This is a genomic window from Sphingomonas sp. F9_3S_D5_B_2 (genome assembly GCF_054263715.1).
This window is the reverse complement of the sequence record NZ_JBSZFB010000001.1, coordinates 287,065-510,569: the sequence shown is the minus strand read 5'-3', so window position 1 is coordinate 510,569 and position 223,505 is coordinate 287,065. Positions and strand designations below refer to the sequence as shown.

Genomic DNA, 223,505 nt, shown 5'->3' with positions numbered 1-223,505 from the left:
CCAGACCAACGGTCTCCAGACCGATGTGAATAAGCAACTCTGCTCCCGTCTCCGTTTTCAACGTCACCGAATGTTGGCTCGGGGCGACCAGCAGAACCTCGGCGTCGCAGGGCGCGACGAGAGTCCCCTCCGTCGGGTCGATCGCAAGACCGACCCCCATCATCTCTTCGGAAAAGACCGGATCCGGGACTTCACGAACGCTTGTCAGCCAGCCCGCGATCGGGGCCTTCAAGGTTACTCGGCTCATCGACTGGAGCCCACGGGAACGCGCACCTTAAACTTTGTCATTGTGCGTGCATCCGGCACATCGTTACCGTGCGTCAATAGCCATGACAGACCTGTCCGAAGCGGCCGCCCCGCCCGCCACCAAGATGTTCCGCGAGGCAGCCGAAGCCGCCGCCGCGGTCGCACGCCAGCAGCGCGACGCCGAAGCGCTGCACCGGATCGGCGCAGCCCTCCGCGAGCGCTCACCGCCGGTGGTGATCACCTGTGCGCGTGGAAGCTCCGACCATGCGGCGACGTTCGCGAAATATGCGATCGAGACGCGCATCGGAGTGCCCGTCGCGTCGGCCGCGCCATCGGTAGCTTCCGTCTACGCCTCGCGGCTGCGGGCGGAGGGTGCCGTCTGCATCGCCATCTCCCAGTCCGGGCGAAGCCCCGACCTGCTCGAAACGGTCTCGAGCCTCAAATCAGCCGGCGCCTGGGTGCTTGCACTCGTCAATCACTCCGCTTCGCCGCTGGGCGACCTCGCCGACGAGATCATCGACCTCGCGGCCGGTCCGGAACGCAGCGTCGCGGCGACGAAGTCGTTCATCACATCGCTGTCGGCGATCGCACGGGTGGTCGCCGAGTGGGCCGACGACGACGCTCTCCGCAATGATCTGCATGGACTGCCAGCACTGCTGACGCGAGCATGGGATCTCGAGTGGCCGGCACTCGTCGATGAGCTGGCCAACGCGCGTGATCTCTATGTGCTCGGACGCGGGGTCGGCTTCGCCATCGCACAGGAAGCCGCGCTGAAGTTCAAGGAGACATCTCAGCTTCACGCCGAGCCGTTCAGCACCGCTGAGCTTCGCCACGGCCCGATGGCGCTCGTCCGCGCAGGCTTTCCGGCGCTGATCTTCAGCCAGTCGGACGACACGCTCGCCACTGTCGAGGAGACTGCACGCGCGCTGGCGCAGCGCGGCGCGCGCGTGTTCCTGGCGGGTGCGCAAGCGGAAGGCGCGACAACGCTGCCCACCATAGCGTGCACGCCGCTGCTTGAGCCGATTCTGCAGATTGCTTCCTTCTACCGCGCTGCCAATGCGCTGGCCCTCGCGCGCGGACTCGATCCGGACAGTCCCCCGCACCTCGCGAAGGTCACGGAGACGCGCTGATGGCCGAGGCCCTGATCAACGGCCGGGTTCTGCTCGACGGCGAATTCGCCTCGGGCCGAGCCGTCCTTATGGACAATGGCCGGGTGTCGGCAATCGGCGCGCAAGAAGATCTCCCGAGGGGAATTCCGACCTTCGACGTTGAAGGACGGATGCTCGTTCCCGGCTTCATCGACGTGCAGGTGAACGGCGGCGGCAACCGCCTCTTCAACGACGACCCGAGCGTCGAAACCATCGCCGCGATCGGTGCTGCCCATCGTCGCTTCGGCACCACCGGCTTCCTCCCAACGCTGATCAGCGACGACGAAGCCAAGATCGCCGCCGCCCTCGATGCCGCTCGTGAGGCAATCGCCTCCGGCATCCCTGGCGTCCTCGGAGTTCATATCGAAGGCCCCTTCCTCAATCCCGAGAAGAAGGGCGTCCACGACGAGACCAAGCTGCGCCGGATCAGCCAGCGGGAAGTCGATCTGCTGCGCCAGCCGATCGGCGGAGCGACGGTCGTGACGGTGGCTCCCGAGACCGTCCCCGATGACTCCTTCCGCAGCCTCGTCCAGGCAGGCGTGATCCTGTGCGCCGGCCACACACAGGCGACGGCGCAGCAGATCGACGACGCCCTGGCGGCCGGCCTGCGCGGCTTCACCCATCTGTTCAACGCTATGTCCCAGCTGACGGCTCGCGAACCGGGCGTGGTCGGCGCTGCACTGCTCCACGAAAACAGCTGGTGCGGAATCATCGTCGACGGCCTCCACGTGGATCCGCGCGTACTGAGAGTGGCGCTCCGCGCCGCCCCGCTAAGTCGCTTCATGCTGGTCACCGACGCCATGCCGAGCGTCGGCGGCGACAAGACTTTCGTTCTGAACGGCGAGACCATCTCCGTCGTCGACGGCCGCTGCGTCACGGCGAGGGCGACACTGGCAGGCTCAGACCTCGACATGGCGAGCGCAGTCCGAAACGCTGTCGGCATGCTCGGCGTCGATCTCGCCGACGCGATCGCGATGGCAAGCACCAACCCCGCTGCCTTCATCCGCCTCGATCATGAGCTTGGGCGAATCGCGCTGGGCCATCGCGCGAGCTTCGTTATCCTCGACGATGAGCTCCAGGTCGCGGAAACCTGGATCGACGGGGTCCGATCGCCCGTGTCCTAGGCGCAAATCTCCGCGAGCGTGGCCGAGTAATCGGGCGGCGCCGGGAGCTTGACGTGCCTCTGCTTCGCCGCCTCTCCGCGCGATGGCGGCGGGGCCAACTTCAGGTCAGTGTATGCGCGATACACCGGGTCCTTCTCGGCCTCGGCGAGCGAGACGAAGCGATAACCGGCCTGCCGGTAGATCCTGAGCACTTGCGACATCATGTGCGCGCTCATCGCGCTGACGTGCATCAGCAGCACGTAAGGAACGTCGCGGCCATAGAGCTTCCGCGCGCTCTCGCGGTCGTCGACTATGCTTTTGCGGACTGCGGTGAGGTAACGCCGCTCCAGTTGGGCGACCCCCGCCCCGTCGTGCTTCGCGCTGCAGCGTGCATAAGCCGGCGTCCAGGCCCAATCCGAGAACCCAGTTGTGACATCGGCAACGCGGTACCCATGCTTGGCAAGCACTGCCCTGGCAGCGACCCGCTGATCCGGGTCTTTTCCTTCATCGAGGAACGGGTAGCGGAACCAGCGCCAGTCGCTGCGCCCGCCCAGTTTCGACAGGGTCGGCTCGTCCTTGGTCAGCTCCTCCTCGAACTGCGGGATGGTCATCTCGCTGAGGTGCGGGTGCGACCAGGTGTGATTGCCGAGGACGAAACCTGCCGACCGCCATTCCCGCAGCGCCTGCCTCGTGCCGGCATCCTTCACGTTGACGGCGTTGACGAAGCCGGTGACCGGCACGTGCGCGGCCTTCAGGGCCGCAATCATCTGCCGGTTGACCTGGAGCGCCGTCAGGCCGGGCGGATAAGGCGCATGGACCGGCAGGTCATCGATCGTGATGGCAATCTGCGGATGCGCAGCGGACTGTGCAGGCGCTGCACTCTCCAGCAGCAGGAACGCCGCGGCGGCTGTTGCGAGGCGACTCATGACGCTGCTCCGATTGACGACGACGACTTCCAGATGTCGATCCCGGCGTCCGTGGCGAGCTCGTCGATACGCGCAAGCTCGTCGCTGCTGAAATCGAGCTTGCGCAAGGCCCCGAGCGAATCTTCGAGCTGCGCGACGTTGCGGGCGCCGATCAGCGCCGAGGTGACGCGCGCATCGCGAAGCACCCAGGAAAGCGCCATCTGCGCCAGACTCTGCCCGCGCTCCTGGGCCAACTCGTTCAGCGACCGGATGTGCTTTAGGTTCTCAGGGGTCAGGAAGTCCTTCGAGAAGGACCCATTCTTCGCCGCCCGCGCATCATCCGGCACACCGCCCAGATACTTGTTCGTCAGCATTCCCTGCGCGAGCGGCGAGAAGGCGATGCACCCGACACCAAGCTCGTCGAGCGTGTCCAGCAGGCCCTGCTCGATCCACCGGTTCACCATCGAATAGGACGGCTGGTGGATGAGGAGCGGCACCCCCTCGCCTTTGAGGATGTCGAACGCCTGCCGGGTCAGCTCCGGCGAGTAGGACGAAATACCAACGTACAGCGCCTTTCCCTGGCGATGGGCCTGAACCAGAGCGCCCATCGTCTCGTCGATCGGCGTCGTGGGATCGACCCGGTGCGAATAGAAGATGTCGACATAGTCGAGCCCCATCCGCTTCAGGCTCTGGTCGAGGCTGGCTAGAAGATACTTGCGCGACCCGCCATTGCCGTACGGACCGGGCCACATGTCGTATCCCGCCTTGGTCGAGATGATCAGCTCGTCCCGGTAGGTCCGGAAGTCCGCAGCCATCCAGCGCCCGAAATTCTCCTCCGCCGACCCGTATGGCGGCCCATAGTTGTTGGCGAGGTCGAAGTGATTGACGCCGAGGTCAAAGGCACGCCGAAGCACTGAACGGCCCGTTTCGAAAACGTCGGCGCCGCCGAAATTCTGCCACAGTCCGAGCGAGATCGCCGGCAGGTCAAGCCCGCTTCGTCCACAGCGGCGATAGGGCATCCGCCCATCATAGCGCCGGGCGTCGGCCTGGAATTGCTCGGGAACCACGCCTTATTTCCTCTTCGATGTCTGCTTGAGCTCTACCAGCACCACGTCATTGGTCCGCATCGGAACCGTGACGGTGAAGGCGCCGCCGGAGCCAACGCGCACCGCCTGCTTCCTTTTCGCAAGATCGCGCGTCAGCCTTTGCAGGCGCGCAAGCTGTGCCGCGGACAGCTTGGCCGGTGAGCCCATCTCCAGGTAAGCGGATTGCGCATCATTCTGGCGAAAGCCGGTCCGGTGGATGGTGAGCGTATACGGGCCAGGTTTCAGATGTTCGAAAGCGAGCTTGGCAGGCGCCGCCGTCTGCGCCGGGTGCACCTTCGTGTAATACGGCCGGTCGCTCAGGTCCTGCTTCGGCTGGGCCCAGTCCCAGATCACTGCCGCAGTGCGCCCCGGCTCGCTGGCTGCAAGCACTTGATCGTCGCCGGCCGGGATCTCCTTCCCGCGAAGCGCGTGAAGATATTTGTACGCGAACCAGGCGGGCTTGCGGACTCCGTCGATGTTCATCAGCCCGAAGCCGCCGTGAAACGGCGACGGCGGCGGACCGGACTCGTAGAAGATGTCCGTGTAGGTCCAGTAGCTCATTGCCTGCAGTGAGCCTTTGGAGCCCTTGAGCTTGGTCAATATCCACGGCGCACTGACGTAGCTGTCGTGAACGGGATCGCGCGGCGTGTAGCTCGTGCTCCACTCGGTGAAATAGAGCGGCAGCTTGGGGAATTTCGACGCGGCAATCTCACCTCGGACCTTGCGCACGTCGCCGATGATCGAGTCGGGGCTCGGTGACAGCTTGGTATCCGATTCCCCCTTCTCGTCCAGGAAGCCGCCGTCGACGCCGTAGGTATGAGTCGTGACGAAATCGATTGGTGCCCCACTCCTGGCGACATGGTCGAGGAAGTCAGGAACCCATGCCGCGCCTGCCGTCGAAGGACCGCCGACGCGAAGTTCAGGATCAACAGCCTTCACTGTTCGTGCAGTCAGATCATAGAGGGCGAAATAGGCCGGCTTGTCCGCCTTCTCCCAGAAGCCGTCCAGGTTCGGCTCGTTCCAGACCTCGAAGTACCAGCTGCGGACCTCGCCTTGGCCGTACCTCGCCTCCAGATGACGCACGAATGCATCGACAAGGTCTCGCCACTTCTCCGGTTCCGGATGTGAGGTATTACCCTTCCACCAGAAAATGCTGTTGTCGGAGGTCTTCAGCGCTCCGGGCGTGAAGCCGATCTCGACAAACGGCCGGATGTGACGCGCCAGCAGCGCGTCATAGAGCTTGTCGATCCCGCTCCAGTCATAGACTGGCTTGCCGTCCACGACCTTCACCGTTCCGAGGACGTCGTGGAAGATGGCGTGGAAGCGGACGTAGCGGAAACCCAGTTCGTCGACGCTGGCCTTCAGCTGCGCCTGCGCATCGGGCCGAACCAGTGACCCGGGGTAATCCGAGCCAACCGACAGGTCGAAAAAGCGGTCGACCGGCTCCTTCGCCTGGGCCACGTCTAGCGTAATCTGACGTGGCGCTGCCGAGGCAAAGGTCGGACTGGCGAGCGCGGCCGCAGCCAGCAGCCCCGTCCGCACCTTAAGCATGGGCCGTTGTCGCCGCGGCAAACGCCGACGCTATGGCGCCCCGCATCGGCTTGGGCCGGAAACTCGCATCGTAGGGCAGTCCACGCTTCGGCAGCTTGTCGGCCCGGGGGTCGAAATCTTCGAGCCAGCTGTACCGGTCGGTCATGCCCCAGCACAGCACGTCGCCAAGCTGCGGATAGCTCAGCATGACATCCAGATAAGCTCTCGCATAATCGGCAACCATCCGGTCCCGAAAGGCAATGTCGGCAGGAGCGCTGTGATCGTTGACGTCGAACTCGGTGATCAGCAGCTTGTAGCCCATCGCCGTGACCTCATCGAGGAAGCGCCGCCACGGCCCTTCGGATTCGCGCACGATCTCGGCGACGCTCAGCGGCTTCAGCAGACGAATGTGCGACTGCACCCCGAGGGCATCGACCGGCGTCCCCCGCTTGCGGAAGCCATCCAGCAGCTTGAGGACGCCCCGCATGTGCGTCTCGTCCTCGCTGTTGCGCTCCCAGCTCATATAGTCGTTGTAGACCAGCTGCGCGTGCGGAGCCTCGGCACGGGCCGTATGGTACATGAGGTCCAGGAACCCCTCGCCCCCGAGCGCTTGCGTGACGTTCGTGCTGCGGATTTCGCCGGTCTCCGGCTGCACGGCTTCGTTGACGACGTCGTACGAATAGATGCGTTGACCATAACGGCGCGCCACCGTTTGAACGTGAGTGGTCAACAGGCGAGCCGCCTGCTCCCGCGAACGGAATTGCGTCTGTGCCAGCCACTTCGGGTACCATTTCGCTGGCGTCCAGAAGAGCGTGTGCCCGCGCAGCTTGAAGCTGTGGCTGGTGGCGTAATCCGCGATGGCGTCGAATGCGCGGAAGTCGAACTGTTCCGGTCCCGGCCGGGACCATTGCCACTTCAGCTCGTTCTCGGGCACCAGCAGCTCGCAATCGCGCTCCAGGAGCGCAGCGTAGGCTGGATTGGCGAAGCTGCCCTTGTCGGCCCCGGGCAGACTCCAGGCGACGGCCGAACCGAACCGCCGTCCAGTCCGCTTCGCGAACGCATCCAGCGAGTCGGCGCGGGGAGCACCCGGTCCAGGAATCGCAGGCCCTGCGCATCCCGTGAGCGCGAGCGCTCCACCGGCCAGCGCTTCACGACGGGTAAGCTCCATCACCTCTCCTATGGTAGCGCTACCAATGCTAAGCAGGTCGCCGCCTTGTCAACGACTCCCGCCCTTCGCCTGACTATTTCGCTGCTTGCGTGGCTGCTCGCGTCGCTGCTCTTCGCCGGGCCGGCTGAAGCCGACAGCAGTTACGACCTGTGGCTGCGCTATCGCCCGCTCCCGCCGGCCTTGCAGGAGCGTTACGCCGCGGACGCCACGGCTATCGTGATCGAGCACCGAAGCCGCACCCTCGAAGTTGCGGCAAGCGAACTGGAGCGCGGGCTCAGCGGGCTCCTCGCCCGCCCGGTGAAGCAGTCCGCAATCGCCGACGGTGCTATTGTCCTCAGGTCCGCGAAATGCACGCCGACGGGCACTTATCGGCTCCACGGCACCCGCATCTCTGGTCGTAGAGTAACGATCATCTCCGGCTGCGGCGACGTCGGCGCACTCTACGGCGCCTTCGCATTCCTGCGGCTCATCCAGACGCAGCAGCCGGTCCACCACATTGACGTGCGCGACGCCCCGAAGCTGTCGCTGCGCATGCTCGATCATTGGGACAATCTCGATGGCACTGTCGAGCGCGGTTACGCTGGCCGTTCGCTGTGGAATTGGCACGAACTGCCGCGAATTAGCCCCCGAATGATCGACTATGCGCGCGCGAATGCATCGGTCGGCATCAACGCCGTCGTTCTCAACAACGTCAACGCCGACGCACGAATCCTCACGCCGGAATATCTGCGGAAGGTGGCAGCCCTCTCCGACGCATGGCGTCCCTTTGGGATTCGCGTGTTTCTCTCCGCCCGCTTCTCGGCTCCGATCGAACTCGGACACCTCAAGACCGCAGACCCACTGAGCCCGCCAGTCCGGGCCTGGTGGCGAGCCAAGGCCGACGAAATCCATCGCCTGATCCCGGACTTCGGGGGCTTCCTCGTCAAGGCGAACTCCGAAGGCCAGCCCGGGCCGCAAAGCTACGGGCGAACGCACGCGCAAGGCGCGAACATGCTTGCCGCGGCACTTGCGCCGCACGGCGGCACCTTGCTGTGGCGAGCGTTCGTCTATTCCGGCACCCACACCGACGACCGCGCCAGGCAGGCCTATGACGAGTTCGTGCCGCTCGACGGCAAGTTCGCGCCGAACGTCATCCTCCAGGTGAAAAACGGACCCATCGACTTCCAGCCGCGCGAGCCCTTCCACCCGCTGTTCGGCGCCATGCCGAAGACGCGCCTGGCCATGGAAGTGCAGGTCACCCGCGAATATCTCGGCGAGACTGCCGGCATCGCCTGGCTCGGCAGCATGTGGTCGGAAGCGCTTCGCAGCCGCACCGCGCGCCCCCGCCGCTCCTCGCAAGTCCAGGACACCATCAGCGCGATGGCCGGCGTCGCCAATACCGGCAGCGATTCTAGCTGGAACGGTTCCGACTTCGACCAGGGCAACTGGTACACCTTCGGCCGGCTCGCCTGGAACCCTTCCGCCGACCCTTCCAGCATCGCGGCGGAATGGACTCGGATGACCTGGGGCAACGACCCTGGCGTGGTCAAACGCGTCGTCGCGATGATGCTCGGCTCTCGCGAGGCGGTGGTCGACTACATGGCCCCGCTCGGACTTGCCCACCAGATGGCGACGGACCACCACTACGGTCCCGGGCCGTGGATCAAGGACCTGGCCGTGCCGATGTGGAATCCTGGCTACTACAACCGCGCTGACGCGAGTGGCATCGGCTCCGACCGGACCGCTAGCGGCAGCAACGCAGTGGCTCAGTACGCCCCCGAGGTCGCCCGCTGCTTCGCAGACCTCGGCTGCGTACCTGACGGCGATCTGCTCTGGTTCCATCACCTGCCCTGGACCTATCGCATGCGATCCGGAGCGACGCTCTGGGACGAGTTGGTCGCTCACTACGACCGCGGCGTCGACGAGGTGGAAGCCATGAACCGCACCTGGTCAGCGGTTCGCCAATACGTCGACGCGCAGCGCTACGCCGCAGTCGCCGCCTCGCTCGACCGGCAACGGCGCGAAGCCCGGTGGTGGCGCGATGCATCCATCGCTTATTTCGAGAGCCTGTCGAAGCTGCCCCTGCCCCCGGGCCACCCCCCACCTGCGCACCCGCTTTCATGGTATAAGGCCATTCACTTCGACACGGTCCCCGGGTTCCTCGCGCCGAGGATCGGGAACTGCGGTCGAAGCGTTGCTGCTTCAGGAGGTCCGCCATGCGTTCATTGATCTTGCTTGCTGCCGTTGCTGCAGTTGCCGGCTGTTCGCGGCCAGTCATGCACCCGGGCGCCGAGGCGGCCCAGGCACTCGCCGGCCGAGTTCCCGGCGCTCCCGAGCTATGCGTATCGACGAACGCGGCCGAGAACCTTCACGTACTGGACCCCCAGACGGTCGCCTACGGCAACGGCCGCACGATCTACGTCAATCATCTGGCGAGCGTCTGTCCCGGCATCAGCCACTTCAACACGCTGATCGTTGAGGGCAGCGCGGGCGGTCAATACTGCCGCGGCGACCGCATTCGTGGTCTGGAGCCCGGGACGAGCATCCCCGGACCTTCGTGCAACCTCAACGAGTGGGTGCCGTACCGGCTGCCCTAAAGCGGGCCTTTCAAAGCCGCACCGAAACGCCCTAGTGACGCCGCATGGCTGAGCCCGGAGCAATCAAGCGCATCGTCATCGTCGGAGGCGGCACCGCGGGCTGGATGGCCGCCGCCGCACTCTCACGCTTCCTCAGCGGCACCGGCCGGCGCATCGTTGTCGTCGAGTCCGAAGCGATCGGCACAGTCGGCGTCGGCGAGGGCACGATCCCCCCGATTCTCGAGTTCAACCTGCAGCTCGGAATCGACGAAGCCGATTTCCTGCGGGAGACCCACGCCACCTACAAGCTCGGCATCGACTTCGTTGGCTGGACCGAGGCGGGTGAGCGCTACTTCCACCAGTTCGGCCAGATCGGGAGGCCGCTGAACGGCGTGCCCTTTTACCAGCTCTGGCTCGGCAATCGCGACAATCCCGCTGTCGGACCGCTCGCCGCCTACTCGATGTCGGCCGTCGCTGCGGCAGAGCACAGGTTCTCCCCACCGGCTCCGAATCCGGCCGACCCGCTTTCCCAGATCGCGTATGCGTTTCACTTCGATGCCGCCGGCTATGGGCGCTTCCTGCGCAAATATGCAGAAGCGCACGGCGCCGAGCGGATCGAGGGCAAGATCATTGGCGTCGAGCAGGACGGCGAGAGCGGCTTCGTCACGTCGGTGGCCCTCGAGGATGACCGCCGTGTGCGCGGCGATCTGTTCGTCGACTGCTCCGGCTTCCGCAGCCTGCTACTCGGACAGCAGCTCGGCGTGAAGTTCGAGGACTGGTCGCACTGGCTCCCCTGCGACCGTGCGATTGCCATCCCTTCCGAACGGACCGAGCCTCTCCTGCCCTTCACGCGCTCGACGGCCCATCCCGCCGGCTGGCAGTGGCGTATCCCGCTGCAGCACCGGACGGGGAACGGCCACGTCTATTGCAGCGCCGTGATGGCCGAGGAGGAGGCCGAGCGCATCCTCATGGACACGCTGGACGCGCCGCCGATCGCCGAGCCCAATCGCCTCCGTTTCACTGCAGGCCGCCGCGCCAAGGCGTGGGAAGCAAACGTCATCGCGATTGGCCTCTCGTCAGGGTTCCTGGAGCCGCTCGAATCCACCAGCATCCACCTGATCCAGCATGGCATCCAGAAGCTGCTGAGCCTGTTTCCGAGCCGCGGCATCAGCCCTGTCGAGCGGGACGAATACAACCGCTACATGGTCAACAGCTACGACCCCGTGCGCGACTTCATCATCCTGCACTACGCCGCAAACCGCCGCCCCGAGCCGTTCTGGCAGCACATGCGCGGAATGGAGCTGCCCGACACGCTCGGCCACAAGATCGAGCTGTTCCGCGAGCACGGCCGCGTCTTCCGCTACAATGAGGAGCTGTTCGACATTCCGAGCTGGGTCGCGGTCATGCTTGGCCAGGGAATCCTGCCGTCCGGCCACGACCCGCTCGTTGACGGAATGCCGGCGAGCGAGGTGCTACGCGCGATGGCCGAGCTTCGGCGGTCCTACGAGGAAGCGGCGGCGCGCCTCCCCCTCGCCAGCGACTTCATCGCCGCGCGGATCGCCGCCTAGTGGATCGTCGCGGCGGCAGGCTCGTCGCGGAGGTGCACCTTGGCCCGGTATGAAGCGAGGGCGAAAGCGCACAGCACCGCGTAGCAAGCCGCCGGAACGATCAGCGCGAAGTGATAGCTCGTAAGCTCCGACACCTTGCCGACCAACAACGGGATTAGTGCTCCGCCGACGATTGCCGTGCACAGCAGGCCCGAGGTCGCTTCGACACTCGCCGTCGAGCGCTCCAGTGTGATCGTGAAGATCACGGGAAACATGATCGAGTTGAAGAGGCCGATGCTCAAGGCGACGAAGCCGGCGCTGACACCTCCCACAGTGACGACATACAGGCACATCAGCATTGCGATTGCCGTAAAGGTTGCGAGCAACTTCGGCGCGGAGACCCGGGCAAGAAGCGCCGAGCCGATAGCGCGGCCAACCATTGCTCCGCCCCAATAGAAGCCGACCGCCTTGCCGGCCTCTTCCACAGAAACGCCGTGGACGGCGTCGCTCCCCATCGTCGGTCCGAGCAGTGGGACGCCGAACGGCGCGTCCGAGAGGCCCCAGATGTTATTGTCATTCAGGAACGCAGTCATCTGAGTCCCGATCGACACTTCGGCGCCGACGTAGAGGAAGATTGCTGCGCCGCCGAAGATAGCCCACTTGGAAGACAATGCATCGGCAATGACTCCGCCAATGCTCTGGCGGGCGACGTTGCCGCCTTCCGGCAGCGCTGCAGTCACGGTCCGCCGAAGCAGCCACATGAACAAGGTCAGCGCGGCGATCATGCCGCAGAGCCACAGGTAAGCCGTGTCGATGCCGCCGAGGGCGTGCTGGCGCACCGCATCGGTCACGATGACGCCTTCCTTCACCTCGACGCCCTTGAGGAAAAGGTGCGCTCCGAGAATGGGAGCGATGAACGTTCCGAGTGAGTTGAACGTCTGACTGAGAGTGAGCCGGAAGTGGCTACGATTTGGATCGCCAAGCGCGGCTACCAGTGGATTGGCCGCCACCTGCAGGATTGTGATTCCGCTTGCCAGGACGAACAGGCCGACCAGCACCAGCGGGAACACCGCTGCATTTGCTGCTGCGAGGATGATCAGGCAGCCGAGGACCATCGTGATTAGCGCCGCAACGATCGACGGCATCGGCCGGACGCGCTGCAGCAGCACCGCCGCTGGGAACGAGATGACGCCGTAGGCGATGAAGAAAGCGAAGGCGATGAACTGCGCCTCGAAGCGCGTTAGCGTGAAGATGCCCTTCACGGCGGCAACCAACGGATCGTTGAGCGCCGTGATAAATCCCCAGGCAAAGAACAGGCAGGTGACGATGATGAATGCGCTGGTCACGCCTGCGCTGGTCCGTTGCTGCACGCTTGTTTCCCTCTCGAAATGCGGAGGCAAACTGGCAGCGAACGACGGCTCGCACAAGCAGCCGCAAAACGGCTCGATATGCCCTTCCAAAATCGAAGTCGCGCTGCCACGCTCGGGATCATGACTTTCGTCCACCGAACCCGGTCCGCCGCTACCCGGGCAGCACTGTTCCTCGTCGCATGCGGCTCTGGCCTACTTGTGACTGCCGCCAATGCGCAGGTCGTCCCGGTCGATGGCGGCCGGGTCGAGGGCAAGGAATGGAACGGCAGCACAGTGTTCCGCGGCATTCCCTTTGCCGCACCACCGGTCGGGCCGCTGCGCTGGAAGCCGCCGCAGCGCGTGCGTCCGTGGCTAGCGGTCCGTGCGTCCGTTCCGCAGCCCGCCTCGTGCCTCCAGAACGACTACAAGTGGAATCACTCGGACGCCGTGATTGGAAACGAGGACTGCCTGACCCTCGACGTCCGCACCCCGTCGCTTCGCGGCAGGCTTCCCGTGCTGGTCTGGATCCACGGTGGCAGCAACCGTGCAGGCGGACCCAACGATATCGTCCTGTCCGACGTCGGCAAGCAGGTCGTCATCGTCGGCGTTCGGTACCGGCTCGGGATCTTCGGCTTCTTGTCCCACCGCAAGCTTTCTGCCGAGCAGGGCGCGTCCGGCAATTACGGCCTGATGGACCAGCTCGCAGCGCTGCAGTGGGTGCATCGGAACATCGCCAAGTTCGGCGGCGATCCCGGCAACGTCACCATCGCGGGCGAGTCAGCAGGATCCGAAGATGTCGGCCTGATGCTGGTGGCCCCCGCGGCCCGGCCGCTGTTCCGCAAGGCGATCATGGAAAGCGGCACGCCCAATTTCGGCCTGCCGCCCCGCCCTCTCCCCGAAGCCGAGGAGATCGGCGACCAGGCCGACAAGCTACTCGGCACGAGTGGCAGCATCACGAAGCTGCGCCAAGCGTCTCCGAAAGCGCTACTCGCCGCCGATCTCAAGCTGCATGACGAGGCACTCGAAGCCGACGACTACATGTGGCTGAGGACGACCGTCGACGGCTCGATCCTGCCGCGCTCGCCACGTGAACTGTTGGCCGAGGCTCCCGCCAAGCCGCTGATCATCGGCAGCAACCGCTTCGAGCTCGACCTGCCCGGCGGCCCGGAGCAGCGCGATCTGTTCATCGCGAAGGGGTTCGGCCAGAACGCCGCCGCAGCCCGTGCATACTACCGGCTCGACGAGCGCGAGCCGGCGCCCGACCCGAGGCTCGGCACGCGGGACCAGCAGATTGCGACCGACGTCACGTTCCGCTGCCCAGCCGCCCGCGTGGCAGCGATCATGGCTGCGAAGGGAGCGCCGGTCTGGCATTACGAATTCGACGCGGCACCAGGTGGCGGCAAGACCACTCACTCGGCCGAAATCGCCTACGCGTTCGGCGACCGCACGTTCGGCAAAGGCCTTCAGCTCAAGCCTTACTGGCTGAATTTCATCCGCCGCGGCGACCCTAATCGCACCGGCCTCGCCCATTGGCCGCCCTTTACTGCCGCCCGCCCCGCACACGTGCTGTTCAGCGATCAGGGCGTGACTCCGCTCGGCGCTCTGCGGCCCGAGATCTGCTCGCTTCTGGAGCGCATTTGATGGCCGTGAACCGTCGCAACTTCATCCAGTCCGCACTGGCACTGCCGCTGCTCGCCGCCCACCGCGCGCCGCCGGGTGTCGACTGGAACAAGTGGTTCCAGGGACAGCTGCTGCGGGATTTCGGGATGATTGTATATTACATCGACGACAATGCGCAGCTGATCGCATCGCGGCAGCCGGTAGACGTTGTCTTCTTCGGCGACTCCATCACCGAAGGATGGATGGACAAGCGCCCGGGTTTCTTCACCAGTGGACGGATCGATCGCGGCATCGGGGGCCAGACCAGCTCCCAGATGGTTGTGCGAATGATGGAAGACGTCGTCGCGCTGAAGCCAAAGGCTGTGCACATCATGGCTGGCACCAACGACATCGCCGGCAATACGGGGCCCATGACGCAGCGCATGAGCGAGGATAATTTCGTCGCGATGTCGGACATAGCGCACCGGCACGGCATCAAGGTCTTGCTGGCCTCCATCCCGCCCGCCGCAAGTTTCCCGTGGAACCCGCAGATCGAAACTCGTCCGCGCATTGCCGCGCTGAACCGATGGCTGCAGGCCTACGCTTCACGGACCGGGGCAACCTGGGTCGACTATTGGCCGGTGCTCGACGACGGCACTGGGGCGATGAAACCCGGCCTTGCATCCGACGGCGTTCACCCGACTGAGGCCGGCTACGACGCGATGGCGACGGTCATCGAACCCGTGCTCCGACGGGTCCTCCGTCATTCGGCGCACGCATGAAGTTGGACCGCGAATACGTCGAAAAGCCGTGGGGACGTGACCGGCTGCCGGCCATCTTCGATCCGCCTGCAGGCAAGCGCATAGGAGAAGTTTGGTTCACCGGCGCCGGCGACCAGCCGCTGCTTCTCAAATACCTCTTCACGAGCGAACGGCTCTCGGTCCAGGTCCATCCCACCGATGCGCAAGCACATGATCGAGGGCTGCCGCGCGGCAAGAACGAGTGCTGGTATATTCTCAGCGCCGAACCCGATGCGACGCTCGGTCTGGGGTTGAAGCGCTCGGTGAGCCCAGATGAGCTTCGAGCTGCTGCAGTGGACGGCTCGATCGGGGAGCTGATGGACTGGCGGCCGGTACGTGCCGGCGACTTCTTCATGGTGCCTGCCGGCACCATTCACGCCGTCGGCGCCGGTATCTCACTCATGGAATTCCAGCAGAACTCCGACGTCACCTACCGCCTCTACGACTACGGTCGGGCGCGCGAGCTGAACCTCGAGGATGGGATCGCCATCGCCCGTGCCCAGATCTACCCGGACTCTCTCGCGCAGCATCTCTCGGGTGACGAAACACGCACCCTTGTCGATGGCCCGCAGTTCACCCTCGTCCACACAGACAGGGACGCGCTGCAGGACCGGCAGCGCTGGGTCATCCCGATCGGCGGTACCGTAACCAGCGGTGATGAGAGCGCGGGGCCCGGCGACTGCTTGCTGGTCGAGGCTGGCAGGGAGATCGAGGCCGACGGACGAATGCTGATCGGCGCTACGGCGTAGCGTTCATCGCCAGTGCGATCGATCCAAGCGGTCCCGCATCCTTACCGAGCGCCGGAGCTCGCACGTACGCTCCGTCGGGCAACGTCATGTAGCCGTTAAGGCTCTCGACCAGCATCTCCTCCACTCGCTTGAGCAGATGCGGCTGGTGATCAATCACACCACCGCCGATCGCAATTCCACGGGGCGCGGCAGTGCAGACGATGGCGTGGCACAGCTGCGCGATTGCCCAGGCGACCGAAGTCCAAACGGCATCGTCGGCTGCGAGGCTGCTCACGCGTTCGGCGCCGGCCCGCGCGATGAGTGAGGGCCCTGCGGCAAGCCCCTCGACGCAGTCGCCGTGGTACGGGCATGAGCCCTTGAAATCGTCACCGGCGAGCCGCGCCACGCGGATATGGCCGAGCTCGCAATGCGCAAAGCCGCGCATCGGCAATCCGTTGGCAATCAGCCCTACGCCGACGCCCGTGCCGACCGTCACATAAGCGAAGTCGTCGAAGCCTTGCCCAGCGCCCCACCGCATCTCGGCCAGAGCAGCGCCATTTACATCGGTATCGAACGCCGCAGGAACGCCCGCCGCCCGTTGCAGCGATCCAAGGACGTCGGCGCCTGCCCATCCCGGTTTGGGCGTGCTGGTGATGTGGCCGTAGTCCGGCGAGCGCTCGTCCAAATCGACGGGTCCAAAGCTCGCGACACCAAGCGCCGCGAAACCCTCGCCCGATTGCCATTGGCGGAGCACGTCGGCGATCCGGCCAAGAGTCTCATCAGGACTGGTGGTTGCAATAGTTTCGCGCGCGATCACTCCGTCGGGACCCCGCGCCAGGGTCGCTACGCACTTTGTGCCGCCGAGCTCGACTCCCGCGTAGATCAAGCGGCGGCGGTCTGCGGCGGCGCAGCGCAGCAGCTGCGGATGAACTCGCCGTGAGACGGAAGCGCGTCCACGCGCTGCATGATAGCCGAACGGATGCGCGACAAGGTCAGCTCCAGGTCGTCTTGCGACATCTCGTCGGCGAGCGGGTGGTGGCCCTCCGGGATCAGGCCTTGGCCATAGAGGATTGCAAACCAGCTAACCTCGCTGAAGATGTCGGACCACCGTGGCTTCACTTCACCACGCGTCCGAAACAGCTGAAGCTTCTGGTTAAGCGTGTCGGGAATGCTCATGTGCTTGCAATACCGCCAGAACTCCGTGTCCTCGCGCTCGGTCACCTTGTAGTGCGCGATGATGAAATCGCGGATGCTCTCGTACTGGAAGCGCATCTCCTCATTGAACCGGTCGATGAGGATTGGATCGGGCTCGCGCATCGGGAAATAGTCGAGGAACTTGGTGATGGCCGCCTGGACCAGGTGGATGCTGGTGGATTCCAGCGGCTCCAGGAATCCGCTTGCAAGGCCGAGCGCGAGGCAGTTTTTGACCCATGACGAGCGGCGCCGTCCCGCCTGGAAGCGGAGCACCTTCGGATCGCCAAGCGCGGTGCCGCCGAGCGAATCCAGCAGTTTGACCGATGCTTCGTCCTCTGAAACGTAGTTGCTGCAGAAGACGTGGCCGTTGCCGGTGCGGTGCTGCAGGGGGATGCGCCACTGCCACCCAGCTTCGCGCGCGCGAGCGACGGTGAAGGGGGCCGGCTGTGCCATGGCCTCTGCAGGAACAGCGGCAGCCCGGTCGGTCGGGAGCCAGTGGCTCCAGTCCTCGAAGCCGGATTTGAGCACCTGCTCGATCAGCAACCCGCGGAAACCCGAGCAATCGATGAAGAAATCGCCGGCAATCCGGGAGCCGTCCTCCATCTGGACCGCCTCGATGAAGCCTGTTTCCGCGTTCTGGCGAACGTCGACTACCTTGCCTTCGCGCCGGACGACTCCCCGCCGTTCGGAATAGCGGCGCAGGAACACGGCGTAAGTCGCGGCATCGAACTGGAAGGCGTAGTTAACGCTCGGCTGACTGCCTGTGGCGGATCGCGGCGTTCGACCGAACTTGCCCAGTCGCGCGGCCTCCGCCTCGGTACTGAAGCGCAGCTGATCGGGATCGCCGCCTGACTGTGCCCAGCGCAGCCAATAGTGGATGAACGAAATGCCGGTGCGCAGATCGGCGCCGAGCAGCCCGAAGTTGTGGAAGTAGCTGTGACCCACCCGCTTCCAGTCGATGAACTCGATGCCGAGCTTGAAGGTGGCGTTTGTCTCGCGGACGAACTCGTCTTCATCAATGCCGAGGATGCGATTGAACAGCTGGATCGGGGGGATCGTGGACTCGCCCACCCCGACGGTTCCGATCGCTTCGGACTCGATCAGCGTGATGCGGGCCTGTTGCGTTCCCACCGTCTTGGCGAGCGCGGCCGCCGCCATCCACCCCGCGGTCCCACCGCCGACCACGACAAACTCGCGTCCCGGCTCGATGGTCATTGCGCAGCCTGCGCGGCTGGGGCTTGCCCGAGCCCGAGGAACTGCTCGACGGACGGCATCTGCCTGGCAATCGTTGCGACGTCGCGCAGGCGCTGCTGAACCTTCTGCACGTGAGCCTCCTCAGGGACCGCATCGACGCGCGGCTCGTACCCTTCAGGAATCACGCCACAGCCTAGCAGCACCGCGGCCCAGCTCTGCTCGTGGAAGGACTCGTCGTCGTTGAGCGGTACGATGCCGCGCGCGCTGAACAGGTCAATCTTGCGCGCTAGGCTTGGCGGCGGAACGGCTTGGCGTACCCCGTCCCACAGCGCCTCTTCGTAGCGGCGATTGAGGACGTAGTGGGCGGCCTGGAAGTCCCGCAGGTTGGAGGCAAATGATCCGACGGCGGAATTGTACGCCTCGGCCTCCGGGAACTCGCCGGCCGTCGCTGGAAAGACGCCGATCAGGTGCGAGATGCATCCGTGTGTGACATGCAGTCCGACCGCGTCGATGGGGTCGACAGCAATCGCAGCTTCGCCGACGGCGACGCAATTGCCGATCCACGGCGCGCTCTGCACGCCCGCTTCGACTTTGCTGAGGACAGCCTCCCCACTCAGCGGCAGCCGCGCCACCACCGGAGCGAGCTCCGCCACCTCGGCGTCCGTGACGGCAGTGCTGCTGTACACCGCAGTGACGGCGGTCCGGTCCTGCAACGGGAATAGGCCGATCCATCCGCCGTGGAACGCTGAAATCTGACTGTAGGCGGGGAGCATCGACAGGCGTGGCGCGCTTGCGACGAGCATCCGGTCACAAGGGAGCCACTCGCTCCATGGCTCGAACTTGGCCGAGGGAAGCTGACCGATCAGTCGGCGCTCCCGTCCGGAAGCATCCACGTACAGGTCGGCAGTCACCTGGGTACCGTCTGCAAGATCGATGCCTCGGATGATGTCCCCGTCACGATCGACGTTGAGCGCCCCCTGCCCCGCAACTTCGACGCCGAGACTGAGTGCCAGCTGTTTCACGAGCTCCGCGTAGGTGGGTGCGTCGAGATGATAGCCGTAGCTCGCGGACAACGGTTGCAGATCGTCGCCGGGAACCGGCACGACGTTGAGACGCGCGCATGCGCTGCCGAGCGAGAAATCCTCTAACCCGACCCGAAGCCCCTCCGCAGCGGCCTTTGCCCAATATTGCGTGAACGGAAGCTCGCCACCCGGCGGCGGTTCGTCGTCGTACGCGAGCAGGTACGGCGGCGCGGCTTTAGCCCAGTCGGAGAAGCGCTGACCCACCATGGGCACAGCCCGGCAGGCGTTGAGGACGAGCCGCTCGTCAAGCCCGAGCAGGCGGTGCAACGATCCGAGCGTTGGGACCGCGGCATAGACATCGACTGGGGCCAGTAGCGACTGTAGCTCGACGGCCCGGACGCGGACACCGCTGCGGCCAAGCGCCCGCTGGATCGCTGCCGCCGCAAGCCATAGGGATGCGTCGCTTCCCACGACAGCAACCGTTTCGATGCGTCCACTCACAGCCGGACTTCGGCCTCGTGCAGCACCTGATCGTCGGCACTCGTCGCATCGGCGTAGCGAGCGATCAGCGACGAGTGCTTCGGCATCTCATCGACCCGGTCACGAATATCGCTGCGCAGCTCATCCAACTCCTTGAGCGCACGATTGAGCGGCGTTGCATCTGCGAGCGGATTGTAATGCTCCGGCGTGAGCCCTTGTCCGACGAACACGCTGAGCCAGCTCGGCGGGGTGAACAGGCCGTCCTTGTACAGTTCAACGACTCCGGAGTGGCGGAAGAGCTCCATTTTCCGGTTCAGGCTCTCCGGCACGTCCATTGCCCGGCAGTAGCGCCAGAGCTCCGTGTCTTCGCGGCTGGTCAGGTGATAATGGAGGATCAGGAAATCGCGGATGCGCTCGTATTCGATTTCCATGCGGAGGTTGAATTCGTCGACCAGACGCTGATCGTGGCGCTTGCCAGGCAACAGCGCCATCAGGTGCATGATCGCGATCTGGATGAGGTAGATGCTGGTCGACTCGAGCGGCTCCAGGAACCCGCTCGACAGACCAAGCGCGATGCAGTTGCGCTCCCATGACTTTGTCCGCCGCCCCGCTTGGAACTTCAGGAGACCCGGCTCGGCAAGTACCGGCTCGTCGAGACTTTCGAGGAGTTCCTGGCGCGCCTTGTCCTCGTCGACGAATCGGCTCGAGAAAACGTAGCCGTTTCCCGTTCGATGCTGCAGCGGGATGCGCCAGCGCCATCCTGCATCCATGGCGATCACCCGCGTGTACGGCGTAAGCTCCCCGCGCCGTTCCGTCGGCACTGGCAGGGCGCGGTCACACGGCAGCCACTTCGCCCAGTCGTCCCAGCCGACCCCGAGTTTGTTCGCGAGCAGCAGCGAGCGAAACCCGGAGCAATCGATGAAGAAGTCGCCGGTTATACGCTCGCCGGATTCCATCACCAGCGCGCGGATGTCGCCCGTATCAGGACGTTGTTCGACGTCCCGGACCTTGCCTTCGATCCGCTCTACGCCGCGCGGCTCTGACACACGCCGCAAGTACTGCGAATAGAGGCTCGCGTCGAAATGATAGGCGTAGGAGAACGTTGAATCGACGGTGGGCCGTCCGATGGCGGGGAAGTCGAAACGGTTCGCCGCTGCGGCCATGCAGGCGAACGAGAATTCCTGGATGTCCCAGTCTCGGCCGGCATCGAGCGATCGCCTCCATTGCTGATGGAAGCCCAAGCCTGACTCAACCGAGCCGTGAACACCGAATGGGTGAATGTAGGACGATCCCTTGCTTCCCCAATCGACGAAATGGATGCCCAGCTTGAAGGTGGCTTTCGTCGCACGCATCATCTCCGCTTCGTCGATCCTTATGGAATCGTTGAAGTTCTTGATGTGCGGCAGGGTCGCCTCGCCAACTCCAACGATGCCGATCTCATCGGACTCCACGAGCCGGACGCGGCACCGGCTGGGCGGGATCAGCGAAACGAGGGCCGCGGCCGCCATCCAGCCGGCAGTACCTCCGCCTAGGATTACGATCTCGAGGGGTTCGTCCAAGTCCTGCTTCCACTGCCGAGCGCCTGAACGCGCTACTTTAGGTGCGGCGCGCCGTCACCCCTTTTCCCGATGTAAAAAGGGGTGCCGCTTCGTTGAAGCGACACCCCCTTTTTTACGTGTGGCGGTTAGTTGCCCAAGCCGCCGAGCCCGCTCAGATCAAAGGCCACGCTCGCCCGCTGCCGGAGGCGGCGGAGGCGGTGCCGCCGGAGCCGGGCACGTGTCCGTCGTCAGGATCACCGATCCGTCGGCGCAGGTCTGCGTCGGCGCTGCTTCCGGCGGCGGCGGCGGAGCGGCAAGCACTGGCGCCGGGGCCACCGGAGCGGCCGAAGCCATCTTCCAGCGGACGCCGACGATGAAGCGGCGGTCGTTCTGGAAGTATCCGTTCGGAGTCAGGATCCGCTTGCCGTCACCGCTGCCATCGCCGTCGAGATCGGTAAGCTCGTCGGTAACCTGCTGCAGCAGCTTGGTCCGGGTGTTGAGAAGGTTGCTGCCCTCAACGCTGAATTCGAGCGAGTCGCTAAGGCGATATCGGATCGAGGCATCAAGGAAGCCCGAAGCCTTCTGCCAAACCGGCAGATAGACACAGCAGTCGACCGCTGTGACCAGGTACTTCGAGCGCCAGTTGTAGGCGACGCGTGCCGAGACCTTGCCCTTCTCGTACATGCCCACGAGGTTGTAGGTGTACTTCGACAGGCCCTCGAGCGCACCCGGGTTCAACGCCGTTCCGGCATTGCCCGCGTTCGTCACGGTACCGCCGCTCTGACCCACCGGCGTCAGATTGGCGTTGGGAACACCGCTGTTCTTCACGTAAGTGAAGTTTGCCTGCGCTCCGAGACCGCTGAGGACGCCCGGCAGGAAGTCGAAGAACCGCTGGTAATCAACTTCGAAGCCCTTGATCTTAGCACCCTTGCCGTTGGCCGGACCGGTGACCTGGACCGTGCGCGTGACGCCGTTGTTCGTCACATCCACATCGAAAATGCCGTACTGAATGTAGTTGTCGAACTTCTTGTAGAAGGCGGCGATGCTGAACTGACCGACGCTGCCGAAGTAGTTCTCCAACGTGACATCATACTGCCACGCGCTCGTCGGCTTCAGGTACGGATTGTAGGCGTTGGCCGAGTAGCTCGGATTCACTCCGACGGGGTAACCGTTGGAGCCCAGGATCCAACGAGAGTCGCTAAGATCCGAACCTGTCGGCAAGCTTGAGCTGATCCCGACGTAGTTCTTCAGGAAACCGATGTCTGGCCGCGAGATCGCCTTCGATGCAGCGAAGCGAACCAGCCACTTGGGTGTCAGGTCGACTCGCAGATTGAAGCTCGGCAGCCAGTTATGGAAGTTGTTGTGAGCCGTGTTCGCGATGCCGCCGCCGCTTGAGAAGGCTAGATCCTCCGCCGACACGTAGCAGAACGCCGGGAAGGGAACCGGAGCGGGCGTGCCAGGAGGTGCTCCGGGCGGAAGCGTCGCCGGAGTCCCGGTACCCGTCAGACCACCTGGAACCAGAGGCGTTGGCGGGCATAGCCCGGCATCGCCCTGGACGGACGGCAAGCGCGTCGCGCCGGTGCTGGTGTCGCGGGTCTGGATGTAACGCAGACCGATATTGCCGCTGATCGCAAGTCCGCCGAGCCGCGCGTCCGGCCCGCCGAACTTGAGCATTGCATAGCCGGCCTTGGTCTTCTCGCGAACGTTAGAGATTTCGTCCTGGCTGAAACAGCTGTTCGGAAGCTCCGTGGCAACCGTGCTGAACTGTCCTTCACGCTGACAGATCGGAATGAAAGTGCCGACGCCCGTGAGCTCCTGGCTGAACAGGTCCTGCTTGTGGGCCTGAAGGAAGCTGAACGGAACGAACGGGAAAGATCCGAGATTGCCGCCATGGAAGCTTTCGCCGAACGGATGCACTTCGTAGAAGCCCGCGGGGTAACCGTTGAAGGTTTCGCCGGTCGCGCCGCAAGTGCCGCCCGCCTGGCTGTCGATATTCCAGTACGGGTGCGCGTTGCCGCAATCCGTCCAAGTGTTGGCAACGTTCTGCCAGTTGTACGCACTCCACTGGACCAGCTGCTTGCGGTCCGAGAGGCGAGCACCCCACTTGAGGCTGTTTACCCAGTTTGAGTGGAAGTCGTATTCGCCGTCGCCACGGAGAGCATATTCGTGGCCCTTGCTGGCCTCGAGGTGGTCCATGACCGACCGCAAATACCAGTTGTTCGGGTTGGAGAGTCCGCCCGCCGACTGGTTGATGTTCGTCGGATCGCCAAGCGTGATCCGCGGCAGGTTGCCCGTCGCATCAAGGCCGACGTTGGCATACGAGTGCATCTCGATGGAGATGTCGTAGTTGTCGACGCGCGATTTGACGTATTGACCGTCGAAGTTGAAGTGCAGGTCGCTCGTCGGATCCCACTTGAGGTTGAGACCGATATCCTGCGTCATGTTGCGATTCTGGTTGATGCGGCTGCCGGTTCCGACTTCCGGCGCATACGCGTTGATGCGATTGCCGTTATCATCGGTAGCGCAATTAACTGAACCGCCCCAAGTGTAGCACGCGTTATACATCGGCGCGCCCTGGTCGTTGACGCCGAAGCCCGGATTCGCATCCGGGTTGCCCCACCAGAACTGTGCGTTGTTGTTGTCGCGGTTGACCGTGCCGGACTGGAAGTTGCCGTCAGAGTCGAACGTGAAGTCGCCCGTGCCATTCGCAGGGATGGGAACAGTGCCGCTGAGCGTGCCGCCCCCGTTGAGCGGACCACGAACGATCGTACGAACGTCGTGGCTGTAAAGGTCCGGCCCTAGCCCCCAATCACCGAACGACCGCTCCTTCCAATTGTTCTTGTAAAGCGAACGTAGATACTGCGCGGTGAAGAGAACCTTGCCGCTGTTGCTGCGCCACTGGGCAGCACCTGAGACGCCGTAGCGCTTGCGGTCGTACTCGTTGTCGAGGAAGTTGATGGAAGCCGGGAAATAGGCGACTTCCGGCCAATCCGGAGCGCCGTTCGTGACGATCGCCGTACGGCCGTATTGGATGCCCTGCGAGCGCGTCTTCACCTGTGAGAAAGCGACGTTGGCCATGATGCCGAACTCGCCGCCCGCCGTGTGCCAGCGGTTGCTGTAGAAAGCGTTGAGATCGGGCGTCCACTTCTTGTCGAGGTCGCCGTAGTTCGCGCGGGCACCAAGCTGCAGGAGCTGACCAGGCGCATCGAACGGAACGCGGGTGCGCAGGTTGATCGAGCCGGCGATGCCGCCTTCGATCATCTCGGCGGTCTGGTTCTTGTAGACGTCGACGCCGGCGAGAAGCTCCGGAGTGATGTCGCTCCAGCTCAGGCCGCGGCTGCTGTTGGCGCTGAACACGTCGCGGCCGTTGAATTCGGACCGGACCTGCGGAAGGCCGCGGACGATGACGCCCGACGGCTCGGCGGAGAAGTGCGCGGTGTCGCTGGTGGCTGCGAAGCGGTTAACCGTGATGCCCGGAACTCGCTGCAGTGCTTCGGCCACCGACTTGTCAGGGAACGCGCCGATGTCGGTGGCGGTGATCGAGTCGACGACTGTGTCGGCGTTGCGCTTGATCTGCTGGGAAGTGCGCAGTGCGCGGCGCTGGCCGGTGATGATGATCTTGCTTTTGCCCGGTTCGCTCGGCGGGCTCGTTTCCGCGTTCGCGTCCGTCGTCTGGCTGAGCGGCTTGCCAGTGTCAGTGGACTGAACGTCCGTTGACTGGACCTGCGCAAAGGCCGTCGTCGGCTGCAACAGCGCGACGCCGAGAACCATCGTGGATGCACCGCAGCGAAGCGCGCGGTTCGTTGCAGTGCGAGCCGACAATCCGAACATCAATTTCTCTCCCCAAAGTCCCGGACACACGGGACACGCAAAGTTGCGGCAAGCCGCACCAACACGAGTCGCAGGGGAATGATAGCGCTACCAAAACTACCTAGACGCGAACGGAAAGCTCGGTTTTGCAACCTTTTTGAGCTTCCCGACGCGCTGGTCTTTCGACCCTCTCCCCACTCACTCGCGTGAGTAGATGAATTCGTATGCAAAGATTTCACGCAGTCAATTCCGCTGCGCACGCCGTCATCACGCAGTCGCAATTCTGTTGCTCGCCAGACACAGAAGCGATTTGCAACTGATTGCGCCGATTACGAGTCCGTGTCGCGCAGCAGACATTTACCCGCGACGTGCGCGATGGCTTGTCGACTGCGCGACCGAACGATACGCCTGCCCGCCCCGCGGGAGTTTCGGCATGTCGCTTTCGACAATCGATGTTGCAGTCGTCGTCCTATATGCGATCGGCATATTCGGCCTCGCACAGTGGGTTTCGCGCGATCGCGCGGGACATCAGCGACTACTTCCTCGCGTCGAAGAACCTGCCGTGGTGGGCGATCGGTGCGTCGCTCATCGCCGCCAACATTTCCGCCGAGCAGATCGTCGGCATGTCCGGCTCCGGTTACGCGATCGGACTGGCGATCGCGTCCTACGAATGGATGGCCGCGGCGACGCTCTTGATCGTCGGCAAATTCTTCCTGCCCATTTTCCTCAAGAACCACATCTACACGATGCCGCAATTTCTGGAGCGGCGGTACGGCGCCTTGATCCGCACGCTCATGGCCATCTTCTGGCTGGCGCTGTACGTGTTCGTGAACCTCACTTCGATCATTTGGCTCGGGTCTATCGCCGTCAACAAGGTCGCGGGCGTCGACCAGAACGTGGCGCTGGTGATCCTCGGCGCGTTCGCGCTGCTCTACCAGATCCGCGGCGGCCTCAAGGCAGTCGCGCTCACCGACATCGTCCAGGTCACGCTCCTGGTGCTTGGCGGGCTCGTGGTCGCATTCCTGACCCTCTCGGAGATTGGCGCCGGCGATGTGTTTGCGGGCTTCCACAAGCTCGTCGACACCGCGCCCGATCACTTCCACATGATCCTGAGCAAGGGCGATCCACACTATATAGACCTGCCTGGCCTCTCTGTCCTGGTTGGTGGCATGTGGATTGCGAACCTCAGTTACTGGGGGTTCAACCAGTACATCATCCAGCGGGCTCTGGCGGCGAAGAGCCTTGACGAAGCCCAACGCGGCGTCCTCTTCGCTGCGTTCCTGAAGCTGCTGATGCCGCTCATCATCGTCGTGCCCGGCATCGCCGCGGTGATGCTGGCACCTGGTCTTCCGAAGCCGGACGAAGCTTACCCGACCATGATGCGGCTGCTTCCGTCGGGCCTCCTTGGCCTGGTGTTTGCGGCGCTCGTGGCAGCCATCATCGCGTCGACGGCATCCAAGATCAATTCGATCGCGACCATCTTCACGCTCGATCTCTATGCCAAGTTCCGGGGCGAGCCGACGCGCGCGGAAGATGCCGAGGGCCGCAGCGAAGCCGAAGAGCGCCACCTCGTTCTTGTCGGCCGGGTCACCGCGGTCACCGCCATCATCATCGCCATCCTGACTGCTCGCCCGCTCGTCGGCGCCTCCGAGCAGGCCTTCCAGTTCATCCAGGATTTCACGGGCTTCTTCACGCCCGGCATCACGGTCATCTTCCTGCTCGGGCTGTTCTGGAAACGAGCGAACGAAGCGGGTGCAATCGTCGCCGCGGTCACTTCCGTCATAATGTCGACGATCATGAAATACGCGCTTCCGTCCCCTGCCCTGCCGCAAGGCGTCAACGATTATCTGACCCCGTTCATGAACCGCATGGGCGTGGTCTTCCTGGTGTCGGCGATCCTGTGTGTCGTCGTGTCGCTCGCAACGCCGCAGCGGCCGGGGACGGACACCATCGACACTGCCGACGTGCGTTACGGTACCCGCGCCGGGTTCAACATCGGCGCACTCGCCGTCGTCCTGATCCTAATCGCGCTCTACGCCACCTGGTGGTGAGCTTGTCTGTCGAGGAGTAATCGATGCCTACACGCCGCGAACTGCTTGTCGGGACTTCCGCGCTCCTCGCTGCCTCCTGCGCCACAGTGCCGGGAACTCGCCGCGAGCCTTTCGTTCGCACTGGAGGCGCCCGCTTCACCGACGGCGGCCTGCCCTATCGGGTGGTCGGCACCAACATGTGGGCCGCCGCCTACCTCGGCGCCGATGCACCCATCGGCAATCGCGACCGCCTGAAGCGCGAGCTCGATCGGCTGGCGAACATCGGCGTCAACAACATTCGCATCCTCGGCAGCTCGGAACTCTCGCCGCTCAAGAACTCGGTCCGGCCGACCTTCCGTGATCAGACGTCGAATTACAACGAAACGCTCCTGCGCGGACTGGACGTCGCGCTTGCCGAGATGGGCCGTCGCAACCTGCGGGCCGTGATCTACCTGACCAACTTCTGGGAGTGGTCGGGCGGTATGATGACCTACCTCTACTGGAACAACGGTGGTCACTACATCGACATGAACGACCCCGCGCATCCGTGGCCGGAGTTCGCCGACCGGTCGTCCGAGTTTTACGCGAGCGCGCCGTCGGTCGCCATGTACCATGACTATGTCCGGGCCGTGGTCGGCCGTCGGAACACCGTCACGGGCCAGCTCTACAGAGACGATCCGGCGATTATGGCGTGGCAACTCGCCAATGAGCCGCGACCCGGCGGCAGCCCCGAGAACGGACGTCAGCACATGGCGGCGTACCTTGGCTGGATCGACGCAACGGCTCGCCTGATCAAATCACTCGACCCCAACCACCTCGTCTCGACCGGAAGCGAGGGCACGCAGGGTTGCATCGAGGACGACCAGTGCGTCGTCAACGCACACGGATCACCAGCGGTCGACTACATGACCGCGCACATCTGGCCGCAGAACTGGAGTTGGGCTGATCCGAAGGATCTGGCGGGCACCTGGCCGACCGTCGAGGCGAATACGCGCGCCTACTTCGCGCGGCAGGCGGCGGACGCTACGCGTCTCGGCAAGCCGCTCGTGATCGAGGAGTTCGGCTTCCCGCGCGATGGCGGCAGCTACGACCCAAGCGCATCGACAACCTATAAGGACCGTTTCTACGGCCTCATCTACGAGCTGGTCACCGAAAGCATGCGCGCCGGTGGTCCTGCGGCTGGCGCGAACTTCTGGGGTTGGGGCGGCGAAGGCCGTGCGCAGCACGCCGACCACCACTTCGTTCGTGGCGACACGAGCTACCTCGGCGATCCGCCCCACGAGCCGCAGGGCTGGTACAGCGTGTACGACACGGATGCCTCGACCCAGGCGGTCATCCGTAAGTACGCGTCCACGCTGAAGGCGCTCGCCTAGGCTCCCACTCGAAACATCACGACGCCGTGCGGTTCGACCGTCGCAGTAATCGTACCCCGGTCGCTGCGCACCGGTCGATGGGCCCACAGGTCGCGGACGGTCGTGCGGCTGGAAATCGCTCTGCCAAGCTGCTTCGCCGTCGCGCTGATCTGCGCCGGTTGATCCGCCCGGTTGAACAGCAGCACGGCCACGTCGCCACCCGCCAGCGGCTTCGTCCAGACTTCCGAAGGGCCATCCTTGGCGACGCGGTGTCCCTGAACCCCCAGGCGATCCTGATCGACGGCGATCACGTCCTTGTTCAGCAGGATCGCGCGCGTAGTCGCGTCCATGTGCGCGATGTCGTTGCCGGCGATCAGCGGCGCCGCCATCATCGCCCACAGCGAGAAGTGCGAGCGATACTCTGCCGGCGTCATCCCGCCGTTGCCGACCTCGAGCATATCGGGATCGTTCCAGTGACCTGGGCCTGCGTACGGATAGAGCGGCTCATTGAGATCAAGAATCTCGAGCATCGGATGCTCCCAGTCCTTGTCCTTGGGCTTGAAGGCGAAGCTGTCGTGGATGTCGCCGGTCGTGCGCCAGAGATTGCCTGTGTTCTTCGCCCACAGCCACGGCTTGGCGGTGCCCCACTCGCACATCGAGAAGACGATCTGACGTCCGCTTTGCCGAAGCGCGTCCGCCATCACCGCATAGGCCTCCTTGGCGTTGCGGTCGCCGGTGCTGCACCAGTCGTACTTCAGATAATCGACGCCCCAGCGGCCATAGGTGTTCGCATCCTGATACTCGTGGCCCTGGCTTCCCGGGCGTCCGCCGCACGTCAGCCGACCAGCGTCGGAATAGATGCCGAACTTCAGTCCGCGCGAATGCACATAGTCGGCGAGCGCCTTGATCCCGGAGGGAAACTTCTTCGCGTCTGGGGTGATGAAGCCGCTGGCGTCGCGGGGCCCGTGCCAGCAATCGTCGATGACGACATACTGATAGCCCGCCTCACGCATGCCGCTCTGGACCATGGCGTCGGCGGTGGCCCGGACGGTTTGCTCGTTCACGTCGCAAGCAAACTTGTTCCAGCTGTTCCAGCCCATCGGCGGAGTCAGCGCCAACCCGTTGGGCGCCTTGTTGATGACCTCCTGCGTAGTCTCGGCGGTCGCTTGCGCGGCTCCGAGCCACAACGCGGTCAGCAGCCCGATTAACCTGAAAACGCCCCGCATTCGCCTCTCCGTTGTTTCTCCGCCTGCTAGCGCTAACATGCCTCTACTGACGGAGGAAACTGGTTTTGAAACGCATAGCGCGCCTGCTCGCGTCTCTCGCCGCTTTGAGCGCTGGAGCAACCTCCGCGGCACCCGTGGCAACTGTCCCCTATGTGTGGCGCAACGTCGTCATCGGCGGCGGTGGCTTCTCGCCAAACGTGATCTTCAGTCCGGCCGAAAAAGGCCTCGCCTACCTGCGGACCGACGTCGGCGGAGCCTACCGCTGGGACAATATCAAGCAGCGCTGGATACCACTCGAGGACTCGATTTGGGAGGACAGCTATTACGGCATCGAGAGCATCGCTCCGGACCCTAAGGACCCGAACGTCGTCTATGTGGCGGGGGGCATGTACGCGTGGCAGCCTGCAGCAATCCTGCGCAGCAGCGATCGGGGTGCGACCTGGCAGATCAACAAGGTGCCGTTCAAGATGGGCGGCAACGAGGACGGTCGCGGCATGGGCGAGCGGCTCGCAGTCGACCCGAACCACACTTCGACCCTGTTCTTCGGCTCCCGTCATGACGGACTGTGGCGGAGCGACGATAGCGGCGCTACCTGGAGCAAGGTGACGAGTTTCCCGTGGGCCGGCCTTGGCACGCCGCAAGCACGCAAGACCCATGGCGGCGTCTCCTTCGTCGTCTTCGATCGGTCGAGCCGCGGGACCGCCGGGTCGAGGATCATCTACGCCGGCGTTGCAGATCCTGCCTCGCATCACCTGTTCCGCTCGGTCGACGGGGGCAAGACCTGGGCGGCTCTGGCAGGAGAGCCCGCCGCATCGCTGCTCCCCGTCAAAGCGGCAGTTGCTTCCGACGGCCGCCTGTTTGTCGATTATTGCACGAGCATCGGTCCAAACGACATCGACGACGGTGCGGTGTGGTCATTCGAGCCGCGCACGGGTGCCTGGCGCGACATTACGCCCGCGCGCCGTGACAACGCGGAGGGTGGCTATATGGGCCTGTCCGTCGATGCCCGGCGGCCCGGACGCCTCGCGGTGTCGACGGTCGATCGTTGGAACCACAGCGACACTATCTGGCTGTCGGATGACGCCGGCGCGCATTGGACGAGCCTGCTCGAACGCAGCAGTCGCGACACGTCGACCGCGCCGTTCCTCAAGTTCGGCAGAGCCGAGGCGCCGTTCGGCCACTGGGTCAGCGGTCTCGGCATTGACCCCTTCGACGGTGGCACCCTTGCCTATACAACCGGCGACAGCGTTTATCGGACGTCGGACGGCTTGAAGCCGCGCCTGCTCTGGACGCCGTGGGTCAAGGGCGTCGAGGAAACCGTCCCGCTGAGTCTCGCGAGCCCAACCGGAGGCGCGCATCTGGTCTCCGGCATCGGTGATGTTCACGGTTTCGTTCACGACCGCCTTGATCGGCCTCCGCAGCACGCCTTCCTTGTTCCGGACCTCCCGAACACCAACAACGTCGACTTCGCGGGCCGCACGCCGAGCATCCTCGTCCGCAGCGCCTCGCCCTATGTCGCCACCAGCGAGGGCGTCTCGCTCGCCTGGTCGGCGGACGGCGGGCACAATTGGCGGGAACTGGTTGCTCCCGCTGTCCCGACGGGCGGCGACCGGCGGACGCGGATCGACGGCAACGGCGACGCACCGATCACGGTCTCGGCAGACGGAAAAACTTTCGTCGTGTCCGGTCCGGCAATGCTCGCCACCGCTGACCGCGGCATCAGTTGGTGGCGACCGACGGGTCTGCCGGACGACGCCCGTGCAGTCGCCGATAAGGCTGCATCCCAAATCTGGTATGCAATCGACTATCGCGGCGGCAAGCTGTTCCTCAGCCGCGACCGCGCGAAGTCCTTCCAACGGGTGCCCGCGACAGGCCTCCCCGCGAGCTTATGGGACCCGCGCGTGAAGTCGCGAGAAACTCCACCGCTCCTCGTCGCGCGAAGCGACAAAGCAGGCGAGCTCTGGCTTCTTAGCAACGGCCATTTCTATCGCAGCACGAACTTCGGACGCAGCTTCACGCCCCTGATCTCGACCGATCCCGCCCTCCACGACATGTTCTTCATCAACTTCGGCCTTGGCAAGGCTGCACCCGGCGCGCGGGTTCCCGCAGTCTATGCCTTCGGGGTGAACTTCAAGCAGACCTTCGGCGGGCTCTATCGCTCCACAGATGCGGGCGTGCATTGGACGCGGATCAACGACGACGCCCACCAATGGGGCTTGCGATACCGCGTCGTTACCGGCGATCCGCGCCTCTTCGGCCGCGTCTATGTGGGCACCGACGGCCGAGGCATCCTGTACGGCGATCCAGCACGGTCGAAGCCCTTGCGTTAGCGCTACCAACGCGCGATCACCGCCTCGGGAGATGGGTCGAACGATGCTTCATCAACGGTTGGTTTTCGCCGCACTGTCGCTGGGCGCGAGCCCGGTGCTCGCACAGGCCACCCCCCTGCCCCACCTTGAGCACGCCAACGGCCGTCACGCGATGATCGTCGACGGCGCCCCCTTCCTGATGCTTGGCGCTCAGGCCCACAACAGCAGCAATTACCCGGCGATGCTGCCGAAGGTTTGGCAGGTCGTCCGCGAACTGCACGCCAACACGGTCGAGATCCCGATTGCCTGGGAGCAGATCGAGCCCCAGGAAGGCCGCTTCGACTTTTCCTACGTCGACACCCTCATCACACAGGCACGGCAGAAAAACGTTCGCCTTGTGCCGCTCTGGTTCGGCACCTGGAAGAACACGAGCGCCAGCTACACGCCGGAATGGGTGAAGTCCGACACGCGCCGCTTCCCGCGCATGATCACCAAGGACGGCAAGACGCACTACGTCCTGTCGGCCCACGGCGCATCGACTCTGCAAGCCGACAGCCGCGCCTTTGCTGCTTTGATGCGGCACATTCGCGAGGTCGATCCGCAGCACACCGTCATCATGATGCAGGTTGAGAACGAGACTGGCAGCTATGGCTCGCCACGGGACTTCGCGCCGGTGGCCCAGCGGCTGTTCGCGCAGCCGATCCCGGCCGAACTCGCGCGGCGTGTCGGCAAAAGCGGCACCTGGACACAGGCGTTCGGGTGGAAGGCCGACCAGGCCTTCAATTCGTGGTACGTCGGCCGTTACGTCGATCAGGTCGCCGCCGCTGGCCAGGCCGAGCTCAACCTGCCGATGTACGCCAACGCATCGCTCAGCGATCCCTTCAAGGAAGAGGGCGCGCAGTACGGAGCCAGTGGCGGGCCCAACTGGAACGTCATCGACATCTGGAAAGTCGCCGCGCCCCACCTCGCTCTCGAAGCGCCGGACATCTACGACCGGGACGACAAGGTCTATGCCAAGCAGCTCGACCACTATGCGCGCACTGACAACGCGGTGTTTGTGCCCGAAAACGGCAACGCACCGGAATATTCGCGGTTTTTGTGGCTGGCGCTTGGGAAGGGGGCGATCGGTTGGGCGCCGTTCGGAATGGACGCGACCGGCTACTCGAACTTCCCGCTAGGCACGCGCAAGCTCGACGCGGAGACGCTTGAGGCATTTGCCGAGAAATACCGCCTGCTTGCGCCGATCGAACGTGACTGGGCACAGCTGTCGTTCCAGCACTCCACCATCGGCTTCGCCAAGCCGGCTGATGCTTCCGATCAGTCGCAGGTGCTCGGCCGGTGGAAGGTCACCGCTCAATACGGCCAGTGGGAGTTCGGCGAACGCGACTGGACGTGGACGAAAATGCCGGTGAACCCGACGAAAGAACAGTCCGTTGGCGGCGCCGCGGTCATCCAGCTGGCGCCGGACGAGTTCCTTCTCGCCGGCTCCGACATTCGCATGCGCTTTAGCCTGGACCACGCGGCTCCGGGCGAGAATTCGCAGTTCCTCGACGTTGAAGAAGGCACGTTCCAGAACGGACGCTGGGTCATGACGCGCCGCTGGAACGGCGACCAGACCGACTATGGCTTGAACCTCACCCGGCCCGCGCTTCTGAAGGTGCGGCTGGGCACCTATCGCTAGGAGTTTCCCGGTGAACATTGCGCGTATTTCCATCGCTGCACTTCTTGCCGCGACGAGCGGCGCCGCCCTCGCGCAGGGCAACTGGCGGAAGACCGAAACTGGCATCATCGTCACCCCGACTGCGGCGCCCGCCAAGGCCGTTCGCCTGCAGCTGTACGGCGACCGCATCGTTCGCGTGACCGAAAGCGCGACCGGCAGTTTCGACCTGCCGGCGAGTTTCTCCGTCGTCGCCCGCCCGGCGGCAATTCCGTTCACCGCGGCCGAAGCGGCTGGACATGTGACGCTGGCAACGCCGGCAGTCCGTGCCACTGTCGATGTGGCAGACGGCAAGGTCACGTTCCTGGATGCGTCCGGGCAGGTCGATCTCGCCGAGAGCGCATCGGGGAACTTCGCTCCGGTGACGATCGAGGGCGTGCCGTTCTACACCGTCAGCCAGCAGTTCAATCGCGGTACCGATGAGGGCCTGTTTGGCCTCGGTCAGCACCAGAACGGTCAGATGAACTACAACGGCGAAGACGTCGAACTCATCCAGCACAACATGGACGTCGCGATCCCGTTCGTCGTGTCCACGCGCAATTACGGGCTGCTGTGGGACAACACCTCGATCACCCGTTTCGGCAATCTGCACCCCTACAGTCTGGTTGGGGGCAGCAGCGACAGCCTCAAGGTCATCGGTGCGAACGGAGCGCCGGGCTGGACGGCGACCTACACCGTGAACGGCAAGCCGCTGGCCCAGCGGCAGGAACCGACCATCAATTACCAGTATCTGGAGTCGCGCGGCAACTGGCCAACCGGCGCCCGGACTCCCGAGCTGTCGGGCACTGTCCCGGGACTGAAGGTCGTCTGGACCGGTCGTGTGGTTCCCGGCACGGGCGGGTTGCACAAGTTCCGCCTGTTCTCGTCAGGCTACGCGCGCGTGTTCGTCAATGGTCACAAGGTGCTCGATCGCTGGCGGCAGAACTGGAACGCCTTCTACCACAACTTCGATGCCGAGCTTGCCGCCGGCAAGCCCGCAGACATCCGCATCGAGTGGGAGCCGGACAGCGGCTACATCGCGCTCGATCACAACGATCCGCTACCCGAAGCGGACCGCCACTCGATCTCCTTCGCGTCCGACGCGGCGCGCGCGATCGACTATTATTATGTCGGCGGCGACAGCATCGACAATGTGATCTCCGGCTATCGCCAGCTCACCGGCAAGGCGGTTCTGGCGCCGAAGTGGGCGTACGGCTTCTGGCAGAGCCGCCAGCGGTATGAGACGCAGGACCAGTTGCTCGGAGTTCTTCACGAGTACCGCAAACGCGGCCTTCCGCTCGACAACATCGTGCAGGATTGGCTCTACTGGCCGCAGGATGCCTGGGGCTGCCAGTGCTTCGACCCCGCCCGCTTTCCCGATCCCAAGGGGATGGTTGACGACATCCACCGCAACAATGCCCACGTGATGATCTCGGTGTGGGCGAAATACTACAAGGGGCTCGCCAACTACAACGAGCTCGCGGCGGTTCACGGCATCTACGAGACGGCGTCCAACCCGCTTCCAAGCGAGCCGAGGGACGCCGCTTACGTCAAGGACATGTATCTCGACTGGGTCGGGCCGGGCTACTTCAACGCCTTCTATGATCCCTACAATCGCAAGGCGCGGGACATCTACTGGCGTCAGGTCCGCGATGGCATCGCGGCAAAGGGCTTCGACGCTTACTGGCTCGATTCCGACGAGCCGGATTTTCACTCCAATCTGACGATCGAGGAACGCGCCCGCCGCATGGGCCCGACTGCCGCCGGCCCGGCGCTCGCCGTGTTCAACTCATATCCGCTCGAGCACGTCGAGGGCGTGTATCAGGGCCTGACTGCATACAAGCCTGACGTGCGCCCGTTCATCCTCACGCGCTCGGCCTTCACCGGCATTCAGCGCGACGGCGCAGCCTTGTGGTCCGGCGACGTCGCCTCTCGCTGGGACAACTTCCGCGAGCAGGTCTCGGCGGGTGTGAACTTCTCCATGTCCGGCATTCCGAACTGGTCGCACGATATCGGCGGCTACACGATGGAGCCCCGCTTCCAGAAGCCGAATGCCGCCGACTTGGCGGAATGGCGGGAGCTCAACCTGCGATGGTTCCAGTTCGGCGCCTTCTCCCCGCTGTTCCGGAGCCACGGCGAGAACATCCACCGCGAGATCTTCGAGATCGCGCCTGCCGGCTCGCCGATGTTCCGGTCGATGGAGTGGTACGACCGGCTCCGATACCGGCTCATGCCCTACATCTACACCGTCGCTGCAGACAGCTATTGGCGAGACGGCACCATCATGCGCGGCCTCGTCATGGATTTCCCCGCCGATCGGAAGACGTGGGGCATCAAGGACGAATATCTGTTCGGCCCGGCATTCCTCGTTGCGCCGGTGACAACCTACAAGGCACGCTCGCGACCGGTGTATCTGCCCGCTGGCAGCAACTGGTACGACTTCTACACGGGACGGAGCGTCCGGGGCGGGCAGACCATCTCTGCCGCCGCCCCATTCGAACGGATGCCGCTGTTCGTGCGCGCCGGATCGATCGTGCCGACGGGACCGGCGGTGCAATACGCGCTCCAGGAGGCGAACCCGCCGATCACGCTCACGGTCTACACCGGCGCGAACGGCACCTACTCGCTGTACGAGGATGACGGTGTCAGCCGGCAATATCTCAACGGCCGCTATGCACGCATTCCGCTGAGCTACGATGAAGGGACGAAGACGCTGACGGTCGGGGCTCGGGAAGGCTCCTGGCCCGGCATGGCAGGCCAGCGCACAATCCGGGTCCGCTGGATAAGGCCTGGTCGACCGCTCGATCTCGACTCGGCAGACGAGACGATCACTTACACCGGAGCTCCGATCTCCTTCCGCGCGCCGCGCTAGACGAGCCCCCGCCCGCGGACACTAATCCGCGGCACTAGCGACCGCGTTTGCGGCATGGTGACGACGAGCGCGTCATGGTCCCGCCGGAAACTGAGTGGACGCTCGTCCTGAAACGTGACCTGCTCGATCTCGGCGTCGGGCAGGGCGCGCGTGCCGAGCGCCGCAATGCGAGCCTCTCCGCCAGGCGGCTCCAAGAAGAATGCATGGAGGATGCCTGCTGCCCGCGTGAAACGCACGTCCTGTGCAGTGAACGGCTTCGTTTGATCCTCCGACATCGCGCCGGTCGGCGGCTTCGTCGGTCCCTCGCCGAACTGCCGCCAGGGCCGGGTGCCGTGGATCGCCTCCCCGTTGACTGCCATCCAGGCAGTGATCGCGTCTAGAACCGACTCTTCCTTGTCGTCGATCGTCCCGTTGCCGCGCACCGGAATGTTCAGCAGCAGGTTGCCGTTCTTCGACACGACGTCGACCAGCCGTTGGATGACCTGCTTGGGCGTCTTGTAACCGCCCTGCTCATAGAGACGCCGGTCATAGTGCCAGTTGCCGATGCAGGTGTCGGTCTGCCACGGTTGCGGCCTGATCTCGTCGAGGAAGCCGCGCTCGACGTCCTCGACGATCGCGTGCCGTTGCAAGCCCTCGAGCTTCTTGCCGAAGACCACAACGTCGATGTCGCCGCGCCAGCCGAGCGCCTGATTGTAATAGTGCGCAGCCGCGTCGAGCCCCGCCTGCCCCAGCGGCAAGCCGGTGTCGTCGAAATAGACGAGGTCAGGGCGGTAATCCTCGACCATCTGCTTCTGTCTCAGCAGCCACTGCTCGACGAAGCGTCGGTTCGCCGGCGGAGCGCTTTCGATCCACTGCCCGTCCCGCGCATCGTGCCAGGCATTCATCGCGGCCGCAGTGGTGATCCCCTCGGGCGCAACGTAATATGGTCCGGTATAGAGCTCCTGCGGGTCGAGCCCCTGCCAATATCTGCCGCGGCCATGCTTCTTGCGCAGCCAGTAGGCATCGTAGCGCCGCCCGCGCATCGGGCCTTCGGCGTCATAGCCATAGGCAACCTGGTACCAGTGCCAGGCGTGGCTCGAGTGATTTGAAATGCCGAACTTCAGCCCTGCTGCCCGCACCAACGGCTCCCAGGTGCCGACGATGTCCCGTTTCGGCCCCACGCGCGTCGAGTTCCAGGCGTGGTGCCGGCTTGCGAACAGGTCGAGATTGTCGTGGTGGCAGCCCATCGCCATGAAATAGCGCGCGCCCGCCTGCCGGTAGCGCTTGAGCAGATGCTCGGGCTGCCACTCGTCGGCGTTCCAATCGCCGATGATATCGATGAAGCCAGTGCGGCTCGGATGCCCGTAGTTCTTCAAGTGGTGCTCGTAGGGCGTCTCGCCCGACTGCCAGGGCTGGCGCCCCTGCAAGTACATCAGGCGCGCATACCAATCGCCGAACTCCGGCTGGCACTGCGGCCCCCAGTGTGCCCAGATCCCGAACTTGGCATCCCGGAACCACTCGGGGACGCTGTAGTGGGACGCGAGTGAGGTCCAGTCAGGGGCGACGGGGCCACCGCGGTTGTCAGCGGCAGCGCCACTCCCTCCCATCGCCGTGGCTGCCGCTCCGGAAGCGAGAAACGTCCGACGGTCGAGCCGCAAGCGCTAGAGGCTCTGCAGCGCGCGGATAAGGAACTGCCGCAGCGTCTTGCGAAGCTCCGGCGTCGATCTTCCGACGATGCCGCGCGCAGCCACTGGAATGTGCGCTGCGGGATCGCCGTTCGTCTTGAAGACGTAATGGTCGAAGAGATTGCGCCAGGCCTGCCGCTTCTCCTCCGGCAGGTGGCTGATCGTCAGGAGACCATGGCCGAGCGCGTGCATTGGCGAGCCTGCGTCCGGCGGAGCATCGCTCCACCAATAGTTTACGAGGATGTTCAGAGGGCCGTTCGCCTGCACGGCGTGCCACCAGAGGGCCGGTATGTAGATCGCATCGCCCGGCTCCAGGTCGGCGACGAGCGCATGCTTCAGAGCCTCGCGAAACCTGGGGAAACGTTCGAAATCGACCCGGTCCAGGTCCACCATGCTGATTGGCTGACCGGCAATGGTGCGGTCGATCGGCCCCACGTAGAGGTTCACCAGCTGCTCCGGTGGGAACAGGATGAACCGGCGCCGTCCGGAGACGACGCATGCGATGTTGTCGGACTCGTCGTAATGCGGCGCCACGCGGCTGGAGTTACCGACCCAGATCCGCGGCTCTCCGCCCCTGTCTGCAGCGATGCGCATCGGATTCTCGGATGCGAACTGCGGCAGGATGCCCCGGGTCGGAGTTGACCCCATATAGATCGACCGGTTCGCCTGCGCGGGATCGAGCAACGCTGCGAGAAGGCTGCTGAATTTGGTCTCGGCAACGTCGAAATTGAATCCGTCCATGTCCGGACGATAGAAATAACGTCCGGAGATGTCCGGCTGCCCGACGAAGGCGCGGATCGGCGTGCCGTTGTCCTGACCCGACAGATAACGCACCAGCGCTTCGGTAGACTCGCGCGCGGCCCTGACGGCAGGCCAATCGCCCGTCAGCTGGCGGAGCACTGCCGGTTCATACCGGCTCTCGACCTCTCCGTGGAAACTGGCAGCGTCCGCCCCTTCGATGGAGCGGACCTGCCCGGCCTGCGTCAGGTCGACTGCGCCCGGTTCAGCGTCGGCCACCTCGCGCCTGCCGATGATCAGTGAGCAGTCTGGACCTTGGCGACCAGCTCATTGAAGCGGGCTGCGGTAAGGCCGAGCAGGAGACCTTGCTTGTCCTTCCCAAAGGCGCTCGCGGGAACCTTGATCTTGGTCGCGCCGGTGTCGACCACGACGCCATCGGCCTCGACCTGCGAGACCGTTCCGATGTGCACGCCTTTGATGTCACGCAGCGCGCTCCCGACCTTGAGGTCGGCAGCCGTAGCGGGGACCGCTGACGACGTCGTAGCCCGCCGGTCGTCGTCCTTTGCGGACGGCTTCGCATCGCCGGCACCGATAAGGTGATTATAGTCGGCGTTTGCGCGCTGGTTGCCCGACGAGATCTTCGTCGAATCTCCGGTACCGGGCAGCGGGCCCGGCATTGCTTGTGCGAAAGCACCGTTGGCGCCCGCGACCGTCAGCGCGATGCCGACCGAGATGGTTGCAATCGAACGTACCATTTTCCCGCTCCAATATCCGGTTAGCGCTACCAACTGGCGAAGTTCCCAATGAATCGCAATGGTTGCACCCTGCTACCTTATGCGATTTTCAACCTGAACCAACGCTGTGCACGGTGTCAGCGGGGCAGCGCCGCCGCTGTCCTGGCGCGCTCGGCCACTGGTCCCATGTCCGTTTCGCCCGGACGAATGAACCATGTGCCGCCGACGCACAGGACCGAAGGCACGGCCAGCCAGCCGGCAGCAGTGTCGGGCCGAATGCCGCCGGTGGGACAGAAGCGAGCGTCAGCGAACGGCGCGGAGAGAGCCTGGAGCGCCGGAATTCCGCCGGAGCCCTCGGCCGGGAAGAACTTGAAGCGATTAAGCCCAAGGTCGAGGCCACGCATGATGTCCGCGGCGGTCGACACTCCCGGCAGATAGGCAATGCCAGTGTCTCGCGCGGCGAGGGCGAGCGGATTTGTCAATCCTGGCGAGACGATGAACTGGCTTCCCGCGTCGACCGCCTGGGCAAGCTGCGCCTCGTTCAGCACCGTACCTGCCCCGACAATTGCGCCGTCGACCCCGCTCATGGCGCGAATGGCGTCAAGAGCGTTGGGTGTCCTCAACGTCACTTCGAGAACGCGAAGGCCCGCGCCGACCAGAGTCTCGGCAAGCTCCACCGGATCGGTGCTGTCGTCGAGGATCAGCACCGGAATCACCGGTGCGGTGCGCATGATCTCGTCGATCGTCATGGGTGCTCCCGAGCGAAGGCCGCAGCCGCGCCGAACAGGCCGGGCTGCGGGTGAGTGATGAGCTTGACCGGCATCTCGTCCATCCGCCGCTCGAAGCGGCCCTTGGAAATGAAGCGGTCGCGAAATCCGGAGTTCGGCAGGTGATCGGCGAGACGCTGGCCGAGCCCGCCCGCGATCACCACTGCTTCCGCCCCTTGCGCCAGCGCCATGTCTCCAGAGACGGCCCCGAGACTCAGGCAGAAGCGGTCGAGCGCTGCATTGGCGAGGCTGTCGCGATACTCGAGCGCCGCGCTCCACAGCTCCTTCTCCTCGTGGAAGGTCAGGTTCAGTCCCTCGATCGCCCCCAACGCCTCGTAGATGTTCCACAGGCCGCGCCCGGCAACCAGCCGTTCCACCGACACGCGCCGGAAGTTCTTTCGAAGCTGCTGCAGGATCCGGTCTTCGAGGCTGTCGAGCGGGGCGAAGTCGATGTGCCCGCCCTCGGTTTCGATGACGTCGTAAGTATCGCTATGCTTGTGCAGGATTGCGACGCCGAGGCCGGTGCCCGGCCCCAGCACGCTGATGATCCCGTTGTCCGGCAGCGAACGTTCCGGGCCGCAGAGGTGCTGGAAATCCTGCGGTCCCAGTGACGCCACCGCATGGGCAACTGCCCCGAAATCATTGACGATGGTGTAGCGATCGACGCCCAGCCTGTCCTTGATCAACGCAGGGCGGATTACCCAGGGATTGTTGGTGAGCTTCAGCACCTCGCCGCCGATCGGCCCTGCGAAGGCAATGGAGAGTTCGTTCGGAAGCTCTATCGCCGCGCGGCGCCCGAACTCCTGCCAAGCCAGTTGGAAGCTTCCGTGCTCCGCCGTCTTCAGGGTGACCGGCTCACCGAGTTCGACGACCCGTCCGCCGTCTATCGTAGCAAGTGCGAAGCGGGCGTGCGTTCCCCCGACATCCGCCGCCGCAATTCGCCTCATGCTTGTTCCAACTCCATCGCTGCGAGCATTGCCGAGGCGCCGCGCTCCGCTTCATCCGCCTGACGCATGAGCGCGAAGAGTTCCCGCCCGGTACCGACTGGCGGCGGTGGCGAATTGGCCGGAGCACGAGTCGCAAGGTCTACCCCGACAGCGTCGAGGCTCCCGTTGGGCGCGTCGAGCCGGATGATGTCGCCATCGCGCACGCGGGCGAGTGGCCCGTCGGGCAGCGCTTCAGGTGACATGTGGATTGCGGCAGGCACCTTGCCGCTTGCCCCCGACATGCGGCCGTCGGTCACCAGCGCCACCTTCTGCCCCCGGTCCTGCAGCACGCCAAGCGTCGGCACCAGCTTGTGCAGCTCGGGCATGCCGTTGGCACGCGGCCCCTGGAAGCGGACCACCACCACCACGTCCCCGGTGAGCTCACCCGCCTTGAACGCCTCAAGCACTTCATTCTGGTCCGAGAAGCAGCGCGCCGGCGCCTCGATGAACAGACGTTCGGGATCGACCGCGCTTGTCTTGATGACGCCACGGCCGAGATTACCGCGTAGCAGCCGCAACCCGCCATCCGGCTGGAACGGCTCACTCGCGGGCTTCAGCATGTCGATGTCGGCGCTCTCTTCCGCCGGCTTCCACACCAGCTCGTCGCCGTGAAGCTCGGGATTGCCGATCCACGCCTCCATGCTGTCGGCGCCAGCGGTGACGGTGTCGCCATGCAGCAGGCCTTCGCGCATCAGCGTGTACGTGACGAACCCCATGCCGCCGGCGAGCTGGAAGTCGTTCACGTCCTTCGATCCGTTCGGATAAACCCTCGCGATCAGCGGCACCGCAGACGACAGCTCCTCGAAATCCTCCCAGTCGATCCGGATTCCCGCGGCGCGTGCCATGGCCGGGAGGTGAATGGTGTGATTGGTCGACCCGCCGGTCGCGAGGAGGCCGATCATCGCATTGACGATTGCCTTCTCGTCCACGACCTCCCCCAGCGGCCGTTCCCCGCTTCGCGCGAGGTTGACCAGGCGGTGCACCGCAGCCCGCGTCAGTGCCTGGCGCAGGGGCGTGCCGGGATTGATGAAGGCCGCATTGGGGATGTGCAGCCCCATCAACTCCATCATCATCTGGTTCGAATTCGCGGTCCCGTAGAAGGTGCAGGTGCCGGACGTATGATAGGAAGCCGCCTCTGCCTGCAGCAGTTCGCTCTTGCCGATCTTGCCCTCCGCATAGAGCTGCCGGATCCGCTGCTTCTCCTTGTTAGACAGCCCCGACGGCATGGGTCCGCCCGGCACAAGCAGCACCGGCAAATGACCGAAGCGAAGCGCGCCGATCAGCAGACCGGGAACGATCTTGTCGCAAATTCCGAGCAGCGCCGCTGCCTCGAACATGCCGTGGCTCAGCGCGACGGCAGTGCTCATCGCGATCACGTCGCGGCTGAACAGCGACAGGTCCATGCCGGCCTGCCCCTGCGTGACGCCGTCGCACATCGCAGGCACGCCGCCGGCCACCTGCGCAGTGGCGCCGACCTCCCGCGCGAAGACTTTCATCTGGTCGGGATAGCGGCCGTAGGGCGCGTGCGCCGACAGCATGTCGTTGTAAGCGGTTACAATGCCGATGTTCGGCCCGCGCAGGTCGCGGATAGCCTCCTGGTCTTCGCCCGATCCAGCGAAGCCGTGCGCGAAATTGCCGCACGACATGGTGGGGCGATTGATGCCGCTCTCCTTCTGTTTGCGCATCAGGTCGAGGTAGCGTTTGCGCGTGGGCTTCGACCGTTCGATGATCCGGTCGGTGACGTGTGCGATTGTCGGGTGAAGGCTCATCGCGTCCTCATTTGGGCACTAAGCCTCACTCGTGCCAGCTTTTGCCGTCGCGCTCCGTCAGAGCGATGGCCGCGGAAGGGCCCCAGGTGCCTGCAGCGTAAGTCCGGGGCGTAATCCCCTGCTCCGCCCAGGCGGCGCGAATCTGGTCGATCCAGAGCCATTGCGCCTCGACCTCGTCGCGTCGGACGAACAGCGTCGGATCCCCTTCGATGAGGTCGAGAAGCAGGCGCTCGTAGGCAATCCGCCGCCGAAACTCGCTAAACGCATTGGCAAGACCGATGTCGAGCGGGATCTCCCGGAGACGCACGCCCTGCCGATCGAGACCCGGCGTCTTGGCCATGACCAGGAGACCGATGGTCTCCTCTGGCTGCAGGCCGATTATGAGCTTGTTCGGCCGCGTCGTGGCCCCGCGCGAGCCGAAGATGTTGTACGGGACGTCGCGGAACTGGATGAAGATCTCGGTGCGCCGCGCAGGCATGCGCTTGCCGGTGCGGAGGTAAAACGGCACGCCCTTCCACCGCCAGTTGTCGACGTAGGCTTTCAGCGCGACGAAAGTCTCAGTCGTGCTCTCGTGGCCGAGTTCTTCGACGTAGCCTGGCACTGGCTCCCCATCGACTGCGCCGCGGCCGTACTGGCCGGTAACCGTGTGCGCCTGCGCATCCGCCGCGCCGATGGGGCGCAACGAGCGGATGACCTTGACCTTCTCGTCGCGCACCGCCGTGGCGTTGAAGCTGGTCGGCGGCTCCATCGCAACCAACGCGAGCAGCTGCAGCATGTGGTTCTGGACCATGTCGCGGAGGGCGCCGGAGCCGTCGTAATAGTCGCCACGGCCCTCAACCCCGACCGTCTCGGCAACCGTGATCTGCACGTGATCTATATGCGCGCTGTTCCACAGCGGCTCGAAAAGAGAATTCGCGAACCTGAGTGCGAGCAGGTTCTGCACCGTCTCCTTGCCCAGATAGTGATCGATGCGGAACGTCCGCTCCTCCGGAAAGGCCGATGCCACCGCGTCGTTGATTTCCCGGCTCGACTGGAGATCGGTGCCGAGTGGCTTCTCGAGCGCCATGCGCACCGTGGCGCACGCCAGCCCTGCTCCGGCAAGACCGTCGATGGTCGGCTTGAACAGCGATGGAGCTGTCGAAAGGAAGATTGCGACGCCGCCGCTCGGGTCACCGACCTGGCTTGCCAGCTCACCGAACGCCGCCGGGTCCTTGATGTCGAGCGGGACGTAATGGAGCCGCATCAGGAACCGCTCGGCGACGTCTTCCTTGAGGAAGCCTTCAGCGACATGCTCCTCCAGAGCCGCTTTCGCCCTCTCCCTGAAAGCTGCGTCGTCGAGCACCGTACGTGCAGTGCCGATGATCCTCAGCCGTTCAGGCAGGAGCCCATCAGCATCAAGGCCATACAGCGACGGAAGCAGCATCCGTCGCGCGAGATCGCCTGTCGCACCGAATAACAGGAGAGTGGAAACCGTGTCGGCCATTGCGCGCCTATATGCGTCCACGCGCGCAAGCAAAGAGCGAAAATCCGTCAGCTTCCGCGAACCGGCTGTTTGGTTTTGAAGCAAGAACCTCGATTTCCGACAACTTCGTTCGGAATCGCAACTCTTCGTCGAAGCAAACGGCAGGTCTGTCGAACCATTCGCCCCATCAGCGCTTGCAACCGGCGCCGAACCGTCCAAATGCGGCGCCTCCCCCGAGTCTAGCTGCGACCAGAAAGTGCTTCCGATCGATTCTCCCGACTGCCGACGCTCCCGAAACTCCCGTTCTTTCATCGCCCTAGCCGCAGCGGCATTGCTGCTGTCCGCGTGCGGAAAGAGCGACTCGCAGGCCGCCGGCGGCGGCCGTGGCGGACCGCGGGGCAACGCTCAGGTCGGGTTCGTGGTCGTCCAACCAACGTCAGTGCCGCTGCAGACATCGCTTGGTGGCCGCACCGTGGCATTCCAGACATCGGAGGTCAGGCCGCAGGTCAACGGCCTGATCCGTGCCCGCAATTTCACTGAGGGCTCGATCGTCCGTCAGGGCCAGCCGCTATTCCGGATCGACCCGAGCATCTACCAGGCCGCAGTGAACCAGGCGGCCGCCAACGTCGCCAACGCCCGCGCCGCCGCCGAAGCCGCGCAGGTCCGCGCCTCACGCTACCGCCCGCTGGCCCGGATGGAGGCGATCTCGAAGCAGGAGTACACGGACGCGGTCGCGCAAGCGCGCCAGGCGAACGCCTCCGTGTCGCAGAACAATGCCGCCCTTCAGACCGCCAAGATCAACCTTCGCTTCACCAACATTCCGGCCCCAATTACCGGGCGCATCGGCCGCTCCCTGGCGACGGTCGGTGCGCTCGTCACCGCGAACCAGGCTGATCCGCTTGCGGTGATCACCCGGACCGACCCGATCAACGTCGATATGCAGCAATCGAGCGCTGACCTCCTGGCTCTCAAGCGCGCACTCAGCGTCGGCGGAGTGCAGCCAGGCAGCACGCAGGTCCGGCTCAAGCTCGAGGACGGCAGCGATTACGGCTACACCGGCACCGTCCAGTTCTCCGAAATCGTGGTCAACGAAAGCACTGGGACCGTCACGCTGCGGGCGCGCTTCCCCAACCCGCAGGGCGTCCTGATGCCGGGCATGTTCGTGCAATCCGTCTTCACGCAGGCTGTCGAGCCAAACGCTTTCCTCGTCCCGCAGGAAGCCGTGCAGCGGGACATTGGCGGCGAGGCGTATGTCTTCATCGTCGGCCCAGGTAACAAGGCGGAGCGCCGCGCCGTGAAGGCCACTCGCACCTTCGGCCCGAAGTGGGTGGTCACCGGCGGGCTTCGCGCTGGCGACAAGGTCATCACGCAAGGAACCGGCAACCTCAAGAGCGGAGCGAAGATCCGCCCGGTGCCGGCCACTGCTCCCGAGAAGCTGGTCCCGGGGAAGGCACCGGCTGGAGGGCAGCGCCGCTCCGGATCAGGCGGCGCCTAGACCTTGTCACGCATCTTCATCGACCGCCCAATTTTCGCCTGGGTACTGGCGATCATCGTGATGCTCGGCGGCATCGGCGCGATCATGTCGCTGCCGGTCGAGCAGTATCCCGACATCGCCCCGCCGCAAGTCAACATCCGCGCAAGCTATCCCGGCGCCTCCGCCGAGACGATCGAGAACAGCGTCACGCAGATCATCGAGCAGCAGCTCACCGGCATCGACGGGCTACTCTATTTTTCGTCCTCGTCCAGTTCGCGCGGGTCGGTGAGCATCTCGGCCGTCTTTGCCAAGGGCACCGATCCGGACACCGCGCAGGTCCAGGTTCAGAACCAGGTCCAGCAGGCAACGTCGCGCCTCCCGGCGCAGGTCCAGCAGCAGGGCGTGCGGGTCACCAAGTCGAACCCTGACTTCCTGCTCATCGTCGCCGTGTACGACGCGACGAACCAGCGCACGAACATGGATGTTTCGGACTATCTCGCGTCCAACATCCAAGACCCCCTCTCGCGCGTGCCCGGGGTCGGCGACATCAACGTGTTCGGCGCGCCGCACGCGATGCGGATCTGGCTCAACCCGCAACGGCTCGCGGCATTCTCCCTGATGCCGAGCAACGTCGTCGCCGCTCTCCAGGCCCAGAACACCGAGGTCGCGGCGGGCGAGATCGGCGGCGTCCCGCAGCCCTCCAACCAGATGCTCAACGCGACCGTCACCGCGCAGTCGAAACTGTCTACGCCGGAGCAGTTCCAGGCGATCGTGCTCAAGACCGATCCCAGCGGCGCGACTGTCAGGCTGGGAGACGTCGCGCGCGTCGAGCTAGGCGCGGAGAACTACAGTACGGTGACGCACGTCAACCGCCACCCTGGCGCCGGCATCGCCGTCTCGCTCGCCCCGGGCGCGGACGCCCTCAAGACGGCGAACCTCGTCAAGCAACGCGTCCAGGAGCTCTCTCAGAACTTCCCCGAGGGCATCCAGTATGCCTACGCCAACGACACAACCGACTTCATCAAGCTGTCCGTCGAGGAGGTCGCCAAGACGCTGTTCGAGGCGATCGTCCTGGTCGTGCTCGTCATCTTCGTGTTCCTGCAGAACTGGCGCGCCCTCCTCGTGCCCGCGATCGCCATCCCCGTCGTGCTGCTGGGCACCTTCGGGGTGTTCGCCATCGCCGGTTTCACCATCAACACGATGACGCTGTTCGGCCTGACACTGGCCGTCGGTCTGCTCGTCGACGACGCCATCGTGGTGGTGGAGAACGTCGACCGCGTGCTTCACGAGCATCCCGGGATGAGCCCGCGCGAAGCGACCATCAAGTCGATGAGCGAGATCCAGGTCGCCCTGGTGGCCATCGCCATGGTCCTGTCCGCGGTGTTCCTGCCGATGGCGTTCTTCGGCGGGTCGACCGGCGTCATCTACAAGCAATTCTCGATTACGATCGTCTCTGCGATGGTCCTGTCGGTGCTCGTCGCGCTGATCCTTAGCCCGGCGCTGACCTCGACCCTGATGCGCCCCCCGAAGCGCGACGATTCGGAGCCAAGCTGGATCGATCGCCGTGCTCCCGCGATCGGCAATACCGTTCGCCGCGGGCAGACGTGGTTCAACAACGGCTTCGAGCGGATGGTTGCCAAGTACCGCCACAGCGTCATCTGGGTCATCGACCACAAGGCGATCGCCCTGATCGCCTATGCTCTCATCGTCGTGTTGCTCGTCTTCATGTTCCTGCGCCTTCCGACCGGCTTCCTGCCAACCGAGGACCAGGGCGCAGCAAGCGTCCAGTTCCGCCTGCCGCCGGGCGCTACCCAGGTACGCACGCTCGAAGTTCAGAACGCGATCGAGCGCTATTTCCAGCAGCACGAAGCCAAGAACATCCGGACCCTGTTCACGGTCGCGGGTGGTGGTGGCGGCGGCGGCGCAAGCGGCCAGAACACCGGCCAGGGCTTCATGAACCTCGCGCCGTGGGAGGATCGCAGCGGCAAGGAGAACACTGCCGACGCCATCGTCCAGCGAGCCTCCAGCGCCTTCCGCAACCTTCGCGACGCCCAGGTCTTTGCTCTTGTCCCCGGCGCCATTCGCGGTCTTGGCCAGTCGAACGGCTTCACGCTCGAGTTCCAGAACCGCAGCGGCATGAGCCGGGAGGAGTTCCAGGCCGCCCGCGACCGACTGCTCGAGCTCGCGAATGCCGATCCCAAGCTGACCGGAGTAAGGATCGGCGATCTGCCGGACGTTGCGACGCTGAAGATCGACGTGAACGAGCAGGAATTGACCGCCCTCGGCGTCGACCAGAACGACGTCAACAACACGCTGTCGACCGCGTGGGGCGGCCGCTACGTGAACGACTTCATCGACCAGGGCCGCGTCAAGCGGGTCTACGTTCAGGGCGACCAGGCTTTCCGCTCCGACCCGCAGAGCCTCAACCAGTGGTACGTCCGCTCGTCGACGGGCAACATGACGCCATTCTCCTCGTTCGCGCAGACCGGCTGGGCGACCACTCCAAGCAGCCTCTCGCGCTTCCTTGGCGTGCCCTCGTTCGAGTTCCAGGGCCAGCCGGCACCCGGCGTCAGTTCGGGCGAGGCGATGGACGAGATGGAAAAGCTCGCCGCACAGATCCCCGGCACGAGCACCGCCTGGGCCGGCCAGTCCTACCAGGAGCGGCTTTCGTCCGGTCAGGCACCGCTGCTCTACGCCGTGTCGCTACTGGTCGTCTTTCTGTGCCTCGCCGCACTCTATGAAAGCTGGTCCATTCCCCTCGCGGTTCTGCTGATCATCCCGCTCGGCTTGGTCGGTGCCATCTTCGCAGTCACGCTGCGGGGACTCCAGAATGACGTCTACCTGCAAATCGGCCTGCTCACGACGATGGGCCTCGCCGCGAAGAACGCGATCCTGATGATCGAGTTCGCCGAACAGGCAGAACGCAAGGGAGCGAGGATCATCGACGCCGCGCTAGAGGCAGCGCGCATCCGGATCCGTCCAATCCTGATGACCAGCTTCTCTTTCATCTTCGGCGTGATGCCGCTTGCCATTTCGACCGGCGCCGGCGCCAACAGCCGCATCGCCATTGGCACCTCCGTAATTGGCGGGATGGTCACCGCGACGATGCTGGCGGTGTTCTACATTCCGCTCTTCTTCGTGTTGGTGCGGCGCAGCGTGCGCGACGGCATCGCCAAGGTCCGTGAGCGCTTCGGCCGTCGCCGGGTGGTCGAGGCGTGAAGCGCACAATCGCCCTCATTGCGCTGCTGGCGACATCCTGCACGACCATGGAACCGGCATACGTGCGGCCGGGCCCGGCCGTACCCCCGTCCTGGCCGGTGGGTGACGCCTACCTCAGGGCAGCCGAAGCTCCCCTCCCCGCCGTCCGTTACACGGACATCTTCCGCGATCAGCGTCTCCAGACGCTCATCGGCCAGGCGCTCGCGAACAACCGCGACCTGATGGTCGCTGCCGCCAACATCGCCGCCGCTCGCGAGCAGTATCGAATCCAGCGCGCCAGCCAGTTCCCCACCGTGGGAGCAAGCGCCGGCGCAAGCGTCACCGGGACGCGCAGCAACGGCAGCAGTAGTGGAACCGGCAGCGGCAACGGATCGGGTTCTGGCTCCGGATCGGGTTCAGGCTCCGGTTCCGGGTCGGGGTCCGGCAGCAGCGGAAGCTCCGGTCGGGACGTAGTCGCCAACTACAATGCGGGAATCAGCGTGCCGAGCTTCGAGCTCGACCTGTTCGGCCGCCTTCGCTCACTGACCCACGCTGAGCTAGAGAACTACTTCGCCACTGAAGAGGCCGCGCGGGCCACTCGATTGACGCTGGTTGCCGAGGTCGCTTCGGCCTGGCTGACCCACGCCTCGGACGCGAGCCTGCTGCGAATTGCCGAGGAGACTGCCAGGAGCGCGCAGCGAAGCGTCCAGCTCACGCGGCTCCGGCTGGAAGGCGGGATCGCTCCGCGCACGGACCTCCGCCAGGCTGAGCAGATCCTGGACCAGGCGCAAGCGGACCTCGCGCGCCAACGCACCCTGGTGGCGCAGGACGTCAACGCCCTTCAACTGCTGGTCGGGACGCCGATCGCACCCGGCCTGCTTGCGACTTCGATCGACGAAGCATTCGGCACCGTCGTTCCGCTTCCTGCCGGCGTGAATTCCTACGTGCTGCTTCGCCGACCGGACGTGCTCCGGGCCGAATATCAGCTGCGCTCAGCGAACGCGCAAATCGGCGCCGCTCGCGCAGCACTGTTCCCCCGCATCAGCCTGACGGGACTGCTCGGCTTTGCAAGCACCGCGCTGACCAGCCTGTTCACCGGCGGCGCCTTCGGCTGGAGCGCGGGTGCCGACGCCAGCTACACAATCTTCGAGGCCGGCGCTGGGCACGCCAGGGTGCGCCTGACCGAAGCCCAGCGCGCTGCGGCGATCGCCTCCTATCAACGGACGATCCAGACGGCCTTCCGCGAAGTCGCCGACGCCCTCGCTCGCCGCGGCACGATCAACGACGAGCTCGCTGCCCGCCAGCGCCAGCAGGCGGCGGCAGGCGACACCTACCTGTTGACGGAAGCGCGATACCGGGCCGGCATCGATCCGTTCCTCAACGTGCTCGACGCACAGCGGTCGTACTACGCTGCCCAGCAGACGCTGGTCACGACCAAGCTCACGGCGGCGCAGAACCTTGTCGACCTCTACCAGTCGCTCGGCGGGGACTCGCTGCTCGAGCCACCACCACCGAAGCCCTAGGATTTCTGCTTCAGGTACGGCGCCATCGAGAACGGGTCGGACTTTTGCGGCTTCTGCTGCAGCATCCCCAACTGGCCCGCAAATACCAGGCAGGCGCCCGCGGCGATCGCCAGGCCGTACGGGATGCGGCCGCTGCCGAGCTTTCGCTTGGGCGCGTCGCCGCGGGATCGCAGCAGCCTTACCGCGATGAAACCGCAGGCCAGCAAACCCCCGGCGATCATTGTCGACGCAAGGAGCCACACCGCAGCGCTGAAGTTCATCCACAGCCCCAGGCAGGCGAGCAGCTTGATGTCGCCGCCGCCCATCTTGCCGGCGGCAAACAACGGAGTGCCAAGCGCCAGGATAGCAATGAAGACCACGGCGTTCTGCCAGAGTGCTATCGGCAAGCCCTGCACGCCCATGGCGGTCAGCGCACTCAGCAGCACTGCGAGGCAAGTTACGTTGGAGATGCGCAGCCGCATCGCATCTTCCACGGCCGCGGCAAGGAGCGCCGCAAGCAGGATGATGGTTAGCCACAGGGGCGAAACGGCGATCAGGTTCACTGGCCGGCGCCTGCCACCTTGAGGTTGTTCGCGGCGCGCTCGTACCACGTCCCGCTCGCCTGCAATGCCTGGGTGAAGGCCGCCACCGCCTTCTTCTGGTCTCCGCGGATGGCCGAAGCGACACCGACGTCGTTCAGCCGCGCTGCCCAATCCTGATCGCTCTCTCCCTGCACCCGCTGGGGCAAGTCGGTCGCGAGCGCCGCGCGCGCGAGTTCCAGATTGTTGGCGACCCGCTCCGATTTGGCGTGACCGGCCGCTGCCTCTGCGAGCAACTGCTCCGCCTGCTCCCAATTGCCGCGCATCAATTGCGACCAGCCGCGATTATTCAGTACCTCGGCACTGTCCGGCGCGAGTGCGGCCGCGCGTTCGAACGCGGCATCGGCGGCCGACCAGTCGCTCTTCATGTCCGCAACAACACCCTGCGCGTTCCACGCGCGCCAGGATGCGTTTGTGGCAGCCGTCGCGCAGTCGATCAGCCGGGAGGCATTCCTGACGTCTTTGAGCTTCAGCGCCGCGATTCCTGCACGTTCGCACAGGTAACTATCGTTGGGACGGCCGACGAGTAGCTGCTGATAGAGGGCGAGGGCCTCGGCGTATCTCCCGGTTGCGAAGTTCACGTCAGCGACGAGCCGGTCGACTTGGGGGCCTTTGGCACCCTGGGCGACCATGGCCGAGATCATGATCTGCGCTTGCTCCAGTCGCCCGACGTCGATCGCATGCGCAGTGTCCGCCAGCGTGGGTGACAACGGCACGCTCGGCGCCGAAGCAGGCGCGTGCGTTGCGGCCGCGGCGGCCGGAGCGGGCGCTGCAACAGCGCTCACGGCAATTAGCAGTGCAGCGATCATCCGCGGACTTGCGTGTTCCTGCCGGCAGCCGCGTCGCGCCCAAGCAGCACGACGATTGCGTCTCCCTGCTGCTTGATGCCGGGGCGGAAGCCGAACTGGCCAGCAAGGTTGTGGCCCGTCGCCTGGCGCCCCGCCGGGTACATGACGACGCTGCTCGCAAGAACCGCATCGGCATCACCGATCTCGATGTTCCGCCAGCCGCGATTCGCCAGATAGTTGCGGGTTCGCGCAGCAAGGCCCTGGTTGCGAGCGGCGTTCAGCAAGCGGATGTTCGGCCGGCCCGCCCTTTGTCCAAGTGGCGTCCAGCGCACCGTCACATTCTGTGCAGTGCGTGCAACGATCCTCGGCTGCCAGATCGGCTGGCCGGCAGTGACGAGAGCGACTTCGCGGGGCGACAAGCGCTCCAGCCGCACCACCTCAGACCGGGGCTCGATCGCTGGTGGCGTTGGCGCAATTGCGACAGCCACTCGGGCAGGCGGAAGTGCGACAGTCACGCTTGCACCCGGTGTGCCAGCAAGAGCCGATTGCGGCATGGCCGGCGCCACTTGGCCGACTGATTCACCGGCCTCCGAGCGCAAGGCGAGAGCCTGGTCCCACTTGCCTTGGGCCTCGAGCGATCCTGCGAACGCGCTGAGCACCACCTCGCTGTGCGGCGCGACCGCCAGCGCCATCTCGTAATATTGCCGGGATAGGTCGACGCGGCCCATGTGGTCGTAACAATTGGCCAGCCCTCGCATCGCTTCGGTGTTCTGCGGTTGCTCCCGAAGCGCTGCCCGGTACCCCTCGATTGCCAGTCCGATGTTCCCGAGCGCAAGTTGCCCGCGCGCGATCGCCAGCTTCTCGTTGCCGACGCCGAGCTTGGCCGTGCGATCGCCAATGGAGCGGACCTCCACCTGCGCGGCGTCCTTGGTCGCACATCCGCTTGCAGCGGCTGCCGCGGCCCCGAGAAGAAATGCCATCCCCCTGCGCATGTTCAACCTCCGTGCTGGTGAAGTACCGGAAGGATCGCGCGGACCACCCGGATTGCCGCCGGCAACATCAGCACACCGATCATGCTCGGGAGCATGCAGGCGACCAGCGGAATTGAAATCAACACTGGCAGGCGGTGCGCCTTTTCTTCGGCACGCATGCGCCGCCGCTCCCGCATTTCCGACGCATAGACGCGAAGTGTCTGGGCGATCGATGAGCCCAGCTTCGTCGACTGGATGAGCAAGGTCGCGAATGCGCGGATCTCGTCCGCGCCGGAACGGTCGGCGAGGCGGCGAAGCGTATCCTCGTAGCTGCGCCCCGCGCGAAGCTCGAGCACCACCGACCCGAACTGCTCCGAGAGCAGCGGATGCGACGACGTCATCTCCATCCCGACGCGCGCGAAAGCGGCTTCGAGGCCAAGACCCGCCTCGACGCACACCAGCATCAGGTCGAGGGCGTCCGGAAAGCCATTGATCAGCTCACGCTGCCGCCGGTCCGCCTTCGCCCGAATAAAGATGTTCGGAAGGTAGAGACCGAGGGCCGCGGCAACAACGAGCGCAAAGTAGAGCTTGATGATGCCCGGCGTTGAACCGCTCAGCCAGAACAGGGTCAGCACCAGAACCGGCAGTGCGACCACCATGACCAGCCGCACGAGCGTATAGACGCGCGGCGCGTAGGGCGCCGTGTAGCCCGCCGCGATCATCTTCTGCCGAAGCGCATCGCTCTTGGTATCGCCGAGGCTCAGGCCCGACTTTTCGATCGAGTTGACGAGGTTCAGCCAGGCGTTCTCCGCGCGCTCGGAGCGTAGCGAACCGACCGTTTGAGTGCCGCCGCCGCTCAGCCTTGGTCCACCCTCGGCAAGGCGTCGGCGAGTCTGCTGACGAACGGCAAGGCCTTGGGTCGCGAAGAAGGCCGCCGCGGCAACCCCGGCAAACAGGAGCGCCAGCATCAGCAAGCGTAGCAATGAATTTTCGGCAACGAGTTCGAGCATGTCGTCAGACCTTCAGATCGACCATCTTCCGGATGGAGAAGAAACCAATGAGGTAGAGGATGAAGAGGCACGCGAACCCCGGCACGAACCACGGGTCGTTCGCGACATCGAGGAAGAACCTCGGGTTGAACACGAACAGCATGGTGAACGTGAATACCGGCAGCACCGTCAGCATCAGCCCGGTCATCCGGCCCTCGCTGGACAGCGCCCGCACCTTCATCATCATCGACTGACGCTCGCGGATGACGGTCGAGAGATTCTCGAGAATTTCCGCGAGATTGCCTCCCGTTTCGCTCTGCACCGACAACGAGACGACGAACATCCGCATGTCTTCCAGGTCCCAGCGCTCGGCCATCGCCTGCAGCGAGTCCCGAAGCTCCGCGCCGTAGGTAACTTCGTCGACGGCAAGCCCGAATTGCGATCCGATCGGATCGGGCATCTCGACGGTGAGCAGGTCGAGCGCCGCTGCAATCGGATGGCCGGCTCGAAGGCCGCGCACGAACACGTCAAGCGCGATCGGGAACTGCTCTTGGATCTTCTTGCGATTCTTGTTCGCCTTCCAGTTCAGGACGGTGAGCGGCAAAGCTCCGCCAAGCGCCGCAGCAAAAGCCGCGCAGATGACGATGCGCCCGAAGCTGATCGCCATGTGCGATCCGGCCATGAACAGCAGCAGGAAGAAGAACACCGCCAATGGCGCAATGACGACGATCAGCATCAGCCGCGGCGTCGCCAACGTGACTTGCGCCTGCATCAGCGTCCGCTCGAGCTTTCGCGCCCAGCGATCGATGATTGGCGGAAGGCCGGCTGGGATCGCGGACTCCGAGCGGCGAAGCAGGTTCATCGCCTCGCCGTGCGTACGGCCGCGGCCGATCATCTGCAGCCGCAGGTTGATGGCTCGCCCGCCGGCGCGATTGCTCGCGATCCAGCGCACCAGCACCTCGACGGCAAGTACGACTGCACTGAAGATGCAGACGAGTATGATCGCTCTAATCCAGGTCGGGCTCATCAGTCGAACTTCGCATCTGGCCGGAACAGGTCCGGCGAAAGGGATATGCCGTGCGAAATTGCCTGGTCGAGGAATCGCGGCCGGATGCCCGTCGCCTCGAAGCGGCCCTGCACCTGCCCGTCACCGGCCATGCCGGTCTGACGGAAGCGGAAGATCTCCTGCATGGTGATCACCTCGCCTTCCATGCCCGTGATCTCGGACACGCTCATCAGGCGCCGCCGGCCGTCGGCGAGGCGCTGAACCTGGACGACGACGTTGATTGCCGACGCGACCTGAGCACGCGACGAGCGGATCGGGATGTCGATGCCGCTCATGCCGATCATCTGCTCGACGCGTGAAAGAGCGTCGCGCGGCGTGTTGGCGTGAATCGTCGTCATCGAACCGTCGTGGCCCGTGTTCATGGCCTGCAGCATGTCGAAGGCTTCACCGGCGCGAACTTCGCCGACGATGATGCGATCGGGCCGCATGCGCAGCGCATTCTTGACGAGCTCGCGCTGGGTGATCTCGCCCTTGCCTTCGATATTCGGCGGACGTGTCTCCAGCCGCGCGACGTGCGCCTGCTGAAGCTGAAGCTCGGCCGAGTCCTCGATGGTCACGATGCGCTCGCGTCCGTCGATGGCCGCCGACATCGCGTTCAGAAGCGTCGTCTTGCCCGACCCCGTACCGCCGGAAATCAGCACATTGCGGCGGGATGCGACGATCGCCCTGAGCACTTCGGCAACGGCCGCGGGGATGCTCCCGATCTCGACCAGGCGGTCCATGCCGATCGGCACCTTGGCGAACTTGCGGATCGACAGCAGCGAACCGTCCAGCGCCAGCGGCGGAACCACCGCGTTTACGCGGCTACCGTCTGCGAGCCTCGCGTCCACCATCGGCGATGATTCATCGATGCGGCGGCCGACAGCGGAGACGATCTTCTGGATGATGCGCACCAGGTGGCGCTCGTCCTTGAACCGCACCGGGCTGCTCTCAAGAGTGCCGTAGCGCTCGACGAACACGCAATCGTGGCCGTTGACCAGGATGTCCGTGATCGTCGGATCCTTCAGCAGCGGCTCGAGCGGCCCGAGGCCGAGAAGCTCGTCGAGCACGTCGGCAACAAGCTGCTTGCGCTCGGCGTGGTTGAGCGGCTGGTTCTGCTTGGCCAATTCCTCGCCGACGATCTCCCCGACTTCGGCCTGGATCTGCTCGCGCGGAATCTGGTCGAGTGCCTGGAGATTGATGACGTCCAGCAGCCGCTGGTGAAGCGTCACCTTGAGTTCGGTGTGCTTGTCGCGATTGGCAAACGCACCCGCATCCCCGACCCTGACGAGGCGCCGGTCGGCTAGCGGCTCAACGCGCTCGACCTCGTCGGCCGAGTCCGGCTGCTGCCGTGTTTTGTGAATTTGCCACATCTTACCGTTCCAATCCGACTGCTGCCGCTACTCCGGCATTGAGCGTATCGATGTCTTTGCCCAGCGCGCTCTTGCGCTTGAGCTCCCCGAGCGGGACACCACGATCGATCGCGGCACGCATCAGCACCGGATCGTTCGAGATCGTAAAGGCGACGTCGCGGCCGAGGGCCTGGCGAACATCGGTCGAGCGGATGTTCCTGCTCTGGCTCTTGTCGAAACGGTTGGCGACGATGCGAACGTCCAGTCCGCCGAGATCCTGGGAGTCGAGCAGTTGCAGCTGCTTCTTGGCGCGATGGAGGCCGGCAACGCTCAGCTCGGTGACGAGAAGAACGAGGTTGGATCGCGCAACCAGCGACAGCGACCAGTTCGTCCAGTTGGACGGAAGATCGACGAACACAGTCCCGAACTCACGGGTGGCAAGGTCGACAACCTCGAGCAGATGATCGCTCGAAATGCCCTCCAGCGGCATCATCTCCGGCGGCGCCGCGATGACCTTCAGCCCGCTCGGATGTTCGGTCGTGGTTGCCCGCAGCAGGTCCGCGTCGAGGCGCGTGCCGGCTTCGAGCAGGTCGAGCAACGACAGCTTGGGGCGCAGTCCAAGCTGGAACGCAACATCGCCAAACTGCACGTCGAGGTCGATCAGGCAGGCTTCCCGGCCGCACGCCACCTCACTCTGTGCAAAGCGGATCGCAAGCTGGCTCGTCAAAGCCGTCGCCCCGATCCCGCCGAGGCCCTTCACAACGCTGATCAGCTTGGCCTTGCGGGCATCGGTCGCCTGCGCCGTATCACGGATGTTCTCGCGCAACGGCCCGACGGACGTCTCGAGGTCTTCGATACTGAGCGGCAACGGCACGACATCGTGCGCACCGGACCGGACGAGCGCCCGGACCAGCGCAAGCGGCGGATCATAGGCAGCTGCGATCAGCGGCGTCTCGGTGGACTGCGCGAGGCGCTGAAAGCGTTTGACCGATGCCGGCGTGTCCGGGTCTACCTGCACCACCGCGGCGGCGGCTGAAGACAGGTCCTCGGGATCGATCCAGTCGGTGACAGGAGCGATGTAGAGGTGCAACGGCAAGCCGGCGACGCGTGCTTCGACGAGCCCGGCGGCGTCACCTTCAACGCCGCTGAGATACAGGTGGACGGCAAGCTCGCGCTTGTTAGTCTGCCACGTCCGAGCGGTCTCGTTAGGGGTGATGACGCTCATCTCCTGTGCACTAATTCGAGTCTGACCCGACGCCGTCTTCAGCAGTCAGCGTCGTTGCGAAATCCGGCATCGCCATCGATGTCAGCATGAAGCCCGTCACCGGGAAGAACCGCATTCCCTTCAAGGAGACCGTGACGAGTGGTGACATGGCCATGCCGGTAGGATCGCCGGCAAAGCCAAGACCAGATCCACGATAATCGACCTGCACGTTCGTTGCCTGGATATTTGGATCCATCTTCTGCAAACGGCCCACCAGACTAGTGAACGCCGTTGCATCGCGCGTCAGTGCCGGACAGGGAGCAGTTTCGCACGTGCAGGACACAGACGTGCAGCGAAGGTTGCCAAGTGCGGTCGCAGGTATCGTGTCACCGGCTTTTACCGTCCCCGCGACATAGGTTTCCGTCTTCAAGGCGCTGGCAATCGGATCGGTTACGATTGCGAAGCGCGCGCCCATCTGCGTTGCCTTCTCGGCCCGGTTGTACTCCCAGGCGAACCGGCCCCCATCAATGATTCCAAACAGCAGGATGATGAGCAGCGGAAGCACCATCGCGAACTCCAAGGCCGAAGCACCACTGGTATCCTGGAGGAGCTGCCGCCCGATCATATCCCGGTGACCGCCACTTGTTCGGAAGAGTAGAGGGAGTAGCCGGCGGCGTGGAACCCGAAGTTGCCGACGACAGGGTTGTAAGGCAGCTGGGCGGTCACTGTGACGACCGGGACCTTGCCGGTCGGAGATCCACTGTAGAGACCGGTCATCGGGACCGAATTGGCAGCAGTGACGCAGCTCACGGTCATTGAGAAGCTCGCGTTCTGGCTTGTCCAGTTGGGAAGCTGGTCCGATCCGCCACTAAGTTGCCCCGTGCGGACAAGTGTCTTCGTATCGTCCTTAACCGACTGGGAGATCGACGGAGTTCCGCTTACGCAATCATAGGCGCTCATGTTCCGCCGCGCCGCATAGGCCGCGCCGTCCCGCACAGCTTTTACAAGCGTGTGCTCACGCAAGAAGTAACTGCCAAGCTCGATCGAGCCCGTCATGATGACGAGCAGCAGCGGAAGCACCAGCGCCATCTCCGCAGCCGCCGAACCGGACCGATCGCGATAGATCGGCGTGCGCATCATTTAAGCAGCCGCGGCCGCTGCCGCAGGTAATATTGGAATGCGTTTTCTCCGTTCGGCTTGGCGGCAGCGCCTATGACCTCGCCGTAGATTTGCGTGTTTCCGGTCGCATAAGGAGTCGTGCGGCCAAGCGACGGCTCGACAAGGAAGACGTCAACAAAGCGTTTCACCCGCGCGGCCGACTTACCGTTCATGCCGGTGCAATCGACAGCGGCGATGGTCAGGACCCGGCGGTCCTTCTGCGTCGCGCTTGCAGCAACGCCCGTGCCGTTCACCGGATAGGGGTAAGCGCACTTGTTCGTGAAGGTGTAAGTCCCGCTAGCGCTGTTCTTGTTTTTCGGCTTGAACGACGGAGCATCGGTCGGATTCGTCAGGATCGCCTTCAACCGATTAGCCTTATCGGCCAGTTCCCACTTGTAGACGTCCCACCTCGACAGGGTAGCAGACGTCTTCCCAAGCGATGCCGCAACTGTCGAGACGTTGTCGGAGGAATGGATAGATGCGAAATACGCCGCCCTGTCCCACGTTGCATCGCCGAAGTTCCCGCACGTACCATTGATGTGGCAATTGTCGCGCGGGAACCCCTTCGTATCCGCTCCCTGTGTGAAGTCCGAAACATTGGCGCCCGCTGCTCCGCAAGCTGGACGCGGCGGCACCGTGCCCGACGTTCCATCGACATCGACAGTCTCTGTCCGGACCAGATCCTTGCGGGTGTTTTGGGATGGGCAGTAATCGCCCGTGCCAGTGGAACAATCGCCCTTCTTGAGCGGGTTCGCGTAGAGGTCGAAACGGGTGTTAAGATAGTCGTTGACCGAAGCCTTATTGCCAGGTTCCGTGTCGATGCCATCGGTGTTGTTATAGCAGCCGGCAGACTCTTGATTGATGGCAAGATTGATCTTCAGGCCGCTCGCGCCGTTCCCGAAGTCAAGATAGCCATAATTGCCCGGAACCCACGCGCCTGTGCTCGGTCCCGGCTGCAGTAGAAGTCCTTTGCCGACGTCCGCCGAAGTCGGAAAATCAGTGTTGGTGCTTGGGATGCAGATCATCATCGGCGGCACTTTGCACACTGCAGAGGACAAGCTCGCGACCGCCTCGGCGTCCAGCGTTCCGGAACTGAGCGCTCCGACGATGGGGGTCAGTGCGAAATAGGCAGTCCGGCCATTAACCTGGACGATGACGACCTTGGCGTCGGCATCGGTCTTGGCCTCATCGCCCGGTGTGTCCGTCGTTTGATTGTAGGACTGATAAAAGCGGATCTGTCCCGTTGCATCGCAAGCTGCCTCGTTCGGGACTGTGATGCCACGCGCTCCCCCGTCGTTCGCGAACAAGGTTGAGTTCGCCAGCAGGTTGGATGCTGCCGCGCCCGCACGCTTGCAGGCGTCCGTTGAGCCGTCGAGCTGACTCGCCGCCGCAAGCGCAGCTTGATCGGCAGCATTCTGCAACTCGGTGTCCAGTGCAGCCATGTGCGCGTAGTCGAATGCGATTCCGCCGGCCGCGAGCAGTCCGACGAGAGAAAGCGCAACCGTAGGCGCAACCGCCCCGTCAGCGGATTTCCACAAGCGTTTCAACGTGCGCCGCATGTTCAAGCATCCTTAGCGCGAGGAACCTGAGCTGCTGCCCGTGGTCTGCATCGTCTCGATCGCCTTCACCGCGTCCGTGCGGTAGCGCTTGAGAGCTGCCTGGGCCTTGGCGCCGTTGTCGCCGGGCTGAGCCCCGCCTTGCGGATAGACCGGGTCCGGATTGATGATCTGCGCCGCAGCATCGTACTTGGTGACTTCGCCGAAGCCCGGATCTTCCTCGCCGATGTGCGCGGTGTAGGCCGTCCGGCAGCCGCACATCAGCAGCATCGAAGCGGCGAGCAGCGTAAGCTTAGAGGACATGTCCGTAGTCCTTCTCGAAACCGGAGGGCTGTTTTTGCGCCATGCCGCCCGGAGCGAGCGGGGGCGGCGGCGGCGCGGCAGCGGCCGGGGGAGCGTAAACTTCCACTCCCGACGGGGGCATCGCCGCGTCCTGGCGCCCGTTGAGGAGCAGGTCCGCCTCGTTCGGCGGCTTCACGCGGTCGGTCGGCACCTGCAGCGTTCCGGCGCGAACCGGCCGCACCAGGCGCGGCGTCACGATAATGACCAGCTCGGTTTCCTCATGTTGGAAGCCGGTCGATCGGAACAGCGTGCCGATGATCGGCAGCGAGCCGAGCAGCGGCACCTGGCGGATGGTGTCCTGAAAGTCCTTCCGCAGCAGGCCGGCCAGCGCGAAACTCTCGCCATCGCGCAATTCGACGACGGATTTGGCGCGGCGGGTCTGCAGGCCCGGTATTGTCAGGTTGTTGATGACGATCGACGCTGACGGGTCGATCGAGCTGACCTCCGGTGCCACGACCAGGTTGATGACGCCGTCGGCAAGCACCGTCGGAGTGAACGCAAGGCTGACGCCGAACGGCTTCCATTCGACAGTGAAGGCGCCGTTGCTGTTATTGTTGCCGCCGCCGCCGCTGTTCTGAACGACAGGAACCGGGAATTCGCCGCCGGCGAGGAAGCTCGCGGACTCGCCCGACAGCGCGGTCAGCGTCGGCTCCGCGAGCGTGTTGACGTCGCCCTTGCGCTCGAGCGCGTCGAATGCGGCCCAGAAGTTGAGGCCTCCGATGCCGAACTTGCGCGTCAGCACTGCGGCGGTGTCGATGACCGACCCGACTGAGAGCTTGCCATTGCCGAAGGGCAGGCCCGTGTCTGCGCCGGTACCCGGGGTCAACGACGAACCGGCTCCGATCACGCCGGCGAAGTTGGTGCCGTTGTCCCCGCCATAGCGGAAGCCGAGCTGCTTCAGCGCCGATCGCTTCACTTCCGAGAAGCGGACTTCGAGCATCACCTGCTGCGATGATCCCATCGCCATCAGGTTGACGACCTTGCCCGGTGCGTAGGTCTCGGCGAGCTGGACGGCGCGATCGGCGTCGACCGAGCTCGGGACCACGCCCTCGAGGACGATGGAGTCGTTGGAGATGCGTGCGCCGATGTTGTCGCCCGGCATGAGTTCCGAAAGCTGGCGCTTCAGGGTCATGACGTCCGGGCCGACGACCACGTCGACGACGGCGATCAGGCGGTTGCCGCGGTCGTAGAGCGTGAGGCTGGTCGTGCCCGCCTTCTTGCCGAGCACATACACCGACGTGTCGCTCAGCGGCAGGACGTCGGCGATTTCCGGATTGCCGATCAGCGCCTTGGAATAGGGCCGGTCGGCGCGAAGCACCTGGCTCTTGTTGACGGGCACCTCGAGCTGCCCGGCGTGAACGCCTTCGGCGACACTGACCTGGGCAGTCGCGGGCTGGGCTGCGAGTGCAGCCGCAAGGACCACCCCGACAACGCTCGCGCGCTTGAAAGTCTTGGCGGTCATCATCCCCCCACCTGGTAATTGTTGCTGGTCGTCCCCCGGTAAACTTCGACGTTGCGTCCGCTCTCGACCGCTGGAGCCGGCTTGGCAGCAGCGACGCGCGTTGGCGTGGTCCGCCGCACCGTGACGCGCGGCCGCGAGGTGGCGCGGATCTGGGCGGCGCTGCGGTCGATCGACCCGGCCACCGAGCTTCCGAAGCCGCCGACCACCGCAGGCGCCGGATAGCGCGCACCGCCGTAGAGATTGTAGCGCAGGTCGCTCAGGCTCACCGTCTCGACAACGGGATTGTTCTGTTCGCCCGGCTTGCGAAGCACCAGGCTCAGCGAGCCCGCTTCCTGGGCCAGCGCAAGCTTCTGCGCGTCGAGCGGATTGACCTCGAGCGTCGCGGTCCGCGCCACCTTGGGCGAGCCGTCGTCGTTCTTGGCCTGCTGGTCGAGCGCGATCACGCGGACGTTCTGCAGAAGCACGTCGGTCAGCTGCTGGTTGCCGTTGGCGTTGGCGACTTGCCGCGTGATCAGCACGTCGACGCTGTCGTTCGGCTGCACAAAGCCGGCGACTCCGGACACGTCGTTGATCCGCACCGACGCGGCGCGCATGCCCTCTGGCAGCAGCGCGGCGATCGAAGCGCCCTGGCCGACGCCGGAAATCTTGGTTGCGAGGATCGGCTCGTTGACGCCGATCGGCATCAGGGCGACCCGCTGCTTGCCCGCCGGCAGAAGCTGCGCGGCGTTGACGAACACGCCGGGCGGGATGCTGCTGTTGGGATAGTCGACAAAGCGGACCTTGTCGGCCGTGATGTCGGTGCCATAGGCGAGTGGGACTGATGCAACGGCGACTTTGGTCGTCCCGTTCATCGCCGACTGCTGCTCTTTACCGCTGAGATAGACGTTCGCGATGTAGACCGCGAGCACCCCCAAAACGAGCGCTACCCCGAGCGCAATCCACGATTGCCGTGTCAACATAAGCGCCACCCCCGCGGCGATGTGTAACTTGGAATTTTGCGCGGGCGTCAGCGCCCGCTCAACGATCGCCCCCGCTCCTGCGCCGCTTAGGCACAGACGCGCGAAGTCGGAGGCCGCGACCTGAGCCGCGGCCCCCGTCAACGATTAGCCGCAGTTGGTGGTGTATGCGGCCGCACCACGCGAGCTAACGCAAGTGGCCGCGCTGTTCATTGCGCCGGCGACGGCATTGCCCAAACCGATGGCGGCAATGGCGATGGCCGAGCCGACAATTGCGAGGATCAGGGCGTATTCAGCGGCCGAGGCACCGGCCTCGTCGCGCAGCATGTTGATGAAAGTCTTCATGGTCATTCCTTCCTTAGAAACATCCCACGCCATCAGGCGCGAGCTCCCGCTTCGCTGGTCGGAGAAGGAAGATTACGCCCCCCGGCGGCTGCCCTTGGAACCGAACAACCAGGCAGCTGCCGCGCCCCCGCACGCTCAGCTGTCACTAGGGCTGCCGTTTCGTTAACGCAGAGTCAACCATATGCGTTTAACAGTTTCTTAATGCAACTCTAGATAGAAATCCGGCTAAGCTATTGATAAACGACCGATCTTCGCCTCCGGCAGCGACTTCCGAAGCGGCGATTTATGGGAACCGTCTCGTTTCGGGACGGTCGGCGGTCGGGATACGCCGCGTTTAAATGGCGGTTTTTGTTACGCTTTTGCTACGAAAAAGCGAATCAGTATCGCGATGCAACGCGAGATTGAGGCCCGTCAGGCGGGCACCCGCTGCCGGTACGTTACGTTCACGCGACGCGACAGCAGCAGGTAGGGCAGCCACAGTCCGATGCTGATCAGCACCTTCTTCACGTTACCGGTCAGCATGCCTTCGAGCGCCGTCGCAACCGCGGGCGGCAGGGGGCCCGCGGCAACCACCAGCTTGGCCGTCACCATCTGCATCGCCAAATCGCCGATCCAGATTGCGGCGAGCAGTCGCGGGAACAGCGGCACGCGACGAAGCGCCGCGACGAAGGCGATCATGTAGAGGCTGCCGAACGCGACGACGTCGAACGTCATCGCGAAGTGCAGCGCCGACAGCCAGCTCGGCGCCACGGCCGGGATGGGTGGCATGGCGGCGAAATATTCCGCAGTGCGCAGCGGCACGTTCAGCATCATCCCCACCATGAGGGAGACCATCAGGCCCGTCGTGCCGAAATAGCGGTGGCGACCAGCCTCCCGTGGTGTGACTGAACGCCAGCGCCCCACACGTGCCAGCCGCGTCGCCGGCTGCGGCTGCAAATGCCCATCCTTGAACCAGTGGAGCGCAAACATCGTCGATGCGAACGGCGCGACAACGACCAGCATGTAGGAAGCGAAGGTCGTGACCGGCGCACCGCCAGCTGGGTGCGGACTGAATGCAATCCTGGCCGCTGCGATAAAGCCCGCGAGAATGAGCCAGAGCTTGAGGATGCGATCCAGACGCGCATCGAGCGAGATCGCGAGGGCGGCAGAGCGGTTCTGCAATCTTTGGCCGTACCGCTCTAGCACTGAGTGACTTCCTCCTGACTTCCGTCAGCTTAACAACGCCACCCCTTGCAATATGGTAAATGCCCTCTGCGTTTGCGAGTTCCCGTCAATAGACAGTCAGGATGGCCACAGGTCGGAGTATTAGCGCGCGACGGTAGACGGCCGCTCCTGGAACGATGCCAGACAATCGCGGTCATCTTGGGCCGCAGTCACACTCTTGGTGTGAGTCCCACCAAGCTTCGATGTCTGCACATAGAGGGCCGCAAGCAAGACTGGCGGAACTGCCCAGGGAGCGAAATAGGTCAGCTCAGGCGAGACGAATGCCAACGACAGGACAGCCCGTTCGAATAAGCTCAGCTCGACCCATCGAGTCCAGAGCAGAAGTGCGATCCCCAAACACGTTACCGTCATGTCATAGTTGAAAACGTATGGCACGATCAGGAACGTTGCAGTTGCGAACGTGAATGCATCCACTTTACGTGATCGAGCGATCAGGAACATGGCGTTGGCGCCGAACACAACTTGTGCAGCGAGACCAGCGATGCCGTGCCCGTATGCGACGTAAGCGGAGGGCATCATGCGGAAATAGAAATCGCCAGTCGTCCTTGTGAGCACATCGGTTTGAGCCGCGGTCGTCGCGGTAAAGAAATCGAACCAGGTCGCGGGACCAAACACGGCCGCGCTGCCCAGAACCAGCGTCGCCGTGGTTACTACAGCTCCTAACAAGGCCCTCCACCGCGTCACGGTCGCAAGCGCTATGAGCAGGCCCATGTGCGGCTTGATCGTGAGAAGGCCCGCCATCACTCCCGAGGTGACAGGGCGCCTCCGGAGGTTACGGAAGAAAAGCAGCCAAAGGGCGCCGAGAACGAAGCCGTAATGCCCGTTCCAGATGTTCAGCAGGGCAGCAGGAGTTACGAGGACCCAAACAGGCCTAAACCCGGCCGAAAGCGCCGGCTTCGCCGCGCAGTAGAAAACCGCGCAACCAAATACCGTCCAAAGTGCCAAAGCGAGGTAGTAAGGAGCTAGCGCGAATGGGGTGTCTAAGAAGAGCGTATGCGGCGGGTAGCTGAAATTCTGCAGGTTCAGCACGTCTAGTTGCCGATACATCGCTAATCGGAAGCAGTTCTCGTCGAAAGCACACCAGGGGCTTCCCTGAAGCGCCAAGCGTCCCGCGATCCACTCGTTGCTGAAGTCGCGACCAAGCACCCTACCGATGTGGCGCGTGAAGATGTCAGCCCCCAAACTGACCACCGCCATTACCGACCCGAGACTCCAAAGAAGGGCCCAGTAGAGGAACGGCGGCTTAGCCTCGCCACACGTCGAGTTGCTCACGAGGAACGCTTCTGACGGGCCCTCAACCCCCACCGGACAAAACCCGTCGCAGCTGATCCTGGAACGCGTGCAGCTTCTCGCCCTGCAACACACCGGGGCCGCCGGCGAGCTTCACGCCGACGGGGTTCACCGGGCGCCCGCCCTTGAGCACTTCGAAGTGGACGTGCGGGCCGGTCGACAGGCCGCTCGACCCGACATAGCCAATCACCTCGCCCTGGCGCACCAGCGCTCCGGGTGCCGCGGCAATCCGGCTCATGTGGCCGTAAAGCGTCTCAAGCCCACTTGCGTGCGCGATCTCGACGGCACGTCCATAGCCGCCCCGCCATCCGGCCGAGACGACCCGGCCGTCAGCGGCGGCGACGATCGGCGCGCCCCATGTCGCGGCAACATCGACGCCCTTGTGAAAGCGGGCGTAGCCGAGGATCGGGTGGAAGCGCTCGCCGAAGCCCGAGCTGATCCTGCCATTCACCGGCAGGCGCATGGCGCTCTCGCCGGAGCCGCCGACGCCATCCCCGTTGACCCAGATCATGGTCTTGCCGTCGGTCCACTTCATCAGCTCGACATCGGCGCGGGCAACCCGGTCGAGACCGACGTAGAGCAGCCGGCCGAACCCGCCGCGCGGCAGCTTTTCGACGACGAGGTCGAAGCGATCGGCGACGCTCAGCCCATCGGCCAGACGGATGGCGCGCGCGAGCACCGCCACATATTCCCTGCCCTGCGCCGCCGGCACTCCCGCACTCTCGAGGGAGCGGGTCAGGTCGGCGCCGACCACGCCGGTGAAGCGCTGTGAGTCGGCGTCGGTCGCTGGCTGCTGGGATACCGGCGCAGCAGCGGCAGCGCCGAGATAGCGCGGCTGCTGCGGAATGACTGGGGAAGAGACCGGCTCCGGACTGCTGCTCGAAGGCAGAGCTGCAGCCGTGCTGATTACCAGGATCGCCAACGCGGCACCGCCGAGCGCCAGGGCCACGACGTGCCGGCGCGGAGACGCAATGCGCGCGTCGGTGCGCTTCGCTGCTGCGAAGTCCTGCATTGGTACTGCGTTCACGGCCGTGTGCCCCCCTATAGGCGCGGCTCGGTTCCAGTGCCGTTTTCCTACGTTCTTTGGGTTCGCGTCAAGAAAAGTTTAACAAAACGCCGTGGGACACCGGTTTCGCCCTTGGCGGCAGCGCTGGCGCCCCCCTATGTCATGGCCATGGCTGTACTCGTCACAGGGGTTGCGGGATTCATCGGCGCTGCGACCGCTCGCGCCCTGCTGGAGCGCGGCGATGCCGTCGTCGGCATCGACAATCTCAACGATTATTACGACCCTGGACTGAAGCGAGCGCGCCTCGAAACGCTGCACAAGGAATTCGGCAGCGAACGCTTCCGCTTCGCCGATATCGACTTCGCCGACGCGCAGGCTCTCAACGCACTCGCCGCGTCCGTCGAATTCGATCGCATCGCCCATCTCGGTGCCCAGGCCGGCGTCCGCTACAGCCTTGAGAACCCGTCCGCCTACGTCCAGTCGAACCTGGTCGGCCACTGCAACATGCTCGAGCTGGCCCGCGCCAGGCGATCGAGCCACTTCGTCTATGCCTCCTCGTCGTCGGTGTACGGCGGCAACAAGAGCATCCCGTTCCGCGTCGAAGACCGCGTCGACCATCCGCTGTCGCTCTACGCCGCGACCAAGAAAGCCGACGAACTGCTGAGCGAATCCTACGCCAGCCTTTACCGCCTGCCGATGACCGGCCTGCGCTTCTTCACCGTCTACGGACCGTGGGGCCGCCCTGACATGGCGATGTGGATCTTCACCAAGGCGCTGCTCGAGGACCAGCCGATCCCGCTCTACAACGGCGGCGAGATGCGGCGCGACTTCACCTACGTCGACGACATCGTTCGCGGTGTGGTTGCCTGCCTCGACGGCCCGCCACTCGACGACGGCTCGGTCAAGGCCGGCGGAAGCACGACTCCGCACGCGCTCTACAATATCGGCAACAGCCGCAGCGAGGACCTGATGCGCCTCGTCACGATCCTCGAACAGGCGACTGGCCGGACCGCGCTCCTCGACCCGAAGCCGATGCAGCCGGGCGACGTGAAGGACACCTTCGCCGACATCAGCGCCATCGAGCGCGATCACGGCTTCGCCCCACGCACGACAATCGACGAAGGCGTGCCGCAGTTCGTCCGCTGGTATCGCGATTACCACGGCCTCTGAGTGAGCCTGCCGGCCGTCCTGTCCGGCCTGCGCCTGCCGGTCATTGCGGCGCCCATGTTCATCGTCTCGACGCCCAAGCTCGTCATCGCGCAATGTACTTCGGGGATCGTCGGCAGCTTTCCCGCCCTGAATGCTCGCCCGGCAAGTCAGCTCGACGAATGGCTGCATGAGATTGGGGAGGCGCTCGCCGCCTGGGATCGTGACCACGCGGAACAGCCCGCCGCGCCGTTCGCAGTCAACCAGATCGTGCACCGCTCGAACGACCGCTTCGAGCAGGACATGGCCGTATGCGCAAAGCGGAAGGTGCCGATCGTGATCACGTCGCTCGGCGCCCGTCCCGAGCTCAATGAAGCGGTCCATCAGTGGGGCGGCATCACGCTCCACGACGTCATCGACGACCGCTTCGCCCGCAAGGCGATCGACAAGGGCGCCGATGGATTGATCGCCGTCGCTGCCGGTGCTGGCGGTCATGCCGGCCGCTGGTCGCCGTTCGCCTTGCTCCAGGAGATCCGCACCTGGTTCGACGGGCCGCTGGTCCTGTCAGGCGCCATCGCGACCGGCGCTGCCGTGCTCGCCGCGCGGGCTGCGGGCGCCGACCTCGCCTACGTCGGCTCCGCTTTCATCGCCACGAACGAAGCGAATGCGCCCGACGCCTACAAGCAAGCCGTGGTCGACGGCGGTGCTGCCGACATCGTCTACACGGACCTCTTCACTGGGGTTCACGGCAGTTACCTGCGCTCTTCGATTGTCGGCGCGGGCCTCGATCCGGACAATCTCGCTGGCGTCGACCCCACGGCGATGAAGTTCGGATCGGAGGGCTCTTCGCGTCCCAAGGCGTGGCGCGACATCTGGGGCTCGGGCCAGGGCATTGGCGCTGTCGATCGCGTCCGCCCTGCGGCTGATCTGATTGACTTGCTCGCCGAGCAATACGCGGCCGCGAAGGCTCGCGTCGCGGCCCTCTAAAGCCCCTGCCCGCCGCTCAGTCCCCGTTCCAGTCGTCCCATCAGGGCGCGCGCCGGACTGAGCGTTGCTTCCGGTTCAAAGCTGCCTTCGTCGATGCGCTCGACCCGCGCGTAGAGATCGGCGCTGGCGCGGATCAGGCGGCGCGCGTTCGGCGGGAGCTGATCGACGACCAGCGGATCGCTCGTCTGGGCATGGCCGAGACGCCGCTCCGGACGGCGGCCGCCCTGGAACTCGACTTCGCCGGATTCGATTGCGCGCTGGGTCAGCAACCAGGCGACAATGTGCATGATGCGCGTCGTGACTTTCAGCGACTCGCAGGCGAAGCCGACCCTGGCGAACGGGTCGAGCATTGCACGCTCTTCGCGGCCGGCATCGTCGAAATAGGACCGCGTCTCGTCCGCCAGGACCATCGCCTCCGTGTATAGGGAGTCGATCAGTCGTGACGTGATGCGCACTTGCGGCGGAGGCAGGTCCGAGTCGTCCATGAGCCAATGACAGTGCCACCGTTGCATGCCCGTGAAAACGCCTCAGCGGCTGTCGCGGGAGCGGTCGTGGCCACCTGTCCCGCGGCGGGACAGGCTTCCGGGCGTCACGCGATGATGTCCGGGACGCTCGCGTCGACCAGCCGCTGGATATGGTCTTTGATTTGCAACTTGCGCTTTTTTAGCCGCGCCACGTCCAACTTGTCGGGACCGGGTTCGGAGCAGAGCGCCTGAATTTCGGCGTCCAGCCGGCGGTGCTCGGCCTTCAGCGCGTCGAGGCTCAGCTCCGGCTCGTCGTCGTTCATTGCGCGTCCCTAGTCCAGCGAGCGCGCCAGGCGAAGCAGCGATGACAGCGGTGGGCGGCGCCGGGCGCCGGGCGAGCCGTGACAAGGATCAAGACAAAATCCCGGAATCGTGATTTAGTGCGCAGTCGTCAGTCGCATCCGCGAAAGGAATGGCATCTATGGAAAAGGCAGTCGAGGAAATCGAGTCGAAGCACGCGGCGCTCCACTCGCTCATCGAGGAAGAAGAGCACCGGGCCCATCCCGACGAAGACCTTCTCCACCGACTGAAGAAAGAAAAACTGAGACTTAAGGACGAGCTGGCTCGCCACGTAACCCATTAGGCTGCCGCCGCGCGACGGCAGCCCTCAAGGTCAGTCGTCGCGCGACACTCTTTCGATCCGCTCGTGGCGCTCCTGCGCCTCGAGGGTCATCGTCGCAATCGGGCGTGCTTCCAGGCGGCCGAGCGAGATCGGCTCGCCGGTCACTTCGCAATAGCCGTATTCGCCTTCGTAGAGGCGACGGATTGCGCTATCGATCTTTGAGATGAGCTTGCGCTGGCGGTCACGCGTGCGAAGCTCGATGCCCCAGTCGGTCTCGCTGGACGCGCGGTCGGCAATGTCCGGCTCGCGAAGGGAGTCGACCTGTAGCTGGGCCATGGTCTGGCGCGACTCCTCGACGATCGATTCTTTCCACGCCTTGAGCTTGCGGAGGAAATAGGCGCGGTGCTTGCCGCACATGAACTCCTCGGTCTCGGACGGGCGATAGCCCTCCGCGAGGATGATCCTGTCAAATGGTTCGAAGTCTTCGCTGCCGTATAGATCGACTAACGCGGTAGCCATACAATCCTCCCCGCACTGAGCATTCGCGAAATCGCGAAGCTCCCCCAAAACGCCCGCCGCCTGCTGCGGCCGGGCCACCGGTGCAGCCGGAGGCGATTATCCGTAATCTTTCCCGGGACTTAGAACCAGGAAAGTCGGTCATCCCCACTCGCGCCTATAGTTGCCACAGCGACCCTGAACAAGAACTGTCGAAGAACTGGTGAAGAAATCGCCAAGCTGTTGCGAATATGGCGCAATCCCACGGCGGTTGCCGCCGCCGGGCCAGACCGCCATAGACCGGCAGTGCGGATCCTACTGACCAACGACGATGGCGTGAATGCGCGGGGCCTGCAGCTGCTCGAAGCAGTTGCGCGTACGCTTAGCGACGACGTCTGGATCGTCGCGCCGTCGGACGAGCAGTCCGGGGCCGGCCACTCCCTGACATTGACCACGCCCGTGCGCCTTCGTCGCCACGATGAGCGGCGCTACTCCGTCACCGGAACGCCCACGGACGCAGTCATGCTCGCCCTCGCCCACGTGATGAAGGATTCGCCACCCGACGTGATCCTGTCGGGGATCAACCGGGGCGCGAACCTGGCGGAGGACGTCACCTATTCGGGCACGGTCTCGGCTGCGATGGAAGGCGCGCTTGCCGGCGTGCGCTCGATCGCGCTCAGCCAGGCCTACTCGCGCGAAGGAATGGGCGACACCGTGCCCTTCGCAGCGGCGGAAGCCTGGGCGTCGCGCGTGCTTGCTCCGCTGCTCGACTTCGCAACCGAGCCGCGGACGTTGATCAACGTCAACTTCCCTGCCCTTGCTCCGGAGGAGGTGCGCGGCATCCGCGTCTGTCGCCAAGGGATCCGCGACTATGGCCGGCTCAGGATCGTCGAGCGCAAGGATCCGCGCGGCTATGATTATTACTGGTTCGGGCTTGGTCCGATGGTGGAGACGCCAGGACATTCCACGGACTTGGAGGCGGTCGCGGACGGCTACGTGTCAGTGACGCCGCTCCACCTCGACCTCACGCACGAAAGCTCGCTTGCCGGGCTCCACAAACGATTTGCGGCCGCGCCCTAGCGGCACGACCGCATCGAATTCATCCAATGTGACGAGGCTTACTTGCCGCGTTCGCCACCAGCTTGGGGCGCCGGCGCCGGAGCTGCCGTGTTGGTCGCCGCAGCAAGCCACGTCGACGTCGCGTTGCAGCTGCTGGTCAGCGTCAGCGGCTGGCCGGCCTGGAACGGCGTGGTGTAGGGCCAGCACTCCTGCGCGGTGCCATTGTTCAGGCAAAGCTGCCCGTTTGCCGCACCCCAGGTGCCGTTGATAGTGTTCCCGCTCGGAGTCATGATTCGGGCTACGCCGCCCTGATCGAGGTAGACCGTGTTCGTCGTTCCGTTCGTGGTAACCTGAACGGCCTGGCCGGTGATTTCCGCACCCGGAGTCCAGGCCTGAGCCGTGGCCATTCCGGAGAGAGCAGTAGCCAGCGTCAAGCCAACAGCAGCACGCGCAACAAGCCAAGTATTCATGACGCCAAACCCTTTCCGATCAGTTCCGTAGACGGCGAGCTCCTCAGGCGGGGCTTACGTCGTGATGATGCTTCCTGACGACGAAGTAGATCAGGGCGCCGGCTGCGAGCGCGCCGAGCGCGAGAAACAGTGGCGAAATGGCGAAGCTGCTCGGTGCAGCAACGGCCGGAACCGGAACCGGCGGCGGCGGACCAGCGTCTGCGACAGGCGGCGGAGCATCGACGGCCGGCAGCACACAACCGGTTGCAGGGGCCTGGGCGGCGGTAGCGGCCGCTGCTGCGCCGCAAAGCGCTGCAGCCGGAGCACCGGCGGTCAAAGCGGAAAGTGCCACCCACGGGCTGACTTGCTGCGGAGCAGCGGACTGCGCCGTCGCGGCGACCGCGCCGGTCGAGCTGAAGAACATGGAACCGGCGATAACTGCCGCAACAACTCTGTTCACGCGCGCACTCGTCATCCCGAAATCTCCTGGCGCAGCGTGGACAAATCCCACGCTTTCCCTGTTTGCGGCCCAACGCTTAGTCCAAAATGAAGTTGCCTTCTACAGCAATGGAGAAAATTAGTGGAGAACGGCCAATTTCTCCGAAAACCGTGTCCTCACGGCACTCGCGAACCCATCACGTTCCCACCCGGAGAATAGCGGCACACGAGGTAATCGTAGGCGCGCGACGAGCGTACGGCGCACCCCACTCGGACGCTGCCGCGCCAGATCATCTGGGTATAGTGACCGACATCGTTCCACTTGCCGGTGTTGCTGACTTGCGGGAATGCTCCGGCGCGAAACATCCGGCCCTCCGAAGCCCAGGCGCCGACCATCTGATCGACGTTGAAGGCGCCGTGGCTGCCCATCCACAGGTTCTCGCCCTGGCCTGGCCGTTCGGCTGGCGAAGAGTGCCCCCAGGTCCCCGTGCTCGCGAGCCGGGCTGCATAAGCGTCCGCCGCGGCAGCCAGGGAGCGATCCCAGACCACCGGCCCGACGCCCGCCGCGCCCCGCACCTGATTATGAAGCGCAATCACGCGCATTCCGAACAGCGTCGTCGTCGGGATGGTCAGGGTCGACGCGGCGCCCGCATCTCCTGCAATGCTGAGCAGCGAACATGCGGCAGCACCTGCCAGGAACGCGCGTAAGGCCATCGGAAACCCCTCCCCCAGAGGAACCCTATCGTCGTCGGCCTTAAAGAATCATTTGCTTGAGGAGCGGTCAAGCCGCCGCTGCAGTGGCCGCGCTTTGCTCCCGCATCCAGGCCTGCAGCATCAGCACCGCCCATAGCGCCGGCGTGGAGTCACGGCGTCCGGCAAGATGGTCCGCCCAGCGCCGGCGGACGACCTGCGCGTCGAGCAGTCCGTCCGCCTTCAGCGCGGCCGGGCTCAACAGGTCTTCCGCCCACGGGCGAAGTGGCCCCTTGATCCACTCGCCGACGGGAATGCCGAAGCCGGCCTTCGGACGCTCGACGAGATTGCGCGGAACTAGACCGTAGAGAAGCTGGCGGACCAGGTGCTTGCCCTTCCCGTCACGCACCTTGAGGCTGAGCGGTATCCTCGCGGCAAGCTCGGCGACGCGGTGATCCAGGAACGGCACTCGCGTCTCCAGACTGACCGCCATGGACGCGCGGTCCACCTTGGCGAGGATGTCGTCCGGCAGGTAGGTGACGGCGTCGCAATACATCATCCGGACCGCGTCCGGCACTGGTCGCCCCAAGTCGAGGTCGAAGCGATTATCGCCGCGGCTCGCTCCAATGACCGGCGACGGCTCGAAGCTCCATTCGTCCAGGAAGCTGCAATAGACGTCGTCGAAGCTGTGCGCGGAGGCGGCGACGCGAAAGGCCTTCTGCATCTTGCCGCCGAAGTGCGGTTGCCGCCGGCCGGGCAGCAAGCCCGACAATCCGCTCCAGACCTGGGACGGCACCCGGCTGAGCGGCGAACCGGTTGCCGATCGTAGCGGCCGCGGCACCCGCTGCAGCTGTTCCCACATCTTCGGAGCAGCGAAGTGGCGGTTGTATCCGGCGAACAGTTCGTCGCCGCCGTCGCCGGTGAGCGCCACCGTGACCTGCTCCCGGGCGAAGCGGCTGACCAGATAGGTGGGAATTTGCGATGAGTCCGCGAACGGCTCGTCATACATGGTCGGCAGCAGCGGGATGACGTCGCGCGTCTCGGCAACCGTGACGTAGCGCTCCTGGTGCACAGTTCCGAGGTGAGCCGCGACCCGCTTCGCATCCTCCGCCTCGTTGAAACCGGCCTGCTCGAAGCCGATTGAAAAGGTGCGAACCGGAATCGAGGAATATTTCTGATAGAGGCCGACCACCGTCGAACTGTCGATGCCGCCCGAAAGGAAGGCGCCGACCGGCACGTCCGCCATCGACTGGCCCTTGATGGCAGCCGCCAGGGTACGTTCGAGCTCGTCCACCGCAGCGGTCTCATCCTCGATGGGATCGTCGAGGCCACCGAGCATCACGTCCCCGTAAGACCAGTATCGCTCAAGACTGAGGCCATCAGCGGTCACGCCGTCCTGCGGCGGAGCCGACAGCGGCCGCGCCGCCGCGTTGCGGCTGAGCGTCAGGATCCACCCGGGCTGCAGCTTGAAGGTCCGTTCGTAGATCGAGAACGGCGCCGGGATGTAGGTCCGCGCAGCGAACAGTCCGACGGCGCGCCGGTCGATCCGCGCGTCGAATTTCGGATGACTGGTCAGCGCCTTCAGCTCCGACCCGAACAGCAAGTCCTTGCCGGCCCAGCCGTAATAGAGCGGCTTCTCTCCGAACCGGTCCCTGGCCAGGCTGAGCGTCCGCTCACGACGGTCCCAAAGCGCGAGCGCGAACATGCCGACGCTGCGCTCCAGCGCCGCTCGCAGTCCCCAGGTGACGACCGCCTGGAGCAGCACCTCCGTGTCCGAATGGCCGCGCCAACCGCCCTCGGGCACCGCCCCCGCTGCCTCGAGCTCGGTCCGAATGTCCTGATGATTGTAGATCTCGCCGTTGTAGGTGAGCACGTAGCGCCCATCGGTCGAGTGCATCGGCTGGTGACCGGCAGCGGTCAGGTCGACGATGGCCAGCCGCCGGTGACCGAGCCCGATGCCGGCCTCGATGTCGATCCAGCAGCCGCCATCATCGGGGCCGCGGTGTAGGAGCGGGCGCGTCATCCGGTTCACCGACTGCTCGGTGACTGTCCCGCTCGCCAGGATGCCCGCAATTCCGCACATGCTACTGCTCAGTCCCTCAGCCGGTAATGCGACGGGCAGCGCGACGCTCCCGAAGCCGCCGCAGCCCCGCAAGGGGCGACGAGCGATGTGTATAGTAGTCGAACACGGCGCGACCGCCAGCGACGTTCAGCGTGTGCGGTCCGGCAACGCCACTTAACTTTACGCTCCCCACCCGCTCTTCCACGTACTGTTCACGGTCGATGCGCGTCACGTGGAAAAAGGCCAGGCCATCGCCGTAGGCACCGCGGAAGTCCTGCCCGATCCGGATGAGCCGCCCATCCAGTACCGCCAGGCTGCCGCCCATCCGCCCACCCTCGGGCGAGATCCGGATGGGGCTGCACGGGTGCTCCACGAACTCGCCGTCTATCGCATCCGCGAACCAGAGCCGAAGCACCGACCCACCGTCCGACGCCGAATTGGCAAACAGATAGATGGTCCCGTCCTTGCTGAAGGCCGTCGGGTCGAGCAACCTCGGCCGCCCGCGGATGCGAAGCGCGAATGGCTCACCCAACGTTTGGACGCGCAACGGAAAAGCGAGTGCCTCCGACCAGTCCGACACTTCCGGTATGACGTAGCAGCTGCCGCTCACCTCGACGACCGACGGGTAGCTGAAATGCCCGCCTCGACCGGAGATCACATTCTCTTGATCGCCGGTGACGTGCACCAGCTGTCCGGTCCCGGAACGCTCGTTCAGTGCCTCCACCAGAATGCCGCCCGCCGGGTGAAAGAACGGGTCAGCCAGGAAGCGGAAGCCGCGCCGGACGGCCAAGTCGGACCATGACGAGCGATCCTTCAGCGCGGCACTCAATGCCGGGATGCTGGGCTCGCTGGCGACTGTCGTCACTCGCCACAACTTCTCCCTGAAGAGCCCGTAGCCGATCCGCGCGGAGGCCTGAGCGACGAGGTGCACGACGAAGCGGACGACGATGCTGTTGCCGGGCAAGCGATAGTTCGTTCCCCGCTCCGCCGGCTCGGCGCCCGCCCCGGCCAACGCGCGGCGGATCGCCGGGAGCAGCAGAAGCAGAGAAACGCGATACGCCTCCATCAACGTCGCCCGATAGGAATGCGGGACAACCTTGGTCTCGGCAGCGGCAACGACCTGGCCGGCGTCGAGCGCATTCGACAGCACCTGGACGACCTGCCCCATGACCGGCTCACCCGAGAGCAGTTCATAGAAGCCGGCCGGGCGCCCGCGAAAACGCAGCGGATCACCATGGTGATACGATAGGATCGGCACTCGCAGCTCCGCTCTTTCGGGCACTCGAAGAAGCCCCATCCCGAACTTGACCAGCACCTCGGGCGCGTCCTCGCGGATTGCCTGGAGCAGACCGTGCGGCAGGCTCTGCCACGCCGCGTCCCACTCCGACTGGAATGGCCGGTTCGCCACCACCCGAAGCTCCGCCGGAAAGGGCACCTTCCGTGTCAGCGGGTTCCGAATCGTGAAGAGGTTCAGAAGGTAATAAAGCGCGAACCGGCCGCGTCGCTTCTCCGGCCGGCTGTTCTGGCAGTCGTAGACGATGAACTCCGTGTCGAGCTCAAGCTGACGCAGGGCGTCGGCCTGCCAGCGGGCAAGGCCGCCCTCGTCGACAATGACGCCGATCCTCACGGACGAGGGGACAGTCGCCGGCTACTCATGCCGTGGCGGCGCGGCCGCAGGCGACCCAATAGGGGGGGCCTTCGCGAAAGTGGATGTCGACCAGTCCGCAGCGCTTCATCATCCCCTCGATCTGCGCGCGCGAGAACCTCTGCTCCAGCCGGGTGCCGAAGCGGTCGAGCGCGTCCGTCCGCATGCTGTAGAAGCTGCGATAGCGATATTCGGCCAGCGGCCAATTCCCGACCGCCGCCCCGCCACGCTCCCCGATCGACGCCGCACGGGCCAGCGGCCAGTAAACCGCTCCCGCGATCGCGGTCGTCGCTGCTTTCCGAAGTCCAAACGGCAGCCGCGAGATCGTACTGCGTCCCAGCTCCGACGCCCTCCACAGTCCCCGAAACCAGCTCGGCCGATTATCGAACGCATAATAGAGATAAACGAGGAAGGGCGCCCCCGGCTTCAACTTGCGGACGCAGGCCCGCATCGCCGCCTCCGTGTCCGGAATATGGTGCAGCACGCCGAGTGAATAGCCGAAGTCCTGGCTCCCGTTGCCGAGCGGGATGTCGTCCACAGCGCACTCGTGAAACCTGACATTCGACCGATCGCGCAGCCGGCGGCGGGCGACGTCGAGCGCCTTCCCCGCAGGGTCGATGCAATGCAGCAGCCCCACCCGTGGCTCGGCAAGCGCGGCCCAGCGTCCTGTCCCGCAGCCGAGGTCAAATCCTTCTGCGTCCGCTGGCAGCGAGTCGAATGGGAAAGGCGAGAAATACTGATCGAACAGCCGGCGATGCTCGGCGGGATCGAGCTCCTCCTGCGTAAAGGCGGCCCACTCCTCCCCGAAGCCCGCGACGGTCTTGACGTCGATGTTCTTGGCTCTTGCGGTACTAAGGTGCACTGGCGCTCCCCCCCCCCGCCCGAACCTTCATACCGAGAGCCCCGGCTTCCCCACGCGGCCTCAATCCGATTGCTGAAGCATCTATTCCGAGCTTGTGGCGCACATAAATCAACATGGCCAAGTTCCAGATACCAATGCCACTTGCGGACGCTATCGCCGCGCCAACGATCCCGAAACGAGGAATGAGAGTGAGATTGACACCGAGACTAACAAACATCGACGCACCGAAAAACACGAGTGCGACGCGTTCGCTCCCCGTCAAGGTTAGAAGATATGCGACAACGCCCGTGAACGCGTTGACCAGGCCGCTGATCAACAGAATTGCAAGTGCAGGATATGCGGCCTCAAAATCGGGTCCGAACAGACGGAGAATGCTGATTCCGACACTTGCAAGCAAGACGGATGTGAACACAGCGAAGGCGAGGCCAAGCCGCGCTGTGAGCGACACAACTCTGTACAGCCGCGCCCAATCCTGTCGTTCATAATCGGCTGCTATCAACGGCGCGCTAACCGCGGCCAAGGCAACCAAGGCAAACGGAGTTAGATTAGCCAGCCTCGAGGCAGCTGCGAACAGTCCAGCTTCTCGCGCGCTTGCGAGATACCCGAGGAGAATGACTTCGAACTGGTTCATCAACTCTTGGGCCATCACGATCACGAGTAGCGGAAGACTGACGGTCAGCCAGGTTGTCCACCCGCGATAATCACGTTGCGCTTCTCTAGTAGTGGCGAAGACCCGCCAGACGTGGATCCCCAGTGCGGTTAGAGCGAGCGCGCCAGAAACCCCTGTCAGCATCAACGCTAGAGGAACGGTCAACCGCCAGCCCAGTATGGTGATCGCGCACGTCATCGCAACAAGCATGGCTGGACGGAAGGCTTGATCGTAAAACTGAGATGCGAAGATGTTTCCGACCACGCGGGCCAGCGAAGAGACAACCCCGAGAACTGCCAAAGCCAATATAATCAGTGCAATTGCATAGCTCGTTTCATAACCACCTGTAAGCTCCAGTCGATTGCTTAGGAAGACTACTGCTGCGCCTAGGATCAAGGACGCGAGGATCACGGAATAGAGCGCTACGCGCGTGAATGCTCGAAACCTTCCAAGGTCCCCACGCTCTAAGTAGACCGGCCCGAACCGCATCGCGCTTTGATCGAACCCTAGTCGAGCTGGCATCGTGAAGACTAGTGCCCAGCCGAGTGCAATGACATACCGGCCATATTCTTGCAGCCCCAGCTTACGAGATAGTAACACGTGCACCGCATAGCTTAAGGCAACGCCAAGAATTCTCAAAAGTAGTGAAACGAAACTACCTCGAAGCAGGAGCCGGGACGTTGCGTCGGTCTGGATAAGGGCGCCAGCGCGTGTGAAAATCGTTTTCACGTGAGACTCTCGGCTGGGCCCACTCGTCCGATGAGCCTCGCGGGGATGCCGCCGACGACGGTGCCAGACTCAACTCGCCCCTTTACGAGAGCGTGAGCGGCAACCACGCAGTTGTCGCCAATGGTAGAGCCCCGAAGAACGGTCGCCTTTGCTCCGATCCAAACATTCGCGCCAATTCTGACCGCGGAGCACACCATGCCCTGCTGATTGAAAACGCCTAAACCATCAATTCTATGGTCCTGATCGCGGATGGTGACGCCCTCAGCTATCAGTGCATCGCTACCGATAGTAATTGAATCAGCTGCTACGATGTTGCAGCCAGACCCAATGAAGGCACGTGGCCCTATATTCAGTCGGCCTTCGGCCACGATCTCACAATTGGATTGAATCGCCGTGGAGGCTCCAATCTTCAATGATCCGCCTTTGACTACCTTAACAGTCGCGCCGCGTCCCAACGTCACTCCAGTTTCGATGCTAAGATCGCGATAAAGTAATTGGTACCAATACAGTCTAATCCGCGAGTTCATCCGAGCAGCACCGAAATGGATTCGTCTAAGTAATCTGCGTATGAGCTTCACTTGATACACAACCTCAATCTGCGTCGAGCCGGAGCGCCGCGCACATCTATAATGATGGGTTGCGTCCGTAAACGTAGTACCTCACCCAGGGACGTGGATCATCAGGCCGCGTCCTAATCTCGAAGCCCAATTCGATAAGCTTTCTTCTCACCTCTGAGAAAGTGCGGAAGTCAGGCCCGCCGCCTTCATCGGCGATGAAGTCATGGCAGGACACGACTACACTTTTGAGACGTCTAGCCAAGCGCTGCATCCCGCCCACGGCCAACTGCTCAGCTCCTTCAATATTCATTTTAAGTAGTCCCACTGATTCGATGCTGTAGTCATCGCATATCGAGTCGAGCGACCGGCCAGCTACAGTCACTGAACGGCGTCCGGTGAGAATGGAATTTGCCAGATGGTTGTCGGACATGCCTATATCCACGTCGCGATCACGATCGATCACTGCAGCGCAGATTGGAACGGCGTTGGTTAGGCGAGATTTAGCCAATGTCTCGGTCAGACAGCCGAAGGTGGCGGGTTGCGCCTCAATGGAAAGCACCTGTCCAGCATTCCCAACCATGCGAGAAAAGACAATCGTTTCCTCACCTATCCCCGCACCCACATCTATGACTGTTTCGCCCGGCGCTGGCAGATAAAACGCACACCAATTGTCGAGTGTCGTAGCTCGGAGTGCTTTGATTGAACTCGTGTGGATTGTGGGGCTCACGACGGTGGCCTCGGTCTGCTCGTTTACCCAACGGCCGGCCGAATCAACCCGGAAGCGCTGTTCACCACGGGTCTTGAGTCGGTATATCACAGAGGAAACCGAGGCGACCAAACTCCGGTATCCACGTCGATCGAGAAACGTCCCGAGGGTGCCCAAGATGCTCATGCAGCGCTCATTATTCCGAAGTATTGATCTGTCGCGCTACTGGACAACTCGTAAGCGCGGCGCCTGAGCCTCTCCGGTGCAGATGGTTGCATCAACGTCTCGAAGATCGCCTGACCTAGAAGCTCATCCTCCCCGCAGGGTACGAGCTTGCCGAACTGTCCATTGGCTAAAATTTCGGACGGACCGCTGGCACAATCAGTGCTCACCACCTGCAGCCCCGCCTGCATCGCTTCGAGCAGTACCGTAGGGTAACCCTCGTATTCAGACGAGAGGACAAAGACGTCGGCTGAGCGATAGAATGGCGAAGGATCGATCTTGAACCCCGGCATTAGAACCCGATCAGCAACGCCCAACTTCTCTGCTTCCCGCAAGAGCTCGGATCGAAGCGGGCCCTCACCGAGGATTATCAAACGCGCTTCCACGCTTTGCGCCAACGAAGCAAACGATTTGATAAGCAGCAATTGATTCTTCTCTGCGGTTAATCGTGCGACATTAAGGATACGATATCCACCGCCACCCCAGAGATCATCAACGTCAGAACCAACTACTGGGATGGATGGAGGGGCTATCGGGTTGTAAATTACCTTGAAGGCATCCGCGGGCAGTCCGGACAATCTCGACAGGTCACGCGCGACCTCCCTAGCCACGACTACTCTCACGTCGGCCAGAGGATACGCGAGCCGCACTGACCACTTGAGTAGCTGTCGGTGGAGTCGGCCCCTGTTGGCGTACTGCCTAGACAAGGTGGAGTGATCGCTCACAACTAGCGTTGAGCGCGTCCGGCTCAATGCACGAGAAACTATGCCAGCGACGGTTAGTGGCCACATTGAGATCTGAAGTGCGTTGGGCCTCTCATGCTCAATGTACTTGGCTAGGGGCCATACAAGATGTCGTATGCGCTCCACTCCGAACTCTACGATCCTCACTTGGCGAGGGACCAACGGCAGCAGATCGCCGCGGGCTCGCATCAATAGGAGGTCGACGGTGTGGCCCCGCTGCAGGAAATCTTCGATGATGGTGAGCGTGACCCGTTCGGCACCGCCGCCGCTCAAGTCCGGTAAAAGAAACGCGAATCTGAGCGTGTCAGCGGTCATGTTGCCCCTCGATTTGGAGTCGAACCCACTATTACGCCGTTCGCCTCTTTCTAGCTCAAGTGAGATGCGTCCCCTCCGGCGGCTCATGTGATTAGTGCGTTTGGCAGGGGAGGAAACCTAGCGGGCCGGGTGGTTGAATCGGTCACGGCTGTTACCAGTTAAGTTGACAGACAAACATCTCCACCGGTAGCTCAGATTGACCACCCGGACCCCGGGTTACATTGGCAGGGCACGCAGGGACGAACTTGCACTCCGCTCAAAGGGCTGCCGCTCCTTGCTCATTACCGACACCGTCGCAGACCACAGGCCCGTCCTCTACATCAGTTATGACGGCCTGACCGACGCGCTCGGGCGCTCGCAGATCCTGCCTTACCTGGTCGGCCTCGCGTCGCGCGGGCACCGCATTCACATCCTGAGTTGCGAAAAAGCGGACAGGTTCGTCCGCGACGGCGAGCGGATCGCCCCCATCTGCCGGGACGCCGACATCGAGTGGCACCCACTTCCCTATCACAAGGCGCCGCCGGTGTTGTCGTCGGCCTACGATCAGCAAGCCCTCAGGTGGGCGGCGGCGCGATTGCATCGCCGGTTCGGGTTCGGGCTTGTGCATTGCCGGAGCTATATCGCCGCCGCCGCTGGCCTGCACCTGAAGAAGCGGTTCGGCGTGCCGCTGCTGTTCGACATGCGCGGCTTCTGGCCGGAGGAGAAGACGGAGGGCAAGAGCTGGGACCTCGCCAAGCCACTCTTCCGCATGGTCTACCACCACTTCAAGCGGCTCGAGAGTGCTCTGCTCGCGAACGCCGACGCCATCGTCAGTCTCACCGACGCAGGCAAGGTTGAGCTTCTCAGCCGCCCTGAGGTCAGTGATCGCCCCGAAGCAATCACGGTCATCCCCTGTTGCGTCGAGTTCGGCCACTTCGCCCTTGCTCGAATCGGCGTCCGGGATGCGGCGCGGACCGAGCTCGGCATCCCGCCTGCAGCGCCAGTGCTCGCGTACCTTGGCTCGCTCGGGGGCAATTACATGCTTGCCGAGATGCTCGAGTTCTTCGGTGTCTACCGCGAGCGCTACGGGCGCGCTGTGTTCCTGTTCGTCACCCAGGACAACCCGGACGCCATCCGCGAACAGGCCGCCGCCCATCGCATTGACAGCGACGAACTGGTGATCCGCGCCGCCAGCCGCGAAGACGTCCCTCGCTTCCTCGCCGCCGCCGATGTCGGCGTAGCGTTCAAGCAGCCGTCGTTCTCGGCCAGGGGCTGTTCGCCCACGAAAATGGGAGAGATGCTCGCCGTCGGCCTGCCGTTCGTTGCCAACGCCGGCGTTGGCGACGTTGCTGACATCATCGCGGAGACCGCATGCGGCGCGGCGGTCCAGACCTTCGATGCCGATAGCTACAGGCGCGCGCTCGACCAGGTCGAACAATGCAGCACGTCCTCCGAACAGCGCCGCCATCGGGCCCAAGCCGTCTATGATGTCGAGCTTGGCATCGCGCGCTACGACAGGCTGTATCGCAGCCTCCCGGTGGAGAAGCCTGCCGCCTCGAAGGCTGCATCGAGCCGCGCCGTGAACTCGTCTCGGGAATAGGCGCGTTCAGCATACTCGCGACCTTTGCGGCCGATCGCCTCCATCTCGCTCGGGGCACCGCTAAGCAGGCGTTCCAGCGCAGCTCCCCACTCAGCCTCAGTCGCGCAACTCATATCGAGTCCCGCGGCACCCATCGCGCGCTCGTAAACCGGAGTAGCGCTCGTCAGCACGGGCATGCCGAGCTTCCACAGCAGCACGAGCTTGTTCTCGGGCTTGCCCCACCACAGGCGGTTCGAGCGGTCGATCGGGATCACCGCCGCATCGCACGCCTTGATGAGGGTTGCGAAGCTGTCTTTTCGCCACTGATGGAACACCTTCTGGCATTCGATCACGCGCAGCGCGTCGATAGACGGATAGCTCCCGAAGCGGCCGAACCAGCGGCTAATGACCGGATCGGTGATGACGTTAAGTTCAATCCGCTCGCGGAGGTCGTTCAGCGGCCCGCGGATCGCCTGCAGGTTTGGAAGGGTCGTCGACTGCCCTTCCCACACGAGCTTCAGCCTCGCGCTTTTGCGATAATTTGACTTGGGAGCGCCAAGCTCGTCGCCGAAATCGTCGAAGCTGATGAATACGTTCGGATTGTACCGCCCGATGGTCTCGCGCTGCTCTTCGGTCGAGCAGATCACGGCATCGGCGGCCTCGCATGCGTTCACCAGTGTCTTCAAAAAGTCGGCCGTCAGTCGACTATCGGTGCCGAGTGCGTATCGCGCCGAGCCCTTCAGGAGCCGGCGCAGCCTGCCCGTTTGTTCGAAGTAGGAGTCGATCAGTTCGAACACGAACTTGAACCGGTCCCCTTCCCTGCGCTTGCGCGTGATCCAGCCCGTCAGGTCGCTGCTGTAGGTCCCGATAACGAGGTCGTACTGCTTCGATAGTTCGGCGTACTCGAGATCGAGCCCCCTCATCCGCGCGTAGGCGGCGAAGCGGCGGCGATCGCCGGGGACGGAGAAGTCGCGACTGTACCCGGCATACCCGATGCGCGCATCCGCAAGCCTCATGCGCGAGCCTCGACCAGGCTCGCCAAACCATCCGCCACGGACCTCGCACGCAATTTGCCGACCTGCTCGCGGAATCGCGTCATGTCCGCCGCGATCAGCACCGGCTGGTCGCCCGTTTCGTCGTTAGCCAGCGCAAGTTCCGGCCTTCCCAAGGCGCGGGCGCCCGCTGCGAACAGGTCCGAAAGGGTCGGCGCCTGGCCGGTCCCTGTGTTCACCGCGCCAGTCACGTCGGACAGCGCAATCTGGAGAATCTGATCGGCGAGATCTTCCACATGGATGTAGTCTCGCCGCAGGCCGCCGAACTTCGGCCCCGCCGCCTCGCCTCCAGCAAACCGGTCCAGCATGTACGGCACCAGCCGCCCGCCGCGGTCGCCCGGACCGTAGACGAAGAAAACTCGCGCCCAGGCGCTGTCTCCCGCAAGCGCCTCGAACAATTCGCGCTTGCACTGGGCGTACAGGGTCTCGGGGCGAAGGGGCGTTTCATCTTCAACGCAGTGGGAATCGAGCGAAACGTCATACTCGAGGCAGGTGCCGAGGGCCGTCAGCCGAACGCCGTGGCATGCATCTGCAAGCCGGAGGCTCGCCGCGAGCCAGTCGCGGTTGATCTGGTGGACGAGATAGTCGGCGTGGTTCGTGTACCAGGCCGCGTGGATGCAATGGGTCGGCGCCACATCGTCGATCAGCCGCTGCAGCTCGTCCCCGCTCGCATGCAGCAGGTCCAGCTGCCGCCACTGCACGCGGGAATCCCCCACGGCATCAGCGGGTCTTGAGCTGACGGCAATCACCTCATGTCCGCCTGCCGCACAGGCGCGGTTCAGTGCGCTCCCGATGAAGCCGGTGGCGCCGGTAACCAGCAGCCGCGTCACTGAATAGTAAGCTCTGGGATCGCGGTGACGAAACGCGCACCCCAAGCGCGCGCATGTTCAAGCTGCCCCATGACCTCTTCTGCGAGGTTCCACGGGAAGATGATGATGAAGTCCGGCCGTTCCTGGTCGATCCGCTCCGGCGCGACGACCGGGATTCGGCTTCCGGGTAGGAAACGCCCCTGCTTGTGCGGCGAGAGGTCCGCGACAAAGTGGATCAGTTCGTTGCCCTTCACGCCACAATAGTTGAGCAGAGTGTTGCCCTTGGCCGCGGCCCCGTAGGCCGCCACCTTGTGCCCCGCTGCCCGGGCCTCGAGCAGAAAGGCCAGGAAGTCCGCGCGGACCCGGTCGATGCGCGGCTGGAAGTCCGCATAGACCTTTGCCGAGGAAAGGCCGCTGGCCTGCTCGTCGGCGAGAACCTTTTCGACGGAAGCGGAGCGGTTCTTGCTCGTATCCTCCGAGTGTGCGGCGAACAGGCGCAGCGAGCCGCCATGAGTGGGGACTTCCTCGACGTCGAACACCTTCAGCCCCTGGGCGCCGAGAACCTTTTCCGCAGTGGCAAGCGACAGATACGAGAAGTGCTCGTGGTAGATCGTATCGAACTGCACCTGTTCGATCAGACGGAGCAGGTGCGGGAATTCGAGCGACACGACGCCGCCCGGCGCCAGGGCTCGCTTCAAGCCCGCAGCGAAATCATTGATGTCCGGCACGTGCGCGAAGACATTGTTGCCGCAGATGAGGTTGGCGCGGCCCTCGATTTGCCCGGCGAGCTCATGCCCGAAAAAGTCGACGATGGTCGGGATGCCCTTGGCGATCGCCACCTCGGCCGTGTTGCCGGTCGGCTCGACGCCAAGCACCGGCACTCCGGCCTTCTTGAAGTATTGCAGCAGGTAGCCGTCGTTCGACGCGACCTCGACCACCTGCGATGATGGTCCGAGCCCGAACCGAGCCATCGCCATCTCTGCAAAGCGGCGGCTGTGCTCCAGCCACGACTGCGACACCGATGAGAAATAGGTGTAGTCGGAGTTGAAGATCTCCGTCGCTTTTTTGTGCTCCCCGACCTGGGCCAGGAAGCAATTGTCGCAGACTTCCACCACTAGCGGGTAATACACTTCCGGAGCGTAGAGGGTGTAGGCCGTAAGCATCGCGTTTGAGGGCGGACAGTTCTGCAGATCGGCGAACGGGATGAAGCCCGTGTTGCTGCAGTGACGACACTTCATAGTTGGACGCTTTCGAAACCGCCGTCGATCGGCGCAAATGACAGGTCACGTGCCGACAACCGGGCAGGTTGTAGCGGCCACTCCACACCCACTGCCGGATCGTCGAAGCGGAGGCCAGCCTCGTGCTCCGGCGCGTAGAGCTGGGAGTGAAGATAGACGAGGTGTGTTTCGATCGAGAGGCTCTGGAAGCCGTGCGCACAGCCCTCCGGAATGAAGAAGGACGTCGCATCGTCAAGCTCGACTCCCACCCACTTGAGGAATGTCGCCGAGCCCTTCCGAACGTCGACAGCGACATCGAACGCGCTTCCAGCCGTACAGCTCACAAGCTTGGCTTCGGCTGCCGGAGGCCTCTGGAAGTGCATCCCTCGAACGGTCCCTCCGCCCAGCGTCACCGAATGGTTCACCTGCACCCAGTGCCGGGCAAGGCCGGCGCTGGCGAGCTCGCCTTCTTCGTACAAGCGACTGAACCGCCCACGCTGGTCTGAGCGGACGTTCCGCCGGATGATGTAGGCGCCGTCGATTTCAGTCGGCGAGATGCTGAGTGCCCCGCTCATCCCAGCAACGGCCAAAGTCGATACGGCACCCAATATTCTGAATGCTGGGCAAAGTTAAGCCACGTGAATTGCACGAGAGCCGCATAAGAGACCAGCAACACAATCCCGAAAGGAATAGTGGTGCCCGTGACACGAGGCCTTGAGAGAATAGCAAGTTGCAATGGGATCACGTACAGCGCAACCCGGTCGATCCCGGCTGATGAACCGGGCGCTGCAAACAGAACTCCCAAGAACGCAAGTGCTGCTACTGAGAAATTCCTCCAAATTACATGTTCTCTAACGCTCAGTTCCAGGTGGCGTTTCCGCACCAGAAACAGAAGCGCTGCGAAACAGCTCATTACGATCCTGATTAGCGCGCCCTGTGACTGATAGGATGCATAGTTCGTGAGCATCCGATCAACGGACGGCGCGAGTACCAAGTCATACAGCGAGTAGCTAATGGCTGCCGCTATAAGTGCCGTAACCAACTTGCGATTGCCGCCGCCTATCACGACGAGCGGAAAAGCCAAGATCGCGGTTTTGTGGAAGAGCGCAGCGACCAAAACATACACCAAGTACCTGACTGCTCCACCGGTTCGCAGGTACGAGGCTAGACCAGCCATAATAATCCCTAGTGCGACGCCCTGGCGCGTATAGCCCATTGCAACTACGATCACGAGGTATGGGACCGCTATTGTCATGGCGAGCCACGGACGCGGAAGGACCCTTGCGAGGCGCACCAATCCCGAAGCGAAGATCGCTCCACACACGAGGTTCACGACCCACAGCTCCCAGCCGATCTGCTGAACCAACCAGTTGAGGGATTGATACGCGGGATCGCCTAGCCTCAACGTGCCTCGGAAATCCGTCCGACCCGCAGATCGAAACATCTCAACGTAGGGGACCCAATCCGCGCCTACGCGGTATCTCAGGCCGATCATCAAGGTGATGAGGACGCCGCCAAACGAAAGCATCGGCCCCCGATTGGGAGTTGAGACACCCGCTACCGCCGGCTCCGGTCGTTCCACCAAGGCTCCGATCGCGAAATAACCGAACAGCAGCCAGTAAATCAGCACGCAGCTGCTCCCGCCCGCATTATCGGTCCGAGGAGACCAACTGGTTCTCGTAGTCCGCTAGCTGCCCGACTGACACGACGCGACCATCCGCGAAGGCACCGTACCACTCGAGCGTGCGCTCCAGCATCGCGTCCTCCCAAAGAGGGCGCCAACGAAGACGTGATCGCGCCTTTCCGGAATCCAGCTGAAGCAGCCCCGACTCGTGGCGACCGCCGGCTTCCGGCTGGTAGTCAATCGCCAGCCCGGGCAAGCGGCTCTGCACGGCAGCGATGATGTCTGCAACGCTGATACCCGCAGTGGACGACGGGCCGAAGTTCCATGCTCCAACGGCATCACGATCTCGACGCAGGAGCCGCGCGCCAATCTCAAGGTAGCCTGCGAGAACGTCGAGCACATGTTGCCAGGGACGCGTCGATTGCGGGTTGCGGATCATCGCCGGCTCGCCGCTAAATGCCGCCCGGACGAGGTCCGGCACCAGCCGGTCTTCGGCCCAGTCACCGCCGCCGATCACGTTTCCGGCGCGGACAGTCGCGAGCAACATGGCTCCGTCGCGAAGGAAGCTTTCCTGGTACGACCGCGTCATCAGCTCGACACACGACTTCGAAGCGCTGTAGGGATCGGAGCCGCCAAGCTCGTCCGTTTCGGAATATGGCCGCCCACTCTCGTCATTGCGGTAGACCTTGTCGGTCGTTGCGGACACGAAGGCTCCGACGCCCGCACGCCGCGCAGCTTCCATGACCACGAGGCTGCCCAGCACGTTCGTCCGGTATGTCCCGACGGGATCCGCATAGGCGCGCCGGACCAGGGGCTGCGCCGCTAGATGGAAGACGATTTCCGGCCGTGAGGCCTCGAACGCAGCTGCGACCGCAGCTTCATCGGCGACGTCTCCGCGCCGGTCGTCCATTACAATCTGTAAAGCGTCGAAATGGCTGGGGTTCGAAGGGACCGCATCGGAGAAGCCGGTCACCTCGGCGCCGAGCCGCGTGAGCCAGAGGCAGAGCCAGCTTCCCTTGAACCCCGTATGGCCAGTCACAAGGACCCGCCGGCCCGCGAACGTGCGAAGCGCGTCGGCCGCGCTTACCAGCTCTTCCACTTGGCCTCGCCGCTTCCCCACAGGCCGTTCAGCAGCCGATACTCGCGCATCGTGTCCATCGGCTCCCAGAAGCCTTCGTGCCGATAGGCGGCCAGTTCGCCCTGTTCGACCAGGTCGTCCATCGGCTCGCGTTCGAGCATCACGTTACCATAGCGATCGAGCACGTCGAAGAACTGGCGCTTGAAAACGAAGAAGCCGCCGTTGATCGAGCCGCCACCGGCATCCTGCTTCTCGTTGAAGGCGGTGACCTTTCCGCCCAGGACCTCGATGTTGCCGAAGCGGCTGGCGGGAATGACGCTGGTAACGGTCCCCATCTTCCCGCGCTCCGTTGCGAACTCGCCAAGCGCGGTCACGTCGATGTCCGCGACCCCGTCGCCGTAGGTGGCCATGAAGTGGTCGGTCTCGACATAGCGGCGGCAGCGCGCAATCCGCTCGCCGGTCTGCGTCTTCTCGCCGGTGTCCGCGAATATGATGCTACGCTTCGTCTTGGCCGGCCCGCTCAGCACTTCGACGCTGCGCTCGCTACCGTCGATGTCCATGCGGAAATCGCAGTCCATCAGCCGCTCGTTGAGGAAATAGTCCTTGATCTCCCACCCGAGGTGACCAAGCGCCAGGATGAAGTTCGAGAAACCGTGGGCTTCGTAGATCTTCATGATGTGCCACAGGATCGGCTTGTCGCCGATGCGGATGAGCGGCTTGGGAATCGCGTCCCCCGACACGTCCGCGATGCGGCTGCCCTCGCCGCCGCACAGAATGATGACCGGAGTATTCTTGGACAACATGCCGGCACGCGCTCCCTCGGTGCGCCGGGACTTGGCCTTAGCCCCGCGTCAGGTCAACAGCCGCAACAATGAAGATTGGTGCCCCTGGTCCGACTCGAACGGACACTCCGGTTAGGAACTCGATTTTGAGTCGAGCGCGTCTACCATTCCGCCACAGGGGCCTCCCGGCCAGCTAACCGAGCCCCGCGGCGGGAGCAACCTCCGCGAGGACCAGAGTTAACGGAGCATCGGTGCGTGCCCCGCGTTTGCCCGCCATCGTCTCCTGACAACGGGTGCAGCATGAACACGGCAGACTTCTTCGTTAAGCGCCTGAAGGCCTGGGGCGTGCGGCGCATTTTCGGCTACTCCGGCGACGGCATCAACGGCGTGATCGGTGCCATTCAGCGCGACGGCACCATCGACTTCGTCCAGCCGCGCCACGAGGAGATGGGCGCGTTCATGGCGGTCGCTCACGCCAAGTTCACGGGCGAACTCGGCGTCTGCCTGGCGACCGGCGGGCCCGGCGCGACCCACCTCCTGACAGGGCTCTACGACGCCGGCCTCGACCACATGCCGGTGCTCGCCATCTGCGGCCAAGCCGAGGCGACAGTCCGCGGCGGTAGCTACCAGCAGGAGCTGAACCTCGACCGCGTGTTCGCCGACGTCGCTGCTTACGTGCAGGAGGTCAGCAAGCCGGCTCAGCTCCGTCATGTCACCGATCGCGCCATCCGGCTTGCGACCGCTCGCCGCGCACCTTCCGTGATCATCATTCCGAAGGACGTCCAGGAAGAAGCCTACGCGGAGCCCAAGCGTGCCCACGGCTTCACCCGCTCCGGCAGCGGCTACTCCCGTCCCGTGGTCGTGCCGGCCGAGTCCGACCTGCGGAAGGCTGCGGAGGTCCTCAACGCCGGCGAGAAGGTAGCCATCCTGATCGGCGCCGGCGCAGCAGGCGCCGTCGACGAAGTCCTCGCGACGGCGGAGGCCCTCGGCGCAGGCGTTGCCAAGGCGCTGCTCGGCAAGGCGGTCCTTCCAGACAACCTCCCCTTCGTGACCGGCGCAATTGGCCTGCTCGGCACCCGTCCGAGCTCGGACATGATGAACGAATGCGACACCCTGCTGATGATCGGCACCGGCTTTCCCTGGTCGGAGTTCCTGCCCAAGGACGGAGCAGCTCGCGCCGTCCAGATCGACATCGATCCGGCGATGCTCTCGCTGCGCTATCCTTGCGAGGTGAACCTCCACGGCAGCGCCGCCGAGACGCTCGGCGCCCTTCTGCCCCTGCTCCGCCGCAAGCAGGGCCGCGCCTGGCGCGATCGCATCGAAGGCTGGATGAGCGACTGGTGGGAGACGCTCGAAGCGCGCGCCAAGACGTCCGCTCACCCCGTCAATCCGCAGCGCGTCGTCTGGGAGATGTCACCGCGCCTGCCTGACAACGCGATCGTCACCAGCGACAGCGGCTCCTGCGCCAACTGGTTCGCCCGCGAGTACCGCGTGAAGCGCGGCCAAATGGCCTCGCTGTCCGGAGGTCTCGCCTCGATGGGAGCCGCGGTGCCCTATGCGATCGGCGCCAAGTTCGCGAACCCGAACCGGCCTGTGGTCGCTCTCGTTGGCGATGGCGCGATGCAGATGAACAACATGGCCGAGCTCATCACAATCGCGAAATATTGTGACCGCTGGCCTGACAAGCGCCTCGTCACCTGCGTTTTCAACAACCAGGACCTGAACGAGGTCACCTGGGAACAGCGCGTGATGAACGGCAACCCGCGCTATGACGCGAGCCAGGACATCCCCGACCTGCGCTACTCCAAGTTCGCGGAGCTCGTCGGCCTCAAGGGCATCTACGTCGACAACCCCGAAGATCTCGGCGCAGCCTGGGACGAAGCACTGTCAGCCGACCGGCCCGTACTCCTCGAAGTGATGACCGATCCCGAGATCGCACCGCTGCCCCCGCACATCACGTTCAAGGAAGCGCGCAAGTTCATGAGCTCGATGGCCAAGGACGAGGACGCCGGCCACGTCATCGGGGACACGGCGCGCCAAGTGCTGAATGCCGTCTTCGATCGGACCTGAGGCAAACATCTGCTCTCAATTGCTGCGGCTAACATTCTGCTATCCAGCCGCGAGCGCTGCGATCGTCCCCTCCAAGAGGTACGAATACTCAAGCATGACGCGAGTGAACGCAGCGAGCTCTTCCACCTCCTTTTGGGAAAGCGGTTGCGGCTCCCCGCGTAGGCCCTGCTGACTGGACGCCCACTTCTTGAGAGACGGCGGCAGATTGCCGTGAGTTACAAGTTCCAAAATCCATTGCTTGAGGGCTCCCTTGAACAGGGGAGCGCGATCTCTCATCAAATCCTCAAGGACGCGCCGATAGCCCAATGCCGCAATTTGGTGATCAAGTCGTGCAAACGCGTGTTCTGCTTGTGCGAACAAAATCCCGATGGCCGGGGGAGTACCAGCGGGAGCAGCGAACTCCGATCGCTTTGAAGTAGCCTTCGGCCAAACCCGTGTGACCGCCCAACCCTCGTATCTGATGCCCTGATCTGATTGATGCAGAGAACGGACATCGCCCGCACAATCCGGCCAATACTTGTCTCGACTTACTTCTGCCGAAACTGGTTTGGTGCACGCGGGGCACAGAAAGAAAAGATACTTGTGACTAGCCCGCCCGGCTACACCACACGAGGACATTTTCATGCTGCTTGCGCCGCAATGAGGACAATCAGTTGTTAAAAAAGCCATGTGCTCCTCCCTCCTGAAAAACTCTTCAGCGAGAGGTGCGCTTGGCTCGCACCACCGAATTGTAGGCCGTACCTTCAGAACAAATCGTGACCGAAGCCGACCCTGCCGTCAAGCGTCAGGCGCAATTTCCTGTGGAGAACTTCAGGGGCCTTGCACGACTACATCCGCCCGAGCTTCACCCAATGCTTTGACCGCCTGGCGAATTCGCACGCAAGGGCCTTGAGATCGACCCCGTGCTGCGCCTCGAAGGCCGCCTCCCCGATCCTATGCTGCTGCCGATGGTGGAACGCGCAAAGGCTGATGACCCATTTGTCTGACGGCTTGATGCCCAGACCACCGTCAGTTCCGGATCGCACATGCGCACACTCGATTGGCTGCCTGCGACAATTCGGGACAGAGCAGTGGTGCGACCGCACCCAAGCGCGATGGGCGGGACAGCTGCGGGCTAGCTGCGCCGGCTTCTCCTTGCGTATCCGGGCCGGGAAAAAGAGGTCATGCACGAGCCAGCTCCTCTTCCCCCTTCATTCCCTTGCGACCGGCGGGAGCCGTGCGCTTGTCCTTGGTTCGGTTCCGGGGGTCTGGTCGCTTGAGCTCTGCGCGCCTCGTACGAAACACCTCCCCGAGCGCTGCGTAAAGATCGGCGCGCTCTCGGCTCACCGCTTGAAGTAGCGCTCGATGCCGCTGCTGGACCCTGCTGATGGCTTCCTCGCTCTCGCAAATGCGGACAATTTCGCCGATGTCAGTGACCCAGGAATCCCAGCCCTGAACGGGCTCCGGGCCATGGGTGCGGCGAGAGATCCGGGGACTCTGCGCGTCTGGCTCTTCAACATCGGTCACGGGGATGCAGAAGGTCTGCAGCATCGCAATCTTGTAGGCCGAAGACATCGCCTTGGCTGTGGCCTTATCTCCCGAGTCCAGTGCCTCACCGAAAGACTCAACTTCATGGCTGCTACCATCATCCGCACTGACAATGGCATAAACGACCCTGAGCGCGACATTGACCAAGAGCGCTTCGCCGGGCCCGTCCCTGTCGGTGACCACTCGGTCGATTACGCGCGGAAGAACGCACAGTCGGTGTTTGGCGAGCAGCGGCGACAAGCGGTTCAGCACGTCGTCGATCGAACGATAAAGATACTGGTCGATCTCGTTCCGGTGCGACTTCGCAATGCCCAGCTGGGCAAAGTCCCCCGTGATCGCTGTGATCGCACCATACACGCTCGGCGCAGCCATCAGGCGAGTTCCCGGATCGTGAGTGCACCCGACTTGCTGCGCTTAGCTTCAACGCCGTGCCCGAAGGCACGACGAACATCCTCTTCGACCAAGCCCTTGATCTGGTTGGTAGCCTCAGCATGGGCCTTGGCCGCTTGTCGATACTGCAGCCAGTCGACAGCCGCCGCCGCCCACGCGTTGTTGCGGTCGAGACAGACCTCACGTGTGGCGATCGGTCGCGGTGCAGGCGCAACCGCCGCGGGTACCGGCCGCGAACCCGAGATCACGCAATCCCAAAATGCAGTCTCAGCTTCCAGGAGTTCCTGCTGGTACACCCAGTCCGCCGCTACCTCGAAGGTCTCGTAGCGATGATTGCCAAAAATTACTGACAGAATAGCCCGCTCCACCCCGAGTACAGCCATATTATGCTGGAGCTGCGGCATGTACCGCTCCAGCACCTCTTCAGGTTTGCAGAACGGGTTGGTGTGCTTAGCTTCCCAGACGCAGCGACGCGCGTCGATGAATCCGTCGAGCGTGCATCGCCGCCAAGAGTGCTCAGTGCATACCTGGACATCGCCGATGCGGGCCACACTTTCACCGGTCAGCTTTTCGAACCACTGCCGGTTGAACGCCTCGGTCCACGAGCCGAGCAGCACTGCCAGCGAGCTGCTGAGGTCCTCAGGCTCCACTTCGCCGCGCTTCTCCAGCCACAGGCGGCTTATCTTGTCGCGGTTGCCTGAGAAGACGATGTTTGCGTCACTTCCGCCGAGGTAAGACTGGCTCTCGACGCGTCGAGCCGGCGGCATTTGCAGGTCAGGGAGGGTGGGCCAGTTCATCGAGCTACCTCCGGATGAGCGCTAAGGCCCATTCACCAACAAGACTGTAAAGACGTTCTTTTCTTATGGCTTCTCCACGAATCCTGCAGAGCTCCTTCCATGTTCGACGACTTTTAACAGTGTTGTTTTGCAGGTAGTGGTCAATGTCCTCGTATACTCCACGGTATACGGAAGCTCGAAGCATAACATCAGAGTAAAACAACTTTGCATCTCCAGAGTTTGTCTTGTACATGCTGCTCACCTACTTCCCAATCATGTGCCGCAAAATTGCGTCCATTTTGCGTCATTCACTCAAAAAAAATCATGACAGAAGGGCAGAGAACGAATGGAAGTGATCGATCTCACGATGGACTGGTCTACGTTCAGTCTTCTGCAGATGAAGGTTTATGAGCGCTGGGCGGAGTTGGAATCACCGAAGACACCTCTCACTTGTTTCCCGTTGCACATCCCTGATGGTCGCAAGCAGTTCCTCGCCGAGTTCACCCGCTGGGGTGAACCGGCATTGTTCGAGGCGGTGGGTCACCTTTGGAACTCGTTGAAGCCGCCAAAGGCGTTTCATGCAGCGGCTATCGCGCAAGCAGCAGGTATAAGCGGATCAGGAAAATCAGTGCTTTCTAAGTTCCTTATGACCATGCTGGTCGAAGCGCTTTCGCTCAGCCTGCCGGTGCCGCAGCCAGAGGCCTTTGAGAGCATGGAGGAGTGGAACGTCGCGACAATTCAGACCTTTGCAGCCGAGCACGCGCACCATGATGATGTTATCGAGAGATATGCCGCCCACATGGAACTGCCGAATGAAGCAGCGATCGCAGATTCTGGACTGGTGATCGTCGGGCCTTGGTCCTCGCCGAATGCTGGCATCACCAAGCGAAGGAGGTCTGTACCACCCGGCCAGCCGACACAGCATAGCCTCTGATCCACAGATCGCTGACATCGCCAGCCCGCACCCACTCATCAGTAGCTATGATCGAATGAACTTCGTTCGCCTGGTGAAAACGCCGTCCCAACCGTAGGTTGGCGTGACGCAATTCGATTCTCAGTTGCTGGAAAACCGTGTTGCGCATGTGCATGGGACGCCCGCGTCCCACCATCGCCTTAAGCGCGTCGCGACGTTCCATCAGTTGAGTGTCTTTCGTAATCAGCTGACTTCTGTAGGCCAGCTTGTGACAAATTGCGCATTTCCATTTGTTATTATAGTATAGATTGAAAGTTGATCGGCTACATTGGGGGCAAATGACTGATCTTCTCCCAGCGTCTACTCCGCTCGGCGCCATCTTCATCGATAGCGTCTCAAGGGCGGTCGTCCCGTTTAGGTGCGGGCTCGTAACGAACGATGCAATTTGTAAAACGTTTGTTTCGATATCAACATCAGAGACGATCAGATGACCAATCGTCCTGCCACTTTGCGAGAAGACACACACCGTGTCGCCATCGAAACGCTCCAGCGCCGCTTTGGCCTGGACCACGTTGAACCTTGGGTAGGCCTCTCGATGGCGAGGAACGCCCTCAGACCGCTCTATCACTGAGCCTCCCTTTTTTATAGTTTCCAGGGTCTCATAGCATTACCTCCTAAATGATAGGGGAAGTACGGGCCAGACGGCCGTTGTCTGCAGCCGCAAGCCGCTTGCGCGAACAACCGTCCCCCACCACATCGCCGGCCATGCTTACCAGGGATCAGTGGCGCCGCTTCATCGACCATCCCGTGGTCGAATGGACGCTGTTCGTAATCGGAGTCCTGCTCCTTGCGATCTCGCCGCTGGTCGGCGCGATACCCGGCCCGGGCGGAGTCCTCGTAGCTGGCCTCGGCCTGGCGCTGGTACTGAAGACCAGCATGTGGGCGAAACGTCGCTACGTCCGCTTCAAGCGCTGGCAGCCGAAGGCGGGACGCTGGACGGACTGGGCACTGCGCCGCCGCTCGGCCAAGCGCCGCGAAGCGCTTCGCGACGGACATGAAGGCGCTGCAGGGAATTGACTTCACGGCAGGGCTTCAGTATCGGCCCACCCGACAGCGGCTGCCCCTTACGGCGGCCCTTTTTCTTTGATTTTAAGGCATGAGCGATGAAGCGCACTTTCCAGCCGAGCAACCTCGTCCGCAAGCGTCGGCACGGCTTCCGCTCCCGCATGGCGACCGTCGGCGGCCGCAAGGTCCTGAACGCCCGCCGCGGGCGCGGGCGCAAGAAGCTCAGCGCCTAATCACGCTCCGTAAACGGGCTGACTTCCTGGCCGCCAACCGCGGCCGGCGTGCGTCGACGCCCGGCTTCATCCTGCTCGTACGGGATCGCGAGGACGCCGATCCGGCGATCCGCGTCGGCTTCACCGTGACCAAGAAGATCGGCGGCGCAGTCGTCCGCAACCGCATGAAGCGCCGCTTCCGCGCCCTCGCTCGCGAGATCCTGCCAGCCAATGGTCTTCCAGGCGCCGATCATGTGATGATCGGGCGCGCCAAGGGCATCGAAAGAGACTTCGCCGCTATGCGGGCGGACCTTGCAAGCGCCTTGGACGGACTGCGCAAATGATCGCTCGCCTGATGATCCTCATCGCCAGGGGCTGGCAAAAGGGGCCTTCGCAGGTCCTTCCGCCAAGCTGCCGGTACCGGCCCAGCTGCTCCGCCTATGCGATTACGGCAATCCAGCGCTATGGCGCCGCTCGGGGCGGCTGGCTCGCCCTCAAGCGCATCCTTCGTTGCAATCCGTGGGGCGGCCAGGGCCCCGATCCGGTACCGTGAGGAACTGACCAGAAGTGAACGACAGCAAGAACCTGATCCTGGCGGTGGTGCTGAGCGCACTCGTTCTGCTCGGCTGGACGTGGGCGACGAACCGGTTTTTCCCGGTCGCCAACCCGCCCAGCACCAAGATCGTCAACGGCAGGCAGCAGCCGGTCCCGCAGCCCCAGGCGAGCCCGACCCTGACGACACCACAGGCAAAGCAGAGCCGGGCCGCAGTGCTCGCCGCCGGGCCGCGGGTGCGGATCAACACGCCGTCGCTTCAGGGCTCGATCAACCTCAAGGGCGCTCAGATCGACGATCTTGTGATGGTCCGTCAGCGGCAGACCATCGCGAAGAACTCCCCGCCCGTGCGCCTCCTGTCGCCGCTAGGCGCGCCGGGCGCCTACATCGCGTCCTTCGGCTGGGCAGCCCAGGGCACTGCAGCGCCGGACCTCAACACCGCATGGACAGCGGACAGTCAGACGCTGACGCCCGGCCATCCGGTGACCTTGACGACGCAGAGTCCCGACGGCGTCCGGTACCAGATGCGAATCGCCGTAGATGACGGCTACCTGTTCACCGTCCAGCAGAGCGCGATGAATGGCTCCGGCAAGCCGGTTACGGTCCGGCAGATCGGCCTCGTCAGCCGCTCGGAACAGTCGGCGGACCCGTCGAGCTGGACCAATCACGTCGGCCCGATCAGCCTGTTCAACGGGAAAGCGTCCTACGACATCGACTGGAAGGACCTCGACAAGGCCGGAAGCGGCGGCCGCAGTTTCTCAGGCGTGAGCGGCTGGCTCGGCTTCACCGACAAATACTGGCTGACCGCCCTTGCTCCGGCAGGGAACGCGGCGATGGCTGCCGACTTCCGTCATTCTCCCTCGGGCGGATACCAGGCGGATTACGCTCTCCCGCCGACCGTCGTTGCTCCGGGCCAGGCGCTGACCACGCAGACACGCCTGTTCGCCGGCGCGAAGGAGAAAGCCTGGCTCGATCGGTACGAGGGCGCGGGCATCCCCAAGCTCTCCAAGTCGATCGACTGGGGCTGGTTCGAATGGTTCATGCGCCCGATCTTCAGCCTGCTGATCTTCCTGTTCCACACCGTCGGCAATTTCGGAGTGGCGATCATCTGCCTGACGCTGATCGTCCGGGCGATCATGTTCCCGGTCGCGCAGAAGCAGTTCCAGTCGATGGCGGCGATGCGGAAGGTGCAGCCGAAGCTCAAGGCGATCCAGGAGAAGTACAAGGACGACAAGCAGCGGCAGCAGCAGGAAACACTGAAGCTGTATCAGACGGAAAAGATCAATCCGGCTGCCGGGTGCCTGCCGATCGTCATCCAGATTCCGATCTTCTACGCCCTCTACAAGGTGCTTCTGGTCTCGGTCGAGATGCGCCACCAGCCGTTCGCGCTGTGGATCAAGGATCTCTCGGCTCCGGACCCCCTGACACCCGTGAACCTGTTTGGGCTACTACACTTCACCCCGCCGCATCTCCTCGCGATTGGTGTCCTGCCGATCCTTGTCGGCTTCACCCAATGGCTCGCAATGAAGCTCAGCCCGCAGGCCGTGGATCCGGCGCAGCAGCAGATTTTCGCGCTGATGCCGTGGTTCATGATCTTCATCTTCGCGCCGTTCGCAGCCGGGCTGCAGCTCTACTACGTCACCAACAACCTGCTGACTCTACTGCAACAATGGTGGCTGTACCGGCGCTTCGACCTGCACCTCAGCGACACGCACCCGGTCAAGACATGAGCGAAGCGAGCGACGACGAGCTGACGGAGCGCGCGCGCAAGCTTTTCGCCGGCCCGATCACGTTCCTGAAGTCGGCCCCCGAGCTCAGGTTTCTGCCCGACCCCGACGTGCCGGAGATCGCGTTCGCCGGCCGGTCCAACGTCGGCAAGAGTTCGCTTCTGAACGCGCTCACCAACCGCAAGGCGCTTGCGAGGACGTCGAACACGCCCGGCCGCACGCAGGAACTGAACATCTTCGACGTCGGCGAGCCGATCCAGATCCGTCTGGTCGACATGCCCGGCTACGGTTTCGCAGAGGCGCCGAAGGACATGGTCCAGCGCTGGCGCTTCCTTGTAAACGATTACCTCCGCGGCCGCCCGGTGCTGAAGCGAGCCTTGGTTCTGGTCGACTCGCGCCACGGCCTCAAAGACGTCGACCGCGAGATCATGGAGATGCTCGACAAGGCGGCGGTCAGCTATCACCTGGTGCTCACCAAGGGGGACAAGGTGAAGGCGGCTGCCCTGACCGATACTCTCGAGGGTACCGCGGCCGAAGCACGCAAGCATCCGGCCGCGCATCCCGACATCTTCACCACGTCGAGCGAAACGGGTAGCGGCATCGCAGAGTTGAGAACGGCAATCCTCGAAGCCGCAACCTCCTAGGGAGCCTGACGTGTTCAAGCTGATCATCGGCAACCGCGCCTATTCCAGCTGGTCGATGCGCGGCTGGCTTGCGGCCAAGCAATCGGGTGAGGAGTTCGAGGAGCTCGTGGTCCCGATGTTCGACGACAAGTGGGAGAAGCGCCGGGAGGGTGACGAGTTCGCCCCATCGCTCGGCAAGGTACCCATCTTGTGGGACGGCGAATGCGTCGTCTGGGACAGTCTGGCGATCATCGAATTCCTGGCCGACCGCGTCGGAAGGGAGCGGTACTGGCCGGAGGAGACCTCGGCTCGCGCAGTGGCGCGGTCGATGTCGGCGGAGATGCACTCGAGCTTCGCAAATCTGCGCCGCGAGCTGCCGATGAACGTGCGCAAAAGCTACGCCGCGAAAGCGCTTACCGACGGTGTTCGCGAGGAAATCGATCGAATCCTGCAGCTTTGGGCGCAAGCGCGCGCGCGTTTTGGCGGAACCGGCGACTTCTTGTTCGGCAGTTGGTGCGCGGCGGACATGATGTACGCGCCGGTCGTCACCCGCTTCGTGACCTACGGAGTCCAGGTGCCGAACTTCGCCGGCGTCTACATGAAGGCAGTTCTATCGCACCCGCACGTGGCGGAATGGATCGACAAGGCCCAGGACGAGCCGTGGGTGATCGACCAGTATGAGGCCGACAAGGCCGCCTAGGGGGCCGCGCAGGGCCCGACGCGGCGGGCATGCACGACGTAACTGAACGGCAGGCCGCCCGAGATGCCCTGCGTCTCGATGTTCAGCGAGCGGGGCGTGACCAGCGTCAGCTTGCTCTGGCCGAAACCGCCGCCCCCACAGGTGTAGCCAAGCACCGTCGTGGTGCCGTCGCTGCTGACGACCTTGCGCGAACAGGACTGATGCCGGTGCTCCACCTGAGCCAGCGTGGTGATGTCCGCGATACACTGGCGCAGCGGCTTGCCGTCGGGCAGCCGCCGCAGCTCCCAGACGCCCGCGCTCGCCTGTGACAGAGCCGCCGGGCGCGGCAGCTCGGTCGGCCCGAACAGCGCGGTTGCGCCTGCAATGAAGGCTAGCCCCAGCCGGATCATGGCATCCTACTTACCACCAAGCGACCCTTCCGAGAAGATTTCAGGCGACCTCGTCCGGAGCGATCGGGAAGCTCGAGGAGCAAAAGGCGCAGTCGACGCGGATCAGGCCGTCGTCGCCGACCATCTCCTGCCGCTCCTCGGCCGGGAAGCGGGCAATCACCGAGCGGACATATTCGGGATCGCAGCGGCAGCCCTTGGCGAGATCGCGCGAGCCCAGCGTCCGGACTTCCTCTTCCTCGTGGAACAGGCGCCAGATGAGGTCGTCGAGCGGCAGTGACGGATCTGTCAGCTCGTCGGGTTTCACCGACCCGCCAAGGATCGCGACGTGCGGCCAGTCGGGGTGATCGAGCCGCGTGTGGAGCCGCTCGCGGCCCTCTTCACCTTCGGGCAGATGCTGAAGCAGCAGGCCGCCGGTCCACCAATGCCCGTCACGCTTCTCGGCGGCGAGCCGCACGAGGCTGGGGATCTGCTCGGACTGGCTGAAATAGCTCTGTGCCGCGTCGGCAAGGCCCTTCCCTTCGAGCGGGACAATCCCCTGGTAGCGCTCCTTGGCCAGCGGCTGGTCGAAGGTGATCGCCAGATAGCCCTTGCCGAAGATCTCCTGCAGCGTCGGCGAGCTCGACAGGCCGGCAACCCGCTCCGGATCGTGCCGCACGTAGCCGCGCAGCGCGCCGCCGAGGTAGTCACAGACGAGGAGATCGACGACACCGCCTTCGGTCTGGGCCTGTACGGTAAGCTGCCCCTCCGGCTCCTTGAGCAGCGACCCAAGCAGCGCGGTCATGGTCACCGCTTCGGCAAGCAGCTTCTCGATCACCGGGGGATAACGGTGGCTGGCGAGAATGGCGTCGATCACGGGCCCCAGCCGCGCGATACGGCCGCGCGCATTCCGCGACGGAATCGCGACGCCGAGCACGACGTCCGTGTTGAGCTGATCTGTAGGCATCCGGGAAAGATAGGTGCTGAGACCGCTATTGAAAGCCCTTGGCGGCGTCGATGGGCCAGTCCGCTCAGCTCGGCGCCGTGCGCCTCCTCGGCCAGGCATGGACGGCATATCCGCGCCCGACCCGTTGCAGACATTCCGTAGGGGCTGACAGAGGCACTCGCCACTACTAGAGGCAGGCAATGGCCCACGTGACGACCTGGTCGTGTCCGAAGCGTCTGGTTTGGGCGGCATTGTTTGCAATGCTCCTGGCGATCCGCTCGCTTGCGCCGGCAGGCTTCATGCCGGCGTTCGATAAGGGCGCGATCACGATCGTCGCATGCCCGGATGCCGGATCCGGCGCGACGGCGCCGATGCAAAGTCACGGCGGCCACAAGAGCCTGCATCAGTCATGCCCATACGCTTCGGTTTCCACGTATGGCGCGCTCGGCCCGCTCGCCGCATTCTCGCTGCCCGCTGCCGAGTTTGCGCTTGTCCTGTTCGTCGCCGGTGCGCTGCTTCTGATTGACCGTGGGGAACGCGCGAGCCGACCGCCTGTAAGGGGGCCCCCAATCCGCGCCTGAACCGACATCATCGCTTCAGCTCAGGCCCGCTCGCCGCGGACAAACGGGATTGGAAATTCAATGAACAGGAATGCTCTCCGCGCCGCGGCTGTTGCCGCCGCTATGTCGCCGATCTTTCTCGCTTCACCGGCGCTCGCATGCGCAAGCTGCGGCTGTACATTGACCGCCGACTGGCTCAGCCAGGGCCTTGCTGCGCAACCCGGCACTACGCTGTCGCTGCGCTATGACTACATTCCGCAGACGCAGCTTCGTTCGGGCACACACAATGTTCGTTTCGATGCGGGAGCGCTCCCCTCTGACCACGAAATCGAGCGCTACACCTACAATCACGTTCTGACCGCGACCGTCGACCACCAGTTCGCGAACGACTGGGGAGTGGACGTGCAGCTGCCGATCCTGGTGCGGCCGCACTCCACCTATGCAGAGGACACGACCGAGCCGAGCTATTCGCGAACCAGGGGCATCGGCGACCTGCGCGTAGTGACACGATGGCAGGGACTGTCGACGCCGGGAACAGTGACGGGCATCGAGGCAGGGTTAGTGCTGCCGACAGGCAAGTTCCGCCAGACTTTCCGGTCCGGTCCCGAGAGAGGCGAGGAGGTCGACCGCGGCCTGCAGCCGGGCACCGGGACCGTGCAGTCCGTGCTTGGCGTCTATCACCTGGGCCCGCTCGCACCGGAACTGGGATACTTCGCCCAGGTGACCGGACAGACGGCGCTGAATCATCGCGCCGGCTACAAGCCCGGCAGCTTCCTGCAGGCATCGGCCGCGTTGAACGTCACCCACTGGCGCAACGTCACACCCCAGCTGCAGCTGAGCTACCGCAAGACGTGGCGCGACAGCGGCCCAGCCTCCGACCGGCCAAACAGCGGTGGCGAGCAGGTCAACATAGCGCCGGGGCTGTCAGCCAAGGTTAGCAGCAAGATTGTGGCTTTCGGCTTTGCCGAGCTGCCCCTCTACAATCGCGTGAACGGGTACCAGCTCATGCCGAAGGTCAAATTATCGGCGGGGCTGCTCTTCCACCTCTAGCGGCCGGCAAGCAGCGGCGTGACGACGCGGTCCAGGGTGGCCGCGTCGATGGTCGAGCGGCCGTCCGCTTTGCTCTGAAACACCAGGCGGCCGCTGCGGTCGTAGACGCGAGTCACTGGAACCGCCTTCGGGATGTCACGACGGGGCATGCGGACGGCGCCGATCCGCGCAACTGGAAAGCTGTAGCGGCCGGTGACGTTGCGCAGCTTAGCCGGCGAGGCGGTCTCGTCGATGGAGATCGCGACCATCTGCAATCCCTGGCCGTGGTGCTGGCGGTAATAGGCGTCGAGCGTCGGCATTTCGACGCGGCATGGCGCGCACCAGGTCGCCCAGTAGTTGATGATGGTCACGTGGCCGGCAGTGTCGACGATATTGCCGTCGAGCGTGCGGACGGATTCAAATGGAGCGGCTGTGGTGATCGCGGCACTCGCCACCATCAGTGGGACAGCAGCAATCCATTCGACGATTCGCATCGCGGGCCTCTGAACTGGTTCGGATGAACTGTCACCTGTCGCTTTCCGTTCGCCGGCTTGCCAGCCCTTGCGGACACCAGTCATCCTTCGAACCGCGCCGGACGATCTAACCGTGAATGGTCTCGCCCCGCTCGAGCATCGCGACGAACTCGGCGATTTTCCTGCCGCGAGTCTCGGGTCGCTTAACTGCGCCGATACGGTAGAGCACCGCGTAGCGGTTTGCGCCCTTCAGCGTCGCGAAGAACTGGGCAGCAGCCGGATTGCTGTCCAGCGCCTGCTGGAGGTCGGACGGGACCTCGGCTGAACTTGCAGGTGCATAGGCGGATTCCCATCGCCCGTCGGCCTTGGCGGCCTCGATCTGAGCCAGTCCCGGTCCTCGCATACGCCCTTCGGCGATCAGCTCGGTCGCTCGCGTCTTGTTGACAAGCGACCATCTGCTCCGAGCCTTCCGCGGTGTGAAGCGGATCAGCCAATGCGCCTCGTCGTACTTGTTGAGCTGACCGTCGATCCAGCCGTAACAAAGTGCTGCGTCGATCGCCTCAGCCTTGCTGACAGTGGCCGTGCCAGCCGCCTTCTTTGCGAACTTGATCCAGGCTCCTGCCGAGTCAGCTTCCTGCTGATCCAGCCACTGTTCCAAACTCCTCGCATCGCGAAAAGTCAGGATCGGCAGACCGTTGAGCTGCTCAACCATTCTCAAGCTGGACAAACGACAGCAATTCGCTGGGGCGATCCACTCAGGCCGCGGCGGCCGGAACCTCATATTCCGCGGCTGCAGCCGAGAGCGTCTCGATGAACTCGCGGATATGGTCTTCCGTGATGTTCAACGGCGGCAGGACGCGCACTACATTGTCGCCGGCTGCGACGGTCAGCAGGCCCTTGGTCCGCAAGTAAGTCACGAAGGCCCGGCTATCCGTCTTCATCTTGATGCCGAGCATCAGCCCGACGCCGCGAACGCTCTCGAACAAATGGTCGTGGTTGGGGATCATCTGCTCCAGCGCCGAGCGCAGGCGCTCGCCCTTGGTGCGGACCTCGGCGAGGAATTCGTCAGTGGCAACAACGTCGAACACCGCCTGCCCCGCCGCCATCGCCAGCGGGTTGCCGCCGTAGGTGGAGCCGTGGGTGCCGATCACCATGCCCGCAGCGGCCTTCTCGGTCGCCAGGCACGCGCCCATCGGAAAGCCGCCCCCAATGCCCTTGGCCGAGGCCATGATGTCCGGCTCGACCCCGTAATGCTCGTAGGCATAGAGATGACCGGTGCGCGCGACGCCGCACTGGACCTCGTCGAAGATCAGCATCAGGTCGCGCTCGTCGCAGGCGGCGCGGAGCCCTGCCAGGAATTGGTGGCTGGCGGGCCGAATGCCGCCCTCGCCCTGGATCGGCTCGACCAGGAAACCGGCAGTATTCTCGTCGATCGCTGCAAGCGCCCCGTCGAGGTCGTCGAAATCGACGACGGTGAAGCCCGTCAGCAGCGGCGCGAATCCGTCGCGAAGCTTGGCCTGATCGGTGGCGCTGATCGTCGCCATCGTCCGTCCGTGGAATGCGTTCGAGAAGGTGATGAGGTTGTGCTTGTGCGGGTTGCCCTTGGCATAATGGTAGCGTCGCGCGGTCTTGATCGCGCACTCCACGGCCTCGGCGCCCGAATTGGTGAAAAACACCGTGTCGGCGAACGTCAGGTCGACCAGACGCTGGGCGAACGCCTCGCCTTGCGGACTGCCGTACAGGTTCGACACGTGGATCAGCGTCGCCGCCTGCTTCTGGATGGCTTGCGTCAGGTGCGGATGGCCGTGGCCAAGCAGGTTGACCGCAATGCCGGCCGCGAAATCCAGGTACCGCTCGCCCTCTTCGCCATAGAGATAGACCCCCTCGCCGCGAACCGGACGGACCGGCGAGCGCGGGTAAACGGGCATGAGCGGCGTGATGGCCATGGGTGCTTGGCTCCTGCAAATGGCGATGGTGCGAGGCGGCACGAGGCCGCCCGAGCGCCTATAGCCAGACGGGCAACAAAGGGCAAAACGGCCGCGCTTCGGCCAAAGGAAAGGCGCCCCGGATTGCTCCGGAGCGCCTCCCTTGCAGCACTGCTAGTGCTTATTAGCGGCGCCAGCGACGGTTGCCGCGATCGTAGTCGGAGTAGCGGCGGATCTCGTAGCGAACGCGCTGGATGCGCTGCTCGATCTGCTGGGCCTCCCACGGGGCGACGCCGCCGCGGCCGCTGCGACGAGCCGCGATCTGGACGTTGCGCAGGTCACGGCGAAGGTCGATCGCTTCCGCACGGGTCAGTCGGCCCGAACGCGCCAGCTGGTCCATCTGTCGATACATCTGGTCGATCTGGCGATCCCAGCGCTCGACGTTGCGATAGCCGCCGTTGTAGCCGCGGTGCCACTGCACCGGGTAGGCCTGGGCGCCGCCGTAGAACTGCGCTGCGGCAGGAGTCGCGAACGCGAGTGCAGTACCGGCAGCAGCAAGAGAAATAAGCAGTTTACGCATCACGACTTCTCCTTTGGTGAGCAAGTTGATGTGCTCCTTATGGTCGAGAACGCTTGAGGTGATGCTGAACGCGACCGTTATCGCCCGTTCAATTAGGTTAATTCATTAAGCCACTGGAATGTTTAGTTCTTGATCTTCCACCCAGCTTTCAGCAGCGCATAGCATAGCGCCCAGAGTGCGATGTTGATGACCAGCAGCGATATGCCGCCGATTAGCAGCGGCGAATCGCTGGCGCCGAGGAAGCCGGCGCGGAAGCCCGAGATCACGTAGAAGAACGGATTGGCGTGGCTGATCGCGCGGAACGTCGGGGCGAGCTGCCGCACCGAATAGAAGGTGCCGCTGAGCAGAGCCAAGGGCGTGACGACGAAGTTGGTGACGGCCGCAGCGTGGTCGAACTTGTCCGCCCAGATCGACGTCAGCAGGCCCAAAAAGGCAAGCAGCAGCGAGCCCATCAAACCGAACCACAGCACCAGCGCCGGGTGGCGGACGTCGACCGAGACGCCCGGCCAAAGCAGCATGACGAGCCAGACTGCGAACCCGACCAGGAAGGCCCGCGTGACTGCGGCGCCGACAAGCGCGGAGATCAGCTCGCCCGTGGACAAGGGCGGCATCAGGTAATCGACGATGTTGCCCTGGATCTTGCCGACCAGAAGCGAGAAGCTCGCGTTGGCGAAGGCGTTCTGGATCATCGCCATGACGATAAGGCCCGGCGCGATGAAGTCGGCGAACGGTACGCCGAGCACCGTGCGCCCGGCCCGGCCCAGCGCGACAGTGAAGATGGCAAGATACAGCAAGGTGGTGATTGCCGGTGCCCACACGGTTTGCATCTGCACCTTGAAGAACCGCCTGACCTCCTTGATATAAAGGGTCCTGAGGCCTCCCCAGTTTACGCCCGTGAGCAACGGCTCGCCGGGTGGACGCTGGATCCAAGGTGCAGCTTGAGCCGATGATCGGCTCGTCGCCTCGGTCCTGTGGGGCTGGTCGTTCACCGTCGGGCCGACTATCGGCTGCGGCACCGTCCCGCAAGCGGCCCGCCGCGCAAACTGGAGCGAATTCTACGATGTCATGGACTGATGAGCGGATCGACCAGCTCAAGAAGATGTGGGCCAACGGCGCGACCGCAAGCCAGATCGCGGACGAACTTGGTGGAGTCAGCCGCAATGCGGTGATCGGCAAGGCGCACCGCCTCGGACTGGAGCAGCGTCCCTCGCCGGTGAAGCCGGGCGACGAGAAGGACAAGCCGGTTGCCGAAGCTGCTCCAGCCGCAGCGCCGCCGGCGCCGGCTCCAAAAGCGCCGCGCGCCGACCCTGCCCCGCGCGCCGCAAGTCCGGCGCCGGCCGGTGCACCCGCTGCAACCACGCCGCAGCGCACGACCGGAGAAATCCAGTATCGGTCAATTGGTCCCGGCGGCTTCATCCGCCAGGGTCCTGGCGAGCAGCAGGCGCCCATCCCGCCGGCACCGCCGCGGCGCCTGGTACCGGCCAAGCCGAGCCCCGAAGTCGCCGACAAAACGAGCCTGCTCGACCTCAACGACCGCATCTGCAAGTGGCCGATGGGTCATCCGGGCGAGCCGGACTTCCACTTTTGCGGTCAGCAGGCGAACCCGGGCTTCCCTTATTGCGTGCAGCATTGCGGAGTTGCCTATCAGGCGCAGCTTCCGCGCCGCGACCGCAGGCCGCCGCCGCCGCTGCCGTTTGGCGGACCGCGCGTCCGCTAGACGTTCCGGGCCGGCCGATTTCGCCCGCTCCTAGCTCAACTGGATAGAGCGTCGGGCTTCGAACCCGAAGGTTGGGGGTTCGAGCCCCTCGGAGCGGGCCAGAAGTTGCCGACGGTCCATCAGACAATCATCGGCGAATCCTCAGGCAATCATCATTCCCGTCGAACGCGACGCCGCGCACCACGTGCGGCGTTGGCCCCGCTCTCTGCGGCGTCACCTGACCAAAGGAGAGTTCGATGCGTAAACTGCTCATCTCGATCGCTACCGGGGCGCTGCTTTGCGGAACGCCCGCGCTTGCCAATCACGTATTGCACCTGGACGATCCGTTCCCGTCGCGTGGTGCGTGCGAAGCCGAGCGCGCGTCGCTCAGCAACGACGACGACTTCCTGATCGACCAGTTCCCGCAGCTCTTTTCGAGCGAGGGCGAAGTCCGGAGCTTCCTCAACCGTGCCTTCACCTGCGAGCAGCGGGGCGACGGCCAGTGGTACATCACCGACCACCGGCTGGAAGTGCTCGACAGCGACTGGTTCAAGCGCCGGCTGTAGCGGCACGCGCGTGCCATCATCTCGTACGCCAAAGAAAAGCCCCGGAGCAGCGCTCCGGGGCTCCTCATTCAAGCGTCAGCCGGTGAGCTTAGGCGTGCTCGGCTTCCGCATCGACCGTCTGCTTCGAGGCAGACTGGTCGCCGCCGCCGATCGCGGAGCGCTCGTTCTGCTGCGATCCGCCGACGCTGATCTTGCGCGGCTTCATCGCCTCGGGGATCTCGCGAACGAGGTCGATCGCCAGCATGCCGTCCTTGAGGTCGGCGCCGCGCACCTGGATGTGGTCGGCAAGCGCGAAGCGCCGCTCGAACGAACGGTTGGCGATCCCGCGATAGATGAAGTCGCCGTCCTTGCTCTCGCTCTCGTCAGCCTTTCGCCCGGAGACGATCAGGACATTCTGCTGGGCGGTGATGTCGATTTCTTCAGGCTTGAACCCAGCCACCGCAAGCTGGATGCAATAGTCGTTCTCGCCCTTCTTGATGAGGTCGAAGGGCGGATAATTTTCCTGGGTCTGCCCGAACGAGCTGTTCTCGAGCATGTCGAACAGGCGGTCGAAGCCGACCGTGGAACGCCGGAATGGCGAAAAGTCGAAAGCACTACGCATGTTGATGTCCTCCATTTTGAGCGACTGGCGGAGCGGAGGCGCGCGTGCGGGCGGCTTCGCCCCGTCGCCGGACCCGTCATGGCGCCCGGCAGGCGCTGATTTGGATTCGCCTTCGCGCTTTTCAAGACCTGTGGAAAACCTGTCGCCGCGCGCTTGGCACTGCTGAAAGCCGGGTCCTATACCCGCCAGCGAATGTCCGACCTCTTCACCTCCGCCGCAACTTCAACGCCCGACAGCTACGACGCCTCTTCAATTGAGGTCCTCGAAGGGCTCGAGCCGGTCCGTCGCCGCCCGGGCATGTATATCGGCGGCACCGACGACCGAGCGCTTCACCACCTCGCCGCCGAAGTCATCGACAACTCGATGGACGAGGCCGTTGCCGGGCACGCCAACCGGATCGAGGTCGTGCTCGACAAAGGGAACAGGCTGACAGTCGTCGACAACGGCCGGGGCATCCCGGTCGACCCGCACCCGAAGTACCCTGGCAAGTCGGCGCTCGAGGTGATCATGACGACGCTGCACTCGGGCGGTAAGTTCGAGGGCAAGGCGTACAGCACGTCGGGCGGCCTCCACGGCGTCGGCGTCAGCGTCGTCAACGCGCTCTCGACCGAGACCGTCATCGAAGTCGCGCGCGACAAGAAGCTCTACCGCCAGGCCTTCGCAAGGGGCCACGCGACCTCGAAGCTCGAGGAAGTGGGCGCCGCGCCCAACCGCCGCGGGACCAGCGTCTGCTTCACCCCGGACCCGGAGATTTTCGGCGCCGACGCCGCCTTCAAGCCCGAGCGCCTCTACAAGCTCGCCCGCTCGAAGGCCTATCTCTTCGCCGGCGTCGAGATTCGCTGGCGCTGCGATCCGTCGCTTGCCACGGCGGACGTTCCCGAGACCGCGGTGTTCCAGTTCCCGGGCGGCCTCGCCGACCACCTCGCGGAGCAGATCGGCGACCGGCCGACCGTCACGAACCAGCCCTTTACGGGCCGCCAGGACTTCCCGCCCGATCCCTCTGGCCAGCCGCAGGGCAGCGCCGAGTGGGCGGTCGGCTGGCCGCTCTACAGCGACGGCTCCGAAAGCTACTACTGCAATACCATCCCGACGCCGGACGGCGGCACCCACGAGGCGGGCCTTCGCGCGGCGCTCACCAAAGGCATTCGCGCTTTCGGCGATCTGGTCGGCAACAAGCGCGCCAAGGACATCACCGCCGACGACGTGATGAACGGCGTCGAGCTGATGCTCAGCGTCTTTATCCGCAACCCGCACTTCCAGAGCCAGACCAAGGACCGCCTCACGAGCCTCGAAGCGGCCCGCTTCGTCGAGGCAGCCGTCCGCGATCACTTCGACCATTACCTGGCCGACAATATGGACCGGGGCCGCGCGTTGCTCGGCAACATTGTCGAGCGGATGGAGGAGCGCCTCAAGCGCCGCGCCGAGCGAGAGGTTCAGCGCAAGACCGCCACCTCCGCCCGCAAGCTGCGCCTGCCCGGCAAGCTCACCGACTGCGCGAACGACGACGCCAACGGTACCGAGATCTTCATCGTCGAGGGCGACAGCGCCGGCGGCTCCGCCAAGCAAGCGCGCAACCGCAAGACGCAGGCCATCCTTCCGATCCGCGGCAAGATCCTCAACGTTGCTTCGGCGACCGCCGAGAAAATCCGCGCCAACAGCGAAATCGCCGATCTCCAGCTCGCGCTCGGCTGCGGCATCCGCGACAAGTGGAGCGAGGACGCGCTCCGCTATGAGCGCGTGATCATCATGACGGATGCCGATGTCGACGGCGCCCACATTGCCACGCTGCTGATGACCTTCTTCTTCCAGGAAATGCCCGAGCTGGTCCGGCGCGGGCACCTGTTCCTCGCCCAGCCGCCGCTCTACCGGCTCACGGCAGGCGCCAAGACCCTCTACGCCCGCGACGACGCTCACCGCGCCGAGCTCGAAGCCGCGGAGTTCAAGGGCAAGAAGGTCGAGGTAAGCCGCTTCAAGGGCCTCGGCGAGATGAACCCGAACCAGCTCAAGGAGACCACCATGGACCCGGCGACCCGGTCCATGCTCCGCGTCACCCTGCCCGCCGCCTACGAGGACCGCCAGCCGGTGAAAGATCTGGTCGAGCGCCTGATGGGCCGCAATCCCGAGCACCGGTTCGAGTTCATCCAGTCGCGCGCCTCGGCGATCGATGAAGAAGAGATCGACGCCTGACCGCGAATTAACTTCAGGCTAATCCAGGTGAGAGACGCGGCGGCCTGATAGTCCCAGTGATTTGAATCACTTAAGGGGCGAACTGGTGATCGACGATCGCGGCTATTACCGGAGACGGATCGAGCAGGAGCAGCGCGCGGCCAAGGCGGCGAGCAGCGCTCTCGCGCAGGAAATCCACCTCGAGCTGGTCGAGCTTTACGCAACGCAGCTCCGCTTGCTGGAAGGGCCCGGCACGGCGCCACTCGATGAAGCAGCAAACCCCTGGACGTCCGAGCCCCCGGCGGCTTCCTGAGTGCTGCCGCTTAGCTCTCGATGCTGACGACATCGCGGAAGTAGATGGTGTCGAGCACCGCGCCGCTTAGGTCCTCGATATCGACCCGGTGGCTGAGGACGATTCGCCCGTCGGTCTTCATGAGTTCGCCGATCAGCCCGCGCGCCTGCTCGCGAGCGGTCTCGCGCGCCGCCTCGAGGTCCGGCAGTTCGAACCCTTCCTCGTCTGGAACATCGATGTCGCAGATGAGGTGGAAATAGAACCGCACGGCGCCACTCAAGCGCCATTCGCGAGCCGATGGTTCCGCCCTCCTAACCTCGATCAGTGAATCCACACACAGACCTTTTGCCGTGTCGCTTCTGGGAACCGCAAACCTTGATTTATGTTGCTGGCTACAGACGCATGATGTGGAAAAGATAGGTTCATCAGGCGGGACTAATGAGCACTCGAGAAATTCCTCCAATCAACTGGCTGACCACCAAGCTGGCGCGTATCAGCCACCTCGACGCGGAGGACCGGGCCCGCCTGTCGGGGCTGACCCTCCGGGTGGAGTCGGTGCCACGCTGGCGCCATCTCGTGAACGAGGGTGAAGAGCCGGAGCAATGCTGCCTGCTCGTGACCGGCTTCGCCTGCCGCTACAAGGAAGCGGTCACCGGCTCGCGGCAGATCGTCTCATTCCATCTTCGCGGCGACCTGCTCGACGTCCAGCACCTGCTGCTCGCCCGCGCCGACCACAGCGTCCAGGCGATCACGGAAGCAAGCGTTGCCTGGATCCCGAAGCCGGAGCTGGTGCGCCTCGCCTGGGAACGGCCCAACGTCGGCCGCGCCCTGTGGCGCGACTCGCTGATCGACGCGTCGATTTTCCGCGAATGGGTGCTCAACGTCGGCCGCCGCGACGCGCGGTCGCGGATCGCTCACATGCTGTGCGAATTCGTCGCCCGCTGCGAGGCCGCGGGGCTCGGCACGGCCGACGGTTTCCGCCTGCCAATGACTCAGGAGCAGATCGCCGACGCGACCGGCCTCACCACCGTCCACGTCAACCGCACGTTGCGGGCGCTCGACGAAGCCGGCGCAATCGACCGCACAGGTAAGCAGTTCCGGATCATCGATTGGCCGCTGCTCTGCACGATCGGCGACTTCGACCCGGCCTACCTGCACGCCGCCGCCTGAGCGTTCGCGCCGAGGCTACTCGCGGACGAGGCTACTCGCGGACGACCACCACGTCCCTGAAGTGGACGGTGCCAATGTCGTCATTGATCTCGTCGGTCACCTCGATGCGGTGCGCGAGTACCAGGCGGCCCTCCCGTACGCTTTCGGCCGCCATCTCGCGCGCCATGTACGCCGCCTTCTGCAGGGCGACCGCGGCGTTCGGAAGATGGACGCCCTCCTTGTCGAGGATCGTCTCGTCGTTGAACAGATGAAAGTAGTAGAGGGGCACGGCTGTTAAACGGCAGGTGAGGGAGACAAGTTGCACACCTTGCACCTCCGCAACGGTGTCTGCGCCACGGCGGGACGCTATTGCGGCTCGGGGATGATGTTCACCGCGTGCTTCAGCGGCAGCGAATAAACGATTTCGCCATCCTCCCTTTGCGCATCGATGCGATAGCGGAAGTCGATGACGCCGTTGCGGACGTCCCCGGCGATCAGGTCCCGGGCAGTGATCATCACGTGCGTGCGCAATGTTTCCATGTCGGGAAACTCCTGCCCGTCCGGATCCAGGAGTTCGTCGGTACTGTCGCGCAAATGCATGAAATATCGGGTCATCGAGACGCTCGCTCCGGGTAGGGCGGGAGCGCACGCGGTCTCTCAGCCGTCGAAGCCGAAAAGCGTTATCGACGATGGCTAACCTGTATCATGGCGAAATCGCTAAATCTATGTAAGTCGAAGATTTATTTCCCAAGCTGACGACAGCGCAACATACCTCTGTTAAGGTGAGGCCATCGCCGGACGGATATACCGGGCCACGGCGACTGAGAGTGACTTTTGCTCCCGCCCCGATTTCGCGCTGGGAGCTTAACTTGGACAACCATCCGCCGCCGCCTGCGCGCCCGAACGCTCTGGAGCCGCTCGTCGTCAAACTCGAATACTGGCACCACCTCGACGCCGAGGACCGCGCCGGGATCCTCGCGCTGCCCCACTCGATCAAGACGATGGAGGCGAACCACTACATCGTTCGCGAATTCGACCGGCCGTCCCATTCGTGCCTGATGCTTTCCGGCTTCGCGGTCCGCCACAAGATCGTCGCCGGCGGTGCCAGGCAGATCGTCTCCATCCACATGCGCGGGGAACTCGTCGACCTGCAGAACTCGCTCCTTGGAACCGCCGATCACAGCGTCCAGATGCTGACCACCGGCAAGGTGGCAATGATCCCCAAGGAAGCCATCAATCGGCTGATCGAGCAACGTCCCGCGGTCGGCCGCGCCATGTGGCACGACACGCTCGTCGACGGTTCGATCTTCCGCGAGTGGATCGCCAACGTCGGCCGTCGGGACGCACGGACGCGCATCGCTCACGTGCTGTGCGAATTCTCGCTGCGGCTCAAGGTCGCCGGCCTCGGCGAACACACCAACTACGACATGCCGATGACGCAGGAGCAGCTCGCCGATGCGACCGGCCTGACGGCGGTTCACGTCAACCGCACCATCAAGGGTCTTGAAGCGGACGGCCTCATCGAACGCATCCACCCGCGCTCGATCACGATCGGCGACTGGCGCAAGCTGGCCGAGACCGGCGACTTCAACAGTTCCTACCTGCACCTCCAGGACCACGAGCCCGCGCTGCGTTGATTTAGGCCAAGGCCGCAAAGCGAACGCATTTAGGTCTGGCGGCACCCACCTCCTTTAATGCAGGCGGCGGGTTGCGGCCCTAATCTGCAGCGTGGCGGACAAAGCACCGGAAACCCCGAAGCAGCGAAAGCAGCGCATCTCTCGCATCGAACGCCAGATCGAAGAGTATCTGGCGGAGCACGGATTCAGCAAGGTGCTGGACCGACGGCCGATGCCGCCGGTAGACTAATTGCGTCCGGAGCGGCTCGCTTCGCAGGCCCGGGAACTGAACCGCTCGTCCCCTATTCCTTCGCAATGACCAACTCCGTGGCATTTCTCTTCGACCTCGACGGCACGCTCGTCGACAGCGTCTATCAGCACGTCCGCGCCTGGCATCTCGCGCTGCGGGACGCCGGAATCGAGCTCTCGATCTGGCGCATCCACCGCAAGATCGGGATGAGCGGCGGCCTCTTCACCCACCAGCTGCTGCGCGAGATCGGCCGCGAAGTGGACGAGACCACAATCGAGCGCCTTCGCGACCGCCATGCCGAAATTTATCTCTCCCTCAAACAAGAGGTGACGCCGCTCCCGGGCTCCGTCCAGCTCCTCCACGCGCTCACGCAAGCGGACCTGCCCTGGGCCATTGCGACCAGCGGGCGGATGAAGACCGCCGAGCCGAACCTTCGCGCCCTCGGCCTCGATCCGGAGACGGCAACCGTCGTCACCCGCGACCAGGTCCGCTACGCCAAGCCCGACCCCGACCTGTTCGTCGAGGCGGCGCGCCGCCTTGGTACGGAGATCAGGGGCTCATACGTGATCGGCGACAGCATCTGGGACATGCTCGCCGCGGCACGCTGCGGAGCGCTGGGAATCGGGCTTTTGTCCGGCGGCTACGGCACCCACGAGCTTGAGCGCGCCGGAGCACTGCGGGTCTACGACGATCCAGCCGACATGCTCGCGCATCTGGACGAGCTTGCCCCCCGTCCCCGCGACTGAGCTGATGCGGGCGCGTAACTTCCTTGAACGCAAGGCGTTCGGGACTAGGTAACTGCTGATGCGGCCGTTCGTTCGGCTCACTGGAGATGAGGTAAGCCAATGATGAAGACGCGTCTTTCGCGCTCGACCATGCTGCGCGCCGGCGGGTTCGCCGCACTCGGCTTGGCGCTCGCTTCGCCAATCGCCTTGACCATTCCCACCCCGGCCTCCGCGCAGCGCCTGGGCGATGCCGGGGCAGACGTTGCCGACTTCTACCGCGGACGCGGCGGCCAGCCGTTGTGGTTCTCGCCCCGGTCCGGCGCCGCGGCCCAGCAACTGGTCCAGCTGCTTTCGACCGCTCGTGCCGACAACCGCGACCCCAAGCGCTACCGGGCCGGCGCCGTGGTCGGCGCCCTTCGGGCCGCCGCCAGCGGCAACCCGGAAGCGGTGCGCCGCGCCGACATGATGCTCAGCCAGGCTTTCGTTGCCTACGTCCGCGACCTCAAGCGCGATCCGAATGTCGGGATCATCTACGTCGACCCGGAACTGCGCCCGGCGCCGCCATCCGCGCAGGCGATCCTGCAGCAGGCCGCGTCGGCGCCGTCGCTCGCCGAACACGTCGGGCAAATGCAATTCATGAACCCGATCTACGCCTCCCTCCGGCAGGCGCTTGCGAGCCGCATTTACAGCAACAGCCGCGAGTATCGGAAGCTCGTCCTCAATCTCGAACGCGCGCGGGCGCTGCCGTCCGGTCGGGGCCGCTACGTCATCGTGAACCCGCCCGCGGCGCGCCTCTACATGTATGAGAATGGCCGCGTTGTGGACTCGATGCGCGTCGTGGCAGGCCGGCCGGGCCAGATTTCCGAAACACCGATGATGAACGCCTTCGTACGGTATGTGGCGCTGAACCCTTACTGGAACTCGCCGCCTGACATCACCGCGCGCAAGCTCGCCCCCAAGGTCCTGCTGCGCGGCCGTGCCTATCTCAACCAGCAGGGTTACGAGGTCGTCGACCAGTTCGGTCCGGGTGCCCGCGTGCTCAATCCGATGTCGGTCGACTGGAAGGGCGTCGTCGCCGGCCGCGTGCAGGTCAACCTGCGCCAGAAGCCGGGCCCTGCGAACTCGATGGGCCGCATGAAGTTCATGTTCCCCAACGTCCAGGGCATCTGGCTGCACGACACGCCCGAAAAGGAAAAGATCGAGGAAGCGGCCCGGCTGCAGAGCAACGGCTGCGTCCGCCTCGAAGACGCGCGGCGGCTGGAGCGCTGGCTGTTCAACGGCCGTGCCCCCAACCCGAAGGGTGCAAGGCCCGAGCAGAAGGTCACTCTTCCGGCGCCTGTGCCGCTCTACATCACCTATCTGACCGCCGTGCCGAGCGGGACCTCCATCGTCTATTTCGACGACTTCTATGGCAAGGACGACGCCCAGATGCGCTCGATGCGGATGGCCAGCCTTTAGGCCGGACCACGCCGACTAGCGCGATCCGAACCCGGTCAGGACCGTCTTGATGGTCCGGAACAGGATCAGCACGTCGAGCCAGGGCGAGAAATATTTGATATAGTAGAAGTCGTACTGAAGCTTGCGGTGCACTTCCGCGACTTCGGCGACATGGCCCTGGTTGACCTGCGCCCAGCCCGAAATGCCGGGCTTCACCACGTGGCGATAGCGATAGAACGGCAGCTCGCTGGTATACCAGATGGAGAGCACCTCGGCTTCCGGCCGCGGACCGATCCAGCTCATCTGCCACTTCAGGATGTTGATGATCTGCGGCAGCTCGTCAATCCGCAGTGTCCGCAGCACCTTGCCGACAGGCGTGATCCGGTCGTCGTCGTCGGCCGTCATCGCCGCCGCCCGTTCGTCCTCCACGTCGACGGTGCGCATGGTGCGGAACTTGTAGACCGTAATGCGCTTGCCGGCGTGGCCGACCCTGGTCTGGCGGAACAGGACCGGGCCGGCACTGTCGAGGCGGATCGCGGCGGCTACAACGATCGCCACCGGCAGGACGATTGGCAGCACCGCAACCGCGAACAGGAAGTCGATCAATCCCTTGAGATGGAAGTAGCCACGGGCGGGAAGCAGCGAACCGAAGCTATTCTCCGACAGGTGCTCGAGCTCGACCCGGCCGGTGAGCGATTCGCCAAGCTGCTTGACCTGATAGACGATCCGGCTCGCCAGCGCGGCGTCGGCCAGGAACGCCTCCCACTCGTCCGGGAGGTCGGCGGAAAAATCGGCGACGATCGCGTGGCATCCGCGCGCATCGTGCAGCCTGGGCCGTGTGAGCGTGAACCAGTCGACCCCGGGGATCGACTTGAGCGGCCCGACCGCCCCGAACGGCACGATCGCGAAGCGCCGGCGGACGTTGCGCTCGGCATAGACATAGACCGCATAAAGCCAGGCGATGTGGAGCAGGATCCCGATCGCCAGCGCGACGCGGTCGTACGGCAAGCGAGTCAGCACGAACCAGACCAGCATCGCCCCGTGTCCGCTGCAGGCCGACGGCAGGATCACATAGGCGCGGCGGATGCCCGGATAGGTCTCGATTGATAGCCGCATCCACAAGGCGATGCCGACAGCGATCATGTTGGCGATCAGCGTGTTGATGCTCGCCGGCTCGAACATCTCGCCCGGAAGGAACGGTCCGCGCAGGCTCCACGGCAGCAACGCGCCAAGCACCAGCGCGCCAGCGAACTGAAAGCGTTTGCGGTGAATGAATGAGCGCGGGCGCGGGGCGGACAGTCCCCGGGGTGAGGATCTGGACGCCTTGTTTGCCGGCCCGAGCTTGCGCGGCAGATCGTTCATGTCGCCACACTATACGCTGTTTCTGCCGTTCCGGAGGCAAAATGGTGCCGAAACGGATGAATTCCCGATGGAGCGTTACGGCTGTCCGCCGAACGGCTGTTAGGCCGCCGTCGTGACCCGCCCGCGGCCGATGCCCGAATAGGCGAGACCGGCGCGGCGAGCCTCTTCGGGATCGTAGACGTTCCTGAGGTCCACAAGCGCCTTGCCGCGCATCTTGGCGGCGAGCGTGTCGAGGTCGAGGGCTCGGAACTCGTCCCACTCGGTGACGATGACCAGCGCGTCCGCGCCTTCCGCCACAGACTGGGCGTCGCGCGCATATTCGATGCCGCTCAGCATCTGCTCGGCCTGGTGCTGCGAGACAGGGTCGTAAGCCACGACTTCGGCGCCACGCTCCAGAAGCCCGGCGATCAGCGCCAGCGACGGTGCTTCGCGCATGTCGTCCGTGTTGGGCTTGAACGCGAGGCCGAGCACGCCGACGCGCTTGCCGGACAGGTCGCCACCCAGCGCGTCGCTGACCCGCTCCGCCATCGCCGCCTTGCGCTCGTCGTTGACGGCGACGACCATGCTGACGATCTTCTGCTCGACGCCCGCATCGCTCGCCGTCTGCAGCAGCGCCAGCGTGTCCTTCGGGAAGCAGCTGCCGCCATAGCCGGGGCCGGCGTGGAGGAACTTGGGCCCAATGCGGTTGTCGAGGCCGATGCCGCGCGCGACGTCCTGGACATCCGCGTCGACGGCTTCGCAGAGGTTGGCGATCTCGTTGATGAAGCTGATCTTGACGGCCAGGAACGCATTGGCCGCATATTTCGTCAGCTCGGCCGTGCGCCTGCCGGTGAACAGGATCGGCGCCTGATTGAGGAACAGCGGCCGGTAGATCTCGCGGAGGACATCGCGGGCCTGCTCGTCGTCCGCGCCGACGACAATGCGGTCCGGGATTTTGAAATCGCGAATCGCGGCACCTTCGCGCAGGAACTCGGGGTTCGACGCGACCGAGACGCCGGTGGCGCCCTCCTCGGCCAGGATCTCGACGATCTTGTCGCCGGTGCCGACCGGCACTGTCGACTTGGTAACGACGACCGTGCCCGGCTTGATGACCTTGGCCAGCTCACGGATCGCATTGAAAACGTAGGTCAGGTCGGCGTGGCCGTCGCCGCGCCGCGCCGGAGTGCCGACCGCAATGAACACGGCCTCGGCACCTTGGACGCCCTCGGCAAGATCGGTCGTGAACGTCAGCCGGCCGCGATCCGCATTGGCCTTGACCAGCGCCTCGAGCCCAGGCTCCCAGATCGGCATGCGGCCCTCGTTGAGGCCGTCGATCTTCGCCGCATCCTTGTCGATGCAGCAGACCTGGTGGCCGAAGTCGGCAAAGCAGGCGCCGGAAACAAGCCCGACATAACCAGTGCCAATCATCGCGATACGCATGCGGATACTCACTCCCGAGAAGTTGCGCGGGGTCTTAGCTGGCGCTCGGGGCGATGCAAGCTGGCGCGCTCACGCGTTCACTTTCGGCACAGCCTAGTTTTTGCCGCATATTCCCTATATTGGCCCGGCCCTTCCGATGAACGTCACGACTCTCCCTAAGCCCCCACGAGTGGGCCTGGTTTCGCTCGGCTGTCCCAAGAATCTGGTCGACAGCGAGCGGATCATGACCAAGCTGCGCTCCGACGGCTACGACATGTCGCCCGATTACGCTGGCGCCGACGTGGTGCTGGTCAACACCTGCGGCTTCCTCGACAGCGCCAAGGAAGAGAGCCTCGAAGCGATCGGCGAGGCGATTGCGGAGAACGGACGCGTCGTCGTCACCGGATGCTTCGGTAAGGAAGCGGAGGTCATCCGCGAGCGCTTCCCCGACGTCCTCGCGATCACCGGCGCGCACCAGTACGAAGATGTGGTCGCTGCCGTCCACGAGGCAGCGCCGCCGATACCCTCGCCGTTCGTCGATCTGATTCCCGAAGCAGGCCTGAAGCTGACGCCGCGCCACTACAGCTATCTGAAGATTTCCGAAGGCTGCAATCACCGCTGCGCCTTCTGCATCATCCCGCAACTGCGCGGCGACCTCGCCAGCCGCCGCCCTGACGCGGTGCTTCGCGAAGCCGAGAAGCTGATTGCCGCAGGCACCCGCGAGCTGCTGGTCATCAGCCAGGACACGTCTGCCTATGGCGTCGACGTCCGCCACAAGGCCTGGCCGTGGAAGGGTGGCGAGGTCCGCGCTCACATGACCGACCTTGCTCGCGAGCTCGGCAAGCTAGGTGCCTGGGTGCGCCTGCACTACGTCTACCCCTACCCCCACGTCGACAACATCATGCCGCTGATGGCGGAGGGGCTGGTCCTCCCCTACCTCGACATCCCATTCCAGCACGCGAGCCCGAGTGTCCTCCGCGCGATGCGCCGCCCGGCGAACGATGCGAAGGTGTTGCAGCGAATCCGCGCCTGGCGCGAGCAGGTGCCGGACCTGGCGATCCGCTCGTCGTTTGTGCTCGGCTTTCCCGGCGAAACGGACGACGACGTCGCCTACCTGCTCGCCTGGCTGGAGGAAGCGCAGCTCGACCGCGTCGGCGCTTTCAAGTTCGAGCCAGTGGCAGGCGCTCCGGCGACCACCATGGACAATCAGGTCCCGGACGACCTCAAGCAGGAGCGGTACGAGCGCGTCATGGCGCTGTCCGCCCGCATCTCCGCCGAGAAGCTCGCGCGAAAGGTCGGCACCACGATCGAGGTCCTCATCGACGCTGTCGACGACGAGGGCGGCGCCACCGGCCGCTCCAAGGCTGACGCGCCGGAGATCGATGGCGAGGTCCACCTGCGCGACTCCGGCGGGCTGGAGCAGGGGGACGTCGTGTCAGTCCACGTCGAGGACAGCGACGAGCACGACCTCTACGGAGTCCCGCTCGAAAAGCTCACCGTTTGACCAGACCGGAACGGGCGCCAGGCGGCCCCGCAAGCCGAGGCCCCGATATTAGCCCCGTCACCCAAGCCCACCGTTGCCTCGTACGTCGCCCGCGCTAGGGTGCCGCCATGCTGAAACTCACCGCCGCGCTCGCCGCCTTCGTCGCACTGCCCGCCATCGCCCAGCCGCTCACCGCGGCCGAGAAGACCCAGGTCGACCAGATCGTGACGCGGGACATCGCCGCCGATGGCGTGCCGTCCGCTTCCATCGCCATCGTCCGCGACGGCAAGATCGTTTACACGAAGGCCTACGGGAAGGCGTCCGAGACTCTTACGGCACGGCCCGAGCTGCCATATCAGATCGCGTCGAACTCGAAGCAGTTCACGGCCATGGCGCTGCTTCTGCTCGAGGACGACGGCAAGCTCAGCCTCGATGACCACGTCTCGAAATTCCTGCCGGGCATCACCGACGGGGACAAGATCACCCTCCGCCAGTTGCTGTCGCACACGTCCGGCCTGCAGGACTTCTGGCCGCAGGACTACAGCTTCGCCGCCATGGCCCATCCGACCACGCCGCAGGCGATCCTCGACCGTTGGGCGAAGAAGCCGCTCGACTTCGCTCCCGGGGATCAGTGGCAATATTCGAACACCGGCTACGTCGTTGCCGGGATGATCGTCGAAAAGGTTAGCGGCGAGCCGCTCATGGCCTTCCTCAAGCGCCGCATCTTCACGCCGCTAGGGATGACGACGGCGATGGACCAGGACGAGGCGGACGGACCGGCCTTCCCCCACGGCTACGGCCGCAACGCGCTCGGGCCGATCCGGCCCGTAACCGTGCCCGGCCGCGGTTGGCTCTATGCCGCCGGCGAGCTCTCGATGTCCGCCGAGGACCTGGCGAAGTGGGACATCGCCCGCATCAATCGCGCGGTCATCCCCGCCGACGATTGGGCGGCGCAGGAGACCACGGTCAAGCTGAACAACGGCAAGGACACGGGCTACGGGCTCGGCGTCTTCGTGCGTGACAACAATGGCCGAAGGGCGATCACCCACACGGGGGAGGCGGTCGGCTTCCTGTCCGCCAACGCGGTGTATCCGAAGGAACGCGCAGCCGTCGTGGTCCTGACAAACAGCTGGTCCGGAAACGCCTTCAGCCGCATCGGACGCGAGATCGCCAAGGTCATCCTGCCGCAGCCCGCGCAGGATGCCGCAGTCGCTGCCCAGGCTGCGCGGGCCCGCGCCGTCTACGACCAGCTCCGCGCCGGCCGTGTCGACCGATCGCAGCTCACCGCGAACGCCAGCTACTATTTCACGCCACAGGTGATCGCCGACTTCCGCTCCAGCCTGGCGCCGCTCGGCGAGCCTACGGGCTTCGAAGCCGACGGCAATCCGGTGCTTCGCGGCGGCTATGTGATCCAGGGCTACAAGATCACCTACCCCAACCGGACGCTGAGCCTGTCGACCTTCTATGAGCCCGGCGCGAACGGGCGCATCGAGCAGTTCCTGGTGACGCCCGGCGAATGACCGATTTCGCCGCATTGATCGCTGCTGACCGGGGCCAGGCTGCAAGTCCCATCCATGTCGTCGACAAGGACAGCTTCGCCGACTGGCTGAAGGGTCGACCGGCGGAGGACCGGGCGTTGATCCAGGCGCATCGGTTCGAAGGTAAGAGCGGCTCGGTCCTGCTTCCGCGTGGCGCCGAGTTCGAGGTCGTGGCCGCGGTGAAGGACAGCGCCGCCTTGTCGCCCTGGTGCCTGGCAGCGCTTGCCCAGGAGCTTCCCGAAGGCACCTATCGGCTGTTGTCCGGGGAGCCCGGCAAAGCCGGCCTCGGCTGGCTCCTTGCCGAGCACCGTCTCGACACCTTCCGGTCTGCCAGCGACGAACCCGAACGCGGCGCGCGTGTGCTCCTGAGCGGCGACGCTGCCCGTATTGAGGAGACCGTCCGCCTCGCCGAGGCCACGGCTTTGGTGCGTGACCTCGTGAACACGCCGGCTGGCGATCTCGGCCCCGCCGAGCTGGAACAGGCGGTTCGCGAGCAGGCCACTGCGCTCGGCGCACAGGTGCGAGTAACGTCAGGCGACGAATTGACGAGCGGCTATCCGCTGATCGCTGCGGTCGGCCGCGCAGCAACTGCGGACCGCGCGCCCCGCCTCATCGAACTCGAATGGGGCAAGCCCGAACATCCGCGGCTCGCCATCGTCGGCAAAGGCGTTTGCTTCGACAGTGGCGGCCTCAATCTGAAGCCCGGCTCCGGCATGCGACTGATGAAGAAGGACATGGGCGGCGCCGCGCATGCCCTGGCCCTCGCCCGCCTGATCATCTCGGAGCGGCTGCCGGTGCGCCTGCACCTGCTCATCCCGGCTGTCGAGAACGCCGTCTCCGGCGCAGCCTACCGCCCCGGGGACGTGCTCAGGTCGCGCAAGGGCCTGTTTGTCGAGATCGACAACACCGATGCCGAAGGCCGCCTGATCCTCGCCGATGCGCTCACCCGCGCTGCCGAGGACCAGCCCGATCTGATCGTCGATTTTGCGACGCTGACCGGCGCTGCCCGCACAGCGCTTGGTCCGGACATGCCCGCGATGTTCGCCAACGACGACGATCTCGCCGGCGCGCTCACCGCGGCTGCGAAGGATGCCGAGGATCCGGTGTGGCGGATGCCGCTGTGGGCGCCCTACGACGAAATGCTGAAGAGCGACCTTGCCGATTTTGCCAATTCGGCGAACTCGCCGATGGCCGGCTGCATCGTCGCCGCCCTCTTCCTGCAGCGGTTCATTCCCGCTGACCTCGGCTGGGCACATTTCGACACCTATGCGTGGCGCGATGCAGCGAAACCGGGCCGTCCGAAAGGCGGCGAAGCGCTCGGATTGCGGGCAGTCTTTGCCGCACTGCGCAAGAAGTTCCCCTCCAGCTGAACGATTTAATTCAGCACGGGCAAGGCTTTTCGCGTCACTCCTCTGCAACATTTCGCGTCCTTACCGGTTTATTGGGCGCTTACGCGGCACGAGGAGACGGAGCAGCTATGGGCGAGGTTTCCCTTACTAACTGGATGAAGGCGCTGATCGCCTATGTCCGGTCCGGGGAGCCGGATCTCACCAATCGGCAGATGGCTCTGCTGATGCTCGTCTATCTTACGCCCGGCCCGCACACGGTCCGCGGCCTCGCCCGGGTCCTCGGTGTTTCCAAGCCGGTCGTGACGCGCGCCTTGAATACGCTCGGCGCGCTCGGCTATCTGCGCCGCGAACGGGACCAGGACGACCGCCGCAACGTGTTCGTGGTCCGCACCAGCAGCGGGGCAGCCTTTCTTGAAGAGTTCAAGCGCAACCTCCGTGAGGCCGACGGCAACGCCGCAGCCCACCGACCAATCATCGGACAGGCCCCCGCCTACGCCCACCAGAGCTGACGAGTTCGCGCTCTCCGGCCCGTCTAGGCGGCCGGATCCTACCTACAACGCCTATCGCAAGGACCTCGCCGACATCGCGCTCGCCGGTGAAGTCCTGGCATCGCACTATGCTGAGCCGGTGGCCCGCACCGCATCATCCGCGGCTGCGCTGAGGGCCGCACCCGCAGACGAGGCCGAGCAGTTCCGTGAGCTTCAGGCCGGCGAGAAGTTCGAATTGCTCGAGGACAGCCTCGGCTGGGCGTGGGGCTATGCCGCGAGCGACCACCGGGTCGGCTACGTCCGCTCGGACGCGCTTTCACCCGTCAGTTATGGACCGAGGTCTGCAGCCAGTACAGCTGGTACAGGCTCGTCGCTGCAAGCACCGCGAGCACCCCGATCAGCAGCCAATCGCGGACCGGCTTCTTCGGCCGCCGCGCGGGGAAAAGCAGCCAGCCGGACAGCGCGGTAAGCACCAGCGTTCCGATCGCGGTGTTGCGGAGGTACACGACGATGACGGTGCGCACGTGCTCGACGCCGCTGTGGCTCGTCGTCTCGCCATGCGGGCTCATCAACACGCCGGTTGCCCAGGTGATGATCGCCGCCGTCAACAGGAACGTGCCGACGAACAGGCGTGCGCGTCCTACACCCCGATCGCTCACATCTGCCCCCTTGCCTTGCGAAGTGCATACCATTTGGCGACGTTTGCCTGCTGCTGCTGCAGCGTCTCGGCGAAGGCGTGACCGCCAGTGCCATCGGCAACGAAGTAAAGCGCCTTGGTTGCGGCGGGATGGAGCACTGCCGCAATGCTCTCTTCGCCCGGGTTGGCGATCGGCCCCGGCGGGAGTCCCGCCACCTTGTAGGTATTGTAGGGGTTCGGCGCCTCGAGCTCGGACTTGAGGATGCGCCGTCCAAGCGGCTTGCCCTTGGTAATCGGGTAGATGACCGTCGGATCGGCATCCAGCTTCATGCCGATGCGCAGCCGGTTGCAATAGACGCCGGCGATGGTCGGACGCTCGGCAGGCTTGGCGGTCTCCTTCTCGACGATCGAAGCCAGGATGACCGCCTGCTCCGGCGTTGCCACCGGGCAGTCCGTGCTGCGCTTCGGCCACAACTGGCTGACCGTCTTCGTCATCGCCGCCTGCATGCGCTTGACGAGCGCCGCCCGTGCCTGCCCGCGTTCATAGCCGTAACTGTCGGGCAGCACCGACCCTTCGGCGACGTCCGGCACCGGACCAGTGAGGTATGGACTGGCCGCGAGCCGCTCCTGCACGATGACGGATGGCATGCCCTCGGTCACCGTGATCAGCCGCTGCACCGGCTTGCCGTGCTGCAGCAGGTCGAGAACCGACGCGCCGCTCATGCCCTTGGGGATCTCAAACTCGCCGGCCTGGATCGGGTCCTGTGATCCGAACACCCGTGCCATCACGCGGAAGGTGCGGGCGCTTCCGGGGATTGCTCCCGCTTTCTCGAGCTGTCGGGCAACGCTGGCGATGGTCGATCCCTGCTGGACGACGACCGTATGCGGACCCGGCTTCGGCCCGGCCGTCCACCACAGCATGTAAATCGCGATCAGCCCTGCGACGACGACCGCCGCCGCGCCGGCAAGCAGCCGCGCCCTCACACGGCCTTCATGACGAGGCTGGCGTTGGTCCCGCCAAAGCCGAAGCTGTTGTTCAGCACCGCGCGGACCGGCCGCTCCTTGGCCTTGTGCGGCACCAGGTCGACGCCTGCCGTCCCCTCGCTCGGATTGTCGAGGTTGAGCGTCGGCGGGACGATCTGGTCGCGCATGGCAAGGATGCAGAAGATGCTCTCGACTGCGCCTGCGCCACCCAGGAGGTGCCCGATGGCCGATTTGGTCGAGCTCATCGACACTGTCGCGATCGCGTCGCCGAACAGCCGGCGCACCGCTCCCAGCTCAAGCTCGTCACCCATCGGCGTCGAAGTGCCGTGCGCGTTAATGTAGTCGATGTCCGACGGCTGCAGCCCCGACTTGCGCAGCGCCATCTCCATCGCCCGGAACCCGCCCGACCCTTCGGGGTGCGGAGCGGTCACGTGATAGGCGTCGCCTGACAGGCCATAGCCGACCACTTCGGCGTAGATTTTCGCGCCGCGCGCCTTGGCGTGCTCATATTCCTCGAGAACCACGACGCCCGAGCCCTCGCCCATGACGAAGCCGTCACGAGCCTGGTCGTAGGGGCGGCTCGCTTTTTCCGGCTGGTCGTTGAACTGGGTGCTGAGCGCCCGGGCCTGGGCGAAGCCGGCGATGCCGATCGGGCAGATGGTCGCCTCGGCGCCGCCCGCGAGCATGATGTCGGCATCGTCGTCGCGGATCATCCGCGCCGCGTCGCCGATCGAGTGGGCGCCGGTCGAACAGGCGGTCACCACCGCGTGGTTCGGTCCCATCAGGCCGTACTTGATCGAGACCTGGCCCGAGATGAGGTTGATCAGACGCCCGTGGACGAAGTGCGGGCTGACCCGCCCCGGTCCCTTCTCATGCAGGACGAGGCTCTCGCTCTCGATGCCCGGCAGGCCACCGATACCCGAGCCGATCGACACGCCGGCGCGAAGCCGCGTCTCATCGCTCATGTCCGTGAGGCCAGCATCCTCGATTGCCTGGCCGGCCGCATCGATGCCGAACACGATGAACGGGTCGACCTGGCGCTGGATCTTGTAATCGACGCGCTTGTTCGGATCGAAACCGTACTCGTGATCGGCCGGCTTCACTTCGCAGGCGATGCGGCACTTCTGGTCGCTCGCGTCGAAGTGGGTGATCGGCCCGGCGCCGCTCTTGCTCGCCAGGATGTTCTTCCAGCTCGTCTCGACGTCGCCGCCAAGTGGCGTGACCAGACCGAGACCTGTGACGACTACACGGCGCATAGTTTCCTCTCCGTCGGTGCTCCAAAACAAACGGCCTCCCGAATGGGTTCGGGAAGCCGTTCGCGCTTTTTCGGCACTGCCTTCGGCAGGTGTCGGGCCCCGATTACCCCTTGTTCTGGTCGATATACTCGATGGCGTCGCGCACTGTCGTGATCTTCTCCGCGGCGTCGTCCGGGATCTCGACCCCGAACTCTTCCTCGAAGGCCATCACGAGCTCGACGATGTCGAGGCTGTCGGCGCCCAGATCGTCGATGAAGCTGGCGTCTTCCGTCACCTTCTCCGGCTCGACTCCGAGGTGCTCGACAACAATCTTCTTAACCCTGTCGGCAGTCTCGCTCATCTGACGCTTCCTCCGTTTAGCTTTTGCGTTGCCCTAGCGATGCACTCCGAACGCTGCAAGTGGCGCTCGGAGCCGTGCCGCGATAGTGCCCGGCCATGGATGTGCGGCCGCTCACCCCCGGAGAAATCGCCCTTGCCAAGCCAATCTTCGGCGACGCGATCGATTATTCGAAGGTGCGCCTGTTCCGCGGCAAGTGGTGGCCCCTGCAGCCACCGCGCTCCGCCATGGCGCCCACCGGCAACATCCATTTCCACCCGAACGGCGGCGGCTGGTCGCCCGATTTCGCCAGTGAGCCGCTCGGCCAGCAGGCCTATTTCATGCACGAGCTCACCCACGTCTGGCAGGCGCAGACCAAAGGCCGGTTCTACCTGCCGCTGATGCGCCACCCGTTCTGCCTATATCGCTATGAACTGAAACCCGGCCACCCCTTCAACCGGTACGGGCTCGAGCAACAGGCGGAGATCGTAAAGGACGCGTTTCTCGCATCCCACGGGGTGATCGTGCGCTGCTCGCCCCCGCGCTCCCTGCTTCCGTTCGGCTGTGATTAGCTGCCGGACTTGGCGACCGCGACAAGCGCAGGGCGCAGCAGCCGGTCCTTGAGCACGTAGCCGGGCTGCATTTCCTCGACGATGGTGCCGGGCTCCGCCTTGTCGCTCGGCACTTCCATCATTGCCTGGTGCTTATTCGGGTCCAGCTTCTCGCCAATCGACTTGACGCGGGTCACGCCGTTGCGGGTGAATACCGACTCCAGCTCGCGGGCCGTGGATTCGATTCCGGCGAGGAACTGGCTTGCGACCTTGTCCCGGCGCAGCTCCTCGTTGACGGCGCCGAGCGCACGGTCGAGGTGGTCCTTGATCGCCAGCATGTCGCGAGCGAAGTTCGCCGCGGCATAGGCCGACGCCTGCTGCTTCTCCGCCTCCAGCCGCCGGCGCACGTTCTGCACTTCGGCCGCTGCATAGAGCGCCTTGTTGTTCGCTTCGGCCAGCTGGTTCTGGAGCTCGGCGAGCTGGTCATGCTCCTCCAGCTCAGGCGATTGCTCGGCCGTTTCCTTGCGCAGGTTCTCGGCTTCTTCGTGCAGCTTTTCGTCTTCGGTCATGCCATCAATCTCGTCAGTGCTTTCGCTGTGAAATCCACCATGGGGACCACGCGGGCGTAGTTCAACCGTGTGGGGCCGATCACTCCGACAACGCCGACCACCTGTCCCTGGCTCCCGCGATAGGGCGCCGCGATTACCGATGAGCCGGAAAGCGCGAACATCCGGTTCTCGGATCCGATGAAAATCCGGCACCCGGGAGCATCCCGCGCGCCCTCCAGCACGCGAGCAATCTCCTGCGTGTCCTCGAGCTCCCCAAGCAGCTTGCGGACCCGCTCGAGATCCTCGGCGGCGTTGTCGTCGATGAGGTTGGCCTGGCCCCGGACGATCAGCACCGGCCGGCGAGCCGGATCCTGGGTCCACGCCGCGAGGCCCGTCGCGACCAGCTCGCCTGCTGCCGCATCGATCGCCTCCTTCCGCTCGCGGATCTCGGCGCGCAGCCGCGCTTCTGCCTCGGCGAGCGTCAGTCCCGATAGCCGGGCATTCACGAAATTGCTGACTTCGCTCAGCGCTGCTGCCGAGGTCATGCTGTCCAGAGCGACGATCCGGTTCTCGACGGTCCCGTCCGCACCAACCAGCACCGCCAAGGCCCGGTCCGGACTCAATGGGACGAACGACAACTGACGAAGCCGCAGCTCCTGCTTTGGCGCAAGGACCACACCGGCGGCCTGCGACAACCCCGACAGGGCGGTCGAGGCGGCGGCGAGTGCGTCCTCGATCGGCTGCTCGCGGACGATCTGCCGTTCGATCTCCGCCCGCTCACGAGGATCCGGTGCAGACGCCTGCATGATCCCGTCGACGAACAGGCGCAGCCCCGATTCCGTAGGAATGCGTCCAGCCGAAGTATGCGGGTGAGTCAGCAGCCCCCGCTCCTCAAGCTCCTGCATCACGCCCCGGATCGAGGCCGGCGACAGGCTGATGCTGCCCGCAAGCGCCTTCGAGCCCACCGGGATCCCGCGTTCGAGATAGGCTTCGACCACCAGGCCGAAGATGTCCCGCATCCGGTCCGTCAGTTCGCCAATGGGCTGGGTCATGCCTTGCATCTAGGATTGCGACGTCAGCCGGTCTAGGGAGCGGCCCCGCACCATCATCAGGAGACCCCATGCGCCCTTCCGGCCGCGCCCCAGACCAGATGCGCGAACTTCGCTTCGAGCCCGGCTTCACCAAGCACGCCGAAGGGTCATGCCTCGTCAGCTTCGGCGACACGCGCGTGCTGTGCACCGCCTCGGTCGAGGAGAAGGTGCCGCCATTCCTTCGCGGCAAGGGCCAGGGCTGGGTCACCGCCGAATATGGCATGCTGCCCCGGGCGACCCACACCCGCGGCAATCGCGAAGCCGCCAAGGGTAAGCAGTCCGGCCGCACCCAGGAGATCCAGCGCCTCATCGGGCGCTCCTTGCGCGCTGTCGTCGACCTGCCAAAGCTCGGCGAGCGCCAGATCATCGTCGATTGCGACGTCATCCAGGCCGACGGCGGCACCCGCACTGCGTCCATCTCCGGCGGCTGGGTCGCGCTTCGGATCGCTCTCGACAAGCTGCTGGCCGGCAAGGGCCTGACCACGGACCCGATCCGTACCCAGGTCGCTGCGGTCAGCTGTGGCATCTACAGCGGCACGCCGGTCCTCGACCTCGATTATCTCGAGGACAGCAAGGCGGGCTGCGACGCCAACTTCGTGCTCACGGCCGACGGCTCGATCGTCGAGGCGCAGGCGACAGCGGAAGGCGAATGCTACGACGAGGAGGGGCTGCTCCGGCTGCTCCGACTCGCGCGGATCGGCTGCACCGAGATCTTCCAGGCCCAGCTGAAGGCGACCGGCCGGTGAGGCCGATCGGCGACCGGCTGGTCATCGCCACGCACAACGCCGGCAAGCTGCGCGAGATTGCAGCGCTCGTGGAGCCGCTCGGCATCAGCTGCGTCAGTGCCGAGGAGCTTGGCCTTCCCGAGCCGGAGGAGATCGGCGTCACCTTCGCCGACAACGCGGACCTCAAGGCACGCGCCGCCGCCGACCTCTCCGCACTGCCCGCACTCGCGGACGACAGCGGGCTCTGCGTCGACGCGCTTCACGGCCGGCCCGGCATTTTCTCCGCCCGGTGGGCCGAGGACGAGGAAGGCAACCGCGACTGGATGCGTGCGATGGGAAGAGTCTGGCGCGAAACGGAAGCGACCGAGCCGGACGCGCCGGCTGCCGCACACTTCGTCTGCTCGCTGGCAATCGCCTGGCCGAACGACGGCCAAGCCGAGACGTTCGACGGTCGCGTCGACGGCACGCTCGTATGGCCACCGCGCGGCGACAAGGGTTTCGGCTACGACCCGCTGTTCCAGCCGGTCGGGCACGAACAAACGTTCGGCGAGATGGACCCTGACGCCAAGCACGCCATCAGCCATCGTGCCGACGCATTCCGCAAGTTCCTCGCGGCGCTGGCGTAGGCTGTCCTACAGGACGGGTCCTGCGTTACAGGGCGCAAGCAATGGCAACGGGTAATCCTTCGCACGCCGCGCCGACTCAGCAGCCAGCAGCGCTCGTCAGTGCGAACATTGGGAACATTCGCGCCGTTCGCGACACGCAAGATGCCCTGGCGCTCTACGTCCACTGGCCGTTTTGCGTCAGCAAATGCCCTTATTGCGACTTCAACAGCCACGTCCGCGTCCAGATCGACCAGCATGCGTGGCGACAGGCCCTGCTAGCGGACCTGGCGCACGAAGCGCGGCTCCTCCCGGGGCGTCGGCTGACCTCCATCTTCTTCGGCGGCGGCACCCCATCGCTAATGGACCCGGCCACGGTCGAGGCCGTCCTCACCGCCGCATCGCGGCACTGGTCGGCTTCCGACGAGATCGAGATTACCCTGGAGGCCAACCCCAATTCCGTCGAGGCCGCCCGCTTCGCCGATCTTGCCGCCGCCGGGGTGAATCGCCTCTCGCTCGGCCTGCAGAGCTTCGAGGACGGCGCTTTGGCCTTTCTCGGTCGCGCCCACTCGGCCGATGAGGGAATGCGAGCTCTCGAGACTGCGCAGCAACACTTCGCCCGGGTCAGCTTCGACCTGATCTATGCCCTTCCCGGCGACACCGAGGAGCGCTGGTCGGCAACGCTCGATCGCGCTCTGTCGCTCGGCACGACACACCTCTCGCTCTATCAGCTCACGATCGAGCCCGGCACGCGCTTCTCCGCGCTCCAGCAGGCGGGGAAGCTCGAGCCGCTCGACGCGGACGTTGCAGCCTCGCTGTTCGAACTCACCGAAGAGCGAACCGCGGCTGCAGGCATGCCCGCCTACGAGATCAGCAATCACGCCCGACCAGGCGACGAGAGCCGCCACAACCTCACCTACTGGCGCTACGGCGACTACGCAGGCGTTGGCCCCGGCGCGCATGGCCGGCGGCTCGGCATGCGCACAGCCCGCCACAGGAAGCCGGAGAACTTCCTGTCCGCGCTGGCCCGCAACGGAAACGGCATCGCCGAAGAGGCGCCGCTGACCCCGATCGAGGCTGCCGATGAAGCGCTCGTCATGGGGCTGCGTCTTCGCGAAGGGATCGATCCGGCGGCTATCGCCAACCGGTTCGGACTTGCGACGCTCGTCGATTGGGCCCGGGTCGACCGGCTGGTCGGGTCAGGTCACCTCACGCGCCAGGGAACGCGCATTGCGCTTACGGCGGCGGGACGGCTGTTGCTTGATACTATTCTCGGCGAGATCGCCGCAGTGGAGCCTATTTCTTCACCTGCGCGTCCGCCGGAGCAGCCGCTTGAGTCATTTCCGGCTTGTTCTTCTGCAGCGGCTCGCTCTTGAGCACATACTTGTAGTGATCGGTGGAGCCCGTCACAAAGTCGGCGATCATCATGTCGGCGTCGGACGCCGCGTCCTTCTTCGACATCTTGTTCTTCATGTCGAAGCCGACGACCGCGCTCTTGAAGCTGTTCAGCTGGGCACCGCATTCGTTCCGAACGAACGCTTCGTACGCATCCCCATCGACCTTCTGGGCCGCGGCCTTGGCGACGGACTCCTTCAGGCAGGTCTTGAACGCATCCCGAGGCGCATTGATCACCGCTTGAAGCGCGGTCAGATAGATCGCCGAAGCACCCAACAAAATAATCATCGCACCTCTCCCCAGGTACTGACGACAAGGCCTGTAACATGACTCCTTTTTGTCGCATTTGGAAGCGCTTATCTGGTCGATCCCGTGGCTGAGCCCCTCGCGCCCGGGCTGCACATCGTCGCCACGCCGATCGGCAACCTCGGCGACCTGTCCACGCGTGCTGCCGAGACTCTCCGCAACGCCGACCTGGTCCTGGTCGAGGACACGCGGGTTACCGCGAAACTGCTCGCCCATGTGGGCGCCAAGGTGCCGATGCGCCGCTACGACGATCATGCGACAGAACGCGACCGCGACGCTGTCGTCGCTGCGCTCGGTGAGAAGGCGGTGGCGCTGGTCAGCGACGCGGGCACGCCGCTGATATCCGACCCAGGCTACAAACTCGTTCGCGCGGCCCGCGCCGCAGGGTACGCCGTCCACACTGTTCCCGGCCCCTGTGCAGCCGTCGCGGCACTAACGCTCGCCGGATTGCCGACTGACCGTTTCCTCTTCCTTGGCTTTCTGCCTGCCAAGGCAAAGGCCCGTGCGGACGCAATCCGCGAAGTGGCGCAGGTGCGCGCAAGCCTGCTGCTGTACGAAAGCGGCCCGCGGCTCGGCGCAGCGCTCGCCTCCCTTGCCGAAGTCCTCGGCGAGAGGGACGCCGCAGTGACTCGGGAAATCACGAAGCTGCACGAGGAATGCGTAACGGGCACACTTGCCGAACTCGCCCACCGCTATTCGGAAGCAGCGCCGCGCGGCGAGATCGTGATCGTCGTCGGTCCGCCGGGCCAGGCCGCTGCCGCAAGTGACGCCGATCTCGACAACGCGCTGATCGACGCTCTCGCGCGCCTCTCGCCTTCCCGCGCCGCGGCAGAAGTTGCCGAGCAGCTCAAGCTTCCTCGCAAACGCGTCTACGCGCGAGCGCTGGAACTGTCGCAATGAACCGCCAGGTCGCGGAGCAGCGCGGCCGCGCCGCAGAGGCGATCGCCTGCTGGTACCTGCGTCTCAACGGCTGGCACATCCTTGCCCGGCGCGCCCGAGTGCGGGGCGGCGAAGTCGACGTGGTCGCGCGCCGCGGCAGGATCGTCGCGTTCGTCGAGGTAAAGGCTCGCGCAACGGCGGACGCAGCGGCGATGGCCATCGATCCCTGGCACCTCCGGCGCGTGGTCGTCGCGGCCGAGCGCCTCGCCCCGCGCTACATGCGTCCGGGCGACGACGTCCGCATCGACGCCATACTCATCGTGCCGTTCCGCTGGCCTCAGCACCTCACCAACATCTGGCAAGGGTGACAAAGGCGTGAGCCTCTCCTACCCGAGCGCGATGCCCCAAGCGCCCTTACGCGTCGCCGTGCAGATGGACCCGCTCCGGGGCATCGGCATCGCCGGAGATTCGACCTTCGCCCTGATGCTCAAGGCTCAGGAGCTTGGGCACACGCTCTTCCACTACCTTCCCGACGCGCTCACTTATGTGGACGGCCGCGTCTACGCGGGAGCCCACCCGGTCACCGTCCAGCGCATCGAAGGCGACCATTTCAGTCTTGGCGATTTCACCGTGCTCGACCTCGCAAGCGACGTCGACGTGGTGCTGATGCGGCAGGATCCACCCTTCGACCTCGGCTACATCACCGCGACGCACCTCCTCGATCGGATCAAGGGCGAAACCGTGGTCGTCAACGACCCCGGATCGGTCCGCAACGCTCCCGAGAAAGTCTGGGTGCTTGACTTCGCCGAGTTCATGCCGCCGACGGCGGTGACCCGCTCCCTCGGCGTTGCCCGCAAGTTCCTGGCCGAGCACGGGGAAATCGTCATCAAGCCGCTGCACGGCTTTGCCGGCGGCTCGGTGTTCCGGATCGGCAGCGACGGCCGCAACCTCGCCTCACTAGTCGAGCTGTTCAACACGACGTATCGCGAACCGCACGTCATCCAGAAGTTCATTCCGGAGATCTCCCGGGGCGACAAGCGCATCGTCCTGGTCGACGGGGAGGTCGCTGGCGCGATCAACCGCGTTCCCGGCCAGGGCGAGATCCGCTCCAACCTTGCCGTCGGCGGCACCGCCGCGAAGACCGAACTGACCGCGCGCGAGCAGGAAATTTGCGCGACTCTCGGACCGGAGCTGAAGCGTCGTGGTTTGCTGTTCGTCGGCATCGACGTGATTGGCGGCCGCTGGCTGACCGAGATCAACGTCACGTCGCCGACCGGCATCGTCGCTATCGACAAGTTCAACGGCACCGACACGGCGGCTCTCATCTGGGAAGCGATTGCGCGCCGTGTGGGAGATCGATCCACAACGGCTTGAAACTCGCTCGAAGAGGTCGCTCCAGAACGGTTGTTTAGCTTTTGCTTCAGGAACGGAGGCCTACCAATCTGATGTCGCGGCGAGCCTGCTAACCCCACCAAGTGGGCTCGCTGCGGCGGACCTCTCAGGCTCGCGGATGCGCGTGCCGATACACGTCCAGCAGCCGCGCAGCATCGACCGCCGTATAGATCTGCGTCGACGACAGGCTCGCGTGACCGAGCAGTTCCTGAAGCGCTCGCAAGTCCGCGCCTCGCGCCAGCAGATGGGTCGCGAAACTGTGCCGAAGTGCATGTGGCGTCAGCGTGTCGGGAAGGCCAAGCCGCCGCCGCGCAGCAGCGACGGCGCGACGCACCAGGTCCGGGTTCAGTGGCCCGCCACGCGCGCCGACGAACAGCGGCAGGTCGCCGGTCAGCGGATACGGGCACTGCCGAACGTACTCGTCGATAGCGTCGCGAACGGCAGGAACGATGGGCACGATCCGCGTCTTCGCCCGCTTGCCCGTCACCCGCAGCGTCGCACCGATCGGAAGCGTGCGGCCGGTCAGCGACAGCGCCTCGGCGACGCGCAGTCCGGCGCCGTAGAGCAGCAGCAGGACGGCAAGATCACGGGCGCCGATCCAGGGCTCGCTCGCGGCCTCCGCCGCATCTTCGGCAAGGGACATGGCCTCCGCCGGAGCGGCGGGCCGCGGCAGCGTGCGCGGTCGCCGCGGCGCACGTACGCGCGGCAGCGACGGAGCTTCGCCCGACTGCTCCGCCGCATATTTCAGGAATGCGCGTACGCCCGACAACTCACGCGCCGCCGACGCCGCGCCGAGACCTTCGAGCCGCCGCTGAGCCACGAACGCGCGCAGGTCAGGCGCGGCAAGCTCCGTCAGGTCACGGGGGCCGACCGGACCGCCGCGGTGACGTTCCAGGAACTCGGTGAAGCGATGTGCCGTTGCGACGTAGGCGCGCACCGTATGCGCGGATCGCCTGCGATCATGCTGGAGGTAACCGGCCCATCGCGCAGCAAGTGCGCGGCAGGCGCCGTCGCTTAGTTGGGGCTCGGTTCCGTCACGCACCGGCGGATCATAGTGCCAAGAGTGCGTCCTAGGAACATCAGCAATTCGGAACCGTGACGGGCGTCGAGGCTAAGCTCCGCGCGCTGGCCGAGCGCCAGCAGGCCGGTCGGAAACGGCGGCTCCGCGTCGATCCGGACCAGCGCCTCTGCGCGGATCAGGTCGCATGCCGGACCGAACATCGGATGGCCTCGCCCGACGCTGCGCATGTCGACCCCGGGGACGCTGGCGATGGATCGTTGGAGCAGCGCCGGTTCGACCAGCCGAACGCCGTTGCCGTCGGCGCGGAAACCGCGGTCGCCGACGACAAGCGCCACTGCAACCGCGTCGATCCCGAGGATCAGCGGCCATTCCTGGGTGACGACATGAAGCAGTGCGTCGACGCCTTCCGCCTCCATCGCCGCAATGGCTGCCGAGTGAATGGAGGAAACCGCGCCCGAATGACCGCGGGCAAACGCGATGAGGTCCTGGTTCGCCTCTTCTGCCGCTCCAAGCCGCTCGCGGAGATGCGCGACCGCTCGTTCTTCGAAGGGGATCACCGTCGCCATGTGGCGCAGGATACGCCCAAAGCAGTTAATTTCCTATGGCGACGGGAGTGCCTGTGCGGAGACGGTCAGGCGATCGTCTGACCCGTCGCCTGCCAGTCCTTGAGGAATCCGGCGATGCCGTTGTCGGTCAGCGGGTGCTTGAACAACTGCCAGATGATCTTCGGCGGCGCGGTCATCACGTCCGCCCCAATCTTGGCGGCCTCGACAACGTGAACAGGATGGCGAACGCTGGCCACCAGGATTTCGGTGCCCATATCGTAATTGTCGTAGATGAGGCGGATGTCGGCAATCAGCTGCATGCCGTCGAAACCGACGTCGTCATGGCGGCCGACGAAAGGCGAGATAAACGTCGCGCCGGCTTTCGCCGCAAGCAGCGCCTGCGCCGCGGAGAAGCACAAGGTCACGTTGACCATCGTGCCGTCCTGCGTCAGCGCCTTGCAGGTCTTCAGCCCGTCGGGCGTCAGCGGCACCTTGATCGCAATATTGTCGCCGATGCGCCGCAGGATTTCGGCCTCGCGCATCATCCCGTCATAATCCAGCGCGACAACCTCGGCCGAAACCGGCCCGCTGACGACGCCCGCAATCTCCCGCACCACCTCGACGAAGTCGCGGCCGGATTTGTGGATCAGGCTCGGGTTCGTGGTCACGCCATCGAGCAGGCCGCTGGCGGCAAGTTCGCGAATTTCGAAAATTTCGGCAGTATCGGCGAAGAACTTCATCGTTTGCTTGTGCCCGGACTTTGGTGAATTTGAAGGGCATAGCCGCTGGTGCAGGGCCAGTCATCCAGTTTGGAGAAGCCGATGAGCGAGCATGTCCGCGTCGAACGGAGCGGCGAAGTTCTAGCCATCACGCTCGCGCGGCCCGAACGCCGGAACGCCATCACAACGGGCATGTATGCAGCGCTTGCCGAGCTTCTCGAGCAGGCGCGAGATGACACGAGTATCTGCGTGGTCACGTTCCGAGGCGAAGGACGCGATTTTGCTGCAGGCAACGACCTCGCAGACTTCCTCGATGCGGGGCTGCGAGAGACGGTGGACATCCCCGTCTGGCGGTTCCTGCGCGCGCTCGTCGCCTGCGAGACGCCGATGATTGCGGCGGTGCACGGCAATTGCGTGGGAATCGGCACAACGATGCTCCTCCACTGCGATCTGGTGATCGCTGCCGACAATGCGCGCTTCTCGCTGCCGTTCGTGGACTTGGGCCTGGTGCCCGAAGCCGCCAGCTCGCTGCTCTTGCCCCGGCTTGCCGGCCGCCGTCTCGCAGCTCGCTACCTTCTGCTGTGCGAGCCGTTCGGAGTGGAAGAGGCGCAGGCGGTCGGCCTGATCAGCCATCGTACGCCCGCTGAAGAGCTGTACTCCAGCTTGGACAAAATTGTGAAAGCGCTGCTCGCGAAGCCTTCCGAAGCGGTCCGGCAGACGCAGCGTCTGCTTCGTCATGGGACCAAAGACGAAGTGCTTCAGCGCATGAAGTTCGAAAGCGAACTGTTCGCGGAGCGGCTGGGTTCTGCTGACGTGAAGGCCGCCCTCACTGCCTTCTTCGAGCGGAAGACCGGCGGCTAATTCCCCCAGATCAGGGGGCTGATGCTGCCTGGGTTGGGAAACAGGATCGCGCCCGCAACCTGAAGGTTCTCGACGCGACGATCCAGTCGACTCTGTAGTTCAGACTGCCGGTCACGTTGTTGCCGCATGCCTGGGTCGTGGACGTGAAGGTCGCCGCAGTGCGCGTGATGCCGCGGAACTTCCTGGCGGCGTAGGTCTGCGTCGTGGTTGCGTCGGTGCAGGTGACGGCCAAAGCGCGGCAGCGAGCAGCGGACTCAACCGCCCCGTGAAGGCTCGACGAAGTGTAGCCGACGAATGACGCGGAGATGCCGCCGAAGAGCAGCGCGAAGAACGCGGTGGCCAGAATCGAGAACTCGATCGCCGTGGCTCCGCTCTCGTTGGCTGCGAGACGTCTGATAGGTGAAATCATGGTCATTGCAGCCGGATGTAACCCGTCTTCGTCAAGGTGGCCGGCAGGAACCCGCCTGCCGTCAGATTGCTCCCGAAGAGTGGCGAGTAAGTGTAACTTGCCGAGATGACGACGTAATCGCCGGGCACGTGCGCCGTATCACTCACGCCAGAACAGTCTGCGGGCTTCGCCGCTGAGACCGGGCCGACGCTCGTGAGAACGCCGGATGAGTTCACGCAATAATAGGCTTCGGTCGGATAGCCGGTCGTCGCGGTGACACCCGATCCCAGGGATGTCGCGGCAAGCGCGTTTGTCACTGCCGCAGACAGGCCGGTGCATTTCGTAGTCGCCGGCAGGTGCTTGGTGTCGCATGCGTTCCACGCTGCCTGGGCAGCCGAGTGAACCGCGTTTGCCAATTCCATCTTCTGATAGGACCAGCGGGCGACTTCGAGCCCGTTGAGCAGCCCAACCATCAGCGTCGTTGATGCGATTGCGAACTCGAGCGTTGCGAGCCCTGAGCTGTCGCGGAGCAGGTTCCTAGCGCGCTTGATCATGGGATCAGGCCACCAACCGGCCGCGAACGGCAATCGGGTTGCTCGGCATGGTCAGGCCCTGTTGAGCACACTCGCTCTGATTGATGATGCTGCCGGTGCCGTTGATCGTGATGTTGTCGACCACGATCACGAAGCAGGTCTTGCCGCTCGTCGACTTGCCGACGGCGCCGCTGAACGTGACCGACGAGTGCGGGAAATAAGCGAGGCCGGAGATATTCCAGCTTGGCGTGTTGCCCGCGGCGCTAAGCGTCACGCCGGTGGTCAGCGTCGGGTCGGTGTAGAGGGCGACCCCCGACCAGGTGCCGGACGTGGGCGATGAGATATTGATCGAGCCGCCGCCGGCCGGCCCAATGGTGGAGCCGTCGTTCGTGCCGGAGAAAATGATGGTGGCAGCAGCATTGGTAGCCGTCGTGATGCTGAAGCCGTTTGTATCGAGCTTGCCGTTACGGATCACAATCACGTTGGTGCCCGTGAGGGTGACGTTCCCCGTCAGCTGGACGTCGCCGCAGTAAGTTTTCGTGCCCAGTGCAAGTGTGCCCGTGATCTGATTGGCCGCAGGCAATGCCGGGTCGTTCTTCTTGCTGGGCTCGTGCGAGTAGCTCGTGCACGAGTTGCCAGGGATATTCGAGGCGAGAGATGCGTAGGGGTCCGTCACGGGCGGGGAATTCGGTGTCTGGCTCTTGCCGCAACCGATGCTGGTGCCGACGGCATCGCCGAACCCTGCGTTGAGGTCGCTGCCGTTGCACTTCATGCTGGCATTCGACATGACGTTGCAGCCGTGCAGGTCGGCTTTCGGCGCCCCGTTGGTAGTGAACTCCACCGCGCTCGAGTTCGGCGCCGAACTGGCAAGCGCGAGCATGCAATAACTGCGCGGGCTCGTCTGGAAGCTGGCGACTGCTCTCGCCGAGATTAGCTCGGCGGCACGGCCCGAGATGTTCGTGTTGCCGGCGAAGCCTGCAATCGGCGTGAACAGGAGTGGCACCTTGCGCGTGATCGTCACGCTGTAGCAGGTCGCTGCTCCGGTCGGGCAGGTTACATTTTTCGCTGCAGTGACCGTCACGTTGCCTACGCCGTTGGTGAACCCGTATTTCGCTGCGACCGCCCGTGCTTCGTTCTGGTAATTGTCAGCGTTGTTCGTCGCGGCAGCAACGACAGCTTCGTCGGCGGCGTTCTGGAGGGCGCGCTTGGTCTGGTACCAATTGGCTCCTTCGACAGCCAGGCCGAGGCCTGCGAACATGAGCGGCATCGCGACCCCGAAAATCACCAGCACATTGCCGGCGGTGTCGCTGCGCAGGCGCGGAGCGCCAGCCATCGCCTGGCGAACCATTTGCAGGAGATTACCTAGCCTGCCCTGGTTGATCAGCCGAGTGAGACTAAACATGCGATCCTCACGGTGAGACGTATTGCTTTGGGCGAACCTTTAGCCTCGCCACGGTAAGTGAAGCGTTCAGGGGCATGGTTAATGCGCGTTCACCATCTTCCGGGGACAGGATTCCTTGTCTCAGCGTGTCCTACTACTATAATACAGTGCAAACTCTCGCGGCGTTGACCGGCCCACGGCCGGGCCGCACAAGGGGATGAAAGGATCTGACCATGGCGACCGAACCGGCAGCTGAAACGACGACGGCGACTGCGACGAAGCTGAAGCTCGACCCGCCGGACGCCCTGCAGCCCCTTCCAGCTGCCGAGGCAGCTGGACTGGTGCCGCTCAAGACCGAGGAGACCACCGAGCTCGACAAGCGCGTGGCGCAGTTCGTGGACGAGCTGGCGAGGCTCGATTCCAACAGCCCGGAGTTCGGCAAGAAAGTCGACCAGCTGACGTCGATGGGCCGCAAGGAGATCGCCGAGGCCGCCGGCGCCTCGAACCGCTTCCTCGACCGTCCGGTGAAGGCCATCGACAAGGACAGCGGCATTGGCGCCGATCTCACCGAACTCCGCCGCACGGTCGAGGCCCTCGATCCCAAGGAAGCGACCAAGACGAAGAAGCTCCTCGGCATCATTCCGTTCGGGAACCGGGTCGACCGCTATTTCGACAAGTACCGCAGCTCGCAGACCCACATCTCGAAGGTCCTCAGCAGCCTCGCCAACGGCAAGGACGAGCTGCTGATGGACAATGCGGCGATCGACACCGAGCGGGCGAACTTGTGGAAGACGATGCACAAGCTCGAGCAGATGATCCACATCTCCAAGAAGCTGGACCAGACGCTCGAGGACAAAGCGAACGAGCTCGACGCGACAGAGCCGGCCAAGGCCAAGGCGATCCGCGAGACGGCGCTGTTCTACACCCGCCAGCGGACCACCGACCTGCTCACTCAGATGGCGGTGACGGTCCAGGGCTATCTGGCGCTCGATCTCGTCAAGAAGAACAATGTCGAGCTCGTGAAGGGCGTGGATCGCGCCTCGACAACCACCGTCGCCGCGCTGCGCACGGCCGTCACGGTCGCCCAGGCCATGACCAACCAGAAGCTGGTCCTGGAGCAGGTGACGGCACTCAATACGACCACGTCGAACATGATCGATGCGACCGGCGAGATGCTTCGCACGCAGACGGCGGCGATCCACGAGCAGGCTGCCTCGTCGACGATCCCGCTCGAGACGCTGCAGCGCGCCTTCCAGAACATTTACGACACGATGGACCAGATCGACCGCTTCAAGCTCGAGGCGCTCGGCAACATGAAGCAGACCGTCAACACCCTTTCGAGCGAGGTCGAGAAGTCGAAGGGCTATATCGCCCGCGCTGAAGGGGTGGAGAAGGGCCGCATTGCGGGCGGAGTGTCGCCGCTCACGCCCATCGAAGCAAAATGACGACCGAAAGAGCCGACAAGGTCATTGCCCACGCGAACGACGTGTTCCAGCGGCTCGACGTCCGCAAGGGACCCGTGCGCGATGCGGCCAGCCGCGAGCGGCAGCGGCTGAACTCCGACCTCAAGCGCCGCGTTGCCCGTGTCGGCGTGGCGATCGGCGTCGTCAGCCTGCTGACCATCATCGTCGGGCTGATCATGCCCATCGGCATGTTCGGCTTTCTGGCTGCGGTCGGCTTGGCGATCGGGATTGCCGCATTGCTCGCGTTCATGCCGTCGCCCGAGCGCACGGCTGCAGCTCCTCCCGCGGACCTGCCGAACGGACCGATGGTGCAGCGGTTTGATTCCTACCTTTACCGCACCAGGGCGGCGCTGCCGCCACCAGCCCAGGCCGAGGTGGATGCACTTAGCGCCGTCCTGCCCTCGTTGAAACAGACGCTGGAGCGCGTCGATACGCTTGATCCCAACGCCCAGGACGCGCGGCGACTGATGTCCATCCACTTGCCCGGACTAATCGAGCGCTATTCGCACGTGCCGGCGGCGTACCGGACCGAGCGTGACGGCGAGGGAAAGAGCGCCGATGAGCGGCTGGTGGAAGCGCTTGCTGCAAGCCGAACTGCGCTCGACGAAATCGCGGAGAAGCTGGCCCGGGACGATCTCGCGGCACTCGAGACGCAGGGCCGCTTCATCCAGTCGCGCTACGGCCAGGATGCTCCCGCGGTCGCCGCCCCACCAGAGCGGCCGCTCATCGAGGACTCAGGCGACCACGCCTGACTGCCGGAGCCGCGCGAACTCCTCGTCGCTGAGCTGTTCCCCCACGATGTCCCGAGTGTGCTCGCCCAGCATCGGCGGAGGAAGCTCCGAATCTGCCCGCGCGCCGTCCAGCCGCACGGGTGATCCGACCAGAGGCGTACCGGCAATCGTCCGCACCATCGCGCGGTGCTGCGCCTGAACGTCCGACAGTGCCTGGGTGACGCTGTTGATTGGTCCCGATGGAATGCCTGCAGCCTCAAGCTCCGCCTGCCATTCAGCGGCGGGCTTGTCGCGGATGCACTCGGCGACGAGGCGCACGATCTCGGCGCGGTTCGCGACCCGCGCGCCATTGTTGGCGAAGCGCTCGTCGGTGGCCCACTCTCCATGCCCGCACAGCTCCGCGAGGCGCGCGAACTGGCGATCGTTGCCGACCGCGATGATGATCGGCTGATCGGCCGCCTGGAAGGGTTGATAGGGCACGATATTCGGGTGCGTGACGCCCTGCCGCGGCGGGTCGTTGCCGGAGATCAGCGCGTTCGACGCCTGGTTGGCAAGCATCGCCAGCTGCGTGTCGAACAGCGCCATGTCGATGTGGGCGCCCTCGCCGGTCTTCTCGCGCCGGTAAAGCGCAGAGAGGATCGAGACGCAGGTGTAGAGGCCCGTGAACAGATCGACCACCGCGACGCCGACCCGCATCGGCCCGCCGCCGGGTTCGCCGTCGGGCAAGCCGGTGATGCTCATCAGCCCGCCCATTCCCTGGACGATATAATCGTAACCGGCGCGGTCGGCGTAGGGGCCGTCCTGTCCGAAGCCAGTGATTGAAGCGTAGATCAGCCGCGGGTTGGCGGCGCGGAGCGAAACGGCGTCGAGGCCGAACTTCTCAAGGCCGCCGACCTTGAAGTTTTCGACCAGTACGTCGGCATCGGCAGCCAGCCTTCGGACCAGTGCGGCGCCTTCTTCGGTTCCGAAATCGATTGCCGCGGATTTCTTCCCACGATTCGCGCTCAGAAAGTAAGCCGCAACCCGGCGCTCGCCTTCGCCATGCCACGGCGGCCCCCAGTGCCGGGTGTCATCCCCGCTGCCCGGCCGCTCGATCTTGATGACCTCGGCGCCGAGATCCGCGAGCAATTGCGTGCACCACGGGCCGGCAAGGACTCGGCTGAGGTCGAGGACCCGGATGCCCTCGAGCGGCTTCACGCAGCGCGCTTCCAGACGCGACGGTCGGCAAGCACTGCCCGCGCCGCATTGTGGCCGGGCGCTCCGGTCACGCCGCCGCCCGGGTGGCTGCCCGATCCGCACAGGTACAGACCTTTCAGAGGCATCCGGTAGTCTGCTGCCCCGATCATCGGCCGTGCGCTGAACAGCTGATCGAGGCCCATCTTGCCGTGGAAGATGTCGCCGCCGATCAGACCAAAGCGGCGCTCCAAGTCGAGCGGCGAATGGATCTGGCGTCCAAGCACGGACGCGGCAAAGCCGGGCGCGTGGCTGTCGACCAGCGCGATGATGGCATCGGCGGCCTGCTCGCGCTCCTTGTCCCAGCTTCGGCCGGGGCCAAGATCGTAGCGGAAGTGCTGGCAGAACAGGCTGGCGACGTGCTTGCCCTTGGGCGCCAAGCTTGGGTCCAGCGTCGACGGGATCAGCATCTCGACGATCGGCTGCTTCGCCCAGCCGTTCATCTCGGCATCGAGCCAGGCGCGGTGCATGTAGTCGAGGCTTGGCGCCATGATGATGCCGGCGGTGAGGTGATTGCCCTTTTTCGGAAGCACCGTGAACTTCGGCAGCTCGGACAGAGCAACGTTCATGCGGAACGTCGCGCTCTCGCATTTCCACGCGTGCATTCGGCTGCCGACGTCGGCGCTGACCGCGCCCGACGGGATCAGCCGATCGAACAGTAGTCGCGGATTGACGCCGGCGATTACCAATTTCGATCGCCACGCCTTGCCGCCGGCGACCACGCCGGCCGCGCGGCCCTTGTCGACGATTACCTCCTCGGCAGGAGTGTTGAGCAGGATGTCGACGCCGGCTTCGCGGCAGGCGCGGGCCATCGCCTGGGTGATCGCCCCCATCCCGCCGATCGCATGCCCCCAGGCGCCGGGGACTCCGGCAGCTTCACCGAACAAGTGGTGGAGCAGGACGTAGGCGGTGCCTGGAGCTTGCGGAGAGGCGAAGTTGCCGACCACCCCGTCGAAGCCGAACAGTGCCTTCGTCAGATCGCCCTGGAAGTGGCGGTCGAGGATCTCGGACGCGCTGCGAGTGGCGAAGTCATGAACGATGCGAATCTCGTCGGTCGACAGCCCGACCATGTCGCGGCCGAGCGTCAGCAGCTTCGGCAGGCCGCCAAATCCGGCGCCAACCTCGGGCGGTGCCCGCAGCAGCCACTTCTTGATGAGCGGCACGACGGCCTCAAGCTCCGCGATGTAGCGGTCGTAACCCTCGGCATCGGCCTTCACGTGCCGGCCGATCTCCTTGCGAGTCAGGCCACCTCGTCCGGACAGCAGGTAATCGCCGTTGCCGGGCAGGAAGTTGTCGGTCTTGCGGAGGACGACTTTCAGCCCATGCCGCTCGAGGTCCATTTCGCGGATGACCTTCGGCTGCAGCAGGCTGACCGTATAGCTGGCGGCAGAGTTGCGGAAGCCCGGCAGGAACTCGTCGGTCACGGCAGCGCCGCCGACGACGTCCTGCGCCTCCAGAACCGCGACCTTGAGGCCCTTCTTGGCCAGGTAATAGGCACAGGTGAGCCCGTTGTGGCCCGCCCCGATGATCACTGCGTCGTGCAAACTTCCCCCCGCTTCCGGTCCCTAGCGCATCAGCACTAGCTCTTCGGCCATGGTCGGGTGGAGCGCAATGGTCGCGTCGAAGTCTGCCTTCTTGAGCTTGGCTTTCACCGCAATGGCCGCCGCCTGCAGGATCTCCGGCGCATCGGGGCCGATCATGTGCAGGCCGACGATCTCGTCCGTCTCGCCATCGACGACCAGCTTGTAGAGGGAGCGCTCGTTGCGGCCGGCGAGAACGTTCTTCATCGCCCGGAAATCCGACGTGTAGATCTTCACCGGGCCGAGCTTGTGGCGCGCCTCGCCCTCGGTCATTCCGACCGAGGCGAGCGGCGGGTGGCTGAACACCGCCGACGGGATGCAGCCATAGTCCACCCGGGTCGGCTTATTCCCGAAGAAGGTGTCCGCGAAGGCATGGCCCTCGCGGATCGCCACCGGGGTCAGCTGCACGCGGTCGGTCACGTCGCCCACCGCGAAGATCGACGGCACGGAGCTGCGACTGTCCGCATCGACCTTGACCTGCCCCTTGTCGCCAAGCTCCACTCCGGCACGCTCGAGGCCGAGACCTTCGATGTTGGGGCGCCGACCGATCGCAAAAAGCACCTCGTCGGCTTCGAAATCGTCGCAACCGGTCATCGTGACCTTGAGCGAACCGGACTCGCTCCGCTCGATACGGTCGATGCTGGCGTTGAACTTGAAGTCGAGGCCCTTGCGCAGCGAGATCTGGATCAGCCGGTCGACGATCTGCTGGTCATAATGGCGCAGGATCACGTCGGTGCGGTTGACCAGCGTCACCTGGCTTCCGAACTCGTTGAAGACACCGGCGAACTCGTTCGCGATGTAGCCGCCGCCGGCGATCACGATCCGCTTGGGCAGCTTCTCCAGGTGGAAAACTTCGTTCGAGCTGATCGCGTGCTCGATGCCCTCGATCTCGGGCATCTGCGGGCGGGCGCCGGTCGCGATCAGGATTTTCTCGGCGGTGATTTCCTTGCCGCTTGCGAGCCGGATCGAAGTGGGGCCGGTCAGCTCCGCGCGCTCGTGGAAGATGGTGACCTTATGGTTGCCGAGCGTCTCGGTATACGCGGTCTCCAGCCGGTCGACCTCGGAAAGGACGTTGTCGCGGAGAACGGCCCAGTCGAACCGCTTCTCGGGGATATCCCAGCCGAACATCGCGGCATCATCGAGATCTTCGGCAAAGTGCGCGCCGTAGACGAGCAGCTTCTTCGGCACGCAGCCGCGGATGACGCAGGTGCCGCCCACCTTGTGCTCCTCGGCGATGCCGACGCGCGCGCCGTACGCCGCGGCGACGCGAGCAGCGCGGACTCCGCCCGAGCCAGCGCCGATTACGAACAGGTCGAAGTCGGCCATCAGACCCCTGCCCGCTCGATCAGCGCTCGGGTCGACGGGTCCAGCTCCGCCTCGTCGGCAGCATCGGACAGCTTGCGGGCGATCTGCTTGCCAAGCTCGACTCCGAACTGGTCGAACGGGTTGATGCCCATCAGCACGGCATTGGCGAACGTCCGATGCTCGTAGAAGGCGATTAGTGCGCCGAGCGAGCGCGCGTCCAGCCGGTCGAGCAGAATCGTCGTGCTCGGCCGGTTGCCGGGGTAATTCCGCTGCGGATCGTCGCTGGTGCGGCCGCTCATCAGCGCCGAGGCTTGCGCGAAAGCGTTCAGAAGCAGCTGGCGATGGTGCTCGGGGTCGAGCGAGTCATCGCTCTCGGAAACGGCGACGAACTCGACCGGGATGACGATCGTACCCTGGTGAAGCAACTGGAAGACCGCGTGCTGAGCATCGGTTCCGACGCCGCCCCAGGTGACAGGTGCCGTAGCTTCGGCTGGCTCCCCGGCAGTGGTCACCGACTTGCCGTTCGACTCCATCTCGAGCTGCTGGAGGTAGAAAGGCAGCAGCCGCAGCCGCTCGTCGTAGGCGAACACGGCCCGGGTCTGACAGCCTATCGTCTCGACGTAGAAGCGGTCGGCGAATGCGGCGAGCAGTGGAATGTTCACCTCGGGCTCCGCGAAGCGGAAATGACGGTCCATCTCGGCCGCGCCTTCGAGAAGTTCCTCGAAGCCATTCCAGCCGAGCGCGAGGGCCGCCGAAACCCCGACCGAACTCCAGAGCGAGTAGCGGCCGCCCACGCCCTCTCCGAACTGAAGCACGCGCGTTTCGTCGATGCCCGCCTGCACGGCAGCTTCGGGACTTGCAGTCACAGCGATCACCCGGCCGTGCGGATCGGCGATGCCGGCACTGCTCAGCCAGTTGAGCGCTGCGTCCATGTTGGCCAGCGTTTCGGCCGTCGTGAACGTCTTGGAGGCCACCACCACCAGGGTCGTTGCGGCGTCGAGCTCGCTTACAGCATCGTCGAACGCCTGCCCGTCGATATTGGAAAGAAAGCGAACGCTCAGCTTCCCGGCGCGGCGGCCGAGCGCATCGACGAGTAAGGCCGGACCAAGCACTGAACCGCCGATGCCGATGTGCAGGACGCCGGTGACATCGCCGAATGCACCCGCCTCGACTGCATCGACGAGCGCGCGCGTGCGCTGGTGGCGAGCGGCAGCGAGATCGACATCCTCCGGAGCGCCGCTCCCGCGCTCGGCAACGTGGGTGGCGGGACGTCCCTCGCTCGGGTTGACGATTTCACCCGCGAACAGCGCGTGGCGCGCGCCCACAAACCCCATTCGCTCGGCTCGCTGCACGAATTCGGCGACGCGGGTCTCGTCGAGGTGCGTCTTGGACCAGTCGAAATAAATCCCCCCGAGCTCGTGACTGAACCGGCTGAGCCGGTCGGGTTCGCGAGCGAACAGCTCATTGAGGCGGGGAACGTCGTTCGTGGAAGGCGCTGGCATCGCCTCGCCACATAATGACGGCAGAGCCAATTGCCACCCTGCTTGACCTTGCCGCAACGGACGGAAACAAGCGCGGCGATGCAATCTCCTCCCAACCGGCAGCCATCAACCGACGCCCCTGCCCCGCCGACAGCCGAGAAGAAGGAGACTCCGGGCAGCCTGGCGCGCTTCCTGCTGACCCTCGCACTCGTGGCGTGGGCAATGCGTAGCCTCGTCATGCAGCCGTTTTCGATTCCGTCGGATTCGATGCTCCCGGCGCTATACATCGGCGACTACATCGCCGTCGCCAAATGGCCCTACGGTTATTCGCGCTACAGCTTCCCGTGGAGCGTCCCCTCCTTTTCCGGACGAGTCCTCGGCCACCTGCCGGCGCGGGGTGACGTCGTGGTCTTCCACCTGCCCGACGAGAATGCGGATCTCGTAAAGCGCGTCATCGGACTGCCGGGCGATGTTGTTGAGGTCAGGGACGGCAAGCTGGTCCTGAACGGCCGCGCCGTCGTTCGCCGCCCGATCAGGCCGCTCGCCATGCCGATCGGCCCCAACAGCCCCTGCCGCGTCATCCCGCCGGCTCAACCGGCCATCGCCACGAAGGAGGGCCGTCCCCATTGCCTGTACCCGGCGTTCCTCGAGACGCTGCCAAGCGGCCCCAGCTACACCGTCCTCGACCAGGTGGCGGCAAGCCCCGGGGACCAGTTCGCTCCGGTCCGAGTCCCCGCCGGACACCTGTTCGTGATGGGCGACAATCGCGACGACAGCCTCGACAGCCGTTTCCCGACGGCGGAGGGCGGCGTCGGCATGCTTCCCGTCGAAGAGCTGATCGGCCGCGCCGAGGTCACATTCTGGTCGACGGACGGCAGCGCATCCTACGTAAAGCCGTGGACCTGGTTCACCGCGCTGCGAAGCGATCGCATCGGCAACGGCTATACCGGTGAGCCACAATGAGCGGCGAAGTATCGCAGTTCGTTGCTGATCGTCTCGGCCATGCGACGAAGCATCCAGAGCTGTTCGATCGTGCCTTCACGCACGGGAGCGTCGGTCCGGACAGCTATGAGCGGCTGGAGTTCCTCGGTGATCGCGTGCTCGGCCTGACCATCGCGGCGGCGTTGTTCAAACGTTACCCGAAGGAGCCGGAGGGCAAGCTGTCGCGGCGCTTCAACGATCTCGTTGCCGGGGAGACATGCGCAGAGGTCGGCCGCGGACTCGGCATCCCGCCGCTGATCCGTCTGGGCAAGCAAGCCCGCGAAGACGGTGCCAACCAGAGCGACAATGTCATCGGCGACGTTGTCGAGGCGGTGATCGGGGCGCTGTACCTGGAAGCCGGGTTCGATGCAGCGAGCCGCTTCGTCATCCAGGTTTGGCAACCGTATCTCGACGGCCAGGTGCGCGCACCGAAGCACCCCAAGTCAGCGCTTCAGGAGCTGGCGGCCGCGCGCGGCTGCAAGAATCCCGACTATGAAGTGATTGCCCGAACCGGCGCTCACCATGCGCCGCGGTTCGAGGTGCGAGTCAGCATCGGGGGCGTCGGCGAAGCCACTGCCGATGGATCCAGCAAGCAGGAGGCGGAAACCGCCGCGGCCGCTGCGCTGTTGAGCCAATTGCAATGACGGAGACCCCAACCCGCGCCGGCTTCGTCGCCGTGATCGGCGCCCCGAACGCGGGCAAGTCGACGCTGGTCAACGCGCTCGTCGGCCAGAAGGTCGCGATCGTGAGCCCAAAGGCGCAGACCACCCGCTCGCGCCTGATGGGCATCGCAATCCATGATCAGGCGCAGGTGCTGCTCGTCGACACGCCGGGCATCTTCCAGCCCAGGCGCCGCCTCGATCGGGCAATGGTGGCTGCCGCCTGGACCGGGGCGGAAGACGCCGACCTCATCCTGCTCGTCATCGACTCCGCCGCCGGCGTGAAGGCGGACGTGGAGCGGATCGTTGCCGCGCTGGAGGCGCGCGAGCACCCGTTGTTCATCGCCCTCAACAAGATCGACCTAGTCAACAAAGGCGAACTCCTCGGTCTCTCGGCCGCGCTTACAGAGCGGCTGAACCCTGACCAGGTCTTCATGATCAGTGCCGCGCAGGGCGATGGAGTCGACGACGTCCGCGACGCCCTCGCCGCCGCCGTGCCGGAAGGACCGTGGCTCTACCCCGAGGACGAGGTTTCGGACGCCACCGACCGGATGATCGCCGCCGAACTGACACGCGAGCAGATCGTCAACCAGCTTCACCAGGAGCTGCCGTATGCCACAGCCGTCGAGACCGAGACCTGGGACGACCGCGCTGACGGCTCGACGGAGATCCGCCAGCAGATCCTGGTCGAGCGCGACAGCCAGAAGGCGATCGTCATCGGCAAGGGCGGGCAGCGCCTCAAGCGGATCGGCGCCGGCGCCCGCGCGGAGATCGCCGAGCACCTCGGCCGGCCGGTGCATCTCTACCTGCACGTGAAGGTCAATCCGCGCTGGGACGAGGACCGCGGCCTCTACCGCGAGATCGGCCTCGACTGGGCAGACTAGCCTGCGCTCAGCAGCTCATCGACCCACTGCGGGACCAGCTCCCCGGCCCGCCCTGTCCGGCTTTCGTCGAACATGTAGCTGCCGAGGCTCGGCTGGAGATTGATCTCCAGCGTCGCCGCGCCGCGATAACGCGCCGTCTGCACGAAACCGGCCGCCGGATAGACAGCGCCCGACGTGCCGATCGACACGAAGAGGTCGCAGCGCTGCAGCGCCTCCTCGATCCGCTCCATCTCGTACGGCATCTCGCCGAACCAGACGATGTCGGGCCGGACTTCCCCGACTCGCTCGCACTCGGGACAGCGTGCCCCCTGGCCCATCGGTCCTTCCCAGCCGAAGCGTTGATCGCAGGCCAGGCACCAGCCCTTTTTCAGCTCCCCATGCATGTGGATCAGCCGCTTGGACCCGGCACGCTCGTGCAGGTCGTCGACGTTCTGCGTCACCAGCAGCAGGTCGCCCGGCCACGAGGCGTCGAGGCGGGCAAGGGCCTGGTGAGCGGCATTGGGTTGAACGCTGTCCAGCTTCGCGCGCCGTGCGTCGTAGAATTCGTGCACCAGCGCCGGGTCGTGCCGGTACGCGCCCGGCGTTGCGACGTCCTCCACCCGGTGCCCTTCCCAAAGCCCGTCCGCCGCGCGGAACGTCGCCAGCCCGCTCTCGGCGGAAACGCCGGCACCGGTCAGGACCACGATGTTGCGAATGTCAGCCACGGTCGTGATTGACGACTGATGCTGACCGTCCCTGCGACATTTCGCGCCCGGAGATGAAGCGCTTCATCCCTCGACTGGGAGCGACGCAAACGAGTGTGTTCCCGTCAAAAGGGAAAGCAGGTTCGCGGAAGACGTACACGTCCAGAGCGTCAGCCATACTACGATGCTAATGCCGCACGGAACGTCTGCAAATGGGTCGTCTGCGAACGGTGAGCTCAGGTTGGAAAGCGGACGCTTCACCTCAACGAGAGGATGACGATGTTGCGAAAGCCCATGCGACCAGCATAGGCGTGGCTGCTGATGAGCGAGGGTAAAATCCGCATCGGCATTGGCGGCTGGACGTTCCCGCCGTGGCGCGGGCCGTTCTACCCCGACGGCCTGCCGCAATCGAAAGAGCTCGAATATGCGTCGCGGCAGTTCGGAGCCATCGAGATCAACGCGACCTTCTATGGACGCCAGAGCCCGAATAGCTGGGCAGCCTGGGCTGCGACGGTGCCGGATGGCTTCGAGTTTGCGATCAAGGGATCCCGCTATTGCGTCACTCGGCCAAAACTTGCCGACGCAGGCGAAGGGCTCGGAGTCTACTTCGCCCAGGGCATGGCTGCGCTGGGCGACAAGCTCGGCCCTGTGCTGTGGATGCTCGCTGCACGCCGCCAGTACGATCGCGAGGACATCGCCTCGTTCCTCAAGCTGCTGCCAAGCAAGCTGGACGGGATCCCGCTCCGCCACGTCATCGAGCCGCGTCACGAAAGCTTCCGTGACGAGAGCTTCTTCGCGCTGTGCCGGGAGCATGATGTCGCGGTGGTGTTCGGTGACGATGACGAGTTCCCGTGCATCGACGCGGACACGGCCAGCTTCGCCTACGCCCGGCTGCAGCGCATGCGGGACGAGGTTCCGACCGGCTACGATAACGAGGCGCTCGACGCCTTCGCAGCCCGCGCCCGTGGGTGGCAGAAGGCCGGCCGGGACTCCTATCTGTTCCTGATAAACGGCTCTAAGGTCCGCGCCCCGGCAGCAGCACTGGCCCTGCAGGAGCGGCTTGGCTAAGCACTTCCGATGCGTGCTCCCGACCAGCCGATCCGCATCAGCCTGTTCGCGCCGGACGGCCGCATGGGCGAGGCGATCAAAAGTGCTGCCAAGGCGGACGCGGCATTTGTGATCGACCAGGATCATGGCGACGTCCTGATCGATTTCTCCGCGCCCGAAGCACTGCAGTCGAGCCTCCACCGCGCCGTCTCGGCCGCTGTCCCGCTACTCGTCGGAACCACCGGCCTCGACGAAACTGCGGATCGCGAGATCGCCGAAGCGTCGCGGCAGATCGCTATCTTGCGCGCATCGAACACGTCGCTGGGCGTTGCCGTCCTTGCCGAGCTGGTCGAGCGCGCCGCTCAGGCGCTCGGCGCCGAATGGGACATCGAGATCGCCGAGGTCCATCACAAAATGAAGGCGGATGCGCCCTCGGGAACCGCGCTGACACTGGGCGAAGCAGCCGCCCGGGGACGCGGCACTGAACTCAACTCGGAGCGCGGCCGCGACGGCACCGGTCTGGCGCGGGCAGCCGGCGCCGTCGGCTTCGCCAGTCTGCGCGGCGGCAGCGTCGCCGGGGACCACGACGTCATGTTCCTGGGTCCCGACGAGCGGCTGGTCCTGTCGCATCGCGCGGAAAACCGCATGATCTTCGCCCGGGGCGGGCTGGCTGCAGCCCGGTTCCTCGTCGGCAAGCCTGCCGGACTCTATTCGATGCGCGATGTGATCGGGGCGCGGCTCGGTTGACGCAGCCGGCGAGCGGCAATCCCGACGCATTGCTCGCACGGCGCCTCGGCTTGTTCGATGCGACCATGCTCGTCATGGGCGGCATCATCGGGGCGGGGATTTTCGTCAATCCGGCCGAGGTCGCCCACCACCTCCTCACACCCGGTTGGATCGTCGGCGTGTGGGCGATCGGCGGACTGGTCGCTCTTTGCGCCTCATTCGTTTATGCGGAGCTCGCTGTCCGGCGCCCTGAAGTCGGCGGGCAGTACGCCTATCTTCGGGATGCTTTCGGCCCGATGCCGGCCTTCCTTTACGGCTGGTCACTCCTGCTGGTGATTCAGTCGGGCGGCATGGCCGCGGTCGCCATCACCTTCGCCCGCTACTTCCTCGAACTGACGCACTGGCCGGTCGCCGAGAGCGTGGTGGGAGTAGGTGCGCTGGCCCTGCTCACGGCCATCAACTGCCTGGGCGTGCGGTCGGGCAGCAATGTCCAGAGTGGACTGATGGTCCTGAAGATCGCCGCCATCGCCATGCTTGTCGCCGTCGGCTGGTGGCTTGCTCCGGCGAGCGGAGCACCGTTGCCAACCGCCGCCCTGGTCTCAACGCCGCTGTCGGCAATCGCGGCAGCGCTGACACCGGTGATGTTCGCTTATGGCGGCTGGCAGACGGCGAGCTTCTGCGCCGGCGAAATGCGCAACCCGCAGCGGGATCTCGCTCGCGGACTTCTCTTTGGCGTCGGCGGCGTGATCCTCCTGTACTGCCTGGTTGCATTCGTCTGCGTCCACACGCTCGGTCCGGCGGGGCTCGCGGCCTCCAAGGCTCCAGCGAGCGACGTTATGCGCCTCGCGCTCGGCAACCGCGGCGCAACGCTGATCGACTTGGGGATCGCGATTTCGACGCTCGGGTTCCTGAGCCAAGGCATGCTGACGGCGCCGCGCGTCTATTTCGCAATGGCGGAGGACGGCCTCTTTTTTCGCAGCGTTGCAAAGGTGAGCACCACGACCCGTGTTCCGGTCGTCGCCATCGTCCTGCAGGGTGCCGCCGCAATCGCGATCGCCTTGTCCGGCACGTACGGCCAGATCCTCGGCTATGTGGTCTCGGTCGACTTCATCTTCTTCGGCCTGACCGGACTTGCGCTGTTCGTCTTCCGGCACCGGGATGCCGGCAAGCCTGGCAGCTTCAGCGCACCGTTTCATCCCATCTCGACGGGACTCTTCGTCGCGGCCTGTGCAATCACCGTCGTCGCGACGGTGATCAACAATCCGGTCAACAGCCTGATCGGTTACGCAATCCTCGCTGCCGGCGTACCCGCATGCCTGTACTGGAAGCGCAGGAATCGAACGGACCCGGCATGAAGCCATTCCAGTCCGACTATATGCACTGGGCCAAGTTCAAGCCGCCGGTCCGCTATCCGCTGACCGGTAGCGAGGTGCCGCACTTCCGGATGGACCGGCTGCCCTGGACGATCGCCGACCTCGACCTCGATGGCGCAAGTCACCCGCGCTACCTCCCGCTCCGTGAGGCGATTGGCCGCCGCTACGGCGTCGGGCCCGAGCAGGTCGTCGCGGCGGACGGCACTTCCATGGCCAACTTCCTGGCAATGGCCGCCCTGATCGCCCCCGGCGACGAAGTGCTGATCGAACGTCCGACCTACGAGCCGCTGCTCGCCGCCGCGGAGTTCCTGGGTGCCCGCATCATCCGCTTCCCGCGCTCACCTCGCGATTTCCGCCTCGATCCCGCCGCGGTCGAGAATGCCGCGACGGAAGCCACCCGGCTGATCGTGCTTACCAATCTCCACAACCCGAGCGGCGTGCTCGCCGGAGACGAAGAACTGCGCCGGGTCGGTGACGTGGCCAGAGTGCGTGGCGCGCGCGTGCTGGTGGACGAGGTCTATCTGGACGCCGCCATCCCTCGTCCGAAGAGCGCCGTCCACCTGGCCCCCGAATTCGTGACGACCAACAGCCTGACCAAGGTCTACGGTCTGAGCGGCCTGCGTTGCGGCTGGATACTGGCCGAGGCCGAAGTCGCCGAACGGATGTGGCGGCTCAACGACCTGTTCGGCGTCAACCAGGCGCATCCGGCAGAGCGCCTCGCCTGCATCGCCTTCGAGCACATTGACGAGGTCACCCGCGGCAATCCGGCCCTGCTGCGAACCAACCGCGAGCGCTTCAACAGCTTTCTGAAATCCCGCCCCGACCTGGAGTGCGTGCCAGCCCTGCACGGCACAACCGCCTTCCCGTGCTGGCTGGCTGGCGACACCGAACGGCTCGATGCCCATCTGCGCGCCCGCTACGACGCAGCCATCGTGCCCGGCCACTGGTTCGAGCTGCCCGACTACTTCCGCGTGGATCTCGCCGTGCGAAATGACGAATTCGCCGAAGCGCTGAACCGTCTCGGCAAGGCGCTGGACGATCTTGCGTGAAGCGCGATGAAGTCTTCGAATTCTTCCGCCGCCTCGCGGAAGCGAACCCGTCGCCGACAACCGAGCTCGAATTCACCAACCCGTACACGCTGCTGGTTGCCGTCGTGCTGTCGGCCCAGGCAACCGACGTTAGCGTGAACCTCGCGATGCGCCCCGTTTTCGCTGAGATCAGCACTCCCGAAGAGATGCTCCAGCTGGGAGAGGAGCGCCTCCGAGAGGCAATCAAGTCGATCGGCCTGTTCAACACCAAGGCGAAGAACGTCATTGCGCTGAGCCAAGCGCTGATCGAGCGCTTTGGCGGAGAGGTGCCGCGCTCGCGCGAGGAGCTGCAGGCGCTGCCCGGAGTCGGGCGCAAGACCGCCAACGTCGTCCTCAACACCGCATTCGGAGACGAGACTTTCGCAGTCGACACGCACGTCTTCCGCGTCTGCAACCGGACCGGCCTTGCGCCCGGCAAGACGGTCGACGACGTCGAGCTGAAGCTCGACAGGCTGGTGCCGCAGCCGTTTCGACGCGACGCGCACCACTGGCTGATCCTGCATGGCCGCTACACCTGCAAGGCGCGCCTGCCGGAGTGCTGGCGCTGCCCGGTCATCGACCTCTGCCGCTACAAGCCGAAGACGCTAACGCCCGAGGAGCGCGTCAAACCCAGCGTCGCTCGAACCGTGAGCCGAGGCAAGTCAGCAACTCGTATTGCGAAAGGCCCGACTGCTTCGCCGCCGAAGGCAAGTCGTAGTCGATCTCGACCCAAGCCCCTTCCCTGAGGTCCGGCGCGGCGTCGCAGCCGACAGCGATCAGGTCCATCGATACGCGCCCGAGCACCGGTAGCGCGAACTCCCCGGCGAACGCCGAGCCGGTGCTGGAGAAGCCGCGTAGATAGCCGTCCGCATAGCCGACGTTGAGGATCGCGGCCTCCGTATCCTCGCTTGCGACGAAGGTCGCGCCGTACCCGCAGCTCTCGCCGGCGCGGATAATCCGGCGTTGAACGATCTGGGCCTGGAGGCGAGCGACCTGGCGGATGTTGCCCTCAGCTTCTCGCCGCGGAACACCGCCATAGAGCGCGATGCCGGGGCGCACGAGATCGAAGCTGTAGTTCGGCCCGAGGCAGATGCCCGCAGAGTTCGCCAGGCTGTAGCGCCGCGCCCGCACGTGCGCGGCGACCTCGCTGAAGCGCTGCAGCTGGACGCCGTTCAGGCGGCTGTCCTCGTCGGCGCAGGCGAGGTGGCTATGCAGCGTGTCGATGGCGAGGCCGTCCACCGCCCCGATCTCGGAAGGCCTGAGCCCCAGCCGGTTCATGCCGGTGTCGATCATCACGTCGCAAGGCCGCTCCGGAGCCATCTCCTTCCAGCGCGCAACCTGCTGAACCGTGTTCAGGCAAGGCCGGGCGCACGAGGCGAGCGCAGCTTCGGCGTCGTCCGGACCGACGCCGTGGAGAACGAGCAAGCTGGCGCCATTGGGCAGAGCGCCCAGTGCGTCCGCTTCAGCCCAGTTCGAAACGAAGAAGTCACGGCAGCCGATTTCGAGCAGCGCGTCGGTGACCTGGCGGGCGCCCAGCCCATATCCGTCCGCCTTCACCGCGGCGCCGGCGGGGACTCCGGCACGCGCGGCGAGCCAGCGCCAGTTCGCCTGGAGCGCAGAACGATCGAGCGTCAGGCGGAGCGGACGGTGCACGCCCGGGTCCGTATCCGCCTTGCCGACAGGCGTCGAGCCTCCGTGGCTTAGAAGAGGCGGCCGCCGTTCGGAACCTGTTGTTCCGGGGCTACGAGGACGACCTCCCCGGCTTCATTGGGGAAGCCCAGCGTCAGGACGTCGGACATGAACGGCCCGATTTGACGCGGCGGGAAATTGACCACAGCCGCGACCTGCATGCCGACAAGCGCGTCCGGCGTATAGAGCGTCGTCACCTGCGCCGACGACTTCTTGCGCCCCAGCGTCTCGCCGAAGTCGATGACGAGCTTGTAGGCCGGCTTGCGCGCTTCCGGGAACGGCTCGACGGAGACGATCGTCCCCACCCGCACGTCCACCTTCAGGAAGTCGTCGAAGGTGATCGCCGCTGCCGGCGGCTCACCGGGGTCATGCAGCTTATGCATCGCTCGTCACTCGACCGTGACGCTCTTCGCCAGGTTGCGGGGCTGGTCGACGTCCGTGCCCTTCAGCACTGCCGTATGATAGGCGAGTAACTGCACCGGCACAGCGTAGACCAGTGGCGCGATCAGCGGATGGACGCGCGGCATCTCGATCGTCGCCATGCATCCCTCGCCGGCTTCGGCGATACCCTCGGCATCACTGATCAGCACGATCTTGCCGCCGCGGGCACGGACTTCCTGCATGTTGCTGACCGTCTTGTCGAACAGCGGCCCTGACGGCGCGATCACTATGACCGGCACTTGGTCGTCGATCAGCGCAATGGGACCATGCTTCATTTCGCCGGCAGCGTACCCTTCCGCGTGGATGTAGCTGATCTCCTTCAGCTTGAGCGCCCCCTCCAGCGCCATCGGATAGTCGGGCCCGCGTCCAAGGTAGAGCACGTCGCGGGCCGGAGCGATGAGGTGCGCCATCGCGGCGATGTCCTCGTCATGATTGAGCGCGGCGTTCAACGCGGCGGGCGCCTCCTGCAGGTGGGCGACGATGTCCTGCTCTTCGGATTCCGTCACACGCCCCTTCGCCCGCGCGAGATTGGACGCGAGCGCTGCAAGAACCGCCAGCTGACAGGTAAATGCCTTTGTCGAAGCGACGCCGATCTCCGGCCCCGCATGGGTTGGAAGCAGCAGGTCCGCCTCACGCGCCATGGAGCTTGTCGGCACGTTCACGACGACGGCGATCCGCTGCCCCTGCCCGCGCGCATGGCGAAGCGCGGCGAGCGTGTCGGCCGTCTCGCCCGATTGGCTGATAAAGAGCGCCAGGCCGCCGGGCTCCAGCACCGGCTCGCGGTACCGGAATTCCGACGCGACATCGATGTCGACGGGCACCCGGGCAAATTGCTCGACCCAATATTTCGCCACCAACCCGGCGTAGTAGCTCGTCCCGCAGGCGACGATGGTCAGCCGGTTGACCGACTCGAGGTCCGCGTCCGCTACGGGGAGCGCGACCTGGCCTTCGAACGGCCGCACGTAGGTCTGGAGAGTCTGCGCAACGACGATCGGCTGCTCGAAGATCTCCTTCTGCATGTAGTGCCGGTAGTTACCCTTCTCGACCGGCGCCGAGTTCGCGCCCGACTGGACGATCTCGCGCTCCGCGCGCTGGTTATGCCGGTCGAACACCTCGATGCTGTCGCGGCGCACCACGGCCCAGTCGCCCTCGTCGAGGTACGCGATGCGCTGCGTCCAGGGCGCGACCGCAAGCGCGTCCGAACCGAGGTAATTCTCGCCATCGCCGTAGCCGACCGTCAGCGGCGCACCCATCCGCGCGCCGATGATCAGATCGGGATGGTCGCGGAACAGGAAAGCGATCGCGAACGCCCCCTGAAGGCGCGGCAATACGGCAGCGACCGCGTCCTGCGGTGAGGCGCCGCGCTCGACCTCGCGTGCGACCAGGTGCCCGACAACCTCGGTGTCCGTTTCGCTTTCGAACGTCCGGCCCTCCGCAATGAGCTCGTCGCGGAGCGGCTTGAAGTTTTCGATGATGCCGTTGTGGACCAGCGCCACCCGTCCGACGATGTGTGGATGGGCGTTGCCGACCGTCGGCGCGCCATGCGTCGCCCAGCGCGTGTGCGCGATGCCGGTCGCTCCGTGGAGCGGATTGGCGGCGAGTTCGCGAGCCAGATTGTCGAGCTTGCCTTCCGCGCGGCGCCGCACAAGCTCCCCACCTTCGATCGTGCAGATCCCGGCCGAGTCGTACCCCCGATACTCAAGCCGCTTCAGACCATCGAACAGCCGCTGGGCAACGTCGCTGTTGCCGACAATTCCAACAATCCCACACATACGCTTACTCTGCTGCCTTCCTCGTCATCCGCTCGCGGAAGCGGCGGGCCCAGCCGGCGATGCCTTTCTGCTCGTTGCGTTCGAGAGCGAGGCTGTCGGGCTCCACGTCGCGGGTGATCACCGAACCCGCTCCGACGATTGCGCCGTCGCCGATTGTGACCGGCGCCACCAGCGCAGAGTTCGAGCCGATGAACGCGCCCTCGCCAATCACGGTCGGATACTTGCCGAAGCCATCGTAATTGCAGGTGATAGTGCCGGCGCCGATGTTGGCGCGCGCTCCGACCTTCGCGTTGCCGATGTAGGACAGGTGGTTGACCTTGGCGCCGGCGCCCACCTCGGCGCTTTTCAGCTCAACGAAATTTCCCACGCGGGTGCCCTCACCCACCCGCGACCCCGGCCTGATCCGCGCGAAAGGCCCGACGCTTGCCCTCCCGCCGATCACTGCGCCCTCGATGTGGCTGAAGGCGTGGATCGTTGCGCCGTCCGCGACCGAAACTTGCGGGCCAAACACCACGTGCGGCTCGACCGTCACGTCGCGGCCGAGCCGCGTATCGAATGCGAACCAGACGCTTTCCGGATCGATGAGCGTGGCTCCGTCCTGAAGCGCCTGCTCGCGACGCCGCCGCTGCCATTCGAGTTCAAGATGGGCAAGCTCGGCCCGGCTATTCACGCCGGCCGTCTCGTAAGGGTCGCCTTCGATGACCACCGCCTGACGGCCCTCGGCCGCCGCGATGTTGACGATATCAGGCAAGTAGAATTCGCCAGCCGCATTGTCGTTGCCGACCTGATTCAGCCAGCGGAACAGGTCGGGCGCGTGGGCCGCCATCATGCCGGAATTGCACAGCCGAACCGCGCGTTCCTCCTCGGAGGCGTCACGAAATTCAACCATCTTGGCGATGCTGTCGCCCTCGCCAAGGATGATGCGCCCATAGCTCGCCGGATCGGCCGGCGACGACGCCAGGACCACGACGCCCGGCGCATCAGGTGCCGCCAACCGCTCGAGCATGCGCTCGAGGCTGTGCGGAGCGACGAACGGCGTATCGCCATAAAGGATCAGTACCGGACCCTCGTAACCTTCCAGCGCGGCTTGGGCCTGCTGCACCGCGTGACCCGTACCCTTCTGCTCCGCCTGGTGAGCGAGCGTAGCGTCACGGCCGGCAATGGCTGATTCAATCTGCTCGCGGCCTTTGCCGACGACGACGACGCGCCGCTCGGCGCCGAGCGCTTCGACCGTATCGAGCAGGTGCAGGAGCATTGGCCTGCTGGCGATCGGGTGAAGCACCTTGTGGGTGTCGGAACGCATCCGCGTGCCCTGCCCTGCGGCGAGGATCACAACGGCGAAACGGGGCAGGTCAGTCATCGCCGGCAGCATTGGCATGGCGCCCTGCCGAGCGCCAGTCTGGACCCGCTACCAGTTTGCGTAGGCTTCGTTCCCGACGAATCCGAACCTGCGCACGTGCTCGCGCTTCATAGTTACGAGAACGTCGGCAACGACTTCGTAGCGTACACGGGCGTCTGGTCGGAAACGCAGCTCCGGGACACGCTCCATCTGCTGCGTGGCCTCGAGGTTGTACTTCAGCCCCTCGCGCGTGATCGGCTGGCGCTTCCACAGCAGGCTGCCGCCGTGGGTGATTTCCAGCAGATTGAAGCCGTTCTTCGGCGGCGGAACCGTGCTTCGTTGCGGCAGGTCCAGCTTGATGGTGTGGCTCTGCACCGGGATGGTGACGATCAGCATCACAAGCAACACCAATAGTACGTCGATCAGCGGAGTGGTGTTCAGCTCGGTCATCAAGGCGGGCTGCACTTGCGGCATCGGGGAGTTCATGTGCGCCTCCATCACTGCTTGATATAACATCACAACGAAGCAGCGGAGTCAAAGAGCCCTCACCTGCACAGAAAAGGGCGGCCCCTGGCGGAGCCGCCCTCAAAAGCTTGCCAGGCGTGATCGCCTAGAAAGTGTTCATGTAATATTCGTTGCCGACGAAACCCATCTTCTGGACGTGGGCACGCTTCGTCACTGCAAGCACTTCGTCCACCAGTTCGTAGCGGGCGCTTGCTTCCGGCTGCAAGTGAAGCTCCGGAACCGGGTTCATCTGCTGGGTGACGTCGAGGTACTGGCGCAGCTGCACCAGGTTCACCGGAGCACCGTTCCACAGCACCTGGCCGTTTGCGGCGATGATGATCTTGTTCTTGTTGGGCTGAACCGGCGGCGGCGGGGTGTTGTTATTCACCGGCAGGTCCAGCTTAACCGCGTGAGTCTGCGGCGGGATGGTTACGATCAGCATGATCAGAAGCACCAGCATGACGTCGATCAACGGCGTCGTGTTGATGTCCATCATCGGCTCGCCTTCGGCATTATCGCCGGTTGTTTGCATCGCCATGGTTAGAGTTCCTGACTAACGGAAAGCATTTAGGAGCCGGCCTGCGGGCCCGGCTGCGAAATAAACCCGACGCGCTGGAAGCCGGCTTGCTGCATCGTGATGACGGCCGCGCCGATGCACTTGTACTGCGTGTTCACGTCGCCGCGGATGTGCGCTTCGGGCATGTTCTCGTCGTTGATGTTCGCAACTCCGCCGACCGCCTTGATCTGGTCTTCCAGCTTCTTCACGGCGCGGTCGAGCAGGTCCTTCTGGCTCATCTTGGTCATGTTCCAGTAGACCTCGCAGGTGCCGCCAGGACCGTTGCGCACGGTCAGAGCGACGTTCTCCGGCTTGGTCTGGGTGACCTCGTACCGGACCTTCGGCAGCTTCACGGGAATCGTCTGGATGACCACCGGAACGGTGATCAGGAAGATGATCAGCAGCACTAGCATCACGTCGACGAGCGGCGTGGTGTTGATGTCGGACATCGGGACGTCTTCGTCGCCCGAGCCCTGTCCAACGCTCATTGCCATAGATTGTACACTTTCCCTTCTCGGCCCCCGGAGAGGCCGGCGGGCCGGACGAGCCGGCCCGCTGCCGAGTTACTCCGCGCTGGTCGGGCTCGCCTGAGCGCCGGTCGCCGTGCGGCCGGTGCGAAGCGGCTCGCTGCCCGGCTGCGTCGGCGCACCCGCCGACTTGGTCTGGGCAGTGCCCTTGACCGCCGGACCAGTGGTTCCGCCGAGGCGCGGCTTCACTGCGCCGTCCGACATCATGTAGCCGTGCAGGTCGTTCGTGAACGCTGCAAGATCTTCCATGATCGTCTTGTTGCGACGGATCAGCCAGTTGTAGGCGAGCACCGCCGGAACCGCGACGACGAGGCCGAGTGCGGTCATGATCAGCGCTTCACCGACCGGGCCGGCAACCGTGGTGATCGAGGCGTCGCCCGAGGCGCCGATCTTGATCAGCGCGCGGTAGATGCCGACAACGGTACCGAACAGACCGATGAACGGAGCGGTCGAACCGACGGTGGCGAGGAAGGCCAGGCCTTCACCGAGGCGCGAGCCGATTGCGCCCTGGCTGCGCGCCAGGCTGTTGCCCATCCAGTCGTGCTGGTCGACCGGGTCGGTCAGCTTGCCGTGCTGCTCCTGCGCCAGGAGAGCGTCGTCAACGATGGCGCGGTAGGCGCTGCGGGCCTCGAGCTTGCCCGAAGCATCGCGCAGGTTAGGCGAGTTCCAGAAGCTGGATCGCACCTTGCGTCCCTGCGCGATGATCTTCTGCTGCTGCATCAACTTCGTGAAGAGGATGTAGAACGAGAAGACGGACATGCACGCGAGGATGATGAACACGCTCCAGCTGATGACGCCACCCTCATGAAGGGCGTTCATGATGCCGAAGTCTGTGTTGTTGCCAGTAGGGGCTGCTTGCATCTCTTTGCTTTCCTTCTGAAATCAATTTCGAACGGTTCGTGGCCGGATCACTCCGAAATGCGCCACGTGATGGAACGGGAATAGGTAGACGTAGTCGGATTTCCGCTGGCGTCCTGAGCCGGGCTGAACCGGGCGCGAGCCGAGAGAATCCGGCACGTAGTGCTCCTTAGCAGCGAAGATGCACTCCCCGAGGCACTGCACCCCGTGACGCGACCGCTGGGGCCAACCGTAAGACTGACGTTCACCGTGCCCTGGTCGCCGTTCTCGAGCGCGCTCGGCGGATAGTCATCGCCCTGGATCAGACCCTGCACGTCACCCGTGAGACTCCTCGGCTGCGTCTGCCGCGGCGGCGGAGGCGGCGGAGGGGGCGGCGGAGCCTGGCTGATGACCGGCATCGGCGGAGCCATCGGCGGCGGCGTCGTCCGGACGACGGTTTCGATCGTCGGCGGCGGCGGGGTGTTCATCCGCACCATCGGCGGCGGCACCATCGGCGGCGGCGGCACCTTCGGCATGTCCTTCGGCGGTGGCGGCGGCTGCTCGGGTGGCGGCGGCTGCTCTTCGACGTCGAACGTCTTCAGGTCCGAAGCAGCCTTCTTAAGGACGTTGTAGGCAAGCCCCGTGACAATCGCGTAGCCAATCGCAAACTGGATTAGCACGACGAGCACGATCGCCACTGTCCGGTTGCCGCTAATCTCTTTGCGTTGCGCGTAGGACATTAAGCCGCAGTTCTCCTCAACACGCCGCGGCTAACCGCGGCCGGCCCGAGCATCTGGACGAACGCCCGGTCCGCTTGGATGGATGACCGATGTGTCAACATATCATCGGCACGAAAGTTGGCATCCTCTATCCAAGCGTCAAAGGCGGCGCAACGGATTTTGTTCCACTTCCATCAACCCGGAACCAGCGGGGCTTCGTGGCTGATTTCAGCTTTGTGGCCAGACGCCGGGGAACGAGGCGATCTCAATCCCCACTGCTGCTGCGTCCGGATAGACGTCCGGCTTGGCCATGCGCAGGCGTAGCGCCCGAACCCCACGGATGGCGGCAAGCCGCTCGAAAATCGCGTGGGCGAGCGTCTCCTGCAGATTGTAGCGGCGCGCCGCCGTCAGTTCGAGCACCTGCGAGCGAACGAAATCGTAGTTCCACGCCCGGCTTGGGTCGTCATCCGCGGGAAGCTTCGAATCCTCGAGCCAGATCTCGACCGTCACGAGCAGCCGTTGCGGAGACCCGATCTCGAATTCGTGGAAGCCGATGTCCGCGGTCACCTCGAGCGATTCGAGCATGATTCGCGATGACCGCACCTTGAGGTGATCCGGTACCAGTCCCTTCAGAACAGTCGTCGCCGTGGTCATTGATGCTCCAGGAACTGCACGTCGCGCTCAACGGCCAAGAACCGCTGGCCCGAATCGATAACCAGCACCTGGCCTGTCACGCAGCGCGCTTCGACGAGATACCGTAGCGCCTGGACGATATCGTCCGGATCGACGCCCCGGCGGAGTGGATTGGCAGTGTGCATTGCAGCGAAATTCTCCTCGCTCTGGCCAGGCGAACGAAGGACCAGCGCCGGCGCGATGGCGTTCACCCGTATTCTCCGCGGCGCAAGCGCTCGGGCGGCAAGCTCGGTCAATCCCGCCAGCGCCTGTTTTGAAAGCGTGTAGCTGAGGAAGTCAGGATTGGGCGCAGCGACCTTGGAGTCGAGCAGGTTGACGACCAGAGCTTCAGCCCCTGGGGCAGAGCCGGCTGCGAAGCGCTCAATCAGGAGCGCGGGCCCACGAACGTTGGTCGCCATGTGCGAGTCGAATTCGGAGGTGTCGAAACTGCCAAACCCGTCGAAAGCAAAGCGAGCCGCATTGTTCACGAGCAGAGTGACGGGAGGCAGGCCTGCCGCAGCAGCAAATATCTGTTCGGCGCAATCAGTCCGCTCCAAATCGACCACCGTCCTAATCGCGCCGGCGGGCACCTCATCCGCGTCATTGTGGACGTGCGCGATCACAGCCCAGCCGTCCGCGAGGAGCGCGGATGCGATCGCCGCTCCGATCCGCTTGCCGGCGCCGGTTACGATTGCGGTACGGCTGGGTTCTGCGCTCATGGCTGGCCAGTCCTGCCTTGAGCGCGGGCACGAAGCAATCCAATGGCGGAGGGGAAATGCCGGAGAGCCATCCCCCGATCGAGCTGCGCGGGCTCCCTCTCGCCGAACTCGAACGCCACGCCGGCGAACGCCAGCTGCCGCCAGTGGAGCGCTGGGATCCCCCCTATTGCGGCCATTCCGAGATGCGCATTGCGCGCGACGGAACCTGGTACCACCAGGGTGCGCTTATCACGCGGCCGGCGATGACACGGCTGTTCGGGTCTGTGCTGAGGCGGGAGCCTGACGGTCGCCACATGCTGGTCACCCCGGTCGAGAAGCTCGAGATCGACGTCGAGGCAACTGCCTTCCGCGCGGTTGAGATGACCGTCGAGGGCATCGGCATCGAGCAGCGCATCGCGCTGCGCCTCGACAGCGGCGACATTGTCATCGTCGGGGCGGAGCATCCGTTGACGATCGTCGAAACGGAGAAAGGGCCCTCCCCTCGCGTGCTCGTACGCCACGGTCTGGAGGCGGAGCTCGCGCGACCGGTCTACTACGAGCTCGCCGAGCTCGCGCTCGCGTCGGGCCACAATCCGCCGGGAATCTGGAGCGACGGGGCCTTCTTCCCGCTGGAGAGCCCGGAGTGACTCTCGCAAACCGGCTGCGCACCGCCTTGGCCGAGCCGGCTGCGCTTCCGCCACTCGAAGGCGATCTCCCGGAACTCCGGGCGAGCGCGGCCACGCCGGCGGCAGTCCTCATTGCCATCACCGACCGGGCTAAGCCGGGCTTGCTGCTGACCGTCCGCCATGAGCGCCTGCGAACCCACGCCGGCGAGATCGCCTTCGCCGGCGGGCGGCTCGATCCCGGCGAGGACGCCGTCACCGGCGCGTTGCGCGAGGCACATGAGGAGCTTGGCCTGGATCCCGCGAGCGTCGACGTGGTCGGTTCGATCGATAATTACCGGACCGTGACCGGCTACGTGATCACTCCGGTGATCGGGGTCCTCTCACCGGACCAGCCGCTCGCTCCCCACGAGCCCGAAGTCGCCGACTGGTTCGAAGCGCCGCTTGCGTCCCTGCTCGACCCGGCCAACCACCGGCGGCGAAGCGCCGACTTGCGCGGGGTAGAGCGGCACTATTACGAGATCCAATGGGAGGACCGGAGGATCTGGGGGGCAACGGCAGCGATTATCGTCAACCTGTCGCGGCGATTGCAGTGGAGCTGAGGCTGGACGCCGCGAAGTGGCGGCGGTTGCGGGGCGCTGCGCGTGTTCTGACCGCCCTCGGCGCAGACGAGGGACTGACCCGCTACGTTGGCGGCGCGGTTCGCGACGATCTCATGGGCCTGCCGGTCAGCGACGTGGATCTCGCCACCCGGCTGCTTCCCGATGAAGTCATCCGCCGCCTCGAAGCAGCCCGCATCAAGGCTGTCCCGACCGGCATCGAGCACGGGACGGTCACCGCGGTCAGCGACGGGCACCCGTTCGAGATCACCACGCTTCGGCAGGATGTGTCGACAGACGGCCGCCGCGCGACGGTGGCGTTCACGGACGACTGGCAAACCGACGCCGCGCGTCGCGATTTCACGATCAACGCTCTGTTTGCCGACCCGCAAACGGGCGAGATCTTCGATTACTTCGGCGGGTCTGAAGACCTCGCCGAGCGCCGCGTCCGCTTCATCGGCGAGCCGCTGCAGCGCATTGCCGAGGACCATCTGCGCATCCTTCGCTTCTTCCGCTTTCATGCCCGCTTCGGCGCCGGCCAGCCGGACCCGGCAGGACTCGCTGCCTGCACCGCTCGCGCCAACGACCTGATGGCCTTGTCACGCGAGCGGATTGCGGACGAATTGCTGAAGCTGCTCGGTCTGCCGGACCCTGCCCCAACCGTCGGCATCATGCTCCAGCGCGGTATCCTCCGTCCGGTCCTGCCAGAGATCGAGCCAGAACGCCTGTGCGAGCTCCAGTCAGTGCTAGTAAGCGAGCGCGCCTCGGGCTTCGTGGCCGACCCGTTGCGGCGGCTGACGGCACTTCTCCCGCGCGATCCTGCCGTGGCCGAGCAGGTCGCCATCCGGCTCAAGCTCTCCAAGAAAGCGCGGAGTCGGCTCGCCTGCGGCGCCGGCACGAGCCTCGACACCTCCCCGCAAGCGCTCGCCTATCGGGTCGGCCACGAATGCGCCATCGATCGGCTGCTGCTTGCTGGACGCAGCGACGAGGCCGCTGGCCTCAGGGAATGGCGAAAGCCTTCGCTGCCGATCGGCGGCGGTATGCTCATCTCGCGCGGCGTTCCGGAAGGGCCCTTGGTGGCGCGGACGCTCAAGATGATCGAGGACGAATGGATCGATGCCGGCTTCCCCGCCGGCGCCGACTTCGAAACTTTGGTCGGCGATGCGCTTCGCTCCGGAAACTAGCGCACGCTGTCCAAGCTCGAGATTTCAACAACCAGCAGGAACACGGCGGCAAACAATCCTGCGCTCAGCAGAACGACCTGTTGCCGCCGGTCCATCTGGCACCGATCAGGCGTGCTGCGCGCGCGTCTCGCCGTCGCCCAGGCTCTTCACGAGCGGGATGATCTGCCACACCGCCGAAGCACCGACGAGCACGTAGACGATCCGGGACAGCACTGAGCCGGCGCCGAACAGCGCAGCGACCAGGTCGAAGTTGAAGAGGCCAACCAGCCCCCAGTTCAGTCCGCCGACAATCAGCAGAAGCAGGGTAACGGAATTGATGGCTCGCATGGGGGATTCTCCTGTCAAATCTGCCGGCCGTACAAGAGGGGACACGGCCGGCATTCTGACAGGGAGTTAAGGAGCCGCCGCTTCGTGAGCCATACGGACTTTGGCCGGTAGGTTAGAGACCGGCTTCGACCGCAATCCGAACGCCTTCCGCGCTGGTCGCTACGCCGAGGCGCTCGAGAAGCAGCGCGCGGTGCATCTTCACCGTCTTCTCGGCGATTCCCAGTTGGTATGCGATCTGCTTGTTGAGGAGTCCCGTCGCCATTCCGGCGAGAACCTGGCGCTGCCGCAGGGGCAGTTCGGCGACCCGTGCTCTCGCCCTCGCCTGCCGCACCGACAGTGCCGTCGCCTCGGTGGCGCCGAGATCCACTTGGGACCCGAGGAAGAAGGCGAGTTGCCCTTCATCGTCGAACAGCGGCGCGATCATGACTCCGTTGCGGAAGGCGGTTCCGTCCCGACGGAAGTTCAGGATGTCGACGAGGACGGAACGCTGGTGAACCACCGCTTCCCTGATCTGCTCGCTGATCCACGGCTCGGTGCCGTCGCCCGCAAGGAAGCGGCAGTTGCGGCCGACGACCTCATTCTCGCTGTAGCCGGTCAAAGCGCAGAAGGCCGAGTTGGCGATCTCGATAGGATTGTCGGGAGCCCGCGGGTTGGTGATCACCATCGCCAGCGGACTGGCGGCAACGGACTCGACAACATGTTGCTGCGGCGACGACATCTACCGCCTTTTGCCGGAAGTTTGCTTCCCCTGGCAACTTCTGGCGGCAGTTCAGCTCCCGCGCAGCTGTTCGGCGTAACCCTGCGCCAGCTCCTGATGCACCCGGCGTGCTGCTTCGGATTTCGCCTTCTTCGCAGCCGCCCGCTCGGCGCGCTCCCGCCGCCGCAGATATTCTTCCGACGCTTCAGTCATACTTTGTATCCAAGCCTTCTATCGTCTGGGCTGTTCTGCCCGGCTATCAGCCGAACGCCAGAGCTCGGCGATAACCTGGAGCAGTCCCCGCACGATTTTCACGCCCGATTCCCGGCGCTTGCGGCAGCCATCTAGTGCGGCTCGGAGGGCTCGATGTCGTGGAAGCGGCGATAGTCGATGGTCCGCGTCCCGTCCGCTGCCTGGCCGAGGATGTCGACGAAGCGGGTGTCCCAGCGAACGTCCGCCGGCGTGTAGGCCCAGCGGCCGTGCATCGTCTGCCCCGTCCGGTCGTCTGTCCCGGCAAGCACGACGATCAACTCCGACTGGGGAGGAGTTTCGGCACCCGGCATCCACTGCGCGATGGGGCTGTCCGCATCGATCGGATGCATGATCATCCAGGTCAGCGTGAAAACCGGGTTTTTCTCGCGGACGAGATTCAGGTCCTTGAACCTCCGCATCGTCGTTGCGCCGACCGTCTCGTCGACCAGGACGGAAACGGACGCCCGTGCCTCGAAGACGAGGTTGTGGCGAAGGTTCGCTGCCCGGAACATCAGCGTGGGCACGCCATCGACGTTGGCGACCACGGCTACCCGCGAGAACAGGATCCGAGCGGTCGGGCGTGAAAAGCGGGCGAATGCAATGCCGGTCGTGATCGCGAAGAACATCGCGCCCAACGTGATCTCGATCACCACCAGGACGTTCGCATAGACGGAGACGGGGTACATGTTGCCGTAGCCGACGGTCGCCACGGTATCGATGCTGAAGAACAAGGCTCGCCAGAACAGCGGCGCGTTCACCGGTCTTGCGCCCCAGTACACGCCCGTCGGGTCGAGCGAATATGCTGTCGCGAACAGCAGGTTAAGGACGACGAAAGCTCCGACGAACGTCAACGTCACCCGCGGCCACGTCATCCGCAGCAAGAGGTGATAGATGTCGGCGAAGCTCCACCGCGCCCGACCGATCGGCCGGACGTTCAGCGCGCGGTCGCTGCGCAGTGCCCGGCCAAGCGGCGGGTGGCTGGTGAGGTTACGGCGGCGACGGAACATCGCCGGCTTGTAGCGCGTGCCGGCCGGTGCGGGAACTCAACTGCAGTCAAAGGGGCGCACAGCGCCGCGTCCCGTCCTGTAGGGCTGACCCGTGATTACTTGTGCCCGCCGTGTCCGGCATTCTGCTTGCTGCCGGTACGGCTGTCGCTTTCGCCTTTCTCATGGGCCTTCTTGTTGCCGCCGATGTCGTGCTTGCGGGCCTGGTCGAAGTCGCCCTTCTTCTTGTGATCGGTCATCGCGAGTCCTCCTGAACTTGCGACTGAAACTCCCGGCCGGCGGCTCGGCTCCGGCCCAAGCGGCGAGCCGTTCGTCGGACACGCCGCAACCTTCGCAAGCGCGGGAGGTTCGCGGCTAAGGCTGTTCAACCACCAGGAGGCTCCAATGATCACTCGCACCGCGACCGCTCGCTACCAGGGCATGGGCAAGAACGGCCAGGGCTGGCTGTCGACGCAGTCCGGCGTACTTTCGCAGCAGCGCTTCGGGTTCAACACTCGTTTCGAGAATGAGCCGGGCACCAATCCGGAGGAGCTGATCGCCGCCGCGCACGCGGGATGCTTCACGATGGCACTCTCGTTCGCGCTCGCCGGAAAGGGCATCAGCGATGGAACGCTGGAGACGACGGCCCGCGTCAAGCTCGATCAGGACGGCGCCGGGTTCCGGGTCAGCCGCTCGGATCTCGAGCTTCGGGCTGACGTACCGGGCATCAGCGAGGAAGACCTGCGCGCGCTCGCTGACGATGCGAAGGCCAACTGCCCGATCTCGCAGCTTCTGAAGGCCGACATGGACCTGAAGGTCACCACGACGGCGCAGGCTTGAGCCGCACTAGCGGCGGCGCGATTTCCAGTAGTCCAGTGCTGCCTGGGATTCGAGCGGCCGAGCGAAATAATAGCCCTGCCCTGACGCGCAGCCAAGGGTTGCGAGCGTCGTCGCAAGCTCGACGGTCTCGATGCCCTCGGCCGTCGTCGACATGCCGAGCGCTTCCGCCAAGCTGAGCACTGCGCGGACAATGGCGACCGCGTCGGGATCCACCATCATGCCGGTAACGAAGCTCTTGTCGATCTTGAGGACGTCGATCGGCAGTCGCTGCAGGTACGCTAGGCTGGAATAACCGGTGCCGAAGTCATCCATCGCGACGGTGGCGTCGAGCGCCTTCAGCGCGTCGAACACGCGGGTTGCGCGGGCCGGATCCTGGACGATCGAGCTTTCCGTCAGCTCCAGGGTCAGCCGGTCGCCGGTCAACCCGCTCGACCTCAGCGCACTTGCGACGACATCGGCGATGTTGTCGCGCGCGACCTGAATGGCGGACAGGTTCACGCCGACATAGAGGGGCAGCTTCTCGCCGACCTCCCGGTCCCAGTCGGCGAGCGTTTGCGCCGCCTTGTCCATCGCCCAGCGGCCCAGCTGAAGGATCAGGCCGGATTCCTCGGCGACGGGAATGAACTCCGACGGGCTGATCTCGCCGCGGTCTTCGTGCGACCAGCGGGCGAGCGCCTCGAAGCCCGCCACGCGTCCGGAGCGGAGGTCGATCAGTGGCTGGTAGAAGAGCTTCAGCTCGTCCTTGTCGAGCGCGCGCCGGAGCTCGGTCTCAATGGAGAAGCGGCGGCGCGCTTCGGTCGACTGCTTGGGCTCATAAACCTGAGGACGGCCTTCGACCTTCGCCTGCTTGACGGCCAGCTGGGCGTTCCGGAACAGCTCCTCGGAATCCTGGCCGGCGCTCATGAGTGCAAGCCCGATTGCGCATTCGACCTTGATCTCGAGATCGGAGATCTTGAACGGCGTCGACAGCACCTGCTGGATGCGCTCGGCCGCCTTCAAGGCATCGGCGATCCCGCGGCGGAGCGAGACCAGAACCCCGAATTCGTTGCCGCCAGTGCGCGCCAGGACGTCACCGGCACGAAGCGCGAGGATCAGGCGGCGGGCGAAGGTAATCAGCAACTCGTCGCCGGCGAGGCTTCCCATCGACTCGTTGATGCGGCTGAACCGGCGCATGTCGACGACCAGCACGGCATGTTGAAGGTCGCGGGAGGCCGCATTGCCGGCATGTTCGACCGCTTCTGTGAAGGCGAGCCGGTTCGGAAGGCCGGTCAGGCTGTCCCGGAGCATCTCGGCCCGAAGCGTGCGTTCGGCCTGCACCTCCACAGTACGGTCGACGACGGAGAGGAGGCATCGCGGCTGCGCTTCGTCGCGGCGGGGGAGCGGCGCCAGCTTGACCCGCAGGTAGCGCGAGCCGATTCCCTCGCCATCGCGGAAGTCGAGTTCGCCCGTGACGTCGGTGCCGTCGAAGAAGGTCTGCAGCAGCTCGGCGATCGGACCGGACTTGAGGCACTTCGCTTCGTTCCAGTCCGCGGCAGTGCAGCTCGACAGCCTGACCGTTTCGAAAAAGCGTGTGTTGTGGGCGATGATCGTCAGCCCGCTATCCGCATCACGCTCAACGATGGCCGCGGCGATCGGCAGCGCATCGAGCAAACCCGTGTCGCCCGCAGCCGCAAGATGCGGTTTTGAGGTCGGTTTTTCCGTTCGCCGGTGCCTTGACGCACTCGGCAGGCGGTTTGCGGCAGCCTGCATGGGGTCGTCTATGGCCCCGATGAGTTAATTTTTCCCTCTGTGCGCGGTGGTAACGTTTAGCTGAAACGGTTGCTTCGCGGGAAACCGATTGGCGGCATTCTCCCGGCAGCGCCTCGCGCCGCACGCCACGGCGTCAGATCCGGCTCCGTGCGAACCCGCCCGCTTTCTCCGCCAAGCTGCCAGCTGAGCCCGCTCGCGAGCTTGAAGGCGATCGCGTCCGCCAGACCGCCATCGCGGTAGCGCTGCAGCGTCACCCCCTGCCCGCGAGCCAGTTCCGGAAGCTCGGACAGTGGGAAAACCAGCATCTTCCGGTTCTCGCCAATGACGGCAACGCTGTCCGCGTCTTGCGCGATCGGCTTGACGATGGCGACGCGGGCACCGGTCCGCAGGTTAACGAGTTGCTTGCCCTTGCGGGTCTCGGCGATCAGCGCCTCGCCGCTCGCCACGAAGCCCTTCCCGTCGGACGACGCGATCAGCAGCTTCGAGTCACTCCGGACGATCAAGAGGTCGACGATGTCGACTTCCGCGTCGAGGTCGATGAACAGCCGCACCGGCTCGCCAAAGCCGCGCGCACTCGGCAGCTTGTCGCCGCCCAGCGTGTAGACCCGCCCGTTCGACGCGAAGAGCGTTAGTTTGTCCGTGGTCTGCGCATGGAACTGGATCGAGGGTCCGTCACCCTCACGCCACTTGAGGTCGGCGACCTGGTCAAGCGCGCGATGGCCCTTCATCGCCCGGATCCAGCCGCGCTGCGACAGGATGACCGTGATCGGCTCCCGCTCGATCATCGACGACCAGTCGATCTCCCGGGCGATTGCCGCTGCCTCGATGCGGGTCCGGCGCTCGTCGGCGAACTTGTCCCGCAGCGTCGCCAGATCGCGCTTCAGCCGAGTGCGCTGGCGGGCGGGGCTCTCGACCAGCTTCACGAGCTCCTCCCGCTCCTTCGCAAGCGCGCCCCGCTCCTTGCCGATTTCCATCTCCTCGAGCCGCCGCAACGACCGCAGCCGCATGTTGAGGATCGCTTCGGCCTGCCGGTCGGTAAGCGAGAACTCCGCCATCAGGATCGGCTTGGGCTCGTCCTCGTGGCGGATGATCTCGATGACGCGGTCGAGGTTCAGGTAGGCGATCAGGAAGCCGTCGAGCAGCTCCATGCGGTCGTCGATCTTGCCGATCCGCACCTCGCTCCGGCGCACCAGCACTTCGAGTTGGAAGGCAAGCCACGCGGTGAGCGCTTCCTTGAGGCTCATCACACCGGGCGTGCGGGTCGCGTCGAGCACGTTGAGGTTGAGGGGGAAGCGAATCTCCAGGTCCGTCAGCCGGAACAGGCTCTCCAGCAGCAGGTCTGGCTCGACGGTGCGCGCCCGCGGCTCGAGTATCAGCCGCACTTCCTCGGCGCTCTCGTCGCGAACGTCGGCGAGGATCGGCAGCTTCTTGTCGGCGATCAGCTGAGCGATCTGCTCGATCAGCTTGGCCTTGGGCACGCCATACGGGATTTCGCTGACCAGCAGGTGCCAGCCGCCACCCTTCTCTCGCTCCACCTCAATCCGCGCGCGAAGCCGGAATGCGCCCCGGCCGCTGACGTAGGCGCGAGCGATCGTGTCCTCGTCGTCGACCAGCACGCCGCCGGTCGGGAAGTCCGGTCCTTTGACGAACTGCGTCAGCGCCCGGTCATCGACCTTCGGATTATCGATCAGCTCGGAGGCAGCGTCGATCAGCTCGCCGACGTTGTGCGGCGGGATCGAGGTCGCCATGCCGACCGCGATTCCGCTGGCGCCATTTGCAAGCAGGTTCGGGAAGAGCCCGGGGAAGACTTCCGGCTCCTCTTCCTCGCCATTGTAGGTTGGGCGGAAGTCGACCGTGCCGTCGTCAAGGCCGGTCATCAGCTGCATCGCGATCTGGGTCAGCCGCGCTTCGGTGTAGCGGTAGGCCGCGGCGTTATCGCCGTCGATGTTGCCGAAATTGCCCTGGCCGTCGACCAGAGGATAACGAAGCGCGAAATCCTGCGCGAGACGGACCATGGCGTCATAGACACTCTGGTCGCCGTGCGGATGGTACTTACCGATGACGTCGCCGACGACGCGGGCGGACTTCTTGTAGGCGCCCGCCGGATCGAGTCTCAGCAGCCGCATCGCCCACAGCAGCCGCCGGTGCACCGGCTTCAACCCGTCGCGGACGTCGGGCAGCGATCGCGCGGTGATCGTCGACAGGGCGTAGACAAGATATCGCTCGGAAAGAGCGGCGTCGAAGGGCGTGTCGATGGTCGTCGAGGGAAGTTCGTCAGCTTGCATTGCGCGGGCTTAGCAAGCAGCCGGGCGTCGCGTCACGCGGACTTTGCCCCGATTGCTCCACCCGGCCAGTTCGCATCGAGTTCGGCCTGTGCCCGCTCCATCTCCGGAAGCAGCCATTCCCGGAACCGCTTGACCTTGGGGACGGCGCGCCGCTCCGTCGGGTAGACCAGCCAATAAGCCCAGTTGCGCGTCGACACCCGTTCGGGAAACGGCACGACCAGCCGGCCCTGGGCAACGTCGCCCTTCCATAGGAACGGCGTCAGCAGAGCGAACCCTTGCCCCGCCATCGCCGCATGGCCTTCGTCAGCTTGGTTCTCGAGGCGGACGCCCGGTCGGCGGAAGATCGAGTCGTCGGCAGGGACGCCATTGTCGGCGAACCATTGCTGCCACCATTCGTCGGCCGGGCTGATGCGGTTCTGCTGCGGCATGTCAGACGGCATCAGCTTGCGGCCGAGGCGCCGTTCCGCCGCCTGCACGCACTCCGGGCTGGCCATCGGCGTGAAGCTGCCGAAGAACAGCCGGTGTTTGTCGAGCCCGTCCAGAGCGCCGCTGCCGGCGCGAATGGCGATGTCCGCGTCACCGGCGCGAAGGTCGACGATTTCGTTGCTCGTCGACAGCCGCACCGCCAAGTCGGGATGCTCCATCTGGAACGCTCCGAGCCGCCACGCTAGCCAGGTATTGGCCAGCGTATGGGTGGTCGTCACGGTGAGCAGCGAGTCATCGTCCGCCTTATGACTCGCGAACGCCGTCTCGAGCGCGTCGAAGGCGGTTGTCAGCGACGGCAGCAGCCGCGATCCGAGCGGCGTCAGCCGGACCCGCCCGCGCTCCCGGACGAACAGCGCCGCGCCGAGCCGATCCTCCAGGCTTTTGACCTGGTACGACACTGCTGCCTGGGTCATTCCGAGCTCGGCCGCGGCGGCGGTGAAGTTCTCGGTCCGCGCGGCGGCTTCGAACGCCCGAACGGCGGCTAGCGGCGGCAGTCTGCGCATCATCTTACCTCATAAGGCCAGTTTATCGACACTGTCGAGCGTTTGATTGGCGAAACGACGCCCTGAGGCCTAAATCGAGATCACCGCCGGCGGACCCGCCACTCCCCTCTTCCGCCGGCGGTCACGGCAGGAAAGGACTTGCGCCATGAATTTTGGCCTCAGCACCCGCTTGTTCATCGAAAACGGCCCCGTCGCGCAGAACGCGTTGGTCGAGTCCGGCCGCTCCACGGCCCGCACCTGGCGCATCCTGGACGCGGAACGCCGGCTCGCGGTCGTCGAGCAGGCGCTTCACCCGGCGAACGACTGCATCGACTCCTATCCCATCGCCCTCTGACGTGAGCAGGAGAGAAGAAAGGTGATCACCATGATCGACGAAATCTTCGACCGCACCTACCAGGCGAACCGCTCTGAGCTGAACGCCGGCATCACCGGTGCCTTCACGCGGTTCGCGGCAGCGCTCCGCAACGCCTTCGAGGTCCTGAACCGGATCGAATATCAGGCGCCGTGGACCGAGAGCGCCCGGGCCCGGCGTTGCAACTGAGCCGCCGGACAGCCCCCACCCGGAGCGTCATTTGCGGAGGAGCGGCGCCTCGCCTATAGGCGCCGCTCCTTCCTCTTTGTTGGAGTGACGCTCAGCCAATGGCCCGCCGCCGCCAGATCTACGAGGGCAAGGCCAAGATCCTCTACGAGGGTCCGGAGCCGGGTACCCTGATCCAGTATTTCAAGGACGACGCGACTGCGTTCAACGCCCAGAAGCGCGGCACCATCAGCGGCAAAGGCGTCCTCAACAACCGCATCTCGGAGCACATCTTCACCTCGCTCGCGGCAATCGGCGTGCCCACGCACTTCATCCGCCGAATCAACATGCGCGAGCAGCTGATCCGGCAGGTCGAGATCATCCCCATCGAGGTCGTGATCCGCAACGTTGCCGCCGGCTCCTTGTCGAAGCGGCTCGGCATCGAAGAGGGCACGCAGCTGCCCCGCACGATCATCGAATATTACTACAAGGACGATGCACTCGGCGATCCGATGATTGCCGACGAGCACATCGCCTGCTTCGGCTGGGCTACGCAGGAAGAAATGAACGACATCGCGGACATGGCGATCCGGGTGAACGACTTCCTGTCCGGCATGTTCGCGGCGATCGGCATCCGCCTGATCGACTTCAAGCTGGAGTTCGGCCGCGTCTGGGACGGCGACTACGCCCGCGTCATCCTCGCCGACGAGATCAGCCCGGACGGCTGCCGCCTGTGGGACATCAAGACCAACCAGAAGCTCGACAAGGACCGCTTCCGCCAGGACCTCGGCGGCGTCGAGGAAGCCTATCAGGAAGTCGCGCGCCGCCTCGGCCTGCTCCAGCCGGAGGAGGAAAGCGCCGTGCTCGACCTCGACAGCCACCGCAAGAAGCGCGGCAAGTAGGCCCGGAGCGGGTCTGCCCCTGGTCATTCCGCGACGGCGCGAATTCCCCAGAAGAATGTCCGCTTTCGACCCGTTGCGGACATTAGCGGCTCCGGTCACAACGCGCTGATGAAGACATTTCTGCTGCTCAGCGCGGCAGCGCTTTTCTGGACGGCCACCGCATCGGCTGGTCCTCCTCAATCTAGGCAGTCGCTCGCGCCAGCCGCGCAGATCGATAAGCCTCCGAGCCCCGCGAAGCTGCTGCTCATCCGTCGTTTTCTACGGGCAATTGGACTTCAGCAGCAGCTTGATAGCGGCAGCTTTCTCGAACGCTATGCCATTCCCGGCGGTGCCATGTGGCAAGTCTTAAACGGTCAGGCCCAGGTCGAAACTTTCAAAGGCGGTTTCGACAAGCGGATGACTGCCCTGAGAAGCGCCTATGCGAAACATCGAGCCGAATATCAGCAGGCTTACGAGGACCATGTGAACTGGGAGTTCACTGAGGCCGAGCTGGCGGAGATCGATGGCTTCTTGGAACGCCCAGTGGGCAAGCACTTCCTCGATGGCCGGTGGCGCATGGAGGCTTACGTGGGCACCAACACCGAGGAGTTAGAGGCTCAGATCGTAAAGGAAGCCGTGGCGAGTTTAGGGAAGTAGGGGAGTCCGCTTTCCACCCTTTCCTGCCGCAAGGGAGCAAATGGCAGCTTACGATCCATTGCAGACATCGGAAGTACTAGATTGCGCCTTGTGAACTCCCATCTGCCTACTGCATGAAGCGCACATGGACACGAAGGTGATCTCTAGAATGCGGACTGCCCCGGTTTGGATCGGGATCTTCGCAATCATAGTTTTAGCCGCCTACGTCATCCGCCGGGACCTGCATGGAAACGGCTTACAAGAAACCCTACTTTTCAAAGTCGCAGGGAACTTTGCGTTCGTCATCTTCTATGGTTGCGCCATTGCTGCCGTTATCAGTCAGTTTCTAATGTTCCGATGGAAAGACAACTGGCTGACGGTGAGCAATGGCACCATCTCAGTCGGTAGCCAGCGCGTCTCACTCAGCGAGGTTTCGAACGTCGAGGTTCTACGGAATGGGATCGGGTTGAAGGAACTCGTCCTGCATCGAGTTCATGGCCGCGACTTCAAAACAAAAGTTTATCTCTTGGCACGACCACTCGGACAGGTGGTCGCCGCGCTGAAAGTCTTCATCATCGAAAATGAAATCCGGAATCAGAGACGCGGTCGCTAAGCAGCGGCTTGCATGTCGGCTTCCAACCATCTCGGAGATTAGGTGACTACAAGGATGGCCTTGAAAAACCGGTTTGCTGGGACGTTCGTCAATTCTCGCGCAAGGCCGTCGCGCTTGTCGCCGTCGCCCAAAATGGCTGCTTCGACATAATCGAGATAACGAGAGCAGAAGCGCTCGTTCTCATCCTTCGGCGCCCAATACCAACGCTGCGTCTGAAGCACGGAAATCAAGTTGAGCATCTTGTCGGGAGGATGAGCAGCCAGTCCTTCAAAGGTCACATTCGCCGCATAGGCGAGGGAGGCGAGCCTCGCATCGAACGCTTCTTTGAGAGCTGAGTAACCTTGCGGGGCCTCTATCCGAGCAAGTCTCTGACGAGCCGCATTGAACTTCCCCGTCCCGGCGACGGATCTAACGCGAATAATCTGCCAAAGGAATCGGGCCACCCTGAACATCTGCGTGTCCAACTTCACGTCCGCAGCCTAGCCCCACACGCGAAGTTCGCAATGACGTGCCTGATGTCCGCATTCCACTCAAAGCGGACATTTGATCAGAATCGACGCCAGTCCATCGTCGAGACCGAACGCCACTGTCCTACGGCAGCCCGCTTGTGCTTAAGCCCTGCGCCATGATCGAAGTCCGCCCCTCGACGGCAGTGCAGTGGAACGGTGGCCGCGAGGCTCGCAATGACGCCGTCAGTGTGAACATTGGGAACATTCGGCGTCGATGAGCCTCCCCCGCACTCGTGTCGTCACGCTGAACGCGGCGCTCGGCCCGCTCGACTATCGTGTGCCCGACGGCATGCCGGTCGAGCCCGGGTCCGTCGTCGTCGCGCCGCTCGGGCCGCGCCAGCTGCTTGGCGTGGCGTGGGACGCGGAACGACTCCCGGCGGAGGAAGTCGGGGATAACCGACTGCGGCCCCTGGCGCGGGTTCTCGACGTGCGGCCGCTCGCGGCGCCGCTCCGCCGGCTCTGCGAGTGGACGGCCGACTATTACCTGAGCCCCCTCGCCTCGGTCCTGCGGATGGTGCTCCCCTCTTCGGCAGCTCTGGAAGGATCGCGCCAGCTTACCGAATACCGGCCGACCGGGGTTGTCCCCGACCGGCTGACCCCGCAGCGGGAGAAGGCGCTTGCCGCGCTTGAGGGTCGGCAGGGCACCGTGCGCGAGCTTGCCGACCATGCCGGAGTCAGCGACACCGTCCTTCGCGGGCTCGTCAATACCGGCGCGCTGGAGGCCGTGGCCGTCGACGCCGACCGTCCCCTCGCCTGCCCGGACCCGGAGTACGCGCCGCCCGATCTCAACGACGATCAGCGGGAAGCGGCGGCAAGCCTCTCTCAGGCAATCGGCAAGGGCTTCGATCCCGTCCTGCTCGATGGCGTGACCGGCTCGGGCAAGACCGAGGTCTATTTCGAAGCGATCGCCGAGTGCCTGAGACAGGGCAAGCAGGCGCTTGTCCTGCTTCCGGAGATCGCCCTCACCGAACCGTTCCTGAAGCGCTTCGAAGCGCGGTTCGGCTGCGCGCCCGTCGCCTGGCACTCGGACCTGCGCTCGTCGCAGCGGCGCCGCGCGTGGCGCGGGATTGCCAGCGGCGAGGCCGCAGTGACGGTCGGCGCCCGCTCGGCGCTGTTCCTCCCCTACCCCAACCTCGGCCTGATCGTCATCGACGAGGCGCACGAGCCGAGCTTCAAGCAGGAGGAGGGCGTCCAGTACCACGCCCGCGATACCGCGGTGATGCGGGGCCTCTTCGAGCAGATCCCGGTCGTCCTCTCGTCCGCGACTCCGGCGATCGAAAGCCGCCACATGGTCGAGGTCGGCCGCTATCGCGCCGTCAGCCTGCCGCAGCGGTTCGCTGGCGCAAGCATGCCCGAGATGCACGCGATCGACCTCACCCAGGACCCGCCGCCACGTGGGCGCTGGCTTGCCCCGGAGCTGGTCCGCGAGCTGGAAACGAACTTCGACCGGGGCGAGCAGTCGCTGCTCTTCCTCAACCGCCGTGGCTTCGCACCTCTGACGCTTTGCCGTCACTGCGGGCACCGCTTCCAATGCCCGAACTGCACCGCCTGGATGGTCGAGCACCGGCTGATGCACCGCCTCGCCTGCCACCATTGCGGCCACGTCATGCCCCCGCCGAAAGCCTGCCCCGAGTGCGGAACAGAGGACAGTCTCGTCCCCTGTGGCCCGGGCGTGGAGCGGATCGCCGACGAGGTCGCGGAGCTCTTCCCCGAGGCGCGAACGGCAATCGTCACTTCGGACACCATCTGGTCGCCGCAACGCGCCGCCGAATTCGTCGGAGCGATGGACGCCGGAGAAATCGACATCGTTGTCGGCACGCAGCTGGTTACCAAGGGCTATCACTTCCCGAACCTGACGCTGGTCGGCGTCGTCGACGCGGACCTCGGACTGTCGGGCGGCGACCTGCGAGCGGCCGAACGCAGCTTCCAGCAGATCCAGCAGGTTGCCGGCCGCGCCGGCCGCGGTGACAAGCCTGGCCGCGTGCTGGTCCAGACCCACGATCCCGACGCGCCCGTCATCGCCGCGCTCGTCTCCGGCGACGTCGACGGCTTCTACGCTGCGGAGACCGAAGCACGGCACGAAGCGGCAATGCCCCCGTTCGGTCGCCTAGCGGCGATCGTCATCTCCGCCGAGGATGCGCTGGAAACCGAAGAGGTTGCCCGCCGCATCGGCCACAGCGCTCCCGAAGTGGAGGGCCTGGCCGTGTACGGACCCGCGCCAGCCCCCCTGGCGATGCTTCGCGGCCGGCACCGTCAGCGCCTGCTCGTTCACGCCCGCCGCAGCCTCGACGTCCAGGACGTCATCCGGGACTGGTTAGCCGCCAACGACTGGAGCTCACGAGTCCGAGTCAGCGTCGACGTCGACCCCTACAGTTTTCTCTGAACTATGCCCGGCCCGCAACGGCTTGCTTCGCAGCAAGCAAGTGATAGCCTGCATGTGCCGAAGAGGGGGGCGAATGCGTACACTGCTGGCGATTTCCTTCGCGGCGACGATTGCCGCGGCAGGCACACCCGCGCACGCGGAATGGTGCAAGGCGACATCGAAGCACTTCATCATCTACGCAAACGAGAGCCCGCAGGACCTTGCCGGCTTCGCAACCCGGCTCGAGCGTTTCGACCAGGCAGTGCGGTACGTCCGCGGCATGGCAGACCCGCCAGTCGGCGACGGCAATCGCCTGACCGTCTTCGTACTTCCAAGCGTCGGAGCAGTGCAGAAACTCGCCGGCGGCAACCGCTTCGTGGAAGGGTTCTATACCGGCCGTGCTTCCGGGTCGTTCGCGTTCGTGCCGCGGCGGACCGACGCAGAGTATGACCATAATCCGTATGCCCTGGCTGCGGACACGATCTTCTTCCACGAATATTCCCATCACCTGATGTTCCAGTCGATCGACGAGCCGCTGCCGGAGTGGGTGGTCGAAGGGTTCGCCGAGTTCATGTCGACGGTGCACTTCGAAAGGAACGGTGACATCGGCATCGGCCAGCCGGCCAATCACCGGGCTTGGGGCCTGCTCAACGGCGCCCGCCTGCCCATCGAAACCATGCTTGCTGGCAACTACGCGAAGATCACGCCGGATCAGCACGAGTCAGTCTACGGGCGTGGCTGGCTGCTGATCCACTATCTGACCTTCGAGAAGGCGCGCTCCGGTCAACTCGACCGCTACGTGAGCTTGCTCGCGAAGGGCACGCCGGCGCTGGACGCGGCCCGGCTGGCGTTCGGAGACCTCAGGAAGCTCGATCGCGAACTCGACTCTTATCTCAACCGCAAGACGATGACCTACTTGCGATTGGCCGGCGCGAAGTTCCAGGCAGGGAAGATCGACGTCAGCCCTCTCACGGAAGGCGCCGCCAAGGTGATCATGCTGCGTATTCAGTCAAAGCGCGGCGTCGACAAGACGACTGCTGAACCTCTCGCCATACAGGTTCGCATGGTCGAGACCCGCTACCCTGGCGACGAGCTTGTCGAAGTGACGCTGGCCGAGGCGGAGATCGATGCAGGGCATGCCGAAGCAGCCGAAGCGGCCGCTGATCGTACGCTGGCAGTTAACCCCAACAATACCAAGGCACGCATCTTCAAAGCGCGAGCCTTGATCGAGCGTTCGCAGAAGCTACCTGCGGCGGAGCGGCATGCAGCGTTCGGCCGCGCCCGCGAGATCCTGGTTGCAGCCAACAAGCTCGACACCGAAGATCCGGAGGCGCTGCTCCAATTTTACGAAAGTTTCGTGCAGGAAGGCGTCCAGCCGAACGCGAACGCAGTCGCGGCGCTTCACTATGCATCCGATCTTGCCCCGCAGGACGAGGGATTGCGGCTGAACTCGGCCGTTCAGTATCTTGTCGACAGCAAGCCCGCCGATGCCAAGCACGCGCTCACTCCAATCGCCTACGACCCGCATGGCGGCAAGCTCTCGCAGTTGGCGCGCAACATGATCCAGAGCATCGATGCCGGCAAAGCAAAGGACGCGCTTGCGGTGGCCCACGCCGAAGCCGCTGAGCGGCCAGGCCCAAGCTAACCCGCGCAAGGATCTCAACTGAGTGGCTGAGCCTCCAGCGCAGCACCCGTGTCGGCGTCACGCCGCGCCCACATTGGCGACATAAGCTCGCCTTTCTTGATCGCGAGCCAGAGCAGCCAGAGGCCGAACAGCGTTGCGACGACGATGGCGATGATCGATGCCTCGAGGCCGAAGCCGTTGCCGGTCAGCAGCGGATCGCCGCTGAGCCGCGCATCGACCAGGCCGTGAACCTTGGTGCCGGAGACGGGGATGTCCCAGATCTCGCCCTGCGCGAAGTTCCAGGCCGCGTGCAGGCCCATCGGGAGCCACAGGCTCCGCGTCAGCATGTATGCCGCGCCGAGCATGACGCCTGCTTCGAAGGCGATGCCGATAGCCGCGATCGGCGTCGCGCTGGGGTTCATGAGGTGCGCTGCGCCAAAGAAGGCGGAGGTCACCAGGAGCGCCGCCCAGCTGCCGCCGAACTCCTCGATCCAGCGGAAGAGGATGCCGCGGAACAGCAGTTCTTCGGAGATCGCAGGGAAGATCGCGGACGCCAGCAGGGCCGGAAGGAGGTCGCTCGCGTCGCCTGGACCGGTGATCCGGTAAACTCCGAGCAGCGCGGCGACCGCTACCGCCACCGAGAACACGGCGACGCCGCCCGCCAGGCCGAGGCCCAGTCGACGCATCGCTGCAGGATCGCGAAAATCGTCCCGCGGATACCTGCCCATCCGGCGTATTACGAGGAAATAGGCCGCAAGCAGGATCGGGATCGCGATCAGATCGAGCATCATGTTGTCCGAGAACCCGGGGATCCTGGGAATGACGTACTTCCCGAGTATTCCCGCAGCCGCGAGACAGACGATCACGATCAGTACTGCAAGCACCATGGCCACGAGCGGAAACTCGATGATGCGGCGCCACAGCGGCCGCTTCTGCACTGCAGGCCCGTCGGTCAGGTCAGTCATGAATTGCTCTCCCCCAATTCGCCCGGTTGAGCCGAACGGCGGGAGCGCTGCAATAGATTATTCGACGAGCGGCAGTTCCGGAGAAACGGTGGCATGGCCCTCGGCATCCAGCAGCTTGCGCTTGCGGTCCAGTCCGCCCGCATAACCGCCGAGCGTTCCGTCACTGCGGATGACGCGGTGGCACGGGATCAGCACGGCGACGTGGTTGTCGCCGTTGGCAGTACCGACGGCTCGCACAGCGCCTGGCTGGCCGATGGCGGCGGCGATCTGCGCATAGCTGCGCGTCTCTCCGGGCGGGATCTTGCGGAGTTCGCGCCACACGGACTCCTGGAAAGCCGTGCCGGCAACATCGATCGGCAGGTCCCATGCCGCCAGCGGGTGCTCAATGGCGGCGATCGCACCTTCAATGAGTTCCTTGAGTGCTCCCGGGTCCTCGACGATCGCCGCCTTCGGAAAGCGGCGGCGCAGCGAGTCCGCCGTATCGTCGAAGGTCAGCCGGCAGATGCCCTTGCTGGTCGCGGCGATGAACATCTGCCCGATCGGGCTGTCGAAGTGGGTCCAGCGGATCGTTTCGCCGCGTCCGCCGTCGCGCCATGCCGATGGAGTCATTCCAAGCCTCTCCTTCGCATCGCTGTAGAAAGCGCTGGGACCCGCATAGCCGGCGTCATAGACTGCGTCGGTGACGCGGCCGGTCTGCTCGAGCGCCTCCTCAGCTCTCCGGTTTCGAAGTGCCCGCCCGTACTCGGCAGGCGAGACGCCGAGGTGGCGCTTGAAGAGCCGCTGGAAGTGATGCGGAGCGTAGCCGACGGCAGCAGCCAATTCGGCGAGGTTCGGCGCCTCCTCGGCCTGGTCGATCAGCGTCACCGCCCGTGCAACCGCCTCCCGGTCACGTCCAACCTCATCGGGCCGGCAGCGGAGACACGGCCGGAAGCCCGCCGACCGCGCCTCTTGCGCGGACGCGTAGAATTCGACGTTCTCGCGCCTCGGCCGCTTCGCCGGGCAGCTCGGCTTGCAGTAGATGCCCGTCGTTTTCACCGCGCCGATGACCCGCCCGTCCCAACTGCGGTCGCGCCGCTCGAACGCGGCCCACGCAGTATCCGGATCGAGACGTGACACGCTGGCCATGGGGTTCGGTCTACGATGCTCCGCCGGCTGTGCAAGCGACGCCATGATCTGCTCCTTCGGTTCCCGACCGGTCCTACGACCGCTAGAACAGCCCTGCTTCCGCTCGCTTGCGGTCAAACCCGAAGCCGCGCCTTGCATCGCCGCGCACCCCTTGCTACGGGCGCGCCAACCCATGGGGGCGTGCGGGGCTAAGTCTCGAACCACGCCCCGTTTTTTCGCCTCGTTTCGCATGGGGGCGGGGCAATTCCAGTTCTGGAGCTTTTCGCGCGTGGAGACATCCGGCGGCATTCGAGCCAGCTTAGCAGGGCGCTACGCGTCCGCTCTGTTCGACCTTGCGCGCGACCAGCGGCAGATCGACAGCGTCAGCCGCAGCCTCGATGCGCTCAACCAGGCGATCGCCGATTCGAAGGATTTCAGCGAACTGGTCAGCAGCCCCTTGGTCTCCCGCGAGGACGCGGGCCACGCACTCGCCTCGCTTGCACCGCAGCTCGGGCTCGATCCGATCACGACCAACTTCGTCGGTGTGCTCGCTCGTAACGGCCGCAAGCGCGAGCTTCGCTCCGTCATCCGCGCGTTCCGCCGGCTTGCCGCCGAGCACCGCGGCGAAACCACTGCCGAAATCACCACTGCGCGGCCGCTGAATGACGATCAGCTCGCGCAGCTCAAGCAGCAGCTTCGTGCCCGCGCCGGCCGCGACGTGAACCTCGACATGACCGTCGATCCGGCAATCCTTGGCGGGATTGTCGTCAAGCTGGGCAGCCAGCAGATCGACGCGTCGATCCGCACCAAACTCAACCGTCTCGCATCCGCGATGAAAGGCTAAGACAGACCCATGGATATCCGCGCCGCTGAAATCTCCCGCGTCATCCGCGACCAGATCGCGAACTTCGACGCCGAAGCCGAGGTCTCGGAAGTTGGCACCGTGCTGTCGGTCGGCGACGGCATCGCCCGCATCTACGGACTCGACAACGTCCAGGCCGGCGAAATGGTCGAGTTCGAGAACGCGACCAAGGGCATGGCCCTCAACCTCGAAGCCGACAACGTAGGCGTCGTGATCTTCGGCTCGGACGCCGAAATCTCGGAAGGCTCGACCGTCCGCCGCACCGGCACCATCGTCGACGTCCCCGTCGGCAAGGGCCTGCTCGGCCGCGTGGTCGATGGTCTCGGCAATCCCATCGACGGCAAGGGGCCGATCGTCACCGATCAGCGCAGCCGCGTCGAAGTCAAGGCGCCGGGGATCATCCCGCGCAAGTCGGTGCACGAGCCGGTTCAGACCGGCCTCAAGGCGCTCGACGCGCTCGTGCCGATCGGCCGCGGTCAGCGCGAACTGATCATCGGCGACCGTCAGACGGGCAAGACCGCCGTCGCGCTCGATGCCTTCATCAACCAGAAGGCAATCAACGAGAGCGGCGAAGAGAAGGAAAAGCTCTACTGCATCTACGTCGCGGTTGGTCAGAAGCGCTCGACGGTCGCACAAATCGTCCGCGCGCTCGAAGAGAATGGCGCAATGGAATATTCCATCGTCGTCGCGGCCACGGCTTCGGAGCCCGCACCGCTGCAGTTCCTGGCGCCCTACACGGGCTGCGCGATGGGCGAGTATTTCCGCGACAACGGCATGCATGCCGTCATCGTTTACGACGACCTTTCGAAGCAGGCTGTCGCCTACCGCCAGATGTCGCTGCTTCTGCGCCGTCCGCCGGGCCGCGAAGCCTATCCGGGCGACGTTTTCTACCTGCACAGCCGCCTGCTCGAGCGCGCGGCCAAGATGAACGACGAGCTCGGCGCCGGTTCGCTGACCGCGCTTCCGGTCATCGAGACGCAGGCAGGCGACGTGTCGGCCTACATTCCGACGAATGTCATCTCGATCACCGATGGCCAGATCTTCCTCGAGACCGACCTGTTCTACCAGGGCATCCGCCCGGCGATTAATGTCGGTCTCTCGGTCAGCCGCGTCGGCTCGGCCGCGCAGACCAAGGCGATGAAAAAGGTCGCCGGCTCGATCAAGCTGGAGCTCGCACAGTACCGCGAGATGGCAGCGTTCGCCCAGTTCGGTTCGGACCTCGATGCCTCGACCCAGCGCCTGCTGGCGCGTGGCGCCCGCCTGACCGAGCTCCTGAAGCAGCCGCAGTACCAGCCGATGCCGATCGAGGAGCAGGTCGCGTCCATCTACGCCGGAACACAGGGCTTCCTCGACACCGTCGAGGTCCGCGACGTGACCCGCTACGAAGCGGCGATGCTGAGCTACCTGCGCTCGGACAAGCCGGAAGTGCTCGCCAAGATCCGCGACACCAAGGCGCTCGACGACGACACTGCGGCGGCGCTCAAGGACGCGCTCACGCAGTTCGGCAAGCAGTTCGCGTAAGGCCCCGGTCAGCTAAATGGCGAGCCTCAAGGCCCTCAAGCTCCGCATCGGCTCGGTGAAGTCGACGCAGAAGATCACCAAGGCGATGAAGATGGTCGCCGCGGCGAAGCTGCGCCGTGCCCAGCAGCGGGCCGAAGCCGGACGCCCCTACTCCGTGCGGATGACGGACGTGGTGGGCTCGCTGGCCTCGAACGTCACTCCTGGCCCGCAGAGCCCGAAGCTGCTGAGCGGCACGGGGAAGAGCGACACGCACCTGATCATCGTCGCCACGAGCGATCGCGGTCTCGCGGGGGCGTTCAACACGAACGTCGTCCGTGCTGCCCGCCGGGCGGCCGAGGACCTGATCAGCCAGGGCAAGACCGTCCTGTTCTACATCGTCGGGCGCAAGGGCCGTCCGGTGCTGCAGCGCTTCTATCCGCGCTCGATCATCGCCCAGTACGATACGAGCGAGATGAAGGCTCCGGCCTATTCGGATGCCCAGGCGATCGCCAAGGACATCGTCGACCGGTACCAGACCGACGGCATTGACGTGGTGCACCTGGCCTATGCCGAATTCCGTTCGACGCTGGTGCAGGAGCCCCGGGTCCACCAGATCATCCCTGTGCCGGCGCCGAGCGCAAGTGCCGACAGCGGCGCTCCGGCGTCGCTTGCGGCGGTCGAATATGAGCCCGACGAGGAAGAGATCCTCGCCGACCTCATCCCGCGCAACATCGCGGTGCAGATCTATCGCGCGCTGCTCGAGAACCAGGCGGGCTTCTACGGATCGCAGATGACGGCAATGGACAATGCGACCCGCAACGCCGGCGACATGATCAACCGGCTGACCATCCAGTATAACCGCAGCCGTCAGGCTGCGATCACGACCGAGCTGGTCGAAATCATCTCGGGCGCCGAAGCGCTCTAACGAACCCGAAGGCAAGGAAGACAGACATGGCAACCGCCGCCCCGACGACCACCCGCAACCGCAAGGCTTCCGCGACCTCCGCGACCGGCTCCGGCCCCTCGAACATCACCGGCCCGAGCAACCTGACCGGCCGCGTCGCTCAGGTGATCGGCGCCGTCGTCGACGTCGCGTTCGAAGGCGAACTGCCGCCGATCCTCTCCGCGCTCGAGACCGACAACGGCGGCAACCGCCTCGTCCTCGAGGTCGCGCAGCACCTCGGCGAGAACGTCGTCCGCACTATCGCCATGGACTCGACGGAAGGCCTGACCCGCGGCCAGATCGTGAACGCAACCGGCTCCGAGATCCGCGTCCCCGTCGGTCCGAAGACGCTCGGGCGCATCATGAACGTGGTCGGCGAACCGATCGACGAGCAGGGACCAATCGGCAGCGACCGCAGCGCGCCGATCCACGCCTCGGCACCCGCATTCGTCGACCAGTCGACGGAAGCGGCGATCCTGGTCACCGGCATCAAGGTCATCGATCTGCTCGCCCCTTACGCGCGCGGCGGCAAGATCGGCCTGTTCGGCGGCGCCGGCGTCGGCAAGACGGTGCTCATCCAGGAGCTGATCAACAACATCGCCAAGGGTCACGGCGGCGTGTCTGTGTTCGCCGGCGTCGGCGAGCGCACCCGCGAGGGGAACGACCTCTATCACGAGTTCCTCGACGCAGGAGTCATCGCCAAGGACGGCGACGGCAAGCCGACTCCCGAAGGCTCGAAGGTCGCGCTCGTGTTCGGCCAGATGAACGAGCCGCCGGGAGCCCGCGCGCGCGTGGCTCTGTCGGGCCTGACGCTCGCTGAATATTTCCGCGACGAGGAAGGCCAGGACGTGCTCTTCTTCGTCGACAACATCTTCCGCTTCACCCAGGCGGGTTCCGAAGTGTCGGCGCTGCTCGGCCGAATTCCTTCGGCCGTGGGCTATCAGCCGACCCTCGCGACCGACATGGGCGCTCTGCAGGAGCGGATCACCTCGACGACGAAGGGATCGATCACTTCGGTGCAGGCCATCTACGTTCCGGCCGACGACTTGACCGATCCTGCTCCGGCAACCTCGTTCGCCCACCTGGACGCAACGACGACGCTGAGCCGCGCGATCTCCGAGCTGGGCATCTACCCGGCCGTCGACCCGCTTGATTCCGTCAGCCGCGTGCTGACGCCCGCCGTCGTTGGCCAGGAGCATTACGAGACGGCCCGCGCGGTCCAGGAGACGCTGCAGAAGTACAAGAGTCTGCAGGACATCATCGCCATTCTCGGCATGGACGAGTTGTCCGAAGAGGATAAGCTGACCGTCAGCCGCGCTCGCAAGATCCAGCGTTTTCTGTCGCAGCCGTTCCACGTAGCCGAAGTCTTCACCGGCATTCCGGGCAAGTTCGTGCAGGTCGAGGACACGGTCCGCTCGTTCAAGGCGGTGGTCAGCGGCGAGTACGACCACCTCCCGGAAAGTGCCTTCTACATGGTCGGCGGCATCGAAGAGGCCGTCGCCAAGGCCGAGAAGCTGGCGCAGGAGGCCTAAGCCCTGGCCCAGGACCTTCGCCTCGAAGATTGCGTTAACGACTTCTGCCCATGGTCGGGCAAGCCGGTCAGCGCAGACGCATTGACGCTCTACCGGGGCAAGGTCGTCGGCTTCTGCAAGCAGGGCTGCCGGGACGAGTTCGACCAGGCAACCCGCGCGTTCGACGCGAAGATTGAAGGCAAGCAATAATGGCCGATCTGCATTTCGAGCTCGTCACGCCCGAGCGCCTGGTGATTTCGGACGACGTCTACATGGTCGTCGTTCCCGGCACCGAGGGCGAGTCCGGCATCCTCGCCGGCCACGCGCCTTACATGACCACGCTGCGCGACGGTGACATCGCTGTCTATCGGTCGTCTGGAGCGCCGCCGGAGCGCATTCCAGTCACCGGCGGCTTCGCTGAGGTGAGTGATCGCGGCCTTACCGTGCTCGCGGAGAGTGCCGGCGCCTGACCCGCCGTTAAGTTAGGCTTTTCTAAAAGTTTCAGCCGTATTCACCACCCCGACTAAGCGAAACCGCATCGGGACGGCAAAGCATGAGTGCATTCGGCAAACGGGGCGGTATCAGCGGGGGTGGACGCCCGAGCTTCGGCGTCGCCAAGCCAATGAAGGGCGGACCCGGCGGAGCAGTGCCGGGCGGCCTCGACGGTGGTGACCAGTTTCCGCCGCTCGATGAGCTAACGCCGCCTCCGGTCGAGGCATTGCCCTCGGAACCGGTCAGTGCAGCGTCGGCCGGCGCGATGGATCGCCTGACCGCTCGCCAGAACGCCAGCGGTGAAGCCGGCAGCAGCAAGGCGGAGGGCTTCGAAGCCTCCGTGCACCGGATCAAGGAGCAGGTGCTTCCCCGGCTCCTCGAGCGTGTCGACCCCGAAGCAGCCGCAACCCTGTCGAAGGACGAGCTGGCCGAGGAATTCCGCCCGATCATCGGCGAAGTGCTCGCCGAGCTGAAGATTACGCTCAATCGCCGCGAACAGTTCGCCCTCGAGAAGGTTCTCGTCGACGAGCTTCTCGGCCTTGGGCCCTTGGAAGAGCTTCTCGCCGATCCGGCCATCAGCGACATCATGGTCAACGGCCCCGACCAGACCTACGTCGAGCGCAAGGGCAAGCTCGAGATCGCGACCATCCAGTTCCGCGACGAGGAGCATCTGTTCCAGATCGCCCAGCGGATCGTGAACAAGGTCGGACGCCGCATTGACCAGACCAGCCCGCTTTGCGACGCCCGCCTCCAGGACGGCAGCCGCGTCAACGTCATCGTCCCGCCGCTGTCGCTTCGCGGCACGGCCATCTCCATCCGTAAGTTCTCCGAAAAGCCGATCACGCTCGACATGATGAAGAACTTCGGTTCGATGTCTGACAAGATGGCGACGGTGCTCAAGATCGCCGGCGCCAGCCGCATGAACGTCGTGATCTCGGGCGGTACCGGTTCCGGTAAGACGACGATGCTGAACGCCCTGTCGAAGATGATCGACCCGGGCGAGCGTGTCATCACCATCGAGGACGCGGCCGAACTCCGCCTTCAGCAGCCGCACTGGCTGCCGCTGGAGACCCGTCCGCCGAACCTTGAGGGCCAGGGCGCCATCACCATTCGCGATCTCGTCATCAACGCGCTGCGCATGCGTCCTGACCGGATCATCCTGGGCGAAATTCGTGGCTCGGAGTGTTTCGACCTCCTGGCCGCAATGAACACGGGCCACGACGGGTCGATGGCGACGCTCCACTCCAACTCCCCGCGCGAATGCCTCGCGCGTATGGAAAACATGGTGATGATGTCGGACATCAAGGTACCGAAGGAAGCCATCAGCCGTCAGATCGCCGACTCGGTCGACCTCATCGTGCAGGTCAAGCGTCTCCGCGACGGCTCACGCCGGACCACGAACGTCACCGAAGTGATTGGAATGGAAGGCGACGTCATCGTCACCCAGGAGCTGTTCAAGTTCGAGTATCTGGACGAGACCGCCGACGGGAAGATCATAGGCGAATATCGTTCGATGGGCCTGCGCCCGTACACGCTCGAGAAGGCCAAGCAGTACGGCTTCGACCAGCCCTATCTGGAAGCTTGCCTGTAGGCTCTTTGTAGAACGGAACCGCCCCATCGGGCAGGCATTGGGCGAGCATGACGGCTCGTTCCAAAAAGGTTGGTGTTCTCACCTTTCACAAATGCATCAACTACGGTTCCTACTGGCAGGCGCGCTGCCTCGTTGAGGGGCTCCAGCGGCAAGGCCATGATGCCGAGCTGCTCGACCACGATTGCAAGTGCATCCGCAAGGCGGAGGTACGCTGCGCCTTCCAGCCGAAGCTCCCAGAGCGGACGCCGCGGGACGAGCTCCGCCAATATGGCGCCAAGACGCGCAAGTTCGCCGACGCGATCGCGGCCTTGCCGATGTCGCGGACCTTTTCACTCCACGAGCCCGAAGCCATGGACCGTTACGACGCGATCGTCGTCGGCAGCGACGAAGTCTGGAACTTCCGCCACCCCTGGTACGGCAGCAAGCCGCTGTTCTTTGGCGACGGCATCAAGACGGACCGGCTCGTGTCCTATGCCGCCAGCTTCGGCAACCACAGTGCCTGGCACGGGATCGACCCGGATTGGGCGCGCAAGCTCGAGCGGTTCTCCGCACTTTCGGTCCGAGATCACAACAGCTGGCACCTGGTCCAGAACGGTACCGGACGCGAGCCTGCAATCGTCCTCGATCCGTGCCTGCAGTTCGCCGACGTGGCACGCGCGCAGGACCCAGAGCAAGGCGACTACGCGCTCGTGTACGGCCATGGCTTCCCGGATTGGCTGCAAACTGGAGTGCGACGCTGGGCGGATCGGACGGGAACGCGGCTAGTAAGCGTCGGCTACAGCAATGCCTGGGCAGACGAGCAGCGGGTGAGCGCAGGTCCCGAAGAATTCGCCGGCCTGATGACCGGGGCCCGCGCCGTAGTCACCAACTTCTTCCACGGCTGTGTCTTCGCGCTGCTGAACGGCAAGCCCTGGGCCAGCGCCCCGAGCGACTACCGCTCGATCAAGATCCCCGATCTTGCGGCAAAGCTTGGTGCCGGTCACCGCATCGTCAGCGAAGCGACGCCCGACGCGGAACTCGCCGACTTGCTCGAAACGCCGGTCCTGCCGCACGTGGCTGTTAAGGTCGACGAGTACAGGACGCAGTCCGCGGCGTTCCTCCATGCAGCCCTTTCCTGACCCTCGGGCAAAGCCGGCCGAACGGCTCGTCAGCCCCCGGGACGTTGTAAGTTCCGGCCTCTGTATCGGCTGCGGCAGTTGCGCTGCATCGCAAGCCGGCGCGGACATGCGGTGGGACAGGAACGGCTTCCTGAAGCCGCACGGGCCCGCTGACTGGTACCGGCGCCCATCGGAGCGGTTCTCGGCCCAGTGTCCCTTCTCGCCCGCGGCGGCAGACGAGGACGCGATTGCGTCGGACCGCTTCCCATCTGCTCCGGCAGGAGAGCCGCGTATCGGCCGCTTCGAGACGGCGTACGTCGGCTATGCCGATGAGCCCGGCTTCCGCCGCAACGGCAGCTCGGGTGGGCTGACGAGTTGGGTCGCGGCCGAACTCCTGCGCAGCGGGCGTGTCGATGCCGTGGCTCACGTCGGTCCGGCCGACCCCGCGACTTCCGGCCGTTTTTTCGAGTACCGCGTGTCGCGCTCGTTGGACGAGCTCGGGGCCGGCGCAAAGTCGCGCTACTATCCGATCGAACTGTCCACCGTCCTGCGGGGGATCCGCGCCTCGCCCGGCCGCTACGCCGTCGTCGGCGTCCCCTGCTTCATCAAAGCCATTCACCTGCTCCGGCGGATCGACCCCCTCATTCGTGAGCGAGTAACGCACACGCTTGGCCTGTTCTGCGGGCATATGAAGAGCGCTGCGATGGTCGAGAGCTTCGCGTGGCAGCTCGGTACCGAAGTGAGGCAGGTCCGCGCCCTGGATTACCGGATCAAGGACGAGAGCCGCCCCGCCAATTGGTACCGCGCTCACCTCGACCTACGCGACGGCACAGCTGCCGAGCAGGACTGGTGGCACCTTGCCGACGGGGATTGGGGCGCCGGCTTCTTCCAGAACTCCGCATGTAACATGTGCGATGACGTCGTCGCGGAGACAGCGGACATCGCGTTCGGCGACGCCTGGCTTGAGCCTTATTCGAGCGACGGGCGCGGGACCAACGTCGTCATCGCCCGCACGCCCGCGATGAAGCAGATGATCGAGGCGGCACGCTCGGAGGGGCGGCTCCATCTCGATCCGGTCGACGCCGACTTCGTTATCCGGACTCAGGCGGCGGGCCTTCGCCATCGCCGCGACGGTCTAGCCTATCGTCTTACCTGGCGCCGCCACGGCATCCGGCCGCGCAAGCGCGTGCAGCCGTCGGCAGCGCTGCCGCTAAGGCGCAAACTAGTCTACCGGATGCGGTTCGCGGTTGCGCGCTGGAGCCATCGCATGATGCGGCTCTCGCGGAAGCTAGGCGCGCCGACGCTGTACACGAGATGGGCGCGGACGATGCTTCGACTGTATCAGTCCCTGACGTGGTCGCAGGGACGGCTCGGCCGCTTGTTCGACCGGATCATGCCGCAGCCCGAGCGTTAGCCGAGAAGGCCCAGCAGCCCTTGCGCGGGCCGGAACCCCCCTCTAAATGCGCACGCCTGGGTGGGCGTGTAGCTCAGTGGTAGAGCACTGTGTTGACATCGCAGGGGTCGCAAGTTCAATCCTTGCCACGCCCACCATTCCCTCGTTTTCAAATACATCCCGGAGCGTTGAGCCCCGGCGCTGTCTGCCGCGCGCAGCAGCGCCTAGAGGCGGCCGTGCTGGTCTTCGGTCTGGAAAACGCGGTCGACCTCGAGAACCAGGTCCTTGAGGTGGAAGGGCTTGGACAGCAGCTTGGCTTCCGGTGCCGTGCGTCCGCCCTGCAAAGCGACCGCCGCGAAACCCGTAATGAACATGACGCGGATCGACGGGTCGATCGCACTCGCCTTTTGCGCAAGCTCGATGCCGTCCATTTCCGGCATCACGATGTCCGTGAGCAGCAGGTCGAAGCGCTCTGCTTCAAGGAGCGGCATCGCTTCGGTGCCGCAGCCAACCGCGACCACGTCGTAGCCGACACGCTGCAGGGCACGGGCGAGATACTCGCGCATTGACCCATCGTCTTCCGCCAGGAGGATTCTCGCCATGGGATGATTTATGCGCTGAACGAACACGATTTGCCAGAAGCGAATGAAGGTTCTCGTGCGTTGCAGCCCCTCACCGCTCGTCCTAATCTGGTACGTAATTTAACCGTGATGAATCTTGCCCCACCCCTGATCCACATGCCGCGCGGCGATTTGCCCGTGCTCCTATCCGTGCCACATTCGGGGCGCGACTATCCCGATTGGCTGCTCGACCTCGCCTCGGGCGGTCATCGCGCGCTAGCAAGCCTCGAAGACCCGTTCGTCGACCGGCTCGCGTGGCGGGCACTCAACAGCGGCGTCGGCGCAGTCATCGCCCGGACGCCGCGCGCCGCTGTGGACTGCAACCGTGCCGAGGATGAGATCGACCCGTCGGTCATCGAAGGCGGCAGAAGCGAACGGCTGACTGCCCGCGCCCGCGGCGGGCTCGGCATCATCCCAGCGCGCACGCCACAATATGGCTATCTCTGGCGGCGAGCAGTCGGGCGTGAGCAGCTTCGTGACCGTCTCGACCAGGCGCACCGGCCTTATCATCGGGCCGTCGAGGAGATGATCGACCAGATCGTCGAGCGCTTCGGCTGCGCGCTCCTGCTCGACTGCCACTCCATGCCGCCACCGGCCGCCGGGGTTCCGGAAATCGTGTTCGGCGACCGCCGCGGCCGCAGTTCAGGGTGGTGGGTCAGCAGCGAAGCCCTGCGCGTCGCCCGGGATTGCGGCTTCGAGGTCGGCTTCAACGATCCGTTCGCAGGCGGTCACGTTGTCGAGCGTCACGGCAACCCGGCGCGGAACGTCCATGCGCTGCAGCTCGAAATCGACCGTAGCCTCTATCTCGACGAGAGCCTTCGCGAGCCTGGTCCCGGGTTCGACCGGCTCGCGCACCTCATCGAGACGCTGACGGTCAGGCTCGGCGAGCACCTGCTTGGGCAGCGGTTCGCGACCGCCGCCGAATAAGCCGGTTCAGGCGGTGGCGGGCGCCGGCTGCTGAACTGCGGCGGGTGCCTTGCCCTGCTGCATCTGGCGAGCGAACACGTCGCGCATCTGGGCCAGCGAAAACAGGTGCGCATAGATGAGCGGCAGCATGCCGTTCTGGTTCATCTTGCGAAGCTCGTCGCCGCGCATCTCCCGCAGCTTTTCCTCGTCGATCATCTGGAAGCCACGGTAGACGAACGGCTGGTCATAACCCTCCGGCTGGATGGCAACCTCGCCATCCATCAGCAGTCCCGTCTTCTTCAGGTCCTCGATGAACGCGGTCGTCCGTTGTCCGGCGGTTTCGAACTGCTCGCAGAACTCGAGGATGGCCTTCGTCGCGGCGCTCGGCTGGTCGCCGTCGAACAGGGGCTCGCCCTGCTCGAAATCGCCGACCGCACCAGACGTGGAATCGAACGCCAGCGAGAGCTCGTCGCTCTGCGGGTTCAGCCGCGCCAGCAAGAACGGGTAGCGACGGATGTAAGCCGGCATGTAGACCGTCGGATCGAGCGGCCGGCCATCAGCGTCGAGAAATACGTTGGCGCCCTCATTCAGGCCCATCAGAGCGAGGGGGACCGGCATATCTCCAACCGAGAAGACGATCGGATAGTGGCGCTGGATAAGACCGAACTCATCCACCGTCACTGGAATCGCGTGGGTCGCGCCAATCGCCGCAGACTTCTCGATCGGCCGCACCTTCATGGTGCCGTGCTGGGTCGCGTTGAGCGGCACGACGGAGTTGTAGAACAGCGGCAGGCTCTGGGTCGGCGCGGCAGTCGCCATTGCGAGATATCTCCTGGAGTCCGGACTTACAGGCCTTCAAAGCTCGCCGGGACGATGTGGGGCTGGCCTCTATTAACCTATCGCCGTTTAGGCAAGCCGCCGTCCCTGCCCCCCGTTGTCGAGCGCCCCTTCACGAGCAGCAAGTTCATTCAATGTTCAACGGTTGGCTGCGAAGCGCCGATGCGGATGGGCGGTCGATGATCCCGGTAAGCCTTTTTGGCTGGTTGCCGCTGCTGCTCGGCGTGTTCGGAGCGCCCGGCCCGCTCGGCACCACAGTTACCCGGCTCGTCGTACAGGACGAGATTGTCGTCCGCGTTCCGCTTCAGCCGCGTCCGATGTTCCCCGCCATGGACTGGACCGAGAAGAAGGGCGCGAAGTGCATCCCGATCGGAGGGATCCGTCATGCGCTGCTCTCGGCCCCGCAGCAGGTGGACTTCATCCTCGCCGACCACAGGCGCGTTCGGGCCCATCTGGACGAAGACTGCCCGGCCCTCGATTTCTACGGCGGCTTTTACCTTCAGCCGCAGGACGACAAGCTCTGCGCACACCGCGACGCGATCCACTCGCGCATGGGTGGCAGCTGCAGCATCGACCATTTGAAGTGGCTCGTTCCAAAGCTGAAACGGTAGCGCTTCCTTGACAATTTGCGCCCCGTCAGCATAGCGCTGCACTCTTGTGAGGCAGCTGCGATGCGAGCGGACGCCCACCACTCATTTCCGGATCCTGGATGACTTTCGCCGACCTCGGCCTCTCTGACGAATTGCTCCGCGCCGTTGGCGACAGCGGCTACGGTGAACCGACGCCGATCCAAAGCGCCGCCATCCCGAGCGTCCTGATGGGCAAGGACCTGATCGGGATCGCCCAGACCGGCACCGGCAAGACGGCAAGCTTCGTCCTGCCGATGATCGACATCCTGCACCAGGGCCGCAGCCGCGCGCGCATGCCGCGCTCGCTGATCCTCGAACCGACGCGCGAGCTCGCGCAGCAGGTTTCGGAGAACTTTGAGAAGTACGGCAAGTACCATCCGCTCTCGATGGCCCTGCTGATCGGCGGCGTTCAGATGGGCGACCAGATCAAGGCACTCGAGAAGGGTGTCGACGTGCTGATCGCCACGCCCGGCCGTCTGATGGACCTGTTCGGCCGCGGCAAGATCATGCTGAACGGCTGCGAGCTGCTGGTCATCGACGAGGCAGACCGCATGCTCGACATGGGCTTCATCCCGGACATCGAAGAGATTTGCTCGAAGCTTCCGGCGTCGCGCCAGACGCTGCTGTTCTCGGCGACCATGCCGCCGCCGATCCAGAAGCTGGCCCAGAAATTCCTGAACAACCCAAAGCGCGTCGAAGTCGCCCGTCCGGCGACCGCTAACGTCAATATCGAGCAGCGGCTGATAGAAGTCCGTCCGGACAAGAAGAAGGACGCGTTGCGCGACATCCTCCGTCACGAGGAATTCAAGAACGCGATCGTGTTCTCGAACCGCAAGACGACGGTCCGCGATCTCGCCACCGGCCTGAAGCGCTCCGGTTTCGCCGTCGGGCAGATCCAGGGCGACATGGACCAGTCGGATCGTATCGCCGAGTTCGACCGCTTCAAGAATGACGAGATCACGATCCTGGTCGCTTCCGACGTCGCTGCTCGCGGCCTGGACGTGAAGGGCGTCAGTCACGTCATCAATTTCGACGTGCCATGGCAGCCCGACGACTACATCCACCGGATTGGCCGGACCGGCCGAGCGGGGATGAAGGGCATCGCAATCACCCTCGCCACCCGTGAGGACGCGGAAGCGGTTTCGCGCATCGAGAAGCTCATCGGGCACAAGATCGGCCGCGCGGTTGGGCCCGAGACTGCGCCGGAGCCCGCACCCGAGGCGAAGAAGGGTCGCGAGCCCTCGCGGCAGCGTAAGGCCCCCGGGCCCGAAGAGCCGCCCGTTGCTGAGAAGCCCACCCGTAGAGCCCCTGCACGGCAGAAGGCCGAGCGCACGCGCGAACCGGAGCAGGAGCCAAAGCCCCGGACCGAGCCGGCGGCCGCCGCAGAGCGCTCACCGGTCGTCGAGGACATCAAGGACGAGTGGAACGGGCCGATGCCCAGCTTCCTGTCCGTGAGCGCCGGGTAGTTACAGGCCTGACACTGGAAAGGCCTCCGGGCGCTTCCTAGCTCGCGTTCCTCATCGAAAGGGACGCCAGCAATGACCGACTACGTACCGCCCAGCGTTTGGACCTGGGAGCAGCCCAGCGGCGGCCAGTTCGCCAACATCAACCGCCCTGTTGCCGGCCCCACGCACGACAAGGCGCTGCCGATCGGCAAGCACCCTTTCCAGCTCTATTCGCTTGCAACGCCGAACGGGCAGAAGGCCGCGATCATGCTCGAGGAGCTGCTCGCCAAGGGCCACGCCGACGCCGAATATGATGCCTGGCCGATCCGCATCGGCGAAGGCGACCAGTTCTCAAGCGGGTTCGTGGACATCAACCCGAACTCCAAGATCCCTGCCCTCGTGGACCGCAGCGGCTCGGAGCCGGTCCGGGTGTTCGAGTCCGGAGCGATCCTCGTCTACCTCGCCGAGAAATTCGGTGAGTTCCTGCCGTCATGCGGTCCAGCACGCGCCGAAACCTTGTCGTGGCTCTTCTGGCAGATGGGCAGCGCGCCCTTCCTTGGAGGCGGCTTCGGCCACTTCTTCGCCTATGCGCCGGTCAAAATCGAATATGCGATCAACCGCTATGCGATGGAAGCAAAGCGCCAGCTCGACGTTCTCAACCGCCGGCTCGCTGACAATGAATACGTGGCCGGGGACGAGTACAGCGTCGCCGATATCGCGATCTGGCCGTGGTACGGACAGCTTGCGCTCGGCAAGACCTACGCCGGCGCTGACGAATTCCTCGCCACGCACGAATATGAGCATCTCCGGCGCTGGGCGAAGCAGATCGACGCTCGTCCGGCCGTCAAGCGCGGACGCATCGTCAACAAGCTGACCGGCGACGCATCGGAACAGCTCCACGAACGGCACGACGCCAGCGACTTCGAACTGAGGACGCAGGATCAGCTGGAGCCCGCCGAGTAGCGAGAGCCTTCAGGCGGAACGGGCGCGGTACCGATCGAGAAAGCTGTTCGCGAACGGCGCCAGCTTCCTCGCCGAGATCGCGTCCCGCAAGCCCTGCATCAGCTGCTGGTAAAACCACAGGTTATGCTGGGTCATCAGCATGGCACCCAGGATCTCGCCCGACTTCACGAGGTGGTGGACGTAAGCGCGCGTGAACGTGGTGCACGCGGGGCAATCGCAACCAGGCTCGATTGGCTGGCGGTCTTCCGCAAAGCGCGCGTTGCGAAGGTTGATTGGACCGTCAGCGGTGAACGCTTGCCCCGTCCGCCCCGAGCGCGTCGGCAGCACGCAGTCGAACATGTCGATACCGCGCACAACGGCCTCGACGATGTCGTCTGGCTTGCCGACGCCCATCAGGTATCGGGGGCGGGCCGCCGGCAGCATGCCCGCGGCGAAGTCGAGACAACCGAGCATCGCCTCCTGCCCCTCGCCCACTGCAAGGCCGCCGACTGCATAGCCATCGAAGCCGATGTCGATCAGCGCCTCGGCGGAGTGGCGCCGCAGCCCTTCATCCAAGGCGCCTTGCTGAATCCCGAAGATGGCCGCGCGATCGGCGTGATCGCCGCCGCGATCGAACTCCTCCCGCGACCGCTTCGCCCAGCGGATGGAGCGTTCCATCGCGTCCAACTGCTGCTCGCGGGTTGAAGTCGTGGGGACGAGCTGATCGAACTGCATCACGATGTCGGAGCCGAGCAGCCGCTGCACCTCCACGGATCGTTCAGGGCTTAGCATGTGGCGCGAGCCGTCCAGGTGACTTGCGAACGAGACTCCCTCTTCTGTCACCTTCGTGAGTTCGCTGAGACTCATCACCTGGTAGCCGCCGCTGTCGGTGAGGATCGGGCGCTTCCAGCCCATGAACCGGTGCAGCCCGCCAAGCTTTGCCACGCGCTCCGCGCCTGGCCGAAGCATGAGGTGATAGGTGTTGCCAAGGATGATGTCGGCGCCACTTGCCCTAACTTCCTCGGGGCGCATGGCCTTCACTGTAGCTGCCGTGCCGACCGGCATGAACGCCGGCGTCCGGATCTCGCCGCGCTGCATGGCGATGACGCCGATGCGCGCTTCTCCGTCTGTGGCCCCGATGCTGAACTGGAAGCGTGTCACGAGGCGCCTCCGGACTTGCCGCCGCCGAGCAGCCTGGCCCAATTGATCCGTGCCATCAGCACCAGGAGAATGATCAGCCCGACCTGCAATCCGATCAGCCACGGGTTGCTAAAGCCGCCGCGAAGCGCGTCGCCCATGCTCGTCTCGCTGATGCGCTCGGCGGTATAGGCATAAACCGAGTACGAAATCAGCCGCCCGACGAAGAACGCCGCCGTAAAACCGAGTAGCCGGACGCCTGCCAGGCCCGACGCTTCAAACAGCTGGGCGGAGGGCAGCGGCGACAGCGCGAAAAGGCCAAGAGCGATGACGGTATTCCGCTTGCGGCGCTCTAGCGCCTCGTGAGCCGCCTCCAGGTTCTTGCGAGTCTTTTCGGAAAGCTTGCTGCGGAGGTGCCAGAACGCCGTTCCCAGCACGTACCGCCCGGCAGCCGCGGCCGTCGCCCCAATCAGCACGAGAACCCACGTCTGGATGTCCGAATTTAGCCGATAGACAACGAGGATGGACCAGGTTGGCGGACCGAACGCAGGCAGCAGGTTCACGCCAAAGACGATCAGAAACAGGAGGAGGTGCTGCTCCATCAGCGCGGAGGTAGCAGCAAACTCGCGTCGCCGTACGAGTAGAAGCGATAGCCGCCGGCGATGGCATGCGCGTAGGCTGACTGCATGACGTCGAGCCCCATCATCGCGCTGACGAGCATGAAAAGCGTCGACTTAGGCAGGTGGAAGTTGGTGATGAGCCCGTCAACCGCCTTGAAGCGGTACCCCGGCGTGATGAAGATCGCCGTGTCCCCTTCGAACGAGTGGATCACGCCGTCTGGGTCGGTCGCGCTTTCGAGCAGCCGCAGACTCGTCGTGCCCACGGAGATCAGCCTGCCGCCCGCCTTGCGAGCCGTGTTCAGCCGTCCGGCAGTCGCCCCATCGATCCGTCCCCACTCGGCATGCATCTTGTGCGCTGAGGTGTCCTCCGCCTTGACGGGCAAGAAAGTCCCGGCGCCGACGTGGAGCGTCAGCGTCTCGCGCCCCACCCCTTGGGCATCGAGCGCTTCGAGCAACGCTGGTGTGAAGTGCAATGCTGCCGTGGGGGCAGCGACGGCCCCTTCCTCCCGCGCGAACATCGTCTGGTAGTCGTCGCGGTCGCTCGCATCGACCTCCCGCCGAGAGGCGATGTAGGGCGGGAGCGGCATCGTTCCGGCGCGTTCCAGCAATAGCTCGACCGGCTCGTCGCCGTGGAAGTGCAGGAGCGCCGACCCATCCTCGGCCTTGTCCACCACGGATGCCACAACGCCCTCGCCAAAGTCGATGCTTTCGCCGGGCCGCGCGCGCTTGGCGTTGCGCAGGAAGGCCCGCCACTCGCGCGGGCCTTCTCGCTTGTGAAGCGTCGCGCCGATGCTCGCGTCGCCCCTCCTCCCCTCGAGCTGGGCGGGGATCACCTTGGTATTGTTGAACACCAGCACGTCGCCGGGCTGCAGCAACTGCGGAAGATCGGTGAAGACCTTGTCCGCAAGTTCATGACCTTCGACGAGCAGCAACCGCGCGCTGTCGCGCGGACGAGCCGGTCTTAGGGCAATTCGGTCAGGCGGAAGGTCGAAGTCGAAAAGGTCGACGCGCATCAGCCGCCGGCAGCGGGAGCCGGTGCGTCGCCGAGCCACGCGCGAACAATCGTCGTCGGCTCTGCCGGCGGCTCACCCACCGCGATCCCGTCAACGGCATCCATCCCGGCGACGACGCGGCCGAGCACCGTGTACTTATCGTCGAGCGAGGAGGTCCGCCCGAGCATGATGAAGAACTGGCTGTTCGCTGAGTCGGCGGCTTCGGAGCGGGCGGCGCCGAACATCCCACGGAGGAACGGGATGCCGGTGAATTCGGCCTTGAGATCGGGCAAATCAGAGCCGCCGCTGCCGTCGCCCTTCGGATCGCCGCTCTGGGCCATGAACCCGGCGATGACACGATGGAATTTGAGCCCGTTGTAGAAGCCGCGGCGGACCAGCGTCTGGAACCGCTCGACATGGTGCGGTGCAAGGTCGGGCCGCATCACGATCTGCACGGTCTTGCCGTTCGACAACTGCAGGAACAGGTGGTTGGCGGGATTGGCCGTGATCTCCGCGGGCGCGACGATGCTTGGCGTTGCAGAGGGCGCGGCGGCCCGCGGTGCAGCGGCTCCCAATGTGAGCGCGACCATCGGCAGTGCGAACACGGCTTTCGAAAACATGAAGAATCTACCCTCCGCTTGCGCGCACCGGCTAGTGGAAGCGATGCGCTGACGCCAGCCTTAACGGCCGCCGTTCAGGTGATTGCGCACGTCCTCCGCAACCGCCGGCGTGACGAACTTGCCGATGGCCCCGCCGTACCGCGCGATTTCCTTCACCAGCTTCGACGCGATCGGCTGCAGCGACACGTCGGCCATCAGGAAGACCGTCTCGATGTCGGCGTTCAGCTGCTGGTTCATGCCGGCCATCTGGAACTCATATTCGAAGTCCGCGACGGCACGCAGGCCGCGCAGGATCATCGTCGCGCCCTGCGCCTCGGCGAAGTCCATCAGAAGCGAGTCGAATTCAACGACATCGATTGCGCCCGGCAAGTCGGTCACTTCGCGGCGCACCATCGCCATTCGCTCGGCAACGGAGAACATCGGCTCCTTGGACGGATTGGTCGTGACTCCAACGACCAGCTTGTCGGCCAGGTGAGTGCCGCGCCGGATGATGTCGAGATGGCCGAGCGTGATCGGATCGAACGTGCCCGGATAGACTGCGATCTTCATCTCAACGGTCTCTTTCTATCGCGAAGCGGGCAATGGCGCGCAGCAGGTCCGCCTCACTGCCGTGCTCGGCCAGGTGCTCGATAGCTTGCGCGACCAGCAAGTCAGCCTGTTGTCGCGCCCGCTCCGGCCCAAGCAACGAAACGAAGGTCGCCTTGCCGGCATGCGCGTCGCGGCCGGTCGGCTTGCCGGCAGCAGCTTCATCGCCGCTGTAGTCGATGAGGTCGTCGGCGATCTGGAATGCCAGACCGATGTTGCGCGCGTAGCCGCGATACGGGGTGCGTCCCTCGGGAAGCAGCTTCGCCATGATGCACGCGGCCTCCACGGCATATTCGATCAGAGCGCCGGTCTTGAGCTGCTGGAGCCGCGTGATCGCCGGCAGGTCCAAGGCCTGCCCTTCCGCGATCAGGTCCATCATCTGGCCCCCCGCCATTCCGGACGGGCCGGCGGCGTGGGCAAGTGCGAGCACCAGGTCGGCGCGCACCCACGGGTCTTCGTTCGTTGCGGGGTCCGCGAGGATCTCGAAGGCCAGCGCGTGCAGGCTGTCGCCGGCGAGGACCGCCTCGGCGTCTCCGAACGCCTTGTGCACCGTAAGCTTGCCGCGGCGCAGCTCTGCATTGTCCATGCACGGCAGGTCGTCGTGAATGAGGGAGTAGACGTGGAGCGCTTCGATGGCGCAGCCGACCCTCAGAGCACGCTCGGGCTCGATCGCGAATAGGCGCGACGCTGCCACCGTCAGCAGTGGCCGAAGCCGCTTGCCGCCGCCGATGGCTGCGTGGCGCATGGCCTCATAAAGGCGCTCGCGTGCGTCGTTGGGGGATGAGAGCAGCCGCGCGAAGAACGCGTCGACTTCCGCCTGCACGCGGGCAGCCTCGGCCTCCAGCTCGCTTCCGAGCCGGTCGATCGTCTCAATCGGCATTGAACGGCGTGACGCCCGACGGGCGGCCGTCGGCACCAAACGCAATCTGCTCGATCCGGGTCTGCGCGTCTCGCAGCCGCGCTTCGCAGTGCCGCTTCAGCCGATCGCCCTCCTGGTAGAGCTCGATCGAACGATCGAGTGGCGCTTCGCCCTTCTCGAGCGTGCGGACGATTTCTTCGAGCCGCGTAAGCGCTGCTTCGAAGCTCAACTGGCTGACGTCCGTCTCGGCAGCTTCCATGGTGGATGTTTGAGCCTCGCGCTGCAGCGAATCAAGGCGGCTTACGAGATCGGCGTGTTCTTGAAGGGATCGCGGATCCCAGGCACGATCTCATCTCGCAGGGCGTCGTCACCGGCATCGGCGAGAGCGGCCTCAGCGTCGCGGATGTGCTGCTCACGCTCGGTGCGGAGCTGCTCCAGCAGTGCCTCGCGGTCGCTTTCCAGACGCGTGTCCGAAGGCGCGGCAGCGCCGGCGGCCTTCGCCGCCTTGGCAACGGCCGCATCGAGCTCGCGCTGAGTCGTCAGGCCAAGCGTCACCGGATCCTTCGGCGTGATGTTGGCCATGTTCCAGTGGCTCCGGTCCCGGATTGCCGCGATGGTGGTGCGCGTGGTGCCAATCAGCTTGCTGATCTGCCCATCGGTCACTTCCGGGTGATTGCGGATGATCCAGGCAATTCCGTCCGGCTTGTCCTGACGCTTGGACACCGGCGTATAGCGCGGGCCCTTGGTGCGGCGCACTTCGTCGGGCGCCTTGTGCATCTTCAGCTTGTATTCGGGGTCGCCCTGGCCCTTCTCGATTTCCTCGTGCGTCAGCTCGCCGGCGCGGATCGGATCACGGCCGGTCAGCTTGGTTGCTGCGGTGTCGTCGGCGATCGCCTGGATCTCCAGAATGTGGAGGCCGCAGAATTCGGCGATCTGCTCGAAGGTCAGCGAGCTGTTGTCGACCAGCCAGGCGGCGGTCGCGTGGGGCATCAGGGGCTGGGCCACTGGAATTCTCCGGGTTCTAAAACGAAATGGGCCGCCCCTTTCGGAGCGGCCGGCTTGGCGGCGATGTAACCGTAGGCAGCTTGCGGGGCAAGGCTCTAGAGTCGCTAGCGGGCGACCTCCAGAACGATCTTCCCGACATGTTCCCCGCTCTCCATGCGGGCGTGCGCCTTCGCGACGTCGGCCAGCGCGAAGGTGCTGTCGATCACCGGCCGGAGCCGGCCGCCCTCGACATAGGGCCACACCGTCCTGGCGATCTCGTCCGCCACCATCGTCTTGAACTCTACCGACCGCGGCCGGAGCGTCGATCCGGTCAGGGTCAGCCGGCGGCGCATAATCTCGGGCAGTGTAACTTCCGCCTTCGGACCGCGCTGGAATGCGATCGAGACATGCCGACCGTCATCGGCGAGGCACGCGAGGTTACGCGGGAGATAATCGCCGCCGACCATATCCAGAACCACGGCGACGCCACAGCCTCTTGTCAGCGAGCGCACTTCCTCCACGAAGTCGCTCGTCCGGTAATTGATCGCATTCGCCGCACCAATTTCGAGGGCCCGCGAACACTTGGAGTCACTGCCGCAGGTGACGATGACCTTGATCCCGAACAGTTTGCCGAGCGCGATCGCCATCGTGCCGATTCCGCTCGTGCCGCCATGGACCAGGACCCAGTCGCCATCCGCAGCGAATCCTCGCTCGAACAGGTTCACCCAGACGGTGAACAAAGTCTCTGGCATCGCCGCCGCCTGCGCCATCGTCAGGCCGGGATGGACCGGCAGGCACGTTCCGGCGGGCGCGAGGCAATATTCCGCATAGCCGCCGCCGGCGATGAGCGCGCAGACTTTCTGCCCCGAGAGATGCCCGGCACCGGGCCCCGCCTCAGCGACAATGCCCGCGATCTCGAGCCCGAGGATGTCTGGAGCGCCCGGAGGCGGCGGATAGTTGCCGCGACGCTGCAGTAAGTCGGGACGGTTGACGCCTGCCGCGGCAACCCGAACCAGCACTTCGTCCGGACCGGGCTTCGGAACTGGCCTCTCGACGATCGCGAGTCCGTCGGTCCCGCTCTCGTTCGAGGCGACCACCGCCTTCATCGTTGATGGGAGGGCTGCCACGGCGGCGCGTTATTGACTTGCCACGGCGGAGGGTCAACGTTTCAGCTCGTGGACCTGGAAGACCTCTTCCCCAGCAAGCCCGGCGACCCGCTGGTGGAGCTTGCCAAACAAGATCTGGACCCGATGTCTGTCGACGAACTGCAGGCACGCATCGAAGCATTGAAGGCGGAGATCGCGCGCGTCGAAGCCCACATGCGGCGGGCGCAGGATCACCGCTCCGTTGCCGAAGAGCTATTCAAGAAGTCCTGAAACGAAGGACCTCCTCGAGCATTCATAGCAATAACTGGGGAAAAGCCCGACCACGGCTCTTGATTGCCGCGTTCGGACATATGACATTCCAATCAAAGCCCGCGGGCCTCCTTCGCGGGTAGGAGTACCCAGCTAAATGCCTAGTTTCGCTCGCGAACTCGAACAGACCCTCCATAATGCTTTGGGGGAAGCCAGCCGCCGCCGGCACGAGTATGCGACCCTTGAACATCTGCTCATCGCCCTGATCGACGACGATCATGCGTCGAAGGTGATGACTGCTTGCGGCGTCAACCGGGACGAGCTTCGCGCCAGCGTGAAGCAGTATCTCGACCATGAACTCGGCGCGCTCGTTGCCGACAGCGCGACCGATCCAACTCCCACGAGCGGTTTCCAGCGAGTCGTCCAGCGGGCGATCCTGCACGTTCAGTCGTCGGGTCGCGACGAGGTGACCGGGGCCAACGTGCTCGTTGCGCTCTTCTCGGAGCGCGAGAGCTACGCGGTCTATTTCCTGCAGCAGCAGGACATGAGCCGACTCGATGCGGTTACCTACATCAGCCACGGCGTCGGCAAGGGTGAGACCCCGGCCGAGACTCGTGCGCCCGAAGGTGCCGAAGAGAAGAGCGAGAAGGAGTCCGGCAAAAAGGAGTCCGCGCTCAAGCAGTTCACGATCGACCTCAATGAAAAGGCCAAGGCCGGCAAGGTTGATCCGCTGATCGGCCGCATGTCCGAAGTCGACCGGACCGTTCAAATCCTCTGCCGCCGCTCAAAGAACAACCCGCTCTATGTGGGTGATCCGGGCGTCGGCAAGACCGCGATCGCCGAGGGCCTCGCGCGCAAGATCGTCGAGGGTGACGTTCCGGACGTACTGAAGCCGGCCGTCATCTACTCGCTCGACATGGGCGCGCTGCTCGCCGGCACCCGTTACCGAGGCGACTTCGAGGAGCGGTTGAAGTCGGTCGTGTCCGAGCTCGAGAAGCTCCCGCACGCGGTGCTGTTCATCGATGAGATTCACACGGTGATTGGCGCCGGCGCGACTTCCGGCGGCGCGATGGATGCATCGAACCTCCTCAAGCCAGCGCTCTCCTCCGGCGCGATCCGCTGCATCGGCTCGACGACCTACAAAGAGTTCCGCAACCACTTCGAGAAGGACCGCGCACTGCTGCGGCGCTTCCAGAAGATCGACGTCAACGAGCCGACGGTCGAAGACACGATCAAGATCATCGCCGGCCTGCGCTCTGCGTTCGAGCAGCACCACAGCGTCCGCTACACGCCCGACTCGATCAAGTCGGCGGTGGAGCTGTCGGCGCGGTACATCCACGACCGCAAGCTTCCGGACAAAGCGATCGACGTGATCGACGAGGTCGGTGCAATGCAGATGCTGGTGCCGCCGAGCCGCCGCAAGAAGATCATCACGAGCAAGGAAATCGAGGCCGTCGTCGCGACGATGGCGCGTATTCCGCCCAAGAGCGTCTCGAGCGACGACAAGCGCGTCCTGGAGCACCTCGAGGCGGACCTCAAGCGTGTCGTGTTCGGGCAGGATCTGGCGATCGAGAAGCTCGCTTCGGCGATCAAGCTCAGCCGCGCAGGACTGCGTGAGCCAGACAAGCCAATCGGCAACTATCTGTTCTCGGGTCCAACCGGCGTCGGCAAGACCGAGGTTGCGCGTCAGCTCGCGTCCGTCCTCGGCATTCCGCTGCAGCGGTTCGACATGTCCGAGTATATGGAGCGTCACTCGGTCAGCCGGTTGATCGGCGCGCCTCCGGGCTATGTCGGGTACGACCAGGGCGGTCTGTTGACGGATGCAGTCGACCAGCAGCCGCACAGCGTCCTGCTGCTCGATGAGATCGAGAAAGCCCATCCCGACCTGTTCAACATCCTTCTGCAGGTGATGGATAACGGGAAGCTCACCGACCACCACGGCAAGACTGTCGATTTCAGGAACACCATCCTGATCATGACGACGAATGCCGGCGCGTCGGACATGGCCCGCGAAAGCATCGGCTTCGGAGCATCCAGCCGCGAGGACGTCCAGGAGGACGCGATCCGGAAGATGTTCACGCCGGAATTTCGTAACCGCCTCGATGCCGTCGTGCCCTTCGGCTACTTGCCGCCGGCCGTCGTTGCCCGCGTCGTCGACAAGTTCATCCTGCAGCTCGAGCTGCAGCTTGCCGATCGTGGCGTGCACATCGAGCTGGACGACGAGGCACGTCAGTGGCTCACGGACCGTGGTTACGACAAGCTGTACGGTGCGCGTCCGATGGGCCGTCTGGTGCAAGAGAAGATCAAGCAGCCGCTGGCCGAAGAACTGCTGTTCGGAAAGCTGGTCAACGGAGGCGAGGTCAAGGTCCGAATCAAGGACAATGCCCCGGCGTTCGAGATCGTGCCCGCAGCTCCGAAGGCCGCGAAGGCGAAGGGCAAGAGCACGAAGTCGAAGGCTCCTGCCAAGGACGCTGCTGGCGACGCTCCGGCGGAATAGCACGCAAGCCGAAGCAAGCACTCAAGAGATGCTCTCCCTCCTCCTGAGGGGGAGCATCTTCTTCATGTGCCGCGTTCATTTCCGAACGGGGCTTCACCCATTACGATCGCCTGACTACGCCTCTGCGGTGTGAATCACGGGAGATCGTCATGAAGGCACTTCGCTCGCTCGCCGCAGTGAGCCTGTTCGTAACGGCTTCCGCAGTTGCGGCGCCGATCGGTGGGTTCGATCCGGCCCGGCTGTCCGAACATGTCCAGACGCTCGGCTCTGACGCTTTCGAGGGACGCGGCCCGGCGACGCGCGCCGAGACGAAGACCGTCGCCTACATCGCTGCGCAGTTCCGTGCCGCCGGACTCCAACCCGGTGGCGACGTCGTCAACGGCAAGCGCGCCTGGACCCAAGCCGTGCCCCTGCTGAAGTCCGACATCGTCGACGGCCCTGCAGTGACAATCGCCACTCCTGCCGGTCCCATCGCGCTTGTCCAGGGCGCTGACATCTCGGTCCGCGCACCCCTTAACGGCGAATCGTCCGTCACCATCAACGGCGCCCCGCTGCTTTTCGTCGGCTACGGAGTCAGCGCGCCGGAACGGCAGTGGGACGATTTCAAGGGGCAGGATGTCCGCGGCAAGATGCTCGTCGAGCTGATCAACGACCCCGATTTCGAGGGCGGCGATGGCGACTTCGGCGGCAAGGCGATGACCTACTACGGCCGGTGGACGTACAAATATGAGGAAGCGGCCAAGCGCGGCGCCGCCGGCGTCCTGATCGTCCACGAGACCGCGCCAGCTTCCTATGGCTGGAACACGGTCAAGAACAGCAACACCAACACGCAGTTCGACATCGTTCGCCAGGACGCCGTCGCCGCCCATACACCCTTCGAGACGTGGATCACGCGCGATGCCGCGGTCAAGCTCTTCCGCAACGCGGGACTGGACTTCGACCGGCTGCGGCAGGCCGCCCGGCTGAGGAACTTCCAGCCGGTCGATCTCCGCTCCCGCCTCTCCGCGGCGCTGACGGCGAAGGTCGCGACGATCACGTCCCACAATGTCGTCGGAAGACTCGTTGGCAGCCGCTATCCCGACGAGACGCTCATCTACAGTGCGCACTGGGATCACCTGGGCATCGGCAAGCCCGATGCGACCGGCGACACCATCTACAATGGCGCGGTAGACAACGCGACGGGCGTCTCGCAGATCATCGAGCAGGCCCGCGCGTTCGCCCATGGCCTCCGGCCGCAGCGCTCGGTGGTGTTCCTGGCGGTCACGGCGGAGGAAAAAGGCCTGCTCGGCTCCCAATATTACGCGACCCACCCGCTTTATCCGCTCGGCAAGACCGTTGGGGTGCTCAACACGGACGCAATGAACGTCTGGGGTCCGAGCCGTAACTTCTCGATGTCCGGCAGCGCCAAGCTCGACCTCGTCGACGACCTCATCTCCGAGGGGAAGCGTCAGGGCCGGGCCTTCGTCCCCGACGCGCATCCCGAAGCCGGCCATTTTTTCCGGTCCGACCATTTCTCGTTCGCCAAAGTTGGCGTGCCGGCGGTGAGCTTCGATTCGGGCAATGACCTCGCCAATGGGGGTGTCGCCCGCGGCGAGGCCCTCGCTGCTGAATACGTCACCAAGCACTATCACCAGCCGAGCGATGAATGGTCGCCGCAATGGGATTTCAGCGGTCTCGCACAGGATGCCGCAATGCTTCATGCCGTCGGCGAGCAACTCGCGAACTCGCGCGCCTGGCCGAACTGGGGAACGGACAGCGAATTCCGGGCAGCGCGCGACCGCTCCGCTAGTGAACGCACTGAAGCGCCCGCTGCTGGCAGAAAAGGGGAGCGCGGTTGAACGGAGCAAGCCAAGTAACTGGGGATGAGCGCGGGCGGGACTGGCAGCCTTGGGTGATCCTCGCGGTCCTCGCACTCGTGCTTGGGGGCATCATGTGGGCGGCGCACGGCGGCGAACGTGAACTCGCCAGCCGCACTGCGAAGACCGGACTGCCGCTGAGCGCGGAACAGCAATCGGTTGATTTTCAGACCGCCGATCTGACCTTCGAGATTCTTCCGCAACGCCACCGCCTGAAGGGGCGGGCGGTACTCGGCTTTCTCGTCAAAGCACCGATCAGCAAGTTGCAGTTCGATCTCGACCCCGAGCTGCCGATCAGCGCTCTCGAAGCAGACGGGCGTCCGCTCGACACATCGGCATGGCGCAACGACGGCGGGCTTGTCACCGTGAGTATACCGCAGCCGAAGCGCGCGGGAGAGCGTCTTTCGCTTGCGATCACCTATGGCGGCCGACCTCACGTCGCTAGACACGCGCCCTGGGACGGCGGGTTCGTGTGGGCACACACGAGAGATGGTCGGTCGTGGGTCGCCACCGCTGTCGAAGGCGAGGGCTGCGACTTGTTCTGGCCGTGCTTCGACAACAGCCGCGTCGAAGTGGGCACCGTGACGCAGCACATCATCGCGCCCAAGGGTCTGTCAGCGCCGTCTAACGGGCGCCTGCTCGGCGTCGAACGTCTTCCCGACGGGCGCACCTGCTGGAACTGGCGAGCCTCTCACCCGAACAACTACGCCGTTGCGATCGACGTCGCGCCGTATGAATTGGCATGGCAAATTCACCAGAGCCGCTTCGGCAACCACTTCCCCATTCAATATTGGTATCTCCCGGGCGAGGAGAAGCAGGCCACGGCGCTGCTCGCCGAGATGGACCGGACAGTGGATTTCTTCGAAGCGACGATCGGCCCCTATCCCTTCGGCGACGAGAAGGTCGGCGTTGTCGAGACGCCGCACCTGGGCATGGAGCACCAGACGATCAACGCCTACGGAAATGCCTACAAGGCCGCGCCGGAAGGGTACGACTGGCTCTTCAATCACGAGTTCAGCCACGAATGGTTCGGCAACCAGCTGACCAATGCCGATTGGGACGACATGTGGCTGCACGAGGGCTTTGCAAGCTACATGCAGCCGCTCACCGTCGGCTGGCTGAGCGGGCGCTTGGGCTACGACGCGGCGATGTTCAAACAGCGCCAGCAGATCGCCAACAAGCACCCCGTCGTTTCTGGACGTCATGCCATCGAAAGCGACGTTTCGGACCCCGCGAAGGGGCCGGCGAACGACATCTACTACAAGGGCAGCTGGGTGCTCCACACGCTGCGCGGCATGATTGGAGACGACGCATTCTGGCGTGCGACGCGGCGGCTGGTCTACGGGCGGCCCGATCCGCGGCCCGGCAACTTCCGGCCGCGCTTCGGCTCCACGAACGAGTTCGTCGCGCTGGCAAGTCAGGAGTCGCATCGTGACCTGCGCTGGTTCTTCAACGTCTATCTGCGCCAGGCAGCACTTCCTCGCCTCGTCGAAACGCGTCTAGGCAATCGGCTGATGCTGCAGTGGCGCACGCCCCGCGGGCTGCCGTTCCCCATGCCGCTAGACGTCCTCGTCGACGGCAAGCGGCAGACTGTGCCGATGACCAGCGGACGCGGCGAAGTCGCCCTGCCCTCGGCCAACAGCCTCGTCACAGTCGATCCGGACGGCGTCGTACTGCGGCAGTCCGACGCGATCGACCGTTTCCGTGACGATCCAGCGGGAGCGAAGCCTTACGGGCCGAGTTGAGCCACTCGATGACCGAAACACTCAGCCCCGCGCTGCCGGACGAACTCGATGCCAAGGCCGAAGTCCTGATGCGCCGCGTCTGTGACCAGGACCTCAAGGTCGCGACTGCGGAGAGCTGCACGGGAGGCATGTTCGCGGCGCTGCTGACGGACATCGATGGCGCTGGCCACGGCTTCGATCGCGGCTTCGTGACCTACAGCAAGGAAGCCAAGACGGAGCTGCTGGGGATTCCCCCTACGCTCCTCAACCACAATGAGGCCGTGTCGGAGGTGGTGGCCCGCGCCATGGCTGAAGGCGCCCTCGCCCGTTCCAAGGCTGACCTGGCAGTCGGAGTAACTGGCTTTGCAGGACCTGCAGCAGAAGGCTGCGAACAAGGCCTCGTCCATTTCGCGCTTGCGCGGCGCGACGGCGCGACCGTTCACCGTGAGGCGCATTTCGGTCCGCGCGGACGCGGCGCGATCCGCGTGGAATCGCTCAAGGCGATGCTCGAAATGCTGGAGGCAGCGCTCGAACAAGCCTAGACTTCCGCGTTGCTCAGCTTCGAGGGGAACGCGCGATGGCCGATCTGACATTCTACACCAACCCGCAGTCCCGCGGCCGCATCGTCCGCTGGATGCTCGAGGAGATCGGGCAGCCCTACGACACCGAGATTGTCGACTACGCCGACATCAAGTCCGATCGGTACCGCGCGGTCAATCCGATGGGCAAAGTGCCGGCCATCAAGCACCGCGATCGCACGGTCACCGAATGCGCCGCGATCTGCACCTACCTTGCCGACGTGTTTCCGGAGGCCGGACTTTCGCCGCGCGATGAAGAGAAGGCGGACTACTACCGGTGGATGTTCTTCGCCGCCGGTCCGATCGAAGCCGCGGTCTCGAACAAGGCCATGGGTTGGGAGCCGACACCGGAGCGCGAGCGGATGTTCGGCTACGGCACATTCGACCGCGCGATTGGAGTCCTCGACGACCTCTTTTCCAGCCGCGACTACGTCTGCGGCGATCGGTTCACCGCGGCCGACGTCTACGTCGGATCACAGCTGATGTTTCCGATGCAGTTCGGGCTGGTCGAAAAGCGCGACAGCTTCGCCCGGTACGCCGACCGCCTGCAGTCCCGCGAAGCCTACAAGCGCGCTGGGGAGATCGACGATCAGGCCCAGGCACAGGCGCAACCCGCGCAGCCGCAGCCCGCCTGAGTCTACTGGGCGAGCCGACGCCCGAGGGTCTTCGCATCCAAACGGCCGCAGAGTTGGTCGGAAGGTCGGATAAGCCCTGGCGCCGCATGCTCGGTCGCCATCGTGAATTCGCTGTGGCACCGCGCATACGGCTGCCGTTCCAGTCGGCGGGCAAGCAGGTTTGAGAACGACGCGTGCCCTGCGCTCTGCACTTGCAGCCAGTCTGCCGCCCCATCGATCACTGTATCCGAAAAGCGAACCGAGCGTATCGGCTTGCCGATGAACTGGATGGCTTCGATCGTGCTATCGATCAGCTCCGTTCCGGAGACTTGGATCTTGGCGTCAATCGGCCGGTCGAGCGCGTAGAACCACAGCGCCCCCACGCCGAAGTTCCAGTTCGGATCGAAGCTTCCGCTTCTCAGCAGAAGGTTGGTGGCCAGGCTGATCGTTCCCGAAAGCGGAACCGCATCGAATCGATTGCCGAGATGCATCCCGCCGCCCTGCGTCAGGGTGTCCGCAACGACGTTGTCGGCAACGCGGATGTCGCGGCCGCCGTAAATGGCAATGCCGTTCGCCAGCGTCGGCGCGACAATCGTGTTGTGCGCGATAGTGACATTCGCGTCAGCCGCATGGTGCGACCACAGCGCGATGCCGTCGTCGCCTGAGTTGCGGATGAAAACATCCTCGATGCGGGCGCGGCGAATACCGCGCCGCAGGTTGATGCCATCGGCGCTGTTGTCGACGATGCGCAGCCCGCTGATTGTCACCCGGTCCGACGGCCCGTCGAGCCACACGCCCGACTTGTGATGCTGCAGCCAGAGGTCCTGGATCGTAGAACCGCCGCCAAGCCGACCTCCGACAGCGGCAAGCTTCACGCGGTCGTTGCGTTCGCCTACTTCGCCGATGATCGCGAAGTCGGACAGGTGGACATTTGTCGACCCGCCGTGGGCCGAGCGGCCATACAGTCCCACGCCGTTGCCGCGAAGGACGCTGTACCAGGGGCCGGCGCCTGTGATCGTCACCTGGTCGACGGTAACATGGCGGTCGAGGCGGTAGGTCCCGGGGGGGATCCACAGCGGCTGCCGACGCCTCCTCGCGGCGGCGATCGCGGACCTGAACGCTCCGGAGCTTTCCACCTTGCCGATGCGGTCCGCGCCAAAATCGGTGACGTTTACCGAATGCGCGGGGCGGGCAAGCGGCGGGCGCACCAGCTCGAAGTCGGCGAGGTCAACCACGTACCAAGGCGAGCGATCTGCGGCGCCGGTCGCGATCCGTACCTTCGTCCCCGCCGGAAGCACTCGGCCCAGAAGTAGCCGCGTTTCGTCGAAGACGTGATGTGGCCGACCCTGGAGCGGGTTGTTGGTGAACGGATAGGCTCCGTAGAACCAGCTGTAACGCGAGGTCAGCTGCAACGAGCCAATTCGTTCGGCGCCGACATAAATCCCGAGCGTCGCATCGCGGCCTTTGCCGTCTGACGAGTCCGGCACAGCATATCGCACCGTCACGGCGTTCGCCGGCTTCGCGAGCGTAAACTCGACGAACTGGCCAGCAGTCTCGAGGCGCACGGCGCGGCGGCCGGAAGCTTCCGCGGCGATGTCGTAGAGCGCTCGCGAGGGACCGATCAGCGTTCCCGCGAAGCATCCGTTCTCGGCCTCATACTCCGTGAACGGGACGGCCGCTCCACGACCGCGCAGCTCCGCCACCGGCACCGCCGCCATGGTCGCCGGCGTCGGCTTTGCGACAGCAAGCGCTCCGGCAGCGAGGCAGGCGGGGATTGGCATGCCGAATGACTACACACCGCCTTGCCCAAAGAAAAAGGGCCGGAAGTTGCCCCCCGGCCCTTTCGCTTGTCTGTGCTGCGCTTTTTAGCGGCGGTTGCCCATGAAGCTCAGCAGGAACTGGAACATGTTGATGAAGTCCAGATAGAGCTGAAGCGCGCCCATGATCACGGTCTTGCCGAGCATGTCCGTGCCCTGCACCTGGAAGTACAGGCTCTTGATCCGCTGTGTGTCGTAAGCCGTGAGGCCCGCGAAGAGCAGGACGCCGATCCCGCTGATTACCAGCGCCATGGCACTGGACTGCAGGAACATGTTGATCAGCATCGCAACCAGCAAGCCGACGACGCCCATGATCAGGAACGTGCCGAAGCCGCTGAGGTCGCGCTTCGTCGTGTAGCCGTAGAGGCTCAAGCCGACGTAAGCTGCTGCCGTCGCGAAGAACGTCTGCGCGATGGAAACGCCCGTGTAGGCGAGGAACAGTGTCGACATGGACAGGCCCATCACCGCCGCGAAGCCCCAGAAGAGCATCTGCAGCGTCGAGGTCTTCATCCGGTTGACGCCGAAGCTCATCGCGAAAACGAAGGCGAGCGGCGACAGGATCACGATCCAGCCGATCGGGCTCATGCCCGTGCCGGCGCGATTGACCAGAACCTGCCCTGCGTAGGGCCTGAACAGCAGGGCGATGATGCCGGTCAGCAGCACGCCCGACGCCATGTAGTTGTAAACCGATAGCATGTACGACCGCAGGCCCGCATCGCGGGCGGCGCGCGGAACACCGACCGTGGCGGTGTTCACGCCAGTCGTGCGCGGGTCTTGCCAATTGGCCATCTCTTCTCCTCTCGGCGGGCGAAGGGCCCGCCACTCTCGCAAATATATCGTGGATGGCAGGGTAGACTTCAAGCGAAACCGGTCGCGGAACAACTGTGGGGCGCGCGAGTCCCCCTTCGATGACCTCCTCGAGAGCCGCCTCTGCCCGCGATGCGGTCCTTCGCCGGCTCCTCTCCGGAATGCATCGGGTACTGACGTTCGGCTGGTTCCTGCGGCGGCCGCGCACGTTCGGGGCGCACGCGGTGGCGCTTACGCCGGAAGGCAAGGTGATCCTGGTCCGGCTCCGCTACGCCACAGGCTGGCGGGTGCCAGGCGGCGGCCGGAAGGCTCGCGAGGATCCCGAACAAGCGGTATTGCGCGAACTGCGCGAAGAGATCGGCATGACGGCGCACGGGGCGGTCCAGCTTGCCTGCGAGCTGGAGGAGTCAACCGACTTCAAGCGCGATCTTGCTGCTCTCTTCATCGTTCGCGACGTCCGCTACCGGCCACACCGCTGGTCGTGGGAGGTCGAGCAGGTGATGGAAGTGCCCGTCACCGCGCTCCCCGAGGACATGTCGCCGCTGGCGAAGCGATGGATTGCGACCGTTCGACCGAACCTCTGAGCGCGGCCACGGCTGTTGCAGCAGCTTTCCTTCCAGTGCGTTGAGGCAGCAATGACTGTCCAACAGCCCATCAAGGTGCTGAGCGCCTTCGAGCGCCTGACGAACGGCCTTGCCCGCTTCATCGGCCGTCCGTTCATGCTGATCCTTTGCAGCGGCCTCGCGGTTGCCGGTATCGTCGCTTACGTCAGCCGCAACGACCTGGCTATCAACGGCACCAATCTGGCAATCAACATCGTCACCTTGATGCTGCTGCCGATCCTGCAGGCAACGCAGAACCGCGACGGCGCCGCGCTCCAGGTCAAGATCGACGAGCTGATCCGCGCCACCGCAGACGCTCGCGACTCCCTCATCGGGCTTGAGCAGCGGACCGAAAGCGAGATCGAGGAACTGCGCCCGGTACTTCGGTCGGTGACCGATCCGGAAGCTGCGGAGCCGGTCGAATAAGCCGCTAGCTGTGGCGCTTCGTTAGCGTCACCTGCGCAACATCGATCGCACCGCCCCGGAAGCCGCCTTCGCAGTACATCAGGTAATAGCGCCAGAGGTCGTGGAAGTCGCTGCTGAAGTCCGTGAGCTTCCCTGCGGCAACGGCAGCGTCGTAGCGCTGCCGCCAACGGTACAGCGTCTCGGCATAGTCGCCGCGGAACCCGTCGCGGTTCTCCCAGCTGAGGCCGCGATCGGCAGCGAGCGAGGCGAAACGCGGCTCGTCGAGCAGCAAGCCGCCCGGGAAGATGTAGGTCTGGATGAAGTCCGGGTTGCGCGCATAGCGGTCGAACAGCCGGTCATCCATCGCGATGAACTGCAGCGCGGCGCGGCCACCGTCGCCGAGATTGCGGGCGATGCAGTCGAGGTATGCGCCCCACCAGCGCTGGCCCACCGCCTCCACCATCTCGACCGAAGCGATCGCATTGAACTGCTCGGCAGTCTCGCGATAATCCTGAAGGCGGATCTCGATGCGATCGGACAATTGCGCGTCGGCAATCTTGCCCTCGGCCCAGCGCTTCTGCTCCGCAGAGAGGGTCAATCCGACGACTGTAGCGCCGCGCCGCGCAGCCTCCATCGCCAGCGTCCCCCAACCGCAGCCGATCTCCAGCAGGCGCTGGCCGGGCTTCAGATCGAGACGGTCGAGCAGCAGCTGGATCTTGCGAAGCTGCGCCTGTTCCAGCGAGTCCTGCCGCGAGGCGAACCGCGCCGAGCTGTACGTCATCGTCTCGTCGAGCCAGGCGGAGTAGAAGTCGTTGCCGAGGTCGTAATGGGCGGCGATGTTTGCCTTTGCAGTGCCTGGCGCGTTGTCCCGCAGCCGATGGGCGATGGCGTTGACCCAGCGGAACGGTCCCTTCGCGCGGCCAACGTCCCCCAGCGCAACGGCGTTGGACGAGAACAGCTCGAAGATGGCGACCGGATCGGGGCTCGACCACTCACCGAGCGCCCACGCCTTGTACCAACCCACGGAGCCGGAGGTCGCGAGGCGAACCAGAGACATCCAGCTCTTGAGCCGGACGACTGCGGTCGGGCCCGCTGCACGGAAGCCGATACGCCGTTCGCTGCCGTCGGGGCGCGTGAGCTCGATGCCGCCGCTGGCAAGCCGCCGGTCGATCTGGTCGAGCACCGCACCGAAAGCCGGTGCCAGCAGCCGAGCCAGTCGTCCGCCGCCGGTCGCGAAGCCGCGATCGCCGTGCACCAGATGTTGCCCCCGGCTCGCCATGCCTCGGGAGTTATTCCGCAGGAGCGGGCGTGTCGAGCGGGATGAGGAAGGCGTTGCGCCTGAACACCTTGCGGACCGGGGCCGGGATCGTTGCCGAGCGCATGGCGCTATAGAAGCGTTGATCGGTCAGATAGGCCTTGCCGCCAAGCACGACCACAAGCGGCATCCGCGACCAGACCAGGAATGCGCGGACGTGGGCATCTTGCTCGACGGCGCTGGCGAGGCGAGGATCGTCGAGGCGGAGCGGCTCGGCGTCCGGAGCAAGCGTCAGCCCCTTGTCCCAGTCGAGTTCACCGTCGCCCCACTGGTTCGCGCTGCGCCAGGCCATGCTCCGCCGCCAGAAGGCGAAGGGCGGCGGGCTCGCGACGACCAGGGTCGGCTCGACCCCGCGCTGGCGAAGGCGGTCCGCGATGGTGCGCTCGGCCCAGCTGCTCTCAGCGACGTTGAACGCGATGTACGCCAGCATCAACGCGCCGGCGATCTGGGCGGGCCGCCCGGCGCGCGCGCTGCCACGGCGCCAGCGAACGGCCGACCAGCCGATGCCAGCTACCATCAGCACCCAATAGACCCAGTCGACGATGAAGATCGCGTCCGCGGAGTACCAGCGCCAGCTCGCTGGCGAGAAGATCGCGATCGCGTAGGTCGTCAGCCAGTCGAGAAAGGGGTGCGTGAGCACCGCCAGCAGCGCTGCGACGAAGAGCGGCACGGGCCTTAAAGGCAGGCTTCCAGGCCGCGGGCCGACGAGGCGATCCACCAGCCAGAGGATCCCGACGATCGCTGCCGCGAGAATCGGCCAGGCGAATACCGAGTGAACCGGCCCGCGGTGGAAGCTGATGCCCTGCACCGGCAGCACCAGCGGCGCGAATACGTCGATGTCGGGCGCATTGGCCCCGAGCAGGCAAGCAGCCATGGCGAAGCGCGAGCGGCGCTTCAGCCCCATCTGGCCGAGCAAACCGCCCACCAGCGTGTGAGTGATATTGTCCAATTAGGCCGCGACGATCAGAGCTGGTGAGGCTCCTTGTCGACCTGCCAGGTCTGGCCCTTGGAAACGAGCGCCTGGAGGTCGGGCGTCTTGCCCTTGGCGGCGGCGGAATTCTGTTCGACGACGGCGCTCTCGAAGGTCGGCGCCGGGTCTTCGTAGATGACGCCGAGCGCGACCGGGAAGCCTTCCGGCATCTCGATCAGCATCGCCGCGAGGGTGCGGTTCTTTGGGTCGTGGACCATGACGTCGGGGTCCTCGCCGTCGACGATCTTCAGCGCCAGCCGCTCGCGGTCGAGGGCGATGCCCTTGGCGCCGCCGGCGAACAGCATCTTCTCACCGGCTTTCAGCCACAGCTGCTTATCGGTCGCGACCGCGCGCTCGGTGAAGCTGGCAAACACGTCGTCGTTGTAGACGACGCAGTTCTGGTAAATCTCGACGAAGCTCGCGCCCTTGTGGGCGTGGGCGGCCTTGAGCACGTCGGGCAGGTTCTTGTGGACGTCGATGCCCCGCGCGATCAATCGAGCGCCGGCACCAAGCGCGAACATGCACGGCGTGATCGGCCGGTCGACGGAGCCGAACGGCGTCGACGGGCTGCGCGTGCCGATGCGGCTGGTCGGCGAATATTGGCCCTTGGTCAGGCCGTAGATCTCATTGTTGAACAGCAGGATCTGGCAGTCCAGGTTGCGGCGGAGCACATGCATCGTGTGGTTGCCGCCGATCGACAGCGCGTCACCATCGCCGGTGATGATCCACACGTCGAGTTCGGGGTTGGCGAGCTTGATGCCGGTTGCCACCGCCGGCGCACGACCGTGGATCGTGTGGAAGCCGTAGCTCGCCATGTAATAGGGGAAGCGGCTGGAGCAGCCGATGCCGCTGACGAACACCGTCTTTTCGCGAGCGACGCCGAGGTCGGGCATGGTCCGCTGGACGGCTTTGAGGACCGCATAGTCGCCGCAGCCTGGACACCAACGGACTTCCTGGTCCGAGGCCCAGTCCTTTGCCGTTGTGGGCGCGATCGGAGTGACTTCGTTCATCCGTGCGGCCTCAGCTGCCAGATCAGGTAAAGGACGACGACGAGCAGGATTACCATCGGCCAGACGTTCATTTGTTTCATGCGAATGTTCCCAATGTTCGCAGTGACTGCGCGGCTCTGCGCACGCCGGTCACGACAGCGCCCCATCGATCGCCGCCTCGATCTCCGCGATGCGGAAAGGGTGGCCGCTGACCTTGGTCAGCGACTTGGCATCGACCAGATATTGGTCGCGAAGGACGGTCTTGAGCTGGCCCATGTTCATTTCCGGCACGATGATATGCCGGAAGCTTCCGAGTAGGACAGACATGTTCTTCGGCATCGGCCAGATGTGGCGGATGTGGACGTGCGCGACGTCCTGACCCTTACCAAGCGCACGGCGGACAGCCTGGTGGATCGGGCCGAACGTGGAGCCCCACCCGACGACGGCGACATCCGCGCCTTCGCGGCCCAGGCACACGTCCTGGTCGGGAATTGACTCGGCCACGCCGAGCACCTTTGCGGCACGCGTGTCGGTCATCTCCTGGTGGGCCGTCGGGCTATAGTCGATATTGCCGGTGCCGGGCTGTTTCTCGATGCCGCCGATACGGTGCTCGAGCCCCGCGGTGCCGGGGCGGATCCACGGCCGTGCATGATCGTCGTTGCGGGCGTAGGGCATGACCCCCTCGCCTTCCCCCGGCGGAGTGTCGAAGTAACTGACAGGGAACGGCTGGTAGCGGCTCATGTCGGGTACCCGCCAGGGCTCGGCGGCGTTGGCGATATAGCCGTCGGTGAGCAGCATCACCGGCGTCATGTAGCGAGTGGCGATGCGGCAGGCCTCGATCGCGCAGTCGAACGCATCGGCGGGCGAGCGGGCGGCGATGACCGGCACCGGCGCGTCGGCGTTGCGGCCGTAAACGGCCTGGTAGAGGTCTGACTGCTCGGTCTTGGTCGGCAGCCCCGTCGAAGGTCCGCCGCGCTGCGAATTGACGACGACCAGCGGCAGCTCGGTCATGACGGCGAGACCGATCGCTTCCGTCTTCAGCGCAATTCCGGGACCGGATGACGAGGTGATGCCGAGGCTGCCTGCATAACTGGCGCCGATCGCCGCGCAGATTGCGGCGATCTCGTCCTCCGCCTGGAAGGTCGTGATCCCGAACTCCTTCAGGCGCGCGAGGTGGTGGAGCAGCGGGCTTGCCGGGGTGATCGGGTAGGAGCCGAAGAACATGTTGACGCCGGCGAGCTGGCAGCCCGCGACGAGGCCGAGCGCGAGCGCTTCAGCTCCGGTGACGGTGCGGTAGAGGCCGGGCTCAGCAGGGGCGGGCGCGAGATGGTGCTGCTTGAACGGCACGCCGATCTCGACCGTCTCGCCATAGGCATGACCGGCGTTGAGCGCGGCAGTGTTGGCTTCCGCGAGCTCGGGGGCCTTGGCAAACTTGGTGTTGAGCCAGTCGACGATCGGCTGCCGGTCGCGATCGAACATCCACAGCGCGAGGCCGAGCGTCCACATGTTCTTGCAGCGCAGCGCTTCCTTGTTGCCGAGGCCGAAAGGTTTCACGGCATCGAGCGTCAGCTGCGAGATGTTGAACTGGACGAGCTGCCAGCGAGCAAGACTGCCGTCCTCCAGAGGATTGGAGTCGTAACCCGCTTTGGCGAGATTGCGCGCCGTGAACTCGCCTGCATCGGCGATGATCAGCCCGCCTTCGCGAAGTTGCGCGACATTCACCTTCAGTGCTGCCGGATTCATCGCGACGAGAACGTCGGGCTGGTCGCCGGCCGTCTCGATCGCCGTCGAGCCGAAGTTGATCTGGAAGGCGGAGACGCCGAACGTCGTGCCCTGCGGAGCGCGGATCTCGGCCGGGAAATCGGGGAAGGTCGCAAGGTCGTTGCCGGCGAGTGCGGTCGACAGCGTGAATTGGCCGCCCGTGAGCTGCATGCCGTCGCCGCTATCGCCGGCGAAGCGGACGACCACCGCCTCGGGCGGCGGATGCGCCGTGGCTTC

The 223,505-nt window shown here is 64.7% G+C and carries 222 protein-coding genes, 3 tRNA genes and 3 pseudogenes (2 of these 228 only partly in view); 97 read left to right on the top strand and 131 right to left on the bottom strand.

The window, feature by feature from the left end:
* Positions 1 to 247, bottom strand: the 5' portion of a protein-coding gene (ptsP, locus tag ACUXST_RS02475; protein WP_458388362.1) for a phosphoenolpyruvate--protein phosphotransferase. Its footprint begins 2,207 nt before the window's first position; the window shows 247 of its 2,454 coding nt (coding positions 1–247); its start codon is at positions 245 to 247; the stop codon falls past the left edge of the window.
* Positions 248 to 329: 82 nt separating this feature from the next.
* Here ptsP and ACUXST_RS02470 point away from each other — a divergent pair, with 82 nt between their 5' ends.
* Together ACUXST_RS02470 and nagA are read left to right on the top strand one after the other, a co-directional pair.
* Entirely contained in the window at positions 330 to 1,376 is a 1,047-nt protein-coding gene (locus ACUXST_RS02470; RefSeq protein WP_458388361.1) for an SIS domain-containing protein, read from the top strand.
* Complete coding sequence (gene nagA / locus ACUXST_RS02465) at positions 1,376 to 2,518, top strand: N-acetylglucosamine-6-phosphate deacetylase (RefSeq protein ID WP_458388360.1); 1,143 nt, start codon at positions 1,376 to 1,378, stop codon at positions 2,516 to 2,518. Before ACUXST_RS02470 ends, nagA begins: the two co-directional genes overlap by 1 nt.
* On the opposite strand, the gene ACUXST_RS02460 is transcribed toward nagA, so the two are convergent.
* Genes ACUXST_RS02460 through ACUXST_RS02445 form a run of 4 tightly spaced genes read right to left on the bottom strand, consistent with a single transcriptional unit; the run spans position 2,515 to position 7,185 of the window.
* Positions 2,515 to 3,423, bottom strand: a complete 909-nt coding sequence (locus ACUXST_RS02460; RefSeq protein WP_458388359.1) for a polysaccharide deacetylase family protein — start codon at positions 3,421 to 3,423, stop codon at positions 2,515 to 2,517. The genes nagA and ACUXST_RS02460 overlap by 4 nt on opposite strands.
* Positions 3,420 to 4,469, bottom strand: coding sequence for an L-glyceraldehyde 3-phosphate reductase (gene mgrA / locus ACUXST_RS02455; protein WP_458388358.1), 1,050 nt, complete (start codon positions 4,467 to 4,469; stop codon positions 3,420 to 3,422). Before mgrA ends, ACUXST_RS02460 begins: the two co-directional genes overlap by 4 nt.
* 3 nt (positions 4,470 to 4,472) lie before the next feature.
* A complete protein-coding gene (locus ACUXST_RS02450) occupies positions 4,473 to 6,038 on the bottom strand; it encodes a GH39 family glycosyl hydrolase (protein WP_458388357.1) in 1,566 nt (521 codons plus the stop codon).
* Positions 6,031 to 7,185 (bottom strand): endo-1,4-beta-xylanase, encoded by a 1,155-nt coding sequence (locus ACUXST_RS02445; RefSeq protein ID WP_458388356.1) that lies wholly within the window; start codon positions 7,183 to 7,185, stop codon positions 6,031 to 6,033. Before ACUXST_RS02445 ends, ACUXST_RS02450 begins: the two co-directional genes overlap by 8 nt.
* A gap of 69 nt (positions 7,186 to 7,254) precedes the next feature.
* Here ACUXST_RS02445 and ACUXST_RS02440 point away from each other — a divergent pair, with 69 nt between their 5' ends.
* Genes ACUXST_RS02440 through ACUXST_RS02430 form a run of 3 tightly spaced genes read left to right on the top strand, consistent with a single transcriptional unit; the run spans position 7,255 to position 11,308 of the window.
* A complete protein-coding gene (locus ACUXST_RS02440; protein ID WP_458388996.1) occupies positions 7,255 to 9,393 on the top strand; it encodes an alpha-glucuronidase family glycosyl hydrolase in 2,139 nt (712 codons plus the stop codon).
* Positions 9,381 to 9,761, top strand: coding sequence for a hypothetical protein (locus ACUXST_RS02435; RefSeq protein ID WP_458388355.1), 381 nt, complete (start codon positions 9,381 to 9,383; stop codon positions 9,759 to 9,761). Before ACUXST_RS02440 ends, ACUXST_RS02435 begins: the two co-directional genes overlap by 13 nt.
* Before the next feature lie 44 nt (positions 9,762 to 9,805).
* The gene (locus tag ACUXST_RS02430; RefSeq protein ID WP_458388354.1) at positions 9,806 to 11,308 is read left to right on the top strand and encodes a tryptophan halogenase family protein; all 1,503 of its coding nucleotides are present in this window, start codon (positions 9,806 to 9,808) and stop codon (positions 11,306 to 11,308) included.
* Here ACUXST_RS02430 and ACUXST_RS02425 read toward each other — a convergent pair.
* On the bottom strand, positions 11,305 to 12,657 hold the full coding sequence (locus ACUXST_RS02425) for a sugar MFS transporter (protein ID WP_458388353.1): 1,353 nt from the start codon (positions 12,655 to 12,657) through the stop codon (positions 11,305 to 11,307). The two genes, ACUXST_RS02430 and ACUXST_RS02425, sit on opposite strands and share 4 nt — an antisense overlap.
* 120 nt (positions 12,658 to 12,777) lie before the next feature.
* Between ACUXST_RS02425 and ACUXST_RS02420 the strand changes: the two genes are divergently transcribed.
* The 3 genes from ACUXST_RS02420 to ACUXST_RS02410 are packed head-to-tail and all read left to right on the top strand — an operon-like array spanning position 12,778 to position 15,784.
* Positions 12,778 to 14,277: a carboxylesterase/lipase family protein gene (locus ACUXST_RS02420; protein WP_458388352.1), complete on the top strand. Its 1,500-nt coding sequence runs from the start codon at positions 12,778 to 12,780 to the stop codon at positions 14,275 to 14,277.
* Complete coding sequence (locus ACUXST_RS02415) at positions 14,277 to 15,017, top strand: GDSL-type esterase/lipase family protein (protein WP_458388351.1); 741 nt, start codon at positions 14,277 to 14,279, stop codon at positions 15,015 to 15,017. Before ACUXST_RS02420 ends, ACUXST_RS02415 begins: the two co-directional genes overlap by 1 nt.
* Positions 15,014 to 15,784: a class I mannose-6-phosphate isomerase gene (locus ACUXST_RS02410; RefSeq protein ID WP_458388350.1), complete on the top strand. Its 771-nt coding sequence runs from the start codon at positions 15,014 to 15,016 to the stop codon at positions 15,782 to 15,784. Before ACUXST_RS02415 ends, ACUXST_RS02410 begins: the two co-directional genes overlap by 4 nt.
* Here the strand turns inward: ACUXST_RS02410 and ACUXST_RS02405 are convergent.
* The 5 genes from ACUXST_RS02405 to ACUXST_RS02385 form a co-directional block, all read right to left on the bottom strand.
* Positions 15,774 to 16,646, bottom strand: a complete 873-nt coding sequence (locus ACUXST_RS02405; protein ID WP_458388995.1) for an ROK family protein — start codon at positions 16,644 to 16,646, stop codon at positions 15,774 to 15,776. The two genes, ACUXST_RS02410 and ACUXST_RS02405, sit on opposite strands and share 11 nt — an antisense overlap.
* Positions 16,646 to 18,172: a tryptophan halogenase family protein gene (locus ACUXST_RS02400; RefSeq protein ID WP_458388349.1), complete on the bottom strand. Its 1,527-nt coding sequence runs from the start codon at positions 18,170 to 18,172 to the stop codon at positions 16,646 to 16,648. Before ACUXST_RS02400 ends, ACUXST_RS02405 begins: the two co-directional genes overlap by 1 nt.
* Positions 18,169 to 19,674: a tryptophan 7-halogenase gene (locus tag ACUXST_RS02395; RefSeq protein WP_458388348.1), complete on the bottom strand. Its 1,506-nt coding sequence runs from the start codon at positions 19,672 to 19,674 to the stop codon at positions 18,169 to 18,171. Before ACUXST_RS02395 ends, ACUXST_RS02400 begins: the two co-directional genes overlap by 4 nt.
* A complete protein-coding gene (locus tag ACUXST_RS02390) occupies positions 19,671 to 21,212 on the bottom strand; it encodes a tryptophan halogenase family protein (protein WP_458388347.1) in 1,542 nt (513 codons plus the stop codon). The genes ACUXST_RS02395 and ACUXST_RS02390 overlap by 4 nt, the downstream gene beginning before the upstream one ends.
* Before the next feature lie 156 nt (positions 21,213 to 21,368).
* Positions 21,369 to 25,022, bottom strand: a complete 3,654-nt coding sequence (locus ACUXST_RS02385; RefSeq protein WP_458388346.1) for a TonB-dependent receptor — start codon at positions 25,020 to 25,022, stop codon at positions 21,369 to 21,371.
* Positions 25,023 to 25,434: 412 nt separating this feature from the next.
* Here ACUXST_RS02385 and ACUXST_RS02380 point away from each other — a divergent pair.
* Both ACUXST_RS02380 and ACUXST_RS02375 read left to right on the top strand, forming a co-directional pair.
* Positions 25,435 to 27,052 (top strand): annotated as a pseudogene (locus ACUXST_RS02380) (sodium/sugar symporter).
* Between the two features lie 23 nt (positions 27,053 to 27,075).
* Positions 27,076 to 28,404, top strand: a complete 1,329-nt coding sequence (locus ACUXST_RS02375) for a glycoside hydrolase 5 family protein (protein ID WP_458388345.1) — start codon at positions 27,076 to 27,078, stop codon at positions 28,402 to 28,404.
* On the opposite strand, the gene ACUXST_RS02370 is transcribed toward ACUXST_RS02375, so the two are convergent.
* Positions 28,401 to 29,609 (bottom strand): glycoside hydrolase family 27 protein, encoded by a 1,209-nt coding sequence (locus ACUXST_RS02370; protein ID WP_458388344.1) that lies wholly within the window; start codon positions 29,607 to 29,609, stop codon positions 28,401 to 28,403. The two genes, ACUXST_RS02375 and ACUXST_RS02370, sit on opposite strands and share 4 nt — an antisense overlap.
* 65 nt (positions 29,610 to 29,674) lie before the next feature.
* Here ACUXST_RS02370 and ACUXST_RS02365 point away from each other — a divergent pair, with 65 nt between their 5' ends.
* Genes ACUXST_RS02365 through ACUXST_RS02355 form a run of 3 tightly spaced genes read left to right on the top strand, consistent with a single transcriptional unit; the run spans position 29,675 to position 36,486 of the window.
* Positions 29,675 to 31,939, top strand: a complete 2,265-nt coding sequence (locus ACUXST_RS02365; protein WP_458388343.1) for a WD40/YVTN/BNR-like repeat-containing protein — start codon at positions 29,675 to 29,677, stop codon at positions 31,937 to 31,939.
* A gap of 43 nt (positions 31,940 to 31,982) precedes the next feature.
* Complete coding sequence (locus ACUXST_RS02360; protein ID WP_458388342.1) at positions 31,983 to 33,599, top strand: DUF5597 domain-containing protein; 1,617 nt, start codon at positions 31,983 to 31,985, stop codon at positions 33,597 to 33,599.
* A gap of 10 nt (positions 33,600 to 33,609) precedes the next feature.
* Positions 33,610 to 36,486 carry a TIM-barrel domain-containing protein gene (locus ACUXST_RS02355; protein WP_458388341.1) on the top strand — a complete coding sequence of 959 codons (2,877 nt, stop codon included), beginning with the start codon at positions 33,610 to 33,612 and terminating at the stop codon, positions 36,484 to 36,486.
* Here ACUXST_RS02355 and ACUXST_RS02350 read toward each other — a convergent pair.
* From ACUXST_RS02350 to zwf, 7 genes are all read right to left on the bottom strand, one after another.
* Entirely contained in the window at positions 36,483 to 38,123 is a 1,641-nt protein-coding gene (locus ACUXST_RS02350; RefSeq protein ID WP_458388340.1) for an alpha-L-fucosidase, read from the bottom strand. The genes ACUXST_RS02355 and ACUXST_RS02350 overlap by 4 nt on opposite strands.
* A gap of 3 nt (positions 38,124 to 38,126) precedes the next feature.
* Positions 38,127 to 39,167 (bottom strand): cupin-like domain-containing protein, encoded by a 1,041-nt coding sequence (locus ACUXST_RS02345; RefSeq protein WP_458388339.1) that lies wholly within the window; start codon positions 39,165 to 39,167, stop codon positions 38,127 to 38,129.
* 17 nt (positions 39,168 to 39,184) lie between these two features.
* Positions 39,185 to 39,643: a hypothetical protein gene (locus tag ACUXST_RS02340; RefSeq protein WP_458388338.1), complete on the bottom strand. Its 459-nt coding sequence runs from the start codon at positions 39,641 to 39,643 to the stop codon at positions 39,185 to 39,187.
* Between the two features lie 116 nt (positions 39,644 to 39,759).
* Positions 39,760 to 40,371, bottom strand: coding sequence for a bifunctional 4-hydroxy-2-oxoglutarate aldolase/2-dehydro-3-deoxy-phosphogluconate aldolase (gene eda, locus ACUXST_RS02335; protein ID WP_458388337.1), 612 nt, complete (start codon positions 40,369 to 40,371; stop codon positions 39,760 to 39,762).
* The gene (glk, locus tag ACUXST_RS02330; RefSeq protein WP_458388336.1) at positions 40,368 to 41,336 is read right to left on the bottom strand and encodes a glucokinase; all 969 of its coding nucleotides are present in this window, start codon (positions 41,334 to 41,336) and stop codon (positions 40,368 to 40,370) included. The genes eda and glk overlap by 4 nt, the downstream gene beginning before the upstream one ends.
* Complete coding sequence (edd, locus tag ACUXST_RS02325; RefSeq protein WP_458388335.1) at positions 41,333 to 43,144, bottom strand: phosphogluconate dehydratase; 1,812 nt, start codon at positions 43,142 to 43,144, stop codon at positions 41,333 to 41,335. The genes glk and edd overlap by 4 nt, the downstream gene beginning before the upstream one ends.
* 25 nt (positions 43,145 to 43,169) lie before the next feature.
* Entirely contained in the window at positions 43,170 to 44,627 is a 1,458-nt protein-coding gene (zwf, locus tag ACUXST_RS02320) for a glucose-6-phosphate dehydrogenase (protein WP_458388334.1), read from the bottom strand.
* A 310-nt stretch (positions 44,628 to 44,937) separates the two neighbouring features.
* Between zwf and ACUXST_RS02315 the strand changes: the two genes are divergently transcribed.
* The 3 genes from ACUXST_RS02315 to ACUXST_RS02305 are packed head-to-tail and all read left to right on the top strand — an operon-like array spanning position 44,938 to position 50,801.
* On the top strand, positions 44,938 to 46,101 hold the full coding sequence (locus ACUXST_RS02315; RefSeq protein ID WP_458388333.1) for an efflux RND transporter periplasmic adaptor subunit: 1,164 nt from the start codon (positions 44,938 to 44,940) through the stop codon (positions 46,099 to 46,101).
* Positions 46,102 to 46,104: 3 nt separating this feature from the next.
* A complete protein-coding gene (locus ACUXST_RS02310; protein ID WP_458388332.1) occupies positions 46,105 to 49,299 on the top strand; it encodes an efflux RND transporter permease subunit in 3,195 nt (1,064 codons plus the stop codon).
* A gap of 47 nt (positions 49,300 to 49,346) precedes the next feature.
* Positions 49,347 to 50,801, top strand: coding sequence for an efflux transporter outer membrane subunit (locus ACUXST_RS02305; protein ID WP_458388994.1), 1,455 nt, complete (start codon positions 49,347 to 49,349; stop codon positions 50,799 to 50,801).
* On the opposite strand, the gene ACUXST_RS02300 is transcribed toward ACUXST_RS02305, so the two are convergent.
* From ACUXST_RS02300 to ACUXST_RS02220, 17 genes are all read right to left on the bottom strand, one after another.
* The gene (locus ACUXST_RS02300; RefSeq protein ID WP_458388331.1) at positions 50,798 to 51,343 is read right to left on the bottom strand and encodes an A24 family peptidase; all 546 of its coding nucleotides are present in this window, start codon (positions 51,341 to 51,343) and stop codon (positions 50,798 to 50,800) included. The two genes, ACUXST_RS02305 and ACUXST_RS02300, sit on opposite strands and share 4 nt — an antisense overlap.
* On the bottom strand, positions 51,340 to 52,164 hold the full coding sequence (locus tag ACUXST_RS02295) for a tetratricopeptide repeat protein (protein ID WP_458388330.1): 825 nt from the start codon (positions 52,162 to 52,164) through the stop codon (positions 51,340 to 51,342). Before ACUXST_RS02295 ends, ACUXST_RS02300 begins: the two co-directional genes overlap by 4 nt.
* Before the next feature lie 20 nt (positions 52,165 to 52,184).
* The gene (locus ACUXST_RS02290; protein ID WP_458388329.1) at positions 52,185 to 53,159 is read right to left on the bottom strand and encodes a LytR C-terminal domain-containing protein; all 975 of its coding nucleotides are present in this window, start codon (positions 53,157 to 53,159) and stop codon (positions 52,185 to 52,187) included.
* Positions 53,160 to 53,161: 2 nt separating this feature from the next.
* Positions 53,162 to 54,148 (bottom strand): type II secretion system F family protein, encoded by a 987-nt coding sequence (locus ACUXST_RS02285; RefSeq protein ID WP_458388328.1) that lies wholly within the window; start codon positions 54,146 to 54,148, stop codon positions 53,162 to 53,164.
* 4 nt (positions 54,149 to 54,152) lie between these two features.
* Complete coding sequence (locus ACUXST_RS02280; RefSeq protein ID WP_458388327.1) at positions 54,153 to 55,154, bottom strand: type II secretion system F family protein; 1,002 nt, start codon at positions 55,152 to 55,154, stop codon at positions 54,153 to 54,155.
* Positions 55,154 to 56,545 carry a CpaF family protein gene (locus ACUXST_RS02275; protein ID WP_458388326.1) on the bottom strand — a complete coding sequence of 464 codons (1,392 nt, stop codon included), beginning with the start codon at positions 56,543 to 56,545 and terminating at the stop codon, positions 55,154 to 55,156. The genes ACUXST_RS02280 and ACUXST_RS02275 overlap by 1 nt, the downstream gene beginning before the upstream one ends.
* 1 nt (position 56,546) lies before the next feature.
* Positions 56,547 to 57,749: an AAA family ATPase gene (locus ACUXST_RS02270; RefSeq protein ID WP_458388325.1), complete on the bottom strand. Its 1,203-nt coding sequence runs from the start codon at positions 57,747 to 57,749 to the stop codon at positions 56,547 to 56,549.
* 10 nt (positions 57,750 to 57,759) lie between these two features.
* On the bottom strand, positions 57,760 to 58,353 hold the full coding sequence (locus ACUXST_RS02265; RefSeq protein ID WP_458388324.1) for a TadE/TadG family type IV pilus assembly protein: 594 nt from the start codon (positions 58,351 to 58,353) through the stop codon (positions 57,760 to 57,762).
* The gene (locus ACUXST_RS02260; RefSeq protein ID WP_458388323.1) at positions 58,350 to 58,868 is read right to left on the bottom strand and encodes a TadE/TadG family type IV pilus assembly protein; all 519 of its coding nucleotides are present in this window, start codon (positions 58,866 to 58,868) and stop codon (positions 58,350 to 58,352) included. The genes ACUXST_RS02265 and ACUXST_RS02260 overlap by 4 nt, the downstream gene beginning before the upstream one ends.
* Positions 58,865 to 60,445, bottom strand: a complete 1,581-nt coding sequence (locus ACUXST_RS02255) for a pilus assembly protein TadG-related protein (protein ID WP_458388322.1) — start codon at positions 60,443 to 60,445, stop codon at positions 58,865 to 58,867. The genes ACUXST_RS02260 and ACUXST_RS02255 overlap by 4 nt, the downstream gene beginning before the upstream one ends.
* Positions 60,446 to 60,457: 12 nt before the next feature.
* A complete protein-coding gene (locus ACUXST_RS02250) occupies positions 60,458 to 60,745 on the bottom strand; it encodes a hypothetical protein (protein WP_458388321.1) in 288 nt (95 codons plus the stop codon).
* Positions 60,735 to 62,246, bottom strand: coding sequence for a type II and III secretion system protein family protein (locus ACUXST_RS02245; RefSeq protein ID WP_458388320.1), 1,512 nt, complete (start codon positions 62,244 to 62,246; stop codon positions 60,735 to 60,737). Before ACUXST_RS02245 ends, ACUXST_RS02250 begins: the two co-directional genes overlap by 11 nt.
* Positions 62,246 to 63,202, bottom strand: coding sequence for a Flp pilus assembly protein CpaB (gene cpaB / locus ACUXST_RS02240; protein WP_458388319.1), 957 nt, complete (start codon positions 63,200 to 63,202; stop codon positions 62,246 to 62,248). The genes ACUXST_RS02245 and cpaB overlap by 1 nt, the downstream gene beginning before the upstream one ends.
* Before the next feature lie 147 nt (positions 63,203 to 63,349).
* Complete coding sequence (locus ACUXST_RS02235) at positions 63,350 to 63,547, bottom strand: Flp family type IVb pilin (protein WP_458388318.1); 198 nt, start codon at positions 63,545 to 63,547, stop codon at positions 63,350 to 63,352.
* Between the two features lie 411 nt (positions 63,548 to 63,958).
* Entirely contained in the window at positions 63,959 to 64,732 is a 774-nt protein-coding gene (locus ACUXST_RS02230) for a DUF2569 domain-containing protein (RefSeq protein ID WP_458388317.1), read from the bottom strand.
* A gap of 120 nt (positions 64,733 to 64,852) precedes the next feature.
* Entirely contained in the window at positions 64,853 to 65,968 is a 1,116-nt protein-coding gene (locus ACUXST_RS02225) for a glycosyltransferase family 87 protein (RefSeq protein ID WP_458388316.1), read from the bottom strand.
* A gap of 97 nt (positions 65,969 to 66,065) precedes the next feature.
* Complete coding sequence (locus ACUXST_RS02220; RefSeq protein ID WP_458388315.1) at positions 66,066 to 67,088, bottom strand: M23 family metallopeptidase; 1,023 nt, start codon at positions 67,086 to 67,088, stop codon at positions 66,066 to 66,068.
* Between the two features lie 147 nt (positions 67,089 to 67,235).
* On the opposite strand from ACUXST_RS02220, the gene ACUXST_RS02215 reads away from it, so the two are divergent.
* Complete coding sequence (locus ACUXST_RS02215; protein WP_458388993.1) at positions 67,236 to 68,237, top strand: SDR family NAD(P)-dependent oxidoreductase; 1,002 nt, start codon at positions 67,236 to 67,238, stop codon at positions 68,235 to 68,237.
* The gene (locus ACUXST_RS02210) at positions 68,238 to 69,200 is read left to right on the top strand and encodes an NAD(P)H-dependent flavin oxidoreductase (RefSeq protein WP_458388314.1); all 963 of its coding nucleotides are present in this window, start codon (positions 68,238 to 68,240) and stop codon (positions 69,198 to 69,200) included.
* Here the strand turns inward: ACUXST_RS02210 and ACUXST_RS02205 are convergent.
* Positions 69,197 to 69,685 carry a DUF1465 family protein gene (locus ACUXST_RS02205; protein ID WP_458388313.1) on the bottom strand — a complete coding sequence of 163 codons (489 nt, stop codon included), beginning with the start codon at positions 69,683 to 69,685 and terminating at the stop codon, positions 69,197 to 69,199. The genes ACUXST_RS02210 and ACUXST_RS02205 overlap by 4 nt on opposite strands.
* 104 nt (positions 69,686 to 69,789) lie before the next feature.
* Entirely contained in the window at positions 69,790 to 69,987 is a 198-nt protein-coding gene (locus ACUXST_RS02200) for a YdcH family protein (RefSeq protein ID WP_458388312.1), read from the bottom strand.
* Positions 69,988 to 70,145: 158 nt separating this feature from the next.
* Between ACUXST_RS02200 and ACUXST_RS02195 the strand changes: the two genes are divergently transcribed.
* Positions 70,146 to 70,307 (top strand): DUF465 domain-containing protein, encoded by a 162-nt coding sequence (locus tag ACUXST_RS02195; RefSeq protein WP_458388311.1) that lies wholly within the window; start codon positions 70,146 to 70,148, stop codon positions 70,305 to 70,307.
* Between the two features lie 30 nt (positions 70,308 to 70,337).
* On the opposite strand, the gene dksA is transcribed toward ACUXST_RS02195, so the two are convergent.
* Positions 70,338 to 70,805, bottom strand: a complete 468-nt coding sequence (gene dksA / locus ACUXST_RS02190; RefSeq protein ID WP_458388310.1) for an RNA polymerase-binding protein DksA — start codon at positions 70,803 to 70,805, stop codon at positions 70,338 to 70,340.
* A gap of 282 nt (positions 70,806 to 71,087) precedes the next feature.
* On the opposite strand from dksA, the gene surE reads away from it, so the two are divergent.
* Complete coding sequence (gene surE / locus ACUXST_RS02185) at positions 71,088 to 71,861, top strand: 5'/3'-nucleotidase SurE (RefSeq protein ID WP_458388309.1); 774 nt, start codon at positions 71,088 to 71,090, stop codon at positions 71,859 to 71,861.
* Between the two features lie 38 nt (positions 71,862 to 71,899).
* Here the strand turns inward: surE and ACUXST_RS02180 are convergent, their stop codons facing one another.
* From ACUXST_RS02180 to ACUXST_RS02135, 10 genes are all read right to left on the bottom strand, one after another.
* A complete protein-coding gene (locus ACUXST_RS02180) occupies positions 71,900 to 72,310 on the bottom strand; it encodes a hypothetical protein (RefSeq protein ID WP_458388308.1) in 411 nt (136 codons plus the stop codon).
* A 43-nt stretch (positions 72,311 to 72,353) separates the two neighbouring features.
* Positions 72,354 to 72,764 carry a hypothetical protein gene (locus ACUXST_RS02175; protein ID WP_458388307.1) on the bottom strand — a complete coding sequence of 137 codons (411 nt, stop codon included), beginning with the start codon at positions 72,762 to 72,764 and terminating at the stop codon, positions 72,354 to 72,356.
* Between the two features lie 140 nt (positions 72,765 to 72,904).
* Entirely contained in the window at positions 72,905 to 73,441 is a 537-nt protein-coding gene (locus ACUXST_RS02170) for a CAP domain-containing protein (RefSeq protein ID WP_458388306.1), read from the bottom strand.
* A gap of 67 nt (positions 73,442 to 73,508) precedes the next feature.
* Complete coding sequence (gene asnB, locus ACUXST_RS02165; RefSeq protein WP_458388305.1) at positions 73,509 to 75,500, bottom strand: asparagine synthase (glutamine-hydrolyzing); 1,992 nt, start codon at positions 75,498 to 75,500, stop codon at positions 73,509 to 73,511.
* Between the two features lie 16 nt (positions 75,501 to 75,516).
* The gene (locus ACUXST_RS02160) at positions 75,517 to 77,106 is read right to left on the bottom strand and encodes a glucosamine inositolphosphorylceramide transferase family protein (RefSeq protein ID WP_458388304.1); all 1,590 of its coding nucleotides are present in this window, start codon (positions 77,104 to 77,106) and stop codon (positions 75,517 to 75,519) included.
* A gap of 25 nt (positions 77,107 to 77,131) precedes the next feature.
* Entirely contained in the window at positions 77,132 to 77,986 is an 855-nt protein-coding gene (locus ACUXST_RS02155; RefSeq protein WP_458388303.1) for a class I SAM-dependent methyltransferase, read from the bottom strand.
* Positions 77,976 to 79,364, bottom strand: coding sequence for an oligosaccharide flippase family protein (locus tag ACUXST_RS02150; protein WP_458388302.1), 1,389 nt, complete (start codon positions 79,362 to 79,364; stop codon positions 77,976 to 77,978). Before ACUXST_RS02150 ends, ACUXST_RS02155 begins: the two co-directional genes overlap by 11 nt.
* Positions 79,361 to 79,891 (bottom strand): acyltransferase, encoded by a 531-nt coding sequence (locus ACUXST_RS02145; RefSeq protein ID WP_458388992.1) that lies wholly within the window; start codon positions 79,889 to 79,891, stop codon positions 79,361 to 79,363. The genes ACUXST_RS02150 and ACUXST_RS02145 overlap by 4 nt, the downstream gene beginning before the upstream one ends.
* A gap of 97 nt (positions 79,892 to 79,988) precedes the next feature.
* On the bottom strand, positions 79,989 to 80,813 hold the full coding sequence (locus ACUXST_RS02140; protein ID WP_458388301.1) for an FkbM family methyltransferase: 825 nt from the start codon (positions 80,811 to 80,813) through the stop codon (positions 79,989 to 79,991).
* Positions 80,810 to 81,907, bottom strand: a complete 1,098-nt coding sequence (locus ACUXST_RS02135) for a glycosyltransferase (RefSeq protein ID WP_458388300.1) — start codon at positions 81,905 to 81,907, stop codon at positions 80,810 to 80,812. Before ACUXST_RS02135 ends, ACUXST_RS02140 begins: the two co-directional genes overlap by 4 nt.
* A 274-nt stretch (positions 81,908 to 82,181) precedes the next feature.
* Between ACUXST_RS02135 and ACUXST_RS02130 the strand changes: the two genes are divergently transcribed.
* A complete protein-coding gene (locus tag ACUXST_RS02130) occupies positions 82,182 to 83,486 on the top strand; it encodes a glycosyltransferase (protein ID WP_458388299.1) in 1,305 nt (434 codons plus the stop codon).
* On the opposite strand, the gene ACUXST_RS02125 is transcribed toward ACUXST_RS02130, so the two are convergent.
* From ACUXST_RS02125 to ACUXST_RS02090, 8 genes are all read right to left on the bottom strand, one after another.
* Positions 83,396 to 84,481 (bottom strand): hypothetical protein, encoded by a 1,086-nt coding sequence (locus ACUXST_RS02125; protein ID WP_458388298.1) that lies wholly within the window; start codon positions 84,479 to 84,481, stop codon positions 83,396 to 83,398. The two genes, ACUXST_RS02130 and ACUXST_RS02125, sit on opposite strands and share 91 nt — an antisense overlap.
* Entirely contained in the window at positions 84,478 to 85,347 is an 870-nt protein-coding gene (locus tag ACUXST_RS02120; RefSeq protein WP_458388297.1) for an NAD-dependent epimerase/dehydratase family protein, read from the bottom strand. Before ACUXST_RS02120 ends, ACUXST_RS02125 begins: the two co-directional genes overlap by 4 nt.
* Entirely contained in the window at positions 85,344 to 86,564 is a 1,221-nt protein-coding gene (locus tag ACUXST_RS02115) for a methyltransferase domain-containing protein (RefSeq protein ID WP_458388296.1), read from the bottom strand. Before ACUXST_RS02115 ends, ACUXST_RS02120 begins: the two co-directional genes overlap by 4 nt.
* The gene (rfbC, locus tag ACUXST_RS02110) at positions 86,561 to 87,133 is read right to left on the bottom strand and encodes a dTDP-4-dehydrorhamnose 3,5-epimerase (protein WP_458388295.1); all 573 of its coding nucleotides are present in this window, start codon (positions 87,131 to 87,133) and stop codon (positions 86,561 to 86,563) included. The genes ACUXST_RS02115 and rfbC overlap by 4 nt, the downstream gene beginning before the upstream one ends.
* Positions 87,115 to 88,173 carry an EpsG family protein gene (locus ACUXST_RS02105; RefSeq protein ID WP_458388294.1) on the bottom strand — a complete coding sequence of 353 codons (1,059 nt, stop codon included), beginning with the start codon at positions 88,171 to 88,173 and terminating at the stop codon, positions 87,115 to 87,117. Before ACUXST_RS02105 ends, rfbC begins: the two co-directional genes overlap by 19 nt.
* 19 nt (positions 88,174 to 88,192) lie before the next feature.
* Entirely contained in the window at positions 88,193 to 89,266 is a 1,074-nt protein-coding gene (rfbG, locus tag ACUXST_RS02100; RefSeq protein ID WP_458388293.1) for a CDP-glucose 4,6-dehydratase, read from the bottom strand.
* Positions 89,251 to 90,048 carry a sugar phosphate nucleotidyltransferase gene (locus ACUXST_RS02095; RefSeq protein WP_458388292.1) on the bottom strand — a complete coding sequence of 266 codons (798 nt, stop codon included), beginning with the start codon at positions 90,046 to 90,048 and terminating at the stop codon, positions 89,251 to 89,253. The genes rfbG and ACUXST_RS02095 overlap by 16 nt, the downstream gene beginning before the upstream one ends.
* 76 nt (positions 90,049 to 90,124) lie before the next feature.
* Positions 90,125 to 90,209, bottom strand: a tRNA-Leu gene (locus ACUXST_RS02090).
* A 118-nt stretch (positions 90,210 to 90,327) separates the two neighbouring features.
* Between ACUXST_RS02090 and ACUXST_RS02085 the strand changes: the two genes are divergently transcribed.
* Positions 90,328 to 92,097, top strand: coding sequence for a thiamine pyrophosphate-requiring protein (locus tag ACUXST_RS02085; RefSeq protein ID WP_458388291.1), 1,770 nt, complete (start codon positions 90,328 to 90,330; stop codon positions 92,095 to 92,097).
* Between the two features lie 827 nt (positions 92,098 to 92,924).
* On the opposite strand, the gene ACUXST_RS02080 is transcribed toward ACUXST_RS02085, so the two are convergent.
* Genes ACUXST_RS02080 through ACUXST_RS02070 form a run of 3 tightly spaced genes read right to left on the bottom strand, consistent with a single transcriptional unit; the run spans position 92,925 to position 94,811 of the window.
* Complete coding sequence (locus ACUXST_RS02080) at positions 92,925 to 93,266, bottom strand: DUF968 domain-containing protein (protein ID WP_458388290.1); 342 nt, start codon at positions 93,264 to 93,266, stop codon at positions 92,925 to 92,927.
* On the bottom strand, positions 93,259 to 93,996 hold the full coding sequence (locus ACUXST_RS02075; RefSeq protein ID WP_458388289.1) for an ERF family protein: 738 nt from the start codon (positions 93,994 to 93,996) through the stop codon (positions 93,259 to 93,261). The genes ACUXST_RS02080 and ACUXST_RS02075 overlap by 8 nt, the downstream gene beginning before the upstream one ends.
* Positions 93,996 to 94,811 (bottom strand): YqaJ viral recombinase family protein, encoded by an 816-nt coding sequence (locus ACUXST_RS02070; RefSeq protein ID WP_458388288.1) that lies wholly within the window; start codon positions 94,809 to 94,811, stop codon positions 93,996 to 93,998. Before ACUXST_RS02070 ends, ACUXST_RS02075 begins: the two co-directional genes overlap by 1 nt.
* Positions 94,812 to 95,136: 325 nt before the next feature.
* Between ACUXST_RS02070 and ACUXST_RS02065 the strand changes: the two genes are divergently transcribed.
* The 8 genes from ACUXST_RS02065 (at position 95,137) to ACUXST_RS02030 (ending at position 100,583) form a co-directional block, all read left to right on the top strand.
* Entirely contained in the window at positions 95,137 to 95,724 is a 588-nt protein-coding gene (locus ACUXST_RS02065; RefSeq protein WP_458388287.1) for a hypothetical protein, read from the top strand.
* A gap of 744 nt (positions 95,725 to 96,468) precedes the next feature.
* A complete protein-coding gene (locus ACUXST_RS02060; RefSeq protein WP_458388286.1) occupies positions 96,469 to 96,780 on the top strand; it encodes a hypothetical protein in 312 nt (103 codons plus the stop codon).
* Positions 96,781 to 96,866: 86 nt separating this feature from the next.
* Complete coding sequence (gene rpmH / locus ACUXST_RS02055) at positions 96,867 to 97,001, top strand: 50S ribosomal protein L34 (RefSeq protein WP_028970824.1); 135 nt, start codon at positions 96,867 to 96,869, stop codon at positions 96,999 to 97,001.
* A complete protein-coding gene (gene rnpA / locus ACUXST_RS02050) occupies positions 97,001 to 97,324 on the top strand; it encodes a ribonuclease P protein component (RefSeq protein WP_458388991.1) in 324 nt (107 codons plus the stop codon). Before rpmH ends, rnpA begins: the two co-directional genes overlap by 1 nt.
* Positions 97,321 to 97,533: a membrane protein insertion efficiency factor YidD gene (yidD, locus tag ACUXST_RS02045; protein ID WP_458388285.1), complete on the top strand. Its 213-nt coding sequence runs from the start codon at positions 97,321 to 97,323 to the stop codon at positions 97,531 to 97,533. Before rnpA ends, yidD begins: the two co-directional genes overlap by 4 nt.
* A 14-nt stretch (positions 97,534 to 97,547) precedes the next feature.
* On the top strand, positions 97,548 to 99,263 hold the full coding sequence (yidC, locus tag ACUXST_RS02040) for a membrane protein insertase YidC (protein ID WP_458388284.1): 1,716 nt from the start codon (positions 97,548 to 97,550) through the stop codon (positions 99,261 to 99,263).
* Complete coding sequence (yihA, locus tag ACUXST_RS02035; protein WP_458388283.1) at positions 99,260 to 99,904, top strand: ribosome biogenesis GTP-binding protein YihA/YsxC; 645 nt, start codon at positions 99,260 to 99,262, stop codon at positions 99,902 to 99,904. The genes yidC and yihA overlap by 4 nt, the downstream gene beginning before the upstream one ends.
* 10 nt (positions 99,905 to 99,914) lie before the next feature.
* Positions 99,915 to 100,583, top strand: coding sequence for a glutathione S-transferase family protein (locus ACUXST_RS02030; protein WP_458388282.1), 669 nt, complete (start codon positions 99,915 to 99,917; stop codon positions 100,581 to 100,583).
* Here ACUXST_RS02030 and ACUXST_RS02025 read toward each other — a convergent pair.
* Together ACUXST_RS02025 and hslO are read right to left on the bottom strand one after the other, a co-directional pair.
* Positions 100,580 to 100,972 (bottom strand): hypothetical protein, encoded by a 393-nt coding sequence (locus ACUXST_RS02025; RefSeq protein ID WP_458388281.1) that lies wholly within the window; start codon positions 100,970 to 100,972, stop codon positions 100,580 to 100,582. The two genes, ACUXST_RS02030 and ACUXST_RS02025, sit on opposite strands and share 4 nt — an antisense overlap.
* Before the next feature lie 40 nt (positions 100,973 to 101,012).
* Positions 101,013 to 101,915, bottom strand: a complete 903-nt coding sequence (gene hslO / locus ACUXST_RS02020) for an Hsp33 family molecular chaperone HslO (RefSeq protein ID WP_458388280.1) — start codon at positions 101,913 to 101,915, stop codon at positions 101,013 to 101,015.
* A 188-nt stretch (positions 101,916 to 102,103) separates the two neighbouring features.
* On the opposite strand from hslO, the gene ACUXST_RS02015 reads away from it, so the two are divergent.
* On the top strand, positions 102,104 to 102,475 hold the full coding sequence (locus tag ACUXST_RS02015; RefSeq protein WP_458388279.1) for a DUF2946 family protein: 372 nt from the start codon (positions 102,104 to 102,106) through the stop codon (positions 102,473 to 102,475).
* Between the two features lie 60 nt (positions 102,476 to 102,535).
* On the top strand, positions 102,536 to 103,504 hold the full coding sequence (locus tag ACUXST_RS02010; protein ID WP_458388278.1) for a hypothetical protein: 969 nt from the start codon (positions 102,536 to 102,538) through the stop codon (positions 103,502 to 103,504).
* On the opposite strand, the gene ACUXST_RS02005 is transcribed toward ACUXST_RS02010, so the two are convergent.
* From ACUXST_RS02005 to ACUXST_RS01985, 5 genes are all read right to left on the bottom strand, one after another.
* On the bottom strand, positions 103,501 to 103,977 hold the full coding sequence (locus ACUXST_RS02005) for a TlpA family protein disulfide reductase (RefSeq protein WP_458388277.1): 477 nt from the start codon (positions 103,975 to 103,977) through the stop codon (positions 103,501 to 103,503). The genes ACUXST_RS02010 and ACUXST_RS02005 overlap by 4 nt on opposite strands.
* 106 nt (positions 103,978 to 104,083) lie before the next feature.
* Positions 104,084 to 104,668, bottom strand: coding sequence for a YdeI/OmpD-associated family protein (locus ACUXST_RS02000; protein ID WP_458388276.1), 585 nt, complete (start codon positions 104,666 to 104,668; stop codon positions 104,084 to 104,086).
* A 43-nt stretch (positions 104,669 to 104,711) separates the two neighbouring features.
* Positions 104,712 to 105,902, bottom strand: a complete 1,191-nt coding sequence (locus tag ACUXST_RS01995; protein WP_458388275.1) for an acetylornithine transaminase — start codon at positions 105,900 to 105,902, stop codon at positions 104,712 to 104,714.
* 163 nt (positions 105,903 to 106,065) lie between these two features.
* Complete coding sequence (locus tag ACUXST_RS01990; protein ID WP_458388274.1) at positions 106,066 to 106,461, bottom strand: hypothetical protein; 396 nt, start codon at positions 106,459 to 106,461, stop codon at positions 106,066 to 106,068.
* A gap of 122 nt (positions 106,462 to 106,583) precedes the next feature.
* On the bottom strand, positions 106,584 to 107,450 hold the full coding sequence (locus tag ACUXST_RS01985; protein ID WP_458388273.1) for an ABC transporter permease: 867 nt from the start codon (positions 107,448 to 107,450) through the stop codon (positions 106,584 to 106,586).
* Positions 107,451 to 107,521: 71 nt separating this feature from the next.
* Between ACUXST_RS01985 and ACUXST_RS01980 the strand changes: the two genes are divergently transcribed.
* The 3 genes from ACUXST_RS01980 to ACUXST_RS01970 all read left to right on the top strand — a co-directional run bounded on the left by ACUXST_RS01980 (position 107,522) and on the right by ACUXST_RS01970 (position 108,723).
* Positions 107,522 to 108,178, top strand: coding sequence for a GcrA family cell cycle regulator (locus ACUXST_RS01980; protein ID WP_458388272.1), 657 nt, complete (start codon positions 107,522 to 107,524; stop codon positions 108,176 to 108,178).
* A 24-nt stretch (positions 108,179 to 108,202) separates the two neighbouring features.
* Positions 108,203 to 108,279 (top strand) — tRNA-Arg (locus ACUXST_RS01975).
* A 135-nt stretch (positions 108,280 to 108,414) separates the two neighbouring features.
* Positions 108,415 to 108,723: a hypothetical protein gene (locus ACUXST_RS01970; RefSeq protein WP_458388271.1), complete on the top strand. Its 309-nt coding sequence runs from the start codon at positions 108,415 to 108,417 to the stop codon at positions 108,721 to 108,723.
* 88 nt (positions 108,724 to 108,811) lie between these two features.
* On the opposite strand, the gene ACUXST_RS01965 is transcribed toward ACUXST_RS01970, so the two are convergent.
* Entirely contained in the window at positions 108,812 to 109,324 is a 513-nt protein-coding gene (locus ACUXST_RS01965; RefSeq protein ID WP_458388270.1) for an Hsp20 family protein, read from the bottom strand.
* Between the two features lie 192 nt (positions 109,325 to 109,516).
* Between ACUXST_RS01965 and parE the strand changes: the two genes are divergently transcribed.
* Together parE and ACUXST_RS01955 are read left to right on the top strand one after the other, a co-directional pair.
* The gene (gene parE / locus ACUXST_RS01960) at positions 109,517 to 111,511 is read left to right on the top strand and encodes a DNA topoisomerase IV subunit B (protein WP_458388269.1); all 1,995 of its coding nucleotides are present in this window, start codon (positions 109,517 to 109,519) and stop codon (positions 111,509 to 111,511) included.
* Between the two features lie 85 nt (positions 111,512 to 111,596).
* Positions 111,597 to 111,803: a hypothetical protein gene (locus ACUXST_RS01955; protein ID WP_458388268.1), complete on the top strand. Its 207-nt coding sequence runs from the start codon at positions 111,597 to 111,599 to the stop codon at positions 111,801 to 111,803.
* Between the two features lie 10 nt (positions 111,804 to 111,813).
* Here ACUXST_RS01955 and ACUXST_RS01950 read toward each other — a convergent pair whose 3' ends face one another.
* Positions 111,814 to 112,050 carry a DUF6894 family protein gene (locus tag ACUXST_RS01950; protein ID WP_458388267.1) on the bottom strand — a complete coding sequence of 79 codons (237 nt, stop codon included), beginning with the start codon at positions 112,048 to 112,050 and terminating at the stop codon, positions 111,814 to 111,816.
* A 170-nt stretch (positions 112,051 to 112,220) separates the two neighbouring features.
* On the opposite strand from ACUXST_RS01950, the gene ACUXST_RS01945 reads away from it, so the two are divergent.
* Entirely contained in the window at positions 112,221 to 112,952 is a 732-nt protein-coding gene (locus ACUXST_RS01945; protein WP_458388266.1) for a Crp/Fnr family transcriptional regulator, read from the top strand.
* 31 nt (positions 112,953 to 112,983) lie between these two features.
* Here the strand turns inward: ACUXST_RS01945 and ACUXST_RS01940 are convergent, their stop codons facing one another.
* Positions 112,984 to 113,220: a DUF6894 family protein gene (locus ACUXST_RS01940; protein ID WP_458388265.1), complete on the bottom strand. Its 237-nt coding sequence runs from the start codon at positions 113,218 to 113,220 to the stop codon at positions 112,984 to 112,986.
* A 77-nt stretch (positions 113,221 to 113,297) separates the two neighbouring features.
* Complete coding sequence (locus tag ACUXST_RS01935) at positions 113,298 to 113,546, bottom strand: DUF6894 family protein (protein WP_458388264.1); 249 nt, start codon at positions 113,544 to 113,546, stop codon at positions 113,298 to 113,300.
* Between the two features lie 254 nt (positions 113,547 to 113,800).
* On the opposite strand from ACUXST_RS01935, the gene ACUXST_RS01930 reads away from it, so the two are divergent.
* The 4 genes from ACUXST_RS01930 (at position 113,801) to ACUXST_RS01915 (ending at position 116,980) form a co-directional block, all read left to right on the top strand.
* Entirely contained in the window at positions 113,801 to 114,568 is a 768-nt protein-coding gene (locus ACUXST_RS01930; RefSeq protein ID WP_458388263.1) for a Crp/Fnr family transcriptional regulator, read from the top strand.
* Positions 114,569 to 114,659: 91 nt separating this feature from the next.
* Complete coding sequence (locus tag ACUXST_RS01925; RefSeq protein ID WP_458388262.1) at positions 114,660 to 114,797, top strand: hypothetical protein; 138 nt, start codon at positions 114,660 to 114,662, stop codon at positions 114,795 to 114,797.
* Between the two features lie 77 nt (positions 114,798 to 114,874).
* Positions 114,875 to 115,543, top strand: a complete 669-nt coding sequence (locus ACUXST_RS01920) for an HAD family hydrolase (RefSeq protein WP_458388261.1) — start codon at positions 114,875 to 114,877, stop codon at positions 115,541 to 115,543.
* A gap of 99 nt (positions 115,544 to 115,642) precedes the next feature.
* Positions 115,643 to 116,980 (top strand): L,D-transpeptidase scaffold domain-containing protein, encoded by a 1,338-nt coding sequence (locus tag ACUXST_RS01915; protein WP_458388260.1) that lies wholly within the window; start codon positions 115,643 to 115,645, stop codon positions 116,978 to 116,980.
* Between the two features lie 15 nt (positions 116,981 to 116,995).
* Here the strand turns inward: ACUXST_RS01915 and ACUXST_RS01910 are convergent, their stop codons facing one another.
* Both ACUXST_RS01910 and ACUXST_RS01905 read right to left on the bottom strand, forming a co-directional pair.
* A complete protein-coding gene (locus ACUXST_RS01910) occupies positions 116,996 to 118,321 on the bottom strand; it encodes a sugar transferase (RefSeq protein ID WP_458388259.1) in 1,326 nt (441 codons plus the stop codon).
* A gap of 99 nt (positions 118,322 to 118,420) precedes the next feature.
* A complete protein-coding gene (locus tag ACUXST_RS01905) occupies positions 118,421 to 119,740 on the bottom strand; it encodes a UDP-glucose dehydrogenase family protein (RefSeq protein WP_458388258.1) in 1,320 nt (439 codons plus the stop codon).
* A gap of 136 nt (positions 119,741 to 119,876) precedes the next feature.
* Between ACUXST_RS01905 and rimO the strand changes: the two genes are divergently transcribed.
* The 5 genes and pseudogenes from rimO to ACUXST_RS01880 form a co-directional block, all read left to right on the top strand.
* Entirely contained in the window at positions 119,877 to 121,223 is a 1,347-nt protein-coding gene (gene rimO / locus ACUXST_RS01900) for a 30S ribosomal protein S12 methylthiotransferase RimO (RefSeq protein WP_458388257.1), read from the top strand.
* Positions 121,224 to 121,330: 107 nt separating this feature from the next.
* Positions 121,331 to 122,722, top strand: coding sequence for a serine hydrolase domain-containing protein (locus tag ACUXST_RS01895; RefSeq protein WP_458388256.1), 1,392 nt, complete (start codon positions 121,331 to 121,333; stop codon positions 122,720 to 122,722).
* On the top strand, positions 122,719 to 124,110 hold the full coding sequence (locus ACUXST_RS01890) for a leucyl aminopeptidase family protein (protein WP_458388255.1): 1,392 nt from the start codon (positions 122,719 to 122,721) through the stop codon (positions 124,108 to 124,110). Before ACUXST_RS01895 ends, ACUXST_RS01890 begins: the two co-directional genes overlap by 4 nt.
* A gap of 107 nt (positions 124,111 to 124,217) precedes the next feature.
* On the top strand, positions 124,218 to 124,598 hold the full coding sequence (locus tag ACUXST_RS01885) for a MarR family transcriptional regulator (RefSeq protein WP_458388254.1): 381 nt from the start codon (positions 124,218 to 124,220) through the stop codon (positions 124,596 to 124,598).
* Positions 124,525 to 124,881 (top strand): annotated as a pseudogene (locus tag ACUXST_RS01880) (glycoside hydrolase); the annotation flags it as partial. The gene ACUXST_RS01885 and the pseudogene ACUXST_RS01880, both read left to right, overlap by 74 nt.
* A 19-nt stretch (positions 124,882 to 124,900) precedes the next feature.
* On the opposite strand, the gene ACUXST_RS01875 reads toward ACUXST_RS01880, so the two are convergent.
* The 4 genes from ACUXST_RS01875 to ACUXST_RS01860 form a co-directional block, all read right to left on the bottom strand.
* On the bottom strand, positions 124,901 to 125,236 hold the full coding sequence (locus ACUXST_RS01875) for a hypothetical protein (protein WP_458389025.1): 336 nt from the start codon (positions 125,234 to 125,236) through the stop codon (positions 124,901 to 124,903).
* A complete protein-coding gene (mltG, locus tag ACUXST_RS01870; RefSeq protein WP_458388990.1) occupies positions 125,233 to 126,135 on the bottom strand; it encodes an endolytic transglycosylase MltG in 903 nt (300 codons plus the stop codon). Before mltG ends, ACUXST_RS01875 begins: the two co-directional genes overlap by 4 nt.
* Positions 126,136 to 126,194: 59 nt before the next feature.
* Positions 126,195 to 127,454 (bottom strand): beta-ketoacyl-ACP synthase II, encoded by a 1,260-nt coding sequence (gene fabF / locus ACUXST_RS01865; RefSeq protein WP_458388253.1) that lies wholly within the window; start codon positions 127,452 to 127,454, stop codon positions 126,195 to 126,197.
* Between the two features lie 103 nt (positions 127,455 to 127,557).
* Complete coding sequence (locus tag ACUXST_RS01860; protein ID WP_458388252.1) at positions 127,558 to 127,794, bottom strand: acyl carrier protein; 237 nt, start codon at positions 127,792 to 127,794, stop codon at positions 127,558 to 127,560.
* A gap of 95 nt (positions 127,795 to 127,889) precedes the next feature.
* Between ACUXST_RS01860 and ACUXST_RS01855 the strand changes: the two genes are divergently transcribed.
* The gene (locus ACUXST_RS01855; protein WP_458388251.1) at positions 127,890 to 128,342 is read left to right on the top strand and encodes a vgr related protein; all 453 of its coding nucleotides are present in this window, start codon (positions 127,890 to 127,892) and stop codon (positions 128,340 to 128,342) included.
* Here ACUXST_RS01855 and grpE read toward each other — a convergent pair.
* Together grpE and hrcA are read right to left on the bottom strand one after the other, a co-directional pair.
* A complete protein-coding gene (gene grpE, locus ACUXST_RS01850) occupies positions 128,339 to 128,890 on the bottom strand; it encodes a nucleotide exchange factor GrpE (protein ID WP_458388250.1) in 552 nt (183 codons plus the stop codon). The two genes, ACUXST_RS01855 and grpE, sit on opposite strands and share 4 nt — an antisense overlap.
* Positions 128,887 to 129,921, bottom strand: coding sequence for a heat-inducible transcriptional repressor HrcA (hrcA, locus tag ACUXST_RS01845; RefSeq protein WP_458388249.1), 1,035 nt, complete (start codon positions 129,919 to 129,921; stop codon positions 128,887 to 128,889). The genes grpE and hrcA overlap by 4 nt, the downstream gene beginning before the upstream one ends.
* Positions 129,922 to 129,989: 68 nt before the next feature.
* On the opposite strand from hrcA, the gene rph reads away from it, so the two are divergent.
* Genes rph through hemW form a run of 3 tightly spaced genes read left to right on the top strand, consistent with a single transcriptional unit; the run spans position 129,990 to position 132,663 of the window.
* On the top strand, positions 129,990 to 130,706 hold the full coding sequence (gene rph / locus ACUXST_RS01840) for a ribonuclease PH (protein ID WP_458388248.1): 717 nt from the start codon (positions 129,990 to 129,992) through the stop codon (positions 130,704 to 130,706).
* Complete coding sequence (gene rdgB, locus ACUXST_RS01835) at positions 130,703 to 131,311, top strand: RdgB/HAM1 family non-canonical purine NTP pyrophosphatase (RefSeq protein WP_458388247.1); 609 nt, start codon at positions 130,703 to 130,705, stop codon at positions 131,309 to 131,311. The genes rph and rdgB overlap by 4 nt, the downstream gene beginning before the upstream one ends.
* Before the next feature lie 41 nt (positions 131,312 to 131,352).
* On the top strand, positions 131,353 to 132,663 hold the full coding sequence (gene hemW / locus ACUXST_RS01830) for a radical SAM family heme chaperone HemW (protein WP_458388246.1): 1,311 nt from the start codon (positions 131,353 to 131,355) through the stop codon (positions 132,661 to 132,663).
* Here hemW and ACUXST_RS01825 read toward each other — a convergent pair.
* On the bottom strand, positions 132,584 to 132,970 hold the full coding sequence (locus ACUXST_RS01825; protein ID WP_458388245.1) for a hypothetical protein: 387 nt from the start codon (positions 132,968 to 132,970) through the stop codon (positions 132,584 to 132,586). The two genes, hemW and ACUXST_RS01825, sit on opposite strands and share 80 nt — an antisense overlap.
* 84 nt (positions 132,971 to 133,054) lie before the next feature.
* Here ACUXST_RS01825 and rsmI point away from each other — a divergent pair, with 84 nt between their 5' ends.
* The 3 genes from rsmI to gshB are packed head-to-tail and all read left to right on the top strand — an operon-like array spanning position 133,055 to position 135,241.
* Positions 133,055 to 133,888 (top strand): 16S rRNA (cytidine(1402)-2'-O)-methyltransferase, encoded by an 834-nt coding sequence (gene rsmI / locus ACUXST_RS01820; protein ID WP_458388244.1) that lies wholly within the window; start codon positions 133,055 to 133,057, stop codon positions 133,886 to 133,888.
* Positions 133,885 to 134,235: a YraN family protein gene (locus tag ACUXST_RS01815; protein WP_458388243.1), complete on the top strand. Its 351-nt coding sequence runs from the start codon at positions 133,885 to 133,887 to the stop codon at positions 134,233 to 134,235. The genes rsmI and ACUXST_RS01815 overlap by 4 nt, the downstream gene beginning before the upstream one ends.
* A gap of 31 nt (positions 134,236 to 134,266) precedes the next feature.
* Complete coding sequence (gshB, locus tag ACUXST_RS01810; RefSeq protein WP_458388989.1) at positions 134,267 to 135,241, top strand: glutathione synthase; 975 nt, start codon at positions 134,267 to 134,269, stop codon at positions 135,239 to 135,241.
* Between the two features lie 124 nt (positions 135,242 to 135,365).
* Here the strand turns inward: gshB and ACUXST_RS01805 are convergent, their stop codons facing one another.
* The 3 genes from ACUXST_RS01805 to fsa form a co-directional block, all read right to left on the bottom strand.
* Positions 135,366 to 136,301 (bottom strand): tyrosine-type recombinase/integrase, encoded by a 936-nt coding sequence (locus ACUXST_RS01805; protein ID WP_458388242.1) that lies wholly within the window; start codon positions 136,299 to 136,301, stop codon positions 135,366 to 135,368.
* Positions 136,274 to 136,846, bottom strand: a complete 573-nt coding sequence (locus ACUXST_RS01800) for a DUF484 family protein (RefSeq protein WP_458388241.1) — start codon at positions 136,844 to 136,846, stop codon at positions 136,274 to 136,276. Before ACUXST_RS01800 ends, ACUXST_RS01805 begins: the two co-directional genes overlap by 28 nt.
* Positions 136,847 to 136,911: 65 nt before the next feature.
* Entirely contained in the window at positions 136,912 to 137,565 is a 654-nt protein-coding gene (gene fsa, locus ACUXST_RS01795; protein WP_458388240.1) for a fructose-6-phosphate aldolase, read from the bottom strand.
* An 81-nt stretch (positions 137,566 to 137,646) separates the two neighbouring features.
* Here fsa and ACUXST_RS01790 point away from each other — a divergent pair, with 81 nt between their 5' ends.
* Positions 137,647 to 138,405 carry an enoyl-CoA hydratase gene (locus tag ACUXST_RS01790; protein ID WP_458388239.1) on the top strand — a complete coding sequence of 253 codons (759 nt, stop codon included), beginning with the start codon at positions 137,647 to 137,649 and terminating at the stop codon, positions 138,403 to 138,405.
* A 10-nt stretch (positions 138,406 to 138,415) separates the two neighbouring features.
* On the opposite strand, the gene ACUXST_RS01785 is transcribed toward ACUXST_RS01790, so the two are convergent.
* Genes ACUXST_RS01785 through ACUXST_RS01775 form a run of 3 tightly spaced genes read right to left on the bottom strand, consistent with a single transcriptional unit; the run spans position 138,416 to position 140,728 of the window.
* On the bottom strand, positions 138,416 to 138,814 hold the full coding sequence (locus ACUXST_RS01785; RefSeq protein ID WP_458388238.1) for a TadE family protein: 399 nt from the start codon (positions 138,812 to 138,814) through the stop codon (positions 138,416 to 138,418).
* A gap of 2 nt (positions 138,815 to 138,816) precedes the next feature.
* Positions 138,817 to 139,347 (bottom strand): TadE/TadG family type IV pilus assembly protein, encoded by a 531-nt coding sequence (locus ACUXST_RS01780; RefSeq protein WP_458388237.1) that lies wholly within the window; start codon positions 139,345 to 139,347, stop codon positions 138,817 to 138,819.
* A 4-nt stretch (positions 139,348 to 139,351) separates the two neighbouring features.
* Positions 139,352 to 140,728 (bottom strand): pilus assembly protein TadG-related protein, encoded by a 1,377-nt coding sequence (locus ACUXST_RS01775; RefSeq protein ID WP_458388236.1) that lies wholly within the window; start codon positions 140,726 to 140,728, stop codon positions 139,352 to 139,354.
* 212 nt (positions 140,729 to 140,940) lie between these two features.
* Between ACUXST_RS01775 and ACUXST_RS01770 the strand changes: the two genes are divergently transcribed.
* Positions 140,941 to 142,152, top strand: a complete 1,212-nt coding sequence (locus ACUXST_RS01770; RefSeq protein WP_458388235.1) for a toxic anion resistance protein — start codon at positions 140,941 to 140,943, stop codon at positions 142,150 to 142,152.
* Complete coding sequence (locus ACUXST_RS01765) at positions 142,149 to 142,922, top strand: hypothetical protein (RefSeq protein ID WP_458388234.1); 774 nt, start codon at positions 142,149 to 142,151, stop codon at positions 142,920 to 142,922. Before ACUXST_RS01770 ends, ACUXST_RS01765 begins: the two co-directional genes overlap by 4 nt.
* Here the strand turns inward: ACUXST_RS01765 and ACUXST_RS01760 are convergent.
* From ACUXST_RS01760 to pgi, 4 genes are read right to left on the bottom strand one after another with little or no spacing between them, the layout of a single operon-like run.
* Complete coding sequence (locus tag ACUXST_RS01760) at positions 142,905 to 144,098, bottom strand: CaiB/BaiF CoA transferase family protein (RefSeq protein ID WP_458388233.1); 1,194 nt, start codon at positions 144,096 to 144,098, stop codon at positions 142,905 to 142,907. The genes ACUXST_RS01765 and ACUXST_RS01760 overlap by 18 nt on opposite strands.
* Complete coding sequence (locus ACUXST_RS01755) at positions 144,095 to 145,666, bottom strand: phytoene desaturase family protein (RefSeq protein WP_458388232.1); 1,572 nt, start codon at positions 145,664 to 145,666, stop codon at positions 144,095 to 144,097. Before ACUXST_RS01755 ends, ACUXST_RS01760 begins: the two co-directional genes overlap by 4 nt.
* Before the next feature lie 33 nt (positions 145,667 to 145,699).
* A complete protein-coding gene (gene gorA / locus ACUXST_RS01750; RefSeq protein WP_458388231.1) occupies positions 145,700 to 147,040 on the bottom strand; it encodes a glutathione-disulfide reductase in 1,341 nt (446 codons plus the stop codon).
* Complete coding sequence (gene pgi, locus ACUXST_RS01745) at positions 147,040 to 148,521, bottom strand: glucose-6-phosphate isomerase (RefSeq protein WP_458388230.1); 1,482 nt, start codon at positions 148,519 to 148,521, stop codon at positions 147,040 to 147,042. Before pgi ends, gorA begins: the two co-directional genes overlap by 1 nt.
* Positions 148,522 to 148,599: 78 nt before the next feature.
* Here pgi and lepB point away from each other — a divergent pair, with 78 nt between their 5' ends.
* The 3 genes from lepB to era are packed head-to-tail and all read left to right on the top strand — an operon-like array spanning position 148,600 to position 151,024.
* Positions 148,600 to 149,463, top strand: a complete 864-nt coding sequence (gene lepB / locus ACUXST_RS01740) for a signal peptidase I (protein ID WP_458388229.1) — start codon at positions 148,600 to 148,602, stop codon at positions 149,461 to 149,463.
* The gene (gene rnc, locus ACUXST_RS01735) at positions 149,460 to 150,125 is read left to right on the top strand and encodes a ribonuclease III (protein ID WP_458388228.1); all 666 of its coding nucleotides are present in this window, start codon (positions 149,460 to 149,462) and stop codon (positions 150,123 to 150,125) included. The genes lepB and rnc overlap by 4 nt, the downstream gene beginning before the upstream one ends.
* Positions 150,122 to 151,024, top strand: coding sequence for a GTPase Era (era, locus tag ACUXST_RS01730; protein ID WP_458388227.1), 903 nt, complete (start codon positions 150,122 to 150,124; stop codon positions 151,022 to 151,024). The genes rnc and era overlap by 4 nt, the downstream gene beginning before the upstream one ends.
* Here era and ACUXST_RS01725 read toward each other — a convergent pair.
* Positions 151,021 to 151,728, bottom strand: coding sequence for an NAD-dependent deacylase (locus ACUXST_RS01725; protein WP_458388226.1), 708 nt, complete (start codon positions 151,726 to 151,728; stop codon positions 151,021 to 151,023). The genes era and ACUXST_RS01725 overlap by 4 nt on opposite strands.
* 300 nt (positions 151,729 to 152,028) lie before the next feature.
* Here ACUXST_RS01725 and ACUXST_RS01720 point away from each other — a divergent pair, with 300 nt between their 5' ends.
* The 5 genes from ACUXST_RS01720 to nth are packed head-to-tail and all read left to right on the top strand — an operon-like array spanning position 152,029 to position 156,666.
* Positions 152,029 to 152,775 carry a DUF72 domain-containing protein gene (locus ACUXST_RS01720; RefSeq protein WP_458388225.1) on the top strand — a complete coding sequence of 249 codons (747 nt, stop codon included), beginning with the start codon at positions 152,029 to 152,031 and terminating at the stop codon, positions 152,773 to 152,775.
* A 9-nt stretch (positions 152,776 to 152,784) separates the two neighbouring features.
* The gene (dapB, locus tag ACUXST_RS01715) at positions 152,785 to 153,501 is read left to right on the top strand and encodes a 4-hydroxy-tetrahydrodipicolinate reductase (RefSeq protein WP_458388224.1); all 717 of its coding nucleotides are present in this window, start codon (positions 152,785 to 152,787) and stop codon (positions 153,499 to 153,501) included.
* Positions 153,498 to 154,835, top strand: coding sequence for an APC family permease (locus tag ACUXST_RS01710; RefSeq protein ID WP_458388223.1), 1,338 nt, complete (start codon positions 153,498 to 153,500; stop codon positions 154,833 to 154,835). The genes dapB and ACUXST_RS01710 overlap by 4 nt, the downstream gene beginning before the upstream one ends.
* Positions 154,832 to 155,902 (top strand): pyridoxal phosphate-dependent aminotransferase, encoded by a 1,071-nt coding sequence (locus ACUXST_RS01705; RefSeq protein ID WP_458388222.1) that lies wholly within the window; start codon positions 154,832 to 154,834, stop codon positions 155,900 to 155,902. Before ACUXST_RS01710 ends, ACUXST_RS01705 begins: the two co-directional genes overlap by 4 nt.
* Positions 155,899 to 156,666 carry an endonuclease III gene (gene nth, locus ACUXST_RS01700; protein ID WP_458388221.1) on the top strand — a complete coding sequence of 256 codons (768 nt, stop codon included), beginning with the start codon at positions 155,899 to 155,901 and terminating at the stop codon, positions 156,664 to 156,666. Before ACUXST_RS01705 ends, nth begins: the two co-directional genes overlap by 4 nt.
* Here the strand turns inward: nth and alr are convergent.
* The 11 genes and pseudogenes from alr to ACUXST_RS01645 form a co-directional block, all read right to left on the bottom strand.
* Positions 156,551 to 157,573 (bottom strand): annotated as a pseudogene (gene alr / locus ACUXST_RS01695) (alanine racemase); the annotation flags it as partial. The gene nth and the pseudogene alr sit on opposite strands and share 116 nt — an antisense overlap.
* Positions 157,574 to 157,620: 47 nt before the next feature.
* Entirely contained in the window at positions 157,621 to 157,992 is a 372-nt protein-coding gene (locus ACUXST_RS01690; protein WP_458388220.1) for a tRNA-binding protein, read from the bottom strand.
* A gap of 6 nt (positions 157,993 to 157,998) precedes the next feature.
* Positions 157,999 to 159,822: a glutamine--fructose-6-phosphate transaminase (isomerizing) gene (gene glmS / locus ACUXST_RS01685; RefSeq protein ID WP_458388219.1), complete on the bottom strand. Its 1,824-nt coding sequence runs from the start codon at positions 159,820 to 159,822 to the stop codon at positions 157,999 to 158,001.
* Positions 159,823 to 159,826: 4 nt separating this feature from the next.
* Complete coding sequence (gene glmU, locus ACUXST_RS01680; RefSeq protein ID WP_458388218.1) at positions 159,827 to 161,182, bottom strand: bifunctional UDP-N-acetylglucosamine diphosphorylase/glucosamine-1-phosphate N-acetyltransferase GlmU; 1,356 nt, start codon at positions 161,180 to 161,182, stop codon at positions 159,827 to 159,829.
* A gap of 48 nt (positions 161,183 to 161,230) precedes the next feature.
* A complete protein-coding gene (locus tag ACUXST_RS01675) occupies positions 161,231 to 161,647 on the bottom strand; it encodes an ExbD/TolR family protein (RefSeq protein WP_458388217.1) in 417 nt (138 codons plus the stop codon).
* Between the two features lie 124 nt (positions 161,648 to 161,771).
* A complete protein-coding gene (locus tag ACUXST_RS01670) occupies positions 161,772 to 162,203 on the bottom strand; it encodes an ExbD/TolR family protein (protein ID WP_458388216.1) in 432 nt (143 codons plus the stop codon).
* Between the two features lie 29 nt (positions 162,204 to 162,232).
* On the bottom strand, positions 162,233 to 162,709 hold the full coding sequence (locus ACUXST_RS01665; protein ID WP_458388988.1) for an ExbD/TolR family protein: 477 nt from the start codon (positions 162,707 to 162,709) through the stop codon (positions 162,233 to 162,235).
* Between the two features lie 75 nt (positions 162,710 to 162,784).
* A complete protein-coding gene (locus ACUXST_RS01660; protein ID WP_458388215.1) occupies positions 162,785 to 163,609 on the bottom strand; it encodes a MotA/TolQ/ExbB proton channel family protein in 825 nt (274 codons plus the stop codon).
* A 47-nt stretch (positions 163,610 to 163,656) separates the two neighbouring features.
* Positions 163,657 to 164,325, bottom strand: a complete 669-nt coding sequence (locus tag ACUXST_RS01655; RefSeq protein ID WP_458388214.1) for a TonB family protein — start codon at positions 164,323 to 164,325, stop codon at positions 163,657 to 163,659.
* A gap of 207 nt (positions 164,326 to 164,532) precedes the next feature.
* Positions 164,533 to 164,958, bottom strand: coding sequence for a dihydroneopterin aldolase (locus tag ACUXST_RS01650; protein ID WP_458388213.1), 426 nt, complete (start codon positions 164,956 to 164,958; stop codon positions 164,533 to 164,535).
* A complete protein-coding gene (locus ACUXST_RS01645; RefSeq protein ID WP_458388212.1) occupies positions 164,955 to 165,695 on the bottom strand; it encodes an SDR family oxidoreductase in 741 nt (246 codons plus the stop codon). The genes ACUXST_RS01650 and ACUXST_RS01645 overlap by 4 nt, the downstream gene beginning before the upstream one ends.
* A gap of 56 nt (positions 165,696 to 165,751) precedes the next feature.
* Here ACUXST_RS01645 and ACUXST_RS01640 point away from each other — a divergent pair, with 56 nt between their 5' ends.
* From ACUXST_RS01640 to ACUXST_RS01630, 3 genes are read left to right on the top strand one after another with little or no spacing between them, the layout of a single operon-like run.
* Entirely contained in the window at positions 165,752 to 166,321 is a 570-nt protein-coding gene (locus tag ACUXST_RS01640) for a DUF1285 domain-containing protein (RefSeq protein WP_458388211.1), read from the top strand.
* Positions 166,318 to 166,899 (top strand): CoA pyrophosphatase, encoded by a 582-nt coding sequence (locus ACUXST_RS01635; protein ID WP_458388210.1) that lies wholly within the window; start codon positions 166,318 to 166,320, stop codon positions 166,897 to 166,899. Before ACUXST_RS01640 ends, ACUXST_RS01635 begins: the two co-directional genes overlap by 4 nt.
* On the top strand, positions 166,890 to 168,080 hold the full coding sequence (locus ACUXST_RS01630; protein ID WP_458388987.1) for a CCA tRNA nucleotidyltransferase: 1,191 nt from the start codon (positions 166,890 to 166,892) through the stop codon (positions 168,078 to 168,080). Before ACUXST_RS01635 ends, ACUXST_RS01630 begins: the two co-directional genes overlap by 10 nt.
* Before the next feature lie 105 nt (positions 168,081 to 168,185).
* On the opposite strand, the gene ACUXST_RS01625 is transcribed toward ACUXST_RS01630, so the two are convergent.
* The 5 genes from ACUXST_RS01625 to ACUXST_RS01605 form a co-directional block, all read right to left on the bottom strand.
* The gene (locus ACUXST_RS01625; RefSeq protein ID WP_458388209.1) at positions 168,186 to 168,407 is read right to left on the bottom strand and encodes a DUF378 domain-containing protein; all 222 of its coding nucleotides are present in this window, start codon (positions 168,405 to 168,407) and stop codon (positions 168,186 to 168,188) included.
* 112 nt (positions 168,408 to 168,519) lie between these two features.
* On the bottom strand, positions 168,520 to 169,125 hold the full coding sequence (locus ACUXST_RS01620; RefSeq protein ID WP_458388208.1) for a PAS domain-containing protein: 606 nt from the start codon (positions 169,123 to 169,125) through the stop codon (positions 168,520 to 168,522).
* 51 nt (positions 169,126 to 169,176) lie between these two features.
* Positions 169,177 to 169,317, bottom strand: coding sequence for a hypothetical protein (locus ACUXST_RS01615; protein ID WP_458388207.1), 141 nt, complete (start codon positions 169,315 to 169,317; stop codon positions 169,177 to 169,179).
* 131 nt (positions 169,318 to 169,448) lie between these two features.
* Positions 169,449 to 170,363 carry an ion channel gene (locus ACUXST_RS01610; protein WP_458388206.1) on the bottom strand — a complete coding sequence of 305 codons (915 nt, stop codon included), beginning with the start codon at positions 170,361 to 170,363 and terminating at the stop codon, positions 169,449 to 169,451.
* 95 nt (positions 170,364 to 170,458) lie between these two features.
* Positions 170,459 to 170,599 carry a hypothetical protein gene (locus tag ACUXST_RS01605; RefSeq protein ID WP_458388205.1) on the bottom strand — a complete coding sequence of 47 codons (141 nt, stop codon included), beginning with the start codon at positions 170,597 to 170,599 and terminating at the stop codon, positions 170,459 to 170,461.
* Positions 170,600 to 170,744: 145 nt separating this feature from the next.
* Between ACUXST_RS01605 and ACUXST_RS01600 the strand changes: the two genes are divergently transcribed.
* The gene (locus tag ACUXST_RS01600) at positions 170,745 to 171,179 is read left to right on the top strand and encodes an OsmC family protein (protein ID WP_458388204.1); all 435 of its coding nucleotides are present in this window, start codon (positions 170,745 to 170,747) and stop codon (positions 171,177 to 171,179) included.
* Positions 171,180 to 171,185: 6 nt separating this feature from the next.
* On the opposite strand, the gene ACUXST_RS01595 is transcribed toward ACUXST_RS01600, so the two are convergent.
* The 3 genes from ACUXST_RS01595 to ACUXST_RS01585 all read right to left on the bottom strand — a co-directional run bounded on the left by ACUXST_RS01595 (position 171,186) and on the right by ACUXST_RS01585 (position 176,205).
* A complete protein-coding gene (locus ACUXST_RS01595) occupies positions 171,186 to 172,829 on the bottom strand; it encodes a putative bifunctional diguanylate cyclase/phosphodiesterase (RefSeq protein WP_458388203.1) in 1,644 nt (547 codons plus the stop codon).
* A gap of 155 nt (positions 172,830 to 172,984) precedes the next feature.
* A complete protein-coding gene (gene parC, locus ACUXST_RS01590; RefSeq protein ID WP_458388202.1) occupies positions 172,985 to 175,213 on the bottom strand; it encodes a DNA topoisomerase IV subunit A in 2,229 nt (742 codons plus the stop codon).
* Between the two features lie 32 nt (positions 175,214 to 175,245).
* Positions 175,246 to 176,205 (bottom strand): LysR substrate-binding domain-containing protein, encoded by a 960-nt coding sequence (locus tag ACUXST_RS01585; RefSeq protein ID WP_458388201.1) that lies wholly within the window; start codon positions 176,203 to 176,205, stop codon positions 175,246 to 175,248.
* A 142-nt stretch (positions 176,206 to 176,347) separates the two neighbouring features.
* On the opposite strand from ACUXST_RS01585, the gene ACUXST_RS01580 reads away from it, so the two are divergent.
* From ACUXST_RS01580 to ACUXST_RS01560, 5 genes are all read left to right on the top strand, one after another.
* Complete coding sequence (locus ACUXST_RS01580) at positions 176,348 to 176,536, top strand: hypothetical protein (RefSeq protein ID WP_458388200.1); 189 nt, start codon at positions 176,348 to 176,350, stop codon at positions 176,534 to 176,536.
* A 30-nt stretch (positions 176,537 to 176,566) separates the two neighbouring features.
* A complete protein-coding gene (locus tag ACUXST_RS01575; protein WP_458388199.1) occupies positions 176,567 to 176,743 on the top strand; it encodes a hypothetical protein in 177 nt (58 codons plus the stop codon).
* A gap of 98 nt (positions 176,744 to 176,841) precedes the next feature.
* A complete protein-coding gene (gene purC, locus ACUXST_RS01570) occupies positions 176,842 to 177,621 on the top strand; it encodes a phosphoribosylaminoimidazolesuccinocarboxamide synthase (RefSeq protein WP_458388198.1) in 780 nt (259 codons plus the stop codon).
* Between the two features lie 108 nt (positions 177,622 to 177,729).
* Positions 177,730 to 178,257: a hypothetical protein gene (locus ACUXST_RS01565; RefSeq protein WP_458388197.1), complete on the top strand. Its 528-nt coding sequence runs from the start codon at positions 177,730 to 177,732 to the stop codon at positions 178,255 to 178,257.
* 124 nt (positions 178,258 to 178,381) lie between these two features.
* Positions 178,382 to 178,849, top strand: coding sequence for a hypothetical protein (locus ACUXST_RS01560; RefSeq protein WP_458388196.1), 468 nt, complete (start codon positions 178,382 to 178,384; stop codon positions 178,847 to 178,849).
* A 38-nt stretch (positions 178,850 to 178,887) separates the two neighbouring features.
* Here the strand turns inward: ACUXST_RS01560 and ACUXST_RS01555 are convergent, their stop codons facing one another.
* Positions 178,888 to 179,319 carry a hypothetical protein gene (locus ACUXST_RS01555; protein ID WP_458388195.1) on the bottom strand — a complete coding sequence of 144 codons (432 nt, stop codon included), beginning with the start codon at positions 179,317 to 179,319 and terminating at the stop codon, positions 178,888 to 178,890.
* Positions 179,320 to 179,572: 253 nt separating this feature from the next.
* On the opposite strand from ACUXST_RS01555, the gene ACUXST_RS01550 reads away from it, so the two are divergent.
* Both ACUXST_RS01550 and ACUXST_RS01545 read left to right on the top strand, forming a co-directional pair.
* Positions 179,573 to 181,741, top strand: a complete 2,169-nt coding sequence (locus ACUXST_RS01550; protein ID WP_458388194.1) for a primosomal protein N' — start codon at positions 179,573 to 179,575, stop codon at positions 181,739 to 181,741.
* A gap of 73 nt (positions 181,742 to 181,814) precedes the next feature.
* Entirely contained in the window at positions 181,815 to 183,365 is a 1,551-nt protein-coding gene (locus tag ACUXST_RS01545) for a hypothetical protein (protein ID WP_458388193.1), read from the top strand.
* A 14-nt stretch (positions 183,366 to 183,379) separates the two neighbouring features.
* On the opposite strand, the gene ACUXST_RS01540 is transcribed toward ACUXST_RS01545, so the two are convergent.
* The gene (locus ACUXST_RS01540) at positions 183,380 to 184,309 is read right to left on the bottom strand and encodes a CPBP family intramembrane glutamic endopeptidase (RefSeq protein WP_458388192.1); all 930 of its coding nucleotides are present in this window, start codon (positions 184,307 to 184,309) and stop codon (positions 183,380 to 183,382) included.
* Positions 184,310 to 184,366: 57 nt separating this feature from the next.
* Positions 184,367 to 185,434, bottom strand: a complete 1,068-nt coding sequence (locus ACUXST_RS01535; protein WP_458388191.1) for a bifunctional transcriptional activator/DNA repair enzyme AdaA — start codon at positions 185,432 to 185,434, stop codon at positions 184,367 to 184,369.
* A 268-nt stretch (positions 185,435 to 185,702) separates the two neighbouring features.
* Between ACUXST_RS01535 and ACUXST_RS01530 the strand changes: the two genes are divergently transcribed.
* The 9 genes from ACUXST_RS01530 to ACUXST_RS01490 all read left to right on the top strand — a co-directional run bounded on the left by ACUXST_RS01530 (position 185,703) and on the right by ACUXST_RS01490 (position 194,960).
* Positions 185,703 to 186,257, top strand: a complete 555-nt coding sequence (locus tag ACUXST_RS01530) for a F0F1 ATP synthase subunit delta (protein ID WP_458388986.1) — start codon at positions 185,703 to 185,705, stop codon at positions 186,255 to 186,257.
* A gap of 9 nt (positions 186,258 to 186,266) precedes the next feature.
* On the top strand, positions 186,267 to 187,796 hold the full coding sequence (atpA, locus tag ACUXST_RS01525; protein ID WP_458388190.1) for a F0F1 ATP synthase subunit alpha: 1,530 nt from the start codon (positions 186,267 to 186,269) through the stop codon (positions 187,794 to 187,796).
* Positions 187,797 to 187,812: 16 nt separating this feature from the next.
* Positions 187,813 to 188,700 carry a F0F1 ATP synthase subunit gamma gene (locus ACUXST_RS01520; protein ID WP_458388189.1) on the top strand — a complete coding sequence of 296 codons (888 nt, stop codon included), beginning with the start codon at positions 187,813 to 187,815 and terminating at the stop codon, positions 188,698 to 188,700.
* Between the two features lie 26 nt (positions 188,701 to 188,726).
* Positions 188,727 to 190,250 (top strand): F0F1 ATP synthase subunit beta, encoded by a 1,524-nt coding sequence (atpD, locus tag ACUXST_RS01515; protein ID WP_458388188.1) that lies wholly within the window; start codon positions 188,727 to 188,729, stop codon positions 190,248 to 190,250.
* A gap of 188 nt (positions 190,251 to 190,438) precedes the next feature.
* Positions 190,439 to 190,699 (top strand): ATP synthase F1 subunit epsilon, encoded by a 261-nt coding sequence (locus ACUXST_RS01510; RefSeq protein WP_458388187.1) that lies wholly within the window; start codon positions 190,439 to 190,441, stop codon positions 190,697 to 190,699.
* An 83-nt stretch (positions 190,700 to 190,782) separates the two neighbouring features.
* Complete coding sequence (locus tag ACUXST_RS01505) at positions 190,783 to 192,312, top strand: CpaF family protein (RefSeq protein WP_458388186.1); 1,530 nt, start codon at positions 190,783 to 190,785, stop codon at positions 192,310 to 192,312.
* Between the two features lie 47 nt (positions 192,313 to 192,359).
* Positions 192,360 to 193,430, top strand: coding sequence for a polysaccharide pyruvyl transferase family protein (locus ACUXST_RS01500; RefSeq protein ID WP_458388185.1), 1,071 nt, complete (start codon positions 192,360 to 192,362; stop codon positions 193,428 to 193,430).
* A gap of 106 nt (positions 193,431 to 193,536) precedes the next feature.
* Positions 193,537 to 194,823: a Coenzyme F420 hydrogenase/dehydrogenase, beta subunit C-terminal domain gene (locus ACUXST_RS01495; RefSeq protein WP_458388184.1), complete on the top strand. Its 1,287-nt coding sequence runs from the start codon at positions 193,537 to 193,539 to the stop codon at positions 194,821 to 194,823.
* Positions 194,824 to 194,885: 62 nt separating this feature from the next.
* A tRNA-Val gene (locus ACUXST_RS01490) sits at positions 194,886 to 194,960 on the top strand.
* A 66-nt stretch (positions 194,961 to 195,026) separates the two neighbouring features.
* Here the strand turns inward: ACUXST_RS01490 and cpdR are convergent.
* On the bottom strand, positions 195,027 to 195,404 hold the full coding sequence (cpdR, locus tag ACUXST_RS01485; protein WP_458388183.1) for a cell cycle two-component system response regulator CpdR: 378 nt from the start codon (positions 195,402 to 195,404) through the stop codon (positions 195,027 to 195,029).
* A 3-nt stretch (positions 195,405 to 195,407) separates the two neighbouring features.
* On the opposite strand from cpdR, the gene ACUXST_RS01480 reads away from it, so the two are divergent.
* Complete coding sequence (locus ACUXST_RS01480; protein ID WP_458388182.1) at positions 195,408 to 196,349, top strand: N-formylglutamate amidohydrolase; 942 nt, start codon at positions 195,408 to 195,410, stop codon at positions 196,347 to 196,349.
* A gap of 6 nt (positions 196,350 to 196,355) precedes the next feature.
* Here ACUXST_RS01480 and ACUXST_RS01475 read toward each other — a convergent pair whose 3' ends face one another.
* Positions 196,356 to 197,147, bottom strand: a complete 792-nt coding sequence (locus ACUXST_RS01475; protein WP_458388181.1) for a SapC family protein — start codon at positions 197,145 to 197,147, stop codon at positions 196,356 to 196,358.
* A gap of 152 nt (positions 197,148 to 197,299) precedes the next feature.
* Here ACUXST_RS01475 and ACUXST_RS01470 point away from each other — a divergent pair, with 152 nt between their 5' ends.
* From ACUXST_RS01470 to yghU, 3 genes are all read left to right on the top strand, one after another.
* Complete coding sequence (locus ACUXST_RS01470; RefSeq protein WP_458388180.1) at positions 197,300 to 197,776, top strand: hypothetical protein; 477 nt, start codon at positions 197,300 to 197,302, stop codon at positions 197,774 to 197,776.
* Positions 197,777 to 197,874: 98 nt separating this feature from the next.
* Complete coding sequence (locus tag ACUXST_RS01465; RefSeq protein ID WP_458388179.1) at positions 197,875 to 199,260, top strand: DEAD/DEAH box helicase; 1,386 nt, start codon at positions 197,875 to 197,877, stop codon at positions 199,258 to 199,260.
* 72 nt (positions 199,261 to 199,332) lie between these two features.
* A complete protein-coding gene (gene yghU / locus ACUXST_RS01460; protein WP_458388178.1) occupies positions 199,333 to 200,202 on the top strand; it encodes a glutathione-dependent disulfide-bond oxidoreductase in 870 nt (289 codons plus the stop codon).
* Positions 200,203 to 200,211: 9 nt separating this feature from the next.
* On the opposite strand, the gene tgt is transcribed toward yghU, so the two are convergent.
* The 9 genes from tgt to ACUXST_RS01415 all read right to left on the bottom strand — a co-directional run bounded on the left by tgt (position 200,212) and on the right by ACUXST_RS01415 (position 207,084).
* The gene (gene tgt / locus ACUXST_RS01455; RefSeq protein WP_458388177.1) at positions 200,212 to 201,342 is read right to left on the bottom strand and encodes a tRNA guanosine(34) transglycosylase Tgt; all 1,131 of its coding nucleotides are present in this window, start codon (positions 201,340 to 201,342) and stop codon (positions 200,212 to 200,214) included.
* Positions 201,339 to 201,920 (bottom strand): hypothetical protein, encoded by a 582-nt coding sequence (locus ACUXST_RS01450; RefSeq protein WP_458388176.1) that lies wholly within the window; start codon positions 201,918 to 201,920, stop codon positions 201,339 to 201,341. The genes tgt and ACUXST_RS01450 overlap by 4 nt, the downstream gene beginning before the upstream one ends.
* Positions 201,920 to 202,951: a tRNA preQ1(34) S-adenosylmethionine ribosyltransferase-isomerase QueA gene (gene queA / locus ACUXST_RS01445; RefSeq protein ID WP_458388175.1), complete on the bottom strand. Its 1,032-nt coding sequence runs from the start codon at positions 202,949 to 202,951 to the stop codon at positions 201,920 to 201,922. The genes ACUXST_RS01450 and queA overlap by 1 nt, the downstream gene beginning before the upstream one ends.
* Positions 202,951 to 203,520 (bottom strand): peptidylprolyl isomerase, encoded by a 570-nt coding sequence (locus ACUXST_RS01440; protein WP_458388985.1) that lies wholly within the window; start codon positions 203,518 to 203,520, stop codon positions 202,951 to 202,953. The genes queA and ACUXST_RS01440 overlap by 1 nt, the downstream gene beginning before the upstream one ends.
* 90 nt (positions 203,521 to 203,610) lie before the next feature.
* Positions 203,611 to 204,099 carry a pantetheine-phosphate adenylyltransferase gene (gene coaD / locus ACUXST_RS01435; RefSeq protein WP_458388174.1) on the bottom strand — a complete coding sequence of 163 codons (489 nt, stop codon included), beginning with the start codon at positions 204,097 to 204,099 and terminating at the stop codon, positions 203,611 to 203,613.
* 1 nt (position 204,100) lies between these two features.
* Positions 204,101 to 205,015 carry a polyprenyl synthetase family protein gene (locus tag ACUXST_RS01430; protein ID WP_458388173.1) on the bottom strand — a complete coding sequence of 305 codons (915 nt, stop codon included), beginning with the start codon at positions 205,013 to 205,015 and terminating at the stop codon, positions 204,101 to 204,103.
* The gene (locus ACUXST_RS01425) at positions 205,005 to 205,253 is read right to left on the bottom strand and encodes an exodeoxyribonuclease VII small subunit (protein ID WP_458388172.1); all 249 of its coding nucleotides are present in this window, start codon (positions 205,251 to 205,253) and stop codon (positions 205,005 to 205,007) included. The genes ACUXST_RS01430 and ACUXST_RS01425 overlap by 11 nt, the downstream gene beginning before the upstream one ends.
* 41 nt (positions 205,254 to 205,294) lie before the next feature.
* Positions 205,295 to 205,984 (bottom strand): cell cycle transcriptional regulator TrcR, encoded by a 690-nt coding sequence (locus ACUXST_RS01420; protein WP_458388171.1) that lies wholly within the window; start codon positions 205,982 to 205,984, stop codon positions 205,295 to 205,297.
* Positions 205,985 to 206,103: 119 nt separating this feature from the next.
* Complete coding sequence (locus tag ACUXST_RS01415; protein ID WP_458388984.1) at positions 206,104 to 207,084, bottom strand: NAD(P)H-quinone oxidoreductase; 981 nt, start codon at positions 207,082 to 207,084, stop codon at positions 206,104 to 206,106.
* A gap of 69 nt (positions 207,085 to 207,153) precedes the next feature.
* On the opposite strand from ACUXST_RS01415, the gene ACUXST_RS01410 reads away from it, so the two are divergent.
* The 6 genes from ACUXST_RS01410 (at position 207,154) to ACUXST_RS01385 (ending at position 214,623) form a co-directional block, all read left to right on the top strand.
* Entirely contained in the window at positions 207,154 to 207,354 is a 201-nt protein-coding gene (locus ACUXST_RS01410; RefSeq protein WP_458388170.1) for a DUF1192 domain-containing protein, read from the top strand.
* Between the two features lie 136 nt (positions 207,355 to 207,490).
* The gene (gene clpA / locus ACUXST_RS01405) at positions 207,491 to 209,830 is read left to right on the top strand and encodes an ATP-dependent Clp protease ATP-binding subunit ClpA (RefSeq protein ID WP_458388169.1); all 2,340 of its coding nucleotides are present in this window, start codon (positions 207,491 to 207,493) and stop codon (positions 209,828 to 209,830) included.
* Between the two features lie 149 nt (positions 209,831 to 209,979).
* The gene (locus ACUXST_RS01400; protein ID WP_458388168.1) at positions 209,980 to 211,668 is read left to right on the top strand and encodes a M28 family metallopeptidase; all 1,689 of its coding nucleotides are present in this window, start codon (positions 209,980 to 209,982) and stop codon (positions 211,666 to 211,668) included.
* Between the two features lie 53 nt (positions 211,669 to 211,721).
* Positions 211,722 to 213,431, top strand: a complete 1,710-nt coding sequence (locus tag ACUXST_RS01395; protein ID WP_458388167.1) for a M1 family metallopeptidase — start codon at positions 211,722 to 211,724, stop codon at positions 213,429 to 213,431.
* Between the two features lie 8 nt (positions 213,432 to 213,439).
* Positions 213,440 to 213,952, top strand: coding sequence for a CinA family protein (locus tag ACUXST_RS01390; protein WP_458388166.1), 513 nt, complete (start codon positions 213,440 to 213,442; stop codon positions 213,950 to 213,952).
* A 35-nt stretch (positions 213,953 to 213,987) separates the two neighbouring features.
* A complete protein-coding gene (locus tag ACUXST_RS01385) occupies positions 213,988 to 214,623 on the top strand; it encodes a glutathione S-transferase family protein (protein WP_458388165.1) in 636 nt (211 codons plus the stop codon).
* A gap of 2 nt (positions 214,624 to 214,625) precedes the next feature.
* Here the strand turns inward: ACUXST_RS01385 and ACUXST_RS01380 are convergent, their stop codons facing one another.
* Together ACUXST_RS01380 and ACUXST_RS01375 are read right to left on the bottom strand one after the other, a co-directional pair.
* The gene (locus tag ACUXST_RS01380; RefSeq protein ID WP_458388164.1) at positions 214,626 to 216,383 is read right to left on the bottom strand and encodes a right-handed parallel beta-helix repeat-containing protein; all 1,758 of its coding nucleotides are present in this window, start codon (positions 216,381 to 216,383) and stop codon (positions 214,626 to 214,628) included.
* 84 nt (positions 216,384 to 216,467) lie between these two features.
* Positions 216,468 to 217,208 (bottom strand): Bax inhibitor-1/YccA family protein, encoded by a 741-nt coding sequence (locus tag ACUXST_RS01375; RefSeq protein ID WP_458388163.1) that lies wholly within the window; start codon positions 217,206 to 217,208, stop codon positions 216,468 to 216,470.
* Positions 217,209 to 217,327: 119 nt separating this feature from the next.
* Here ACUXST_RS01375 and ACUXST_RS01370 point away from each other — a divergent pair, with 119 nt between their 5' ends.
* Positions 217,328 to 217,810, top strand: a complete 483-nt coding sequence (locus ACUXST_RS01370) for an NUDIX domain-containing protein (RefSeq protein ID WP_458388162.1) — start codon at positions 217,328 to 217,330, stop codon at positions 217,808 to 217,810.
* 51 nt (positions 217,811 to 217,861) lie between these two features.
* Entirely contained in the window at positions 217,862 to 218,254 is a 393-nt protein-coding gene (locus ACUXST_RS01365; protein ID WP_458388161.1) for a low affinity iron permease family protein, read from the top strand.
* Between the two features lie 4 nt (positions 218,255 to 218,258).
* On the opposite strand, the gene ACUXST_RS01360 is transcribed toward ACUXST_RS01365, so the two are convergent.
* The 5 genes in view from ACUXST_RS01360 to ACUXST_RS01340 are tightly spaced (at most 14 nt apart) and all read right to left on the bottom strand, a layout consistent with a single transcriptional unit that may run on beyond the window.
* The gene (locus ACUXST_RS01360) at positions 218,259 to 219,512 is read right to left on the bottom strand and encodes a class I SAM-dependent methyltransferase (protein ID WP_458388160.1); all 1,254 of its coding nucleotides are present in this window, start codon (positions 219,510 to 219,512) and stop codon (positions 218,259 to 218,261) included.
* Positions 219,513 to 219,522: 10 nt separating this feature from the next.
* Complete coding sequence (locus ACUXST_RS01355) at positions 219,523 to 220,497, bottom strand: metal-dependent hydrolase (protein ID WP_458388159.1); 975 nt, start codon at positions 220,495 to 220,497, stop codon at positions 219,523 to 219,525.
* A 14-nt stretch (positions 220,498 to 220,511) separates the two neighbouring features.
* Positions 220,512 to 221,528, bottom strand: a complete 1,017-nt coding sequence (locus ACUXST_RS01350; protein WP_458388158.1) for a 2-oxoacid:ferredoxin oxidoreductase subunit beta — start codon at positions 221,526 to 221,528, stop codon at positions 220,512 to 220,514.
* Positions 221,525 to 221,674, bottom strand: coding sequence for a hypothetical protein (locus ACUXST_RS01345; protein WP_458388157.1), 150 nt, complete (start codon positions 221,672 to 221,674; stop codon positions 221,525 to 221,527). Before ACUXST_RS01345 ends, ACUXST_RS01350 begins: the two co-directional genes overlap by 4 nt.
* On the bottom strand, positions 221,658 to 223,505 hold the 3' portion of the coding sequence (locus ACUXST_RS01340) for a 2-oxoacid:acceptor oxidoreductase subunit alpha (RefSeq protein ID WP_458388156.1). Its footprint extends 33 nt past the window's final position; the window shows 1,848 of its 1,881 coding nt (coding positions 34–1,881); its start codon lies off the right edge, out of view; its stop codon occupies positions 221,658 to 221,660. Before ACUXST_RS01340 ends, ACUXST_RS01345 begins: the two co-directional genes overlap by 17 nt.

Bases quoted from the DNA above. Each gene is read 5' to 3' on its own strand.
- ACUXST_RS02115 (WP_458388296.1), bottom strand. From the start codon at position 86,564: ATGAAGTGTCGTCACTGCAGCAACACGGGCTTCATCCCGTTCGCCGAT.
- ACUXST_RS02010 (WP_458388278.1), top strand. From the start codon at position 102,536: ATGAACAGGAATGCTCTCCGCGCCGCGGCTGTTGCCGCCGCTATGTCG.
- rpmH (WP_028970824.1), top strand. From the start codon at position 96,867: ATGAAGCGCACTTTCCAGCCGAGCAACCTCGTCCGCAAGCGTCGGCAC.
- ACUXST_RS02245 (WP_458388320.1), bottom strand. From the start codon at position 62,246: ATGACCGCCAAGACTTTCAAGCGCGCGAGCGTTGTCGGGGTGGTCCTT.
- ACUXST_RS02060 (WP_458388286.1), top strand. From the start codon at position 96,469: ATGCTTACCAGGGATCAGTGGCGCCGCTTCATCGACCATCCCGTGGTC.
- yihA (WP_458388283.1), top strand. From the start codon at position 99,260: ATGAGCGAAGCGAGCGACGACGAGCTGACGGAGCGCGCGCGCAAGCTT.
- ACUXST_RS01610 (WP_458388206.1), bottom strand. From the start codon at position 170,363: ATGTTCCGTCGCCGCCGTAACCTCACCAGCCACCCGCCGCTTGGCCGG.
- glmS (WP_458388219.1), bottom strand. From the start codon at position 159,822: ATGTGTGGGATTGTTGGAATTGTCGGCAACAGCGACGTTGCCCAGCGG.
- ACUXST_RS02460 (WP_458388359.1), bottom strand. From the start codon at position 3,423: ATGAGTCGCCTCGCAACAGCCGCCGCGGCGTTCCTGCTGCTGGAGAGT.
- ACUXST_RS02235 (WP_458388318.1), bottom strand. From the start codon at position 63,547: ATGAAGACTTTCATCAACATGCTGCGCGACGAGGCCGGTGCCTCGGCC.
- ACUXST_RS01650 (WP_458388213.1), bottom strand. From the start codon at position 164,958: ATGACCACGGCGACGACTGTTCTGAAGGGACTGGTACCGGATCACCTC.
- ACUXST_RS01640 (WP_458388211.1), top strand. From the start codon at position 165,752: ATGCCGGAGAGCCATCCCCCGATCGAGCTGCGCGGGCTCCCTCTCGCC.
- ACUXST_RS02385 (WP_458388346.1), bottom strand. From the start codon at position 25,022: ATGTTCGGATTGTCGGCTCGCACTGCAACGAACCGCGCGCTTCGCTGC.
- ACUXST_RS01365 (WP_458388161.1), top strand. From the start codon at position 217,862: ATGACTGTCCAACAGCCCATCAAGGTGCTGAGCGCCTTCGAGCGCCTG.
- ACUXST_RS01500 (WP_458388185.1), top strand. From the start codon at position 192,360: ATGACGGCTCGTTCCAAAAAGGTTGGTGTTCTCACCTTTCACAAATGC.
- ACUXST_RS01580 (WP_458388200.1), top strand. From the start codon at position 176,348: ATGAATTTTGGCCTCAGCACCCGCTTGTTCATCGAAAACGGCCCCGTC.
- dapB (WP_458388224.1), top strand. From the start codon at position 152,785: ATGCGTGCTCCCGACCAGCCGATCCGCATCAGCCTGTTCGCGCCGGAC.
- ACUXST_RS01535 (WP_458388191.1), bottom strand. From the start codon at position 185,434: ATGGCCAGCGTGTCACGTCTCGATCCGGATACTGCGTGGGCCGCGTTC.
- ACUXST_RS01495 (WP_458388184.1), top strand. From the start codon at position 193,537: ATGCGGTGGGACAGGAACGGCTTCCTGAAGCCGCACGGGCCCGCTGAC.
- ACUXST_RS02275 (WP_458388326.1), bottom strand. From the start codon at position 56,545: ATGTGGCAAATTCACAAAACACGGCAGCAGCCGGACTCGGCCGACGAG.
- ACUXST_RS02285 (WP_458388328.1), bottom strand. From the start codon at position 54,148: ATGCTCGAACTCGTTGCCGAAAATTCATTGCTACGCTTGCTGATGCTG.
- ACUXST_RS02305 (WP_458388994.1), top strand. From the start codon at position 49,347: ATGGAACCGGCATACGTGCGGCCGGGCCCGGCCGTACCCCCGTCCTGG.
- ACUXST_RS02095 (WP_458388292.1), bottom strand. From the start codon at position 90,048: ATGTTGTCCAAGAATACTCCGGTCATCATTCTGTGCGGCGGCGAGGGC.
- ACUXST_RS01450 (WP_458388176.1), bottom strand. From the start codon at position 201,920: ATGGAGCAGCACCTCCTCCTGTTTCTGATCGTCTTTGGCGTGAACCTG.
- ACUXST_RS02260 (WP_458388323.1), bottom strand. From the start codon at position 58,868: ATGATGCGCACGCCGATCTATCGCGATCGGTCCGGTTCGGCGGCTGCG.
- ACUXST_RS01720 (WP_458388225.1), top strand. From the start codon at position 152,029: ATGAGCGAGGGTAAAATCCGCATCGGCATTGGCGGCTGGACGTTCCCG.
- ACUXST_RS02290 (WP_458388329.1), bottom strand. From the start codon at position 53,159: ATGCGCAGGGGGATGGCATTTCTTCTCGGGGCCGCGGCAGCCGCTGCA.
- ACUXST_RS01690 (WP_458388220.1), bottom strand. From the start codon at position 157,992: ATGCATAAGCTGCATGACCCCGGTGAGCCGCCGGCAGCGGCGATCACC.
- ACUXST_RS01965 (WP_458388270.1), bottom strand. From the start codon at position 109,324: ATGCGTAGTGCTTTCGACTTTTCGCCATTCCGGCGTTCCACGGTCGGC.
- ACUXST_RS02470 (WP_458388361.1), top strand. From the start codon at position 330: ATGACAGACCTGTCCGAAGCGGCCGCCCCGCCCGCCACCAAGATGTTC.
- ACUXST_RS01785 (WP_458388238.1), bottom strand. From the start codon at position 138,814: ATGATTTCACCTATCAGACGTCTCGCAGCCAACGAGAGCGGAGCCACG.
- glk (WP_458388336.1), bottom strand. From the start codon at position 41,336: ATGAGGCGAATTGCGGCGGCGGATGTCGGGGGAACGCACGCCCGCTTC.
- ACUXST_RS02360 (WP_458388342.1), top strand. From the start codon at position 31,983: ATGCTTCATCAACGGTTGGTTTTCGCCGCACTGTCGCTGGGCGCGAGC.
- ACUXST_RS02255 (WP_458388322.1), bottom strand. From the start codon at position 60,445: ATGCGGCGCACGTTGAAACGCTTGTGGAAATCCGCTGACGGGGCGGTT.
- ACUXST_RS01915 (WP_458388260.1), top strand. From the start codon at position 115,643: ATGATGAAGACGCGTCTTTCGCGCTCGACCATGCTGCGCGCCGGCGGG.
- gshB (WP_458388989.1), top strand. From the start codon at position 134,267: ATGCCCCAAGCGCCCTTACGCGTCGCCGTGCAGATGGACCCGCTCCGG.
- ACUXST_RS02005 (WP_458388277.1), bottom strand. From the start codon at position 103,977: ATGCGAATCGTCGAATGGATTGCTGCTGTCCCACTGATGGTGGCGAGT.
- purC (WP_458388198.1), top strand. From the start codon at position 176,842: ATGGCCCGCCGCCGCCAGATCTACGAGGGCAAGGCCAAGATCCTCTAC.
- clpA (WP_458388169.1), top strand. From the start codon at position 207,491: ATGCCTAGTTTCGCTCGCGAACTCGAACAGACCCTCCATAATGCTTTG.
- ACUXST_RS02415 (WP_458388351.1), top strand. From the start codon at position 14,277: ATGGCCGTGAACCGTCGCAACTTCATCCAGTCCGCACTGGCACTGCCG.
- ACUXST_RS01665 (WP_458388988.1), bottom strand. From the start codon at position 162,709: ATGAGCGTTGGACAGGGCTCGGGCGACGAAGACGTCCCGATGTCCGAC.
- ACUXST_RS01420 (WP_458388171.1), bottom strand. From the start codon at position 205,984: ATGCCCCACGCGACCGCCGCCTGGCTGGTCGACAACAGCTCGCTGACC.
- ACUXST_RS01855 (WP_458388251.1), top strand. From the start codon at position 127,890: ATGGATGTGCGGCCGCTCACCCCCGGAGAAATCGCCCTTGCCAAGCCA.
- ACUXST_RS02270 (WP_458388325.1), bottom strand. From the start codon at position 57,749: ATGAGCGTCATCACCCCTAACGAGACCGCTCGGACGTGGCAGACTAAC.
- atpA (WP_458388190.1), top strand. From the start codon at position 186,267: ATGGATATCCGCGCCGCTGAAATCTCCCGCGTCATCCGCGACCAGATC.
- asnB (WP_458388305.1), bottom strand. From the start codon at position 75,500: ATGTGCGGAATTGCGGGCATCCTGGCGAGCGGGACAGTCACCGAGCAG.
- pgi (WP_458388230.1), bottom strand. From the start codon at position 148,521: ATGCCAGCGCCTTCCACGAACGACGTTCCCCGCCTCAATGAGCTGTTC.
- ACUXST_RS01440 (WP_458388985.1), bottom strand. From the start codon at position 203,520: ATGGTCGCGCTCACATTGGGAGCCGCTGCACCGCGGGCCGCCGCGCCC.
- ACUXST_RS02140 (WP_458388301.1), bottom strand. From the start codon at position 80,813: ATGAGCATCTTGGGCACCCTCGGGACGTTTCTCGATCGACGTGGATAC.
- ACUXST_RS01890 (WP_458388255.1), top strand. From the start codon at position 122,719: ATGACCGATTTCGCCGCATTGATCGCTGCTGACCGGGGCCAGGCTGCA.
- ACUXST_RS01510 (WP_458388187.1), top strand. From the start codon at position 190,439: ATGGCCGATCTGCATTTCGAGCTCGTCACGCCCGAGCGCCTGGTGATT.
- ACUXST_RS02205 (WP_458388313.1), bottom strand. From the start codon at position 69,685: ATGGACGACTCGGACCTGCCTCCGCCGCAAGTGCGCATCACGTCACGA.
- ACUXST_RS02125 (WP_458388298.1), bottom strand. From the start codon at position 84,481: ATGAGGCTTGCGGATGCGCGCATCGGGTATGCCGGGTACAGTCGCGAC.
- atpD (WP_458388188.1), top strand. From the start codon at position 188,727: ATGGCAACCGCCGCCCCGACGACCACCCGCAACCGCAAGGCTTCCGCG.
- yidD (WP_458388285.1), top strand. From the start codon at position 97,321: ATGATCGCTCGCCTGATGATCCTCATCGCCAGGGGCTGGCAAAAGGGG.
- ACUXST_RS02280 (WP_458388327.1), bottom strand. From the start codon at position 55,154: ATGAGCCCGACCTGGATTAGAGCGATCATACTCGTCTGCATCTTCAGT.
- ACUXST_RS02445 (WP_458388356.1), bottom strand. From the start codon at position 7,185: ATGGAGCTTACCCGTCGTGAAGCGCTGGCCGGTGGAGCGCTCGCGCTC.
- ACUXST_RS01825 (WP_458388245.1), bottom strand. From the start codon at position 132,970: ATGATTATTTTGTTGGGTGCTTCGGCGATCTATCTGACCGCGCTTCAA.
- ACUXST_RS01970 (WP_458388271.1), top strand. From the start codon at position 108,415: ATGCGTAAACTGCTCATCTCGATCGCTACCGGGGCGCTGCTTTGCGGA.
- yghU (WP_458388178.1), top strand. From the start codon at position 199,333: ATGACCGACTACGTACCGCCCAGCGTTTGGACCTGGGAGCAGCCCAGC.
- nagA (WP_458388360.1), top strand. From the start codon at position 1,376: ATGGCCGAGGCCCTGATCAACGGCCGGGTTCTGCTCGACGGCGAATTC.
- ACUXST_RS01905 (WP_458388258.1), bottom strand. From the start codon at position 119,740: ATGCGTATCGCGATGATTGGCACTGGTTATGTCGGGCTTGTTTCCGGC.
- ACUXST_RS02000 (WP_458388276.1), bottom strand. From the start codon at position 104,668: ATGGTTGAGCAGCTCAACGGTCTGCCGATCCTGACTTTTCGCGATGCG.
- ACUXST_RS01545 (WP_458388193.1), top strand. From the start codon at position 181,815: ATGCGTACACTGCTGGCGATTTCCTTCGCGGCGACGATTGCCGCGGCA.
- rph (WP_458388248.1), top strand. From the start codon at position 129,990: ATGCGCCCTTCCGGCCGCGCCCCAGACCAGATGCGCGAACTTCGCTTC.
- ACUXST_RS01390 (WP_458388166.1), top strand. From the start codon at position 213,440: ATGACCGAAACACTCAGCCCCGCGCTGCCGGACGAACTCGATGCCAAG.
- edd (WP_458388335.1), bottom strand. From the start codon at position 43,144: ATGAGCCTTCACCCGACAATCGCACACGTCACCGACCGGATCATCGAA.
- gorA (WP_458388231.1), bottom strand. From the start codon at position 147,040: ATGGCCGACTTCGACCTGTTCGTAATCGGCGCTGGCTCGGGCGGAGTC.
- eda (WP_458388337.1), bottom strand. From the start codon at position 40,371: ATGACGATCGACGAGATCATGCGCACCGCACCGGTGATTCCGGTGCTG.
- dksA (WP_458388310.1), bottom strand. From the start codon at position 70,805: ATGGCTACCGCGTTAGTCGATCTATACGGCAGCGAAGACTTCGAACCA.
- ACUXST_RS01470 (WP_458388180.1), top strand. From the start codon at position 197,300: ATGTTCAACGGTTGGCTGCGAAGCGCCGATGCGGATGGGCGGTCGATG.
- ACUXST_RS01775 (WP_458388236.1), bottom strand. From the start codon at position 140,728: ATGTTTAGTCTCACTCGGCTGATCAACCAGGGCAGGCTAGGTAATCTC.
- ACUXST_RS01370 (WP_458388162.1), top strand. From the start codon at position 217,328: ATGACCTCCTCGAGAGCCGCCTCTGCCCGCGATGCGGTCCTTCGCCGG.
- mltG (WP_458388990.1), bottom strand. From the start codon at position 126,135: ATGCTGTGGTGGACGGCCGGGCCGAAGCCGGGTCCGCATACGGTCGTC.
- ACUXST_RS02145 (WP_458388992.1), bottom strand. From the start codon at position 79,891: ATGAACTCGCGGATTAGACTGTATTGGTACCAATTACTTTATCGCGAT.
- ACUXST_RS02410 (WP_458388350.1), top strand. From the start codon at position 15,014: ATGAAGTTGGACCGCGAATACGTCGAAAAGCCGTGGGGACGTGACCGG.
- ACUXST_RS02215 (WP_458388993.1), top strand. From the start codon at position 67,236: ATGGCTGTACTCGTCACAGGGGTTGCGGGATTCATCGGCGCTGCGACC.
- ACUXST_RS02450 (WP_458388357.1), bottom strand. From the start codon at position 6,038: ATGCTTAAGGTGCGGACGGGGCTGCTGGCTGCGGCCGCGCTCGCCAGT.
- parE (WP_458388269.1), top strand. From the start codon at position 109,517: ATGTCCGACCTCTTCACCTCCGCCGCAACTTCAACGCCCGACAGCTAC.
- fabF (WP_458388253.1), bottom strand. From the start codon at position 127,454: ATGCGCCGTGTAGTCGTCACAGGTCTCGGTCTGGTCACGCCACTTGGC.
- ACUXST_RS01475 (WP_458388181.1), bottom strand. From the start codon at position 197,147: ATGGCGACTGCCGCGCCGACCCAGAGCCTGCCGCTGTTCTACAACTCC.
- ACUXST_RS01625 (WP_458388209.1), bottom strand. From the start codon at position 168,407: ATGCGAGCCATCAATTCCGTTACCCTGCTTCTGCTGATTGTCGGCGGA.
- ACUXST_RS02025 (WP_458388281.1), bottom strand. From the start codon at position 100,972: ATGATCCGGCTGGGGCTAGCCTTCATTGCAGGCGCAACCGCGCTGTTC.
- ACUXST_RS01350 (WP_458388158.1), bottom strand. From the start codon at position 221,528: ATGAACGAAGTCACTCCGATCGCGCCCACAACGGCAAAGGACTGGGCC.
- rimO (WP_458388257.1), top strand. From the start codon at position 119,877: ATGAACGTCACGACTCTCCCTAAGCCCCCACGAGTGGGCCTGGTTTCG.
- glmU (WP_458388218.1), bottom strand. From the start codon at position 161,182: ATGACTGACCTGCCCCGTTTCGCCGTTGTGATCCTCGCCGCAGGGCAG.
- ACUXST_RS01565 (WP_458388197.1), top strand. From the start codon at position 177,730: ATGAAGACATTTCTGCTGCTCAGCGCGGCAGCGCTTTTCTGGACGGCC.
- ACUXST_RS02340 (WP_458388338.1), bottom strand. From the start codon at position 39,643: ATGGTACGTTCGATTGCAACCATCTCGGTCGGCATCGCGCTGACGGTC.
- ACUXST_RS01935 (WP_458388264.1), bottom strand. From the start codon at position 113,546: ATGACCCGATATTTCATGCATTTGCGCGACAGTACCGACGAACTCCTG.
- ACUXST_RS01995 (WP_458388275.1), bottom strand. From the start codon at position 105,902: ATGGCCATCACGCCGCTCATGCCCGTTTACCCGCGCTCGCCGGTCCGT.
- cpdR (WP_458388183.1), bottom strand. From the start codon at position 195,404: ATGGCGAGAATCCTCCTGGCGGAAGACGATGGGTCAATGCGCGAGTAT.
- ACUXST_RS01415 (WP_458388984.1), bottom strand. From the start codon at position 207,084: ATGAAGGCGGTGGTCGCCTCGAACGAGAGCGGGACCGACGGACTCGCG.
- ACUXST_RS01480 (WP_458388182.1), top strand. From the start codon at position 195,408: ATGATTTATGCGCTGAACGAACACGATTTGCCAGAAGCGAATGAAGGT.
- ACUXST_RS01860 (WP_458388252.1), bottom strand. From the start codon at position 127,794: ATGAGCGAGACTGCCGACAGGGTTAAGAAGATTGTTGTCGAGCACCTC.
- rnc (WP_458388228.1), top strand. From the start codon at position 149,460: ATGAGCGGCGAAGTATCGCAGTTCGTTGCTGATCGTCTCGGCCATGCG.
- ACUXST_RS02435 (WP_458388355.1), top strand. From the start codon at position 9,381: ATGCGTTCATTGATCTTGCTTGCTGCCGTTGCTGCAGTTGCCGGCTGT.
- ACUXST_RS02135 (WP_458388300.1), bottom strand. From the start codon at position 81,907: ATGACCGCTGACACGCTCAGATTCGCGTTTCTTTTACCGGACTTGAGC.
- ACUXST_RS02085 (WP_458388291.1), top strand. From the start codon at position 90,328: ATGAACACGGCAGACTTCTTCGTTAAGCGCCTGAAGGCCTGGGGCGTG.
- queA (WP_458388175.1), bottom strand. From the start codon at position 202,951: ATGCGCGTCGACCTTTTCGACTTCGACCTTCCGCCTGACCGAATTGCC.
- ACUXST_RS02430 (WP_458388354.1), top strand. From the start codon at position 9,806: ATGGCTGAGCCCGGAGCAATCAAGCGCATCGTCATCGTCGGAGGCGGC.
- ACUXST_RS01990 (WP_458388274.1), bottom strand. From the start codon at position 106,461: ATGCGTAAACTGCTTATTTCTCTTGCTGCTGCCGGTACTGCACTCGCG.
- ACUXST_RS01980 (WP_458388272.1), top strand. From the start codon at position 107,522: ATGTCATGGACTGATGAGCGGATCGACCAGCTCAAGAAGATGTGGGCC.
- ACUXST_RS01605 (WP_458388205.1), bottom strand. From the start codon at position 170,599: ATGACCGATCACAAGAAGAAGGGCGACTTCGACCAGGCCCGCAAGCAC.
- ACUXST_RS02170 (WP_458388306.1), bottom strand. From the start codon at position 73,441: ATGGCCTTACGCGCGTTCCTGGCAGGTGCTGCCGCATGTTCGCTGCTC.
- ACUXST_RS01770 (WP_458388235.1), top strand. From the start codon at position 140,941: ATGGCGACCGAACCGGCAGCTGAAACGACGACGGCGACTGCGACGAAG.
- ACUXST_RS02265 (WP_458388324.1), bottom strand. From the start codon at position 58,353: ATGATCGGGCGGCAGCTCCTCCAGGATACCAGTGGTGCTTCGGCCTTG.
- ACUXST_RS01660 (WP_458388215.1), bottom strand. From the start codon at position 163,609: ATGCAAGCAGCCCCTACTGGCAACAACACAGACTTCGGCATCATGAAC.
- ACUXST_RS01360 (WP_458388160.1), bottom strand. From the start codon at position 219,512: ATGGCGAGCCGGGGGCAACATCTGGTGCACGGCGATCGCGGCTTCGCG.
- ACUXST_RS02420 (WP_458388352.1), top strand. From the start codon at position 12,778: ATGACTTTCGTCCACCGAACCCGGTCCGCCGCTACCCGGGCAGCACTG.
- ACUXST_RS02200 (WP_458388312.1), bottom strand. From the start codon at position 69,987: ATGAACGACGACGAGCCGGAGCTGAGCCTCGACGCGCTGAAGGCCGAG.
- ACUXST_RS01575 (WP_458388199.1), top strand. From the start codon at position 176,567: ATGATCGACGAAATCTTCGACCGCACCTACCAGGCGAACCGCTCTGAG.
- ACUXST_RS01430 (WP_458388173.1), bottom strand. From the start codon at position 205,015: ATGCCGATTGAGACGATCGACCGGCTCGGAAGCGAGCTGGAGGCCGAG.
- coaD (WP_458388174.1), bottom strand. From the start codon at position 204,099: ATGAAGATCGCAGTCTATCCGGGCACGTTCGATCCGATCACGCTCGGC.
- ACUXST_RS01465 (WP_458388179.1), top strand. From the start codon at position 197,875: ATGACTTTCGCCGACCTCGGCCTCTCTGACGAATTGCTCCGCGCCGTT.
- ACUXST_RS01425 (WP_458388172.1), bottom strand. From the start codon at position 205,253: ATGGAAGCTGCCGAGACGGACGTCAGCCAGTTGAGCTTCGAAGCAGCG.
- ACUXST_RS01560 (WP_458388196.1), top strand. From the start codon at position 178,382: ATGGACACGAAGGTGATCTCTAGAATGCGGACTGCCCCGGTTTGGATC.
- ACUXST_RS01780 (WP_458388237.1), bottom strand. From the start codon at position 139,347: ATGATCAAGCGCGCTAGGAACCTGCTCCGCGACAGCTCAGGGCTCGCA.
- ACUXST_RS01345 (WP_458388157.1), bottom strand. From the start codon at position 221,674: ATGGGGCGCTGTCGTGACCGGCGTGCGCAGAGCCGCGCAGTCACTGCG.
- fsa (WP_458388240.1), bottom strand. From the start codon at position 137,565: ATGAAGTTCTTCGCCGATACTGCCGAAATTTTCGAAATTCGCGAACTT.
- ACUXST_RS01815 (WP_458388243.1), top strand. From the start codon at position 133,885: ATGAACCGCCAGGTCGCGGAGCAGCGCGGCCGCGCCGCAGAGGCGATC.
- lepB (WP_458388229.1), top strand. From the start codon at position 148,600: ATGCAATCTCCTCCCAACCGGCAGCCATCAACCGACGCCCCTGCCCCG.
- parC (WP_458388202.1), bottom strand. From the start codon at position 175,213: ATGCAAGCTGACGAACTTCCCTCGACGACCATCGACACGCCCTTCGAC.
- ACUXST_RS01670 (WP_458388216.1), bottom strand. From the start codon at position 162,203: ATGGCGATGCAAACAACCGGCGATAATGCCGAAGGCGAGCCGATGATG.
- ACUXST_RS01645 (WP_458388212.1), bottom strand. From the start codon at position 165,695: ATGAGCGCAGAACCCAGCCGTACCGCAATCGTAACCGGCGCCGGCAAG.
- ACUXST_RS01520 (WP_458388189.1), top strand. From the start codon at position 187,813: ATGGCGAGCCTCAAGGCCCTCAAGCTCCGCATCGGCTCGGTGAAGTCG.
- ACUXST_RS01505 (WP_458388186.1), top strand. From the start codon at position 190,783: ATGAGTGCATTCGGCAAACGGGGCGGTATCAGCGGGGGTGGACGCCCG.
- ACUXST_RS02370 (WP_458388344.1), bottom strand. From the start codon at position 29,609: ATGCGGGGCGTTTTCAGGTTAATCGGGCTGCTGACCGCGTTGTGGCTC.
- ACUXST_RS01790 (WP_458388239.1), top strand. From the start codon at position 137,647: ATGAGCGAGCATGTCCGCGTCGAACGGAGCGGCGAAGTTCTAGCCATC.
- ACUXST_RS01615 (WP_458388207.1), bottom strand. From the start codon at position 169,317: ATGACTGAAGCGTCGGAAGAATATCTGCGGCGGCGGGAGCGCGCCGAG.
- ACUXST_RS01800 (WP_458388241.1), bottom strand. From the start codon at position 136,846: ATGGCGACGGTGATCCCCTTCGAAGAACGAGCGGTCGCGCATCTCCGC.
- ACUXST_RS01375 (WP_458388163.1), bottom strand. From the start codon at position 217,208: ATGGCCAATTGGCAAGACCCGCGCACGACTGGCGTGAACACCGCCACG.
- ACUXST_RS01380 (WP_458388164.1), bottom strand. From the start codon at position 216,383: ATGCCAATCCCCGCCTGCCTCGCTGCCGGAGCGCTTGCTGTCGCAAAG.
- ACUXST_RS01705 (WP_458388222.1), top strand. From the start codon at position 154,832: ATGAAGCCATTCCAGTCCGACTATATGCACTGGGCCAAGTTCAAGCCG.
- hslO (WP_458388280.1), bottom strand. From the start codon at position 101,915: ATGCCTACAGATCAGCTCAACACGGACGTCGTGCTCGGCGTCGCGATT.
- ACUXST_RS02070 (WP_458388288.1), bottom strand. From the start codon at position 94,811: ATGAACTGGCCCACCCTCCCTGACCTGCAAATGCCGCCGGCTCGACGC.
- ACUXST_RS01945 (WP_458388266.1), top strand. From the start codon at position 112,221: ATGAGCACTCGAGAAATTCCTCCAATCAACTGGCTGACCACCAAGCTG.
- ACUXST_RS01400 (WP_458388168.1), top strand. From the start codon at position 209,980: ATGAAGGCACTTCGCTCGCTCGCCGCAGTGAGCCTGTTCGTAACGGCT.
- ACUXST_RS01910 (WP_458388259.1), bottom strand. From the start codon at position 118,321: ATGAACGATCTGCCGCGCAAGCTCGGGCCGGCAAACAAGGCGTCCAGA.
- ACUXST_RS01385 (WP_458388165.1), top strand. From the start codon at position 213,988: ATGGCCGATCTGACATTCTACACCAACCCGCAGTCCCGCGGCCGCATC.
- ACUXST_RS02175 (WP_458388307.1), bottom strand. From the start codon at position 72,764: ATGACGAGTGCGCGCGTGAACAGAGTTGTTGCGGCAGTTATCGCCGGT.
- ACUXST_RS01675 (WP_458388217.1), bottom strand. From the start codon at position 161,647: ATGAACTCCCCGATGCCGCAAGTGCAGCCCGCCTTGATGACCGAGCTG.
- ACUXST_RS02180 (WP_458388308.1), bottom strand. From the start codon at position 72,310: ATGAATACTTGGCTTGTTGCGCGTGCTGCTGTTGGCTTGACGCTGGCT.
- ACUXST_RS02400 (WP_458388349.1), bottom strand. From the start codon at position 18,172: ATGACCATCGAGCCGGGACGCGAGTTTGTCGTGGTCGGCGGTGGGACC.
- ACUXST_RS01765 (WP_458388234.1), top strand. From the start codon at position 142,149: ATGACGACCGAAAGAGCCGACAAGGTCATTGCCCACGCGAACGACGTG.
- ACUXST_RS02250 (WP_458388321.1), bottom strand. From the start codon at position 60,745: ATGTCCTCTAAGCTTACGCTGCTCGCCGCTTCGATGCTGCTGATGTGC.
- ACUXST_RS01885 (WP_458388254.1), top strand. From the start codon at position 124,218: ATGGGCGAGGTTTCCCTTACTAACTGGATGAAGGCGCTGATCGCCTAT.
- ACUXST_RS01550 (WP_458388194.1), top strand. From the start codon at position 179,573: ATGAGCCTCCCCCGCACTCGTGTCGTCACGCTGAACGCGGCGCTCGGC.
- ACUXST_RS01585 (WP_458388201.1), bottom strand. From the start codon at position 176,205: ATGATGCGCAGACTGCCGCCGCTAGCCGCCGTTCGGGCGTTCGAAGCC.
- ACUXST_RS02375 (WP_458388345.1), top strand. From the start codon at position 27,076: ATGCCTACACGCCGCGAACTGCTTGTCGGGACTTCCGCGCTCCTCGCT.
- ACUXST_RS01540 (WP_458388192.1), bottom strand. From the start codon at position 184,309: ATGACTGACCTGACCGACGGGCCTGCAGTGCAGAAGCGGCCGCTGTGG.
- era (WP_458388227.1), top strand. From the start codon at position 150,122: ATGACGGAGACCCCAACCCGCGCCGGCTTCGTCGCCGTGATCGGCGCC.
- ACUXST_RS02065 (WP_458388287.1), top strand. From the start codon at position 95,137: ATGGAAGTGATCGATCTCACGATGGACTGGTCTACGTTCAGTCTTCTG.
- grpE (WP_458388250.1), bottom strand. From the start codon at position 128,890: ATGACCGAAGACGAAAAGCTGCACGAAGAAGCCGAGAACCTGCGCAAG.
- hemW (WP_458388246.1), top strand. From the start codon at position 131,353: ATGGCAACGGGTAATCCTTCGCACGCCGCGCCGACTCAGCAGCCAGCA.
- ACUXST_RS02195 (WP_458388311.1), top strand. From the start codon at position 70,146: ATGGAAAAGGCAGTCGAGGAAATCGAGTCGAAGCACGCGGCGCTCCAC.
- ACUXST_RS01620 (WP_458388208.1), bottom strand. From the start codon at position 169,125: ATGTCGTCGCCGCAGCAACATGTTGTCGAGTCCGTTGCCGCCAGTCCG.
- ACUXST_RS01895 (WP_458388256.1), top strand. From the start codon at position 121,331: ATGCTGAAACTCACCGCCGCGCTCGCCGCCTTCGTCGCACTGCCCGCC.
- ACUXST_RS01600 (WP_458388204.1), top strand. From the start codon at position 170,745: ATGATCACTCGCACCGCGACCGCTCGCTACCAGGGCATGGGCAAGAAC.
- ACUXST_RS02075 (WP_458388289.1), bottom strand. From the start codon at position 93,996: ATGGCTGCGCCGAGCGTGTATGGTGCGATCACAGCGATCACGGGGGAC.
- hrcA (WP_458388249.1), bottom strand. From the start codon at position 129,921: ATGACCCAGCCCATTGGCGAACTGACGGACCGGATGCGGGACATCTTC.
- ACUXST_RS02225 (WP_458388316.1), bottom strand. From the start codon at position 65,968: ATGGCGGTGGTCAGTTTGGGGGCTGACATCTTCACGCGCCACATCGGT.
- ACUXST_RS01655 (WP_458388214.1), bottom strand. From the start codon at position 164,325: ATGTCCTACGCGCAACGCAAAGAGATTAGCGGCAACCGGACAGTGGCG.
- zwf (WP_458388334.1), bottom strand. From the start codon at position 44,627: ATGGCCGACACGGTTTCCACTCTCCTGTTATTCGGTGCGACAGGCGAT.